Here is a 193810-nt window from a genome sequence, read left to right as displayed (position 1 = left end):
ATTCCTCACCGCAGATATCCCTGATATCGACCCGGAGAAGTTCGAAGAGATCCCCGTCTTCGAGCGCATGCGGCTCCTCGCCCACCACTGGGTCGAGGTCGGCTTCGGCGCGCCGAAGATCATGCACTCGATGTACCTCATCAAGGGCCTGTTCTTCTTCATCGGCGGCTGGCTCGCGATCGGCCTCTCCACGCCGGGGCTCCCCCTGACCGACCTCGGCGCCTGGTGGGGCGAGCTGATCGTCTACCAGAAGGCCATGATCTGGGTGATCCTCTGGTCCGCCACCGGGTTCAACGAATCGTGGGGCCCACTCGCGTTCAAGTTCAAGCCCAACACCGCCGGCTACCGCTACTGGATGCGGACCGGCACCCTGCGGCTGCCGCCGTGGGGCGACAAGGTCCCGCTGACCAAGGGCGACGAGCGTCGCGCGATCGACGTGATGCTGTACGTCTCCATGCTCGGCGTGCTGGTTCTGGGCCTGGTGCTCCCCGGACAGCAGACCGCGGCCGCCTACAGCGAGGCCGGCCTCGTGCCCGCGTGGCCGTTCATCGCCTACGTCGCGATCCAGGCCGTGATGGGCCTGCGCGACCGCATCACCTACCTCGCCTCCCGTCCCGAGCAGTACTCGGTGATCATGCTCGGCTTCGGCGTGCTGACCATGTCGAGCCTGGGCGCCACGGACATGATCATCGTGGCCAAGATCGCGATGTTCGCCGTGTGGTGGGGCGCGTTCCTGTCCAAGATCGGGGTGCACTTCACGCCGACCGTGCAGACCATGCTCACCAATGCGCCGGTGATGAAGTCCAAGGCCCTGCGCCGGTCCCTCTACAAGGACGCACCGAACGACCTCAGGCCCACCAAGGTGGCGTTCTTCGCCGCGCACGTCCTGGGCACGTTCGTCGAATTCGTGGTCCCGCTCATCCTGCTGTTCACCACCAACTGGACCGTCGCGGTTCTGGCCGCCCTGTTCATGATGTGCTTCCACGTGTTCATCTACTCGATGTTCGCCCTGGCCATGCCGCAGGAGTGGAACCTCTTCTACGTGTTCGCGACCCCGATCGTGTTCCTGGGCTTCTTCGCCGGCGACGGCTACGCCCTGTGGGACGCCAGCAGCCCCTGGGTCCCGATCGTCGCCGCGGTTCTCACGCTGACACTGCCGATCCTCGGCAACTTCATGCCCGACAAGATCTCGTTCCTCATGTCCATGCGCCAGTACGCGGGCAACTGGGCCAACTCGACCATGGCCTTCCGGAACAACGGGTGCGAGGCCAAGCTTGACAACCCAGACTTCGTCACCTCCATGACCTCGCCGAAGCATCAGCTTTCGGCACTGTTCGGCGAGGCCGGTGCCGAGATGTTCCTGCAGAAGACCACTGCGTTCCGCATGATGAACACGCAGGGTCGCGGACACATGTCGATCTTCCCGTCGGTCCTGGACAGCATGGAGAACTACCGGTTCCGGGAGGGCGAGGTCATGTGCACCTTCTTCAACGGCTGGCAGTTCGGCGACGGCCACCTCTTCGACGAGCGCACCATCGCCGCCGTGCAGAAGCGCTGCAACTTCGAGCCGGGCGAGTTCATCAGCGTCTGGACCGAGTCCCAGCCGCTCCACAAGAAGACCATCGAGTACCGGGTCATCGACGCCGCGTTGGGCGTGGTCGAGCGCGGGTACTACGACGTCCGCGACGTGGTGGCCGAGCAGCCCTGGCTCCCGAACGGGCCGATCGCGTACACCGTGACGTGGCGTCACCCGGAGTACCTGCCCGCCGCCGAGCGGGCCTCGGGGGACGTCCCGAACACTCCGGGCGCCCACGCCGGGGTCGAGGTCTCCGGCTCCGATCGGTCCGTCGTGTCCGGTCGCGACGAGACGACCGTGGGATAGAACTGATCCCATGCCCACTGCACTCATCGTCGGTAGCGGACCCAACGGTCTGGCCGCCGCGTTGACACTGGCCGCCGGTGGGGTCGATGTGACCGTTCTGGAAGCATCCGACTCCATCGGCGGCGGCACGCGGTCCGGCGAGCTCACTCTGCCGGGACTGCTGCACGACCACTGCTCGGGGTTCCACCCGCTGGCCGTCGACACCGGCTTCAGTCGACAGTTCGACCTGGCGGCCCACGGCCTGCGCTGGCTCCACCCGGAGGTCCAGTACTCCCATCCGCTGGACGGCGGTCGCGGCGCGGCGGTCTGGACGTCGGTGGACGAGACCGCGTCGCAACTGGGCGCCGACGGTGCCTCGTATCGCCGCATGTTCGGCCCGTTGACCGAGCGCTTCCCGGGCATCGTCGAGGAGTTCCTGCAACCCCTGCTCCACCTCCCCCGGCACCCGCTGGCCCTGGCCCGTTTCGGGTCGTACTCCGCGATGCCCGCCGCGCTTCTCGCCCGACGCTGGGAGTCCGAGGAGGCCCGAGCGCTGTTCGCCGGCGTCGCGGCACACGCGTTCCGTCCGCTGGGTTCGGTGATGTCGTCGGCGATCGGCGTCGCACTGGGCACGGCGGCGCACCGCTACGGGTGGCCCGTTGCCGCCGGCGGCTCCGCCTCCATCACCTCGGCCATGGCCGCTCGCCTCGCCGAACAAGGCAGTCGCATCGAGACCGGCGCCCGGGTCACTGATCACCGCGAGCTCGGCCACCCCGACCTGCTCATGCTCAACACCTCCCCTTCGGCCGCCGCCGACATCCTCGGCAGCGCCCTCCCCCCGCGCGTGGCCCGCGCCTACCGCCGGTTCAGGCACGGCCCGGCCGCGTTCCAGGTGGCGTTCGCCGTCGAGGGCGGGATCCCGTGGACCCACGAGCCGTCGCGGCGGGCGGGGACGGTGCACGTCGGCGGCTCGCTGGCGGAGATCGCCGACGCGGAACGGCGGGTCGTCCGCGGCGAGATGCCGGAGCGTCCGTTCATCCTCGTGGGCCAGCAGTCCGCGGCCGAGCCGGGCCGCGCGAAGGACGGGATCCACCCGGTGGACGCGTACGCGCACGTCCCCGCGGGGTGGCCCGGTGACGCCACCGAGACGATCATCAGCCAGATCGAGCGCTTCGCCCCGGGCTTCCGGGATCGGATCCGCATGGCGGTGCCCAAGTCCACGTGGCAGATCGCGGCGTATGACCCCAACTTCGTGGGCGGCGACATCGTCACCGGCGCCAACACCCCGTTCCAGCTGGTCTTCCGTCCGCGGGTCGCGCTCGACCCGTACTCCGCGGGCATCCCCGGCGTGTACCTGTGCTCGGCGGCTACGCCTCCGGGCGCCGGCGCGCACGGGATGGCCGGCTGGAACGCCGCGCGGTCGGCCCTGTTGTATCTCGATGCACTGTGAGCCCGCCGGGCGACAATGACGCCATGCTGATCACCAGCCCTCAGGACCCGGAGCGGCTCCGGGAACTCGCCAGCCGGATCGGGGAGCGCCTGAGTACGCGCACGGACGAGATCAGCGAGAGTATGTCCGCCGCGATCGAGGGGGCGGTGGGGGAACTGGACGACGACTACGCCCGCGCGTCCCTCCACGCGAGCGTGCGCAACAACGTGGAGGTCATCGTCCACCTCCTCGCCCGGTCGCAGGCGCCGCACGACCTTCCGCCCGTGCCCGAGGCGGTCCGGTACGCGGTGGAGTTGGCCCGCTCCGAGGTCCCGAGCGCCTCCCTGCGGCGTGCCTATCACGTGGGGTCCGACAATCTCCTGGCCCACATCTTCGACGGGGTCCGGGAGATCGACTGCGAGTCGCACGAGCAACTCCCGCTCTTCCATCATCTGGCCGGCTGGCTGTACCAGTACGTCGACGAGATCACGCGAACGGTGATGGCGGCGTACGACGACGAGCTGCAGTCCTCCCGCAGTCGCGCCGCCCGGTCCGTCAACACCGTGGTGAGCGGCGCCCTGAGCGGCGAGTTCACCGATCTCGCCACGTTCGCCTCCACCACCGGGTACCGGCTGGACCAGCTCCACCTCGGCGCTCGGGTGTGGATCGACGACTACGGCTCCGCGCGCGACCAGGAACGAGTGCTCACCAGCGTGGTGGGCCACCTGACGGAGGAACTCCGCGTGGGCTCGACGCCCCTGACCGTGTTCACCGACAGGGCAACGGCCGAGGTGTGGTTCGGGTGGGCTCGTCGTCGTCCCCCTTTACACACGTCGAGCATTGCGCCGGTCGTGACCTCGGCCCCTCAGGCCCGCATCGCCTTCGGCGCCCCCGCGGCGGGGATCGACGGGTTCCGGACCACCCGCGCCCAGGCCGCGCGTACCGCCACGATCGCGCGGGTCTCCACGGTGCCCGCCGCCCACGTGGTCTCGTACGCGGATGACGGCATCCCGATCGTCGCCCGGTTGGCCGAGGACCTGCCCGCCACCCGGCGCTGGGTCGGCGAGGTGCTCGGCCCCCTGGCCCGCGACACCGCCGACGCCGCGCGGCAACGCGAGACGATCCGGGTGTTCCTCGAATCGGCGGAGAACTACTCCGACACCGCGGCCCGGCTGCTCCTGCACCGCAACACGGTCAAGTACCGGCTGACCAAGGCCGAGGACGAACTCGGGCGCGCGCCGGGAGAGCGTCGGATGGACACCCAGCTCGCGCTGACCACCTGTCACCTGCTCGGCGGCGCGGTCCTCACCCCGACCACCGCGACGGGCGCGGACGCCTAGCTCCGGGCGCCTAGTTCAGCGACTTCCCGCTCTCCCCGCCGCGGCGGCGCAGGAGCTGGAACCCCGGGATTCCGGCGACGGCATCGAGGCACTTCTGCGCCACGTCGAGGATCTGGTGCAGCTCGGGGGCGACCGTGTCGAGAGAGGCCAGGACCGGGATCACATCGTTCTCGAGGCTCGTGGCCAGCGCGGGGAGCTGATCGATCATGCTCGCGAGCGCCCGGATCTCGCCCGGGTCGATCGAGTCGAGGATGCCGTCCGCGATCGGCTCCACCGCGGTGATGGTCTTGTCCGCCCAGACCAGGACCTCGGCGAGTCGGGTCGCGACGTGGCGGGCGGTTTCCGGGGAGAGCTCGGTGTCGGCGAGGAGCGCCTCGACGACCGGCTTGACCGGGGCGAGGGTGGACTCGGCGAAATCGAGCAGCGGATCCACACGCCCGATGAGCCCGCCGGCGGAGTCGACCAGACCGTCGGCCACCTCGACCGTCAGGCCGACGCGCTCGACGAGTCCCGAGGCGGCGTCGACGGTCCCGTCGACGCGCGTGACCAGGGTCCGCGCCTGGTCGGCGGTGGTGGCGACGCGTCCCACGAGGTCGTCCGCGCGGACGACCGTGTCCCCCACGCGCACGACCAGACCCTGGGCGGTCTCCACCGTCTCGCCCACCCTCAGGACCAGGCCGTCAGCTGTGGTGACCGTGTCCCCCACGCGCAGGACCAGCTCGTCGGCGGTGTCGACCGTGTCCCCGACCCTGGTGACCAGGCCGGCGGCCTCGCCCACGGTGGCGTCCACCCGCTCCACGAGGCCCTCCGCCGACTCGACGGTCTCACCGACGCGCACCACGAGACCGTCCGCGGTGTCGGCGGTCTCGCCGACGCGGAGGACGAGGCCCGAGGCGGTGGTGACGGTCTCGCCGACCCTCAGGACGAGCCCGGCGGCCTCCTCGGCGGTGGCGCCCACCCGCTCGACGAGACTTTCCGCCGAACCGACGGTTGTCCCGACGCGGGTCACCAGTCCCTCGGCGGTGTCGACCGTGGCGCCGACGCGCACCACGAGGCCGTCGGCGGTGGTCACGGTGTCACCGACGCGGGCGACCAGACCTTCAGCGGTTCCCACGGTGGTCCCCACGCGGTCGACCAGCGCTTCGGCCTCGACCACGGTGCTGTCCACTCGTTCGACGAGGCCCTCCGCCGTGCCGACGGTACGGTCGACGCGCCCCACCACGACGTTGACGGTCGCGACGGTGGTGCGGACCCCGTCGACGGTGTCGGCGGCATCCGCGGCGATCGTGTCGATCGCCCTGATGATCCGGTTGACCTCGCCGAGGAGGGCGTTGACCTGCGCGACGATCTGTTCGGCGTCCGCGAGCAGTGCCAGAATCCGGGCGGGCAGGAGCATCAACTCCCTGGCCATCTTCAGCTCCCACTCGACGACGCGGAACGCCGCCCCCACGACAGACGACGGAGTCGGTACCCGGAGCTGGATGTCGGCCATAGGCTGATTCTGCCCCACCGGATGACATCTCACGACCAGCACAGACGCCGTCCCGCACGAGGCCGAGGGCATACCCGCAGGAATCAGAGCCTTTCCTCACCTTGGACTCATTGCTGACAACGCATTAGCATCTGTCTTGTTACCGGCCAGTAGGTTCCGGGTCGCCACCACGACCAGCACCGACTCGTCCGGCACCACCGTCACCACGACACCGCACTCCGAACGGAGAACACCGCAATGGGTCATTACAAGAGCAACCTCCGGGACCTCGAGTTCAACCTCTTCGAGGTCCTGCGGATCAACGAGTCACTCGACGCCGGCGAGTTCGGCGACATGGACACCGAGACGGCCAAGGGCATCCTCGCCGAGATCCGGACGCTGACCGAGGGACCGGTCGCCGAGTCCTTCGCCTCCGCGGACCGCAATCCGCCGGTCTTCGACCCCGAGACCCACACGGTGTCGATCCCCGAGGACTTCAAGAAGTCGTTCGCCGCCTGGTACGAGGCCGGCTACACCCTCATGGGCCTGCCGGAGGACCTCGGCGGCATGCCGACCCCGCGCAGCCTGGTGTGGGGCGCGGGCGAGATGATGCTCGGCGCCAACCCGGCCGCCTACATGTACTCGGCCGGCCCGTCCTTCGCCGCCGTGATGTACGAGAACGGCACCGAAGAGCAGAAGAAGTGGGCCGCCACCTGCGTCGAGCGCGGCTGGGGCGCCACCATGGTCCTCACCGAGCCTGATGCCGGCTCCGACGTGGGCGCGGGCCGTACCAAGGCCGTCAAGCAGGACGACGGCTCGTGGCACATCGAGGGCGTCAAGCGCTTCATCACCTCGGCCGACGCGGACGACATGTTCGAGAACACCTTCCACCTCGTGCTGGCCCGCCCCGAGGGCGCCGGCCCCGGCACCAAGGGCCTGTCGCTGTTCTTCGTCCCGAAGTTCCACTTCGACTTCGAGAAGAACGAGATGGGCGAGCGCAACGGTGTCTTCGTCACCGGTGTCGAGCACAAGATGGGCCTCAAGGTCTCCACCACGTGTGAGGTGACCTTCGGTGGCCACGGCGTTCCGGCCAAGGGCTGGATGGTCGGCGGCGATGTGCTCAACCAGGGCATCCGCCAGATGTTCGACGTGATCGAGCACGCCCGCATGATGGTCGGCACCAAGGCCATCTCCACCCTGTCGACCGGCTACCTCAACGCGCTCGAGTTCGCCAAGGAGCGCATCCAGGGCGGCGACATGGCCGAGATGGCCGACAAGAACGCCCCGCGCGTCACCATCACGCACCACCCGGACGTCCGCCGCGCGCTGATCCGTCAGAAGGCGTTCGCCGAGGGCCTGCGCGCCGTGTACATGTACACCGCCGCCCACCAGGACGAGAGCATCGCCGCGCGTGTCTCCGGCGCGGACGCCGAGATGGCCCACCGCGTCAACGACCTGCTCCTGCCGATCGTCAAGGGCGTCGGTTCGGAGCGGGCCTACGAGCTGCTCACCGAGTCGCTGCAGACCTTCGGTGGGTCGGGCTTCCTGCAGGACTACCCGATCGAGCAGTACATCCGTGACGCCAAGATCGACTCGCTCTACGAGGGCACCACGGCGATCCAGGCCCAGGACTTCTTCTTCCGCAAGATCGCCCGCGACCGCGGCACGGCCGTCGGCCACGTGTCGGCGCAGATCAAGAAGTTCCTGGAGAACGACGCCTCGAACGGCCAGCTGTCGGCCGAGCGCGAGCTCCTCGCGACCGCCATGGCCGATGTCGAGGCCATGATCGCCACCTGCTTCGAGCACCTCATGGGCGCGCAAGACGACCCGAAGCGCCTCTACACCATCGGCCTGGCGTCGGTGCGCGTGCTCATGGGCTTCGGCGACCTGGTCATGGGCTGGCGTCTGCTGGAGGGCGCGGAGGTCGCGCTCGGTGCCCTCGAGGGTGCCGACGACGACAACAAGGCCTTCTACAACGGCAAGATCGCGGCCGCTCGCTGGTTCGCCGCAAACGAGCTCCCGCTGCTCACCGCCACCCGCGGGATCGTCGCCGGCATGGGCAACGACCTCATGGAGCTGGACGAGGCCGCGTTCTGATCAGGCCCCACGCCTGATCAGCCACACGCCGATCAGCGCCACGCCTGACCAGCCCCACGCCTGATCAGCCGCACGGAATCCGCTACTCCCCCTGTGGATCCGCTACCCCTATACGGGTAGCGGATCCGGAGGGAGGGTAGCGGATTTCGGCATTTGGGGCTGTGGTGCATTTGGGGCTGGCCGGTTACCTCGGTTACCTGGGGATGGGCGGCAGGCCCGGGATACCCGGCAGCTGGATCGGCGGGATGCCCGGGATCTCCAGCGGCGGCGGTCCCTCGGGGGAAGCAGGCCGGTCTCCCTCCTCCTCCGGCCGCGCCTCCGGAGCACGGCAGTCGACGGCGTCGACCGGCGCGTACGTCGACGAGAAGGTGTCGGAGGAGACCCTGTCCTCCCCGCGAGTGACGACGCGAGTAACAGAAATCGAGTACCCGTCCTCGCCTGGCGACGGGGTACAGCCCTCCGAGGTCACGACGCGGACGTCCGGACGCCGGATATCGGTCCGCGGGGAGGTCGAGAAGCGGACGTCATACTCGGGCGTGCCCCACAGTTTGACCGTCACCGAGCTGCCGTTGCCGGAGGCGTCGATCACGAGCGCGGTCCCCTGGGCGTTACGGAACGAGACGTCGCGCGAGGCGGTGGCATCCCGACCGGCGGGGAAGGCCTCGTCGTCGACCCCTCTCCCCGACCTGGAGATATCCTGCGCGCCCGCCTCCAGCGCGGCGTTGAACAACGCCGTCGCCACCGCGTCGGCGGAGGTGTCGCCGGAGGCCGTCCCCGTCAGCGAGGACAGGGAGAACGACTCCCCGGCCGGGATGAACTGCCCGGCGAGCGAGGCGATCATCGACTGGGCGGTGCCGTTCGCGCCCACCGCGACGGTGAACTCACCGACGGGCGACCTCACTCCCGCCTTCTCGGCCTCCTCGGTGCTCAGCTCCGGGTCGCGGCCGACGTAGTTGACGGGCATCACGCGCGGGCCGTCGGCGTCGGTGAGCTGGCCCGGCAGTGCGCCGAGCAGCGGCCCCCACTCGATCTTGCGTCCCTTCACCGCCGGTACGACGGTCGCGGTGTCGCCACTGAAGGAGAAGGTCGCGTCCTTCCCGTCCTGCTCGGTCTCGGCCAGCATCGGCTCGAGGATCCCCTTGGCGGCCTCGGCGTCGAACCGTGGCTCGAGGTCTGCACCGTTCCGCACGAACGTCAGGTACTCGCCGATTCGCTCGCGGGGGAACACCACCGGGACGGCGTCCGGGTCGTCGCGGGAGATCATCGAGATCTCGCGCTCTGACGGCACGACGGGCTGCTGACCGGGCGCGGGCGGCGGGACAGGCATCCGAGTGGTGAGCGTGCGGCGCGGCGGCTCGGTGCCGTCCGGCCGCAGCTGCGAGGCCAGCAGGGTCACGTCCTCGGAGGCGGCGGGCTCGGCCACGTCGCGGATGAGGGCGCGGACCTCGCCGGCGTCGGTCTCGGTGGGGGTGAACTGGACGGCCAGGTCCACGCCGTCGTCGTCGAGCCAGTGCTCCAACACGGCGTCGCGCGACTTCTCGATCTCCATGCGCTGACCGTCCAGCGGGATGGCGGACTTGACCTCATCGCGGTCGAACCAGATGGCGCCCTCACGGGGCTCGAAATCCGCCTGGAGGGCGAGCTTCTCGAGGAAGTCGGTGAGGCGCGAATCGGGGATGACGCTGGCGATCCCCACCTCATGCGACCAGAACAGGCTGATCAGACGCGTGAACGGGTTAAGCGGCTGCTCGCCGACGCGGTCGAGGGTGCCCTGCCAGTCGACGGACAGCCCGACCTTCTCGGGATCCAGCGTCGTCGTCACCACCCCGGCGCGCAGGTCCACCTCCTCGTCGACCTTCGGCCCCAGCTCGGCCATGAGGAGTTGCTCGGCGTCGGCGGTCCGCATGCCGCCCACCTCGATACCGGCGACCTCGGCTCCACGCGGCACGCGGCCGATGCTGTGGACCAGGTCAAACCCGTACAGGACGGCGAGTCCCATGAAGATGCCGACGGCCGTGTAGATCCAGCGTGTGCGCACGCGGTACCGTCGTCGGTCCGACTCGACCGGCCGCGGGCCCACACCCTCGATCTCGACGGGCCGTGCCGGACCTGCGTCGTTGGTGGTGGACTCGTCCACGAGCTCTCACGCTCCTCACGGGCGATGACGTTGACCCGGGCGGGTCGCCGACAAGGTGTCCCGTCGGACCCCGCTACTGGTCCACTATGACGGAACGCTACTGAGGAGTGCAGCCCCCGCGCCGGGCGCGGGGGCTGCACCGGTCCACGGGGATCGCCCGTGGACTTTGTGTCTCGAGGATACGGTTCCGGACCCGTCGGTGGTGCCGACTGGCCGGTCAGGGACGTGTCAGGATGCCGTTGGCTCAGGAAGCGTCTGGCTCAGGAAGTGGTCAGCGCTCGACGATCGCGGTGACGCCCTGGCCGCCGGCGGCGCAGATGGAGATGAGCGCGCGGCCCGACCCCTTCTGCTCCAGCAGCTTGGCGGTGGCGGCGAGGATGCGTCCGCCGGTCGCGGCGAACGGGTGGCCGGCCGCGAGCGAGGAACCGTTGACGTTGAGCTTGCTGCGGTCGATCGAGCCCAGAGCCTTGTCGAGCCCGAGACGCTCGGTGCAGTACTCCTCGGACTCCCACGCAGCGAGCGTGGCCAGGACCTGCGAGGCGAACGCCTCGTGGATCTCGTAGTAGTCGAAGTCCTGCAGGGTCAGGCCGTTGCGCTCGAGCAGGCGCGGCACCGCGTAGGTGGGTGCCATGAGCAGGCCGTCCGGGGTGCGGCCGTCGTGACCGTGGATGAAGTCGACGGCGGCGGTCTCGGAGTCCACCAGGTAGGCGCGGACCGGGAGCTTGTTCTCCTTTGCCCACTCCTCGCTGGCGAGCAGGACCGCGGAGGCGCCGTCGGTGAGCGGGGTCGAGTTGGCGGCCGTCATGGTGGCCTCGGTGCCGTGCGCCTCGGCGTCACGCTTGCCGAAGACAGGCTTGAGGGTGGCCAGCTTCTCGGTCGAGGAGTCCGGACGCATGTTGTCGTCGCGCGCGACACCGAGGAACGGGGTCACCAGGTCGTCCTGGAAGCCGGAATCGTACGAGGCGGCCAGGTTCTTGTGGCTGGTCACGGCCAGCTCGTCCTGGTCCTCGCGGGTCACGCCCATCTCGCGGGCGGTGATCGCGGCGTGCTCGCCCATCGACAGGCCCGTGCGGGGCTCGGCGTTCTGCGGCTGCTCGGGCGCCAGCGCCTGCGGGCGGATGTCGCCGAGGAGCTTGATCCGGTCGATGTTGGACTTGGCCGCGGAGACCTTGATGAGGATCTTGCGGAGGTCGTCGTTGACGGCGAGCGGGGCGTCCGAGGTGGTGTCGGTGCCGCCGGCGATGCCGGACTCGATGCGGCCCATGGCGATCTGGTCCGCGACCTGGACGGCGGCGGCGAGGCCGGTGCCGCAGGCCTGCTGCAGGTCATAGGCCGGGGTGGTGGAGTCCAGGACGGAGCCGATCACGACCTCGCGGGTGAGGTTGAAATCACGGGAGTGCTTGAGCACCGCACCGGCGGCCACGGCGCCGAGCCGCGTGCCCTGGAGGTTGTAGCGTGCGGCAAGGCCGTCGACGGCGGCGGTGAGCATGTCCTGGTTGGACGCGTCGGCGTACTTGCCGTTCGAGCGCGCGAAGGGGATTCGGTTGCCGCCGACAATGGCGACCTTGCGAGGACTGGTGGTCACGTGTGTCACTCCCGTGTGCTGATTTCTCCGATGGCCCGGAACGCGGCCTTGGCGAGTATTGTTACTCAGCAGTAAGTTACTTGTCGACCCCGAACTACCGCACCTCTCCAGGAGATGATCGCCATGGCACAGGGCAACCTCGACCTCTACTCCCAGTTCGTGACCTCGGTCCCCGGCTCCTTCATCGCCGGCAAGATCGGCCTCCCGCAGCCGGAGGTGCTCCGCCGCCACGAGGCCGGCGAGCCCGCACTCCACGGCCCCGTACTGGTCGGCGGCGAGGGTCGCCTCGTCGAGCCGGTCCGCGAGATGCTCCAGGGCGACTACGAGCTCGTCGGCGCGGACGCCGAGGGCAAGTTCGCCGGCCTCGTCTTCGACGCCACCGGCATCCGCTCCCCGGAGGACCTCGACGGGCTGTTCGAGTTCTTCAACCCGGTCATCCGCCGCGTCGCCGCGAGCGGCCGCGTGGTCGTGCTGGGCACCAACCCTGACGAGACCGGTTCGGTGGACGAGCGCATCGCCCAGCGCGCGCTCGAGGGCTTCACCCGCTCGCTCGGCAAGGAGATGAAGCGCGGCGCGACCGTGCAGCTGGTGTACGTCTCCGCCGACGCCGACACCGGCGCGTCGGGACTCGAGTCCACGCTGCGCTTCCTCCTCTCGGCCAAGTCGGCCTACGTCGACGCGCAGGTCTTCCGTGTCGGAGCCGGTGCGGCCACCGCCCCGGCGTCGTGGGACCGCCCGCTCGAGGGCAAGGTCGCCGTGGTGACCGGTGCCGCCCGTGGCATCGGCGCGGAGATCGCCGCCGTGCTCTCCCGCGACGGTGCGCACGTGATCTGCTGCGACATCCCGGCCGCCGGCGAGTCGCTCGCCGCCACCGCCAACAAGGTCGGCGGCACGTCGCTGCCGCTGGACGTCACGGCCGCCGACGCCGCCGAGGTGCTGGCCAAGCACGCCACCGACCGCCACGAGGGCACGATCGACATCCTCGTCCACAACGCCGGCATCACCCGCGACAAGACGCTCGCCGGTATGGACGCGGCCCGGTGGGACGCCGTTATGGCCGTCAACCTCATCGCGCCGGAGCGCATCACCGCCGAGCTGGTCGACAAGGGCATCCTCGGCGAGGGCTCGCGCGTCATCGGCATCTCCTCGATCGCTGGGATCGCGGGCAACCGCGGCCAGACCAACTACGGCACCTCGAAGGCCGGCGTCATCGGGTTCGTGGACGGCGCCTCCGCCGAGCTGGCCTCCAAGAAGATCACGGTCAACGCCGTGGCCCCGGGCTTCATCGAGACCCAGATGACCGCCGCGATCCCCTTCGCCACCCGCGAGGCCGGTCGCCGCATGAACTCGATGCAGCAGGGCGGCCTGCCGGTCGACGTGGCCGAGACCATTGCGTACTTCGCCAGCCCGGCGTCGTCGGCGGTCACGGGCAACGTGGTCCGCGTGTGCGGCCAGTCGCTGCTGGGCGCGTGATCTGACGATGGAATACACGAAGCTTCCTGCGATCCCCAACCTGCTCGGCCAGTACGGCAAGGCCGCGGTCGGCGCCCTCCCTGTCGTCGGCGGCTCCCGTGACGGCAAGTCGATGCCGTCGAAGGGCGTCGAGGTCACCGGCGTGCGCGTGGACGTGGCGAACCTCGCCGCCTACGCGCGCGTGTGCGGCCTCCGCCTGACCGACGAGCTGCCGCTGACGTACCCGTTCACGCTGGCGTTCCCCTTGAGCATGCAGCTCATGCTGGACCCGGACTACCCGGTGCCGGCCATGGGTTCGGTGCACCTGACCAACGAGATCGAATCGCGCCGCGCGCTGCGGGTCGGAGACGAGCTGAACATCCGCGCCCACGCGGAGAACCTGCGGGAGCATCCGGCCGGGTTGCTGTTGGACGTGGTCACCGAGATCAGGACCGACGGCGACGACGAGCCCGCCTGGGTGCAACGGTCGGGCCTGCTCTCGAAGCGGCGGACCTCGCTGGGCCCCGCCAAGGACGCCCCGCGCCCGCCGAAGCCCGCACCGCCGACCGCCGCAGAGATCGGCGATCCTACCGTCGTGAAGTCGGTGTCCGAGGCGCAGATCGCCGAGTACGCGGCCGTGTCCGGTGACCGCAACCCCATCCACGTGTCCAAGGTGGGAGCAAAGGCGTTCGGGTTCCCCAATGTCATCGCGCACGGCATGTGGACCGCCGCCACCCTGCTCGGCACGGTCGAGGGCGGCATCCCGGAGCGGGTCCGCTACTCGGTGGAGTTCGGCAAGCCCGTGATCCTGCCGGCCAAGCTGGGCATCTACGCGCGCCGCGGCGGGGCCGGCGACCCGGCCTGGTCGCTGACCGTGCGCAACCCCAAGAAGCTGGGAACCGTGCACGCGACAGCGAGCATCGAGGAGCTCTAGCCCCACCCGGCACGCGGCCCGACCGGGCTCCGTCGTCGAGAAGAGCGTCCCGCACACGTCGCCCGAGAGGGAGGTGTGCGGGACGCTCTTCTCGACGACGGGCCGGACCCGCCAGGCCGGGTCCGGCGGGTCGGACCCGCCAGGCCGAGATCCGGTGTTGCGCGGGCCGCGCGTCGAATAGGTTCGACCGCAAGGGGGAGCCCTACCGGATCCCCTCACCCCGGCCGAGGAGTAGCTGTGCACCGCACCGAATCCCCTCGCACACTCGCCCGGCTGGCCGCCCTCGTGGCAGCGACGATGGTCGTCTCGCTCACCGCCTGCTCGACGACCGGCGACGGGGACGGCGTGGACGCCGGCGACGCGGCGAGCAGCAGCCCGGCCGGACCGCAGGCCTCCGGACGCCCGCCCGCGCCCGGCCCCGCCGTCGAGGTGGAGACGGTCGCAGACGGGCTGACGATCCCGTGGGACGTGGTCCGCGACCCGGACGGCGTCATCGTCACCGGCGAGCGGGGTTCGGGCACCCTGTACGCGATCCGTGAGGGCGGCGAACGGTCCACGGTCGAAGCGGACTTCGGCGAGGTGTACGACCGGGGCGAGAGCGGCCTGATGGGGATGGCGCTGGCTGAGGACTTCGTCACCAGCCGCGAGGTCTACACCTGCCATTCCTCTGCCGAGGAGAGGGACAACCGCGTCACCGCCTGGACCGCCACCGAGGACTGGTCCGCCCTCGAGTCGCCACGGGTTCTCGTGGACGGCATCCTGCTGTCCGACCGAGGCCTGCACTCGGGCTGCCGCATCCTCGTCCACCCGGACGGCACCCTCTATGTCGGAACGGGGGATGCGTTCACGGGCCCGGCGCCCCAGGACCTCGGCGTCCTCTCGGGCAAGATCCTGCACATCACCCGCGACGGCGAGCCGGCCGACGACACCATCGGCGACTCCCCCGTCCTGACGTACGGCCACCGCAACGTGCAGGGGCTGGCCCTGCGCCCGGACTCGGACCAGATCGTCGCCGCCGAGCACGGGCCGGATGTCGACGACGAGGTGAACCTCGTGCTCGCCGGGTCCAACTACGGATGGGACCCGAACGCCGGCGGCCGATACGACCAGGACGTTCCGATGACCGACACCCGCGACTTCCCCGATGCGGTGGAGGCAGCGTGGCGATCCGGGGACCCGACACTCGCCCCGGGCGGGATCGCGTTCCTCGACGACCCCGCGTGGGGCGAGTGGGACGGCGCCCTGGCGGTGGCCATGCTCAAGACCAGCCAGATCGTCCTCATGGCGCTGTCCGAGGACGGCACCTCGGTCACCGCGACCGCGACGATCCTGCGCGACGAGTACGGACGCCTGCGATCGATCACGCCCGAGCCCGGCGGAACCCTGCTCGTCACCACCTCCAACGGTGGTGGCGAGGACATGGTCCTGCGCGTCCGGCCCGCAGCAGGCTGACACCCCGGCCCCGGACCCGGATCGGTGCCGGTCCGGTCCGGTCCGGTCCGGTACCACCGGTGCCACATCTCCCCTAGGTTGTGTGCCGCACCACATTTGACGCCACACTCCAGGGGGACCTCCGTGCCGTACAGCTCCACTCCTCGCGCGCCCCGCGCAGCCGCCCGTTCCCGCGCCCGAACCGCTGTCGGTCTCGCCGCCGCGGCCACCGCCGTGACTCTCGCGCTGCCTGCCGTGGCATCCGCCCAGCTCGGCTCCCTCGGGGCCGGTTCGGTGGACACGGGTTCCATCCCGCCTGGCCTGCTGTTCCCGCCGACCCCCGGCATCGGTGCCGGACCGGACGTCGAGATCGTCGAGGGCCCGGCCGTCGAGACCGCTGTCGTCATGGACGGGCTCAACATCCCCTGGGACGTGGTCCGCGCCCCGGACGGCACCCTCCTCACCGGCGAGCGCGGTGGCCGGATGCTCGTGCAGCGCCCAGGCGAAGAGCAGCGCACCGTGTCGATCGACCTGCCGGGCCTGTTCCGCCAGTCCGAGAGCGGACTGATGGGTATGGCCGTCGACGAGGGCTTTGAGCAGAACCGCGAGATCCACGTGTGCTGGTCGCGATCGGCCGGCGGCGAGCGCGACAACCGGATCACCACGTTCACGGTCGACGAGAACTGGACCACCATGACCAAGGCCCGGGACACCCTCACCGGGATGCCTCTGGGAGCCGAGGGCATCCACAGCGGCTGCCGTCTACTCGCCGCCCCCGACGGGTCGATCTACGTGGGCACCGGAGACACCTACGGCCCGACCGGCCCACAGTCCCTCGACTCGCTGGCCGGCAAGACCCTGCACATCGACCCCGACGGCACCCCGGCCGGGGACTCCGACTCGGTGATCCACACGATCGGACACCGCAACGTCCAGGGGCTGGCGATCGAACCCAGTTCCGGCCGCGTCTACTCCGCCGAGCACGGCCCGGACGTCGACGATGAGGTCAACCTCCTCCAGTCCGGCGGGAACTACGGCTGGAACCCGAACATCGAGGGGCAGTACAACCAGAATGTGCCGATGACCGACACCGAGGAGTTCCCGGACGCGATCGAGGCGGTCTGGTCCTCCGGGGCCCCGACCCTCGCGCCCGCCGACATCGAGTTCCTCGGACCCGAGTGGGGCGAATGGGAGGGTGCGCTGGCGATGGCCAACCTCAAGACACAGAAGTTGGTCCTGCTCCGGCTCGGCGAGGACGGTCGCTCGGTCGTCGATGGGTCGGTGCTGCTCGAGGGCGAGTTCGGTCGCCTGCGGTCCCTGGCGCCCGAGCCCGACGGTTCGCTGCTGGTGACGACCTCCGACGCCGACAACCGGGACCAGGTCTTCCGGGTCAGCCCGGCGGGCTGACCGGCCTAGCGCCGCAGCACCTGCCGGGCGGCGTCGGCCAGCGCGATCGCGTAGCCGGCGCCGTGCCCGGCAGCGTGGGTGGCCAGCGGGTGCAGCTGATGGAGCGGGACACTGTCGCGCCAGCCCTCTCGAAGCGGGTGCGCCTCGTCGTACCCGCGCAGGATCTCGTCCAGGTGCGGGGCGCCGAACAGCGCGAGCATCGCGAGGTCGGTCTCGCGGTGGCCACCGTGTGCGGCGGGGTCGATGAGCACCGCCTCGGTGTTCCCCTCCGGGCCGCCCTCCCCGCCGGCCCGCGCCGGGGTCCACAGGACGTTGCCGGTCCACAGGTCGCCGTGGATGCGGGCGGGGACGTCGTCGGGATCGTCGAGCTCGCCGGACGCGACGCGGTCGCAGGCCCGCTCGACCACGGCGAGGTCGGCGCCGCCGAGGACGCCGAGGTCCACCGCGATCCGGACGAACGGCCGGACCCGCTGCTCGGTGTAGAACTCGCCCCACGACCCGGTGGGCGCACACTCCTGGGGCCGGTTGCCGATGAAGCACCGGCCCGCCCAGCCGTCCGCGGGTGCGCCCCAGGCGGCAGCGCCCGCATCGTGCATCGTCGCCAGCGACCGACCGAACCGCAGAGCCGCCCGCGTCGTCGCGCGACCCGCGGGAACCCTCTCGAGGGTGATCTCGTCGTCGTCGACCCCCATCACCTCGACCACCCGCGGCCCGCCGGGGGCCGCGGCGAGCCAGGCCAGACCCGCGGCCTCGTGGCGGAAGAAGTCGGGGCCGTGGCGGGAGCCCCTTTTGACGAACACCCGGTCATCCACGTCGATCTCCCCTCGTGTGGCGGCCGAGCAGCGGCCCGGCGAGCGCGGCGATGAGCACTCCGCCCAACAGCATCGGCACGACCGTCCAGCGCATCCCGACATGCTCCGCGATGAGACCGACGAGCGGCGGGGAGGCCAGGAAGCCCAGTCGCAGGACCCAGTTGAGCACCGCCAGGCCCGCGCCGGGAGCCAGGCCGGGCACCGAGTCGGCGGCGACCATCGCACCCGGGATCACTGTGGCGATGCCCCACCCGGCCTGCGCGAATCCCGCGAGCAGGACCATCAGCAGGGCGGGGCCGTCGAGCAGCGACGACGCGACCAGCGCAGCACCCGAGCCCAGCACCACGCACGCCCCGCCCATCCGGCCGACGTGCGCCGCGCCGAACCCCTCGACCAGGCGGTCACCGGTGACGCGTCCGACGAGCTGGGTGCCCTGCACCGCGACGAACCCGAGACCCGCCAGGCCGGCGCCCGCTGCCGCGACCTCGCGCAGGTAGAGCGCGGACCAGGTCTGGGCGAAGTCCTCGACGAGGGTGGCGCATCCGGCGAGCACCCCCAAGGCGAGAAGGAGCAGCAGCGCGCGCCCGACCGGGACGCGGCGGGCGACGCCCTGGTCGGCGGGAGACGGCGCCGCAGACGGGAGTTTGGTGTCGAGGTCGCGGCCGGAGTCGTCCTCGGCGACCGGCGGCCCCAGCCGGAGGGGAAGCGCGACCAGCGCGGCGAGCGCACAGACGACTCCCGCCACGATCATCTGCCCCACCACCGGCGTGCCGACGCCCGCGGCCACCGATCCCCCGACCGCGCCGAGCGCCGCACCGAGCGACCACACCGCGTGGAACCGGTTGATCAGCGACCTGCCGTGACGCGACTGCACGCGGATCCCGTGGGCGTTCATCGCCACGTCGGTGATCGCGTCGGTCAGCCCGAACAGCAGAAGCAATCCCGCGAACACGGCCACGACGGGCGAGAAGCCGACGAGCGCCGCGACGACCGACGCCACGACCATCGCCGCGACCGCGACCGCCCCGTCTGAACGCCGCCGCATCGCCGCGGGGGTGAGCAGGCCACCGACGAGCGCGCCGACCGGATAGCAGGCCATGGCCAGGCCGAATCCGGCCGGCCCCAGGTGGAGCGCGTTCTTCAGGTCGGGCAGCCGGGGCACGATGGCGCCGAAGATCGCACCGTTGGCGGCGAAGAGCAGGGCGGTCGCGGTGATCGGTCCGCGGGCGGAACCGGGCCCGGCTGCGGCGAACCCGGTGGTTCCGGGCCGGGCACTGTCGCCACCGTCTCCGGTCCGGGTCGTCGCACTCACGACCGCCACCCTACGTCCGACCGGCGCGCCGGTAGCGTTACGCGGCAAGAGCAGCGGACCGGTGAGGGGAGTACGCCCGTGTACGACGTGACGGCGGGGATCGAGACCGAGTACGGCGGTCGGCGCGTGGCGTGCCGGGTGCCGCTGCCCGTGGCGCCCGCGGTGGTGTGGGACGCGGTCGCCACCGGCGAGGGCATCTCCTCCTGGTTCGTGCCGTGCGCGCTCGAACCGCAGGTCGGGGGCCGGATCGTGCAGTTCGCCGACCCCGGCGCCCCCGATCCCACGACCGGCCCGGAGGCCGCGGCCGAGGCGATGCTCACCGCGACGGTCGGCGAGATCACCGTCTACACGCCGCCCGCAGGGAGCGTCCCCGGACTGTTCTCCTACGCCGAGCGGGACTGGATGGGCGAGGGCGTCCCGGTGCCGCCGTGGGAGACGTCGTGTGAGGTGGTCGACGACGGCGAGGGCGGCAGCGTGCTCACCCTGCGGTCGGGGTTCGGCTCCGGCGGGCAACTGGCGGAGGAGTCGGTGGACGGCAGTGTCGACGGGTGGGTGCAGGCGCTGACGGTGCTGGCCCACCGGCTGACCCATCGCCCGGCCGACGGGGTGGTGACCGTGGACGCGGCCACCGATCCGGTCGAGGCCACGGTGCCGGAGCTGTGGGCCCGGGTGACGGCGGCGCTCATCGCCCCGGCCTCGGGCGTAGGCGGGAACCCGGGTGACGGTGGCGTGGTCGCCAGGTCCGGCGAGGTGGGCGGCATCGTGGCGATCGGGTCCGAGGCCTCGCGGACGCTCATCCTCTCGGCGCCGGCCGACGGCATGCTCGAGCTGTTCGCCTTCCCCGCCGGCGAGTCGCACGAGGACGCGGTCGGCCGGGCCGCGCTGGCGGTGCGGGTGTTCGAGTACGTCGACGCCCCCGGTGGCGACGGCCGCCCGCTCGGGGCCGCCGCGGTGGACGTCACGCCCACCTGGGACGCGCCACGCTGGCGGGAGTGGCTCGAGGGGCTCGCCCGCGGCTGAGCGGGGCGCCCACGGGGGTGGCCGGTGTCGGGGGCGAAACGTCGCGGTCGTATGCGCCGATGTTCTCACCGACCGCAGTACTGTTGCGAGGAAGTATCGTGACGGGCCGCGCCAGCGTGACCCGATCCCGAACCGCACACCAACGAGGAGCTACATCCGTATGGCGGATTCCAACGAGACCGTGACCATCGCGACCGGCAAGGGCGCGCCCGGCTCCACCCTGCTGGGTATCGGCGCGTACCGCCCTGAGCGCGTCGTCAGCAACGAGGAGATCTGCGAGACGATCGACTCGACCAGCGAGTGGATCTACGAGCGGTCCGGGATCCTCAACCGTCGTTTCGCGAGCGGCGACGAGTCGATCGTCATGATGTCGACCGAGGCGGCCAGGAAAGCCGTGGCCTCGGCGGGGATCGACCCCGAGCTCGTCGACGCGGTCATCCTGTGCACGTCGACCAACTGGACGCAGGTGCCCCACGCCGCGCCCCAGGTGGCCACGAACCTCGGACGCAACGGCATCGCCGCGTTCGACCTCACCGCTGGCTGCGCCGGGTTCGGGTACGGCCTTGCGGTCGCGACGAACATGATCCGCGGCGGCGCCTCCCGGTACGTCGTGGTGATCGGCGTGGAGAAGATGAGCGACGGCATCGACTTCACCGACCGCAACACCTCGTTCATCTTCGGCGACGGCGCCGGCGCGGTCGTGGTGGGCCCGGCCGAGACCAACGACGTCAGCCCGGTGGTGTGGGGTTCGGACGGCGAGCAGGGCAGCGCCATCAGCCAGACCAAGGACTTCAAGGCCTACGTCGACGAGGTCGACTCCGGCGCCGAGGACGTCCGTCAGCCCTTCCTCACCATGAACGGGTCCAAGGTGTTCCGCTGGGCCGCCGTGCAGGTGTCGAAGGTGTGCGCCGAGACGCTGGAGACGGCCGGGGTGACCGCGGAAGAGATCCAGGCCTTCGTCCCGCACCAGGCCAACGGCCGCATCAACTCGGCCATGGCCAAGCACCTGGGCCTACCGGACACGGTCGCGATCGCCAACGACATCGAGCAGACCGGCAACACCTCCGCCGCATCGATCCCGCTGGCCATGGAGACCATGCTGCGTGAAGGCCAGGCCCAGCCCGGCGACATCGCGTTGTGCATCGGCTTCGGTGCGGGCCTGTCCTACGCCGGCCAGGTCGTGCGGCTGCCGTCGAAGCCGCCGGTCGACTGACCCGGGCCTCGCGCGGCCCGCACGACGTACCCCACCCCGTGGGCGGGGTGTCCGTGCGAGAGTGTGCACATGTTCACATCGCGTTCCTCTCGTCCGGCGGGCCGCATGACCCCGGTCGTAGTCCTCGCGGCCGCCGCCACCCTCGTCGCCACGCTTCCGCTCGCACCCTCCTCCGCCGCCGCTCCCCCGATCCCGCCGGCCCCTCCAATGGCCGGGTCGATGGCCGAGCAGGTCGGCGGATCAGCGCAGGCGGTGGGCCAGAACGTGGTGGGTCAGGTGAGCGGCGAAGGGATGGGCCCGGGCGTCACCGAGGGCGAGGGGACGGGTCCGTCCCGCTACGTGGCGTTGGGCGATTCCTACGCGGCGGTGGGCCGCATCTCACCGGGCGCGTGGAGTGCCGGGCCGGTGTCATGCGTACGGACCGACGACGCGTACCCGGCGGTCGTCGCGCGTGAACTCGGCGTGGGGACGTTCGTCAACGCCTCCTGTGGCGGGGCGGTCACCGATGACTTCTGGGCGCCCGACAAGGGCGTGCCCGCCCAGTTCGACGCCCTGACCGAGGACACGGACCTGGTCTCTGTGTCGATCGGCGGCAACGACGTGGGCTTCGGCGCCGTGATCGTGGCGTGCGCGGTCCGCACCAACACGCCGGATCCGCTGGTGCCCGTCGTCGACGTGGCCACGCAGGGCCTCGCCGAGGAATTCGACACCACCACCGGCTGCTCCGACGTGATCGACCGCCAGGCCTCCGCCGCTCTCGCCGAACTGGACTCCCACATGGACGAGGTCTACGCGGAGATCGCCCGCCGCTCGCCCGAGGCCCGCGTGATCACCACCGGCTACCTGGCGGCCGTGCCGGAGAGCGACGAGGAGATCGTGTCCTCCCCCGCCTGCTCGCCGTTCCTGGCAGCGACCCGCGAGGAGCGCGACAAGATGCGCGGATTCCAGCACGACCTCAACGACGTGGTCCGGGCGGCAGCCGAACGCAACGGAGTCACCGTGGTGATCCCCGACGAGCCCGGCCACTCGATGTGCTCCCCTGCCACCACCCGGTACGTGGACCTGCTCGGCGTGGAGACCGGCGCCGCACCCGTCCACCCCACGTCGCTGGGCCACGCGCACGTCGCCGACCGGGTGCTGGCAGCGCTGGAGGGATAGCCTGCCGCGTTGGAGGGATAGCCTGATCGTCGGTGGGTCCGGACCGCCGCGCCGACGACCATCGCGCCGACGACCGCCGCGCCGACTACCCCGATCAGGACGACGAGAACTACGACGACGACCACCCCGTCGACCGGCCGGGTAGCGCGACCGTTGAGTTCGACCCGACCCCAGCAGCCCCACCCGGCCCATCCGGCACCAGTCCCCGCCAATCGCCGGAAACGCGACCCCTGAGGGAGCACACTGTGAGGGTGCTCACATCTCGTCGTCGTCGTTCACATCCCACCTCCACCACCTCCCCGACCCGACACCATTCGCCCCGCGTGCCCGCGGTTGTCGCGATGGGTGCCGCGATCGCGCTGGCCGTCACGCCGCTGGCCTCGGCCGCATCGACAGAGGAGACCGACGGCACGATCACCGCGGGGTCACTCGGCTCCAGCGGTATCGCCACGGGCAGCACCTCCGACTCGCTGGGCCCGTTCGGCTCGCTCGCCGCACCCGCCTACGGCGAGTACGTGGCCCTCGGCGACTCGTACGCGGCACTGGGCGACAACACCCGGCCCGCCGGCGGCCCGGCCGGGTGCGCCCGCTCGCTCGCTAACTACCCGCACGTCTTGGCGGCGGGCCCCGGGGTCGGCGAGTTCACCGACTCCACGTGCGGCGGCGCCCAGGTCCCCGACATCCTCACCGTGACCCAGTACGAGGGCGCACCGCCGCAGATCAGCACGCTCACCGAGGACACGGACCTGGTGACCCTGTCGATCGGCGGCAACGATGTGGGCTTCGGCGCGATCGTGCAGTGCATCATGTCCGGAACCGTCGGCACCCCGGTCGACTGTAAGTCCGTGATGGACACCCAGGTCACCGCAGCCATCGACGCGACGTTCGGCGAGAGCGGCGCGGTGGACGACGTCTACGAGGCCATCGCCGACGCCGCCCCGGACGCGACGGTCGTCACCACCCAGTACATGCCCCTCGTGCCAGCCAGCGACGAGGACGGCTGCGCCATCACCGACGGGATCGGCCAGGACAACGTTGAGTGGGCGCGCGCGGTCACCGGCCAGATCAACGACGCCGTGGCCGCGGCCGCCGAGCGCAACGGCCACGTCGCCGTGATGCCGACCGACGATGTGGACCGCAGCGCCTGCGCCCCCGCCGACCAGCGGTGGACCTCCTTCCTCGGCGACCCGAACACCGCGCAGATGCATCCCACCGCGCTCGGGCAGGAGGCGATGGCCGCGGCGATCGCGGACGCGATCTGACGCCGGCTATCCCTCGAAGAGCCCCTGCCCCACGTAGCCGCCCTCGGGCGCGCCGGGCGGGAGCGCGAACACCGCAGACCCGATCGGCACCGTCCACGTGTTGAGGGCGTCTTTTTCGGCGAGCCGCCGCTGCACCGGGATGAAGGTGCGCACCGGGTCCGCCATGTAGGCGGCGAACAGCAACCCGGAGTTGCTGATCTCGCCGGGCGCGGGCGGGTCGTCGTAGTTGTACGGCCGCCGCAGCATGGCCTCGCCCCGGTTTCGTTGCCGTGCCCGTGCCATGTGAGACTCCGGGGGGATGACGGGCAGGCCCACGTCGTCGACGGCCTCGAAGTCGGCCGGGTCATGCTCGGCGACACCGCCCAGCGGCGCCCCGGTGTCGAGGGTGCGGCCGACGGACAGTTCACGGGAGGTGCGGTCGATCTCCTCCCAGGTGTCCATCGTCATGCGGATGCGCCGCAGCACGAGCGCCGACCCGCCCCGCATCCAGGGCTGCACCTGCCCGTCCGACGAGCGGCCGTCGGAGTAGAGGATCTGATCGAAGTCCATGTCCCCCTCCGGCGTCGGGTTGACGGTGCCGTCGATCTGCCCGAACAAGTTGCGCTGCGTCCGCCCGGCGGGGTCGGTGCCCACTGCCTTGCGGAACCCGCGCTGCACCCACCGCTGCCGCGCCACCCCCCGCACCCCGGAGGCCAGGATGCGGGCGGCGTGCGAGGCCACCACGGGATCGTCGGCGCAGATCTGCAGCAGCAGGTCGCCCTCCGACCACCTGTCGTCCAGCTGGTCGATCTCCGGGAACGCCGGCAACTGCTCGAGCCAGGTGGGCTTGCGCTCCGGCATCCGGGTCGCGTCGAAGAAGCCGGGCCCGAGCCCGACCGTTACGGTGAGCCGCGCCGGGTCCGCCGCCAGCTCGGGCTCGAGGTCGGCGAGTCCGCCGCGCCCCTGCGTGAGCCGGGACGCGTCCTGGGACCAGGCACGCAGCACGCCCTGGACCTCGGTGCGGGTCGCGCCTGGCACGATGTCGAACGCCACGAAGGCCGCGTGCGATTGCGGGGCCGTGGTGACGCCGGCCTGGTGGAGTCCGTGGAACGGTTCCGAGCTCGTCCCGACCACCCGGGAGTCGGCGACGGTTCTCCAGTCGACGGTCTCGTCGTCGTCGACGATCCCCCGCCCCGCGTAGCCGGCGAGCGCGCCCGCGGCGCCGCCACCCACCACGGCGGCGACACCGCCGGTGAGCACCGACCGCCGGGACAGCCCGCGGGAGGCCTGGTCAGCCATCGTGGCTCATGCCCTCCCCGTGGCCGCCGGAGTGACCGCCGTGGTCGCCGGCATCACTACCGCCGTGACCGCCGCCGACGTACTCCTCCTCGCCGCCCTTGAAGTCGCGGGCGGTGACGCTGATCTCCAGCTCGTCGCCGCCGTCGAGGGTCAGTTCGAGCGGCACGACCTGGCCGGTGGTGACGGGGTCGGTGAGGTCCATGAACATGATGTGGTCGCCGCCGGGTTCGAGCACCAGGTCGCCGCCGGCGGGGACGACGAAGCCGCCCGCCTTCTCCCGCATCATCATGCCGCTGCCGCCGGGCACGGTCTCGTGCATCTCGACGCGCGTCGACACGGGTGAGGTGATGCCGGTGATGTGCACGTCCTCCGCGCCGGTGTTGCGGAGGGTGCCGAACGCACCGGTCATGCCCTCGGCGGAGGATTTGACCCAGCCGTCGTCGAGCACGAGGGCGCTCGTGTTGCTTGCGGAGTCGGTGCCCGAGACGTCGGTGCCAGCGGCGTCGGTGTCGCTGCTGCAGGCGGCGGTGCCCAGTGCCAGCGCGAGTGCGGCGGCTGTGGCGAGCCCGGCGCGCGCGGTGCGGGAGCTACGGAAGGTACGGGTGGTGGTACGCATGTGTGTCCTTAGTGGCAGGAGTGTTTGCCCGGCCGCGAGGCGGACGGGCGGTGAGGGTTCGGATCACACGAGTGCGGGCGGCGCCCGCGTTCCCCCGCCGGTCAGGAAGTACCGCGCGCGCGGTGGGTGCGCGTCGTAGGTGGCGAGCAGTGGTGCGACGACGACGAGGTGCACAGCCGCCAGCAGCGGCGCCACCCGGGCCGCGACCCAGGCCAGTGTCCGGGACAGGACCGCCACCAGGGCCAGCGTTACGAGCACCGCGGCGACGTGGGCGCCCAGCATCGCCGGCGTGAGCAGTGACGCGAGGTGTCCTGCGGTCGCCGCGGCACCGAGGTCCATCGCCGCACGGACGGCATTCGGGTCCGCGGCGTGGTGCGTCAGAGGACTCTGGCCGACGTGTCCCGCCCCGCCGTACCTGGCCCCGCCATGGTTGTGACCGGCGGACAGGATGAGGTGGACGAGCCCCTGCCCGGAGAGCAGGCCGACGCCCGCGGTGACCAACGGCGGCCGGTGCCGGGCCAGCGCAGCGGTGACGGCGCCGATTCCGACGCTGGCCCCGCCGACCAGGAGCAGGTCTCCCGAACCGGGAGCGACGGCCGAGGAGCCTGCCGCGAGGCCAGCCGCGAGTCCGTGGGCGCTGATGCCGAAAATTCCGCTGACCAGCGCCACGACTATGCCCACGGCTGCGGTCACCACGGGTGGGACCTCGGCTCGCAGGCGGTCGGCGGACATGACCTGATTCTAGAGCGACACGATTCTAGAGCGACTCGGTGGTGGTCACGATGCGCGCCCGTTCCTCGCGGGCGAGGCCGGCCTCGACACGGTCGAGCATGTGCGGCCGCATCTCGGGGAGCGCGTCGACCGGGAACCAGCGGACGTCCGTGTTCTCACCGTCGGCGGGGCGTGGGTCGCCACCGAGATAGGTGCAGGCGAAGGTGTGGTCGATGTACTGCGCCTGGTCGCCGTTGCCGTAGGTGACCATCCGGGAGACGCCGATCGAGGCGACGCGGTCGACCCGGATCTCCACGTCCGCTTCCTCTTTCGACTCCCGGACGGCGGTGCCCGCGGGGTGTTCTCCGGGGTCGACTATCCCGGTGACGGGGGTCCACCAGCCGTTGTCGCTGCGGCGTACGAGCAGAATCCGGGTGCGCTCCGCGTCGCTGATCACGGCGGTGGCGCCGGCGAGCCAGAGCGGCGCGGAGCCGACGTGCTTGCGGAGCTCGAGGACGAAGTCAGGGGTGGCCATGGCGTCGAGGGTATCGGGCGGACGAAATGGCGAATCCCCCGCCGACCGTGTGGTCGTCGGGGGATCGCTGTGCGACTACCGCGTTGCTGACTCAGTCAGCAACTGAGCGGTCAGTAGCTCAGTTCTGCTCCTCGGGGGGCAGGCACTCGTGACGCTCCATGGAGCCGTTGTCCTTCAGGAAGTCGATGGCCTCCTGCGGCAGGTTGCAGACCGCGGCAACGTTGATCGCCGGGAGGCCCGGGAGGTTGATGCCACCGCTGAGCGCCAGACCCAGGCCGATGCTGCCTGCGGCGAGCGCGCCGACCACGAGCAGCTCTTCGCTGGAGCCACCCTCGCCGGAGCCGCTCTCAGAACCCTCGAAGACGGAACCCAGGTTAATGTCGCCGGAGCCGAGGTTCTCGGAGCCGCCGCTGAGCGAGTCGGTCGGCAGCTCGGAGGAGCCACCGTCGAGCGAACCGGTCAGCTGATCGAGGATGCCCTCGAGCGAGCCGGTGGGCAGCGAGTCGGAGCCACCCTCGAGCGAATCGGTGGGCAGCGAATCGGAGCCACCGTCAAGCGAACCGGTGATGTCGTCGAGCGAGCCGGTGGGCAGCGAGTCGGAGCCACCCTCGAGCGAATCGGTGGGCAGCGAGTCGGAGCCACCGTCAAGCGAACCGGTGATGTCGTCGAGCGAGCCGGTGGGCAGCGAGTCGGAGCCACCGTCAAGCGAACCGGTGATGTCGTCAAGCGAACCGGTCAACTCGGTCGAGCCACCCTCGAGCGAATCGGTGGGCAGCGAGTCGGAGCCACCGTCAAGCGAACCGGTCAGCTGATCGAGGATGCCCTCGAGCGAGCCGCCGTCGAGCGAATCGGTGGGCAGCGAGTCGGAGCCACCCTCGAGCGAATCGGTGGGCAGCGAGTCGGAGCCGCCCTCGAGCGAATCGGTGGGCAGCGAGTCGGAGCCACCCTCGAGCGAATCGGTGGGCAGCGAGTCGGAGCCACCCTCGAGCGAATCGGTGGGCAGCGAGTCGGAGCCACCGTCAAGCGAACCGGTGATGTCGTCAAGCGAACCGGTCAACTCGGTCGAGCCACCCTCGAGCGAATCGGTCGGCAGTCCATCGGAACCGGCGGGAAGATCGTTGGCGGACCCGGCCTCGAGGCCGAGACCGAGACCCAGTGCGACGGAGCCAGCGGCTAGGCCGAGGCCCAGGCCCGCCTCGACGCTCTGAGCATTGGCGACACCCGGCAGGGTGCCGAGGGCGAGGCCGGAGGCCGCGATAACGGCAACCATCCGCTTCATGTTCTTCATAGGAAATGCCTTCCTTGTCTGTTCGCTGACGACCCGGCGACCGGAGTCCCCCCCGCCGTCCGGGCCAGCCGGTGAGTTGCTCACTGGCCGTCGGATCGTGTCGTTACGCTATCGGCACTTCCTGTGACGTTGTTACATCTCTTGGCCCAATGCACAGCGAACCCCAGCAGATTTCGGCGCGCTGAAGGCTCATTTCACAGCGCATCTCCGCATGCGAGCCCCTACAAATAGCCGCCTACCTCGACTTATGTATTTCCTGAGAAGTGAGCGAAACTTAATGGAATAATTGTGTCGGCCGGGCCTGTGAGGTTAATCACAGCCAGAACTTTTTCACCCGAACCCCCCGCGATTGCGGCGCAAACCCGGCGCCACATGGGCAAACTTGAGGAAGACCTCGTATTGACGCGACGACAGGAGCCACATGTCCACGCTCACGACCGGTGTCCGGTTTCCCACCGATCCCTCCGGCTCGCGCTCAACGGGCACCCTGGCCAAGCAGGTGGTGGCCGACGCGCTCGCCAGCGTGGACCCGTCGGCCGCCGCACGGATCCACCGCATCAAGGACTGGCGCAAGGGCTACATCGAGCCGTTCACCGAGCTCGTCGCGGCGGGCGTCCACGACGCGGTAGCCTGGGACGGCGTGGCCCGAGCCGGCCTCGACTCGCTCCAGTCCCGCATGGTCGGCGCCCATGACGTCGACGGGGAGACCGTCGAGACCCCGATGAAGGACTACCTCGACGTCGTCGTCGCCCCCTCCACCCCGGGCACCGAGACGATCACCGGCACCGCCGAGCCCGTACAGACCCTCTCGATCCCCTACCGCGGCGAGCACCTGAGCGGCGCCGCACTGCGCGACCACCTCGACCGGTGGGTCGAACGCGGCGTGATCGAACCCAGCTGCGCCGCCGCCCTGCGCCTCGTCCAGGACTACCCCGACTGGCTCTCCCTGCCCGGCCGCGCCATGCTCGTCCTGGGCCTGGGCTCCGAGATGGGCCCGGCCCACCAACTGCTGCGCTGGGGCGCCGACGTAATGGGCGTCGACCTGCCCACCAGCCCTGTCTGGGACCGCCTCCGCACCGAGACAGACCAGTTCGCCGGGCGCCTGCACGTGCCGACCGACGCCAGCGGCGCCCCTGGGATCAACCTTCTGACCCAGCTGCCCGAACTCGCCGCCTGGGCCCGAGCCGCCGCACCCGCCCCGCTGACCATCGGCAGCTACTTCTACGCGGACGGCGGACTGCACGTGCAACTGTCCTCCGCGGCGGACGCCCTGGTCGTCGACCTCCTGTCCGACTCCACCGCCACCGCGCTCGCCTACCTGGCCACCCCGATGGACACCTTCGTCGTCCCCGCCGACGTGCGGGAGGCCTCCGACGCCGCACTGTCCGCACGCAAGGCCACCGACATCAAGAAGATCGTCGGCACCCTCACCGGCGGCAAGGTCTTCCACCGCAACTACGAACCCGGCAACGGCCCCGCCGTCCACGACGCACTCGTCCCCCAGCAGGGCCCCAACTACACGCTCGCCAAGCGGATCCAACGCTGGCGCGCCACCACCGCGTTCGCCGACGGCCACACCGTCTCCGTCAACATCGCCCCCGCCACCGACACCTACTCGGTCACCAAGAACAAGATCCTCGCCAACACCTACAAGGGCGCGGGCGCGTTCGGCATCGAGATCTTCCAGCCCGAGACCTCCTCGGCGATGCTCGCCGCACTGCTCGTCCACGACCTCAACGTGGGCCGACCCGAGGTCGACGTGCAGTGGCAGCACGAGTCGTCGGGCGCCGCGTCGGGCGGCCTGTGGCGGCAGCCGTACCTGCCGCGAACCGCGCTCCCCGTCGCCGCGCTGCTCGGTACCGTGAAGAGGTAGCGCTCGCCGGCCGCCGGCGGTGCCCCACGCCGACAGTTAGGACGTCGCCATGCCGAACCCCTTCGCCAAGGGCTGGAACTACCTCAAGGCCTCGCTGGACAAGACGGTCGACGACAACGCCGACCCCAAGGTCCTCGTCCACCAGGCCATGCAGGGCGCCCGGGACCAGCACAAGGCCGTCGCCGACCAGGCCGCCGCGGTGATCGGCAACGCAAAGCAGCTCGAGATCGCGATGGGCACCAAGGCCCGGCAGCTCGAGGAGACGCAGGGCCAGATCCGGCAGACCCTGCAGCTCGCCGACAACTCCCGGAGCGCCGGCGACGAGGCCAAGGCCGCGCAGCTCGAGTCGCAGGCCGAGCAGCTGGCGGGGCGGCTCGTGGCCCTCGAGTCCGACCTGGAGCACACGCGGCAGCTCCACGGCCAGGCGCAGCAGGCGGCGGAGCAGGCCAAGCAGGCGGTCGGCGAGTCGGAGCGGCGACTCAAGGAGACGCTCGCGCAGGAGGACCAGCTGTTGCTGCAGGCCACGCAGGCCGAGATGCAGCACCGGACTACCGAGTCGCTGACCTCGATGGAGGGGGTCGGCGGAGGCGGCAACTCCCCGACGTTCGACGAGATCCGCAACAAGATCGAGAACCGCTACACCACCGCACTCGGCAAGCAGGAGCTCGCGGAGGCCACGGGTGCCACGTCGTCCGCGCAGCTCGACGCCGCGGCCCTGACCCGCGAGTCGGAGGGTCGCTCCAAGTTGGAGCAGATCCGCGCCTCGATGGGCCTCGCCGCGGGCGGCGCGGCGGGCGCCGGGCGTCAGTTGACCGAGGGGAACGACGACGACAACGCCGGCACCGACCCCGCCGGCGAGGCGCGGCCCGCTGGCACCGGCGGCGCTGGCGGCACTGCCGGGACTGACAGCGCTGGCGGCGCTGCCGGGACTGACAGCGCTTCCGGAACAGACGGGACCGGCAGTGGACAGGCGGGACCGACACTGCCTCGCGACACCCGGCAGTAGTCGCCCGGGCGGGTCCGCTGGGCACGCGCACGGTCTCGGCTGAGCGCTCGCGCGGGTCCGCTGGGCGCTCGCGCAAGTTCGAGCTGAGCGCCATGCCCGGGGGTTTCAAGGCATCCACTGGGAATACTCAGTGGCTTATCATCAACCGGTGGTCTCAGCGCGGTGACGCCCGAGCGTTGATCGGTGGGGCCGCTTCCCTTCCCGAGCAACCAAGGTGCCCCTGTGAAATTGAGATCCCTCCCTGCCTCCGCGGCACGCCGCGCACTCGTCCCCGTGGTGGCGGTGACCCTGGCCTGCGGCGCCGCCGCGCCCGCGGTGGCCCAGTCGGGCTCCGGCGGTCCCGCATCGCTCGACCCGGGCTCGATCGGCAACATCGGATCGGTCAACAACATGGGTGGCAGTGTCGACCCGTCGAGCGCCGCTGCCGGTGCCGCGACCGTCGGCTCCACCGGCTCGACCGGTACCGACTCGCTCGTCGGCCTCGGCACCCTGCCCGCATTGGGCACCGGCTCACAGAACACCGCGGCCACCCCGCCGATAGGCATGGAGGCCGAGCCCGTCGAGGTCACCGAGGTGCGTCGCATCGAAATCGGCGACCCGGCGGTCGCCGGCGGCGATCCGCGCTTCGAGCGCTGGTGGATCGCCTCCAAGTCCATGAACCGCGTCCTGCCGGTCGAGATCTGGCGCTCCGCCTCGAACGCTCCGGCGCCGATGCTCTACCTGCTCGACGGCGTGGACTCTCCCTCGCCGAGCGGTTGGCTCCTTCCCGGACAGATCCAGGAGGTGTTCGCGGGAGAACACGTCACCCTGGTCATGCCGACCAGAGCCGACGGCTCGCTGCACGCGGACTGGCAGCACGACGACCCGGTGCTGAGCCGTAACAAGTGGCAGACGTTCCTCACCCAGGAGTTGCCGCCGCTGCTGGAGTCCGGAGACAACGCGATCCCGTTCAGCGGCAAGCGCGGCATGGCCGGTCTGTCGATGGGCGCCGCCAGCGCGGTCACCACCGCGGAGCGCAGCCCTGAGCTGTACCAGGCGGTCGGCGCGATCGCCGGGTGCTACACCGCCCGCGACGACCTGGGCTTCCTGCTCGCCAAGATCGTGGCCGAGACGCGCGGCGGCAACATCGCCAACATGTGGGGCCAGCGCACGGATCCCGCCTACCTGGAGAACGACGGCCTGCTCCACGCCGAGAAGCTCCGCGGCAAGACGCTCTACTTCGCGACCGCGACCGGCATGCCCGACGCCACCGAGTGGCAGCGAAACGACCACGACCTGCTGCGCTTCACCCAGGGCGCCGGCTTGGAGATGGCCACGCACGCCTGCACCGTCGACATGGACGAGCGCCTGGACGAGCTGGGGATCGAGGCGCGTGTCGACTACCTTCCGACCGGCATGCACAACTGGGACAACTTCGGCCGGTTCCTGGCTCCGATGCGCGACACGTTGATGCCGTCGCTTCGCTGACGACCGCCCCTACCGTGGCGTCCCGCCGGTGAAGTGCCACGACGCCCACTCCGCCCGTCCCCTCCAGAGACCTCTCTGAAGGGGACGGGCGGTTCTGTTGAGCGGACGACGACCGTCGGGGAAGGTGCCGAGAGGCGAGCTACCGGTGGTCCTCGTCGTCGTCACCGGTCCCGGGTGGGATATCCACTCATGCCGACTGCTCTAGGTGTACTGCCCACGCAGGTTGTGTACGCGGTCTGCGGGTGAGGCGCCTCGTAGTGCGGTGTGGCCGCGGTGGTTCGGGTTGCGTCAGGCCACGCTCCGGACACGCGCCGATTCGACCCCGACCACCACCCGGGTCCGACCTCCCAGCACCTGGAACTGTTCGGCGAAAGCGGTTGAGCAGTACGTGCGTGCGGCCGTGATCCCGACATCGGCGGTGGCGCATGCCGCCGGTCTGGGCAGATCCCCTTGCCCAGATCGTACAAACTTTCCCACTCCTGCCCCATTGAGACTCCCTATGAGGCCACAGGCAGAACTAGCTACTTGCGAAGATAATCGGCGCTCATAGGCATTTATGCAATCATGTCGTACCCCCTTGCTACCGTAAAGGTAATCGAACACACGCACGATTAGGTGGCGGACCAAGGGGGTGGACATGGGTCAGCGAACAGCGTCAGCGGCTTCGAACTCGAGCTCGCGGATTTCCGCGGCGGGCCGAGCGGTCCTCGAATCCCTCCACACGGAGAACCGGGCTTCCGCTGCGCGGTTGCGTGCCTGCCACGAGCTGTATGAGATCTGCGAGGACAAGCATGTCGATCAGCTATTCGCCGCCGGCTACGACCCGGAACACGATGATCGTAAGGACTTCGCGATGGTGGATCCCTACGACGTGGCGTGTGCCGAGATCGTGGCCGCCTACGGTGTCCACGTCCATCGTGCGCGTTCGATCCTCACGCTGGCGCGCACACTCGTGGAGAAGTTTCCCCGCATCCTCGAAGCTATGGAGTGCGGCCAGCTCGACGAGCGCACCGCCGACCTTCTCGCCAAGCAGATGCGCACAGTCGACGCGTGGCACCGGCCGGCGATCCAGAAAGACGTGATGGACTGGCTGATGGAGGCCATCGCGTCAGGCCAGCGCCCCGGACGCTCCGCAATCCTCAACAAGACGGACCGCATCATCGAGAAACACGACCCGGAAGGGGTGCTCCACAGGCGCAACGCTGCGCTACGGAATCGAAACGTTCAGGTTCGCCGCGGTCAAGACGGAATGGCGACCCTCCACGCCCACCTCACCTCAGCCGAGGCGTCGACGATTTACACCGCGCTCCAAGAAGCTGTGCGTCAGCAGATCTCCGAAGAACAGGCCGCCCGGGTCGCAGCCGCGTCGCGGAACGACACTGCCGAGACTGACGATCAGGATCAGCGCTCAGCAGCGCAACGCCGCGCAGACGCCTTGGTCGACGCGCTCATCGGTCCCGGGTCCCTCACTGCACGCCCGGTGGACGATCGCGCGGACAACAGCCACCTCGCAGACCAGACTGATACGGACACTACGGCCGACACGCCCCTGCCCTCCCAGATCCGACCACACATTACGGTTCTCGCACCCCTCGGACCGGACGGGGAGCCGGAGGTCTACCTTCCCCGCGGCGGGCCAGCGACCATTGACGCACTCATCGCGCTCCTGTCGCGCAGCGTCGGCGCCACACTCTCCGTCCCGGACACTGAGCCCGGGGCGGCCGACACCCCACACTCGGCGCGGCGCTACCGGATCAGCACCCAGCTCGCCCGGCGAATCCGTCTACGAGACGGAACCTGCAGGCACCCGGGGTGTTCGGTGCCCGCGGACGACTGCGACATTGATCACGTCAGCCCCTTCAATCACATTGACCCCGACAGTGGCGGCCCCACCATCGAATCCAACCTCGCCTGCCTGTGTCGGCGCCACCACCGTTTCAAGACCTTTCACGACTGGCAGTACCAGCTGCACCGAGACGGGACACTGACCGTCACCACCGACACGGGGCATCGCATCACCACCGCACCTGACGGTCCACTGACGAGATGGAGACATAAATCAGCGGATCATGCCCGCTCTGGCAAGGATCCGGGCGCGGACCCTGGTCCGGCACCCCGGCAGTTCCCGTTTGATCTGCTGAAGCCCGAACGCACCCACTGGTACCGGCGGGCACGGCGCCTGGCGGCGGAACGACTGGCCAACTCTGTCGCCAGGAACGCACCACCGCCGACCGCGGACGGACTCGATCACGATCCGCCACCGTTCTGAGTTGGCCCGTTCAGCGCTGCTTGAGGAGAACCCCTCGAATGCCCTCGTGGAAGCCGTCCCGGAGATGCACACGCTGGCTTTCGGTGAGCGTGAACTCGTTGAGGACCTGGCACGCGAACTGGAGCAGGGGCCTGTCGATCGAGGGAGGCAGGACTCCCCCGGAGAGCAGGTGCGCCTCGTCGCGCTGCTCATCACTCGCTGCCTGCTCGTACCACCACATGGCGTACTGCTGACCCACGTCGTACGGGGTCTGCTCTCCGGACGACGTCCATACCTCCTCCGGCAACGGTACGAACTTCGACCGCAGGGGTCGACGATGCGGGGCCATCATCGACGGGTTCGGTCGCGCCTGACCACCCGCGCTCGGCGCCCCACTCGTGGGCGCGGAGTCAGTAGGCGCGGAACCAGTAGGCGCAGCGCCGACGGACACGGGGCCGGGCTTCGCGGTGCCAGGTGTCGCAGCTCCCGTGGTCTGGGGTTGCGGAGTCTGGGCTCCCGGAGTCGCTTCGGCTCCCTGCCGCTGAGCAGGCGCCGGATCTGCGACTCCGGCTACGGTGGCCGGCGTCGGACGCGGCGCCGGACCGGGCTTCGGCGTAGACGGCTCACTCGCTCCCGTCGCAACACCGGTCGCCGGGCCTGTGGTCGGGGGCGAAGATTGGCCCGAGGCCGGAGTCGGGGTCGGCGTCGGGGTCGGGGTCTGAGTCGGGGCCGGGACGTTTGTGACCGCACCGCTGCTGCCCGTGCGGGAACCGGCGGCGTCGTCGTCACCACCGGCCTCGATCCGAGCCGCACATTCCTGCTCGTCGGCCGCCAGTTCCTCGGCGGCTTCGGCCCGCTCCTCGTCGGCGACCGTCAGTCGCGCCTCCTCGGCCACGGACGTCGCCGGAGCCCGATCGGAACGCAACTGCACGTCGACCATGCCCACGGTCTCCTCGGTGACCGGTTCGTCCGCCTCCTCGCCGGGATGCGCCGGCCGGGTAACCATAGTCCGGACCTTGGGCGGAACCGGCCCCTCGAGCACGCGTATCTGCATGGAATCGTGGAAATCCGTGCGCGGGTCGAGCACGGTCGTCGTGTCGCAGGCATGACGGAGCGCGGACGAGATGGAATCCCAGCCGAACCCGACGAGGTGCACCCGGACCCCGCACTCGACCGCCACCCGGACCCCGGGGATCATGTCCGCGTCACCGGTCACCAGGACGATGTCCGAACAGTGACCCTTGTACGCAGCCTGGATCATGTCCGCGACGAGAAGTGTGTCGACCGCCTTCTGCGTCCGCCGATCGCCCCACTCGATCAGCTGTCCGGCCCGCAACTGCACGCCCTCGATCACACGCAGTGTGCGCTGATAGCGGTGCGGACCGGAATCGGGGATCCCGTCGTACCAGTTCTGGCGCTGGACCGGCTGGTCCACGAGCCCGTGGGCGACCTGATCTAAACGGTGCACGACCGTGGCGAGCGATATCTCCAGTTGGCCACGGGCACCCTCCTCCCAGGAATTGTAAAAACTCGCCAGTAGATAAGACGTATCAACTAGAACCACTGTGCGTTGCAGCATGATGTTCACGACCTGTTCTGTTTGTCATTCGTAGACTTCCAGCATGCCGCAGGGCGCACGGACCCGCAGTGGGTCGTCGCCGAACAACGTCAGGAGCCCCCTCGATGCCCCATCCCGTCATCACCCCGGCCGACCTCAGCGGAAGGGTCGTGCTCGTCACCGGCGCCGCCCGCGGCCAGGGACGTGCACACTGCGAGGCGTTCGCCGCCGCCGGATGCGACGTGATCGCCCTCGACCTGTGCCGGGACATCGAGACCGTGCCGTACCCGATGGCCGATTCGGCAGACCTCGAGGCGACCGCCGAGGCCGTGCGCGCACTCGGACGCCGCTGCATCACAGGCGAGGTCGACGTGCGGGACATGCCGGGGATGCGCGAGGCCGTCGACGCGGCGGTCGCCGAACTGGGCGGACTGGACTTCGTGATCGCCAACGCCGGCGTCTCACCGCAGCCCACGGCGACCTGGGAGCGCACCGAAGAGGAGTGGGACGCCACCCTCGACATCAATCTCAAGGGCACCTGGGTCACCACCACCGTGGCCATCCCGCACATCCTCTCCACCGGCCGCGGAGGCGCACTGGTCCTCATCAGCTCGATGGTCGCCCTCCGCGGAGGGGCGTTCACAGCGAGCTACGCGACGTCCAAGTGGGGCGTGCGCGGCCTGGCCAAGGCGCTTGCCGGCGAACTCGGCTTCTCAGGCGTGCGCTGCAACTCGATCCATCCCGGCAACGTGCGCACCCCCATGATCGAGAACCCGTCGATGATCGCGATGATGTCCGGCGGGAAGGGCACCACCCTCGAGGACACCGCCGAGACGTTCTCCGGCATGAACCAGATGCCCCAGCCGTGGGTCGAGCCCGAAGCAATCGCCTCCATGGCGCTCTACCTGTGCAGTGATGCGGGCGCCGGCATCACCGGGGCATCGATCCCCGTGGACCTCGGCGGAAGCGAGAAGTTCGGACTCTGAATCGGGTGCCGGCACCCGGGAAATGCAGCGGCGGCCCGCCTCTCATGTCGAGAGGCGGGCCGCCGCGTCAGACGATCAGTTAGCCGGGTTGACCGGGCGCGGGACGCTCAGCGTGGAACCGGTGGCGCTCCACACGAGGCTCCAGAAGATGTCGACCACGGGCTGGAGAGCCTGAAGAAATACGTCGTTGCCGTTACTCATATCTATCCCCTCGATTGCACTTGCTGAGTGCGTCATTCGTACTGCTGGTGGTCGCGTCTTCCCCGGCGGTTGTCGGCGGAGTACGCCTGCTATGTCGCCGCGAACCCGGTTGACGTTACACATCCGTGACCTACGTTTCACCTCGGTGGACGTTCATGCAGGTCACAGCACCGCGTCGCCAGCATTCGAGCACAAACGAGACCAATTAAGCGGCACAGGAAGTCACCGCTCGACGCTGAAAACCCGAGGCTCGCCCCCGGTGACTCACACTATGGCTCAGTGACCGACGCCACAAAACGTACCTACGGGACCGTAACTTACGGTACCGTAGCTTCATGGCAATCACCGACATCCCTGAGTTCGCTCACCTCTCGGCAGAGGACGTCGAGTCCCTCGGTGCCGAGCTCGAGCAGATCCGCCAGGACATCATCGGCTCGCTCGGCGAGCGGGACGCCGATTACATCCGCAACACGATCCGCTTCCAGCGCGGCCTCGAGGTCGGCGCCCGACTGCTGCTCACGGTCGGCTCGCGCAACAAGACCGCGTGGGCCATCGGCGCCGGCACGCTCGGCGTGGCCAAGATCATCGAGAACATGGAGATCGGCCACAACGTGATGCACGGCCAGTGGGACTGGATGAACGATCCCGAGATCCACTCCACCAACTGGGAGTGGGACAACGTGGGTACGTCCGAGCACTGGAAGCAAACCCACAACTACATGCACCACAAGTACACCAACATCCTGGGCATGGACGACGACGTGGGATACGGCCTCCTCCGCGTGACGCGTGACCAGCGCTGGCATCCCTTCTACTACGGCAACCTCGCGTACAACACGCTGCTGGCGCTGCTGTTCCAGTGGGGTGTGGGAATCCAGTACCTGGAGCTGGGCAAGGTCGCCAAGGGCCGCGACGACCGGGCAAAGACCAAGCGCAACGTCTCGCTGTTCCTGCGTAAGGCCGGTCGTCAGATGGCCAAGGACTACCTGTTCTACCCGGCCCTGTCGGGCAAGGGGTGGAAGTCGACCATCACCGCCAACCTGGTGGCCAACGGCATCCGCAACGTGTGGACCAACGCGGTGATCTTCTGCGGCCACTTCCCGGACGGCGCCGAGAAGTTCACCAAGAAGGACCTGGCGGAGGAGACGCAGGCCGAGTGGTACCTGCGCCAGATGCTCGGCTCAGCGAACCTCACCGGCGGACCGGTCATCGACTTCCTGTCCGGCAACCTGTCGTACCAGATCGAGCACCACCTCTACCCCGACATGTGCTCCAACCGACTGTCGGAGGCGGCCGTTCGGGTGCGCGAGGTGTGCGAGAAGTACGACCTGCCGTACGTCGCCGGCTCGCTCCCGGTCCAGTACGCCAAGGCGTGGCGCACCATCGCCAAGATGTCGCTGCCCAACCACATGCTCCGCGACACGGCGGACGACGCTCCCGAGACCCACTCGGAGCGGATGTTCGACGGCCTCCCCGCGCCGCAGCCGACCGAGGTGAACGGCACGCGCGCCGGCCTCAAGACGGCTCTACAGCAGCAGCGGGCGCGCCGTCGTGCAGGAAAGCAGGCGACCGCCGCCTGATTCGAGACTGTGCGTCGGCCCTGATCAGGCCTGTACAGACGCCCCCGCTCCACGACAGGAGTGGGGGCGTCCGTGATTCAGGCATGCTCGAGGTGTATGCGGCTATAGGCTTAGCCGTGAAACCGGCGGGACCGGACGAAGATCGACACGGCTGATGCTCGACACGGCACCGGGACGCGCCTCGTGCCGGATCACACTGGACGACGGGAGCACCCATGGAGGACCGGCGAATGCTGATCGCCGACTCGGCGATCGAGGTCGTGGCGAGGGACGGCATCCGCGCGCTCACACACCGCGCGGTGGACTCCGAGGCCGGGCTGCCGTCCGGCTCGACGTCCTATTATTGCCGCACCCGCGCGCAACTGGTCTCCCTCACTGTCGACCGGGTCGTCTCGCTGCTGCGGGGATTCGTCGAGGTGTCGGGAATCCAGGAACTCGCGTCGACCAAAGCCGACGACGTGCTCTCTGTTCTGTCCGGGATGATCGAGGCCCTTCTCGCCGACTACCGGGGTGAGCTCGCCGCACGGTCCGCGTTCATCATCGAACTCACCGGCAAACAGGACACCAGCGACCTCGTGTCCGCGCTCCTCGACCCCAGCGACCTGCAGAGCGCACTCGACGCGACCGGGATGCGTCAGCCCGCGGTCGCGGCGATGGACCTCCTCGCCGTGTACGAAGGCCTGGTCTGGGAGCGCACCATGGGTCGGCTGGCAGGCCAGGAGGTCGACCGCGACCACGATTCCGAACTCCTCAGCGCTGCCCTCGCCCGGCACGAGCACCGCGGCCCCCGAAATCTCTTCGGCCTGCGGCGGTAGGGCTGAGCCGGTACACCTGCGGAGCTGACTCCTGCGACACGGCAACGGCCGGGCCTGGTCCCCTGACCACGGCCCGGCCGTTCGCTATCGGGGTCCCGCTACCCCTACTCCGCAATCGCCTCGAGCGGGTCCGTCTTGGCGGCACGGTGCGCAGGCCACAGGGACGCCAGCACTCCGACGACCGCCGAGCAGACCAGGACGATCCCGATCATCCCCCACGGGATGACCGTCACCTGCAAGCCATCGGCTGCCAGCACGGTGACGAACGTCCAGCCCAGGTAGGCGCCCACCACCGCGCCGATCAGCGCGCCGAACACGGCGATCTGGGTCGACTCGAGATTGATGGTCCTGCGGACCTGCGACCGCTGCATACCGACCGCCCGGAGCATCCCGATCTCGGTCCGTCGTTCGATCACCGACAGCGCGAGCGTGTTGACGATGCCCAGCACCGCGATCACCAGGGCCAGCCCGAGCAGGGCGTAGATGATCGTCAGCAACTGGTCCACACTCCCGGCCTGGGTGTCGATGAACTGTTGCTTGGACTGCACCGACGCGATGGGGATGTCCTCCAACTCGGTGGTGACGGCGGCGATGGCGTCGTCGTCACTCACTCCCTCCGCCGGGGACACCAGCACGTTGAAGGTGGAACGGAGGTTCTCCGGGACCAGTCGCTCGTACACGTCGCGTCCGGTGATGAACTGCCCGAGGATCTGGGAGTCCTCGTAGACGCCGGTGACGGTGAGTGTCGACTCGGTCCCGTCGGGCGCGACCAGCGGCACCGTCGCCCCGTACACCCAGCCCCTGTCGCGGGCGACGGACTGCGACACGACGAGCGAGTTCTCACCCGGTTGGAGACTGCCGTCGACCATCGTCGCGTCGATCATCTCCCCGACCGGCCCGCCCGCCGACGCGAGGGGCTGCGGCTCGCCGCCGAGCGAGGCGAACGCGAACGCCAACGACGCCACGTCGTCGACCTCCGGGAGGTCGGCGATCCGCTGCTCGACACCGCCGGGAAGCTGGATCGGCATCCCCTGGGAGGCCACGCCCTGCACCACGACCTCGGCGTTGATCTCGCCCTCGATCATCCCGCTAATGCTCGCCTTGGTGGTGGCGCCGAGCGTGCCGAACGCCGCGACCAGCGTGAGACCGAGGGTGAGGGCGAACGCCGTGGCTGCGGTGCGGCGCGTGTTGCGCCCCGCGTTGGTGGCCGCGAGCCGGCCGACCGCGCCGAACGGGGCGCCGATCACGCGGCCGATACCGCCGGCGATGGGTCGGGCGAGCGCGGGCATCACCAGGAAACTGCCGATGATCAGCGCCGCCGCACCCACGCCGACGGTGATCGCCCCCGCCTTCGTGGTGTCCTGCCAGGTACCTATCAGCGCGAGCGCGATTCCGCTGATCACCGCGAGCACGCCGAGGTACGTGCGCATGCCGCCGCCGGCCTCCCCGACCGTCGAGCCGACGCGCATGCCCTGCACCGGGGCGACCCGGCCGGCACGGCGCGCGGGCGCCCACGCGGAGAAGAGGGTCACGACGAAGCCCAGGACGAGGGGCGTGAACACCGACATCGGGGTGAGCGCCAGGTTGCCCGAGGGGATCCCCAGGTCGAAGGCCTCGAGCAGGACGAAGATCAGCTGGGCGAGGCCGAATCCGGCCAGCACGCCGATCGCCGAACCGATGAGACCGGTGAGGGCCGCCTCGGCGAGCACCGAGCGGGTGAGCTGGCCCCGCGAGGCACCGATCGACCGGAGCAGCGCGAGCTCGCGGAGCCGCTGGGCGACCAGCATGGAGAAGGTGTTATAGATGATGAACGTGCCGACCAGCAGCGCGATGAGGCCGAACGCCACGAAGAAGTAGTTGACGAAGTTCAGGACCATGGACAGTTCCTGGGACAGTTTCTCCTTGACCTCCTCGCCCGTGCTCACGGCGTAGCCGGGGAACTGCTCGACGATCCGGTCGCGCAGTTCGTCCTGGCTCACGCCCTCGTCGGCGCGGATCGCGACGCTGCTCGCGTTCTCACCGTCGGTGAACAGGGCGCGGGCGTCGGCGGCGGAGAACGCGACGCCCACGTACCCGCCGACGTCGGTGCCGCTGGTGTAGGTGCCCACGACGGTGACGTCGATCGTCCCGTCACTGGTGGTGTAGACCTTCGCGGGGTCGCCGATCGCCAGCCCGGCCTTCTCGAGGACGCCTTGTGGGAGGACGACCTCCCGGTTGCCGGTCGGGGCGCGACCGTCGACCAGGGTGTCGCTGCTGCCGACCGCGGTCTCCGGGTCGGTCCAGGCCAACCCCTCGGAGGGGGCGCCGCCGGACTGGTACACGGTGCCGTCGGCGTTGAACAGGACCACGGTCCCGGACACCCCGGGGCTCGCCGCGGCCACGCCGGGCACGTCGAGCACCTGCTCGGCCACCTCGAACGGCACACCGCCGCCCTGCGCGGACTCGGGCTCGATCATCACGGACAGGTCCCGGGAGCCCTGATCGAGCAGCCCGTCGAACGTGGACTTGAGGGTGGAGGTGAACACCAGTGAGCCGGTGACGAACGCGGTGCCCAGCACCACAGCCAGGACCGAGAGCAAGAGCCTGAGTTTGTGCGCCCGGATGTTGCGCAGGGAGACGCGCAGCATCGGCCGGGCGTGGCTGGGCGCGGCCGGAGCCTCGTGCTTTCCGGCGGACATCACTTCTCCTCGAGGGCGCCCATGGCGGCGAGGATGTCGTCGGCGGTCGGGTGCTCGAGCTCGTGGACGAGGCGGCCGTCGGCGAGCAGGAGGACGCGGTCGGCGTAGGTGGCGGCACGCGGGTCGTGGGTGACGATCACGACGGTCTGGCCGAAGTCGTCCGCGGCGCTGCGCAGGATGGACAGCACCTCGGCCGAGGACGTCGAGTCGAGGTTGCCGGTCGGCTCGTCGCCGAACAGGATGTCGGGCCGCCCGACCAGCGCGCGGGCACAGGCCACGCGTTGCTGCTGCCCGCCGGACAGCTGCGCGGGCCGGTGGGAGAGCCGCTCGCGGATGCCGAGCCTGTCGATCACCTCGTCGAACCAGGCGCGGTCGATGCGGTGTCCGGCAATGTCCTGCGGCAGCGTGATGTTCTCCTCGGCCGTGAGGGTGGGCACGAGGTTGAAGGACTGGAACACGAACCCGATCCGGTCACGGCGCAGTGCGGTGAGTGCCTTGTCGGGGATCCCCACGATCTCGGTGTCGCCGATCCGGACGGAGCCGGAGGTGGGCCGGTCGAGGCCGGCCATGCAGTGCATGAGGGTCGATTTGCCGGAACCGGAGGGACCCATGATCGCCGTGAAACGCCCCCGGGCGAAGGTCGCGCTGACGTGATCCAGGGCGCGCACCTCGGTCTCGCCCTCGCCGTAGGTCATGACGAGGTCGGTGGCGACGGCGGCCACCTGGTCTGAGCTGCCGGGCTGCGGGTGGGTCTCGGCCTGGGTGGTCATGAAAGTCCTCACATGGGTGGTGGTCGACCTCGGATGCGTCGGCCTCAAGCATGCAGCACCGGCGCGCCGGAGACGATCGGGGATCTCCCTGGTTTCACCCCTTAGATACGCGGGTCGGGCCACCTGTCCAGTGCGCGACGGGTGGTGAACTGCCGCCGCTGGCCGGAGACGGGGTCGGTGAACGCCAGGGACTCGGCCAACAGCTGTAGAGGCCTGCTGAAATCGTCCGGCGGGACGTCGCGAATGTCGGGGTACAGGTCGTCGTCTGTAATCGGCGTGCCGAGAGAGTTCATGTGGACGCGGAGCTGATGGGTGCGGCCGGTGGTGGGTTCGAGGCGGTAGAGGCCCATCCCGTCGCGAGTCTCCAGCAGGGTGATGCGCGTGTGCGCGTCGGCCTCGCCGTCCACCTCGACGGCCTGGAGGACGCCGCGGGTCTTGACGATCCGGCTGGACCGCTCGCGCACCTCCGGGGTGCCGGGTGGCGCGGGCGCCACGGCGAGGTAGGTCTTGTCGACGCGCCGCGCAGCGAAGAGGTCCTGGTAGGCGCCCCGGTACCGGGGGTCGACGGTAAAGACGAGGACGCCGGCGGTGAGCCGGTCGAGGCGGTGCGCGGGCGCCAGGTCGTCGAGTCCGAGGTCGCGTCGCAGCCGGACCAGCGCGGTCTCGGTGACGTGCGCGGCGCGCGGCGTCGTGGCGAGGAAATGGGGCTTGTCGACGACGACGAGGCGATCATCTCGATGCAGCACCTCGATCCGGAACGGCACCTCGATCTCGGGCTCGGGGGTCCGATACGTCCAGACATCCATTCCCCGGTGCCGCCTGGTCGTGCTGGTGACGGGTTGGCCGTCCGCGGTGACGACCTGCCCGGCTTCGAGGGCCGCGTCGAGCTCGGCTAGCCGGTCGGGGAAGCGTCGGCGCAGTTCCTCGGGGATGCTGCGGGGTCCCTGGCCGGGGTCGGCGAGCCGGATGCGGACGGGATCGACGCCGTCGCGCAGCGGCAGGGGCCGCCGGCTGCGGCTGCGGCGGGACGACGACCCTGACGAGCTCATATCCGGCAGCCTAATCCGTGCGCTACACTCACTCGCGTCCCAAATGCCACTTCAGCACCAGGAGTAACCATGATCGACGCCGTCGTCGACTTCTTCCTGTTCGGCCCCGGCCGCGCGATCCTGCCCGCGTTCCAGGGCAGCTTCAACCTCGCGTACCCGCCCAACGCTCCGTTCCCCGAGGGCGCATAGGCCTGTCGCCGGGCGGCACACAGCCCCGTCTCTTACCCTGCTCTGATCTCGGGGTCGGAGTCGGGCCACCGGCGGTAGGCTTGGACACATGGCCAACCTCGAGAACACCGTCGTCGTCGGTGTCGACGGCTCCGCCGCCTCCAGTGGCGCGGTCGCCTACGCCGCCAACACCGCCGCCAAGCGCGGCATCCCCCTCGTGCTCGTCACCAGCTACACCATGCCGGCGGCGATGTTCGCCGAGGGGATGATCCCGCCGCAGCCCGTCTTCGACGAGCTCGAGCGCGAATGCCAGCCGATCATCGAGGCCGCCGAGGCCACCGCGCGCTCGGTCGCCCCGGAGGTGGAGATCAGTCACGCCGTGGTCGAGAGCAATCCCGCGCAGGTGCTCATCGAGTACTCGCGCATGGCCAAGCTCATCGTCCTCGGCTCGCGCGGCCTCGGCGGCATCAAGGGCATGGTCCTCGGTTCCGTCTCCGCGGCCGTCGCCAGCCACGCGTTCTGCCCGGTCGTCGTCACCCGCGAGGACACGGACGACGCGAACGCCTCCGGCCCGGTCGTCGTGGGGATCGACGGCTCCGAGGTCAGCGCCAAGGCCACCGAGTGGGCGTTCGCCGAGGCCTCGGCCCGGGGCGCCGAACTCGTCGCCGTCCACACCTGGATGGACCCGCAGGTCCAGGCCGCCGCGGCCGGCATCGCCCTCACCGAGGACGACTGGAGCCAGCTCGAGGAGCAGCAGAACCAGACGCTCGCCGAACGACTGGCCGGGTTCGCCTCCCGCTACCCCGACGTGTCGGTGACCCGCCACGTCACGCGGGATCGCGCGGTGCGGGCCCTGGTCGAGCAGTCGCAGGGAGCACAGCTCGTCGTCGTCGGATCCCACGGACGCGGCGGCTTCGCCGGCATGGTCCTCGGTTCCACCTCCCGCGCCCTCCTCCAGGCCGCCCCGTGCCCCGTCATGGTCGTCCGTCCGGAGGCCCACGCATGAGCGCCGGCGGCGGCACCGAGGAGATCCGCGTCCGTCAGGATGAGGTCGCCGGTCGGTTCGAGATCCTCGTCGACGACGTGGTGGCCGGGTTCGCCGACTACCGGGACGCCCCGGGGGTCCGGACGTTCCCGCACACGGTCGTCTCGTCCGAGTTCGGCGGCCGCGGGCTGGCGGGACGCATGATCGGCGAGGCTCTACGGGTGACGAAGGACGCGGGGCTGCGCGTGAATCCGGAGTGCTCGTTCGTGGCCGGGTACATCACGAAGAACCCGGACTCCGCCGACCTCGCCTGAGAGCGCAGAGCCGCACTTTTCCGTCACGATCAGGTAACGGGTGAGCGACGTTTAATCGCGGGCATGGCCGCACCGGAAGCGCGGAGGCACTATTCGTGTTCTCCTGTAGAGGTGCCCAACCCTGGGGACACGTTCGAATCTCGGGAAAGGACAGTCACCATGCTGTGGAGCATTATCTCGTGGATCATCGTCGGCGGAATCGCAGGTTGGATCGCCTCCATGATCATGAAGAAGAACGCCCAGATGGGATTCGTGGCCAATGTCGCGGCCGGAGTCATCGGCGCGTTCGTCGTCGGTTTCATCGTCTCGCTGGTCACCTCAGGCGGAGGCATGCCGACCGCGTTCTCCCTGTGGGGCTTCATCGCCTCGGTCATCGGCGCCTGCCTGGTGATCTGGGTCGTGTCGGCCGTCAAGGGTCGCAGCAGGGTCTGATCGCACGATCTGATCGCACGGTCTGATCGCGACCACGTAGCGCCGCGGCGCTACGCCTCTCTCCCCCAACCCCCTCAACCGAACGAGACCGGCCCCGTTCCCGGGGCCGGATCACCATCCGAACGAAGGGATACACCATGGGTTTCCTCGACAAGGCCAAGGAATTCGCAGGGAAGAACCCCGACAAGGTGCAGTCCGGCATCGACAAGGCCGGCGACATGTTCGACGAGAGGACCGGCGGCAAGCACGCCCAGCACACCGACAAGGTGCAGGAGAAGGCCGGCGACTACCTCGCCGGCGGTGCGGGCGGGGCCCCGGCAGAGGGGCAGCCGGGAGAGGACGGCCAGGCACCCGCCTGAGCCGATCTGCACGCGGTGACCGCCTGACGTCGCCAGACAAATGAACAATCACGGGGTCGGTGTCGCTGTTCGCGGCACCGGCCCCGCGATGTCGGGAGCCCCAGCCGATACTCTGTATCCCGTGACGAGTACACGGTCGACCAAGCCTGCGCCGCGGGAGCGGCTCCTGGCCACGGCGACCCGACTCTTCTCCTCGGACGGCATCCGCGCCGTCGGCATCGACCGGATCCTCCGCGAGGCGGGCGTGGCCAAGGCCAGCCTCTACAACACCTACGGTTCCAAGGACGAGCTCGTGGTGGCCTACCTCCGGTCGGTCGCCGATCGCGACCGGGAGCTCTGGCAGCACCGAGCCAACCGCGCCGCCGACGCCCGCGGACGCGTCCTCGCGCTGTTCGACATCATCCGCGAGCGCGTCGAGCCGTCGACCCCCGGCTCCTGTCACATCGCCGCGGCGATCGAGTTCCCCAGCCCGTCAACCGACGGTGAGCGCGCCATCCGCGAGGCGGTCTCCGACCAGCGCCACTGGATCGCGGACACCCTGCGCGCCGAGCTGATCGCCATGGGCCTGCAGGACCCGGACAACATCGACGACCTCGCCGACCGGTTGGCCCTGCTCCACGACGGCGCGGTCACCGCGGCCATGCTCGGGGAGGCCCACACCTCCACCATGACGGCCCGCGCCATGGCCGAACTCATCCTGGGGATGATCGCCGACCCGGCCTGACCCGGCGAGCCCTGCCTGTCCGACCGGCTCAGCCGGCGACGCGCGGCGCGACCACCTGCGCGATCTCACGCGCGGGGTCCGCTTCCTCGCCGACGGTCTGCACCGCGAGCAGCCGGTCCTCCCGCGACAGGACAACCAGCGAACCACCCGGCCCCTCGGTGCTGCCGCCGGACCACCCGTCCTCGACGGTGAGCGCGTCCGCCGTCTCGGCGGGCGCCGACTCCTGCACCAGCTCGGTGGCCCGGTCGGCGGAATCGACCGTGTACACCGTTGTCGTGAGAGCAACCGCCCGGTCCTCGTCGTAGAAGAAGCAGGCCACCGGGTCCACGGACTCATCGATCCGGACGTCGGAGATCGACCCCGCACCCAGTTCGGCCACCTCCTCCGTGGACAGGTACGGGCAGTCCGCCTGGGTCACCGGCTCGACCGGCGGGAGCTCAGGGGCGGAGGTCGGCGGCGGCGCGGTGCGGATGGTGCCGATCTCGGACTCGGTGGTCTGCTCGCCGCATCCGGAGAGCAGGGCGAGCACGGCCACGGAGGCCGACGCCAGCAGGGCGGGGGTACGGGTGCTCATGCATTGAAGGATAAGGCGCGGAGCACGCGCTCGGACATGCGGCGGAACGCCTGACTCTCCCGCCTGGCTCCACCGGGGAGGATGAAGTACGTTCCGGCCCGCCACGCCGTGCGGGACGTGGCCGTCACCTCGCCGGTGTCGGGGTCGAGATCGACGTGGCACCGGTGCTCGGCCACCGTGCGATTGCCCTCGAGCGTGCCCACGACCAGGCCCTGGCGCAGGGATTCGTCTGTCCGGTCGACGAGCCTGCAGGGACCCCGCATCGGTCCGTCCAGGAAGTCGACATCGCCCGGGTACGCCGGGTCCGTCTCCGACATCCGGATCCCGGCCCGGACGTGCGCCGCCAACTCGAGCAGGTCATCGGAGACCGCACCGAAGAGGTCGACCCCCGTGCCCAGGGTCGATGTCACCGTGACCTCCCGCCACCCTTCCGGAAGGCGTGCGGTTCCGGGCGGAGCGAGCTGCGAGCGCTGGTAGCCGAGGGCCCGGCACGACGGCAGCTTCGCGCGTCGTGCGGGATCGGTCGCGGGCTCAGGGTTCGACTCCACGTCCTGCAGTGTGATCAGGCAAGTTGATCTGTCGGGGCACAAGTGGTGAACGTCGAACGACACCTTCGTAACTCCCCTCACGGCAGGTCATCGCGCGCCCTCCGCCCGGTGGCCGCACGGTGGCCGGCCGACCGCCGCCCGGGGACGACCACGGAGTACGGAGGTGCGCATCGTAAGATCGTGGCCATGCGCTGGCCACGACTCCTCCCGCCATCCGGTCTCCGCGGCGCGACCGGGGTCGCGGCGCTCGCGGTCGTGATGGTCGCCGCGGGATGCTCGGGCGACGACGTGGATACCGGGCCGCCGCGTGTCACTCCGGTGCCGAACCATGACGCGGCCCAGGCCATGATCGAGGGCGGCCAGGTCGACCAGGAGCGGCTCAACGCCTGTGAGCTGCTCGATCTCTCCGTCGACGAGGTCATCGACCTCACCCGCGCAACGATGCCCGAGGTGGAGCCGACCGGTTCCGGTGACCTGGGCCTGATCTGTACCTACGGAGGTCCCGGGTCGACCGAGCGCGCCGAGGACGCCGATGACGCGGGGAACGGAACCGAGGACGACGACACCGTCGATCCCGACTCGGGCGAAGCCGCCACCAGCACCACGTCCACCAGCGCTTCGCCCACCAGCACGACCTCCACCAGCGCCTCGCCCACCAGCGCCAGCACGTCCGCGGCCGAGGGGTCCGACGAGGACGAGAAGGGCAGGAGCTCGGATTCCGGGACTGTTCCGGACACGTTCGCCGCCGGCGTCATGATGCCGATCGGCGATGTCCAGACCGCCCTGGCCGGACAGCAGAAGCTCCTGGGCAACCGCTATGCCTGCAGCGCCATCCGTGGTGCGGACGCCGACTCCGTCACTGGGGCACCGGGCTCCGCCCCGGGCGCGCCGCCGCCCACCCAGCCAGGCCTGGACACCGCGTACATCGACTGCGTCGCGGCACCCACCGGCGGCGGGGTGGAGGCACACACGATCCTCATCTCGGGCGACTACCTGTGGCACATCACGCTGCTCCAGCCCGAGACCGAGCGGTCCGACCGCAGCAACGTCGCGGCGATCGCCGGTCTCCACCGGGTCGCCGAGCACATTCTCGACTGACGGCACTCGACTGACAGCACTCGGCTGACAGCACTTGACTGAGTGCGCCAATCGATCTAGCGGTTCAGTAGAAGACAAAGGCACGAGAAAACAAAGGAACGGCGCCGGAGCCCCTCAGCTTCCGACGCCGTTCCTCATATTCGGCGGATCGCGTTGCCGCGCTCACGCCACCTCGCATGCCTGTCATGGCCGCGGGCCAGCACCCCCCCAGGTGCTCCGGTCCACTGACCGGCCCCTCTGCGTGAAGCCGCGGCCCCTCAACCAGCTCTTCACGTCGCCCCCGCCTCTCGGTCGGTGACTGATACGACTGTATGTTGCGCCCTCTCGGCGATCAAGCCCATGAGCTGGGGTTCTGATACTGACTTTCGGTCAGTAACATTGCCCGGCGCATCTACCTGCACTTCTGGGAACATCAATACCAATGAACGATGGCATGGTTTTCCTACGTATCCGAAATGTCCATTGGCCGGCCAACGGCCCCCGGACTGCCTCCGACCCCGAAAGTGCGGCGGTGTACATGCGCCGCCTCCGCACGGTACTGTTACGGAAGTTATCTGTGTGACTGATGTGATTAGTGTGTCTGCCTCCAGTCCGTCAGCGCGAGATCCCCGGCACGAGAGCACAAGGAGTCCGATGTCCCGCCGAATTCGTTCCACTGCCACGGCACTCGCCGCGGCGGGCCTCGTCGTCGTCGGACTCTCCCCGGCCGCCTCCGCACAGTCACTCGCCGGCACCGTCGGCTCCTCGGGCTCGGCGGGCGCGGTCGGCCTGGAAACCGCACCGCTCGCACTCCCCTCGATCCCGGGGCTCGCCCCGGTGGTCACGATCCCCGTCCCCGCGCCGCACCGACCCGCGATCGACGCGGCAGTCGCGTCGGTGTATCCCACCGGGGGCGAGATCGTCGGAGTGGCACAGCCGGTCATGATCACCTTCGACCGTCCGGTCACGGACCGCGCGGCCGCCGAGGCCACCGTGGGCGTGCGCACCGCACCCGCGGTCAGCGGCAAGTACTACTGGACCTCCGACACGGAACTGCGCTGGCGACCGCACGAGTTCTGGCCGGCCGGCACCGCCGTCACCGTGTGGGCGGGCGGCGCGGAGCACACCTTCCGGACCGGCGACGCCGTGGTCTCCACCTACGACGACGCCACCCACGAGGTCACCGTCACCCGTAACGGCGAGGTGGTGCGCGTAATGAAGGCCTCCGCCGGGCGCGACACCTACCCGACCTACAACGGCACCTACTACAACGGGTGGCGTGCGCGCGAGGTCCACATGGACTCCTCCACCTGGGGCCTGTCCCGTGCGGCCGGCGGCTACGACACCGTCGTACAGGACGGGGTGCGATTGAGCTACGACGGCATCTTCGTCCACTCCGCACCGTGGTCGGTCGCCGACCAGGGCGTGCGCAACGTCTCGCACGGCTGCATCAACCTCAGCCCCGAGGACGCGGCGTGGTACTACGACAACACGCGCAACGGCGACCCGTTCATCGTGGTGAACGGCCCCGGCAAACACTTCGGCGCCTTCGACGGCCAGGGCGACTGGAACTACTGATTCCACCCCAGACTCCCACGACCAGGGACTAGGAGAATTCCTTCACGGTAAGGGTAGCTCACCGCTGGAAAAATAAGTGCAAAGTTATTGCGCTGCTCTGGTTCTGACGCTCAGGCTCTGCCTATCCTGTACTCAGCTTTCACGATTACAGGAGATCCCATGACCCGGTCGGGACGACCCACGGCTGTCGCCGCCGCACTCGCCTCCGTCGCGCTCATCGTCTCGACGACCCCCGCCGCGAACGCCCAGTCGGTGATGCCGATCAGCCCACCGGGCCTGCCCCAGCTCGAGAACGCGCCCCTCCCCGTCCCCGGGGTCCCCAGCCTGCCGGTGCTCACGTACCCGGTGATCGGACCCGAACGCCCCGTGCCCGAGTACGGGAACGTCCACGTCTTCCCGCTCCCGAACGCCGTGGTGGGGATCGCACAGCCGATCATGTTCTTCTTCGACCGCCCCATCACCGACCGCGCCCGGGCCGAGGCCACGATCGGCATCCGGACCGAACCCCACGTGCCCGGCAAGTTCTACTGGGTGTCCGACACGGAGGTCCGGTGGCGCCCGTTCCACTTCTGGCCAGCGCACTCGACCGTCACCATCTGGGCGGGCGGGAAGACGCAGCAGTCCTTCCAGACCAGCGACGCGGTCATCTCCACGTACGACAACGCCACCCACACCCTCACCACGACCCGTAACGGTCAGGTGGTCCGCACCATGCGTGCCTCCGCCGGTCGGCCCGGCTGGGAGACCTACAACGGCATCTACTACACCGGCGAGCGTGGTCGGCAGGTCCGCATGAACTCCGAGACGTTCGGCCTGCGCATCGAAGACGGTGGCTACAACACGATCGTCAACGACGCGGTCCGCCTCAGCTACGATGGCATCTTCGTCCACTCCGCACCGTGGTCGGTCGCCGACCAGGGCGTGCGCAACGTCTCGCACGGCTGCATCAACCTCAGCCCCGAGGACGCGGCGTGGTACTACGACAACACGCGCAACGGCGACCCGTTCATCGTGGTGAACGGCCCCGGCAAACACTTCGGCGCCTTCGACGGCCAGGGCGACTGGAACTACTAGGCCACGCCTGCCCCTTCCGAGCGCGGCGTGCCAGCCTCGCGACCGGCAAGGACCCCCGACTTCTACAGTTGTATCGACTTTGTCGGCTGGGTGACGATTCCGGTCCATCGTCCGGACAATTGCCGTTAACTCATTCAGGTGACACTTCGTTCCGTGCCGACACCTGCGACCCCGGCGGGCGGAAATCAGACCGACGCCGATCCGCCCCCACCCGTGCCCGCCACGCGCCGCCGCCGGCTCCCGGGCACGCTCCGGGAGCAACTGCTGTTCCTGGCACTGGTGTTGCCCAACCTCGCACTGCTCGGAGTGTTCGTCTACCGACCGCTCATCGACAACATCCGGCTGAGCTTCTTCGACTGGAACATCTCCTCCCCCACCGCGACGTTCATCGGCTGGTCCAACTACGTCGAATGGTGGAACCGGCCGGACAGCTGGGTGGTCGTACAGAACACGCTGATCTTCACCCTGTCCGCCGTGATCGGCTCGATGGTGCTCGGACTCGCACTGGCGCTGCTCCTTGACCAGCAACTCGTCGGTCGTGGACTCGTCCGCTCCGCGGTGTTCGCACCCTTCGTGATCGCCGGAGCAGCGATCGGGGTGGCGTTCCAGTTCATCTTCGACCCCCGGTTCGGCATGATCTCCGCACTGCTGACGATGGTCGGCCTGCCGGTGCCGAACTTCTACCAGGACCCCGAGTGGGCCATGGTCATGGTCACGGTGACCTACATCTGGAAGAACCTCGGCTACAGCTTCGTCATCTACCTCGCCGCCCTGCAGGCCAAGCCTGCGGAACTCTACGAGGCCGCGGAGATGGACGGAGCCGGCGCGTGGACGACCTTCCGCAAGGTCACCCTCCCGCTGCTGCGGCCCACCACGTTCTTCCTGTCGATCACCGTGTTGCTCAACTCGCTGCAGGTCTTCGACATCATCTACGTCATGACCCGCGGCGGCCCGCAGGGTAACGGCACCTCGACGATGGTGTTCCAGGTGTACCAGGAGACGTTCCAGAACTTCCGGGCCGGTTACGGTGCCACCGTCGCCACCATCATGTTCCTGGTCCTCCTCCTCGTCACCGCCGTCCAGGTGAAGATCATGGACAGGAAGGTGACATGAATCCGCTCTCGGGCTCGTCCCTGCCGATGAAGATCGCCGGCTACGCCGCGATGATCCTGGTTCTGCTCGTGATCGGCCTCCCGCTGTTCTGGGTGCTGATCACCTCGTTCAAGACCCCGGACATGGTGTACGTCCAGCCGCCCAAGTGGTGGCCCGAGCCGGTGACGACGGAGCCCTACGGCAGGGTGGTCGAGAACGTGCCGTTCCTGCGGTACTTCCGGAACTCACTCGTCATCACCTCGGTGCTGGTCGCGTGCAAGCTCGTCCTGGGCATCCTCAGCGCGTACGCGTTCGTCTACCTGCGCTTCCCCGGCCGCAGCATCGTGTTCATGCTCGTGTTGGCCGCGCTCATGGTGCCCAACCAGATCACGGTGATCTCGAACTACGCGCTCATCTCGCAGCTCGGCTGGATCAACACCTTCCAGGGCATCATCTTCCCGCTCGCGGGCGTAGCGTTCGGCACCTTCCTCATGCGCAACCACTTCCTCACGCTGCCGTTCGAGATCGTCGAGGCCGCGCGCATGGACGGCTGCGGTCACATGAAGCTCCTGTTCCGCGTTCTGCTGCCGATGAGCTGGCCGACCGTCGTGGCGTTCGCGCTCATCACCACCGTCAACGAGTGGAACGAGTACCTGTGGCCGTTCCTCGTCGCCTCCGACGAGACCGTCGCCCCACTGCAGGTCGGGCTCGCGCGACTCATCTCGACCGACGCCTACATCGACTGGCCGATGGTCATGGCCGCCACCATCCTCACCATCACGCCGATCCTCATCGTCTTCCTGTTGCTGCAGCGCCGCATGATCAAGGGCCTCACCTCGGGAGCCGTCAAGGGCTGACCTGCCCGCTGGCCCACTGCCGTCCCCACGTCCACCACGTCCCTACCCGTCAGAGCAGTACACACCAGAGCAGTACCCACCTCGAGAAAGGCACCACCCGCCATGGAACCCGTGAACCGCAGGCTCTTCCTCGGACTCCTCGGAGCCACCGCCGCCACCGCCACCGTCGCCGGCTGTGCCGGCTCCGGCGGTGACTCGTCCGGCGATACCTCCGGCGGGGGCGGGGCCGAGGGCGCCGCCGGCACCATCACCTTCTGGTCCAACCACCCCGGAAACTCCAAGGACACCGAGACCGAGCTCATCTCGACGTTCGAGAAGGAGAACCCGGACCTCACCGTCAACCTCGTCGACGGCGGCAAGAACTACGAGGAGGTCGCCCAGAAGCTCAACGCGGCCCTCACCGGCAACGACATCCCCGACGTCGTGGTGGTCTCCGACGTCACCTGGTTCAACTTCGCCCTCAACGACCAGATCGCTCCCCTGGACGACCTGTTCGACAAGGCCGGGATGGACACCGGCGAGTACGTCGACGCCCTGGTCGGCGACTACGTCCTCGAAGGCCAGACCTACGGCCTCCCCTTCGCCCGCTCGACGCCGCTGTTCTACTACAACAAGCAGGTCTGGGAGCAGGCCGGACTGCCGGACCGCGGTCCCGAGAGCTGGGACGAGTTCATGGAGTGGGCCCCCGCTCTCCAGGAGGCGATCGGCGACGGCAAGCACGCCATCGCGATGTACGACGGCGCCAACTACCTCGACTGGACCATGCAGAACATGATCTGGAACGAGGGCGGCGCCTTCTCCAAGGAGTGGGACGCCACCTTCACCGACCCGGAGACCATCGCCGGCGTCGAGCGCCTGAAGAAGATCCAGGACGACGGCTTCCTCGTGGTCTCCAAGGACTCCATCACCGAGTTCGCCTCGGGCCTGGCCGCCTGCGCCATGGCCTCGACCGGCTCGCTCAAGACCGCCACCGAGAACGCACAGTTCGAGTTCGGCACGGCCTTCCTCCCCGGAGCCCGGGAGAACAAGTCCTGCCCCACCGGCGGCGCCGGCCTCGCGATCCCCGCCAAGCTCCCGGAGGAGCGCAAGATCAACGCGCTCAAGTTCATCAACTCCATCACCTCCACCCAGGGCACGGCCATCTTCGCCCAGGCCACCGGCTACATGCCCGTGCGCAAGGGCGCCAAGGAGGCCCAGGAGATCAAGTCCTACCTCGAGTCCACCCCGCAGGCGGTCACCGCTATCGAGCAGCTCGAGTTCACGCGGCCGCAGGACAACGCCCGCGTGTTCGTCCCCGGCGGCGGCGCCCGCATCGGTGGCGGACTGGACAAGGTCCTCGCCGGTGAGCCGGTCCCCGCGGTCATGGAGCAGCTGCAGTCCGAGACGCAGCAGATCATCGACACGCAGATCTCGCCGAAGCTCGGCTGATCCGGCCCGCGAGCGCGCTCGCGAGTCACCGCCCCGAGACGGTCTGGGGGTCGACGACGACGCCGCAGTGTTCGTCGACCCCTGACCGCCGTCTCCACCACCATCCGCGAGGAGTCCCACCCACCATGGCCACCGTTCGTTTCGCAGGCGCCACCCGGCGCTTCGACGCCACGTCGAAGCCCGCCGTCGACTCGCTCGACATCGACATCGCCGACGGCGAGTTCCTCGTCCTGGTGGGGCCCTCGGGATGCGGGAAATCGACCAGCCTGCGGATGCTCGCCGGGCTCGAACCCACGGACTCCGGCCGCATCCTCATCGACGACAAGGACATGAACCGCGTCGCACCCCGTGACCGGGACGTGGCCATGGTGTTCCAGAACTACGCCCTCTACCCCACGATGACCGTCGCGCAGAACATGGGATTCGCCCTGCGCAACGCCGGCGTCAACAAGGCCGACACCCGCAGGCAGGTCGAGGAGGCGGCACGGATCCTGCAGCTGGAGGACCTGCTCGACCGCAAGCCCTCACAGCTCTCCGGCGGCCAGCGGCAGCGCGTCGCGATGGGTCGCGCGATCGTGCGGCGCCCCAAGGTGTTCTGCATGGACGAGCCGCTGTCCAACCTCGACGCCAAGCTCCGCGTCTCTACACGTGGTGAGATCGCCGGTCTGCAGCGACGGCTCGGCGTGACCACCGTCTACGTCACCCACGACCAGGTCGAGGCCATGACCATGGGCACCCGCGTGGCCGTGCTCAACGGCGGCGTCCTGCAGCAGGTCGCCGCGCCGCGTGAGCTGTACGACCGGCCCGTCAACGCGTTCGTCGCCGGGTTCATCGGCACGCCCGCCATGAACCTCGTGGAGGTCCCGGTCACAGGTGGCCTGGCGCGCATCGGTACCGCCGATGTCGAGGTGGCCGCCGCGATGGAGGGGCGCGAGCGCATCCTGCTCGGCGCACGACCGGAGGCGCTGCGGGTGGTGGGCGACGCCGAGCCCGGCCTCGATCTCACCGTCGACCTGGTCGAGGAGCTCGGCGCGGAGTCGTTCGCCTACGGCGTCGCCGAGACCGGTGATCGCCTGTGCATCCGGCTCGATCGGGCGCACGACACCGCGATCGGCGAGCGGCTGCGCGTCCGGGCCGTGGACGCCGACGTGCACGCGTTCGACCTCGAGAGCGGCCTCCGGCTCGGCTGAGCGCCGAGCCCTACGAGCCGACCGGGCCGTGGACCGGCGCGATCGCCTCACACCGCGGCTCGCGCGGATTCTCTGGGTCGAGCGCGTTCAGGACGAAGTCGGCGGCCCGCGGGTCGGCGGCCACGGCCACGTGCTCGGACAGGTTCTGCTCGCACCCGTCCTGGACCACGACGTTGGTGGCCAGGGGGCCGGGCACCAGACCGGAGGTGTACGGGATGACCGCCTCGTCGTAGCGGGTCACGACGTTGAGGTAGGTGACCCCGTCCGCGTACGGGCTGCCGCCCTCCCACAGCGTGTCCAACAGGACCGAGCCGGGCAGCATCTGCGTCAGGGCCCCGGCGGCCGTCTCGATGCGGGCCCGGTCGCCGCCAGAGGAGGCGGTGAGTACCTGGTCGAGCAGGGCGCCGCCGGTGCCGTGCCACGGCGGGGCGAGGGAGGCGACGGTGTGCACGCGTCCGGGCCGCGCGACCTTGGCGACCATGCCGGAGACGAGAGTGCCCTGGGAGTGGCCGATGAGGTCCACCTGGTCGGCGCCGGTGGCCTCGAGCACGCGGTCGACGAACCGGGCGACCTGGGGGACAGAGACGTTCTGGATGTCCGAGACGCCGCCGAGTTCACTGAGCGGCCACGCCGCGCCGGGTGTCGCGCCGTAGGTCAGGGTGAAGACGCAGTAGCCCTCGTTGTGGAGCAGCGGTCCGTAGGTGGCCCAGTTGGTCGTGCCGCTGCCGAGCGTGCCGTGGACCAGGACGACCGGGCGGGGCTTGTCGGCCGTGGGTGTGCACGAGAAGTCATTGGCACCCGGAAGCGCGGCGCCGGGCTCGCCGAGCGCGAGCGCCGCGCCCGAGAGGAAGTTGTAGGTGACCGGCAGCGGTGCGCGGGTCGACGGGTCGGTGCCCGGCTCGGCCGCGTGGGCGGCCCCCGTTCCGGAGACGACGGCAACAACGCCGACGACGACAACGACGACAACGACGACCACACCGAGTACCGCGGCAGTGGCTCGCTCGGAGGCGGCGCGCAGAGTTCTCATCGGCCGAGTAGACCACGGCCGGTGATCATCGGAAGGTCCTTCGCGTAGACGATTCCCGGCTCGGCCGCGACGACCTCCTCGATCACGTTGACCAGTCGCATCGCGGTGACGAGCATCCCCGCGACGTTGTGGTCCCCGCTGTCGTCGTCGTAGCTCATCTCGACGTGCAGATTCGGCGAGCCCTGGATGTCCACCATGTAGCACCCGCTGCCGCGGTCGGACCGTGGCCAGTCGGGGGCCTGGTCCTCGGCTGTGCGGGTGACGTGTTCCAGGATGATGCGGTCCTCGCCGTCGACCTGTCCCACCACCTCGAACCGGATGGCGGCCTGCGTCCCGGCGGGGATCTCCATCGCCAGCAGCGACAGGTCACGGTCGGCGGCCAGGCGCTCGTGCCGCTCGACGAGAGGCTCGTCGAGTGTCACCTCGAGAGCGGAGGCGAGCTGGCGGACCACCGATCCCCAACCGGCGGCGAGCATCCCCGGCCGCAGCAGCGGCGGGAGCGAGTCCATGGACTGGCCGAAACCGAACAGTCGTCGCATGGTCTCGGCCTGGTGGTAGACGGAGTAGTCGGCGATCTCGCCCACGCGGAGGACGTCGATCCGCCGGGACAGGCTGGTCACGGCCAGGGGCAGGACGTCGTTGGCGAAGCCGGGGTCGATGCCGTTGACGTGCAGCGTCGCCCCGCCCTCGCGGCCGGCGTCGGCCAGGGCCGTGATCATCTCCTCGGGGAGGATCCCGTGCGGGAACTGGAGGAGTACAGGGCCTGAGGCCACGACGTTGATGCCGGCCCGGAGGAATTCGGTGAAGTCGGCGATCGCGTCGGTGAACCGCGTCTCGGTCTCGGCGGTGTAGACCACGACGTCCGGGGCCAGGGCGATCAGCGCGGCGCGGTCGTCGGTCGCGGTGACCCCGAGGTCACGGTCCATCCCGGCGAGCCGCCCGGCATCTTCGCCGACCTTGGCCGAGTCGGAGACGAACACTCCGACCAGCTCCAGCTCGGGTCGCGCGTCGATCCCGTCGACCGCCATCCGCCCGAGGAATCCCGTCGACCAGCCCACCACTCGAATAGTCACGGGTGAACAGTAACCGGATCCGGCTCGCAGTAGAACAGGTTTCACTCAGCCGCTCGACACCCGGCGTGTGTAACCGGTGCCACATTTCCGCCGATAGTCACAGCAGAGGGAATGCGCGCTCGTGCTGTCCACGATCAAGGAGCCACCCATGCCTGCACCCACCCGGCCATCTCGCCGCTCCCAGCCAATCCGGTTCTCCCGACTCACCGCGCCCGCCTCGGTGCTCGCCGCTATCGCGATGGTGGCAGCCGGTTGCTCCGGTGCCGAGGCCCCCGCGCCCGGGACCGACGCGGGCGGCGCGACGACGGAGGTCACGCTCACCGACGCCGCCCCCGCGACCTCCGCCGCGCCTACGACCTCGCCGGCCATGGCCTCGTCTGGCGAGGGGTCATCGGGCCAGGGTTCGTCGGGCGCGGCCTCCGCGGACGGAGCCCAGACCGCGGCGAACGCGCAGTCGCTCGCCGGCCACGGTGGTGGGGGTCATGGTGGTGGGGATCAAGATGGTGCCGGCCCCGTGGACGCGGAGAACTTCCGCGTCGGCGACGGCTACTACTTCCTCAGCCCCGACGGCGGCGCGTTCTGCGCGATCCTCGGCGACGGCTCCGCCGGAAACCACTCGGCCGGGTGTCAGTCCGACTTCGTGCCACCGGAACTGCCGGACTGTGCGGGCAACCCGACCGGCCACGGCGCCGTCTGGCTCGGGGCGGGCGGAGCGAGTGGCCTCGCGTGCTTCAACCAGGGGATCTTCGTCAGCCAGCCGACGTCCGAGGGCCGAAACGTGCTCGAGCCCGGGCGCATGATCTCGGTCCGCGGGTACACGTGCTCGTCGTCCGACTCGACTGTCACCTGCCGGTCGGACGCGGCTGGCACCGGGTTCACCGCCTCAGGATCGATCCTGATGCTGCTGTGAACTTTCGGTGCCGCCGCGTTCGTCGTCGTCGTCGCATCCCGACGGTCACCACCTGACCGTCACCACCTGACCGTCACCAGATGCTGACGCGCTCCTCAGGCGCCATCCACATGCCGTCACCCTCGGTGACGCCGAAGGCGGCGTGGAAGTCCTCGAGATTGCGCACTACCTGGTTAGCCCGGAACTCCGGCGGGGAGTGCGGGTCGACGGCCAGGCGACGCGCGGCCTCCTCGGCGCGCGTCTTGGTGCGCCACACGATCGCCCACGAGGTGATGAGGCGCTGGATCCCGGTGAGCCCGTCGATCTCCGGCCCAACGTCGGTCCCCTCGACCGGCTCGCCATCCGTGCCCTGCGCCAGGCGGTAGGCCAGGAGCGCGATGGTCAGGCCACCCAGGTCACCGATGTTCTCGCCTACCGTGAAGGCCCCGTTGACGTGATCGATCTCCGGATCCAGCCCGTCCGGGGTGAGGCCCTGGTACTGCTCGATGAGCGCGTCGACGCGAGTGCTGAACGCGGAGCGGTCCTCGTCAGTCCACCAGTCGACCAGGTTGCCCTCGCCGTCGTACTTCGACCCCTGGTCGTCGAACCCGTGGCCGATCTCGTGGCCGATCACGGCGCCGATCGCGCCGTAGTTCGCGGCATCGTCGGCCTCCGCGTCGAAGAACGGGGGCTGCAGGATCGCGGCGGGGAACACGATCTCGTTCATCACCGGGTTGTAGTACGCGTTGACCGTCTGCGGCGTCATGTGCCACTCCCCGCGGTCCACCGGCCCGCCGAGCTTGCCCAGCTCGTACTCGTGCTCGAAGGCGGCCGACCGGCGGACATTGCCCAGTAGGTCGTCAGCCCGCACCTCGAGCGAGGAGTAGTCACGCCACTGGTCGGGATATCCGATCTTGGGCACGAACGCCTCGAGCTTGGCGAGTGCACGGGTCTGCGTGGCCGGCGTCATCCACGGCAGGCGGTTGATGGAGTAGCGGTAGGCGGCGGTGAGGTTGGCGACGAGCTCCTCCATGCGCGCCTTGTGGCCGGGCGGGAAGTGGCGGGCCACGTACTCCTTGCCCACCTCCTCGCCGAGCGCCCCCTCCACCGCGGCGACGCCGCGCTTCCACCGCGCCTTGATCTCCTCCGTGCCGGACATGACCGTGCCGAAGAACCGGAAGTCCTCGTCCACCAGGTCCGAGGTCAGGTACGACGCGCGGGAGGAGACGACCCGCCAGCGCAGCCACTCGGCCCAGGCCTCCACCGGCTCGCCCGACCACAGCTCGGCGGCCGCCGTGAGGAAGTCGGGCTGCATGGCGACGACACGGCCGAAGGTCTCCTCCGAACCGCCGAGCTCTCGAGCCCAGTCGTGCCACGGGAAGCCGGGCGCCAGGGTGGGCAGCTCGTCCCAGGTGACGGGGTTGTAGGTCTTGTCGGCGTCGCGGCGCGCGACCACGTCCCAGTGCGCGGCGGCCAGGCGGGTCTCCAGCGCGACGATGCGCTCCGCGCGGGCCCGCGCCGAGTCCTCGCCGGCCGCGCCCTCGGGTGCGAGCCCGGCCAACTCGAGCATCCGGGCCACGTGCGCGGTGTACTCCTCGCGGATCCCGGCGTACTGCTCCTCCCGGTAGTACGACTCGTCCGGGAGCCCGATGCCGTACTGCACGAGATAGAGGATGTACTCGCTGGAGTTCTTGGCGTCGTTGTTGACGTACGCGCCGATCAGGCCGCCGACGCCCGACTTCTCCAGGCGCGCCATCGCCAGCGCCAGCGAGTCGGAGTCGGTCGCCGCGTCGATCTCCGCGAGATCCGGGGCCAGGGCGCCGAGGCCGGCCGCCTCCACCGCGTCGGTGTCCATGAAGGAGGCGTAGAAGGCGCCGATGCGCGAGTCGACGGGCGCGTCGGTGATGATGTCGCGCACCCGCTCCTCGGACAGGTCACGCAGGGCGAGGAACGCGCCGTCGATGGGACGGTCGGCCGGGATCTCGTGGTCGCGGATCCAGGTGCCGTTGACGTGCTTGTAGAGGTCGTCCTGGGACCGGACGGTGGGATCGACGTACCGGAGGTCCAGGCCCGAAGGGCGCGGGGCGTCGGTGGTGGGGTTCACGGTCGCTGTCATGCGACCAGGGTACGGAAGCGGGCGGAACCGGGCCGCCGGGACAGTGCCGACCCGCCACCGGCGCGACGCTCGTCAGGCGCGGTGCCCGTCAGTTCCGTGCGGTCATCCCGGGCCGCGCCCAGATGTCCGCGCAGTCCACGCAGGCGCCCTCGGAAACGACGCCCGCGCGCTGCAGTTGCCCGTAGATCCAGCAGCCGAGGCAGAAGCCCAACGCCGCTTCGGCCAGTGCGGCGACGATGAGGACCACCAGGACGACGACGCCCGCGGTGGCCAGGCCCGCGAGGACGAGCGCGAAGGCGACCGACGACATGACCAGCCCGATCGTCTGCGCGAATCGCTTCGGAGCGCCGGCGACCATCTTGGGCTCGGCGCTGACCCGGGGCGCCAGGACGTGGACCGACAGCCGTCCAAACGGCGAGTACCGCGGACCTCCGGCCACCCGCAACGCGAATCCCAGCACGAGCGCGCCGGCGAGCCAGGTCTGCAGCGGGGACGGCACGAGGACGGTGATCACGGCGAGCCCCACGACCAACGCTGCGGTACACCGCGCGGCGTAGTCGTTGACGATCTCGGGGAAGGCGAATACCTCACGCAGGCTCATCGGGTCGACCTCATCTACTGTCGCGTATAGACCGATCTGTCTATCTCGAGTGTCGAGAGTACTCCCGCCTCAGGCGGATTCCCAGACAGCCCTCCGTCACACCTAGAGTGGTCGCCGTGGCCCCTCCGCTTCGTCGTCGATCAGAATCCCCGCGCTCACCCGCCGCGCCGGGACTTCCGCGACACGAGCAGCTCCACTCGCCCACCTCGGAGCTCGAGAACGACGGACTGTGGGACGGCGTGCTGGCCTCGACAGACGACGCCCCGGACCCCCTGGACGGCCCGGCACAACTCAGCGGAATGGAGATCCGCGAGTCAGTATTGGACGGACTGCGCTTGAGCAGCGCCCGTGCGGACGGCCTGCGGCTGACCGATGTCGAACTCCGGGACTGCGACCTGTCCGGCCTCGTCGCCGACGGCGCCTCACTGACCCGGGTCCGATTCGTCGGCTGCCGCCTGACCGGCCTCATCCTGTCGGACGCCCGGTTGACCGACGTGGCGTTCGAGGACTGCCACGCCGACATGATCAACCTGCGCATGTCCCGACTCCAGCGGATCAGCCTCTCCGGAACGCGCTGCCGCCAGGCCGACCTCCTCGACGCCCAGGTGTCGGACCTGTCGACGGACGGGGCAGACCTGGGCGGCGCGGTCTTCGAGAAGGCCCGCCTCGCCGCGGCGGACCTCAGGGGTGCGGCCCTCGAGGACGTCCGTGGCGCCTCCGCCCTGAGGGGCGCGATCATCTCTTCCGAGCAGGTCCTCGGTGTGGGGCTCGCACTGATCGGCGAGGCGGGAATCCGGGTCGTCTGACCCACGCGCCGTTTCGCTCCACCGGAAACCCGGAGGCGGCGCGAGCGGGGTCAGGGCAGGTGCGATGCGGAGTCCCGCCACTGGTTGACGGCGCGATTGATGACGGCCTGGAGTCGCAGGATCTGATCGCGGTCGTTCAGGACGATCCCGTCGACCCCCGTGCGCAGGCGCAGTTCCGGCGCGCCACGGCCCGCACCGTCCTCGTCGAGGATCACCGTCTCCTCGACGAGCACCTCGAAGAACGGGTCATCCTCCGGCCCGTCGATCTCGGTGACGAGGCTCTGACGGAATCGCGGCGTGGAGAGGTCGACTGCATCGGTCATGAGGGGCACTCCCGACTTGCTGATTGGTACGCATACAAGGGTAGGCGCGAAAAGTCGGCAATCGCACTGGTGAGGCGTCGTGTTACAGGTTGTTGTGAATCCGTGACTTTCTATCTCGCACATCACACCGGCTGGCCGGCCCCGGAAACCTCCGACAGCAACATACTGAAAAGTTGCGCAAGTTGCTTGTGTGACTAGTGATGCTCACGCATACTCCCCTCATGACTCCAGCCGGTCCGCCAGCCCGAGCCACTCCCGCCTGTCGTCCCGCCATACCGTGCCGCCTCCTCGCGTTCGTGTCCGCGGCGATGGTGACCCTCGGCTTCGTCGTCGCCATCGGCGGCGACACCACTGCCCGCACCCATGCCGCGGCGCCCCTCGACCCTGTGTTCCACGGACTCGCTCTCGGTGTCGACGCATCGAGTTGGCAGCACCCACACGGCGCGCACGTGAACTGGCACGACGCCGGTGCCTCGGGGAAGTCTTTCGCCTTCATCAAGGCCACCGAAGGCACCGGACCGGCCAACCGCCACTACGAGGCGGACACCCACGCCGCGCGCTCCGCAGGCATGCTGACCGGCGGATATCACATGGCACGTCCCGCGATGGAGCCGGCGCAGCAGGCACACGCGTTCGCCGACCGTCTGCAGGCCGTGGGCGGGCCCCAGCTGCCGCCCGTACTCGATCTCGAGTACGACGAGGGCCTCGAACCAGCCGAGCTCGCCGAGTGGACCCAGGTCTTCCTCGACACACTGAGGCACCGCACCGGGCGCACGGCGATCATCTACACGTACCGGAGCTTCTGGATCGATCGGATGGCCAACACCACCCGGTTCGCCGACCACCCGCTGTGGCTCGCCGAGTACGGCGTCTCGCAGCCCACGACCCCCATGATCGGCGGCTGGGACGAGTGGTCGTTCTGGCAACGTGCCGACACCGGCCGGGTTCCCGGTTTCACCGACGACGTGGACCTCAACGTCTTCGCCGGTACCCGAGCGGACCTGGACGCTTGGTCAGGGCCGGTCACCCCCGTTCCCGACCCCGCGCCGGCACCCGCACCTGCGCCGGAACCGGCTCCAGAACCGGTGGCGGCAACCCAGCCGGCACCAGACCCGGTCACGGACGCGCCGCCCGTCGAGCCCCCACCGCCAGCACCAGTCGAGCCTCCACCGCCGGCACCGGTCGAGCCCCCTGCCCCGCCGGCACCGCCGGCCTGACCGGCCCCCGACTCGACCGGTCAGCGAGCGATCAGCGGCGCGACCGGCCGCGCACTACCGCGGCGCGGATCGCCCGCCAACCGATGAGGAACAGGGCCGTCACCGTTGCGGCCACCACGATGAAACTCCAGTGCGGCACGCGTCCGCCGTCGATCGCGCGGATCACCATGCCGCCGACGAGCGTCACCACCCACAGCAGCGCGCCCGACGCGACGGTCCCAGGCGCGCGTCGGGTCACCAGCAGGATCAGCCAACCCACCACGAGGCCCACGAGGAACGGCCAGGCGGTCCCCCACACCTGCGCGACGCTGAGCCCCTCGGAGTGCGCGCCGCGTCCGAACAGCGCGAACACCACGACCAGTACCGCGTCCAGCACGAACATTCCCAGTGCGCCCATGTCGTCTATCGCCCGTCTTCCGTGTCGTCGTCGCCCCCATCGGTCCGGGGCGGGGTGTCCGATGCGTGGCCGGCCCGGTCGTCGCGCGGGCGGAGCCGCGGGATCGGGCCGGAGAAGTGCGGCACCGTCGGGCGCCACTGGGTGCCCTTGAGGGGCCACATCCCCGTGGTGACCGGTGCCGGGTCGCCGCCGGTCACCACAGCCGGAGACGGCGTGGTGGCCGTGTGATCGCGGTTGTTCCCCGAAGTCGTCCCCGATGCGGGAAGCGACGACGAGGACGGGGAGGACGACGACGACAACGGCGTCGACTCGCCCGGGTCCGCATCCTTCGACTCCTCGTCCGGGTCGATATCGGCGACATGGCGGTAGAAGAGGAAGAACACCACCCACCCGGCGAGGGCGACCAGGACGAAGCTGACGATGCGGTAGACGAACACCGTCGCGAACGCTTCGTGGGCGCCGAGACCACCCGCGGTCAGGGTCGTGATGAGCGCGAACTCGACCGTCCCGAGACCGCCCGGCGTGATGGGGGCGGTCGCCACGATTTTTCCGGTGACGTACGCGATGCACAGGCCGCCGATGCTGTGCTCGGCGCCGACCGCGTTGGCCGCCGCCCAGAGGCAGCCGATGTCGGCGACCCAGTTGAGGAGCGAGAACGCGAACGCCTTGGTGAGCTGCGACTTGGACAACTCGACGGCCTCGGCCTGCTCGACGACGCGCTGCACCCCGCCCGCGCCGTGGTCGGCGGGCTTTCCGCGCCGGTCGTTGATCCACGCCAGGAAGGAGAGCGCGACGCCCTCGATCTTGTCCGGATTACGGGCCGCCCACTGGACCGCACCGAAGATCGCGACGAGTCCGATCGCCGACAGCACGAGCAGGAAGGGGTTCGAGACGGAACCGACGAGGAAGAACCCGATCAACGCCAGCAGCACGATGCCGACCGTGGAGAGAACGCCGGAGATGACGAGCTGCCAGGACGCGATCACCCGGGTGGCACCCCACTGGCGGGTCTTCCGGTAGGTCAGCGTGGTGCCGAACACCTGCCCGCCGGGAATGCAGGTGGAGAAGGCGTTGGACGAGAAGACCAGTCCGACGCTGGACCAGTAGCCCACCCGGACGCCCGCGGACTGCAGCAGCAGCTTCTGGACCGAGCCGTAGCTCGACATGGAGAGGTAGGAGAAGACGAGGGCGGCCGCGACCCAGCCCCAGTGGGGTCGGACGACGGCCTCGAAGCCTTTCGCGAAGAACGGCATCTGGCCGCGTAGCCAGAAGAGGATGAAGCCCAGGACCGTGAGGGTCGCGATGGCCTTGAACCACGGATTGGCCAGGACCGTCCGGATACGGCGCCGGAGTTCGACACCTCGTGCATCCGTCATGCAGTCACCATAACCACATCCCGGACTCCGCTCCGGAACCAACGCCGGGCACCGAGTCAGGGGTCACTCGTTGCGCCTCTGCTCCCGCTCGCGCATGAGCCGTGCGATCAGCTCGGTCGCCGGGATCCGATCGAGGGGCGCCTCGTCGGCTGTCGCGCCCGTCGACCCGGCGTCCTCGGCGTCCTCGGTGTCCTTGGTGTCCTCGCTGGCCTCGCCGGCCTCGCTGTCCACGTCGACCTCGCTGTCCACGTCGACCTCAGTGTCAGCCCCGGACTCGGCCCCGGTCTCTGTCCTAGTATCAGCCCCTGCCTCAGCTCGGGCGTCCTCCCGGGAATCGGCATCCGGCCAGGCCCTGGCCTCCGGCTCACGATCGGCCTGCACCTCGTAGCCGGACTCCGTTTCGTAGCCGGTCTCGGTGTCCTCGGCCCACGCGTCGGCGTCAGCGCCCGACTCCGACTCCTCGGCCCAGGGAGTGACGGAGGCCGTGGGACCGGCACCCTCAGGCGAACCGCCCCGGGAGGACAGAGCAGCGGCCGTGGCGCCGGTGGCAGCACCGGCACCGGCGCCGGCACCGACGAGGGCGAACTCGTTGTCGTCGTCACGGTTGTCGTCACGGTTGTCGTCACGGTTGTCGTCACCGCGGTCGTGACCACGGTTGTCGTCACCTCCGGCCGTGAGGAGCTCGGGCTCGTCCTCGAGCTCCGCCTCGCCCAGGCCGATCCTCTCCTGGATGCGCCTCATCCACGCCGGCGCCCACCAGCAGTCCGGGCCGAGCAGCTGCATGACCGCCGGCACGAGGAACATGCGGATGACCGTCGCGTCGAGGATCAGCGCCGCGATCATGCCGAACGCGATGTACTTCATCATCACGATCTCGGAGAACGCGAACGCGCCCGTCACCACGATAAGGATCAACGCGGCGGACGTGATGATGCGGCCCGTGTTGGCCACACCGCTGCGGATCGCCTCTGCGGTCTTCGCCCCGCGCGCACGGGCCTCGACCATGCGCGAGATGAGGAACACCTCGTAGTCGGTCGACAGGCCGTAGATGATCGCCATGAGCAGCACCACGACCGGCGAGGTGAGCGGACCCGGGGTGAAGCCGAGCATGCTCGCGCCGTGGCCGTCGACGAAGATCCACGTGAGGATGCCGAGGGTCGCTCCGAGCCCCAACATGTTCATGAGTGCGGCCTTGATAGGGAGCACCAACGACCCGAACGCCAGGAACATGAGGATCGTCGTGGCCAGCAGGACGTAGAGCACGAACCATGGGAGCCCGTCGACCAGCGCGGCGACCGAATCCGTCTCCATGGCGGGATTGCCGCCCACGTACACCTCGGTCCCCGCCGGGATCGGGAACGACTGGAGGTAGTCGACCGTCTCGCCGGGCGAGTTCCGGTCGAGAAGACCGGTCTGGAGCACCACGACCTCACGGCCATGGTCGTCGGTCTGACCGGATCGGGCGAACTGGAAAGGCCCCGTGAGACCCGGGGCCTCGTTCGCGGCGGAGCGGATCTGCGACAGGCTGTTGCCGTCGGAGCCCAGGACGATCAGCTTGACCGGGTCGGTGCGGGTTCCCGGGAAGTTCTGGTCGTACTCCTCCTGCGCCACTCGGGTGGTGTTGTTCGGCGGGAGATAGGTCTCGTTGATGCCGCCGAACTTGACCCCGGAGAACGGGATGATCAAGGCGACCAGGACCACGACGATCGGGACCGTCACGGCGACCGGGTGCTTCATTGAGAAGTCGGCGATGCGGCCGAACAGTCCGTTCTCGACCTGCTCACGCGTCCGGTGGCGCTGGAAGCGCTTGACGCCCAGCGCGTCGACGCGGTGGCCGAGAAGCACCAGGACGGCGGGCAGCAGTGTCACCGACAGGACGGCCGCCAGGATCACCGCGGCGATCGCGCCGTACGCCACGGACTTGAGGAACGCCTGCGGGAAGATCAACAGTCCGGACAGGGTCACGCCCACCATGACGGCGGAGAACACCACCGTGCGACCGGCCGTGGCCACCGACCGCCTGGCCGCCACGTCGGGCGGATAGCCCTCCGCCATCTCCTCGCGGTACCGACTCACGACGAACAGTCCGTAGTCGATCGCCAGGCCCAGTCCGATCAGCGTCACCACGTTCTGGGCGAACGAGTTGACCGGGGTGATGAGCGAGAGCAGGTGCAGCGAACCGAGCGACCCGAGGATCGTCAACACGCCCACGGCGACGGGCAGCGCCGCGGCCACCACGCCGCCGAACACCACGATGAGCAGCAGGAACACCAGCGGGAGCGCGATGAGCTCGGCGCGCACCAGGTCGGCGTCCATCCCGTCCTGCAGCGCACCGGCCACCGGCTGCAGGCCGGCGATGTCGGTCTCGATGCCCGGGACGGGGATCTGGTCCTCGATCACCCGGAAGTTCTCGAGGATCTCCTCGTTCTCACCCGCGATCTGGATCGAGGCCACGATGATCCCGGCGTCGCGGTTCACCAGGGCCGGCGACTGGTTGTAGGCGAAGCTGGTCACGCCGGTGACCTGGTCCGGGTGCTCGTTCTGGATCAGGTCCAGCGAGACCCGGACTACTTCCTGGAACGCCGGGTCATCGACCGTCATGCCCTCGGGCGCGTGGTAGCTGACCACCACGTCGCCCAGTGCGTCACGCCCGTAGGCCTCCTGCTCTAGCTGCTCCGCCGTGGCCCAGCCGCTCTCGGGGTCCTCGAACCCGCCCTGACCGAACGGGTTGCCGAACGCGCTGCCGGCGACGGACAGGAACGCCATGACCAGAACTGAACAGACCAGGACCAGGATGCGGCGGCGAGCGACGAATCGCCCGAGTGAGTTGAACACGAAAGGCAGAGCTCCTAGCGCGAGGTGAGCAAGGCGGTGAGCGGCCGGAGCGGCTGCAGCCAGGCGCCTTCATCGGGCAGGTTGTCGAGGCTGATCCGCGGCAACGGCTCGCGGAATACGCCGGGGATCTCCTCGAGGTCGAGGAACGAGATCGTGTCGTGCTGGACGGCCCACGTGGCGTGCTCGCGGAAGCCGATAACCGTGACCGGGATGTCCTCGGCGAGGTCCTCGAGCGGTTCGCGGAACGCCTGACCGTCGGCGGAGGCCACCACCACTCCGGCGAGGCGCCCGGACTCGGCCCGCAGGTCGATGTGCTCGAGCATGTCCTCGTCGACGTCCGAGTCCTCGCTGGTCTTGGGCTTGGCGAAGACCGCGAAACCGACGTTCCGCAGCGCCTCGACCCACGGCCGGACGTTGTCGGAGGTGCCGGCGGCGATGTTGGTGAAGACCGTCGCCTCGGCCTCGAGCGTGTCCTGAGTGCTCGCGGACAGGTCCGCGGTGAAACCGAGGAGCCAGCGTCCCAGCGCGTCGAAGCGGGGGCGGAAGGCGGCGGTGGGCCGGCCACCGAGGATCGATCCCAGGCCCATGTCGACGTTCGGCGCGTCCCACACCAGGAGCACCACGCCCGGGGCGTCGGGCGCGCCCACGACGTCACCGTCGTGGTTCTGGGTCTCGTTCGGTGGGGTCATGGTTCCGCCTCGTTCGTCGTGTGTTCTCGGGGTCGGATCGTCGCTGCGGGTCGTCGGTACCGTTCGGGTGCCCGATCAGCCCCGGCGCCGCCAGAGGAACTCGTTGATGACGCGCTCCTCTTGCAAACCCTTGCCCTCGAACTTCGTCACGGGTCTGTCGAGACTGAACGGTACGTGGCCGCGGTCCGTTGTGGCGTCAAGCCGCTCGAGTGAGGGCTCGGCGTCGCCGGTAGGGCCGATCCACTCGGCGTAGTCCACGTGGTCGGTGGCAACGTGGAGGACGCCACCCGGCTTGAGTCGCGAGGAGATCAGGGCGAAGGTGCCCGACTGCAGCAGGCGCCGCTTGTGGTGGCGGGCCTTGGGCCACGGGTCCGGGAAGAACACGCGGACGCCGGTCAGACTGTCGGGGGCGATCATGTTGGTGAGCACGTCCACGCCGTCGCCACGGATCATGCGGACGTTGTTCAGTTCCTCGCGCAGGACCATACCCAGGAGCTGGGCCAGGCCCGGCTGGTAGACCTCCACGGCGATCACGTCGAGCTCGGGCTCCGCGGCCGCCATCGCCGCGGTGGACGTGCCTGTGCCGGACCCGATCTCCACCACCAGCGGGGCCTTCCGGCCGAACAGGGCCTCCGGGTCGACCGTCTCGTCCGAGACGTTCTGCCCGTAGGTCGGCCAGTGCTCGTCCCAGTTGCGCTGCTGGCCGGGGCGCATGGTGCCGCGCCGGAACCGGTAGGCGGTGACGCGGGGGAACAGCCGGGAGCTGTCGTCCGGGGTGGCGCCGTCGTCCCGGCCGGCGGTCGTGCCGTCGTCGCCGGTCACGTCGGGTTCACCGGTCACGTCGGGCTCCGACACGGGGTTCTCGCTGGAGTTCACCTGGCCATCATCCCGTAATGCGCGGTCGTGTCACGAATCCCCGGCCGTCGGGGCGCCCACCGACGGTGCCCGGCCCTGGGCCCGGATCGGGGTCCGTGAGCCGCTCCTGCCTGGGGGAAGGTCTTGTCGGACACGTCCCTGACGGGCGACGATGTGCCCGTGCCGCCCGTGATCCACGACACCGAACCCGTCCCCGCCACGGGTCCGTCCACCGATGCCGCCACCCACCCGGCCACCGACCCGTCCACCGGCCCATCCACCAACACGGTCGTGCCGGATCCCGTCGCGCGCGTCCGCCGCCTGCTCGGGTCGTCGCCGGAGGTCGGCGACCGCCGTGACCGGGTCGCCGCCTCCCCCGCGCTCACCGGGGCACTCGCGAGGTTCGACGCCCCGGTCGACATCCGCGTGCGTGGTGGACTCGGTTCCGGTCGCCGCACGCTGGCCACGGCACTGCGGACTCGCCGCGGGTGGCGGGTCACCGTCGACGACGTGGACGAGATCGCCGCGCCGGGGGCCACGCCGCGGCCGGTCCCCGACGTCGAGATCCTCTGCCTGCGCACCGCGCCGTGCCGCCACGAGGAGTCGTGGGTCCGGCGCGCGCGGCGTCACCCCCTGATGGTGGTCGCGGTGGGGGTCGGGGACGACGACGACACCGTGGCGCGACCGGCCTGGGCCCGCGATCTCGCGGCGGTCGATCCTCGCGATCCCGAACACCGGTCCGTCGACCAGGTGATCTCGTTCGTGGAACGCGCACTGGACGCGCTCCCGTCACTGCGGGTCGCACGCCTGGAAACGGAGTTGGAGCGTCTGGCGGTCGATGCGGAGGTCGGCGACCTCGCGGAAGCGGCGTTGTGCGCACTGCACCACGAGCGACACCCTGCTCCCCACCGCGACCTCAGCCCTCACCCTGGCGCCCGGACCGGGATGCGCCGATGACGTCGGAACTGTCCGCCGCAGCGGACCCGGTTCAGCCGGTTCCGCCAGTTCAGCCGGCTCGGCCTGTTCAGCCGGTTCCGCCTCTGACCATCGCGGTCCTGGGCGCCCGCGACTCCGCGGCCCCCGAGGTCGCCGCGGCGCTGGAGGCGGCAGCAGCCACCGGGGTGCCTGCGGGCCCGCCGGGGACCCGCACCCGCGACATCCGCGTGATGGTCGACGCGACCCCCGCCGACCGGCCGGACGCCGCGGTCCTCGTCGTCGACGCCGTCTGCCCGGTACGCCCCGACGACGTCGAGATCGCGCGCGGCGTGGCCTCGCGCCTGCCGCTGGCGGTCGCGCTGGCCGGACGCGCCGACACCTGCACGTCCGCGGCACTCTCGGCGACGGTCGACGTCACCACGCGCCGCCTCGCCGATGCCGGGGTGGACGTCCGGGTGCACGTGGTGGACGACAGCAGGCCGGCGGCCCCGGCCGCTCTCCTGGCGACCCTCGTCGAGTCGGTGCGGTCCCGCGGCACCAGGCCGGGCACCCCGCCGTCTGGCTCCACCACCCCGGGTTCCACCATCCCTGGCGCCACTACCCCTGGCACCATCACCGCGACTGATCCCACCGCCGTCGTGGACTGGCTCCTGGCTCGCCGCACCGAGGCGATCACCACCCGCTCGCAGGCCCTGCGCCAGGACGTCCAGGCCCTCCGGATGGAGGTCCTCCAGGACCTACAACGCTCACTGCGTGACCTCGGCGGGCGGGCACGGGACGAACTGGCGGCGGCACCCCGCACGCGGATCGACGGGATCGTGGACGGGATCGCGGCCGACGCCGACGCGGCGGTCGCGGGAGCCGTCGAGCGGGCCGACCGCCGCGCCGACGCCCTGGTCGTGCGACATCTGGGCGCCACCGCCCCGACAGCACCCCACATCCCCTCCCCCACCGGCGGCATCGCCCCGTCTGTTCCACCGCGTAACCGGGGCGAAGAACTGCTCATGCTGCTCATGGGCGCCGCCGGCGGCACGGGCGTCGGCCGCATGCTGCTCTCGCCGTTGGCCGAGGTACCCGGACTGGCGGTGGCCGTCGTGCCGCTGGCCCTGCTGTGCGGTCTCGCGCTCGGGTGGACCACAGTCCGGGTCCGGCGTACCCAGGCGCTGCGGACCCACTCCGTGGCCGCGGTGGGCGACCGGTTGGCGGCGCTGCGCGGCGAGGCCGAACAGGCGCTGGGGTCGAGGATCCTCGCGGCCGAGGCGATCATCACCGACGGCTTCGCCCACGACCCCGGGCCCCGCGTCGCCGACCTCGAACGACGGGTCCGGCGACTCCGGTCGAGAGGGAACACCCCGGCGGCGCCGGCCGCGGTTACAGTTACCGCACCCGTCAGCGGGGCACAGGCCCCGCCCGTTCCCACAGGGAGCCCCTCCCCATGACCGACCCCCTTTTCGGATCGGACCCCTTCGACCACAGCCCGGCACCGGACGTCTGCGGACTCGACGGGGCGCCGCTCGCCGAGTCCTCGTCGCTGGGGTTGCACGTTCCCGTCGGCGAGGACGTGCTCGATCTCGGCGCGCCGGAGGCCGACCTGGACGGCGACGGGTTCATGGAGGCGGTCACGCTCGGCGACGACCGGGGACTGACCGTCTATACGGACGCGGACGGTGACGGCACCGTGGACCATGTCTCCACCGTCCGGTTCGACGGCACCTACGACTCGTGGCGTCTGGCCAATCCCACCGAGGGCCTGCCGTTCGGCGGCTTCACCAACGAGCCGCGCACCGACGCCCCCGGCGACTCCCCCATGCCCGCGCGGTGGGAGCGGATCGACCATGGCCAGATCTGACTAGTTGAGGGATTCCTCACATTTTGGCGCCTGCACGGCAGTGGGATACTCGCGCCACGACCGAGGAGGATACTGTGTCGAGGAGACTATGCACCACGCGCGAGGAGCAGAGATGACCAGCACCACCATTCCCGGCCTCGATGGGCAGGCACCGACAGATCACGCGGAGATGCTCGCGTGGATCAGCGAGGTGGCCGAACTGACCCAGCCGGACCGGGTCGTCTTTGCCGACGGCTCCGACGAAGAGTGGAATCGTCTCACCTCCCTGCTCGTGGACGGGGGCACCTTCGTCAAGCTGAACGAGTCGAATAAGCCGAACTCGTTCCTCGCACAGTCCGACCCGAAGGACGTCGCCCGCGTCGAGTCGCGGACGTTCATCTGCTCGGAGAAGGAAGAGGATGCCGGCCCGACCAACAACTGGCGCGCCCCGTCCGAGATGCGCGCCCACATGACCGAACTGTTCCGCGGCAGCATGCGCGGGCGCACCATGTATGTCGTGCCCTACTGCATGGGCCCGCTGGACGCCGAGGACCCCAAGCTCGGTATCGAGCTCACCGACTCCGCGTACGTCGTGGTGTCCATGCGGATCATGACGCGCATGGGCCAGGCCGCGATGGACAAGATCGGCTCGAACGGCGCGTACGTCAAGGGCCTGCACACCGTGGGTGCGCCGCTCGCCGAGGGCGAGGAGGACGTCGCCTGGCCGTGCAACGAGGAGAAGTACATCACCCACTTCCCGGAGAGCCGAGAGATCTGGTCGTTCGGCTCCGGCTACGGCGGCAACGCCCTGCTCGGCAAGAAGTGCTTCGCCCTGCGCATCGCCTCCGCCATGGCCCACGACGAGGGCTGGATGGCCGAGCACATGCTCATCCTCAAGCTCACCTCGCCCGAGGACAAGGCGTATTACATCGCCGGAGCGTTCCCCTCGGCGTGCGGCAAGACCAACCTCGCGATGATCCAGCCGACGATCGGGGGCTGGACGGCCGAGGTGGTGGGCGACGACATCGCGTGGATGCGCTTCGGCGCCGACGGCCGCCTGTACGCGGTCAACCCCGAGTTCGGCTTCTTCGGCGTGGCCCCGGGGACCAACTACTCGTCCAACCCCAACGCCATGAAGACGCTGGAACCGGGCAACGCGATCTACACCAACGTCGCCCTGACCGACGACGGCGATGTGTGGTGGGAGGGCCTCGAGGGCACCCCGGACCACCTCATCGACTGGCTCGGCAACGAGTGGACCCCGGAGGGCGACGGCAAGGCCGGCAACGCCGCGCACCCCAACTCGCGCTACTGCGTGCCGATCGAACAGTGCCCCGTCGCCGCGCCCGAGTTCAACTCGCCCGAGGGCGTGCCGATCTCGGCGATCCTCTTCGGCGGCCGCCGCGCCGACACCGTCCCGCTGGTGAGCGAGGCCTACTCGTGGAACCACGGCGTCTACATCGGTGCGACCCTGTCCTCCGGACAGACCGCCGCCGCCGAGGGCCAGGTCGGCGCCGTGCGCCGCGACCCGATGGCCATGCTGCCGTTCCTCGGCTACAACGTCGGTGACTACTTCCAGCACTGGGTCGATATGGGCGCTCGTGGCGGCGACAAGATGCCCAAGATCTTCCTGGTCAACTGGTTCCGCAAGGGCGACGACGGCCGGTTCGTCTGGCCCGGATTCGGCGAGAACAGCCGCGTGCTCAAGTGGATCGTCGACCGCATCGAGGGTCGCGTCGAGGGCGACAAGACCGCGGCGGGCATCACCGCCCGCGCGGCCGACATCGACATGACCGGCCTGGACACCCCGCTCGAGGACGTCGAGGCCGCACTGGCCGTCGACCCCGAGGAATGGCGCCGCGAACTGCCGCTCATCACGGAGTGGCTCGAGTTCTGTGGCCCCAAGGTCCCGGCCGAGGTGCACGCCGAGTTCGCCGCGCTCAAGGAGCGCCTGGGCTGATCCGACAGCCCCGACAGCAGTGGGCGGGCCACACCGCGAGGTGGGGCCCGCCCACTGCTGTCGGGCCCCCTGTGTCCACGGACAGATAAACTGCCCCACCCGGCTACCCTGGTCACTCCCGTACTGCGGTACCAAAAATCACCGTCGACACACCGAAGTCGCAACTATTAGAATGTGTTCAGGATCAACCATCGCGGACCCGGTCGTGCGATAGTAGCTAGTTGACCTGTCTTCAAACCGGAGGAAGGGGGCAGATGCGGTCCGTCACCGTCGCAATAGCAGCGATACCAGTTGTCCTCGGCGGACTCGGGATCGTCGCTCTCTCAGGCGACCTCGAACGCCTGCCCCTGTTCAACAACTCCGCCGGAGAATCTCTGCCCACGACGGCGGGAGATGCCACGGACGCCGGTTTCGAATCCAGCGACGTGGCGATGGAGGGCCAGACCGGCACCGCGATCGACGGTCTGCGCCCGCACCTGACGGTCATGGAGGGCCACGGCAACGTCGTGGTATCCGCACTCATCCCCGCGCTGCTGCCCCTGCTGCCGGCGGCCGCGATGGATCTCTCACCCCTCCCCCGACAGGAGATCGGTGACAACAGCGGTTGGGCACCCCTCACCTCGTTGCTCCCGGGGCCGAACCCGTCACCCGCCAGACTATCCCCCGCGAACGCCCCCCGCCCGCCTCTGGTCAATGTTCCGAACAACGAGCAGGATCGAGTGTCATCGGCAGCGGTTGACGACATGGATGCTCCCGACCCCGGTCGCCCGGACCTCCCCTCCCAGGCCGCGGGCAGCCCTCCGCCTCACGCAGGCGAACAGGGACCGCCGCCGCACGCAGGCGAACAGGTCCCCCCACCGCACGCAGGGGTCCCGGGACCGCCGCCGCACGCCGCGGACAACAACAGTGGCAACAACGGCAACAACGGCAAGGGCAACGGCAGCAACACCGGCAAGGCCAATGCCTCCGGACGGGCAGTCGACGGCGTCCGGGGACTTGTCGACACCGGCAACGGGAAAATCCAGATGGCCGGCCCGCAGATCCATGCCGGAGTCCCGGGCTCACCTCCTCCCGCCGCGACGGTGACCGTGCCGACCGAGAGCCCTGCCACCATCACGAAGACCACCGCTCCTGACGGCACGGCGGGCGCTGCCGGCGACGCCCCGGACATGACGCGGTATGCCGCGCCGCAGACCGACACCGCTGCAGTTGGCCAGGGTACCGGTGACACGAATGCCGACGCACCCACGGACGCGGCCCCGTCCACAGACTCAGACACAGAGGTGCCCGCGCTCGTCGTGACGGCCCCAGAGGTCGAGTCAGCCGTCGACCCGGCCGACTCCGGCATCGGGCTCCCGGCCGAGAGGTGAGTCGCGACAAGACGACGCCCACCCCGATTCGTTGGTGGAACTCGGCGCGCCTGCGGATCACCGTGGGGATCACCTTCATCACCGCTGCGGTCTTCGCGGCGATGATCGTTCTCACCAGCCAGTTGCTGACCCTGAGCGCCGAGCGGAACATCGACACCCGCCTCAACCGCGAAGCCGCCGATTTCACCACCTTCATGACGGCCGGCATCCTGCCCTCGTTCGAGACCGAGGACCCCACCGTCGAGCAACTCCTGCGCGCGTACCTCGCCCAGCAGTATCCGTCGGCTGAGCTCCTCCTCATCGGCACCGCCAGCGAGTCCGGAACCCAGTTCACGCTGTCGCGGTTCGGCCCGTCGGAAGACCGCCTCTTCCCGCCAGCCACCCGGTCGCAGATCCAGAGGATCGGACTGAGCGACTCCGGGGAGTCCGGCACGGTCAACGACGAGGTGGCGTGGCGGAAGACGACCGTGGAGAGTCCCGCGGGGCCGGTGAACCTCGTCGTCGCCGTCAACGTCATCGACACGTCCGCCGAGACCCGTCGCGTTGCCGAGTCGCTCATCCTCGCGAGCGCTGCCGGCATGGTCCTCAGCGCGTTCCTCGCATGGTGGATCGCCGGCCGCATGATCGTGCCGGTCCGCCGGATCCGCGAGGCCGCCGCGACCATCTCCGCTGCGCATCTGTCTCGACGCGTGCCGGCGGACGGACCGGACGAGATCATCTCCCTCGCCAACACCGTCAACGAGATGCTCGAGCGCGTCGACGAGGCCTACCGCACCCAACGGGAGTTCCTGGACGATGCCGGACACGAGCTCCGCACGCCGCTCACCGTCGTGCAGGGAAATCTCGACCTCATGCCCGAGGACGCCGAGGGGCGGGCGGCGACGACACTCGTCATCCAGGACGAGCTGTCGCGGATGACCCGGATCGTCGAGGACCTGCTCACCCTCGCCCGTGCTGACCGGCCCGATTTCCTCGTCACGGAGCCCACGGAGGTCTCCGAACTCATCCTCAACATCGAGGCCAAGGTCGAGGTACTCGCGGATCGCAACTGGAATGTCCTCCCGTATGCCGAGGGAACGGCCGTCCTCGATCCGCACCGGATCACCCAGGCGCTCATGCAGTTCTGCTCCAACGCTGTTCGTTTCACCAAGCCGGGCGATCTCATCGAGATCGGGTGCCGGATACTCCAGCCGGGGGACCCCACGATCAACCCAGACGTCGTCGCGGCCACGGTTCCGGCCGCCGCCGAGGCCGACCGGTCGAATCGGAGACTGCTCTGGTGGGTGCGGGACAGCGGTGCGGGGATCCCGCCCGGCGAGGAGGAGAGCATCTTCGAACGGTTCCACACCGCACGAGGTCAGCTCCGCGACGGACGCGGGGGCACCGGACTGGGGCTGGCCATCGTGTCGACGATCGCCCGCGCCCACGGCGGTCGGGCTTTCGCGTTCAATTCGAGACAGGGCGGCGCCGCCTTCTGCATGGTCATCCCATTCCTCAACGGGGACACCGAGAGCGAGGGACCTGCGCCACTTTCCTCGCCGGGCGTGGTCGACGATGATTAATTGCTTCCGATAACCGGTCTTTTCCTCCCCGATCGGGGAGACACGATCACGGTGGAATGACCTGTCCGGTCCCCACCGTGCGATACTCCGAACTCGGAGAAGGAGAGCTGCATGACGAACATCCTGGTCGTCGAGGACGATGACCTCATTCGCTCCGTCCTGGTCAAGGCACTCGGCGGCGCGGAGTACACGGCGCTGGAGGCCGTCGACGGGGAGAGCGCGCAGGCGATCCTGTCGACGATCTCCGATATCGACCTCATGCTCCTGGACATCGGGCTTCCCGACACGGATGGACTGTCCCTGCTCCGTGAGGCGCGGTCGCACGGATTCACCGCCCCGGTCATCATCCTCACCGCGCGGGACAGCGTCTCCAACACGGTCGAGGGGCTGGATTCCGGCGCGAACGACTACATGGTCAAGCCGTTCCGCGTCCCGGAGCTGCTGGCCCGCATCCGCCTGCGCCTGCGTGAGCACGAGAACGCGGACGGGCCGGGCATCCTCGAGCACGGGGGCATGCGTCTGGACATCCGGACCCGTCGCGTCGAGGTCGACGGACGAATCCAGGAACTCACCAACCGCGAGTACTCGCTCCTCGAGATGCTGCTGCGCCACAAGGGTGAGACCATCAGCCGCGAGCAGCTCCTCGAGAGCGTCTGGGGCATGGATTTTGATCCCGGCTCGAACATCGTCAACGTCTACATCCGTTCGCTGCGCCGCAAGATCGGCGAGAACAAGGTGCAGACCGTCCGGGGGGTCGGCTACCGGGTCGAATGACCCCGTGAGAGGGGCCGGCTGCCACCGGAGCGCGTCACCCGCCACCGGACGTTCGTCATACCTGCAGCCTCACAACCACTCCCGGAGTTCCTCTTTAAAGTTCTTTAATATTCTCGTGCGGATGGGTCGCGTCACGTGCACTACCCCCTCCCCCGAGAAGGTGCTCTCATGCCCTCAGATCCCCGGCCCCGTCACGGCGACTCTCGTCCCTCACGGGCCCGTGTATCCGTCGTTCGCGTTCCGCTTCGACACCGACTACGGCTCGGTCACGTTCTCGGGCGACACCCGCCTCAGCGAGAACCTGGACCGCCTGGCCGCCGGCACTGACACGCTCGTCCACAAGGCGATCAACGTCGAAGGCTCCGGCCTTCCTCCGGCGTTTGTCGCCCACAACCTGGAGTCCCACGTGGAGGTCCAGGAGGTGGGGAAGATCGCGCAGAAGGCAGGCGCCACGCGCCTCGTGCTCTCACACCTGGGTGACCACACCGGCGTGATCGACGAGGCGAAGTGGAAGGCCTGGGCCCAGGACGGGTACGACGGCGAGGTGATCGTGGGCCGCGACCTCCAGCGGCTCGTGTTGGCCACGCGCTGATCAGCCCTCGGTGGGCTCCCAGCCGAACGGCATGAGCACGCTCTGCAGCTCGCAGTACGCGTCCAGCCCCTCGGGTCCGTTCTCGCGACCGATACCGGAGTTCTTGAAGCCGCCGAACGGAGCGGTCGGATCGAAGGCGTACCAGTTGATGCCCATCGTGCCGGTGCGGACCCGCTGGGCCACGGCGAGCGCGGCGTCCGGGTCGGCGGAGTAGACGGCGCCGGCGAGGCCGAACTCGGAGTCGTTGGCGATCTGCACGGCCTCGTCGACCGTGTCGTAGGGGATCACCTGGATGACCGGCCCGAAGATCTCCTCCTGGGCGATGGTCATCGAGTTGTCGACGTCGCGGAAGACCGTCGGCTGGACGAAGGCGCCGTCGGCCACCTCGGCGGGCAGGCCCTCGACCTCACCGCCGCCGTAGGCGAGGGTCGCGCCCTCCTCGAGGCCCTTCGCGATGTAGCCCTTCACGCTGGCCTGCTGCTTGTGGTTGGCGAGCGGGCCGAAGACGGTGCCCTCGTCGGCCGGGTCGCCGACGGGCATGAGCGCGACGTTCTCGACCAGTGCGTCGACCACCTCGTCGTAGCGGGAGCGCGGCGCGAGGATGCGGTTCTGGGAGACGCAGGCCTGGCCCGAGTTCATCAGGGCGGAGAACACCATGGTGCCGGCGGCCGAGGCCAGGTCGGCGTCCTCGAGCACGATCGCGGCGCTCTTTCCGCCGAGTTCGAGCGAGCACCGGGTGAGGTTCTCGGCGGCGATCTTGGCGATGTGCTTGCCGACGCCGGTCGAGCCGGTGAAGGAGATCTTGTCGACCTCCGGGTGGGACACGAGGTGGTCGCCCACGGAGCTGGGGCCGGTCACGACGGAGAGCACCCCCTCGGGCAGGCCGGCCGCGCGGAACAGCTCGGCGAGCCACAGCGCGGACAGCGGGGTGGCGGAGGACGGCTTGAGCACGACCGAGCTGCCGGACAGCAGTGCCGGGCCGAGCTTGGCGGCGTTGAGGTAGAGCGGGACGTTCCAGGCGGTGATGGCGGCCACCACGCCGACCGGCTGCCGGGTCACGACGGACGCACCGAAGTCGCCCTGTCGGACCTCGCTCCACGGGAAGTCCGCGGCCAGACGCGAGTAGTAGCGCAGGACGCCGAGCGTCGGCGTCACCTGGATCATCGCGGCGGTGGAGGCGGGGGTGCCCATCTCGTCGGAGAGGATCTGGCACACCTCGGCCTGGCGCTCCTCGAGCATGTCGGCGACGCGGCCGAGCAGGGCGCCGCGCTCGGCGGGCGGCGTGTTGCTCCAGATGCCGGATTCGACTGAGTCGCGGGCCTGGCTGACCATCTCGTCGAGGTCCTCGGTGGTGGTCTCCGCGACGCGCCCCACCACGGCTCGTGTGGCCGGCGAGGTGACCTCGAGGACACCGGTGGTGATGGGATCTGCCCAGCGTGTGCCGGAGAAGAGCTTGTCATGGACGACGACCACGGTGACCTCCGAGGAAGTAAAATAGGAACGTGTTCCAGGCCACTGTAGACCAGTGTCGGGCGCCCCGGGGGTCCGTGTTCGCCGGCTCGGCGGCTCAGCGCGATCGCAGGACCAGCACCAGGTTGGACACCATCACCTCGCGGATGCCGGGCACGCGCACGAGCCACCACGCCCAGCGCGGGTGGTAGCGCGGGAACGCGGCCAGCAGGTCGGCCGAGCGCGTCGACCGCGCCCACTCCAGGCCCTCGGCGCAGCCCACCTCGAACAGGGACTCGCCGTAGTAGTTCTTCGGTGGGTGTCCGTGTCTGCGCTCGTACATCCGCCGCGCGCGGTCCCCGCCGAGGTAGTGGGTCAGGCCCATCTCGTGGCCGCCGAAGGGTCCGTACCAGAGCGTGTAGGAGACGACGACGACACCGCCCGGCCTCGTGACCCGGCACATCTCCTCGGCCATCGTCCAGGGCTCGGGCACGTGCTCGGCCACATTGCTGGAGATACAGATGTCCACGCTGTCGGTGGCGATCGGCAGTGCCATCCCGCTGCCCCGGACCGAGCCGACCTGGCTGATCCCGGCGGCCGCCATCTCCCCGACGTCCGGCTCCACGGAGACGTACCGGGCACCCTCCGCGGCATAGGCGTCGGAGAAATAGCCCGGACCGCCGCCCACGTCCAGGACGGTGAGCCCCTGCAGCCGACCGACGCCGTCTGCTCCGACCACACCGTCTGTTCCGGCCCCACCGCCAGCGACAACCTCGCCAGCTGCGCCGGCCCCGCCGCCTGCGCCCTCCCACAGGTCCGCCACCAGCTCGACGGTGTCGCGGGCCAGCCCGGAGTAGAACGCGTCCGGGTCGGACTGCTCCTGCGGGAACGAGCGCAGCAGCCTCATCGACCGGCCTAGCGTGGCGCGGCGGGCCACGTGGCGCAGGACGGCCGAGCGATGTACGTCCGAGCAGTTTACGTCCGAGCGATGGACGGGGTCGGTGATCACGGCGGTGACGATACCGCCGACCTCCGAACCGGGCCGCGATCTCGTCGCCCGGGAGCCGGGCGGAATGCTCAGGCGAGGCGCCCGAGTACAGTGTCCGCGTGTCCCGAATCCTGCTGCTGTGCTGGCGAGACAGCACTCATCCGCAGGGCGGCGGAAGCGAGCGCTACCTCGAGCACGTCGCCGACGGTCTGGCCGCTGCCGGACACACCGTCGTCTTCCGCACCTCGCGGTCTCCCGGCGCGGCCCGCTCGGAAACCGCTCCCAGCGGTGTCCGGTACAGCCGGGCGGGCGGCCGCTTCACCGTCTATCCCCTGGCGCTGCTCGCGATGGTCCTGGGACGGTTCGGGCTGGGGCCGCTCGGGGAGCTGCGGCGACCCCACGTCGTCGTCGACACCCAGAACGGCGTCCCCTTCTTCGCCCGGCTCGCCACCACCTCCCCCGTCGTGGTGCTGGTGCACCACATCCACCGCGAGCAGTGGCCCGTCGCTGGGCCGGTCGTGGCGCCGATCGGGTGGTTCATCGAATCGTGGCTGGCGCCGCGGGTGCACGCGCGCAGTCAGTACGTGACGGTGTCGCTGCCGTCGTCGGAGGAGCTGGCCGGTCTCGGCGTGGACCCGCAACGCATCGCGGTGGTGCGCAATGGCCTCGACCCGCTGCCGGAGGACGTCGTGTCCGCAGCCGGCGAGGCGACCGCTCCACGCCTGGTCGTCCTGTCCAGGCTCGTCCCACACAAGCACGTCGAGGACGCGATCGACGTGGTGGCGGCCCTGCGACCGCGGCACCCCGGCCTGCAGCTCGACGTGATCGGCAGCGGGTGGTGGGCCGACAAGCTGCTCGACTACGCGGCCGAACGCGGGCTCCTCGGCACCGGGACCAGTGAGGCCGCGGATACCGGCGCGGTGGTGTTCCACGGTTTCGTCGACGAGGCCACCAAACACCGGGTACTCGACGCCGCGACCGTGCACCTCATGCCGTCGCGCAAGGAGGGTTGGGGGCTGGCGGTGTCCGAGGCCGCGCAGCACGGCGTGCCGACCGTGGGCTACCACCACGCCGCGGGACTGCGCGACTCGATCGACGACGGCGAGACCGGTCTTCTCACCCACGATGTCGCGGCCATGACCGACGCGACGGACAGTCTCCTGGCCGACCCGACGCGTCGTGACCGGATGGGCGAGGCGGCGAGGCGCAAGGCGTCGGGGATGTCGTGGCCCGCCACCGCGTCGGCGATGGCGCAGGTCCTCGATGCCGTGGCCGCCGGGCGTCGCGTCAGTGGGGTGATCAGCGGCCGGACCGTCGACTGACCGCCAGCGCGAGCGCCACCGCCATCGCGATCAGCCACGCCGCGTGGGCCGCGAGAACCGCCGCCCGCTCGGTCGTCGAGGCGCCGGTGCCGGTGCCGGTGCCCGTGCCGGTCGACCAGTCCGACCCCTCAGGTCGCGGCAGCTCGTAGAGGGTGAGCTCGGTGTCGGAGAACTTCGTCGTCGTCGGATCGTCCAGGGTCGTCGCCGACTCGCCGCGCGGCCCCGCCGACGTGCGCTCGTCGAGCACCCACCGCACGCCCATGCCGGCCAGGACGCGCGGATCCTCGCCGCGCAGCAGCGCGTCGGTGGCCCGCCGCGCACGGTCCCCCTCCCCCGACACGGTCTGGCTCGACTGCCCCGCGCCCGCCGGGGTAGTGCCGCCGGTCGCGCCGCTCGTCGTGCCACTCGTTGCTCCGCCCACGACGAGATCACCTGCGACCAGGACGCGGGCGTCGAGCAGCCTCGGCGCCGGGTCGAGGACCGCGCGACCGTCGACCCACAGGGGCGTGGACCGGAACGATCCCGCCGGCAGGACGAGCAGGTCACCGGGCTGCCCGTCGACGATCCCGGCCACCTCCGTCCAGCCGGGCCCATACGTCACCGGCCGCAGCTGGTCCCACAGAGCGCGGGGGGCGTCCGGGACGGCGGCCAGCACGACGGCGGTGACCGCCACGGCCACGCCGACCGCACCCAGCGGGCGGGAGGTCAGGGCGCGCGTCACGGCCGCCGTCGCGAAGGAGTACGCGAGGACGGTCGCGGGCAGCGCCAGCGCCACGAACTTCTGGGTGTCCCGAAGCAGCCCGGCGCCCGGAACGGCCCCGACCAGCGCGTCGAGCAGGGCGATCCCCGGACCGGTCGCCGCGAGCACCACCAGCACCCAGACCGCGATCGCCACGGGGACCGTCGCCCGGACCGCCGGGTGCCGACGGGCCCGCCACAGTCCCGGCGCCGCCAGCGCCCACACCACGAGCAGCAGCACCAGCGCCACGGCCGCCCACCACGTCGCCCGCGACGGCGGCACCGCCTGCGAGTTCCAGATGCCGCCCAACGCCACCACCGACCCGGCCGTCCCGATCCCGGGCTCGGCGCGCGCGGCGAACGCGGCCACACCGGTCGTCCCGCCCGACGCCCCGGCAGCACCTCCCGCTGCAACACCACCGGCGATAACCGTCGCGAGCAGCCACGGCAGCGCCGTGAGCGCCGCGGTCACGGCGAGGGCGACGGCGGCGCCCCGCCGCGGACTGCGTCCACCCACGCAGACCAGGGCCACCGCGGCGGCGACGACGGCCAGCACCCAGCCGGTCGGGGTGAGACCGGCGACCGCCAACGCCGCACACGCGCCGGCGACACGCAACCGTCCCGTGGCCCGGGCGAGCAGCACCGGCATCGTCATGACCGCCGCGACACCGGCGAGCAGCGACCAGTGCCCCTGCAGCAGGCGTTCCACGACGAACGGATTCCACACCGCCAGCACCACCGCGGGCAGCCGGAGCGCAGCGGCCCGAACCGCAGACGGGCTGGGCCCGACCGCCGACGGTCCGGGGAGCTCGTCCGCGACCATCCGCACCAGCGCGCCCGCCGCCACGGCGAGCCACACGCAGAACACCGCCGTGAGCAGCCCCGTCAGCGGCCAGACCGGCAACCCGACCGCGGAAAGCACGCGGCTCGCCCACACCACGGCGACATCCTGCGGCACCGCCCGCGCCGCCGACTCCCCGAGACCGAGCGCCGCGTCCGACAACGGAGGCCGCGGGGTGGCCACCCAGTCCCGCAGGAGCGGGAAGCCCGGCCGCGCCAGGCCCGCCAGCAGGGCCGTCGTCACGACCAGGCCGACGCCGGCGTCGACGAGCGCGGCACGGCGATGACCTGAGGCGGGGGCTGACATGCGCACATTCCATCACGTCTGCAGGGCCGGACACTCCCACGCCCGGACCGGACCCCGCACCACCGCCACCGGAGCCGTCACCGCCCCCGCCTACGATCACCGGTGTGACTCTTCCGAAGCGCGAGGCGACGCCGAACTCGGCCACCTGGCGCTTCCTGACGGGCGCCGGGGCGGTAACGGCGGGCTCGATACTCGCCAATATCGCCGCCTACCTCCTGCACCTGCCGGCATCCCGGTGGCTGGGCCCGGAGGGCTACGGTGCGTTCGCCGCGCTGCTCTCTGCGCAACTGCTGGTGGCCGTGCCGTCGCTGGCACTGCAGGCCGTCGTGGCGCGCGAGCTCGTGCGGGGGATCCCGGGCGACCGACTGCGACCGCTGGGCCGCCGGGTCGCCCTCCTGGTGGCCCTGATCGCCGCGCTCGCGGTGGCGCCGGTATCCCTATTCCTCGACACCCCGCTCGCCGCGACGGCCGCCGCCCTCGCCCCCGGACCGATCCTGTGCCTGCTCGCCACCGAGCAGGGCCTGCTCCAGGGAGCTGAACGGTTCCGGGCTCTGGGGATCGTGCTCGCCACGGCAGGGGCCGGCAAGGTGGTGCCGGCGGTGGCCGTGCTCGCGTTCGGCGGTGGGGTCGGTGCGGCCCTGGCCGCGGGAGCGGTCGGTGTGGCCTTGTCGTGGCTGGTCGCAGCGCGGATCGTCGCCGCCGGCCGCCGCACGTCTCCCGGCGATGCCGGGTCGTCGACGGTGGGCGTCGCGTCGGTCCTCGCGGCCGGGCAGGTGCAACTGGTCATGATGGCCCTGACCTCCGTCGACCTCCTGCTGGCGCGGGCACTCCTGGCCCCCGAGGACGCGGGTCGGTACGCGCTCGGTGCGGTAGCCGCCAAGGCCGCGTTCTGGCTGCCCCAGGCGGTCGGCACGGTGCTCTACCCGCGCATGGCCGATCCCGCCGGGCACCGGGGCGCCGTCCGCTCGGCAGTCGGGGTCCTGCTCGGCATCGGCGCGGTGGTGGTGGCCGCGGCGGCGGTCGCGTCCCCGCTCGTCCCCGTCCTGGTCGGGGCCGACTACCAGCCGGTGGCCGGGTACCTGTGGGCGTTCGCCGCACTCGGCGTGACCCTGAGCGTGCTGCAGGCGTTCCTGCTCGCCACCATCGCCACCGACCGGACCGTCGAGGCCACGATCGCCTGGTGCGGACTGGTGCTCACCGTGGCGGCGGTGTGGTTCGCACCCCGGGACGTGGTCGGGGTGCTGGCTGCCGCGCTCGGTGTCGTCGTCGTCACCACGGTCGTCGCGGGCTGGCGGGCGCTGGGGACCCGCACGGCCTGACCCGCCCAGCCTGACGCGCCCGGTCTGACCGCCGTCCCGCGTCACCGCCGCCGCACACGACAATGCGCCCCGCACATCCGATCCGACCGATCGGTTGTGCGGGGCGCTCTGGGCTGTGTTCCCCGGGCTGCTGCTACAGGTCAGGCCTTGGCGCCCCGACGGCCCTTCTTGCCGGACTTGCCCCGGCCGCCCAGCACGATACCGCCGGCGAGCGACAGGATGCCGAGGATGCCGAGGATGATCGGCACGATGCGACCGAACGTGTTGAGCGTGTCCGCGGAGTCCTGGGCGCCCGCGAGGGTGCGCTCCTGGGTGGCCTCGTCCCAGCCCGAATCGAAACGGACAGCCGTGCGGGTCGGGTTGACCTTCTCCTCCTCGACGGCCGCCTTGTCGGCGAAGAACGCGTCGGCCTCGGCCTGGTTCTCGGCAAAGAACTGGAACTGCTGCTCGGAACCGTTGACGATCTGACCGGTCTCCGGGTTCACCCAGACCGTGCGGGTGTTGGTGTAGAAGCGAGTCATGTCGACCTCGCGCTCCGGGTCCCCCTCGAGGCCCCAGGCGCCGGCCTTCATGCCCTCGCGCTTGTAGCTCGCGAGCACCGACTCGACGGTCGGGTCGTAGCCGTCGGAGATCGACGCGAAGTGGTCGCGGATCGAGGACCACATGTCGATCGGGCCGAGCTCCTGCTTGAACTCGTACGCCTCGACGCCGCCGACAGTCGTCTCGCCGACGAACTCGATCGGGTTGGTGGTGAAGGTGCTCGCGTCGAAGTAGTCGTACGCGCGCTGCTCGGTGTCGAACGGGAACTTGTACTGGACGCCGTTCCGGACGAAGCCGGTCGGGGCGGCACCGTCGCCGGCGGACTGGGTGAGCTGGACGGTGCTCGTGGGCTCGTCGACGGGCTCGGCGGTCACGCGGTCCAGGGTGACGCGGTCGATGGTCGCGTTGATCAGCGCGGCCTCGTCGCCGCTCTCCGCCTTGTCCTCACGCATCAGCGTCTGCGCGGCCTGGAACGTCACCGTGTCGGAATCGGAGGGCTCGACGGCCATGACACGACGCTGCGAGAACATCGGGATGTCGTTGTCGATGAAGCAGTTCACCGGGAGCTGCTCGTCGGAATCCGACGCGCCCTCGGCCTCGGCGCCCTCGGCGACCTCAGCGTCGTCGCCCTCGGCGACCTCAGCGTCGTCGCCCTCGGCGACCTCAGCGTCGTCGCCCTCGGCTCCGCCGTCCGCCGGCCGGCATTCGGGACGATCGGCGTTGAGCTCGGTCGGCGTGTTGCCGGCCAGCGCCTTGCCGACGAGGACCGCGCCGGGGACAACCTCGGTGACCGTCGTGGAGTTGATGTCCAGCGGCGTCTTCTTCTGTGACGGCACCACGAAGAACACCAGGGCGAGTGCGATGGTGAGGAGGAATGCGCCGAGTCCTACAAGAACCATCGCGGGAATCGCTGACCTCGCCCCCGCAGAATTGTTCTGTCGTGCCATCCGTAGTCCTCCTGGAGTTGCGGCCTGGGTCCGACCCGCCCCGGGTACCTCGGGGCGATTGCCCGGTCGGACCATCATCAGGAGAAGATTAACAGTGATGAAGAACGCATTAGGCACCCCCGACCCGGAAGTCGGAACCCTGCCCGCCGCGCGGGGCTTCGTCCCGGCCCTCGAAGGACTGCGCGCGGTGGCCGCGTTCGCCGTTCTCACGACGCACGTGGCGTTCCAGACGGCCTCGTCCACGGGCTCGGCGATCCACCGGATCTGGGGCCGGATGGACCTGTCCGTGGCGGTGTTCTTCGCCCTGTCGGGCTTTCTCCTCTGGCGGGTCCACGCCCTGCACGCCCGCTCCGGTGCCCCGGGGACCGCCCGCCCGGCCCGCACCTATCTCCGCTCGCGGGTCGTGCGGATCATGCCCGCCTACCTCGCGTTGGTGGCGGCGGCCTTCCTGCTCGTGCCCCACAACGCGTCCGCCTCGGCGTCGACCTGGGTCGCCAACCTGACCCTGACGCAGGTGTTCGTCCCCGATTCCCTCGTCGAGGGCCTCACCCACGCGTGGTCACTGTCCGTGGAGATGTCCTTCTATCTCGTCCTGCCGCTGCTGTGGTTCTCGCTCGCCGGACTGCGCGGCCGGGCTGCGCGCTGGCGGATCCCGGTGATCTCGGTGGTTGCCGCACTCAGCCTCGGCTGGGCGCTCGTGCCGTGGCATGACCTGGGTCTGCCCGAGCGACTCAACGACCAGATCCTGCCGCCGGCGTTCGCCTCGTGGTTCGCGGCGGGGATGATCCTCGCCGAGCTGGTCGCCGCCCCGCCCGGCCGTATGGCCGCGCTGGCACGACACCGCCACGCCCGCTGGGGCTGGTGGGCGCTGGCGGGCGTGGCGTTCGTGGCCACGACGGTGCCTCAGTGGTTCACCGAGGGGTTCGTCCATCCGCCCGGACCGGAGTTCGCGGCCCGCACCGCGCTGGGTGCGGTGGTGGCGTTCTGCCTGCTGGCCCCGGTCGCGCTCGCGCCGGCCGGTCTCCGTTTCGCCGGGCTGGGCTCGGGCCCCATGACCATGCTCGGCCGCTGGTCGTACGGGGTGTTCCTGTGGCACGTGCTGGTGTTGTACTTCGCGTTCGAGATCGCGTTCGTGCCCATGTTCTCCGGCCGGATGCTCGAGGTGTGGCTGGTCACCGCGGTGGTGTCGACGGTGATCGCGGCGGTGAGTTACTCGCTGGTCGAGGAGCCGTCGCGTGGCTGGTTGACGCCGCGCCGCGATCCCGGGGCCCTGCCGGAATCCGGACGTCTCACCGACGACACGCCCACCGACGCCTCGCCCACCGACGGCCAGCCGAGCGCGAGCCCCGCGCAGACCAGCCCGAAGGCGGTCGCCAGCGACGGCCCGAGTCCGTCCCCGGCGTAGCCGAGCGGATCGGGCCACGGTGCGCGGGCGAGCAGCGCCGCGCCCAGGACGATCCCGGTCCCGGATCCCACCACGAGCCACCGGCGGGCCCGCGCCGCGCCGAGGTAGCGGCTGGTCGCCAAAGCCGCGGCGACCACCGCCGCGGTGAGGCCGAGTCCGGTCACCCCCGCCACCAGGAACCCGACCGCGGCGGTCGCGGCCACGATCACCGCGCCACCGGCGCGCCTCGGACGGGCGCGGTCTCCGGCCCGGTCATGGCGGCCGCGCACGAGGAACAGCAGCGCGACGAGCAGCGCGGCGATCGGCCCGGTCAGCAGCGCGGCCCGGTACGGCCGGTCCAGCGGCACGTCCAGGACGAGCGTCGCGGCGGGTCCGGCGGGCAGGACCCACCCCTGTTTCCAGCCGTCGATCGCGATGGGCTGCACGTCGATCGCCTCACCCCCGGCTGTGTCACCTCCGATCACGAGCCGTGCCCGCCACGCCGGCGAGATCGAATCCGGCACGACGAGCACGCGGGACCTCGTTGACCCCGGGACCGCGAGTTCGCGCCGCGAGTCGTCCCACCGCACCGTGGTGACGGCGCGGGTGGGCTGCAGCGCTCCGCCGAGCGGCACCGAGTGATCGGTGGAGAGGCCACGGTCGCGCCGGTTCGGTACGCCCCGGTTCCCCTCACCGTCTCCGCTCTCGGGGTCGACGACGACGAGCCCCACCGTGTCGACGCTGAACGCCTGCCCGGGATCGACCGAGACCTCCTGCGCCCCCGACGACAGCGCGACGGGCCCGCTACTGCAGGGTTCGGCCGTCACGGCGGCGCCGGTGAGCAGGTCCCGGCGGGTCGCGGTGAGCCGGAACGCCACCACCCGGTCACCGATGTGGAGGGTGGGTCCGTCCGAGCAGGCCAGCGTCACGGGCTCGTCGTTCGCGGCGGGGAGTGCGCCGATGCGGGCGCCGGTGTCGTCCTGCACCCACACTTCCGCCAGGCCGGGGGGCACGGGTGCCCCGGCGGGCGTGCGGACGTCGCGCGTGGTGTCGACGCGCAGGGTCACCTCGTCGGTGTAGTCGGGTGGGAGGTCGACGACGACGGAGCCGTCCTCCTCCGGCTCGAGCGTCGTCAGATCGACCGTCGTGCGCTGCACACCGGAATCGATCGTCACGACCGTCGGGGCCGCGGGGGCCGCGGAGCGGGGTGCCCACAGGCGCAGCGAGCCGACGAGGTGTCTGCCCGGTAGCGCCAGGTCAAGGGTGGGCGACGGCCCGTCGGGGGCGTGCCAACTCGTGGCCCGGTCACCGTCGACGGCGGCGCTCGGGCCGCCCGCCGGATCGGTGACCGGCGACTCGCCACTGGCGCGGACCTGCCGGAATCGGGTGGCGGGGTCACCGCGGAGAACGTCGTCGAGCGCCTCCCCGGGCCGGGCACGCACCAGCAGCTGTGGCGTCACGGCGGTGTCCGCCGGGACGTCGAGCAGACGGGCGAACCGGCCGGGTTCCTCGGCGTCGATCTGCAGTCCGGGTGCGCAGCGGACGGACCCGGTCTCCTCTTCCGCACCAGCCAGTCCGTCCACCGTCTGGCCGGAGTGGACGCAGTCCGAGCGCCCCGGCAGTTCCTGGCGCAGGAGCCACCCGGACGGTGCCACCGCTGTGTCTCCCGCGGCTGGGTCTCCCGCGTCCGGCCGCTCCGGCAGAGCGATCGTCCGCAGCAGCGGGACGTCCTCGCCCCGGGAGGTCAGGCCGATGTCGGCGATCTCGAAGTACGTGCCCCGGGTGCCGTCCGCGAATCCGGTCGCGGTGACCCGCACCCGCGACGTGGGGCCCGGCGGAAGCGCGACGGTGGTCTCCTCCCCCAGCGTCGGGAACACCGAGGTGGTGCCGGAATCGGTCCGGATCTGCAGGGACGTCACCGCCGGCCCCGCGGACGGATCGGGCACGGTCAGCCGGAGGACTGCCCGGTCGACGGGCTCGGACGTCTCGATCTCCATCCACTCACCGAACCCCGAGCCGAAGCCTCCCGAGCGCCAGGTCGTGTCCGGGTCGCCGTCGACGGCCGCGGCCACCGAGTGCGCGGGCAGCACCTGTCCGGTCTGGGAGGAGTCCGACGCCGACGACGACACGCTCACCCGCGCGTCCCACCACGTCGCGCGGGCCAGCGGGGGCTGGTCGTCGGCGACGCTGGCCGCGGGCCCGTTGATGCTGGCCGCGGGCCCGTTGACGCTGGCCGCGTAGTCCGGCACCGTGCCTCGACTCCGCCGCGGATCGTCCTCGGCCCGCACGGCGGACGAGTGGTGGTCGAGGCGCCCGAAGTCGGTCTCGCGGTCCATCGGCGAATCGGTGAGGACCGGCCCAACGGAGTTGACCGGCTTCGGTCGCGGGAACGGGTCCGTCGCCGGGCCGACACCGGCGGCGAGCGCATCGGCTTCGAGCAGGCGCGTCACACGGGCGGGCGATCCGATCGCGTCGCGGGAAGCCAGCAGGTCGTCCAGCGCGGCCATCGCCTCCGGTCCGCCCGCCACCACCGGCAGGTCGCGCAGCTCCACCGTGTACGGGGCCGTGGCCGAGCGCGGAGGCCCCGGCGGGGTCGCGTCCGAGCCCAGCCGGGAGTCGACGCGGTAGATCTCGATCGCCGGATACGCGGGCCGGAGTCCGGAATCGGCGACGACGACGGGCTCGTCGTCGTCATTCCCGCCGTTTCCGGCGCCCTTTCCGCCCTCTACCCCCTCTCCGCCCTCTACCCCCTCTCCGCCCTCGACCGGCGCGGCACTGACCGGTTCCCCGAAGTCGGCGACGCGCACCAACCCCGGCGATCCGTCGATCGCCTCGTGCACCAGAACCGGGCGGGCTGCCTCGGAGTCGGCGGACAGGTCGTTGCGCACCACCAGGTACCCGATGCCGAGCGAGGCGAGCGTGGCCGCCATCCCCGGCGCGGGGCGACCATCGGCGAGGCGTCGCTGCACGGCGTCGAGGGCACGGATCGCCGGGGCGGGCTGCAGGGGAACCGAATCGCGAACTGCCCAGGGGGTCTCGGCGAGCGGCTGCAACGGCTCGTCACGCGTCACCCCCCACACCTGACGGCCGAAGGAGGAACCGGGAACGACGAGCGCGCGCGTGGTGGCGGCCGGATCTGCCCCGGTGGGATCTGCCGGGACCGGCGCGTTCTCCGACAGCCACGCGGCGGCCTCGGTCCAGTGGTCCGGCACCTTCTCGTGCGCGCCGACCGGGGCGAGTCGGCCGAGCCACGCCGGCGCCACCGAGACCGAGGCCGCGAGTACCACGATCATCGCCAGCGCCACCGACTTGTCCCGCTCGGGATGTGCCAGGGCGCCCACCACCGACCGGCGGTCACGACCGATCCCGGCGAGCAGGTGCGCCAACAGATGGGCGACGCCCAGGACGAGCGGCAGTCGCAGCAGCGGCTCGAACTTGTGGACGTTGCGCAACGGCGCGCCGCCGCCGTCGAGGAACGCCCGCGCCGCCTCGGCGAGCCCACCACCGGCGGGGCCGACCCACGCGGCGGTCATCGCGACGAGCCCGACCGCGGCGATCCCCATCAACCTGCCGCGCGCCGGCATCTCCCGACGCAGGAGACCGAGGACGCCCACGGCCGCGACCACGCCGGTGACCAGGACAAACGCCGGCTCACTCGTGAGGGCTGCCCCGGCGGTGCGGTCGGTCGAGACGAACGGCACCCACGTCGCGGCGCCGCGCAACGCCTCGGTCGCGGACGACCACCGGGTGGTGACCTCGGCGGACTCGATATAGTCCAGGAACGGCGGCGACACCCGACCGAGCAGCACCAACGGTACTGCCCACCACACGCACACCGCGGCCGACAACGGCAGCCACCACGCGGCGAGTCGCGCCCACGTCCGAGAAGGCCGGTGCATGGCCCACCACAGGATCGCCGGCAGGCACGCCGCGGCGGTGGCCACGGCATTGACCGCACCCATCAACGCCAGGGCGAGCGCCGCACCCGCGCCACCACGCCGCGGGGACATGCGTCCCTGCAACACCCGGATGACCGGCAGCAACACCCACGGCGCGAGCGCGACTGGCCAGACCTCCGAGGAGATGGAGCCCAGATCGCCGAGCATGCGCGGCGCGAGCGCGTAGAGGACCCCGGCGACGGCGCGGGTGAACCGGGTGCCGATCCGCAGCGCCGCCGCGACGCGCACCACCCCGAGGTAGGCGACGGTGAGTACGACCGCCCACCACAGGCGCTGGGTCAGCCAGTCGGGCATCCCCACCAGGTCGAACAGGGCGAAGAACGGACCCTGCGGGAACAGGTAGCCATACGCCTGGTTCTGGACCTGACCGGCGAAGGACATGCCGGTCCACAGGTGCGTCGCACCGGAGAGGAACCCGACGGGGTCCGCGACGAGGTCGTACTTGGTGTCCGGGACGATCAGGCCGGGCGACTGCAGGCAGGCCAGCAGGAGAAAGGCGAGAAACGCGACGATGCCGTCGCGCGCGCCGGCGCCGGGACGGACCCTGCGGATCACCTGGACCGGCGGAGGTGAAGGTGCGTGCGGGTCAGCGCGCGCCGTACTCGACCTGGCCGAGCAGGGCCTGGTCGACCGGCGGCTGCGGCACCTCGGGGATCGAGTTCTCGGCCATCGCGGTGTTGACGCCGAACGCGACGATGCCGCCGAGGACGATTCCGCCGACTGCGCTGGCGAGCGCTCCGGTACCGAAGCTCATCGAGTTCTCCCTGCGTTCCGGTGTGACAAATGCGAATCATGGAGCGCCCCGAGGGCACCCCGACGGGCACAGACTAGCACCCGCCCCGCCCACCTCCCTGCGCAGTGAGTCCCGCACCCCGGAATGACGAAGAAACCCATACGTTATTACCGACGGGTAAGTTAGTGTGGCAGAACACACCACGGGGTCAGGTCCGGGCGCGCGGCAGCCCGCCTCATCCCCGGGCCACGACCACCGATCCACGACCCGCCCGGAGGAGCACTGTGTCGGCCAAGACAAAGCGCATCCCACGCGCCATCCGAGAGCAGCAGATGCTCGACTCCGCCATCCGGGTCTTCGCCGATCTCGGGTACCGCTCGGCATCGATGGACACCATCGCGCGTGACGCGAACATCTCCAAGCCGATGCTCTACCTGTACTACGGCTCCAAAGAGGAACTGTTCTCCGCGTGCGTCGCCCGCGAGTCCGGTCGCCTGATCGAAGGACTCACCAGCGCCGCCACGGGCAGTGACGGCCCCCGCGACAGTCTCGAGAGCGTGGTCCAGGCGTTCCTCGAATTCGTCGATGCCAACACGGACTCGTGGACGGTCGTCTACCGTCAGGCCATGGCCGAGCCGGTCTTCCGGGACGAGGTCGAGAAGACCCGATCGGTCCTCGTCGACCTCACCGCCGACCTGCTCGCCCAGAACTCGGTCGAATCCCGCAGCCGCGAGGTGCTCCAGGTGGTGGCCACCGCACTCGTCGGTGCGGGTGAGGCGGTCGCCAACCAGATCGCCGCACACTCCATGCCCACCGAAGTCGCCGCTGGCGTCGTCGTCGACCTCGCGTGGCGTGGTCTGGCCGGCGGCGCGTCCCGCCCCCAGACCACCCCGATCCCCACCGAGGAGTATCCGTGACCGGCACGACAGCACCGACCAGCTCCCGCATCGACGAGGCACGGACCCTGTCCCCCCTCGATCTGGCCAAGGGGCTGCCCTCGCTCATGAGCAACCTGCCGTCGGTCCTGAACGGCCTGCGGATCGTGCGGACCTCACGGCCGGACGACACGCTCTCGATCGGCCGTCGTTTCGAGGAGCTCGCCGCATCCCGGCCCGACTCGCTGTTCCTCAGGTTCCTCGGCACCTCGGTCACCTACGGCGAGGCCAACCGCCGCGCCAACCGCATCGCCGAGGTCCTCAAGGCCCACGGCGTGACCCGCGGTGACGTGGTGGGGGTGTGCATGTCGAACCGCACGGAGGTCATGCTCGCGATCCTCGGAGCCGTCAAGGCCGGCGCCTCGGTCGGCCTGCTCAACCACCACCAGCGCGGCGAGGTGCTCGACCACTCGCAGAACATCCTGCAGTCCCGCGTGGTGCTCGTCGGCGCCGAGTGCGCCGAGGCCGCCGCCTCGGTCCCCCGCGAGAAGTGGATCGGCGAACTGATCGCCGTCAGCTCCCCCGTCGACCTCCCCCACAGCGGCCTGACCGCCGGTGACCGACCGGAGTCCCTGGCCGACATGTCCTGGCTCGAGGACGAGCTCGCCGGACTCGGCGACACCGTCGGCGACGTCAACCCACCGGAGACGGCCGAAACCGTCGGAACCGAGACCGCGTACTACATCTTCACCTCCGGCACGACCGGCCTTCCCAAGGCCTCGACTATGTCCCACTACCGGTGGAACCGGGCGATGGCCGGCTTCGGCCTGTCGGGTGTGCGCCTGAAGAAGGACGACGTCCTCCTCTGCACCCTGCCGATGTACCACAACAACGCCCTCACGGTCGGGCTCGGCTGCGTGCTCGCCGCCGGCGCCGCGATGGCCATCGAGGAGCACTTCTCCGCCTCCCGGTTCTGGGACCAGGCCCGCGCCTCGGGCGCCACGGCCGCGATCTACATCGGCGAGATCTGCCGCTACCTCCTCAACCAGGACCCCGGCCCCGGCGACCGCGACCACTCGATCCGCGTCGTGACCGGCAACGGCCTGCGCCCCGAACTCTGGACCAGGTTCCAGGAGCGATTCGGGATCGACCGGATCTGCGAGTTCTACGCCGCCAGCGAGTGCAACATCGCCTTCGTCAACGCCTTCAACGTCCCCCGCACCACCGGCTACTGCCCGATGAACTTCGCGATCGTCGATTACGACCCGGACACCGGCCAGCCCAGCCGCGGGCCCGACGGCCGCCTGACCAGGGTCGGCACCGGCGGCGTCGGCCTCCTGCTCAGCGGGATCTCCTCCTCGCAGCCCTTCGACGGCTACACCGACCCCGAGGCCACGGAGAAGAAGATCGTCCGCGACGCCTTCACCGACGGTGACGCCTGGTTCATCTCCGGCGACCTCATGCTGGACCAGGGCCTCAAGCACGCCTCGTTCGTCGACCGTCTGGGCGACACCTTCCGCTGGAAGGGCGAGAACGTGGCCACCACCGAGGTCGAGGCGGCCGTCGGTACCTACCCGGACGTGGACCAGGCCGTCGTCTACGGCGTGGCGGTTCCCGGCGCGGACGGCAAGGCCGGCATGGCCGCCGTCCGGATGCACGACGGCGCCGAGTTCGACGGCGAGGGACTGGCCCGGCACCTGCGCGAGACCCTCCCCTCCTACGCCGTCCCGCAGTTCATCCGCCTGTCCGAAGAACTCGAGACCACCTCGACCTTCAAGAGCCGCAAGACGGAACTGCGCGAGCAGGCGTTCGACACCTCCACCTTCGACGATCCGGTCTTCGTGCTGTCCAAGAAGAACGGGTACGTCCCGTTCTACGATGGTGCGGAACGCGACATCGTCGCCGGCACCGCCTAGCCGCAGGCGGCACCGAGATATCAGGAGGACCTGCCGCCGTATGCCCAGACCGAGGACCGACCGAACCCGCCGTTCGGTCCTGATCGGACTCGCGGCCGGAATCGGTGGCGCAGCAGGGTGGGCGGCGACCTCGGCACTCGACGACCGCGAGGACCGACGTGCGGACGAACGCGCACGGGACGCCCCGAATCCCGATGCCGTCGAACCGCGCCCCTACCGGCCGCCGGAGGGCGCGGTTCCGGTCCGTGAACCGCGACGGTATTACTACGACGACCCGGGCGACACCGATGGACAGACCTTCGGTGACCTCTACCTCCCCGACTCCGCCAATCCGGCGTACCCGGTGGTGGTCCTCGTCCACGGCGGCGGCTGGCTCGACTCCCTCGGCCTGACGTACATGGAGAACCAGGCCCGGGACCTGGCGTCCTTCGACGTGGCCGTGTGGAATATCGAGTACCGCAGGGTCGCCTCGGGCGGCGGCTGGCCCACCACCGTCGCCGACGTGTGCAACGCGGTGGATCACCTGGCCGAGATCTCTGCTGGCCTGAACGGCCGACTCGACCTGCGCAGGGTCGTGGTGGCCGGGCATTCCGCCGGCGGGCACCTCGCCCTGTGGGTGGCCGGTCGGCAGGGACTGCCCTCGAAATTGCCGGGCGCGGACCCGGTCGTCCCGGTCGCGGGGTGCGTCTCACTCGCCGGGGTCGCGGACCTGCTCATGGCCGAGCGTGCGGGTGATGTCTACGTCCACCGACTCCTCGGTGGCCGCCCGGACGAGCGCCGCGAACGCTATGTCGACGCCTCCCCCGTGACGCACGTGCCCACCGGTGTCCCCGTGGTGTGCATCCACGGGAGCGAGGACACGGTGGTCCTGCCCGAGCAGTCCGAGGCCTACGTCCGCGCGGCCCGGCAGGCCGGCGACAACGCTCGCCTCACGCTCGTCCCCGGCGGCCATGACCCGTGGGGCGATATCACCGGCGAGGTCTGGAACTCCACCCGCGAGACCCTGCTGACGATGGCCCGCCGCAGTCCGAACCCGGCCGGCTGAGCCCGCTCAGCCCCGGGTCTTCTCGACACGGATCCGCTCGAGCCGCCGGTACGAGATGAGCCACTGACCGTCCACCCGGCGGTAGCGCTCGTGGTAGTGCCCCCAGCCGTGGAGGTGCCGCTCGGCGCCGTCGACGCTCCACCACAGCAGGTCCTCCATCGCCCAGATCCCGGTGGCGGTCGGCTCCCCGGTCTCCGGGTCCGGCCCGGCGTACTCGATCAGCGGCGTGTGCCCGTGGTGCACGCTCGTCACGGGCGCGTCCCCGTCGAGCGTCCGCCGGATCGCGTCGGTGAGCGCCTCGCGACCACGCACCTGCGGCGCCCCGCCCTCCGCGGACCACGACTCGCTCACCACGTCCTCGGTGTGGCACGGTCCGTAGTGCTCCCACTGTTTGGTGTCCATGACGTAGAGCCGCCGGGCGAACACCGCGCGGATCTCCTCGAGGTCGCTCGGTGAGAGGCCGGCCGCTGCGCCGGCCGACTGCCCGGTCTCCGCGCCGACTGACTCCCCGGCCGCCGCGCCGCCACCGCCCGTCACGTCGTGTAGTCCGCGTTGATCGAGATGTACTCACGCGTGAGGTCGCATCCGTAGACGGTGCAGGACCCGTCCGCACTGCCGCCGGCCTCACCGTCGGCGCCGCTGTCGGTGACACCGAGATCCACCGCGATGGTGACCTCCTCGGCCCGCATGATCTCGGTGAGCCGCTCGAGCTCGGCCTCGCCGGGGAACGCGGGGTACGTCTCGAGGTCGCCGAAGACGATGCGTACGCGCTCGGGGTCGATGTCCGTGTCGTCGTGGCATTTTCCGATCGCCATGGCCACGCGCCCCCAGTTCGGGTCGGCGCCGTGCACGGCGGTCTTGACCAGCGGCGAGTTGAGGATCGCCTTGGCGACGCGCTTGGCCTGGTCGCGGTCGCGCGCGCCCGTCACCTCGACGGTGAGCAGCTTCGTGGCCCCCTCGCCGTCGCGTGCGAGCTGCCGGGTCAGGTCCAGGCACACCTCGCGCAGGGCCGCCCGCAGCTCGATCTCGGCCACCTCGCCCGCCTCACCGCTGGCGAGCGCGATCGCGGTGTCCGAGGTGGAGGTGTCCGTGTCGACGGACAGGCAGTTGAACGTGTCGTCCACCGCGGCCCTGAACGCGGCGTCCAGCACGCCGGGCTCCACGGCGGCGTCGGTGAGGATCACCGCGATCATCGTGGCCATGTCGGGTTCGATCATCCCGACGCCCTTGCCGATGCCCACGACCCGGGCAGCGGTCCCCGTCGTCGTCGTCATTCCCCTCACCGACGTCTTGGCGTGCGTGTCCGTGGTCATCATCGCGGTGGCAACGGCCCGCGCGTCGGCGCGGAACTCCTCGCCGGCGAGCCCGTCGAGGTGGGTGCGCAGCAGGTCCATGGGGTACTGGCGGCCGATCACGCCGGTGGACGCGATGAGCAGGTCGTCGGCCGGGACCCCGACGGCCGCCGCGGTGCGGTCGAGGACCTCGCGCGCGTTGGCCATGCCCTGCTCGCCGGTGGCGACGTTCGCGTTCTTGGCCACCACCACGACTCCACGCGCACGGCCGCTCGCCGCGTTGGCGCGGCTGAGGACCACCGAGGGCCCGGCGAAGAGGGACCGGGTGAAGACCGCCGAGGAGGAGGGTGTCGGGCCGTCGTTGACGACGACGACGACATCGTCACCGTCCTCGCGCAGTCCCGCGGCACCCGAGTGGGCTCGGAATCCGGCGGGAAGCGGGATCGACGCGGAGGGGTCGGTCGAGTCAGTCATGTCCCTATTGTCCCCCGCCGCCGCGACGGATGTCATCGACGGGCCCTCGGTGGTCCCCGCAGAGCCCCGGCGACACCGCCAATACATGCGATCGTGACCCGTTTGTGATTCGTTTCATAGATAAGAACAGAAATGCCGTTTATGCAGCGAACCTAAGTATCGGCGGAACGGAAATCGGGGGCCAAACCCGGCCTCAGGGTGATTCCGAGGCCCCGTCTCCGTAACGTTCCGCCGTGAGTTCGAGATGAACTTGGCGAGTCCCTCACGGGGGACCTGACATTGAGTCCCCTTGGGGCTCAACCACAGTCGTCGCGACGCAGAGTGTGTCGCGAGCACGAACGGAAGGATCATCACCATGATCGAGAAGATCTTCAACGGCGTCGTCGGCTTCTTCACCGACCTCATCGGCACCGGCTCCACCGCCGCCAACGGCTTCCTCAACACCGGCTCCACCGCCGCCGAGGACGTTGCGGGCACCGTCGTCGGCTCGGTCGGCAACATCGTCGGCTCGCTCTGAGCTGAACAACCCCCCAGCGGCCTAGCCCGCTGACCGGTTGAGCTGACGCCGGCATCCGCCTCCGGGCGGGTGCCGGCGTCGTGCATTTCCCGCCGCCGGACCCGCACCCGGCCGGCGGGAATCCGTGGGTCACACCACCTTTGTGAGCTGATTCACACGTGAAGATCCGGCAGTGGCGTTAGCAGCGATTATAAGTGCGCCTCACGCGTTTTCGCGGTTGGATTCCCAGACGATGGATGACGATGCGTCGTCCCATCCGTAACGTCCAGTCGTGAGATCCGGATGACCCCAGTGGGTTCACAGCCCAGTGGGTTCACATGGACTCCACCGCACAGGGAGCGGCGCACCCTCGCGCCGCCCACGACGAAAGGACCACGACATGGGTTCCATTCAGAGCTTCCTCCCCGGCCTGGCCAACGGCTCCTCCAACGTGAACACCGGTTCCGATGTCGTTGACGGCGCGACCGGCATCTTCGGCGACATCCTCGACACCATCGGTGACTTCGTCAAGAGCGCCACCGGCTCGCTGGTCGAGTGACCTCGCGGCTGCCGGGCCAGTGCGCCCGGCAGCCCCGGTTCTGACACCGGTCCCGTCTTCCCGACGGGGCCGGTTTCGGCTATTTCGGGGCCTCGTGCAACGCGGCGCCCGCACCTGCGGAGCCCCTGCCCGCCGTGGCACCCGCTCCGCCCGCCCGTCATTACACTGGCGCCCATGCAGCTCGACCTGTCCCGCCACGTCGCCGCCGACCCCCACACCGTCTGGGACGTCCTCACCGACATCCCCAACGCCCACCGCACGCTGAGCGGGGTCACGGCCGTCGAGATCCTCACCGCCGGCGTCTACGAGCCGGGCTTTCGCTGGCGCGAGACGCGAAAGATGTTCGGCATGAAGGCGACCGAGGAGATGATGGTGCAGTCCGCGGACGCACCCCACTCCACGACGATCGTCGCCGAGAACGGCGGCACTGAGTACAAGACCGTCTTCACCCTGTCGGCAGACGCCGGGGGCGGCACCACCCTGTCCATGCAATTCGGCGCCGAGACCACGCACGCCCCGGCGATCTCCCGCGTGGTGACGGCCCTGATGGGCAAGGTGGCCCTCAACGCCACGCGCAAGGCCATGGAGCAGGACCTGGCCGACATCGCGGCCGAGGCCGAGCGCCGCGCCGCCTGACTCAGAGCTGTGCCGCCTGGCCCAGAGCAGTGCCGTCCGGCCCCGCGCACGGCCCGCCCGCGCTACCTGGCGCCGTCCCAGAGCTCGGCGACGATCTCCGCCGCCGGCCGGTCGGCGTACGCCCCGGCCGCGCGCCAGCCCGCGCCCGCCCACAGCGGCGGCACGTCCGCGTCCCCGGCCCGCGCCGCCGCCTTGCGCATCGGCCCGGTGAGGACGTGCAGGTGCGGGTACGCGGCCGGGGCGGCGTCGTGATGCTCGGCCACGAACCCGTTGACCAGCGAGCGGGCGTACCGGCCGGTGTAGCAGCGCGTCGGCCGGGACTCGGTGAACCTCTCGTCGCCCAGCGCCGCCCGGTGCAGCGCCGTCGTCCCGGCTTCCGGCGTCCGCAGCAGCACGGTGCCCAGTTGCACGCCGGTGGCGCCCGCCTCGAGCGCGGCCGCGACGTCGGCCGGGGTGCTGATCCCGCCGGCCGCCACGAACTCGGTCTCCGTCAGCGCCGCGCGGACCGCCCGCACCAGGTCGACGGTGCTCGTCAGGTTCGGCTCCTCACCCACGGTCGTGGTGGAGCGGTGCCCGCCGGCCTCGGCGCCCTGCACCGAGAGCCAGTCCGCTCCCACCTCGACTGACCGCCGGGCGTCCTCGACGCTGGCGACGGTCACCACGACGGCCGATCCCACCTCCTGAAGCCTTCGCACCGTGTCTGCGTCCGGGATGCCGAAGGTGAACGAGACCACCGGTACGGCCTCCTCGACCAACGCGGCGATGGTCCCGTCCTGGTCGAAGTCGGTGAACTGCGGATCCCGGGCCAGGTCGATTCCGAGTCGTCGGGCGACGGGCTCCAGCGCGGCCGCGTACTCCTCGAGTGCGGCCGCCCCTCCCGCCGCGTCGAGGGCCGCGGCGGAGTCGGCCTCGTCCAGCAGGAACACGTTGACGCCGAACGGCGCGTCGGTGAGCTCGCGGACGGCCGCGATCTCGGCGCGAGTGGCTTCCCCGTCCAGGTAGCCGGACCCGATCATGCCGAGTCCGCCGGCCTCGCCCACCGCGGCGATGAGCTCTCCGGTGGTGGGACCCCCGGCCATCGGCGCGCCGATCACGGCGCGGCGCAGGTGAGACGGGAGCAGTCGGACTCGGGTGTCGGAAGCAGTCATGCTCCCGACGTTACGCCTGGTGGGACCGCGCGGCGGGTGGGACCATGCGTCGCCGGGTCACCGCGTAGACGACCCCGCCGAGTGCGAACACGACGAGCCCGCCGAGCACCGACTGCCAGGGCAGACTCCCCGCCACGATCACGCAGCCCACGCCGCCGAGCATCGGGACCCATGCGGGCAGGCGTCGCGTGGCGCGGTCGAGTTTCAACGCGGAGGCGTTGGCCACCAGGTAGTAAATGAGCACAGCGAACGACGAGAAGCCGATCGCCTGGCGGACATCTGCGAGAAGGACCACCCCGGCAACGATCACGCCTACGCAGATCTCCGCGATGTACGGCGTCTGCGAGGTGGGGTGCACCGCGGCCAGCCGCGCGGGCAGGTGCCGGTCCCGGGCCATCGCCATGGTAGTTCGGGACACTCCCAGGATGCCGCCGAGGAGGGCGCCGAGAGCCGCGATCCCGGCGGCGATGCGGACCACCGGGCCGAGCTCGCCGCCGCCGATCCGCTCCGCGGCCTCGAGGACGGGTGCCGCACCAGCGGCCACACCCGAGACCCCCAAAACGTGGATGATCGCGGCCAGGACCAGCGCGTAGACCACGATCACCACGGTGATCGCCACCACCACCGCCCGGCCGATGGTGCGTTCCGGGTCACGGACCTCTTCACCGAGCGTCGCGATACGCGCATAGCCCGCGAACGCGAAGAAACAGAAACCGGCACCGCCCAGCACACCGAGCATCCGGGCGGACCAGTGTTCCCCGTCGATGACGGGCGGGGCGAGCGACATCGATGCGGGGGTATCCGGGCCGGCGGTCGGCACGCCCCACGCCATCACGAGGAACACCGCGAGAACCACCAGCACGATGCCGACCAGCACCTTTGACGCAGTTGCCGTACGTTGCACACCCATCACCGACAGGACGGTCAGCGCGAGCACGGCCGCGGCGGCGACGACGTGTGCCCTCTCCGGCCAGAGGTACAGCCCCACGGTCAGTGCCATGGCCGCGCACGAGGCGGTCTTACCCACCACGAATCCCCAGCCCGCGAGGAAGCCGGGCAACTGTCCGAGCAACACACGTCCGTAGACGTACGTCCCTCCTGCGGCAGGGAACCGCGCGGCCAGTCTGGCCGAGGAGAGGGCGTTGCACACCGCGATCACGGCGGCGATAGCGAGCGAAACCCACACGAGTGACCCCGCGCGCGCCGCAGCGGGAGCGAACGCGACGAACACACCCGCGCCGATCATCGCGCCGAGTCCCACGACGACGGCGTCGGTCAGTCCCAGTCTTCGTTCGAGTGCAGCGGTCACCGGAGCACCATGCCAGTGGAAGGTTGCCGACGGGTGAACGGTGGGCGCGGTCCTGCGGCCGGTGTCCTGCCGTTACATTGTTCTGGTGTCCTCGCCGCGCCGGTCACCCGCGACCCCCGCACCCCCGCGCACGGACGTGCGCCCACGGGGCCGCGGACCCCTGCGCGTAGGACGGTTGACCGCAGCGCTCGTCCTGGTCGCCGCAGTGACCGCGTCCGGTGTCGCGTGCTCCACCTCCGACCGTGCCGATAGCGCCGATGACGCCGATTCGACGGCGGCCTCTGCCGCTGCGACCAGCGCCCCCGCGGAGCCCGCCGGTCCCGTGGCACCGTGTGATTCACCGTTCGCGGACATGACGCAGCGCGAACGGATCGCGCAGCTGTTCACGGTCGGCGTGAGCTCGATAGCCGATGCCCGCCGGGCCGTAGAGGAGTTCAACATCGGCGGCGTGTTCATCGGTTCAGGGGTCGTCGGCGAGGTCGTGTCCGGCGATGCCCTGGCGCAACTCCAGCGCGACGCACCGCTGCCGCTGCTCGTCGCCATCGACGAAGAGGGCGGTCGGGTCTCCCGCGTCGCTCCGTACGCCGGACCGATCCCGTCAGCGCGAGTCATGGCCGCCACCATGTCCCCCGAGGAGGTTCGCGCCATCGCGCGCGGCCGCGGTGAGTTCCTGGCACGCATGGGAGTGACCGTCGATTTCGCCCCGTCCCTGGACGTCTCGGCGCAGCCCGACCAGTCCGTGATCGGTGACCGCTCGTTCTCCGCCGATCCCGCGCAGGTCACCACGTACGCCCGGGCGTTCGCGACAGGCCTCCTCGACGCCGGCATCACACCGGTGTTCAAGCACTTCCCCGGTCACGGCCGGTCCTCCGGCGACAGTCACGTCGACTCCGTCACCGTGCCGCCCCTGGACCAGCTGGTCCCGCACGATCTCAGGCCGTTCGCGGAGTTGGCGTCGATTTCGGGGACCGGGATGATGCTCGGGCACCAACAGGTCCCCGGGTTGACCGGTGCAGACCGTCCCGCCTCCCTCTCCCCCGCCACCTACCGGCTGTTGCGAGAGGGGCACGGCTACGACGCCCCCGCCTTCGAGGGACCGATCTTCACCGACGACCTCTCCGGCATGCGCGCGATATCCGGCGAGTACTCCCTCCCCCGCGCCGTGACCGAGGCACTCATCGCGGGCGCCGATTCCCCGCTGTGGATCACCACCGACGGCATCGGCGAGGCGGTGACCGCGGTCGAGAGTGCCGTCGCCAACGGGGTGCTCTCCACCGAGGACCTCAACCGTTCGCTCGAGCGGATGGCAGACATCCGGCGCCTCCCCGAGTGCGCCACCGGCCCGATCACCGGGCGGCTGGCGGGAGCGGGCTCGCTAGCAGGGCCCACAGTCTCCCCATCGCCCCCTCCCCCGCCCCCGCTCGCGCCGCTGCCTCGCTGAGCGCGAACTCCGCTGAGCCCGAACCCCACTGAGTCTGAACCTCGCCGCGCCCCTGCGCTCCGGACTATCCCGCGGCCTCGCCCCAGACACCCGACGTCCCGCGTCGGTGCGAGTCCACGAGGTGGGTGTCGACGATCCCGACGGCCTCCATGAGGGCGAAGACCGTCACCGGGCCGACGAAGCCGAAGCCCCGGCGTTTGAGTTCCTTGGCCAGCGCCTCGGATTCGGGCGACCGACTGGGGACCTCCTCCATCGTCCGGGGCTCGGGCGTGTGATCGGGCCTGTACGACCAGAGGAGCTGGTCCAGCCCACCGTCGGCACGGAGCTCGACCACCGCCCGAGCGTTGGCGATGGCGGCATCGATCTTGCGGCGGTTGCGCACGATCCGCTCATCGGCCATGAGCCGCTCCACATCATCAGGCCCGAACTGTGCCACCGCGTCCGGTGAGAAGCCTGCGAACGCCTCGCGGAACGCCGGGCGCTTGCGCAGGATGGTGGCCCAGCTCAGTCCGGACTGGAAGCCCTCTAACACGAGCCGCTCGAACAGTTCCGCCTCGCCGTGGACGGGCATCCCCCACTCGGTGTCGTAATACTCCCGCAGCAGCGGGTCCTTCGCCGCCCACAGGGGTCGGCGCAGACCGTCCTCGCACAGGATCGAACCGGCACTGTCCGCGACCGGGTGATCTGTGGCTGCGGTGTCCTGGGTGGCTGCGCTGCGCTGTGTATCAGTGATGTTCTGCATGGGATCTCCGTCTGTTCGTCGTCCACCGGTCCCGGTGGCAGCCGCCAGACTAGGCGCGGGTTACGACACGACCCCGGAGAGCTGCACGATCCGCACCGCCGCCACCACGAGCAGCGCGATACCCACCACCAGGGTGAGGATCCGACCGGCGACACGACCGAAGGACAGGAAACGGTCGATCCGACGCGTCGCCGCGGCGACCGCACCAGACTTCACCCGCGACAGCGTGACGATGAGCGCGACGCTGGGGATGATCGCCACTATCGCGAACAGCACGATGTGGATCACCTTGACCCACCACTGGAAATCGTTGAGGGAGATGAGCACCATCCCGGCGGCGAACGGCGCTGACGTGCCCGACTGGACGATGCCCAGCGTGATACCGGTGAGCATGATCCCGAACTTCGCCAGGATGCTCTGCGCCACCGGCGCCTCGGGAGGGGCCTCGTCCTCCGCGGGCCGGGACCGCAGCCCCAGCACCGTGATGACCAGGCCGATCACGCCCAGCACCACCATCGCCCACAGATTATGGAACAGGCTGCGGACGAACTCCTCGTTGTTCCCGATCACCCAGACCGAGACGAGCGCAAGGATCACGATGCCGCAGAACGCACCACCGGTGAAACGCGCGGCCTTGGGGGTGAACGCCTCGCTGCGACCGGCAGCGGTCAACCACAGTCCCGCGATGACGGCCCATGCGAGGATGTTGAGCGAATCGATCGCCGCGAATCCCAGCACGCTGAGGTAATACTGCACCGGATCACCCTACCGGCGGGGGTCGCCGTGGCCGGAGCCGCTGTCGTCTGAGCCACTGCCGCCTGGGCCTCTGCCGTGGACGTCTGGTCCGAGGTCGCCACGATCGGTGGCTGTGACCTCGTCGTCGTCCCCACCACGATCAGGTCGGCCGAACACGGACCTCTCACGGCGGCGGAGCTCGCCGAGATCACGCACGGTCCAACCGCGCATCTGGGACGGGACGCGCCACTGCTTCCACCAGGCCACCATCCGGAACGCGAACACGAACGCGGCGAGCAGCGCCGCGGTGATCGGCCCCCACGTGCCGGTCTCCACGGCGAGCGCCGTCGACGCCGCACCGGTCGCCGCCGGCACCACGTACAGGTTCGACCCGCTGAACACCGCCGGGATCTCGTTGGCCACCACGTCACGCAAGAGCCCGCCGCCGACAGCGGTGACCACACCCAACCCGATCGCCGAGGCGACCGGCATCCCGAACTCCAACGCGCGGGCGGTACCGAAGGTGCAGAACAGACCGAGCCCCGCGGCGTCGAACGTGACGATCAGCGTCTTGACCCGGTGCACGAGCGGGAGCGCGGAGAAGAACACGCCCATCAGGTCGAACCACAGCAGCAGCGGGGAGGACTCCACGGCCGACTCCTAGCCCACCGGGTCCGCTGGCCCGGCCGCCTCCAACCGCTCGCGGTGCCTGTGCCGCACCGAGCGAAAGGTCCAGAACTTGTTGACGATGAAGTTGATCGGCATGGTGATGACGATCGTCAGGAGCTGACTCCAGTACTCCCGCGAATGCAGTCCTGCGTCCTCGTGCCAGAACGGTTCGGGCAGGTAGATCGGCGAGGTGGGGTTGGTGAACGCGAGCTTGATGAAGATGCCCGCCACCGCGGCCACCGAGCCCACCACGAGGAACGGCCAGAACTCCTGCCACGCCGGCGCCTTGTGGCCCTGACCGAAGGTCCAGTGCCGGTTGAGGAGGAAGTTATAGAAGTTCGCCGCGAGAAACGCGACGATCCAGACCAGCGTGGTGAAACGGAAATTGAAGTCGGTACCCGGGAAGGGGAACAGAACGTTTTGCGCGTTCTGGGTGCCGCCGTTGACCTTGTTCATCAGAACCGTGACGATCATGTTGACGACCATCCCGGAGCCGCCGACGATCCCGAACATGATGAATTGTCGGAAGCTACGTCGGTAGCGGCCGATCTCGCCTGGAGCCGGGGTCACAGCGAGCCAGTCTAGGCCCTCCCCCGTGCCGGAGCGCCTACTGCGCGCCGTGGCCTGCCGGAACGCGCTCGGAGGCAATGTCGATCGGGCCCGGCGCGGTGCCGTCGCCGAACGGGCGTCCGCCCAGTTCCTCGCGGTGGTGCGGGGTGAGGAAGTTGGCCAGCTCGGGTCCCTTGGGGACCACACCGGTGGGGTTCACGTCGCGGTGCACGTTGTAGTAGTGCTCCTTGATCTGCGGGAAGTCGCAGGTGTCGCCGAAGCCGGGGGTCTGGAACAGGTCGCGCAGGTAGCCCCACAGCGCCGGCATCTCGGTGATCTTGCTGCGGTTCGCCTTGAAGTGGCCGTGGTAGACGGGGTCGAAGCGCACCAGGGTGGTGAACAGGCGGATATCGGCGACGGTGATCGTGTCGCCCACCAGGTAGCGGCGGGTGGCCAGCCGCTCCTCGAGCCGGTCGAGCGAGGCCCACAGTTCGTCGTAGGCCTGCTCGTAGGCCCCCTGGTCGGCGGCGAAGCCGCAGCGGTACACGCCGTTGTTGACGGTGGGGTAGATCCAGGAGTCGAGCTCGTCGATCTCGTCGCGGTGCTCGTCCGGGTACAGGTCCGGGGCGCCGTCGCGGTGAAAGTCGGTCCACTCGGAGAGCATGTCGAAGTTGAGCTTCTGATACGCGTTGGTCACCACGGACTTCGTCGGCAGATCGACCAGGGCGGGCACGGTGATACCGCGCGGGTAGTCGGGGATCCGGTTGAAGTACGCCTCCTGCAGGCGGTGCAGGCCGGTGACGGGATCACGTCCGTCCGGGTCGAGGTCGAAGACCCACGAGTTGATGTCGTGCGTCGGGCCGGCCAGGCCCATGGAGATGGCGTCCTCGAGGCCCAAGAGGCGGCGGACGATGATCGTCCGACTGGCCCACGGGCAGGCGCGGGCGGCCATGAGGCGGTAGCGGCCGGCCTCGACGGGCCAGCGCATCTCGCCGATCTTGTCGCCGACGGGGCCGCCGCCCGGCTCGAGGCCGTCGACGGTGCCGGCCTTGACCACCCGGTCGTTGATGTAGGTGGCGTCGCGCACGAACTCGCCGCTGGTGGAGGCGTTTTTCGCTGCGATGAACTCGGTCTCGTCTGCCATGGGAGTCTCCTACGGTCTGCGGGGCCGGGGGCCACCTACTTGGTTGATGCGTCATCCACCATATCCGGCCTGACCATCCCAGGCTAGCCCCGCTGTGGCAGGTGTCAGCGGTTCCGCACTCACTTGTGCTGACGCGTCCCGGACCCCGCCTTCGTGTGTCGTACACCTGTGCCACCCTTGGGCCATGGACTCCGCGCATGTCGACGACGTCTCGACCCGCTACTCCGATTTCGCCCGGTACGAGGTCCGTGGCCGCACTCCGGTCTATCTGGCATGGGCCCGCGGCATTGCGGACGATCCCGCCACCTGCGATCTCATCGCGCGCCTGCCCCGCATCAAGCGGCAGCCCGTCCTGGTGTTCGCCGCGGCCCGCCACGCCGGCGCCACCGAGACCGAGGACTACGACGAGTTCCGAAGCTTCCTCCACTCCCACTGGGCCGAGGTCGATCAGATCGTGCTCACCCACTCCACGCAGACCAACGAAGCCAAGCGGTGCGCGGTCCTGCTCCCGTTCCTGTCGATGCTGCCCGGCCCCCTCTCGCTGGTCGAGGTGGGCGCCGCCGCCGGCCTGTGCCTCTACCCGGACCGGTACGCCTACCATTTCTCCCTCGACGGCGGCGCGACACGCGAGCTGCGGCCGGCCTCGTCCTCCGACGTCGCGGCGCCCCGCACCCCGCCGGTCCTGGACTGCGACCTGCGCGACGGCATCCCCGCCCCGCGCGCGCTACCTGAGGTCGTGCACCGCGGCGGGGTTGATCTGAATCCCATCGACCCGGCTGATCCCGACTCGCACGCCTGGCTGCGTAGCCTCATCTGGCCTGGCCAGCAGGCCGAGCGGGTGCCACGGCTCGACGCAGCGCTCGACATCGCCGCCTCGGACCCGCCGAAGATCATCACCGGCGACCTGGTCGAGCAAGTGGAGGCCGCCGTCGCCGCCTGCCCCGCCGGGTCGACGCCCGTCGTGTTCCACACCGCGGTGCTGGGCTACCTCGAGCCACCGGAGCGGGCCGAGTTCGTCCGCCGAGTCACCGGGCTCTGCGACAGCGCCGGGGCGGTATGGATCTCGGTCGAGGGCATCACGCTGCTTCCCGAGATCGCGGCGCAGGTCCCGGAGTCGATCCGCCGGAACAAGGGCATCTTCGTCGTCGCCGTCAACGGACGCCCCCTGGCCACGGCGCACGGTCACGGCGACTGGGTCCGCGCCCTCGACCCGAGCTAACCACCGGGCCCGCCGCCGGCCGCATCGGTCAGGGCAGAATGTCGGGGTGTCCACCATCGTGTTCCTCCACGCCCATCCCGACGACGAGACCTCGCAGACCGCCGGGATGATGGCGCTCGCCGCGCGCGCCGGTCACCGCGTGGTGACCGTGTTCGGTACCAACGGTGACCACGGCCAACGGCCGGAAGAACTGGGCGACGACGGCGACCTGGTCGAACATCGCCGCGGCGAGGCCCGTGCGGCCGCGCGCGTCCTGGGCGTGGAGCGCGTCGACTGGCTGGGATACCGCGACTCCGGCATGACGGGGTGGGATCAGAACAGCGACACGCTCTGCCTGCACCAGGCGATGATCGACGAGTCTGGCAGCGACGAGGCCGCCGGACGGCTGGCCCGGATCCTCGACCGGGAGGACGCCGACGTTCTGGTCGGCTACGACTACCGCGGCAACTACGGCCATCCCGACCACCTCGCGGTGCACCGCCTCGCGCGTCGCGCCGTCGACCTGGCCGCGCGCCGGCCGCGTCTGCTCGAGGCGGCGGGGAACCGTACCGCTCAGATGGCGATGCTCGAGAGCGAGGAGGCGGCGCGGTTCCTCGCGGTGCTCGCCGAGAGCGGGATCGAGGTGGACGTCGACAACCTCCGCGACATGATCCTCACCGGCGACGACGGCCTCCCGGTCGGCGTCCTCGAGGAGGAGATCGACTGGGCCGTCGACCCGCCCGAGGACGTGATCGAACTCAAGCGCAGCGCAATGGGCTGCCACGCGAGTCAGACGAGCGACATCGGCCTGATGTTGAGCATGCCGGCGGACCTGTACGCGCTGTCGTTCGGCACCGAGTACCTCATCGAGCCGGACCTGTCCGAGCGGGATGAGCACCGGGACATGCGAAGGGCCTGGCCGTTCGACTGATGTCGACGTGGCCAGGCCCTGAGCGCGGGGGCGCAGTCTGCGCGACCCTGACGATCTACGCGATCTGAACGGCTACTTCTCGCGGACGACCGAGCCGTCGTCCTGCAGGCGCAGGAGCGGGTAGATGCCGTTCTCGTCGTGGTTCTCGTCGCCGACGACCGGCGGGTTGAAGACGCAGAGCATCTGCATCTCCTCCTCGACGATCACCTGGTGCTTCTCGTTGCCGTCGAGCAGGTACATCGTGCCCGCCGCGAGCGGGTACTCCTTGTCGTTGGTCAGGTCACGCAGAGTGCCCTTGCCGCGGGTGAGCCACACGGCCTCGATGTGGTTGGCGTAGTGGAAATCGTTGGTCGTACCGGCGGCGATGGTGGTCTCGTGGAACGAGAAACCCACGCGGTCGTCGGCCAGGACGATGCGCTTGGACTCCCAGTTACCGTTGTTGCCCTTGATGTGGCGATCGGTATCGGTGATCTCGGCGGTGGTGCGAACGATCATGGATTGCCTCCTTGAGGGGTGGTCCCGTACTGCTGGTTCAGGCGTACTGCTGCGCGAGGACGTGGTCGACGGCCTCGTAGCAGATCTCGATGCCGCGCTCGCGCTCCTCGTCGGTGATGGTCAGCGGCGCCAGGAACTTGACGACCTCGTCGCTCGGTCCGGCGGTCTCGACCAGCATCTTGTTGTCGAAGCAGCGGGCCATGACCTGCTCCGCCAGCTCGGGGTTCTCGAGGAACGCGATGCCGAAGGCCATGCCGCGTCCACGCAGCTCGAGCTTGCCCTCGTACTTGTAGATGAGCGGCGAGAAGCGCTCCCGCAGGATGCGGCCGTTCTCGAGGGTGCGGTTCTGGAGCGTGTCGTCCGACCAGTACTTGCGCAGTGCGACCTCGGCGGTGGTGAACGCGAGGTTGTTGCCGCGGAAGGTGCCGTTGTGCTCGCCCGGGGTCCACTCGTCGAGATCCCGGCGGAACAGGGTGACCGCCAGGGGCAGGCCGGAGCCGCCGATCGACTTGGACAGGGTGACGATGTCGGGCTTGATCCCGGCGAACTCGAACGAGAAGAACTCACCCGTGCGTCCGCAGCCCATCTGGACGTCGTCGACGATCAGCAGGATGTCGTGGCGGGCACACAGTTCATTAAGCGCCTGAAGCCACTCGGCGCGAGCGGCGTTGATGCCGCCCTCGCCCTGGACGCACTCCACGATCACCGCGGCCGGGCGGTTCATGCCCGAGCCGGAGTCGACGAGGACGCGCTCCATCCACTGGAAGTCCTCGGTGACGCCACCGAAGTAGTTGTCGTACGGCATCGGCGTGGCGTGGACCAGCGGGATGCCGGCACCGGCGCGCTTCATCGAGTTACCGGTCACCGACAGCGATCCGAGGGTCATGCCGTGGAACGAGTTGGTGAAGTTGATGATGGCTTCGCGGCCGGTGACCTTACGGGCCAGCTTGAGCGCGGACTCCACAGCGTTGGTACCGGTCGGGCCGGGGAACATCACCTTGTAGTCCAGGCCGCGCGGCTCGAGGATGTTGCTGGTGAAGGTCTCGAGGAACCGACGCTTGGCGACGGTGAACTTGTCGAGTGAGTGAATGACACCGTCGTTGGAGATGTACTCCAGGAGGGCGTTCTTCATGTCCTCGTCGTTGTGGCCGTAGTTGAGCGCGCCGGCACCGCCGAAGAAGTCGAGGTACTCGACGCCATCGACTGTGGTCAGCGTGGCGCCCTTGGCCGTGTCGAAGACGACCGGCCAGTTGCGCGAGTAGCTACGCACCTCCGACTCGCGGTCGGTGAAAATCTCAGTGTTGGTGCTCGAATCGTGCGGGGTCTCGGTCATAGTCGTGCTCACTCCATTTAAAAAGTCGGGCATCGGCGGTGGGCCGGGCGGCCCGTACGCCCAGTCCTTCAGGAAATCGTGTAGAGGTCTTCTTGCTCGTGGCCCTCGCCGAGGAGGTCGGCGCTCAGGTAGTCCTCGCGGTTCAGGGTCATTCCGCGGTCGCGGGCAACTGCACCGAAGGTGCGCTGAGAGGCCTCGTTGTCCGGGCTGATCGTGGTGCGCAGGCGCACCGTGCCCTTTTCTTCTCCGGTCCGGTCCATGAGTCCGTGGAGCAGACGTGCAGCGAGGCCTTTACCTCGTTGATCAGCGTCAACGCCTACCTGCCACACGAAGATCGTGTCCGGCTCGGAGGAACGGATGAATCCTGTGACGAATCCGACGACTCGGCCTTCGACCTCAACCACGATCGAACTGTCGGCGAACTCGGCGCCCCACAGTACGTAGGCATAGGGAGAGTTCACATCGAGGACTCCGCTGTCGCGGGCGATCTCCCACATGCGGTTTCCATCGGCTGCTGTGGGCGGCCGGAAAAGCGCGTCGGACGAATCAGGGGTACGGGGTACTGCTCGTTCTCCTGGGTTCATAAGCGCCCTCCACCGTAGTGAGGCCACCACGTTGTTGCACCCGCCTGGCCAAATCGTTACCTGAAATGATGATGAGTCCGCAGGTGACCGCCCCAGAGTGAAGCTGGTCACTACCCATTTATCTCACAGTCTCCCCACCGGGGTATAGGAGTGAGAGATTTTCCTTAATGTCGAGAACTCGAACGGTGCTGGCGAGATCGACCGTGCGGAGGAACCTGACCCCAAACCCTGGATTCTCACGTTGAGATTCGTTTTCGTCGAGATACACCTTCGCCGAGGACCCGGAGCATTACTCAGCCTGAACGGCCTGCCGTTCGGACCAGCCGGCACTACCGGGGACAGTAACTCCGGTCAGAATCTCGGGTCAGAAAGGTGGTGGATCTGCGAGTTCCTCACGGAAGCGTTTGACCTTTTCCGCGAGCTGCTTCGATTCCTCATGCGGCCTGCGCGCATCCCACCAACGACTACCGCTCGACTCAGGTGCGGCGTCGTGCATTGTGACCCAACTCGGCTGCTTCATGACCAGGACTCTCGCTGCACGCCGACGCTGGATGACTCGGTCATGCTCACGCAGGCAGTACCGAACGGTGGCACCCGCCGAATAGGCATCAGCCAACTTGCGCCAATATTCGTCTTCTCTGCGTTCCCGTTCGATGCGCTCCCGTTCAGCACGTGACGCTTCCCGGCTCTCTTCGCGCTTGGCCTCCTGACGTCTGGCCCGTCGCATCCAAGCCGACTCCTGTGCATGCACCTGCGCACCGGAGCTGGAATGCCCTGCGGCTCCAGGATGGTTCGGGTCGCGGTTACGGCGCTGTTGCCGCTTCCACGACTCGGCTTCGTCCCGCTCCTGTTCGCGCCGGTAGGCGGCCAACGGCCCGGAGGGTCTCGTGACCATCGTCGTGCCGTCCGGACAGGTGATGACGAGAGTGCCGTCCGGTGACATCTCGTAGCGCCAACCGGCGAAGGTCTTGAAGCGATGGTGTCGACGGCACAATGCGCCCAGGTTCGACTCGACCGTCAATCCACCAGATTTGGGATCGTCATGATTGAACGGCACGCAATGGTCCAGGTCGCAGGACTCAGCGGAGACGGTGCATCCCGGATGTCTACACGTCCCGTCTCTCAATCTGATCCGGCGAGCGAGTTCTGCGCGGGGCCGGTATCTCAGAGCTGCATCCGCGTCGTCTGCCGCGCCGATAGCTGGACTGATCGGCTCGATAGATGCTCCGTCGGCCGCGGCCAACAGATCGAGTAGCGACTGCAGAGCAGCTTCGCCGGTGCGGAGGAATTCGACGCCTGCGGTCGACCCGAGTCCTTGACCATGACCTGACTCAGGGCATGCCCCGGACAACGAAGCGAGGTAGTCCGGCATATTTCCGCCGACCGCGCTCGTGATGACGGTTATGCGCGGGCGCAGGACCAGGGACTTGGACTTAGTGGTGGCGGCAGGGCCAGCGCTTGCATCGGTGCCGGAATCTGTGCCGGAATCGGTGCCAGTGCCAGTGCGAGTGCCAGTGCGAGCACCATTGCCAGAATCGGCACTCCCGGTCTCGGCCACATCACCGCAGGACAAGGAGAGCAGAGCATCCGCCTTCCGCTGCCCCATCGTGTAGTCGGGATCCTCGTCGAGTTCCGGCACCGGCTCTCCCGCGGCTTCGGCATCCGCGACTGCAGCAGCTCGAGCCGCCTCGTCCGCCGCACGATCCTGGGCGACCTTCGCCTCAATCGCCTCGGCAAGGACTGCCGCCTCATCCGACCGCAATGTGGCGCTCAACGCGGACATTCCGTCCTGCCCCTTACGGAACGTCACACTGCGGGCACGGACGGCATCAGCCTTGCGTTCCCGAATTCCGTCCGGGTCATGCTTGCCAATTATCTCGTCCGCCCTTGCATTTCGCTCATTCTCTCCACGGAGCCCACCCGCCTTGAGCGAATCGAGGTAGTCCTTGACCACTTCCTCCTGGATCGGACCCAGAACATCGTCAGCGACACAGGACATCTGCCTGGCCAGGCCGCGGGCGACCCGCTCCTCCATCAGCCCGTCGAGCATCGCCTGCAGGATGGCGGGATAGCGGAAGTGGAGATCCGCGGCGAACGAGATCATGTACTCGGCACGATCGGCCGAGATCGACAGTTCGCGGACGAGGTAGCTGCCTGCCATGACCTGCGGATCAACAACCGAGCGGCCGCGACGAGCCTCGGCGGAATCATCCCCACAATCCGGATGATTGACGCACTCGACCATCAACTCGTGCGCGGCAACGAAGCGCTGCCCAATCGCACGATTTTCAGCTTCCCACCCCGCCCGCAGCGTCGATGCGGCAGAGAGGAGCGAATCAAGGAAATCATTGGACGCGGCCCAAGCGCTGCGCTCGTAGCTCATATGCCGCCCCCTCGCCCGATCTGTCGAAATGCCTCGATGTTATTTTCGAGTTTACAGACGCATAATTCGAACATGCAAGCGTTTTTAGGAAGTTTCTCGGACGAGTATTCCGCGTCCATCCGACCAGAAATCGCCAGGCGAATCGAGGGGCCAGGACGCTGTTTCCGGCATCCGGCACGCTCATGGCCACCGAGGCGAACACACCCGAGGAGCAGCAACACGAAGGCCAACGCCGACCACGCACGACGACCATGCACAACGAGCCAGTCGGGTGAACGCCACGGGGCGGGAAAGGCCGTCGTTGTCGTCGTCATAATCCAGGGACGCCACACGCCGCCTACCGGACCCCGGGTCACACGGCGCCGGGCACAAGGCCACAGCGCGCGGAACCACCGCGTGACACCCCGACCCGACCCGGTCGGGTCGAACCACGCCGGCCCGACCAGAAGCGCTGCCAGCCTTGACGCGCCGCCGCGCCCAGCTGCGCTCCCCGCCTAGAACTCCCCGCCTAGAACGCCCCGCCCAATCGCCCCGAGAGGGTGTCGAGACGCTCCTGGCTCGCGCCGTCGAGGCCGATCACCGACAGGGTCTTGCCCTTCTCGGCGTACTTCTGCTGCACCGCGTCGAGGGTTGCGACGGTCGAGGCGTCCCAGATGTCGGCGTCGGTGAGGTCCAGGACCACGTTCTCCGGATCGCCCGAGTAGTCGAACTGGTAGACCAGATCATTGCTCGAGGCCCAGAAGAGCTCGCCGGTGACGCGGTAGGTGCGGGTGTCGACGGTGCCGTCGTGGTCGGTGTCGAGCTCGGCGACCTTCTCCACCGTGGTCATGTGCGCGACCCGGCGGGCGAACATCACCATCGCGGTGACCACGCCCAACACCACGCCGATCGCCAGGTTCCCGGTCCACACCGTCGCCACCACGGTGACCACCATGACCAGCGTCTCCGACAGCGGCATGAAGCGAAGGGTCCGCGGGTGCACGGAATGCCAGTCAAACGTACCGACCGACACCATGACCATCACCGCCACCAGCGCGGCCATGGGGATCAGCCCCACAATGTCGCCGAGCGCCACCACGAGGATCAGCAGGAACACGCCCGCGAGCAGCGTCGACAGCCGCGTCCGAGCGCCGGATTCCTTGACGTTGATCATCGTCTGTCCGATCATCGCGCAGCCGCCCATGCCACCGAAGAAGCCGGTCACGAGGTTGGCCACGCCCTGGCCCCAGCCCTCGCGGGTCTTGTCGGAGTGGGTCTCGGTGATGTCGTCGACCAGCTTGGCGGTCAGGAGTGACTCCATGAGCCCGACCAGCGCCGTCGCCAGCGCGTAGGGCGCGATGATCTCGAGGGTCTCCAGCGTCAGCGGGACGTCGGGGAAGAGCAACGACGGCAACGTGGTCGGGAGCTCGCCCTGATCCGCCACATCGGGGACGGTCCACCCGAACAGCAGGACCGCGCCGGCGATCACGAGTATCGCCACGAGCGGCGCCGGCACGATCGTGGTCGTGCGCGGGAAACCCACCATGATCACGATTCCCGCCGCCACCAGCGGATACACCAGCCACGGGACGCCGAGCAGGTGCGGGATCTGCGCGAGGAAGATGAGGATCGCCAGCGAGTTGACGAAACCTATCATCACCGACCGCGGGATGAACCGCATCAGCTTGGCCACGCCCAGCAGCGACAGGACGATCTGCAGGACACCCGCCAGCAGGACGGTCGCGATGAGGTATTCGAGCCCGTGGTTCGCGGCGACCGGCGCGACGACCAGGGCCACCGCCCCCGTGGCCGCCGAGATCATGGCGGGCCGACCGCCGGTAAAGGCGATGGTCACGGCCATGGTGACCGACGCGAACAGACCCACCCGCGGGTCGACGCCCGCGAGGATCGAGAACGAGATCGCCTCCGGGATCAGCGCCAGCGCCACCACCAGGCCGGCGAGGACCTCCGTGCGCAGTCGGGCCGGCGAGGAGAACGCCGCGCGGAACGACGCCCCCACTCCGATGGGGAACTCACTGGTCGACGATGCGGCGGAGTCGCGGCTTGACGATCCGGTCGATCCGCTCGCCGTGGGCACGCTGTTCACTGATCACCTACAGTCTGAGGTCGAACTCTCTCGCTCCGAGAGAGTAGAAACCTACCGTAGCGGGAGAGTTGTGGCCGAGGAAAATCCTGGCGAGCAGACCATGAAGATCGGGGAGGTCGCCGAGCGCACCGCCCTGTCGATCCGCAGCCTGCGCCATTACGACGAGCTCGGCCTCGTCAGCCCGTCAGCCCACTCGCCCGGCGGGTTCCGCCTCTACACCGAGGCCGATGTCGAGCGCCTCCTCCTCATCCGCCGCATGAAACCGCTGGGCTTCAGCCTCGACCGGATGAAGGACTTCTGCCGCGCGCTCGACGCCCGGAGCGCCGGGAAGGGCAGCACGGGAGGCGGCGGCGCGGGTGGTGATGTCGCTGGAGGGGACGGTGCGGGCGCGATCGGTGACGACGACGACGCCGTCGCGGCCACCCTCTCCGAGATCGGAGCCGAGGCCACGCAGCGTCTCGAGCGACTTCGCAAGCACCTGGCCTACGCGGAGGAGTTCGTCGAGATCATCGACCGGCTCCGCTGATCACGCCCGCGCCGCCTCACAGCGCCCGGCCGATGACCTCCTTCATGATCTCGTTCGTGCCGCCGTAGATCCGCATGACGCGGGCGCCGGCGAACTTCTGCGCGATGGGGTACTCCATCATGTAGCCGTAGCCGCCGAAGAGCTGGAGGCAGCGGTCCACCACGTCGTCGAGCATGTCGGTGGCCTGCATCTTGACCATGGAGGCGGTCACGGCGTCGAGCTTCCCGGCGAGCTCCTGCTCGATGCAGTAGTCAACGTAGGTGCGGGTGGCCATGACCTGCGTCTTGCAGTGCGCCAGCTCGAACTTAGTGTTCTGGAAGTCGAGGATCGGCTTGCCGAACGCCTGCCGCTCCTTGGTGTACTCGATGGTCTCCACGACGGCGGCCTCGGCCATGGCGAGCGCGTCCACGGCGATGGCCAGGCGCTCACGCGGGAGCTGGTTCATGAGCTGGTAGAAGCCCTGGCCCTCTTCGCCGCCGAGGATGTTGGCGGCGGGCACGCGCATGTCGTTGAAGAACAACTCGGCGGTGTCGGCGCCGTGGCGCCCCATCTTCTCCAGGACGCGACCGCGCTCGAATCCGGGGGTCGACGCCTCGACCGCGAACAGGGCCATGCCCTTGTGGCCGGCGTCGAGGTCGGTCTTGGCCACCACCACGACGAAGTCGGCGGAGCCGCCGTTGGAGATGAAGGTCTTGGAGCCGTTGATGATGTAGTCGTCGCCGTCCCGCTTGGCGGTGGTGCGCACGCCCTGAAGGTCGGATCCGGCGCCGGGCTCGGTCATCGCGATGGCGGAGATCCACTCACCCGAGCAGATCTTCGGCAGCCACTCGCGCTTCTGCTCCTCGGTGGCGTAGTTGGCCACGTAGTGCGGGGTGATGGTGGAGCCGACGCCCATGCCGAACGCGGTGTCGCCGGAGTAGACGAGCTCCTCGGTGACGAGGTACTCCATGCCGGCGTCGCCGCCCTGCCCGCCGTACTCCTCGGGCACGTCGAGGCAGATGAGCCCGGCCTCGCCGGTGCGCAGCCACGTCTCGCGGTCGACGTGCTTCTGCGCGGCCCACTTCTCCTGGTTGGGGGTCATCTCCTTGCCGAAGAACGACCGGGCGTGCTCGCGGAGGAGCCGGTGGTCCTCGGTCTCCCAGGACGGGCGGTAGTCGGGGAAGAGTGCGGACATGAGGGGCCTCCAGGACTGTGTGATGACGACGACGACGAGTTCCGGCCCAGTCTACGACCGCGTCATTCGGCGAGTTCGGACCTGACGGCCACCGGCGAGGCCATACTCGTGGCATGAGCGACTCCACGGACCAGCCGACGCCGACAACCCTCCCCGAGCCCTTCCCCACCGACTGGACCCGCTGCCTCGTCCTGGTGGCGCACCCGGACGATACCGAGTACGGAATGTCGGCTGCCATCGCCCGGTGGACGGCCGAGGGCCGGAGTGTCGTGTACGTGCTGGCATCCAGTGGCGAGGCGGGAATCGAGGGCATGGCGCCGTCGATCGCCGGGCCGATCCGCGAGGAGGAGCAGCGGCGTTCGGCGGCGCATGTCGGCGTGCACACCGTGGAGTTCCTGGGATTCCCGGACAGCCGGATCGTCAACAACGGCGACCTCCGCGATGCGATCGCCGACTCGATCCGCAAGCACCGCCCCGACGTCGTCGTCTCCTTGTACTCGGGCGCGGAGTTCGCCCCGGGCTTCCCCAACCAGTCCGACCACATCGAGTTCGGCGCCGCCGTGGGCGCGGCCTACGACGACGTGGTCGCGGCCGCCGGGGTGGACTCACGCGAGGGTCGCCCGCAGATGTGGTTCGAGTCCGACCCGCAGCCGAGTCACTACGTGGACGTGAAGGGATTCATCGAGCCGGCGGTCGACGCGTTGGCCGAACACCGGGAGTACATGTCGGTGCTGGATCCGCAGACTCCGGTGCGGGACCAGGCGCGGGCTCAGGTGGAGCGGATGGTCGCGCCGGTCGAGGGACTGGCCGACGGTGATCCGGTGGTGGGATTCACCCGCAAGCGGCCCTGAGGATCGCGGCTGGGGCAGGGGCTGGGGCTGCCGCAGAGGCTGCCGCCATAGGTGAGGTGTCCAGGATCACGATCGCCTCTGGAATGCCCGTGCCGGGGACGCGTTTTTGATGGACATGACAACTTCTCTGGATTCCCGCACCGCCCTGCAGCTCGACGAGGCCGCCCAGGACCTGCTCTTCCGCGAGGCGCGCACCGCCAACGCCTTCACCGACGAGCCGGTGACCGACGAACAGCTCGAGGCCATCTACGACCTGGTCAAGTGGGCGCCCACCTCCATGAACAACCAGCCGCTGCGCGTCGTGGTCCTCCGGTCCGAGGAGGCCAAGGCCCGCCTCGTCCCGCTCCTCGCCGAGGGAAATCAGGCCAAGACCGCCGCCGCCCCTGCCGTCGCGCTGCTCGCCGCAGACGTGGACTTCCACGACGAGCTGCCCAAGCTCTTCCCGCACTTCCCCGGCGCCCGTGACCTGTTCGACGGCGACGAGGCCAGCCGCGCCAGCACCGCCGAGCTCAACGCCGGCCTGCAGATCGGCTACGCGATCCTCGGCATCCGCGCCGCGGGTCTGGCCGCCGGCCCGATGACCGGCTTCGACGCCGAGGCGATCTCGAAGGAGTTCTTCCCCGACGGCCGCCACCGCGTGCTCGTCGCGATCAACATCGGCAAGCCCGCCGCCGAGGGCGCCTGGTTCGATCGCCTCCCGCGCCTCGAGTACGACGAGGTCGTCACCACGCTCTGACCTTTTCCGGCTGACCTGAGATCTGAGCCCGGCCCTCCCGCGGGAGGGCCGAGCTCAAGTCGTCTGGGCGTGTCTCGGGTCTGGGCGTGCCTCAGGTCGTGGTGCCGACCTCGGCCGGTACGTCGGCGAGCTCGAAACGCTCGACGATCTCGTCGGCCCACTCCGCGCGCGGGGAATCCATGCTGCCGTCGCCCGGGGTCGCGATGTAGGTGAGCCAGAACCGCGAATCGCCCTCGCCGACGACCGCCGAGTAGACCAGCGCGCCCTCGGGACCGACCATCGGCTGCTGGATCGACGGGATGATCCGGAAGGACAGGGCCGTACCGTCGCCGACCCGGCTCGAGATCTCGTCGACCCGCTCCTCGGTGGGGCTGCCCGGGACCGGCAAAACCGCCTGGCCGATGCCCGTGGCCAGCGAGAACGCGGCCTGCTCGTTGCTGACGTCCTGTCCGGCGAGCATCTCCGGAGTCAGCGCGCCGAGGAACACGATCCCGCTCGCACCACCTGAATCAGACGCCCCCTCAGGCATCAGTGCGGTGGTGCCGAACGGCAGCGGACCGGACTGCGCCTCCCAGCCGGCCGGGACCCGGATGGTCAGGCCTGCCGCCGGGTCCGTGTGGTCGGATCCCGCCGCGACCTGGGTCTTGGCACTCATCGTGCGCTCGCTCGACCCGTAGGTCCGCTGCGACACCACCACCGTTCCGACCGCCGCGATCATGGCGACGAGCGCCACGAGGACGATCACCGCGATGGTCAGGCCACGTCCCTGGGACGACGAAGTGTTCATGGGGTCAGCGTAGGTGTGCCCGTGGGCCTCGCGCATCGTGGCCTCGTGCGCCGTGGGGCTACCGAGTCCTGCGGAGCGTGATGTTGACTCGCCCCGGGGCCGCCCCCAGCACCTCGCGGCACCAGGCAGGGGCAGTGCCGTCGAAAACCTTCGGCACCCCGTGGAACGCCAGCCTCGACGGGCCACCGAACACCACCAGGTCTCCCGATTCCAGCCGCACATCCGTGTACGGGCGCCCCCGGTGCTCGGGCGTACCGAAGCGGAACGTGCACGCGTCCCCCAGACTGAGCGAGACGACCGGGTCGCCGCGCGCCTCGTCGCGGTCCTGGTGAAGGCCCATCGTGGCGCCGGGGCCGTAGAGGTTCACCAGTGCGGCATCGGGCGTGTACTCGGCCGGACCAAGTGGTGCCATGCCCGAACCATGTGGTGCCACACCTCGACCGTCCGTGGTGTCGGCATCGACCGCTGCGGCCGTGGGATCGATCTCCGCCACCGAGATCAGCGCGGAACGGGCCGCCCGCAGGAGCCACTCCGGGATCGGCGGGATGGTCTCGTCGTCGTCATATCTATACGGCGAGTAGTCCCGCCCCAGGCTGAAGGTCCGCACCGACATCCGGCCACCGCCCGGCAGCACCATCGTGCGGGGCACGCGGACCGCCGCCCACTCGACACACGCCCGCAGGAGGTATTCCTGCTGGTCACGACTGAGCCAGTCCGGGACGTGCACCGCGCCGGGCCCCAGTACCGCCGGCTCGCGGTGGACGCCGAACAGCGGCTCGGTCACGACTGCCGACTCATGCGCGACCCAGCACGTCCCACGCCTGCTCGGCCAGCTCGGGCGTCGCCGCCGCGACCACGGTGCCGCCCTCGATCGGCTGCGCGCCGTCCGGACCGGTGATGACGCCGCCCGCGGCCTCGATGATCGGGATGAGCGCCACGATGTCGTACGAATTGAGGTCGGACTCGACCACCAGATCCACGCGCCCGGCGGCGAGCATGCAGTAGGCGTAACAGTCGCCGCCGAACCGCTGGAGGCGGACGCGGCGGGCGAGCTCGTCGTACCCCTCGCGGGCCGGCCCGGTGTCCCCGAACATCGACGGATGCGTGGTGTAGAGGATCGCGTCGGAGAGCTGACGGCACTGGGAAGTGTGCAGGTCGACAGTCACGGGCCGGCCCGTGTCGACGTCCGTGCGCCGCAGCGTCGCGCGGCCGCCCACCGCGGAAAAGGTCTCGCCGAGCACCGGCTGGTCCATCCATCCCGCGACCGCGCGGCCGCCCTCGACCACGCCCACGAGCGTGCCCCAGCCCGCCATGCCGGTGAGAAAGGCCTTGGTCCCGTCGATCGGGTCCAGGTACCAGGTGCGCGCGGCGTCGACTGGGCCGCTCCGCCCGTTCTCCTCACCCACCACCGCGTCCCCCGGCGACATCGACTGAATGCCGGCGCGGAGGAGTTCCTCGATCGCGCGGTCGGCCTCGGTGACCGGGTCGTAGCCGCCGAGGTTGCCGGTTCCGGGTGCCGCGTACTTGTCCGCGGCGTTCTTGTCCGCGGCGTTCTTGTCCGCGGCCGCGAGTGCCGCGAGATCGCCGTGGAAATGGCGGCGGGCGATGCGACCGCTCGAGGCGAGCAGCTCGTCGAGGCGCTCGATCTGATCCGGACCGAGGGGGCGGGTGGGCCGTGGCGTCATGCCCCCATCGTGCCCCAACGATCCGACAGTCACCGATCAGATCCCGAGCGCGCGGCGGAGAGGTGATGCGACAACGACGCTCGTGCCGCACAATCGTGGACACGTCCGCGGGCCGAACACCCGCCCGCGGGACGCACTCGAGGAGGAGCACGTGCGCACCAACCCGATCATCGGACTGCCCCGCTCAGTCCTGCGACTGCCTCGCATGGCACCGAACATGTCGCTGCTGCCCACCCCCCGCATCGTCACGCTCGCCGACGACGTGACGACCCGCCTGTACGACACCGGCGAGGAGCACCTCGAGCCCGTCATCCTGCTGCACGGCATGGTCGCCACAGGGATGCTGAACTGGTACCAGACCTTCGAGCGCCTGCGCGGTGAGTACCGCCTCATCACCTATGACCAGCGCCAGCACGGGATGGGTCACACCGGCCCGTTCAGTTTCCAGGCCCTCGCCGAGGACGCCGTGCGCGTCGCCGATCACCTCGAACTGGAGGCCCCGATCCTCGGCGGCTACTCGATGGGCGGAATAGTCTCCCAGCTCGCGGCCCGCAAGGACCCCTCCCGGCTCGGCGGGCTCGTCCTGGCCGCCACCGGGACCGGCGCCGAGCGCAACGCGATCGAGAAGATCACCCTCGGCGGCCTCGCCCGGTCACAGCCGCTGCTCAACGCGGTGCCCGAGGAGGTCGCCCGCGAGATCACCGACACGCCCCTCGGCCCCCACGAGTGGGCACTGCGGGAGCTGTCGAGGACGCCCCTGACCACGCACCGCCAAGTGATCAGCGAGGTGGGGCGATTCAACTCCACCTCGTGGCTGCACGAGCTCGACCTGCCCGTGGCGATCATCAAGACCACGCACGACATCGCGTTCCCGCAGTGGATCCAGGACGAGATGGCGGACCTGCTCCCGCACAGCGCGGTGTTCCCGATCCACGCCGGCCACGCGGTGTGTGCGACCCAGCCCGGGAACTTCGCCCGGCGGATGCGGACCGCGATCGGGTGGGTGGTGTCCAACGAGCACCGGACCATGTGCGCGGGGTGAGAGTGCCTGGCACCGTGATCAGCGAGGTCAGATCACCGAGTAGCGCACGGCGGTGATCACGAAGACCACCAGCGCGATCGCGCCCAGGATGATGCCCCACAGTGCGCGACGTGTGTCGGGCTCGCCCTGCCCCAACCACCCGGTGGGCCACCTGGCGAGCAGACCGAACGCCACCGCCATCAACGCCGCGAGGAACGCCACGATGTTGATGATCGGCACCCACGACAGCACGAGCGACCCCACGCCCAGGATGAGAGCACGGGTGCCGAGGTCCATGCCGTCGGACTCGCTCTTGCTCGGCACGAATCCGCGACCGCGGGGACGAGGGGACATGCGGCCAGCCTAGCCCGATCAGGCCAGAAGCTGCGCCGAGGCGAAGCCCGCGAGCAGCACCGCGAACCCGCCCATCTCCCCCACGATGAGCGCCCACATCCCCAGGCTCAGGCCGGCGCCACCGTGCTCGAACTGGTTGGTCGTGTCGCGCAGCGCGCCGTGGACGATGTAGCTGCCGATCGCCACGAGGAAGAAGGAGACCTGCACCGCGGCCGCCGTGAGGTTCACCCACGTCGGCCAGCCGCTGAGCTCCACGAACACCGCGATGAGCAGCGTCGCGAACGCATACATGAGCGCGGCGCGGTGCGCGATGTCGACGTAGATGTGCGCCGTGTGCGTCTCGCTCGTCGCGATCTGCCTGTACTTCCACACGCCGAGTCCCAGCGCCAGCAGGAAGATCAGCCCGGCGGCGAGCAGCGTGAGCCGGGTATCGATGCCGAGTTCCATCCGAGTCCCTCCGAGCGACGACGTGCGAACACCCCACCTGACAAACCATGGGGATTTGTAGACTCCGATCCTAGGTCACGTGGCCCGCCAGGCGGCCGCTCAGCCTGACGTCCCGCTGCCCGCCACCAGGACGTTCCATGCCGGATCACGTCGACTCCCCGCCGGACCCTCTCGACTCCCCGCAGGTCCCACTCGACTCCCCGCCCCGCCGCGTGCGCGCCGCCGCGATCCAGTTGGAGGGCGTGCCGGGGCGGGTCGACCTCACGCTCGAGCGCCTGGAGGCGATGATCGTCGAGGCCGGCGAGCGGGGCGCGACGCTCATCGCGGTGCCCGAGTTCTGCACGTCGCCGGTGCCGATGCGCGCCGAGGTCCACGCGGCGGTCCTGCCGCGCGAGAACGCGGCGGTGGGGATGTTCCGACGGTTGGCGGCGCGGTACCGCGCGACGATCGGCGGGTCGATGTTGATCGCCGACGACGACGAGGTCTACAACCGCTACCACCTTGTCGAACCCGGTGGCCGCGTCCACACTCATGACACGGACCTGCCGACGATGTGGGAGAACTGCTTCTACACCGGAGGCCATGACGACGGCGCGTTCGACACCGACCTCGGCGGGGTGGGTGTCGCGAGCTGCTGGGAGCTCATCCGCACCCAGACCGTGCGGAGGCTGCAGGGGCGGATCGACCTCGCGATGACGGGCACTCACTGGTGGACTGTGCCGAGCAACTGGGGCGGGTTGGCCTCGCGCGCGCTGGCTCCGCTCGCCCGGCGCAACAGAGCCCTGTCCGAGGAGGCGCCCGTCGAGTTCGCCCGGCGACTGGGGGTGCCTGTCCTGCAGGCCTCGCACTGCGGGTCGATTCGATCAGACTTCCTGCTAGCTCCGGGAACGGACTTGGCCGTCGGGTACGAGACCGAGTTCGTGGGGGCCACCCAGATCGTCAACGCACACGGCACGGTCCTGGCCTCCCGGCGGACCACCGAGGGACCGGGGATCGTCACTGCAGATGTCGAGCTCGGCGCCTGCTGGAGCGTCACGCCGGCGGAGGAGAGTTTCTGGATTCCGGATCTGCCACTGGTGATGCGCGGATACTGGCACCACCAGAATCTGGCGGGCCGGAGTTACTACAGGCGCTCAGGGCGGAGGGCAGGCCTGTGGGCAGCCGACGGAGCATAGGAACCACCTCGGAACCGGAGCCGGTCGGGCGGTGCTCGCACCCGTCAGCTGGGCTCGTCCAGCCTCGCCACCCGGCGGACGCCCGCTGTCTGGCGGTACGAGGACTCGACCAGCTCGGCCACCTCGTCCCAGTCCACGTCACCTGAGTCCAGCGGCAGGGCCAGCCACCCGGCCGGGCCGTAGTAGGCGGGCACGTGGAATCGCTCGTCCTGCTCCAGCGCCCGCCGCTCACCGGGGTACGGCAGGAACAGCAGGGCGCGGTCGAGCAGCGGATCGGAGTGGTCGCCCTTGATCTTGCCGCCGAACACCCCGAAGACCTTGGTCGTGTACCAGAGCACCCGGCCGTGCGAGACCTTCTCGGCTGCGTCGGGGAGCGCCAGGCAGACCTGTCTCAGCCGGGCGAGCAACGGGTCGTCGTCGTCGAACATGATCGGGTGGGGCACACCGGTAAGCCTACGACCGAGACGCGGGCGACGAGCCCACTCCGACTCAGAGGACTCAGCGGACCCAGAGGGCTCAGAGGTGCACGTCGTTGTACGCCCGCTCGTCCTCGATCGGCTCGAGATGGCTCGTGATGTGCGTGTTCGACAGTGCGGCGTGGATCTCCTGCTCCACCTGCTCCACCAGTTCGTGGCCGCGGTCGACGCTCCACTCGCCCGGGACCAGAGCGTGGAACTCCACGAAGCGCCACTTACCGGATTCGCGGGTGCGCAGCTCGTGGAAGTCCACACTCCCCGCCTCGCGGTGCCGCTCCAGGATCTCCTCGATCGCGCGGTTGTCCTCCTCCGGCAGGGTCGCGTCCATGAGCCCCATCCCGGATTCACGGACGAGCTTGTAGCCGACGAACAGGATGTTGATGCCCACGGCGATCGCCACCAGCGGGTCGAGGATCTCCCACCCCGTGAGCCACGCCAGCGTCAACCCGACCACGACGCCGCCCGAGGTGACCACGTCGGTCATGAGGTGCTTGCCGTCGGCCTTGAGGGTCGGCGAGCGGTGCGCGTCACCCGCGCGCATGAGGACGAGCCCGACGACCCCGTTCATCACCGCGGCGACCACCGAGATCCCCAGGCCGATTCCCATCGACTCCAACGGGACCGGGTTGATGATCCGTTCGACGCCGACGACGAGGATGAACGCCGCTGCCACGAAGATCATCGCGCCCTCGACGCCCGCGGAGAAGTACTCCACCTTGGAGTGGCCGTACTGGTGGTCGTCGTCCGCCGGCCGCTCCGCGACGGTCACGGCCCACACCGCGATGAGCGCCGCCACCAGGTTGACCACGGACTCCGCCGCGTCCGAGAGCAGACCCACCGAACCCGTGACGTACCAGGCGGTCAGCTTGATGAGGATCGTGACGATCGCCGTGGCCACCGAGAGCCAGGCGAACTTCTTCAGCGTTGACACCGCACCGACAGTAGTCCCGCCGTCCGGACGCCCGTTAACTGTAGGGTCGGGGCATGCACGTAGGACTCATGTGGCTCGGCGCTGCGGTACTGCTCGCCGCTGGCGAGGCCGCAGGCGGGGAGCTGCTTTTCATCATGCTCGCCGTCGGTGCCCTCGGTGGTTCCGGGGCGGCGTTCCTCGGTGCACCGCTATGGGGGCAGGCGTTGGCGTTCGCCCTCGTCTCCGTGGTCATGCTCGCCGCCGTCCGCCCGGTCGTACGCCGGCGCATGCTCTCGGCGCTGCCGGAGCACGACACCAACACGGCCGCGCTCACGGGCCGCAACGGCACCGTGGTCGAGGAGATCGACGGTGAGGGTGGACTGGTCGAGATCGCCGGCGACACCTGGACGGCGCGCGCACTCCTCGAGGGGGAGACGTTCGCAGCCGGAGACAAGGTCCTCGTGCACGAGATCGAAGGCGCCACGGCGATCGTCGTGCGCGGCTTCTAGGGCCACCCGTGCCCGCGGCGCACCGCTGACACTCACGACACAATCGGAGGAAACCCATGGGCGGATTGATCTTCTTAGCCGTCATCGTCGTCCTGATCGCCTCGGTGGTGGCGAGCTCGGTGAAGCTCATCCCCCAGGCCGAGGCGGCGGTCATCGAACGACTCGGGCGCTACCAGCGCACCGCGAGCGGACAGCTCACGCTGATCATCCCGTTCATCGACCGGGTACGCGCCAAGGTCGACCTGCGCGAGCGGGTCGTGACCTTCCCGCCGCAGTCGATGATCACCGAGGACAACCTCACCCTGAGCATCGACACGGTCGTGTACTTCCAGGTCACCGATCCCAAGTCGGCGGTCTACGAGATCAACAACTACATCATCGCGGTGGAGCAGCTCGCCACCACGACGCTGCGGAACGTCGTCGGCGGTCTGACCCTCGAGCAGACGCTGACCAGTCGCGACATGATCAACAAGCAGTTGCGCGGTGTGCTCGATTCCGAGACCGGCCGCTGGGGCCTGCGCGTGGCCCGGGTCGAGCTGCGCTCGATCGATCCGCCGCCCTCCATCCAGGACTCGATGGAGAAGCAGATGCGGGCCGACCGTGAGAAGCGTGCCACCATCCTCACCGCCGAGGGGCAGCGCGAGGCCGCGATCACCACGGCACAGGGCGCCAAGCAGGCCGCGATCCTCGACGCCGAGGGCAACAAGCAGGCCGCCATCCTCGCGGCCGAGGCCGACCGGCAGTCCCGCATGCTGCGCGCCCAGGGTGAGCGCGCCGCGCGATACCTCGTCGCCGAGGGCCAGGCCGCCGCGATCGCCCGCGTCAACGCGGCGGTCAAGGCGTCGAAGCCCACCCCGGAGATGCTGGCGTACCAGTACGTGCAGAACCTGCCCGAGATGGCCAAGGGCGACGCGGCCACGATGTGGATGATCCCATCGCAGTTCGGGGATTCCCTGGAGAACTTCGCTAAGGCCGTGGCCAAGAAGGACGACGACGGCGTGTTCCGCTACGAGCCCTCGGAGGTCGACACCGACGCCGATCTGCCGTCCGCGCCGGACGAGTGGTTCGACACCTCCACTGATCCCGAGATCGCGCGGTCCGTCGCCATGGCGGAGGCCGCGGCGAAGGGCACCACCTCGGTGGCCGAGGAGGAGACCCGCGCGAGCAAGCCCAGGCCCGGCGTCTTCGACATGGTTCCCGAATCCGAGGGTGGGGCCGCGCCCGACCCCTCTACATCTGGCCAGGCTGCACCCGGACAGGTCGACACAGCCGCAATCGACGGGCCGCAGGCCCCGCAGCCTGGGACTTCGCCCAGCAGCTACAGTGCCTACCCGGTCGAGGGCGAGCAGTCCCGCTGACCATCTGCGTCGACCAGCTCCACGGTGACGCCTCACGGCCCACTCTCAGGTCGTAACATGAACGAGTGACACGTAACACTCGCCGCGGCGCCGACCGTCCTGCCGACGCAGTGCCTGACAGCACAGCGTCCGGTGATGCATCCTCCGACAGCCCTTCTGCGGAGGATGCGGACGGCGGCGCCGCTGTCGTGCATGACGCGGAGGACATCCGCATCATCGAGGTGGCGTGTTCGGTCCTCGCCGAGCGCGGGATCAAGGCGTCGAGCACGGACGACATCGCACGAGCGGCCGGCGTGACCCGGGTGACCCTCTACAGGCGACTTGGGACGCGCGACCAGATGCTCCGCGCCATCTACGCGCACGAGGCACAGCGGTTGATGATGTCCGTCAACGCCCGGTTCACGTCGTTCGAGTCGCTGGAATGGGACCCGGTGCGGCACGTCGAGGATCTGCTCGTGGGCACGGTGTTCGACATCCGCGAGAGCGAGTTAGTCCGCCGGCTCATCGAGGTGGACAAGATCGAGACCATGGCCGTGCTGGCCGGGCAGTCCGACTCGGTGCTCGCCGCGATCACCGAGATCGTCGCGGAGTTCGTCCGCAACACGTGGGACGCCGACGTCCACACCCGCGCGATGACCGACACGGAGGTCGAGGACCAGTCGCGCGAGGTCGGCAGCGCCGTCGGCCGGTTCCTCCACTCGCTGGTGGTGATGCCCGACGGCCCGCCGCTCGTGCAGTCCGAGGACGAAATCCGTGGCCTCGCGCGGCGCGTGCTCGTCCCGATGATCCTGCAGCGCTGAGCGTCCGACAACAACGCCGGGGAACCCTGCGCGTCACGCCAGGCGCCGCTACAGCGCGGTGGGCAGGCTCTCCGCACCGAGTTCGTGTTCCAGCGCCTCACGCAGTCGCGGGTAGCGGAAGTGATGATCGAGCTCGGTCAGCGTGTGGGGCAGCACCCGCTGATCCGCCAACGCGAGTTCGTCAGCGCCTCGGCTTCCGAGAAGCAGCCCGGGTGCCCACCCCGGCACCGGGACCACCGTCGGGCGATGCAGCACAGCGCCGAGTTCCCGCGTGAAGTCCTCGTTGGTGACCGGCTCCGGCGCGGTTCCGTTGACGACACCGGCGAGCGCCGGGTCGACGATCGCCCGCAGGTAGACGTCTGTGAGGTCGTCGAGCGAGATCCACGACATCCACTGCCGCCCGGAGCCGAGGCGACCGCCCAGGCCGGTCCGGGTGATCGCCGCCAGCGGCGGCAGCATCCCGCCGGCCGCCGAGAGCACGAGCCCGGTCCGCACGTTCACCACGCGAGCACCTGCCCGCCGGGCGGGTTCGCAGGCGCGCTCCCAGTCCGCGACGATCCCAGCGAGCGGCCCGGTGCCGTTGGCCGCCGATTCGGACAGTGGTTCCCCGCCGCGGTCGGCGCCGTAGAAGCCGACGGCCGACGCACACACCATCGCGGTGGCGCCGTCGCGCGCGGCCACGAGTTCCGCCAGCCGGCGGGTGGGGTCGATCCGGCTGTCGCGCACCTTCCGCAGGTGGCTGCCGGTGAAACGACCGGCGATCGACGCGCCGGCCAGGTGGACCAGGACGTCGACACCGTCGAGCAGATCAGGCGCCGGAGCGGCCGGGTCCCAGACTCGCTCGGACCGGTGAGCGCGAGCGGGGTCGACGGCGTTGTCGTCGTGGTTCCCGGCGCCGTCTCTACCGGTGCCGTCTCTACCGGCGTTGAGGCCACTGCCCGGGCGGGTCAGCCGGATGACCCGGTGCCCCGCGACGCCGAGGAGCGCGGTCATCGCCGTACCGATAAGGCCAGACGCGCCCGTCACCGCGACGGTCAGGAGCTTCGTTGCCGGCGCCGCTGCCGAGCCGAACTGCGCGATCGTCTCCAGGTCGGCGGCCATCTGGCGGTACCGGTAGGCGAAAACACGGGTCAGCATCGGCTCGGGGACGCGGGCCTCGACGCGATCGCCGAGCATGGCGGTGCCGGTCGGTCCGGCGGTCACGGTATGCACGTGCACCCACCCGGTCGCCGTGGCGTAGGGCTCGGACACGCAGCGGTCGACGAAGCGCTCGCCGTCGACGAAGCCCTGGGGATCGTGCCGCGCGACCCACCGGGGGCCGAACCGTGCGGCCAGCGGTCCCGGCAGGGCGGTTCGGGGTTCGAGTACGGCCTCGCCGTCGCGCAGCGATCCCGCCTCGTGCACCGGGCGCAAGGACATGAACGGTGGGGACAGCCGCCGCAGCGCGCCCGGCGCGGCGAGGTAGCGCCACGCCTCGGCCGGGGCCACGGGAACCGTGCAACTGACATCGATGCTCATCGGAACTCACCCATCACTCTCGTCAGGGCAGCAGGCACAGCGGCGTCACATCGCCGCGGCCTTCTGCCATCGGAACGGTGAGGAAGGCGCACGACCACCAACCCCGGTTTTCGATCACCTGTCGCACTGTCGACCACTGCTCGGGAGCGAGCACCGGTTCACGACTGAGCACGAATCCCGAAGACCGGGTCGGATCACCCACGATGGCCACCGAGTAGTCGTCGGCCAGATAGGTGATCCGGTAGTTGACGGGCCCGTTCTCGTCCTGGAACGGAACCATCGGGAAGTTCACCCGGAGCGAGGCGTTGGTGTCGGTGTCGCGGACGGTGGCCTCACCCTCGATCATGGACTCGGAGCTGACGGCCGAACCGCAGGTGTTGCGGACCGACACCGTGCCGGGTGCGGTGATCCCGTACTCGGCCTGGGTGTCGTTGGTGCACTGCAGCGTGTACGGCTGCGGGATGGCGGCCACCTGATACCACCGACCCGCATATCTCTCCAGGTCGACGAAGTCGACCTGGCTGAGCTCGGGTCCCCCCACGGAGCCGAGCACGACGCCGTCGGGCAGCAGTTGCGAGGAACCGCCCCCCAGGCGTCCTCCGTCGGTGAGGTCCTGGGCGCCTGCAGTCGGGGCGGCCGCGAGACCGGCGGCGAGCAGTGGCGCGATCACCGAGATGGTGAGCAGTGAGCGGATTCGGGTAGCGCGGAGCGGATTCATGAGTGGATCTCCTGTGCGGTATCAGCGGGGGTGGCGTTGGTCCTGTGAGCGGATTCGGAGATGTCGTGTGCATTCCGGGAGGTACGGGCGCCGGCGCCGCTCCGCGGATCACCGGGCCACCAAACCTTGTCACCGACCAGGGTGAACAGTGCCGGGACGACGAGCGTACGAACGACGAAGGTGTCGAGCAGCACGCCGAGCGCCACGATCACGCCGACCTGGGTGAGCACAATGAGCGGCAGCACGCCGAGCACCACGAACACCGAGGCCAGCACGATGCCGGCTGAGGTGATGACGCCGCCGGTCAGCGCGACGGCACGAACCATGGCCTCGCGGGTGACGTGGGTGGCCGCCTCCTCCCGGGCGCGGATCGTCAGGAAGATCGAATAGTCCACGCCGAGCGCCACCAGGAACAAGAAGCTGTACAGCGGCACCGAGACGTCCAGTCCGGGGAAGCCCAGGATCTGGGTGGTGACGAAGGTGCCGAGGCCGAGCGCGGCGACCGACGACAACACCGTCGCAGACATCACCAGCAACGGGGCGATCAGGGACCGCAGCACGAGGATCAGGACGACGAAGACTACCAGCAGGATGAGCGGCGCGACCAGCGTGAAGTCGCGGACGTTGCCCTCGGAGGTGTCGACCGCCTTGGCGACCGAACCACCCACGAGCGCCCCGGAGCCGGGGACCGTGTCGACAGCGTCGCGTAGGCCGAGCACACTCTCCTCCGAGCGTTCGGTGGCCGGGGCGGCGTCCAAGACGACGTTCACCCGGCTCCACCCTGTGCCGGATTCTCCCGACGGGCTAGCGGAGACCACGCCCGTGACGCCCTGGACGGCCTCGAGGACCTGCCCCTCGGTGCCCGTACGGGTGACGATCGTGACGGGGTCGGTGACGCCGGCTGGGTAGTGCTCGGCCGCCGTCTCCAGTCCCGTAGCCGACTCGGACGCGGTGCGGAACTGCTCGGTCTGACTCAGTCCAACGCGCGTGCCGAGGAGCCCGAATGCCAGCACGACCAGGAGCAACACGCACGACACCAGAACGGTGACGGGCCTCCGGACTACGCGCGAGGCGATCCGACCCCAGATCCCGGGCGGGACCTCGTCGTCGAAGCCGGCGGGGGTCGTCGACGTGTGCAGTTCGTGCTTGCCGTGCTGCTCATGCTCGCCCCGCGTCGCGGAGCCCACCGCGGAGCCCGTGGCGGCGGGAGTGGCGGGGCGCGGGATGAACGGCCAGAAAAGACCGCGGCCGCACACGGCGAGCGCGGCGGGCAGCGCGACGAGCGCGAAGATCACGGCGATGATCAGGCCGACCGCCGCAGAGATACCGAGCGAGCGGTAGTTGGGCAGGGTAGCCAGCAGCAGGGTGAGCAAAGCCAGGACGACGGTGATGTTGCTGGCCAGGATCGCGGGCACGGCACCGCGGTACGCGGCGCGCAGGGCGCCGCGCCTGTCCTCGTTCTTGCGCAGTTCCTCGCGGTAGCGGGAGACGAGGAGCAGCGCGTAGTTGGTGCCGGCGCCGAAGACGAGGACGGAGACGATGCCCGACGTCGAGCCGTCGACGGTGACGCCCACGGCCTCCCCGAGCGCGGCGACGACGAGCGAGGCGACCCGGTCGGCGATTCCGATGATGATCAGCGGGACCAGCCACAACACCGGGGAACGGTAGGTGATGATGAGAAGCACCGCCACGACCAGCGCGGTGGCGGCCAACAGCCGGAAGTCGGCGCCCTCGAACGCTGCGGCGGTGTCGGCGGCGAAGGCCGGACCACCGGTGAGCTGCGCACTCACGCCGTCGTCGAGGCCGTCCGAGACGGCGGCGCGCATGTCGGCGACGAGCTCATTCCCCTCGCTGCCCGACAGGATCTCGGAGTCGACCGGCACGAGCATCAGGGCGGCCGCACCGTCCTCGGACGGGATGGGCCCCTGGGCCGGGACGCCCACGACCTCGGACATCCGCTCGCCCGCGCCGACCGCGGCGGCGATGCCCTGCGGCCCCAGCTCGCCGCCATCGGTCCGGCTCACGACCAGGACCGCCGGAACCGAGCCGGAGTCGGGGAACTCCGACTGGATCTGCGACACGAGGGCGGACTCGGCGTCGTCGGGCAGCGTGTTGGGCGCCTCGGACGCGGACCCGGACGACGCGAACGCGAACACCGCACCGGCGGCCACCAGCATGACCAGCAGCATCACCCAGGCGGTCACCCGGCCGGTGAGGACACCGACCCAGCCGCTGTCGCCGGTGGGTCCGTTCGCGACGGGCCACTTCACCGCCGGGTCTGCCGGTGGTGCGTCCGGTGACGATTGATCCGCTGTCATCAGTTCCCTTGTCCGCACATGAAGTAGGGCGCTCTTATATGCCTATGCGTTGTATTCGGAGAGGAACGCCGAAAGGATGGCATTGACCTCGTCCGGGCGCTCCATACGGGGCGAATGCCCCGCCCCGGGGATCTCGTGGAAGCTCGTGTCGGCGATGAGTTCCTCGAGCCGCCGCGACTTGGACGGCGGCGTCGCGGCATCCTCGGCGCCGACCATGATGAGGGTCGGCGCGATGATCCGGACGGCCTCGTCCTCACACGGGTCCCGGTCCGCCACGGACTCGATCGCCTTGGCCAGACCCGCACGGTCCGTCCGATCGAGCGCCGCCAGCCAGTCTTCCACCCACGGGGCGTCAATATTCCCCGGAGCCAACATGATGGGTGCGACCCGAGCACGCAGCGGCCGGACCCCGGTGAGCCGGTACACCTTCGACAGCGTCTTGTACTTGCTGCGGTTAGCGGGCTCCTCGGCCGTGGCGGCGGTGTCCATGAGGGTCAGGGTGTGGACCGACTCCGGCTGCCGGGCCGCCAGGCGCATCCCCACGAAACCGCCCATCGACAAGCCCACGAAGTTCACCACGGGGATCTGCAGGTGGCGCAGCAACTCGGCCACGTCCACGGCGAGCGTGTCCATGTCGTACCCGCCCCGCGCCCGCGGCGAGTTGCCCTGGCCCCGGAAATCGATGGTCACGCAGCGGTAGTCCGCCCGGAGATGTTCGATCTGGCGGTGGAACATCCAGCCCGAGAACAACAGTCCGTGGGCGAAGAACACCACCGGGGCGTCCTCGCGACCCTCGGGTACGCCGGTGTCGGTGTAGGCGATCGTGGTGTGGCCGCGGTGGAACGTGGGCATCGGGACTCCTCGTCAGAGCTGTCACAGCCGCTGTCGCGGCCGCCTGGGCCCACAATACGGTGACGCGGGCCACCGCATCGGCGACCGCGCGGCTCAGCCGCGCGCAACCCAGCGGCTCGCCGTCCGGCTCACCGCAGGGTGACGAGCCTGCGCGGGTCCTCGGGGCCGGCGGCGCGCTCAAGGTGCTGGTGCTCGTTGACCGAGATGCAGTTCATGCCCTCGCGGCCCACCACGACACGCGCGATACCCGTGTTGACGGTGACGCGCTGCAGCCGGGTCCACAGCCCCACCACGCCTTCGCTGTCCGCCAGCAGACCGGCGGCCGCCAACGAGATCGTGCCCGCCGACGACACCACGACCGTCGTCTTCCCCGTTCCCGAGCGCTCCGCGGCAGCGGCGAGCGAGGCGGTCGTGGTGCTCGTGTACTGCGCGAACGCCTCGAGCCCAGCCCAGTGACCCAGCGCCGCGTCGAGCTGGCGCTGGAAGGCCTGCTTGGCCTCCGCGGACGAGCCGGCGGTGTCGAGGGTGCCGTGCTCGGCCGACAGTCCGGCCACCCGCGCGGCCTCGAGGACCTCGTCGGCGTCGTACTCGGCCCAGCCCTCGTCGACCTCGACCGGGCAGTCCCAGTCCGCGTGCTCGCGCAGCGCCGCCAGGATGCCCTCGGCGGTCTCGCGTTGCCGACGCAGTCCGCCGTGGATGATCACGTCCGGCCGGAGTCCCCGGGCGGCCATGTCTTCGCCGGCCAGGCGCGCCTGCAGACGCCCGGTCTCCGACAGTCGGTCATAGTCGCCGGAACCGAAGGAGGCCTGACCGTGGCGGACGAGATGAATGGCACCCATCAGCGATTCTCCCTTCCGTCGTGGCCGGTGATCGCACCGAGGATCCCGCCCACCCTGGTGCGCACGTCGTGCACGCCGCCCGCGACCAGCGGGATCGCGACCCGCGGCACGGCCAGCAGCTCGGGCAGCACGTCGCGCACCCCGATCCGGCTCGGCGTGAGATCGCCGTGCCCGGTACGGATGATGCGCAGGCAGCGCTGCTCGAGCAGGCCCACGGCCGGACGGAACGCCCGGAACGCGGGGTTGGTGGTCTGCCGGTGGAAGTAGCGGTGGTTGATCTGCTGCGCGATCACCGCGAGCCGGAATAGGCCGAACACCTCGTAGAACCGCCACTGCTCCTTGGTGATCGTGATCCCCGCGAGCCGCGCGTACCGGTCCACCACCTGCTGGCGGGTGAGCATGCCCGCGGCGTTGGTGGGCTGACGGCGGAAGGCCTTGAACACCGGGCCGTCGTCGTCCTGCACCCAGTAGGCCAGGGCGCCGCCCAGGTCCATGAGCGGATCGCCCACGGTGGCCATCTCCCAGTCCAGGACGCCCACGACGGTCGTGACGTCGTCGGGGTCCAGCACCAGGTTGTCGAACCGGAAGTCGTTGTGGATCAGGCAGTGTCCCGAATCCTCGGGCTGGTTGGCCTCGAGCCACTTCATCACCGGCGCGAAATCGGGCACGTCGGCGGTGCGCGCCCGCCGGTAGCGGGCGGACCAGCCCTCGACCTGCCGCCTCACGTAGCCCTCGCCGCGGTCGAGCTCCTCGAGCCCGGCCGCCGCGATGTCCACCGAGTGCAGGTCGACGAGCGCGTCCACCGCCGCCTCGGACAGCCGACGGGTGGTGACGCGGTCCATCCGCAGCTCACGTGGCAGATCCTTGCGCAGGATCGTGCCCGCCATCCGCTCCATCACGTAGAACTCGGAGCCGATGACCGCCATGTCGTCGCAGTATCCGACCATGCGCGGCACCAGCGGGTACACCGGCCGCAACCCCGACTGCACCTGGTGCTCACGGCGCATGTCGTGCGCGCCCCGGGCCTTGGTGCCGATCGGCGGGCGACGCAGGACCAGATCGGCGCCCGGGTATCGAAGCAGGTAGGTCAGGTTCGAGGCGCCCCCGGTGTATTGACGCACCTCCGGCAGGACCGGGTTGTCGTCGTCACCCAGATCCACGCCGGCCAGCACCGACGGGTCATCGGGGGTGATCGACCGTAACCACGCGGCCACGGCCTCGACGTCGAACGAATCCTCCCCGCGCACCTCCCCCGTACCGGGGACGCGCCGGCGTAGCGCCGGGTCGTGGTCGCGTGAGGTCTGGCGGTCGCGTCCGCTCATCGGCTCTCCTCGGTGGTGGTACGCGCCGCGGCCGCGTCACGGTAGGGGGCGAGCAGGGCACGGGCGACGACGCCGAGGTGGACCTCGTCCGGGCCGTCGGCCAGGCGCAGGGCCCGCGCGGTGGCGTACGCGCCGGCCAGCGGGACATCGTCGGTCATGCCGCCGCCACCGTGGAGCTGCATGGACATGTCGATGACCTGCTGCGCCATCCGCGGGACGGCGGCCTTGATGGCACTGACCTCGACCGCGGCATCGCCCTGGGTGTCGAGCTTCCAGGCCGCGTGCAAGACGAGCAGCCGCGCCTGGTCGATCGCGATGCGCGCCTCGGCGAGCCGCTCGCGGTTACCGCCGAGGTTGACGATCGGCTTGCCGAACGCCACCCGCTCCGACGCGCGGCGGCAGGCCAGGTCCAGCGCCATCTCCGCCAACCCGATCAGACGCATGCAGTGGTGAACGCGGCCCGGACCGAGGCGGCCCTGCGCGATCGCCGCCGCCTGGCCCGGACCGCCGATGATGTTCTCGACCGGCAGCCGCACGCCCTCCAGGCGCACCTCGCCGTGGCCGAGCGGCTCGTCATACATACCCTGGGCGGTGAGCATCCGCTCCACCGTGATGCCGGAGGCATCCATCGGGACGAGCACCATGGAATGACGCAGGTAGCGGTGGGCGTCCGGGTCAGTAACACCCATGAAGATGCCGACCCTGCAGTCCGGGTGGCCGACACCGGTGGAGAACCACTTGTGGCCGTCGAGGATCACCTCGTCCCCGTCGATCCGGGCCGTGGCCGCCATGTTCGAGGCGTCCGAGGACGCGACCTCGGGCTCGGTCATGAGGAATGCGCTGCGGATCTCCCCCGCCAGGAGCGGGTCCAGCCAGCGGTCCTTCTGCTCAGCCGAGCCGTACTTGAGCAGGACCTCCATGTTCCCGGTGTCGGGGGCGTTGCAGTTGAAGACCAGCGGAGCCAGGAAGGAGCGGCCCATCTCCTCGGCGACCGGCGCGTAGTCCGTGTTGGTCAGGCCGGTCCCGCCGCGCGTGCCGTAACGCTCGGCGTAGGGACCCTCGTGGCCGGCGGGGAGGAAGAGGTTCCACAGGCCCTGCTCCCGGGCCTGCTCCTGCAGTTCGGTGACCCGCGGGTCGACCGCCCACGCGTCCCCACCGGACAGCCGGCGGCGGGTGATGTCGGCGTGGATCTCCGGCTCCACCGGGACGATCCTCGTGTCGATGAAGTCTCGGACGGCGACGGTGAGATCCTCGGCGCGGGCCGATGGGGAGAAATCCATAACTGCATCGTGGCACACTCCCCGCACGCCTCGTCGCGTGCGTTCTGGCAGGATCGCGAGGGTGACCGAGAACTCGCCGACCGTGTTCGCGGACCGGATCGACGCCGATGCCGCTGACCCCGTCCGTGACTGGTCCACGCGCCGGACCTACCGGGCAGCCGAGTTCAACCCGGTCGAGCTCGTCGCGGCCAAGGCGGGGCGCCGGATCTCGGTGGTCCTGCCCGCACGCGACGAAGAGTCGACCGTCACCGCGATCGTGACCGCGCTGCGGACCGAGTTGATGGACCGTGTTCCGTTGATCGACGAGCTCGTCGTCGTCGACTCCCACTCCACCGACTCCACGGCGACCGTGGCCGCCGACGCCGGGGCCCGCGTGGTGGCCCAGGGCGAGATCCTCACCGCCCTCGGCGACGTGCCGGGAAAGGGCGAGGCGCTGTGGAAAGCGTTGGCCGCCACGGACGGTGACCTGATCGCCTACCTCGACTCCGACCTGCGCGAATTCGACCCCCGCTTCGCCGTGGGACTCCTCGGCCCCTTGCTCACCGAACCCGGCGTCGTGTTCTGCAAGGGCGCCTTCGACCGGCCGCTCAACGACGGCCGCGCGATCCTGCCCGCCGGCGGAGGTCGCGTCACCGAACTCGTCGCCCGGCCGCTACTGGCCACCCACTGGCCCGCGCTGACCGGCTTCATCCAGCCGCTCGGTGGGGAATACGCCGGGACCCGCGAGGCGCTCGAATCGATCCCGTTCGCCGGTGCTTACGGCGTGGACATCGGGATCCTCATCGACCTGTACGAGATGTACGGGCTCGACGCGCTCGCCCAGGTCGACCTCGGGCGACGAGTGCACCGCAACTCCCCCGACTCCGCGCTGGCCGTGATGGCGATGCACCAACACCTGGCCGTGCTCACGCGACTCCACCGACACGGGCGCGTGGCCGGCGCAGCACCCCCCGGCGACACGCTCATGCTGCACCGGCGCGACGCCGTGACCGGCGAGTTCGTGGCCGAGACCGTGGAGGTGGCGCTCGGCGAGAGGCCGCCGATGCGCGAGGTGCGCGCCAGCTGACCCGGCGCGCCCGCGGTGTGAGCCGCACGGCCTGAACAGCACAGTGTCACCAACCCAGCCCGATCCGCCCGCACCGAAAGGATCCCCCGTGGACGCAGCCGACTGGAACGCCCGATACCTCGCGCAGCCCGACGCCTGGGGCACGACCCCGGCCGCCCGGATCGTCTCCGAGGTGACCTCGGCCGAGGACGCGGGACTGTCCGTGGGCACCGCGATCGACCTGGCCTGCGGCGACGGCCGGCACGCCCGCTGGCTCGCCGCGCACGGCTGGCAGGTCGAGGCCGTGGACTTCTCCGAGGTCGCCATCGAGCAGGCGCGCGACAAGGACACCGACGAGGGACGCAGCGGCAGCGTCAACTGGGTCGTGGGCGATGCCACCACGTGGGAACCGGCGGAGAAGGTCGATCTGGTGGTGATCGGGTTCCTCCACCTCGAACTGGAATCGATGGTCGCCGTGCTCCGCGCCGCCGGCACCTGGCTACGGCCCGGCGGTCACCTGATCTACCTCGGCCACGCCGCCGAGAACCTCGGCCGCGGCGTCGGCGGACCCCAGGACCCCACCGTGCTCCCGGGCATCACCGAACTCGCGCGCGGGGTCGCCGGCCTCGAGGTGGTCTCGCTCCGTCACGATCTGCGTCCCGCAGGCAAGGCCACCGCCGTCGACGTGCTGGTCCACGCCCGGAGCTGGCTAGACAGATGACCCGGGAGGCGATCGTCGCGGATCCGGTCCAACGCCGGATCCTCACGGTCCTCCTCCTGGGCCAGCTCCTCGCCGGTGCCGGCCTCGCGGCCGGCGTCACCGTGGGCGCACTGCTCGCCGAGGACCTGCTCGGCGGCCCCGGACTGTCCGGACTCCCCTCGGCGCTGTTCACGGGCGGGTCCGCCCTCGCGGCAATCCTCGTCGGTCGACTCTCCCAGGCCCGCGGTCGACGGCCCGGCCTCGCCGCCGGCTTCGCGTTTGGCGCCCTCGGCGCGGTGGGGATCGTCGTGGCCGCGGCCATGGGATCGCTTACGCTGCTGTTCCTGGCCTTTGTCGTCTACGGGGCCGGCACCGCCACCAACCTGCAGGCCCGCTACGCCGGCGCCGACCTGGCCACCGGCAGAACGCGAGCACGGTCACTGTCCTACGTCCTGCTCGGGACCACGGTCGGAGCCGTGGCCGGGCCGAACCTCGTCGGGCCGATGGGGTCGGTAGCGGACACGCTGGGACTGCCCACCCTGGCGGGGCCGTTCCTGCTGTCGGCGGTCGCGTATGGCGGCGCGGCGGTGGTCCTCGCGCTGTTCCTGCGCCCGGATCCGCTGCTCGAGGCGCGGCGCCGGGAGACCGCCGGCCTCGCGGGTGACAGGTCGGCGGCGGTGTCGTCGTCGCCCCCGACGTCGTCGTCCCGGACGGGTTCCACTACACCTGACGAGGACTCGTCCGCGGCGCGGCCGCGCGTGTGGAACGCCGACGTGATCACCGGCGTGGCGGTGATGGCACTGACGCAGTTCGTGATGGTGGGCCTCATGACCATGACGCCGGTGCACATGCGCGCGCACGACAACGCCGTGACCCTCGTCGGACTGGTCATCTCCCTGCACGTGGCCGCGATGTTCCTGCCCGCGCCGCTCTCGGGATGGTTGGTCGACAAATTCGGCACACACCTGGTCGCAGTGGCGGCGGGCGTGGTCCTGCTGTCTGCGGGCGTGCTCGCAGCCCTCGCGCCGCCGGATTCAACGACACTCGTCGCGGAAGCGCTGATCCTGCTGGGTCTCGGCTGGAGCCTCGGGCTGGTGGCCGGCACCCCCACGCTCACCACGTCCGTGCCGACCGACGTCCGCGCGACCGTTCAAGGGCAGGCCGACGTGGCCGCTGTCGGGCGCGGCGGGCGGACTGGTGTCGGGACTGGTGTTCGCGTGGATCGACTTCCGCGGGCTCGGGATCGCGCTGGCCGCGTTCTCGCTCATCGTGGTGGCGGCGGTGCGGCCGCGACGGGCGCGGGCGCGGGCGCAGGTAGCACGGTAGGCGCGATCTTCACAGGCGCGGATGCGGGTAGCACGGTAGGCGCGATCTTCACGGGCGTCCGGGCTACTGCGGCGGGGCCTGCTCGTCCCGGACCATCCGCAGGCACAGGCGAGTACACAGGTCGGCCAATTCCTGCGGCGAGCCCTCGGGCGCGACGAGCCAGTTGTCTAGCAGGTGGTTGACTCCCCCGGCCACGAACAGTGCGGCGGAGCGGGAATCGATTCCGGCGGCTGGGACAGGACCAGACGCCCCATGCCCACCTCGCGGAGCCTGACCGACCCCGCCGTGCTCGAGGATGAGGTCGGCGACGAGATTCAGGCTCTCCAGCCTGCGTTGTTCCAGACCGGGGACGCCGGCGAGATCCGTGCTCATGATCCGGTGGATCCGCGGGTCGGCGGCGATGATCCCGAAGAACGCCGCCAGCGCCGCCCGCAGTCGCTCGCCCAGTCCACCGTCCCGTCCACCGTCCACCTCGACACTGGACTCGACGAGCGTGGTGAACAGTTCGGTGCGGACCTCGTCGGCGACCGCCCCGACGAGAGCGCCACGGTCTGTGAAGTGCTCGTAGAAGTAACGCGGCTGCAGCCCCGCCGCCGAACACACTCCGCGCACGGTCACCTCACCCAGACCGGAGGTCCCCCAGACCTGCCGACCTGCCGCCAGGAGGCGCCGGCGCCGCTCGGCGCGCCGGTCGTCGGCGCTCACACCGCCGTACTCACGAACTACGTCCGACCTGGCCATTGACAGGACTCTAGCAGCAGACTTATGTTTTGGATCACACGCGTTGCCCAGAACTGAGCCGGACGGAGCTCCGATGTCACCGACGCCCACGCCTTCGACGCCCTCACCCTCGACACCGCCCTCCCGACACCCGGACCGTCCGTGCCGCGTGCCCGCCGGGATCAAGGCCTTCAGCACCCTGCTCGGCCACCGCGCCCCGGACGCAGAATACTTCCGCTACCTGGGCGAGTGCCTGAACGTGGGCGACGCTCCCGCCGACGCGTTGGTCGAGTGGATGTATACCGACGGCATGGCCACCACCCGGCCACTCTTCGAACGCGCGCTGGCCGAGGGGATCGACTCCGTCCCGGAAGCACCGCAGCCGCTGGTGGAGTTCTTTCGGCTGGTCGAATCGGTGCCTTCCTGGGTGAACCGAGAGCAGCTCGACCTCGGCGCCGCCGTGATGCGCAGTGGCGGCGCCGACGGGCTCTACATCGCCCGGGACGTGGCGCTACTCGGCGGCTACATGTTCTCCGGCTTCAACCAGACCCTGCTGCGCACCGGCGCCCTGGAGAAGGGGTCCAACACCCGCTTCGCCGAGACCACCCGCTGGGCGCTCGACGTGGTCTCCGAGGGCGGCCTCGAGGTGGGCGGCGCCGGGTACCGCTCTACGGTCCGGGTGCGGATGATCCACGCCGTGGTCCGTCGGCACGTCTCCGCGATGGACGACTGGGACCCAGGTGCCTGGGGGCTGCCGATCAACCAGACCGACATGGCGGCCACGTTGGTGGGGTCGCTGATCGCGCCGTCGGTCGGCGGGATCGCGATGGGCAGGATCAACACGCCGCGCGAGTACGGCGCGATCGCCCACCTCACCCGATACGTGGGACTGCTCATGGGCGTGCAGGACGACTTCCTGCCACGCAGCTTCCGCGACGGCGTGGGGATCCTCTACCACACCTCCTGCGCGCTCTCGACGCCCGACGAGACCACACGGTTGCTCTCACGCCCGATGATCGACGACCCTCTGACCTGGAACTATCCGCGCTTCGAGGCGCTGCGCCGACGCATCGCCCGACACCAGCATCTGTCCGTCACCAGCGCGTTCCTGGGACCGTCGGCCATGCGCACGCTGGGACTGCCAACATTCGTGCTGCCCTGGTACCCGGTGGCGAGGATGCCGATCAACCTCGTGCGGTCCCTGGCGACGCTCCGCCCCGGAGGACGGGCGCGGGCCGCCGATCGCGGCTGGGACCAACAGGAGCGGTTCATGACGACGATCGTCGCCTCCGGCCAGGCGACGATCGGCCACGCGGCCCGGACGATCACGCACGAGGCGGCGTGACCAACCGGACCAAATGGCCCGGCCGGACGAGACCTCCCCGCAACGCGGCGGGACCTATCCGCTTCGCGCAACCGTGTCAGGGCGTCCGACCTGGCCAGTCCGCGCGACCTGGTCAGTCCGCGCGGTCTCGCCGCTGCCGGTGAGGGTCGCAGCACGTTCGGCGAGGTCGACCCGCCACCACACCACGAAGCCCCAGACCACGAACACCGCGTACACCAGGTACAGCGCGGCGGACGGGTAGTAGCCGGCCTTGAGCAGCAGCGGCACGCCCACAATGTCGACCGCGATCCACAGCAGCCAGAACTCGGTCCAGCCGCGGGCCATACCGTAGGTGGCCAGGATCGAGCCGGTGAAGATCCAGGCGTCCGCCCACGGCCCCCACGAGCCGAGTTGGGCGAAGATCCAGCCGAAGACCAGCGTGCCGGCGACCATCCCGGCGAGCAGGCCCGCCCGCTGCCTACCGGTGGCCCAGTGTGGTCGGACCGCCGGGGCCTCGGCGGCGAGTTCCACGTTCCGGCGCCGCTCGCTCGACCAGCGCCACCAGCCGTACAACCCCACCGCGAGGAACATGACCTGCCGACCGGCCTGACCGTAGAGGTCCACGTCCTGCGGGGTGTGGAAGACGCCGCCGAGGAAGACGGTGAGCAGGGTGAGGTTGCCGACGATCCCGACCGGCCAGGCCCACACGACGCGGCGCATGCCACCGATCGCGGCCGCCAGGCCGAAGACGTTGCCGACGATCTCGCGCCACAGGATCGGGACTCCGCCGATCAGCAGCTGAGCGTTGAGGAATTCCACGAGAAGGCTCATCGTGTGCCCCTTTCACGGGCTCTACACAGACGGCCCAGGGCTTGACTTCCGCGTCCCCCACACTCGCCACGGCCGGCCTGGCCACGGTTCGCGCTGGTGGCGCGATGTTCTCTTCCATCCGGACTATGACCGTCGGCCCCGGGATCACACCGGGTCTGCTGACCCCCACCCGTGGCCGACCGGAAGTGAATCCGGGCCGCCGCGATGTGGGGCGCTCGCGGGCTCGCCTCCGGTCATGGGACCGGTGACATCACCGCCGGTGGGGAATCTCACCCCGCCCTGAGAACGTGGCTTAATCTCTACTCCCGTGCGCGCGTCGCCGCAACCCTGTGCTGTACACCGGCGCCATGACCCGACGGCTCAACCCGGCCTCATGGCCCGGCACCACGAGCCACCGTGAGACGTCTCGAGCGGCCTCGAACAGCCTCGAGCGGCCCGTCGCGCGTCAGCCCAGAGTGAGCGTGTCGCCCTCCACGGTGACCGCGATCGCGTCGAGCGGGCGCGGCGCCGGGGCCAGGGTGTTGCGCCCGTCGGTCGCGTCGTACTCGGCGCCGTGCAGCGGACACCGCAGGTGCAGGCCCTCGATGACCTGCACGTTTCCGCCCTGGTGAGTGCAGACTGCCGAGAAGGCCACGAACTCGCCCTCGGTGGGCTGCGCGACGATCACGTTCTCGCCTCCGGCGTCGAACTGCTTGGCCGTGCCGACGGGGATCTCGGCGGCGGAGATAGTCGTGGCCGGGACGGTCGTGGTCTGTTGGACCGTCGACGCCGGACCGGGGACCTGCGACATGCCACACGCCGAGGAGATGCCCGGCAGCATCACGATCCCCGGCAGGGCCAGCAGGACCGTGCGTCGTTGGGTACACGGCCCGACTGCGGTGGTGGACGTGGCGGCGGAGACTTCGGTCATGCCGCCCATCGTATCGCCGCCCTCCCGCGAGATTCCCGGGCGACCGACCTAGGCTGCCCCCATGACGGTCCGCAGACTCGCCCCGCACTCCACGACCATCTTCGCCGAGGTGTCCCACCTGGCCACCAGGCACGATGCGATCAACCTGGGCCAGGGATTCCCGGACACCGACGGTCCGGCGTCGATGATCGAGGCGGCGGCGCGGGCGATGCGCGAGGGCCACAACCAGTACCCGCCCGGGGCCGGGGTCACCGATCTGCGTCACGCGATCGCCGAGCTGGAGCTGGCCCGGACCGGCCTGGTGCGTGATCGCGACTCGGAGGTGCTGGTCACCGTGGGCGCCACGGAGGCGATCGCCGGTGCGGTGGTGGGACTGGTGGAGAACGACGACGAGGTGGTCGTGATCGAGCCGTTCTACGACTCCTATGCCGCTACCATCGCGATGGCCGGAGCGGTCCGCAAATCGGCCCGGGTGGTCTTGTCGGACGGTCGATTCCGATTGGACGTCGACTCCCTTCGTGCCGCGTTCTCCCCGCGGGCGCGGGCCGTCATCGTCAACACCCCGCACAATCCCACCGGCGCGGTCCTGCCGAGGGAGGATCTGGAGGAGATCGCGGCGCTGTGCCTGCAGTTCGACGCGATCGCGATCTCCGACGAGGTGTACGAGAACCTCACCTTCGACGGTGTCCGCCACGTCTCCATCGCCACGCTGCCCGGCATGGCCGAGCGGACGCTGCGCATCTCCAGCGCGGGCAAGATGCTCAACTGCACGGGCTGGAAGGTCGGTTGGGTGACCGGACCCGCCGAGCTGATCGCGGGAACACGCACGGCCAAGCAGTACATGAGCTTTACCGGCGCGACGCCTCTGCAGATGGGGGTCGCGCACGCCCTGCGGAACGAGCAGGAGTGGATCAGCACACTGCGTCATTCCATGCAGGCGCGGCGGGACCAGCTGGCCGAGATCCTCACGGGTGTCGGGTTCGACCTCGTCGTCGGGCAGGGCACGTACTTCCTCACCGCCGATCCGCGCCCGCTCGGGGTGACCGACGCGGCGTCCTGGTGCCTGGAGCTCCCGGGCGAGATCGGCGTGGCGGCGGTGCCGTTCGCGCCGTTCGTCGAGGAGTTCGCCGACGAGTGGTCCCACCTGGTGCGGTTCGCGTTCTGCAAGCGCCCCGAGGTGCTCGCCGAGGCGGGCCGCCGCCTGCAGTCGCTCGCGCGGTGACAGGGTCCTGACGCCCACCCTGCCCTAGCCCCGACCGCACGCCCGCCCCCACCAGCCGCCACCAACAGCCGTCACTCCGGTCATCGTTTCCCCAGGAGGGATGTCGCGAAAACGTACCGGAGTGACGGCACAGGGGTCAGGGGCGGCGTTCAGGGGCTGGGGCCGCGTGGGCGCGGCGGCGCCCCAGGGTCCAGGGGCGGCGTGGGCGCGGCGGCGGGTCAGCGGTCGTGGGTCAGCACGATCTTGCCCAGAGCGCCGCGGCCGTCCATGAGCTCGAGCGCCTCGGCCGTCTTCTCCAGCGGGAACTCCATGCCGACCAGCGGGTCCAGGTCGCCGGCGGCCAGCATCGGCTGCACCTCGGCCCACTGCTTCTGCAGGTAGCCCGGGTTGGTCATCCAGTACTCGCCCCAGCCCACGCCCACGACGCTCTTGTTGCCCAGGAGCAGGCGGTTCACCTTGACCGTGGGGATCTCGCCGGCGGTGAACCCGATCACGAGGATCCGCCCCTCCTGGCCGAGCGCGCGGATCGAGTCGGTGAACCGGTCACCGCCCACGGGATCCACGACCACGTCGACGCCCTTGCCACCCGTGAGCTCCTTCGCAGCGTCCTTGAATCCCTCGGGGGCGATCGCGTCCGACGCCCCTGCCTTGAGCGCCAGCGCCCGCTTCTCCTCGGTGGAGGCCACGGCGATCACGCGCGCGCCCTTCGCAACCACGAACTGGGTCGCCGCGATCCCGATGCCTCCCCCGGCGCCGTGGACGAGCACGGTCTCCCCCGCCTCGAGCCGACCGCGGTGGGCCAGGGCGAAGTGCACGGTGAGGACGTTCATGGGCAGGGACGCGCCCTGGACGAAGGTCATGGTGTCTGGCAGCGGGAATACCTGCTCGGGCGCGGTGGCCACGACCTCGGCGAACCCGGTGAGCCCGGGGAACGCGCACACGCGGTCGCCCGCGGTGAAGCCGGAGCCCTCCGGCGCCGAGCGGACCACGCCGGCGACCTCGGTGCCGGGGACGAACGGCATCTGCGGGGAGATCTGGTACTTGCCGCGGGTCTGGAGCAGGTCGGGGAAGGTCACACCCGAGGCGTGGACGTCGATCACGACCTGGTCGGGCCCGGCGTCAGGCTCGGGGATGTCGACCACCTCGATGGCCGAGGGTCCGTCATGGCTGGAGATGTGAATGGCGCGCATGCGCTCCATAGTGTCAGTCGCCACAGTCGCCGTCAGGCAGTCCGGCCTCCACGCCCCCGTGCCCCTGTGATCCCATGCCCCCGTGCCCTGTGCCCCCGTGCGGTCAGTCCTCGGGGCTCGTTCTCGCGCGAGTCGCCTCGTCAGCCCGCCGCCACTTGCGTCGCTGCAGGAGGTACAGCAGCAGTCCGATCGCCACAACCACCTGCCCGATCTGGTACGCGAGCGCCATGACGATGAACTCGCGGCCGAACGCGGTCGGGAGGAGGAGGAGCAACGCGCAGGTCAGGAGGAGACCGACGGTGAGAACCTGTCCGCCGGCCATGAGTCGACGGCGGGGAGTGACGAGACGACGACGAGACGCCATGAGGACCGAGTTCAGGGCCGTCAGCAGACTCACCGGGACGCCGACCTGTGCCGGAAACAGGAACAACACCAGAAAGAGCGGATGCGAACTCAGGGTGACCGTTCCCGTGATGAGGAACTGGGGAACACTCCAGAGGCCCGTGAGCAGCGCGCAGATCACCGTGATCCACGAACCGCCGATGAGGATCCTCACCTGAGGAGAATAACCCCGGGAACCGCCGACCGGTGGTGCCCGCACCGGCACGACCCGGCGGCTCCCGCGAGGTCACTCACGGGTCAGGGCTTCGCCGATCGGGGTGCTCCCGTCGGAGAAGTTGATGGTCCGACCGACCGTGTCGGGGCGGCGGAGCACCGCGGCGATCACCGAGGCCACCGCATCGCGACTGGTCGCCCGGTCCTCGCGCTTGTCCTCCCCCACGCCGATCGTCTCGCCACCGGGCTCATCGGTGAGGGCGCCCGGCCCGAGGATCGTCCACTTGAGTTTCGAGGCCCGCAGGTGCTCGTCTGCGGCGGCCTTGGCCTCGGCGTACGGGAAGAACGAGTTGTCCTCCGGGACACCGTGCTCGGGTCCGGCCCCGTCGTAGGAGACCATCACATAGCGCTCGACGCCCGCCTCCGCGCACGCGTCCATGGAGCGGATGGCGGCATCGCGGTCCACCGCGTACGTCCGCTCCGGATTGCCGCCTCCGGCGCCAGCGGACCAGACCACCGAGCCACTGCCACGCAGGATCTCGCGCATCTCGTCGTCGTCGAGCTTCTCCACGTCGGCCACCACCGGCGTGGCACCGACCTCACTCACGGCGTCGGAGTGCTCTGGGTTGCGGATCACGGAATACACGTCGGCCCCGGCCTCGGACAGGATCCGCGCGGCACGCAGCGCGACCTTGCCGTGGCCGCCGATGATGGTTACCGGCATTTCGATACTCATGCATCCCGTTGTACCCCGGCTCGGCCGGGAGCGCGGTCGTCTCCCCCGGAGCGCTCGTGCGGCCGCAGAGAACAGCACTCGTGCAGCCGTCAGGAACGCGCAGGTGAGAGGCGTGTCACATAATCGGGGTGTCCTCGCACGTTGCGGGTCACAAGTCCACAACGACTCACGTCCGGAGGCATTTCGGAATCGACCCCTGTCGTACCCGACAGGCATCATGTGCACATGAGCCGGTATTCACCGGCAACCCCGCTCGTTCCACCCTGTTTTGTTCCACCCTGTTCGTATTCGGAGTCACGCATGTCCCTGTCCAGGTCCGGCCATCCCGCGCGTCCTGAAGGTCTGGCCCTGACGGGGCTGTTCGCCGTCCTGGCCGCTCTCGTCCTCGTTATCTCGGGCTGCACGATTCCGACTCCCACCGGTTCCGCGAACGAGACCACCCCGGCCACCGAGACGTCGGAAGCTGCGGCTCCGGCCGAGCTGACCGTCACTCCGAAGGACGGTGCCACCGGCGTCGCCATCCGGGACGGAGTCACGGCGTCGGTCACCGACGGCACCATCACCAAGGCGGTTCTCACCAACGACGCCGGTCAGGAGATCGACGGCACCATCACCAAGGACGGCAGCGAGTGGGCGCCCGACATCCCGCTCGGGTACGGCCGGACCTACACCCTCGCCATCACCTACGAGGGCGGCACCGGTAAGCCGAAGACCGACAAGCGGTCGTTCTCCATGGCCAACCCGCAGTCCATCGTCAACGCGCGGCTCAACACGACCGGCGGCGTGGCCCTGGAGTCGAACCGCGAATACGGCGTCGGGATCGTGGTGGCGGCGCAGTTCGACCGCGCGGTGTCGGACAAGGAGGAGGCCGAGAAGTACATGAAGGTCACCACCGCGCCGGAAGTCGAGGGCAACTGGTACTGGCTCAGCGACTCCGTGGCGCACTGGCGTCCTCGCGTGTACTACGCCACCGGCACCCGGGTCCAGGTGGATCTGGACCTGGAGGGCCGCGACCTGGGCGACGGCCAGTGGGGCGGCGAGGACTCGTCCGTGAACTTCACCATCGGTGAGCGACGCGTCGCGATCGCCGACGACGCCACCAAGATGGTGACGGTCTACCACGACCAGAAGCCGGTCAAGACCATGCCCACCTCGATGGGCAAGGGCGGCTGGGCCACCTACAACGGCACCGAGATGCACTTCTGGACGCAGCCCGGCACGTACACCGTTCTCGACAAGGCGCCGTCGGTCCTCATGGACTCCTCGACCTACGGGTTGCCCCTGTCCGCCGGGTACAAGGTGACCGTGGCGGACGGCGTGCGTCTCAACAACGAGGGCATCTACTTCCATGCCCTCGAGTCGTCGATGTGGGCGCAGGGCAACACCAACACCTCACACGGCTGCCTCAACCTGTCCCCGGCGGACGCCCAGTGGTACTTCGACCAGGCCGTCACCGGCGATGTGGTGGAGGTCCGCGGCACCGGGGGTCCCGAGCTCACGGCGTGGCAGAACGGCGACTGGTCCGTGCCGTGGGATGAGTGGCAGACCGGCGGGCAGGACTAGCCCCGCGCCGCCACTGGGCCCGCGCCGCCACGCGCCCCGGAAAAGCGAGAGAATCCGCTACTCCGCCTGGAGATTCGCTACCCGCGGAAGGGTAGCGAATCCGGAGGAGGAGTAGCGGATTCCCTGGTTGGTGGGGCTGGTCAGCGCACGCCGACCATGTTCTTGCGAATCCACGGCGAAAGAAGCGCGATCACCACGGCCACGGCGATCGACGCGATCCCCAGAACGAGGAAGTAGGTGCGCTCGGCTCCGGCGTCGCTCGGGTCGTAGTAGCCGGCCAGCACGCCGGACAGGGCGCTGCCGATCGACACGGTGAGGAAGAACAGCGCAAGCATCTGCGTCTTGAACGCCTCCGGCGCGAGCTTGGTCGCGAGCGACTGCCCGACCGGCGAGAGCAACAGTTCGGCCATCGTGAACAGGAACAGGATGCCGACGATCCCCAGGATCGGGGTGGACTCGTGTCCGGCGAACAGCATGAAGATCATCGCGGCGATGCCCATGATGAGGTTGGACAGCGCGAACTTCATGGGTGTCGACGGCTGGCGGTCGCCGAGCTTGACCCACATAGTGGCGAACACGGCGGCGAAGATGATGATGAACAGCGGGTTGATCGACTGCACCCAGCTGGCCGGCACCTCCCAACCTCCGATGTTGCGGTCCAGACGCTGGTCGGAGTAGATGGCGATCACGGTGAACTGCTGCTGGAACAGGGCCCAGAACATCACCGAGGCGACGAACATCGGGATGAACGAGATCACCCGGCGGCGCTCGTCGGCCTGCGTCTTGCGGCTACCGATGAGCAGGGCGAACAGGGCCACGGCGCCGATCACGGCGATCGCGGTGACGATGTTGGCGAGCGACTCGAGCGGGATGAGTCCGGTGGCGATGGCCGCGGCGACCAGGATGCCGACGACGAGCCCGCCGCCCAGGTAGCGGACCCGTTGGGGACGGGGCAGCGGATCGGGGACGTCCACGCCGACGCCCTTCAGGGTGGAGCCCCGCATGATGATGTACTGGACCAGGCCGATCGCCATGCCCACGGCGGCCGCGCCGAAGCCCCAGTGGAATCCGTGCGTGTCCCACAGTGCCCCTGTGATCAGCGGTCCGAGCAGCCCACCGATGTTCACGGCCATGTAATAGATCGAGAACGCGGCATCGCGTCGGTCGTCGGTGCGCTGGTACATGTCACCGACGACGGTCGAGGTGGTGGCCTTGAGAGTGCCGGCACCCACGGCGACCAGCACCAGGCCGATGCCGAGCCCGAGGGCTCCGGGGACCAGGGCCAGGGAGGTGTGACCCAGCATGATCATGATGGCGGCACCGAACAGGGTGCGTTCGGCGCCGAAGAGGCGATCGGAGACCCAGGCGCCGAGGATCGCGGAGGCGTAGACCAGTCCGCCGTACGCGCCGACGATCGAGGTGGCGATCTGCTCGGAGTAGCCGAGGCCACCCTCACCGACCGAGTAGTAGATGTAATAGGCCAGCAGGCCCTGCATGCCGTAGAAGCTGAATCGCTCCCACAGTTCGATACCCGACAGGTTTGCCAGGCCGAGTGGATGGCCGAAGAACCTGCGGTCCTTGTCGGCGAGAGCCACTTCGGGATTCTGAGCGGTCATGTCAGATAGTGATACTCCTGGACCGAACCTGTGACAAACCCGTGACAGTCGCCACGCGCGGGCGGGGGCGGGGGGCGGGGGCGGGTCGACAATCCCCGGTCTTCACGGGAGAATACTGGCAACCAGCTCGGGCACCCGGCCCGGGCGTACCTACATTTGCGCAGGAGCACCTCCAGTGAGCCGAGCCGACACACCGGCCCGATCTAGCCGCCCCCTTCACGGAAGGGGGCACACCGGATGAGCATCGCGCTCTCACTACTTGTCGGCGTCGTCGTGATCTTGGCGATCACCGCGCTCACGGGCTACTTCGTGGCCCAGGAATTCGCGTTCATGGCGGTCGACCGCTCCCGCATGAGCGCCGCCGCCGAGAAGGGCGACCACGCCGCTGAGCGGGTCCTCGGGGTCACCCGACGCACCTCCTTCATGCTGTCGGGCGCGCAGCTCGGGATCACCGTCACCACCCTGGTCGTCGGTTACGTCGCCGAGCCGCTGGTGGGCCGGGCTATCGGCGAGCTCCTCGGCCTGGCCTCGGTCCCGCAGGGGGTCGGCATCGCCGTGGGTACGGTCGTCGCCCTGCTGTTCTCGACCGTCGTGCAGATGATCTTCGGCGAGCTGGTCCCCAAGAACCTGGCCATCGCCAGGCCGGAGCCCGTGGCCCGCTGGTTGGCCCGCTCCACCACCATCTATCTCGCCGTGTTCGGCTGGATCATCGGCCTGTTCGACAAGGCCGCCGCGCTGCTGCTCAAGGCTGTCGGGATCGAGCCGGTCCACGACAAGGAGCACTCGGCCAACGCCAGGGACCTCGAGCACATCGTCGCCGAGTCCGGTGAGGCCGGCGAGCTCTCCCCGGAGCTCAGCCGCCTGCTCGACCGCATGCTCGACTTCCCCGGTCAGCCCGCCGAGCACGCGATGGTCCCGCGCTCGCGGACCGACGTGGTGCGTGGCGACGACACGGTGCGCGACGTCCTGAGCCGGATGGCGACCGGCCACACCCGCTACCCGGTGGTCGGTGCGGATTCCGACGACGTGATCGGTGTGGTGGACCTCCACGACCTGCTGACCGTGAGCGACGGTCCGGACACCGACCTCATCGAGGTCTCCTCACTGATGCGGGCCCCGATCGTGGTGCCCACCTCCCTCCCGCTCCCCGAGGTCGCCCACCGACTGTCCCGGGCCGACTCGGAGATGGCGGTCGTGGTGGACGAGTACGGCGGGTTCGCCGGGGTCGTGACCATGGAGGACATGGCAGAGGAGATCGTCGGCGAGATCGTCGACGAGCACGACCCGCAGGCCGCGGCCGAGATCCCCCAGCGCGAGGGCGACGGCTGGGTCCTGATCGGCGAGACGCATCTCGACGAGGTCGAGCGACTGCTCGACATCACGCTCCCCGACGTGGACGCCGAGACCATCGGTGGTCTCGTGATCGCCACGTCCGGTGACCTGCCCGAGGTCGGCGACCGTATCGACATCGATCTCCCGGACACCGATGTCTTCGAGGAGTTCTCCAAGGCCCGGATCCTGCGCACCGAGGTGCGTGAGATCGAACGTCGGGTCCCCGCCCGCCTGTACGTCGCGGTCGAGGAGGCCACCCGATGACGACGATGACGACGACACCGGCGATCACAACTCAGATCCTCGCCGCGGACGCCCCGTCCGGCCTCATGTCCAACCCGATCTTCGTGGTGGCCGCGACGGTCCTGCTGATCGCTGCCTCCGCCTTCTTCGTGGCGGTGGAGTTCTCGCTCATCTCCGCCCGCCGGCACCGGCTCGAGGACGCGGCGGCCACGAGCGTCGCCGCCCGCGCCGCCCTGCGCAACGCCTCCGACCTCACCCTGCTCCTGGCGGGTGCCCAGCTCGGCATCACCCTGTGTGCGCTCGCGCTCGGTTCTGTGACCAAGCCGGCCCTGCACCACGGGTTGACCCCGCTGCTGGAGGGTGTGGGCCTGCCACTGTGGATCGCCGACGTGATCGCGTTCGTCCTCGCGCTGATCATCGTCACGTTCCTGCACCTCGTGGTGGGCGAGATGGCCCCCAAGTCGTGGTCCATCACCCACCCCGAGTACTCGGCCACGATCCTGGCGTTGCCGATGCGCGGCTTCCTGTGGATCACCCGTCCGCTGCTGCTGCTGCTCAACAACACCGCCAACGCGATCCTCCACAAGCTGGGCGTGGAGAGCCGCGACGAGGTGTCGGCCGGTCAGGATGCAGACTCACTGCGCGAGCTGGTCCGGCACTCCGGCGAGGCCGGCACGCTCGATGACACCCGCCAGCACCAGTTGCTCAGCGCGCTCGAGCTCCAGGAACTCACCGTCGGTGACCTGCTCGGCGAGCGTGAGGAGAACCTGCCCGCCACGGAGCTGGAGATGTCGTCGGTCGACGTGGACGCCAGCCCGGAGCAGATCCGCGAGACCGCCCGTCGCACGGGCCATCTCCGACTGCTCGTCATGGACGGGGATACCGCGGTCGGCGTGGTGCACGCACGCGACTCGATCGGTGCCGACACAGGGGGCACCGACACAGCGGGCGCCACAGCCCGCCAGCTCATGCGCCCGAGCCTGTCCCTGGAACACGATCTGTCCGTCTCCGAGGCGTTCCGCCGGATGCGCGAGGCGAGGGCACACCTCGTCGTCGTCGAACAATCCGGACAGCACCCCGGCACCCACCGCTCCGAGGTGCGCGGCGTCGTGACCCTCGACGACGTGGTCCGGCGGCTCCTCCCCGCCACGGCCGGCCAGCGCGCTGGTCAGGGCGCCGAGCGCGGCGCAGCTGGCGAGGGCAGCGCGGGCTAGAACTTACGCAGGCTAGAACAGCCCGATCAGGGCGAGCAGGCCCCACACGGCCAGGCCCGCCAGACCGAGCAGGGCGAGCAACATCAGCGCCACCGCGCCGGCCGCACGGACGAGGTAGCCGCGCGCGGTGGTGTCGACGGTCCTGCCCTCGGCGATCGCCCGGTTGACCAGCCGCAGGTTCTTGGACGTGGCCTTGTGCGCCGCGTCAGCCACGTCGCCGACGAACGGGATCACGCCCAGGAACGCGTCGACCAGGTAGTTCCAGCCGATGCGGAACAGGATCCGGACCGGCACCCGATTGCGCACGGCCTCCACCAGCACGATCCCCGCCACGACCGTGGCCACCGCGTCGCCGACGCCGGGGATGACACCGATCACCGGGTCCACACCGACGCGGTAGCGCGTGCCGGGGACGCGGACGAGGTCGTCCAGCACGCGCGCCAGGCCGGCGGTCAGGGGCGAACCGCCGGTGCGGTCGACGGGCACGGGGGCCGCGGGTGGCGGGCCGGGCGTCGGGGCGGACTTTGGGGCGGACGTGGGGTCGGGCATCGGATCGGGGCGGGTGCCGGTCATATCGGACGAGAGTACGGGCCGTGACGGGGCGCGCCAGCGGGATACGCCACCGGGGAACCCATCGGGACACGCCACCGGCGCTCCTCCGCGGCCTGCCTCAGTCCGCGGGGAGCCGGGCACCCATCGGGCCACCGCCAGGACCACCGCCGGGCCCGCCTGCTCCTCCGCTCGCCGCGTTCTCCTCCGCCGACGCCACGCCGATCGTGATGTCGAGCGAGTACCCGGCCCGCGGGTCGCCGGTGACGGTGGGCAGCTGCGCGTCCCAGCCGTCGCTGAAGATGCCGTCGGTCTCCAAACTCACCCGCGCGAGGTTGGTGACCGAGGCCGAGTACCCGGAGTCCGCCGCGTAGACCGCCTCGGACGCGTCCTGCGGCAGCGCGATCTGCGAGGTCAGCCGGGCGTTCTCCCCGGCGACCGCGGCGGCGAGCGTGTCGTACACCTCGAAGTGGAGATGCGGCCAGCGCCCCGCGTAGCAGCCCGGGAAGATCGAGGTGAACGTCACGCGCCCCTCGGCGTCCGCCGTCTGGACCCCGCGCAGGTAGTTCTGGTCCGTCACGCCGTCGCTGTAGAGCGAGTACCGACCCTCCCGGTCGCACTGCCACAGGTACACGGCCATGCCGGCGCCCGGCGCACACGCTTGCGTGAGGTCCTGCAGGCTCATGGTCACGGTCATGGGCACTCCCTCGGCGGTGCCGCTCATGGTGCCGAAGCTCGTGGTGATATCGCTGCGGTGGACACCGGATTCGACCAGGACGTTGGGGCCGTTGGAGCCGTCGCCCGGGTAGGGGCCGGCGGTCTCACCGGGAGCGGCGGCGACGCAGTCGGCGGCACCGGTCGCGGCGCCGGTGGACGCCGTCGTACTCCCGGCGGCCGCGGTCGTCGCCGTCGTCGCCGTCGAGCCGGTCTCCGTGGCAGCGCAGCCCGCCAACCCGAGCGTCGCCAGTCCGGCCGCGCCGAACAGTCCCCTCAGGGCGCTGCGTCGCGACAGGACGGCCATGTCGTGGCGCAGGCCGAGGTCGTGTTCATGCTGGTCGGAGTGGTCGTAGTGGCGCGTCATGACAGTCCTTCTCTTTGGCGATGACCTGACGGTAGCGCCGCTTCCCGTACGCCGGCTGGAGGTCTCCTGTGAAGTTACTGGATGCCCTCGGCCGCGATCCCGGCAGCGGCGGCTGACAGATTCTGGTTTCGTGGAGTGATGACGCTCTCGACCGCCCGTCCGCACACACGTCACCGGACCCGCCCCGCCGCCGGCTTCGCGGCTGCCGCCCTCGCCGTCGTCATGGTGGGTTCCGGCTGCGCGGCGCTGACCGGCGACACCGGCGCGGACGAGTTGCAGGAGTTCCTCTCCGTCCTCGAGCGCGGCGACCTCGCCGGGGCGGCGGCTCTGACCACCGACCCGGTGGCCGCGGAGGAAGCGCTCACCGCGAGCGTCGCCGGCATGGGTTACCCCGCGCTGTCGGCCGACACCCCCGACGGCGACCGGCGCCCCGACCGCGACCCCGTGGCCGTGGAGTTCACGTGGGACCTGGGGGACGGTGCCGACGACGGTGCCGAGGGTGACGACGACGAGGCCACCCCCAGCCCCACGGACACCGGCGGCGAGGCCGGATCTCGTTCGGTGACCACCTCGGGACAGGCGGGCACCGTCAAGGTGGACGACCAGTGGAAGGTGCAGTGGGAGCCCACGATCCTGGATTCCCGTCTCGTCGCGGGCGGGTACCTGGAGTACGCCGAACTGATGGACTACGACACCGACGTCCTCGACCGCACGGGCGCGCCGCTCATGCAGTGGACCCCGGTCACGGCCGTGACGCTCGCCCCGGACGCCGCCGCGAGCGCGGACGCGGTGGCGCAGCTCGTGAGCAGCGCGGCGCCGACGATCACCGGGCAGTCGATCCGCGACGGTATGGCCGAGGCAGGCGACCAGCCGTACCAGGTGGTGGGGCTGCGGCCGAGCGATATCGACCCGATCCGAGAGCAGCTGGCCGCCGTGCCGGGGGTGACGCTGGCCGAGCGGGGCGATCTCATCCGCACCGACCGCGAGTTGAGCTCGCCGGCGCTGACCGGTCTGCCCAACGCGTGGCTCGAGGCGCTACAGGCTTCCGGCGGCTGGTCGGTGGACATCATCAACCCGGATGCCGAGCCGATCGAGCTGGGCGGGGCGCCGGCGGGAGAGGTGGACGATCTGACCTCCACGCTGCAGATCTCGATGCAGCAGGCCGCGCAGTCCGCGGTGGACGGCTCTGGTCAGGCCGCCTCGATCGTCGCGATCCAGCCGTCGACCGGTGGCATCCTCGCGGTGGCGCAGAACTCAGCCGCTGATCAGCAGGGGCCGGTCTCGTTGGAGGGTCGCTTCCCGCCCGGATCTACGTTCAAGGTGGTCACCACGGGCGCCGCTCTCGAGTCCGGGGTGGTGGGTCCGGAGGAGATCGTGCCGTGCCCGGCGCAGATCACCGTCTCGGGCCGCACGATCCCCAACGACGACGACTTCGCGCTAGGCGACGTTCCTCTGGAGACTGCGTTCGCGCGTTCGTGCAACACCAGCCAGGCGGTGATCAGCGACCGGCTCGAGCCGGAGGCGATGAAGATCACCGCCGCGCAGCTGGGTCTGGGCGTGGGTTTCACTGTCCCGGGCCTGAACACCTACACCGGCTCCGTGCCCGTGCCCGAGCGTGGCCCGGGCCGGGTGGAGGCGGCGATCGGGCAGGGCGAGGTGCTGGCCAGCCCGTTCGGCATGGCCGTGATGACCGCGTCGCTGGCCAACAACGGCCGGATGATCCTGCCGGAGCTCATCTCCGGGATGCCGGCGGTGGCCAACGATTCGCCGGAGCCCCTGCCGCGAGGCGTCGTCGACACCCTCCGGCGCTACATGGTGCAGACAGTGCAGACCGGCACGGCCACGGCCGCCAACTCGGTGCCGGGTCTCGGTGGCAAGACCGGAACCGCAGAGGTCGGCAACGGGCCGTCCCACGGCTGGTTCGTGGGCTCGACCGGCGACATCGCGGTGGCGGTGCTCATCGAGGGCGCGGATTCCTCCGGTCCGGCGGTGTCGATGGCGGCGAACTTCCTCACCTCCGCCGGCCAGCCGGCCCCGCTGGCCGCCGGCTGAGCGCGGGTCAGATTCTGGGATTCACCAGCGTGCGACGCGCCGAATCAGATCTTGCTGATGAGGCTCACAATTGGTGCGGCGGGCGGCGTCTCTCTCGCTGCGCGGCGTCGCCGGGTCGGGCAGGGGTGAGCCGCGCGCAGTCAGTGGGCCGAGCGACGGGAAGGGGTAGTTTCGGCTCATGCGCCTGAGCGACCTGCCCCTCCCCGATGCCGCGGCCCGCCGCCTGTCCCGACTGCCTTTCGTGTCGACCCCGTCCCCCGCCGACACCAACCGGCGGGTGCTGATCACCGGCGGCGCCTCGGGCTTGGGCCTGGCGCTGGCCACAGCGTTCCTCGAGCGCGGCGACCGAGTGATGATCGCCGACCTGGCGCCCTCCGACTCCCGGCCCGCGTCCATCCCCGAGGACGCCCGCTACCTGCGACTGGACGTGCGCTCGGAGGACGAGTGGCAGGCCGCGCGAGACGAGATCGATGTGATCTGGGGCGGCCTCGACGTGCTGGTGAACAACGCCGGGATCGCGCAGGGCGGCCGGATCGAGATGCTCACCGAGGACGACTGGCGCCTCATCACCGACATCAATCTGCTCGGCGTGGCCCGCGGCTGCCGCACCTTCGTGCCGATGCTCAAGAAGCAGGGCCGCGGCCGCGTGGTCAACACCGCCTCGCTCGCCGGGCTGGTGCATCCGCCCACGATGAGCTCGTACACCGCGGTCAAGGCGGCCGTCGTGGCGATCTCGGAGAGCCTGCGCTGGGAGCTCGAGCCGTTCGGCGTGGACGTCTCGGTGATCTGCCCGTCCTTCTTCCGCACCAACCTGGCCTCGAGCCTCAACTCCTCCGACCCCGCCGCCGCCGGGTTCGCCTCCAAACTCATCACCCGCGCGAAGCTCGACGCCGACCAGATCGCCGCTGAGGTCATGCTCGCGCTCGACGCGGGCGAATTCCTCATCCTCCCCGACCCCGACGCCCGCAAGAACTACCGCGGCAAGCGTCTGCTCCCGGCGGTCTACTCCAAGACGATGCTCGACATGGGCCGCAAGTTCGCGGCCGCAACCGGCAAACACTGACGCGAACGGCGCCTGCGCACGCCCGGGCCCATGCCGTCACGTCCAGCCGGCCAACTGGCGCAACAGCAGAACCGCGGCCACGACCGTGAGCGCCACGCCGGACAGCCGGGTCACGGTCGCCGCCGCGGACGGCCGCCCGCTCAGGTACCGGGCGGCCAGCAGCCCGACGGTGAAGTAGACCACCGCGCAGCCGGCCAGATGCACCGAGCCCAGGACCACCATCTGGGCCGGCATCGGCAGGGCCGCATCCGGCGCGGCGAACGGAGGCAGCAGCGCTCCGAGCAGCAGGATCACCTTGGGATTGAGCAGACTCACGCCCACGCCGCGCGCGAACTGCCCGCCGCTGGAGGTGGAGCCGGCAGCGGGGGCCGCACCGGTGTGAGTGCCTGCGACTCCGACCATTCCCGGCGCGCCGGGGTCGAGCCCGCGATCGAGAACACCGCCGCCCAACTCGCTCCGGCCCGGCTCACGCAGCATCCCGATGCCCAGCCAACCGATGTAGAGCGCGCCGACCACCGTGAGCACACCCAGGATCATCGGGTCCCCGGTGAGCAGGAGGCCCAGGCCGGCGGCCACCACGATTGTCGCCGCCAGGTGCCCGGACAGCATGCCACTGATCGCGGGCACCACGGAGCGGTTCCGCAGGCCGGAGGAGATCGCGTACGCCCAGTCCGCCCCGGGCGTCAGCACGAACAGCATGGACACCGCCCAGAACGCGGCGACAGAGGTGAGTGGCATGACTGAAATGCTATGAGCGTTCTTGCGAAAAGTGCTCCCGAGTTACTCGCCGAATAGTCCGTTCTGCGGGAGAATATTCCGCATGGATCGCATCGATCAAAATATTCTCCTGGCACTCTAGGCGCGGGGCCGGCTCTCGCTCGCCGAGATCGCCGACCGGGTGCGGCTGAGCGTGTCGTCGTCGCACCGGAGGCTCCGCGCGCTGGAGAGCTCCGGCGCGATCACCGGGTACCGAGCGGTGATCGACCCGTCGGCGGTGGGGCTCGACTTCGAGGCCCTCGTCTTTGTGACCATGCGCTCGGGAGAAAAGGCCACGCTCACAGCGTTCGAGGAGGGCGTGGTAGAGCTGCAGGACGTCGTCTCGGCGCAGCGGCTGTTCGGCGAGCCCGACTACCTGCTGCGGATTCTCGTGGCCGACCTCGCCGCGTTTCAGAAGCTCTACGACGAGCACCTGGCCGGCCTGCCCGGGGTCGGGAACCTGCGCTCGACGCTGGTGATGCGCACGGTCGTCGAGGACCGTGGCGTGCCGCTCTGAGCGGGGGTCCGGAGAGCATCATCGGGTGCGCCTGCGACCACGCCCGCCCCACGTATTCTGCAGGGCATGAGCCCCTCGAACCTGATGTCCCGCGCCGACCTCGACTTCCTCCTCCACGACTGGCTGCGGGTATCCGAGCTGACCGGGCGCGAGCGCTACGCGGACCACTCGCGGGAGACGATCGACGCAGTGCTGGACCTGTCGGCCGAGCTCGCCGAGAAGTACTTCGCGCCGCACAATCGGGCCTCCGACCTCACCGAACCCAAGCTCGTCGGCGAGAACGTCGAGCTCATCCCCGAGATCGGCGAGGCGCTGCGCCGGTTCGCCGACGCCGACCTCGTGGGCGCCGCCATGGACGCCGAGGTGGGCGGCATGCAACTGCCGTACACCGCGTACCTCGCGTGCATGGCCTGGTTCTACGCGGCCAACATCGGCACCGCCGGCTACCCACTGCTCACCACCGGCAACGCCAACCTCCTGCTCACCCACGGCAGCCCCGAGCAGATCGACCGGTACGTCCGGCCAATGCTCACCGGCCGCTTCACCGGCACCATGTGCTTGTCCGAGCCGCAGGCCGGTTCCAACCTGGCGGATATCACCACGCGCGCCGAGCCGCAGCCCGACGGCACCTACCGCCTGTTCGGGCAGAAGATGTGGATCTCCGCCGGCGAGCACCAGATTGCCGAGAACATCGTCCATCTCGTGCTGGCCAAGGTCCCCGGCTCACCGGCCGGCACCCGCGGGATCAGCCTGTTCATCGTGCCGAAATACCTGGTGAACGCGGACGGCTCGCTGGGTGAGCGCAACGACGTCGTCGTCACCGGTCTCAACCACAAGATGGGCTTCCGCGGCACGGTCAACACCGCCCCCACCCTGGGCCAGGGCCTCCACACGCCCGGCGGGGAGGCGGGCGCGGTCGGGTACCTCGTGGGCGAGGAGAACACGGGCCTGAAGAAGATGTTCACGATGATGAACGAGGCACGCCTCGGCGTGGGACTGGGTGCCACCGCGCTCGGCTACACCGGCTACCTCAAGTCGCTCGACTATGCGCGCAGCCGCCCCCAGGGTCGGCCTGCGGGCGCGGACCCTGCGTCACCGCAGGTCATGCTCATCGGGCACGCGGACGTGCGGAGGATGTTGCTCGCCCAGAAGTCCTATGTGGAGGGCGCGCTGGCGCTCGGTCTGTACTGCGCGAGGCTTGTCGACGACGAGAAATCCGGCAGCCCGGACGAGGCCGCTGCCGCCAAGGCCGTCTTGGACGTGCTCACCCCGATCGCCAAATCGTGGCCGTCGCAGTGGTGCCTCAAGGCCAACGACCTGGCTATCCAGGTGCTCGGCGGGGCCGGATACACGATCGACTACGACGTGGAACAGCACTACCGCGACAACCGTCTCAACCCGATCCACGAGGGCACCCACGGGATCCAAGGACAGGACCTGCTGGGCCGCAAGATGCTCGCGGGAGGCGGGGCCGGTCTGACCGCGTTGACCGGGCGCATCACCGACACGTGCGACCGCGCTGCGGAGGCCGGCGGGGAAGCAGCGGAGCTGGCGGAGTTGCTGCGGCCGCGAGTCACCCGGCTCATCGAGGTCACCACCGCCCTGGCCGGGATCGGGGCAAGCGACCCGGAGGCGTTCCTCGCCGATGCCACCGAATACCTCGAGGCCACGGGGCACGTCGTGATCGCGTGGATCTGGCTCGAGCAGGTGCTGGCGCTGGGCCCCCGGCTGCGCGGGGCGGTCGACGGGTCCGACGCCTTCGCCGCCGGCAAGCTCGCCGCCGCCCGCTACTTCCTGCGACGCGAGCTGCCGATCGTCGACGCGAAGTTCGACCTGCTGGCCTCCGGCGACCGCACGACGCTCGACATGCGCGACGACTGGTTCTAACGGGCCTGACCGACTGTTCCCGCTCGCATCCCCGCCCGCACCGTTGCCCTCAACCTCGCCCCCCGCCCTCGCCCGGGACCGCATGGCCGCTGTCCGGGCGAATCCGGTCCCTCGACACGCAGAAATCCCATCTGATCCCACGACGCCTATCGGATTCACCAAGACCGTGCGTGCTCCATGGGTTTAGCGCAATCAGATAGGCGTCGTGGGATCCGATAGGTGCTCTCGCCCCAGCCTCCTGAGCCGGCCGACGAGCGGAATCGCCTCCGAGCACTGCGAAGATTCCGCCGGAGAACGCACATAAGCCCCTGACCTGCGGTGCCCTGCAAGGGTAGAGCAGGGCACCCCAGGTCAGAGGGATATCGGGCCGGTCGGGCGCGGGTCCGGCTCAGGCGCTCACTCCTCGGGAACCAGTACCTCGTCGATGAGGTAAACGGTGGCGTTGGCGGTCTCGACACCGCCGCAGATGACGTTCGCGCCGTTGACCTTCAGTTCGTCGCCCGAACCGGTCACGTCGACGTCAGCACCGTTGAGGGTCGTCTGCATGCCCTCCACCTCGTCAGGCGTCAACTGACCCTCCACGACGTGGTAGGTGAGGATGTCGGTGAGCAGAGTCGGATCGGTCTTGAGCTGGTCCATGGTCGCTGCGTCGACCTTCGCGAATGCGTCATCGACAGGAGCGAAGACAGTGAACTCTCCACCGTTGAGCGTGTCGACCAGGTCGACTTCCGGGTTCACGCCGCCGGAAACGGCCTGCGTGAGCGTGGTGAGAAGGGGGTTGTTCGACGCTGCGGTGGCGACCGGCTCCGCCGCCATGCCGTCGACCGAGCCGGGTCCGTCCGGGTTGGCCTCTGCGTAGTCAGCGCAGCCGGGGCCGACGAGCGCCGCGGGCTCCGCGTCGGTGGCGGTGGCCGAGCTCTCCGTCTCACCGGTCATGTCCTCGGACATCTCCGCAGTGGTCATCTCGGACGAGGAGCCCATGGCATCGGACGAGCCGGAGTCGGTCGCGCTGTCGTCGGTGGAGCAGCCGGCCAGGACGAGCCCGCCCACTGCGGCGGCTGCGGCGACGGAGGCGATCCGCCGGGTGATCGTGGTGCGCATGATGGTGTCCTCTCGGTGGAGCCCTGATCGCCGGTCGACGATCTGCGGTGAGCTCTACGTGTGCTGGGTCACCGGTGGTTCGGCACTGCAAACGGCCCGGATGGGTGAAGGGCAGAACTTTTCCCGACACCGGTCCGCCGGCGCCCCCGCTCCGAACTCCTCATATGAACAGCAGGGAACACAGACAGCCGTCCCGGCCAGGCGGGCGAGCAGGTCTCCGACAGCCGTCCCGGCCGGGCGAGCGAGCAGGCGACCGGGCGATCGCGGCGCCCCGAGCACTGTCGGGAGTGCTCGCAGTAGGCATTTCCCTGTCGATCGGGCACGCCGTCGCCGCGGCCGTCGACAGCTCCAGTTCCCCGTTCCTCGCGGTAGCCGACTCGGTCGTGGACCACGCCCCCGCGCCTGTCCGCGAGCTGACCATCGACCTCCTCGGCACCGCTGACAAGCCCGCCCTGCTGATCGGACTATCACTGATCCTCGCCGTGGCCGGAGCCGTTGCGGGACTGCTCGAACGACCACGACGTCCGGTCGGTTCGGTGATCCTCGGGGCGTTCGGCCTCCTGGGAGCGCTCGCGGCAGTCGCCCGCCCGGGCGGTGGCCTGATCTGGGCGCTGCCCACCCTGCTCGGCGCAGCTGTCGGGATCACGACGCTCCGCCTGATGGCCGAGGCGCTGTTACCGCAGGCCCCGGCGCCGACGCAGTCAGGCACTGCAACCACGCACAACAGCCCTGCCTCCGAGCAGACCGGCCACACGCAGACCAGCCCCGACCGCCGCCGCTTCCTCGTCCTGGCCGGGTCGGCCGTCACGGTGATCGCCGCCGCGGGCACCGCCGGCCTCACCCTGAGCCGACGAGCCGCGGACGTGATGGTCGAACGAACCGGCCTGCGCCTGCCTGGGGTCCTCGCCCGCAACAGCGCTCCCGCCGTCCCCGCCGACATCGTTCCCGACGCACCGGGCGTGACGCCGTTCCTCACCGGGAATGCCGAGTTCTACCGCATCGACACAGCACTACGGGTCCCCGCGCTCACCACCGGCGAGTGGCGCCTGCGGATCCACGGGATGGTCGAGCGGGAGATCGAACTCGACTGGGACGCCCTCGTCACCCGCGAGGCCCTCGAGCGGATCGTCACCCTCACCTGCGTGTCCAACGAGGTGGGTGGCGACCTGGCGGGCACCGCCGCGTGGACGGGCTTCCCGATCGCCGACCTGCTCGCCGAGGCCGGGCCACTGCCGGACGCCGACATGCTGCTGTCCACTTCGGTGGACGGCTGGACCGCCGGCACCCCGCTGGCCGAACTCACCGACGGTCGCGACGCACTCCTGGCCGTGGGAATGAACGGCCAACCCCTGCCACTGGAACACGGCTACCCCGTCCGCCAGGTCGTCCCCGGCCTGTACGGGTACGTCTCCGCCACGAAATGGGTCGTGGACTGGGAGGTCACCCGATTCGACCACGCGAGCGCCTATTGGACCGATCGCGGGTGGTCCGAGCGCGGCCCGATCCGCACTGCGAGTCGGATCGACCGACCTGCCCCGCTGGCGGAGGTGCGGGCGGGCCTCGTCGTCGTCGCCGGAACGTCCTGGGCGCAGCACCGCGGCATCACCCGCGTCGAGGTGCGCGTCGACGACGGCGCGTGGCGCGACGCGCGCCTGTCCACCGCCTACTCGGCGGACACCTGGCGCATGTGGTCCTTCGACTGGTCGGCCGAACCCGGCCTGCACACCCTGTACGTCCGAGCCACCGACGGCCGCGGCGAGGTACAGACGCAGGAGCGGCGACCCCCTGTCCCCGACGGCGCCACCGGGTGGCACAGTCGCACGTTCCGGGTGGTGCCGTGACCACAGTGCTCGGCCGCCGGCGCGGCGCACCGGAGGCGATCGACCCGCGCGGCACTACACTGACGCCCGTGCCCGACTCTTCCACCCCGCCGCAGGGCGCCCCGCCGCAGGGCGAATCACCAAAGTCCGACCCGGTGCGCCTGCTGGAACTCTCGGCCGGCGGCGACACGGATGCGTTCGCCCGCTTCTACGACCTGCTCGCGCCGCGCGTGTACGGTCTCGCACTGCGCATCCTCCGCGACGAGGGCTTTGCGGAGGAGACCGTGCAGGAAGTGTTCCTCCAGGTCTGGAAGCAGGCACGGGACTACCGTCCGTCGCTCGGTTCGGTGCAGGCGTGGATCCTCACCATCACCCACCGCCGGGCGGTGGACCGCGTGCGGTCGGAGGTGTCCGCCGCGCGGCGCGACATCGCCGACGCCACCGCGGGTGCCGCCACCGGCGCCGTGGGATCGTCGGACGTAGCGGAGCAGGTCACCGATCGCCTCACGCGTGACCAGGACGCCGAGCGGGTCCGCGGCTGTCTGGACGAGCTCACCGACACTCAGCGAGAGTCGATCGAGATGGCCTACTTCACCGGGCTGACCTACCGTGAGGTCGCCGACCGCCTCGGCGCGGCGCTCCCCACCGTCAAGTCCCGCATCCGTGACGGCTTACGGCGCCTGAAGGGCTGCCTGGGAGGTGTACTCGCGTGAGCGCCCAGCACCACGACCATCCCGAGACGCCGGGCGGCATCAGCCCGGCCGATCTCGACCTGTACGCGCTCGACGCGCTGCCCCCGGAGGAGGTCGACGCCCTCGAGGACCTGATGTTCAGCGCTTCGCCGGAGCAGCAGGCGTCGATGCGGGCACACGTCGTCTCGACGTGGGAGGTGGCCGCTGACCTGGTGGCCGGCGCGGACCTCGACGCCGCTCCCCCGCCGGCGCTGCGCTCCCGTGTCCTCGAGGAGGTGGCCGCCCAGGCGCGGTCGCGCCGCGCCGGAGGACGACAAGAGGACGACGACGACACCACGCTCGACCCGTCACCCGGCGCACCGCCCGGGCACGGGGATTCTGAGAAGTCGGACAGCCCGGTCGTCGACCTCGCCCCGGTACGCGAGCGCCGCCGGCCCCGCGGATGGGCGGCTGCCGGGGCCGTGGCCGCCGCGGTCCTGCTGGTCCTGGCCGGTGTGACGATCGGTCGGCTCACCGGCGGCGACGCCGGGCCAGCAGGTACTCCCACGGCCGGCCCGTCCGCGGGCGCGATGCCCGAGAACGTATCGACCCTGCTCGCCGCCGATGACCTGGAGATCATCCGTGGGGAATTGGGCACGGCCGGGCAGGTCACCGTGTTGGCCTCCAGGTCGGAGGACACGGCCGTGTTCACGATGGCCGGCGTGCCCGAGCCGGATCCGGGTCGCGCCTATCAACTGTGGCTGATGGGCGACCACGAGCCGATCCCCGCCGGGACCATGGAGGCTGGGGAGATGGGCCCGTCGCCGGCGGCGATGATCCGGGACATCAGCGGGTCCACCCAGATCGGCCTCACTGATGAGCCGGCCGGCGGCTCGCCCGCGCCGACCGGGGAGGTCATGCTAGCGCTCGACCTGGACTGACTGCTGACCACCGACCGCGGATCGCGGATCGCGGATCGCGGATCGCGGATTTTCGACCGCGCGCCCACCCCCCGGCGACAGAAGCCGCTAGGGCTCCCACCAGGGACGCAGCGGGACGTCCCAGGTCTGGGCGGCGTCCAGGCGCACGCCGAGGATCTGGTGCAACTGGATCTTGTTGTGCTCGAAACCGTACTGGCAGGCACCCATGTACAGGCCCCACAGCTTGGCCATGGGTTCGCCGACCTCCTCCACGGCCTCGTCCCAGTGCTCGACGAGGTTCGCGCACCAGTCCCGCAGCGTCATGGCGTAGTGCTGGCGCAGATTCTCCTCGTGGAGCACCTCGAAGCCCGCGTTCTCGGCCTCCAGGTGCACGGTCGCGGCGCCGGCGAGTTCGCCGTCCGGGAAGATGTAGCGGTCGATGAACTGACCGGCCTTGATCTTGCCGACGTTGTCCGGCCTGGTGATGCAGTGGTTGAGCAGCCGACCACCGGGGCGGAGATAGGCGTAGAGCTGGCGGAAGTAGGCCGGGTAGTTCTTGCGCCCGATGTGCTCGGTGATGCCGATCGAGCTGATCGCGTCGAAGTCGCGCTCCGGGACGTCGCGGTAGTCCATGAGGCGGACCTCGGCGAACTCACCGAGTCCCTGCGCCTCGATCTCGGCGCGCCCCCACTCGACCTGCTCCTTGGACAGGGTCACGCCGATCGCGTGGACTCCGTGACGCGCGGCGTAGCGCACCATCCCGCCCCAGCCGCAGCCCACGTCGAGCAGGCGGTCGCCCGGCTTGAGGCCGAGCTTGTCAAAGACGAGGCGGTACTTGTTCTCCTGCGCGTCCTCGAGCGAGGCGCCGGAGTCCGGATAGGTGGCGCACGTGTACGTCATGGACGGTCCGAGGATCCACTCGTAGAAGCGGTTCGACACGTCGTAGTGGTAGCTCACCACCGCGGAGTCGCGTTCCTTGGAGTGCCGCCGCAGGCCGTTGGCCACGCGCTTCCACGCGGGCGGCACCTCCTGGTCGGGCACGGGCAGCAGGGTCACGTTCTCGATTCCGATCGAGCGGGCGATCTGCAGCATTGTCCGCGCGTCGGGTCGGCGGGTCATGGTCTTGCGGAACACCTCGAGTGCCCCGAAGACGTCGTGCGGTGCGCCGGGGTGGACACCCTGGAGTTCGAGCTCGCCCATGAGGTACGCGCGGGCCAGGCCCAGATCGCCGGGGGCGGTGATGAAGTACTGCAGCGCCTTCTCGCTCTTCAGGCGTAGAACCAGTTCGCTGTCCTCCGGCCCGATCGCCGGCCCGTCGTACGCTTCGATCCGCAGCGGCGGCTCACCGGTGGCGAACGCGCCGATGATCTCGCCGATCGTCATCCTGCCCGAGGGCGTGCTGCGGGTGGTTGTCATCGTGCTCCTACCGCCTTGTCATACAGGGTCGCGAACCGACCGTCGGGATCGAACTCGGCCTTGAGGCGCGTTGCGTGCTCGCCGCCGTACAGCCGGGCGAACTCCTCGCGCGAATAGAACACCTCCGAGTACAGGGACTTGTGTCCGCCGAGCCGGGAGACCTCCTCCTCGATCCGGCGGTTCCACGCCCCCTCGGCCATCCCGTCCTCTATGGGTGCAGAGGACCAGAAGCCGATGTTGACGTAGGTGGTGTCCGGCGCGAGCGGGTACAGCAGCCACGGCCGCTCCGGGTCCTGGCCGGTGGCAGGGTCGACACCCGGGTCCGTGGCCGGAACCGCCTGGTCCCGTAGCCGGAGCGGGCAGATCCAGATCGGCTCGATCGGCACCTCACGCAGGAACCACTCGAGGAACTCGGCGGCGTGGTCGATGGTCACCTCGACGTCCTGCACCACGCGCTCGCGCGGGCCCTCACCCTTGAGCGCGCCGATCTTGTTGCCCAAGTCGTACTTGTGATCCAGGCCGATGATCTTCCAGTACGCCGACGACCTCAACAACTGCTGAGGCCACAAGCGCCGGACCTTCGGGTTCTGCACGCCGAACGCGCGCGAACACCAGAACCAGTCCGTGTCCCAGCGCCACAGGTAGTCGCGGATCGTCAGCCGGTCACGCCGGACCGAGCCCTCGGGCCCGTCGTGCTGGATCGACCGGTAGAAAATCGCCTGCTTGTCGCGCACGCCGGAATAGTCCGAGGTCGGCCCCGGCTCATCGGTACGCCGCCCGAGGCACAGGTACGACTCGTCCGCCGAGAACACGACCCCGTCGAGGAAATCGACCTCCTCGTCGTCGTACCTCCCCTCCACACTGACCCGCTCGAGCGCCGCGGTGAGCTTGGCGACGGAGGTGAACCGGACGTGGCGCAGTTCGACGAAGCGCATGACCGGTTCGAGGGCGATGCGCAGGCGCACCGCGTAGCCGAGCGAGCCGTAGGAGTTGGGGAAGCCGCGGAAGAGGTCGCGTTCGCGGGCGGTGCCGTCTGGGCGTGCGGTGACGATCTCGCCGGTGCCCGTGAGCACGTCCATCTCCAGCACCGACTCGTGCGGCAGCCCCAGCCGGAACGAGGTGGACTCGATGCCCAGCCCCGTGACCGCCCCGCCGAGGGTGATGGTCTTGAGCTGCGGCACGACGTACGGCATGAGGCCGTGCGCGAGCGTGGCGTCGACCAGGTCCTCGTAGGTGCACATGCCCTGCACGTCGGCGGTGCGGGCGTCCGGATCCACGGAGATGACGCGCGTGAGGCCGGTGGTGTCGAGACCGGGCGACGACGACGAGGCGCGCGGCCGGAAGAGGTTCGACGTCTTCTTCGACAGACGTACAGGGTCGCCCGTCGGAACGGCACGGAAACTGGCGACCAGGCGCTCGACCCCCTCCGCGTGCCGTGCTGCTCCCACTTCGAGCGGTACCGCGAGCGTTCCGGAGGATCCCATGAGGCCGAGGGTAGTTCGATTCTCAGAATCCGGCGATCAAACGGACGGTCGTCCACGCGACTGACCCCCCGCGGCGGGCGTGCTGGCCTCCGCCAATCACGCTCGTGCCCGCCGGGTCACACTCCCGCCCGGTCGAGTGCCTCGGCGGCGAGGCGGCGGCCGAGCGCGATCATCTCGTCCGCACGGTGGAAGTCGAACGCCGTGCACGCGTCGGTGGGCACCTCCACCAGGACGTCGGGGCGGTTCCCCGCCATCCGGTAGGCGGTGATGATGCTCTCCATCACCTCGATCGAGTGCATCACCACGTCGAACAATCGCAGCGTGCCGGGCAGGGAATCGTCGCCGGAGCGCCCGGTGTCGACTGTTTCCTCGCCCCGCGCGACCGCTTCCTCCACTCCACGGGACGGGCTCGCGGGATGTGCGGAAGACTCGGTAAGCTCGGATTGCCCAGCCTGTTCGGTGTGCTCAGCCTGTTCGGTGTGCCCAGCCTGTTCGGTGTGCTCAGCCTGCCCGGCCTCCTCGGGCTTTTCGGCCAGCTCAGCCTGCTCGGCCTCCTCGGGCTTACCGGCCTGCTCACTCTGCTCGGACTGCTCGAGCTCGGCAGCGTCGCCGTGGCCCCAGCGCGCCGTGATGAACCGCACCAGTTCGACGTCGCGGACATCGGCGGCCACCGTCTTGATGCGGCCGGTGAGGGTGCCGCCGGACTTGCCACCTCCGGACCCGCCCTTCCTGGTGCTCCGGGTGTCGAAGTCCGCCGACTCCTCATCGGGGTCGGAGCTCTCGAGGAAAGTCGAGACCCGCATGCCCGAGCGGCGCCCGGTGAGCGAGACGGCCAGCAACAGATCCGCGTCGACCGGGGCGAGCGGCTCGAGCGGGACCGGGTTGGTCACACCGCCGTCGATGATGAGGCGGCCGTTCACGAGCGCCGGCGTGATGACACTGGGGATGGCGAACGAGGCACGGACCGCCACGTCCGCGGGACCGCGCGTGAACCACACCTCGCGCCGGGCGCGCAGGTCGGTGGCGACCGCCGTGAAGGGGATGCGCATGTCCTCGATCCGCGCGCCGTCGAGCATCGACCCGATCACGGCCATGATCTTGTTCGCCCGGATCGCGCCGCCGCCGGCGAAGGACACGTCGAGGAGCCGGAGGACATCACGCTGGGAGAGCCCGCGGACCCATTCCTCGAACCCGTCGAGCTCGCCGGCCGCGTACAGGGCACCCACCACGGCCCCCATTGACGCGCCCGAGACCCCCGCCACCTCGTGGCCCCGCAGCTCGAGCTCACGGATCACCCCGATGTGCACGTAGCCGCGTGCACCGCCCGAGCCCAGCGCCAACGCGATCCTCATCTACGCCCCCTCCTGACGGTGTCCCCGCCTCGACCTGTGTGTCGACGTCAATTGTGCACCGCTCCGCCGCCCGCAGAGGGTCTCCGACCGGGCAGACGTGTCGTACCCGACATCTATCGTCAGCCACGCATCGACCGCCTGTTCGATGCACAGGCCACACGGCCCGCACCGGGAACACTCCCGGTGCGCGAGGAACACCACCAGAGAAGGAGTCACCCATGACCCGCCCCGCAGTCGCCGCCCGTCCCACCGTCACCAGCCCCACCTCTACCAGCCCCGAGCTGCTGGAGACCGCCGCCTTCATCGACCGGTACGGGATGAACATCATCCACGTCGGCCGAGGCTGCCGGTGCTCGGGCTGCGCGGACACTCCACTGACCCGTGCCCAACAGTTCGGGTACACCATCGGCCTGTCCGGGCTCGGGCATCCCGAGCTGCTGCTGCGGGGATTCGGGGCCGCGGAGACCACCGCGATACTCAGCAGGTGGGGCGAGGTAGTCCTGGACGGAGACACACTCGACGCCGGCCATCTTCTCTGCGAGGGGCGCGGAGGCGCCACGTGGGAGCTCGTCCCGGTCCAGCGCCCGTCCCGCACCCTGCACTGGGCGGCCCGGTACTACAGCTCGGGCGAGGTGGACGCGTTGGAACTGATCCCGGCACGTCGACCGTGCTCGTGCGGCGGCTGCGACTGACCCTCACCCGGCGTCGTAGTGTCTAGACATGCCCCGCCAACAGCTGCACCTCGATCCGAGCTCGCCGACGATCATCGTGCCCATCACCGCACGCGATGCCACGGAGCTGGACCAGAGTGCGGTGGCGGCCGCCGCCGCCCTGGACGCGGGCGCGGTCGAATGGCGGGTTGATCTCTACCAGCCGTTCACCGCCGGCGGCGGGACCGATCCCGCCCCGGCGGTGTCCGCACTCGAGCGGGTGGCCGAACTGGTACCCGACATCCCGATCCTGGCGACCTTCCGCACCACCGCGGAGGGCGGGTCCGCCGACATCCCGCCCGAGAGCTATCTCGCGCTGATCGACGCACTGGCGGCCACCGGGCTGGCGGCGGCAGTCGACGTGGAGTACCGCCACCCGGTCGCCGAGCGGGCGATCGCCGCCGCGCACACACACGGCACCTCTGTGGTGGCGTCCAACCACGATTTCGACGGGACACCTGCGGTGGAGGAGATCATGGTGCGGCTCGAGGCCATGGAGTCCGCCGGGGCAGACGTCGCGAAGATCGCCGTCATGCCACGCTCTGCGGCCGACGTCGTGACACTCCTGGACGCAACCGAACGCCGCCACCGTCTCTCGCGTGTCCCGCTGATCACCATGTCGATGGGGGCTCTCGGCGCGGTCACGCGGATCGGCGGCGGCGTGTTCGGCTCAGCCGCGACATTCGCGACCGTGGGCGCCGCCTCCGCACCGGGGCAGCTCCCCGCCTCCGACGTGCGCGGCGTCCTCGACCTCCTCCACCACGGAGCTCACGAGTAGCGGCGGAGGACTTCCTTGCGCAGACCCTTCGTCGCGGTGTCGGCGATGCCCTTCTGCGCCTTCTTCACGAGCATGCCGGGGATCTTGATCTTGAGATCCACCTCGAGGTCGAACACCACGTGCGTGGTGCCGTCGCCGTTGTCAGTGAGCTGGTAGCGCGCGTTCTGGGCCTTCATCGCACCGCTCTCCACCAGGCTCCAGCTCACCTCGCCGTCGTACCACTCGTACTTGACGACCATCTCGTCAGTGATCCCGGCCTGCGAGATCCTCTCCCAGACGAGGATCGGCCACCCGTCCTCGTCCGCCTCGCGGACCTCGACTGCGCGGTGGGCGTCCGACCAGTCGACGAGGGTTTCGACGTCCGCCAAGACGGCCATGATCTCGGGGATCCCGGCCTCGATGGTGATTACTGATTGCACTGAGACTGCCATGGGAAATGAAACTACCGTCATACTCCCGCCGCAGGTGCGAAGATCAGGACATGACTTCCTACAGCTCTCGCGCGGTGGCACTACTGCGGGGGATCAACGTCGGCAAGGGGAACCGGATCGCGATGGCCGACCTGCGCGAGTGCACCGAATCCGTGGGATGCCGGGACGTTGCGACCGTGCTCGCCTCCGGGAACGTCGTTTTGACGCATGACCGCCCGATCCCCGAGCTCCGGCAGGCACTCGAGGCCGCCTACGCCGAGAGGTTCTCCTATGACGCGGTGGTCCAGGTGTTCCCCAGAGCCGCGGTCGCGGACGCTGTCGAGGGATACCCGTTCGAGTCACTGCCGGAGCACCACGATTACGTGGTCTTCTCCGACTCACGCCAGGTCGCCGGTCGCGTAGCGGAGCTCATGAACGACGCAGTCCGGCCCGACTCCACGGAATCCGTGGCTGCCGGGCCGGACTGGGTGTACTGGCGGGTGTCACGCGGCGACACACTGAAATCAGCGGCCGCGAAGGTGCTCGATTCCCGCGAAAACAAGGTTCACCTGACCACGCGGAATCTCAAGACCCTGCTCAAGATCCTCGCCGTGGGATGAGAGTCGATCAGGGACCCTGGACGGACGCACCGACCGTGTCGACGAAGGCGGCAAGGGGGCCGAAGATCGCCGGGAAGATTCCATCCCACATCGCCTGAGCCTGGGTGAGGTCGAACTGGGGCATCGGTCACGCTCCTTCTCTTCGGTGGCGTGCGGACTGTCCATCAACGCCGGTATCTATAGTCACAGGATCCAAGCATCCGTGCTCGTTTGCAACCTCTGGATCGTGGCAGACTGCCACCGATGCTCCGCCTCCAGAGACCGATCTGTGCCGCTACCGCGATCGTGCTGGTCACGATGGCCGCAGCAGGCTGCGCTGACAACAGTACGGAGTCCGAGGACACGGCTGTGGGATCGACCACGACCACCGTGTCGTCGTCGTCACCCTCGCCCTCTACTCCGGTTCCGAGGGCTCCGACTCCGGCTCCGACAACTCCGGCGACCCCTACCGCGGTCCCTCCTGCACCGCGCGTGGATCCACCGGCACCTCCCGCGGCCCTCCCACCGTTCATCGCGTCGACGACCTGGGGCGATTCCGAGTACGGCGTGACGCTCCGCATCACACCGACCCCGTCAGCCAGGCAGGCGACCGGGACCACCGACGCCGCGCAGGCGTGGTCCGAGGTGGTGGCGTCGGCCCCCGACGCGGACACCCCGGGCATGTGGGAGCAGTTCGACTGCCACTGGACCTGGGCGCGGATCCTCGAACCGGACAAGAAGACGTGGAACATCGAGCCCTGGCGACCCGACGTGCCAGCAGACCGGATGCTCCTCGAGGGCTGCAACCCGGGAGGGCCGGAAGTATGACGAGAGGGCAACAGAAATGAGCATATCGGACGTGGCCGGCCTCGCTCGCGACGTCCGCGGCGAGGGACTTCCGGTGGTGCAGCTGCACGGGTTGTCGTCGAGCCGACGCCGCGAGGATCTGACCGGCAGCGACCTCACGGCCGGACAGCCCGGCCTGGAGGTCCTCCGGTACGACGCCCGCGGGCACGGGGCGTCCCCCGGCTCCGTCGATCCCGGCGACTACACGTGGCCCGCGCTGGCCCGGGACCTGCGCGGCCAGCTCGACGAGGTGTTCGGCGACCGTCCCGTCCACGGCGTGGGGCGCTCGATGGGCACGGCCACACTGCTGACGGCCGCCGTCGAGCAGCCGTGGCGGTTCGCCTCGTTGACGCTGGCCATCCCGCCGACGGCGTGGGAGTGGCGCCGCGAACAGGGGCGGATCTACGAACTGGGGGCGCGCCAGGTCGAACGGTGGGGCGTGGCCCGGTGGTCGGAGCTGACACTGCAGCCGCCCACCTCACCGGCGATCGACCCCGACGGACCCGTCACGATCCCCGACGTGACCGACGACTGGCTGCCCGCCGCGTTCCGGGGCGCGGCGGTCACAGACCTGCCCGCACGCGAGGCGGTGTCCCGGCTGTCGATGCCGGTGCTGCTGCTGGCCTGGCCGGAGGACGCCTCGCACCCGCTCGAGGTGGCCCGCGAGCTGGCAGGCCTCCTCCCGGCCGCGCAGATCGAGGTGGCGCACTCGCCGGCCGAGGTCGCGCGGTGGCCGGAAAAGGTGGGTGCCTTCATCCGGGCCGCCGACAACCTGTAGGCGGCCTCAGCTGACGTCGCCCTCTCAGCCCGAGCGGAAGCGGAACGGCTGCATCATCTCGGCGGTGATCGCCGTTGCGCGACTGGCGGTCGTCGGGGGGATTGTGGGAGTTCTCCGGGATTCCGGCGATTCCGCGCCGGACCCTCTCGCGGTCGGTGAGTGCATCGTGACCGACGACTCGGAAATGGAGTTCAGACGGATCGACTGCTCGGATCCGGCTGCCGAACAGGAGGTCCTTGCCATCCTCGAGCCCGGACAATTCGGGGACTGCATCGGAGTCGACGGTGTGCTGTCCGGTGTAGCGCAGTCCTATCCCGAGCCGGCAACCCTGTGCACCTGCCAGGTTGGCGTCGATCCGACGACGGCCGTCAACAACATCACGGCCGGGGAGCGCCTGGTGCGCGAGGAGGGATCGGAGGTCCCCGTGCGGGCCGACTGTGGTGAGCCCGAGGCGATGCGCGTTGAGGGGCGAGTCGACGACGTCCTCCCGCCGGATCACCCGGATGCACCGGCAGACGGATCGACCTGTGTGGAAGCCGGCCTACCGCAGACCGAAATGATGTTGCACTTCGGCATCACCGGGGTGATTGATGGGCAGCCGGAACGGCACTACCGCCTGATGTACATGACCATGCCCTGATCACCCGGTCGGGACGGCCACCGGCCTGCAACGCTGTCCAGAACACGCGGCAAACCGCGAACGCAATCGCTAACTCCCGTCAGGTGCAGTAATGAGCTCGGACGAGCTCCAGGTTCCGGAACGGGTCAGGGCCGACTCTCGGTCCCGTCCGGGTAGCGGGCGAACCGAGTTTCGCCGTGCGCGTGGACGGGTCCGTTGCTCGTCAGGTCCCACTGCCCGAACACCCCGGCCCGGTAGTCGTCCATCGCGGAGATGACGTCCTCGCGGGTGTTGCCGACGAACGGACCCTGTTGGACGACCGGCGCGCCGATGGGCCTGGCCTGGAGGATGAGAAACGCGGCGCCGTTCTCGCCGGCGGTGACCGTCACGGCCTCGGGCGCCAGCACGGCGGCGTCGTAGCCGAGCGTCTGCCCGTCGACGGTGAGGCCGCCGCCGTAGTTATAGAGGACGCGTCCGGCGGCCGGGTCGAAGGCGGGAAGTTCGGTGCTCACACCGGGATCGAGGGTGACGATCCAGATCGCGAGGTGGTTCTCGGGGCGGGCCGCCCACGAATTCGGCGGCGGGTCCAGCGCGCGGACACCGTCGATCTCGCCGGCGATCACGCGGAACCTCGCCTCGGCGCCATTCTCGCCGCGCACGACGACTGGGGTGTCCTCGGCCCAGAACATGTCGAAGTGCGGCTGCGCGGACTTGTCCTCGGGTGCGAGGTTGAGCCAGATCTGGAACAGTTCGAGCGGGTTGGGCGCGTCGTCGGCCAGCAGGGGCATCATCTCTGAGTGCGAGATCCCGGCACCCGCGGTGAGCCACTGCGTGTCGCCGTGGCCGAAACGCGCGGCGGCGCCGAGCGAGTCAGTATGGTCCACCACGCCCTCGAGCACCACGGTGACGGTCTCGAACCCGCGGTGGGGGTGCTGCGGAAAGCCGGGGACGGTGTCGCCGTGGTACATCGACCACCCGTCCTTGCCCGAGAAGTCCTGGCCGATGGATCGGCCCTCGAGCGAGGCGGCGGGACGCATGGTCTGGCCGTCGGCGGGCGGGAACTCGTCGCGATGGTGGACGGCGAACAGGAACGGGTCGATACCCGGCCACTGTGCACCGAGCGGGACAACCTGGCGAACTACGGACACGGGCTCCTCCTCGGCTTTGCTGTTACATCATGCAACTAGCGGAGTGCTCCGGATGTTCCCGCTCGCCCGCCGCGGCGCCGATCAGAGCCCGCCCCCGCTCCGATCAGTGGTCGGACCGGCGCGTCGCCCGCTTCCGCAGAATCCGACGGACGAAGAACACCACGGCCACCGCGATGATGGCGACCACCACGGCGTTCGAGAACCAGCCGGCGACCGACTCGATGCGGTGCCACTGGCCGCCCAGTAGGTAGCCTCCCACCACGAAGATCGTGTTCCAGATCAGACTGCCCCCGGCGGTGAGCGCGAGGAACAACAGGAAGTTCATGCGCGCCACGCCCGCAGGGATCGAGATGAGGCTGCGCACCACAGGCACCATGCGGCCGAAGAACACCGAGGCCACACCGTGCCTGTCGAACCAGCCCTCGGCCGTGTCGAAGTCCCGGACCTCCATCAGCGGGATCCGGCCGAACAATGCGCGGACCCGCTCCGCGCCGAGCCAGAACCCCAGCCCGTAGGCCACGACGGCACCGACGACCGACCCGAGGGTCGTCCACAGCACCGCCGCGACCACGCTGAACGTCCCCTGCGCCGCGGAGAAACCCGCCAGCGGGAGGATGACCTCGCTGGGGATGGGCGGGAAGACGTTCTCCAGCCCGACGATGATTGCGGCGCCGGGCCCGCCGAGCGTGTCCATCACGCCGACGGCCCATCCGGCGATCCCGCCGAGCTGCGGGTCGGAAACCTTGATCAGCCCCGGGCCACGACGCCGGTCACCGGGATGCGGCCGTCAACCGCCTGGCGGAAGTTGAGCACCGCGCGGTTGAGGTGGAAGTCGTTGGTCACCACGACGGCACCGGTGGTGCCGCGCTCACGGAAGATCTGGTCGGTGAACTGCGCGTTCTGCACCGTCGAGTTGGAGTTGCCCTCCTCGGTGATCCGGTGCGGGGCGATCCCGGCGCCGCGCAGCCAGTCGCCCATCGCGCGGGCCTCGGTCCGTCCGTTCTTCGGCACTCCGCCCGTGACGATGATCCGCGAGGTCGGGTACTCGGTGGCGAGCCGATATCCGGCGCGCAGCCGCTCCTCGAGGACGGGCTGAATCTGACCGTCGTCGGTCAAACCGGCTCCGAGGATGACGATGTCGGTCGTGAACGGATTGACGGTCAGGATCGCCGGATCGTCGGTGTTGAGCGCCTCGACGTTCGAGCACATCGGGAGTTGTGCTTGCTCGAGGGTCTGGCACCCGAGCATCACCGCGCCGTTGTACAGAGCGGCGCCGGTCGGCATCTCCGCCGACCCCGCCGACGCGGTTCCCACTCCCATACCCATCGAAACTGCAGCGGCCGCGATGACCGCGGCGAAACGCTTCTGTGTCTTGCCCACTAAAACGGTTCCCTCCCAAGCGATGTCGTGACCCCCCTGTTATCGACGATCACGGCTCCGCCGTTACGCAGGCGACGATCCGGCCACACCGGTCACGGTCGTACGCGCGTAGCGTGCACGACATGCCCGTAGGATACGACAAGGTCACGGCCGTTCGATACCTCCGGCAGGCCGATAACTTCCTGAGAATCCACATCAACTCGGTCGGTCCCTGCACCCTCACCCCACCCCCCGACGTCGGCGAGCACACGCTGTTCGACCGCCTTGCGTCGTCGATCCTGTCGCAGCAGTTGTCGGTCAAGGCCGCCGCGACGATCGCCGGTCGCCTGCGCGAGCGGGCGAGCACCGCCGTGCCGAGCACCTCCGGGCCGGGAACCAGCGAGGCGGAAACCAGCGGGGCACCGCACCGTCAGTTCGATCCGGCGCTGGTCGCGGCCCTGTCCGACGAGGAGCTCCGGGCCTGCGGCATCTCGCGGCCCAAGGTGGCCGCCCTCCGCGATCTCGCCGACGCGGTGCGGGTGGGGAGGATCCCCACCCTGGAGGTGCTGCGCGGGTATGACGACGACGAGGTCATCGACTCCCTGACCTCTGTCCGCGGGATAGGCCGATGGACGGCGGAGATGCAGTTGATCTTCCTGTTGGACAGACCCGATGTGTTCCCGCTGGCAGATGCCGGTGTCCGACGCGGCTTCGAGCTGGTGCTGGGGCTGGATGCCAGGGCCACCCCCGCGCAGATGGCCGAGCACGCCGAGGCGTGGGCCCCGTACCGGTCGGTCGCGTCCTGGTACCTGTGGCGGGCCGTGGACCAGACCGGCGTGTCGGTTCCGCCGATGTGACCGGTCACCGTGGCGACCAATCCCCGTGGCGACCGGTCCCCGTGGCGACCGCGGCCGACCTAGCATCTCCCGCATGACCTCTCCTTCCCTGGAACCGTCACCGGACTCCACCCCGGAACAGCCACCGGAAGCGTCACCGGACCTCCCTCCGGATCCGTCACCGCGCTGGGCCCGCGCACGAGAGGTGGCCGCGCAGGTGGCCGACCGGAGCCGCGAGGTCAACCGCAACCCGTCGTCGGTCGACCTCGTGCGGCGGGTCCGTCGGGCACTGCCGGGTGATGCGGGGTTCGGGGATCCCCTCTCGGCCGCGGGGCGGGACGGAGCCGGGACGATCGCCCGGGTGGCGGGCCGCCTGTTCGACGACCACCCCACGGCCACCCGTGAGATGACGCTCGGCGGGTTGCAAGTCTGGCACGCACTGCGCGAGCGGGCGGGACGGGGCGGTGGCACGCGCGAGGTGACGATCGTGTTCACCGACATCGTCGGCTTCTCGAACTGGGCGATGCGCGCGGGTGACGAGGACGCGCTCGTCCTCCTCCGTCGGGTCGCCGCCGCGACCGAACCGCGGGTACGCGAGCACCGGGGCACCGTAGTAAAGCGGCTCGGCGACGGGATGATGGCCGTGTTCCCGTCCCCCGCCCTCGCACTCGACGCGGTTGTGGACTGCCTCGCCGGGGTCGCCGAGGTCGAGGTCTCGGGGTGGACCCCCTCGCTCCGGGTGGGAGTGCACACCGGGTACCCGCGACGGATCGGGGACGACTATCTCGGCACCGACGTGAACATTGCCGCGAGACTGGCGGAAAAGGCCGGGACCAGCGAGATCCTCATCAGCGAGACCACCCGCGCGGGTCTGGATCCGGAGCGGGTCCCGACCAGGCCCAAGCGGACGTTCCGTCGCGGCGGGGTCAAGGGGGTGCCCGACGACCTCTCGGTGCACGTCGCCCTACCCCGCTGACGCCCGCCGTCCGGTAGAACGGAAGGCATGGCAACCACCGCATTCAAGGGCAATCCCGTCACCACGTCCGGCGAGCTCCCCGCCGTCGGCTCCACCGCTCCGGCGTTCGACCTCGTCGGCTCCGATCTCTCGGCCGTCACCTCCGAGTCGCTGGCCGGCAAGAAGGTCGTCCTCAACATCTTCCCGAGTGTCGACACGGGCGTCTGCGCCACGTCGGTCCGCACCTTCAACGAGAAGGCCGCCGGCCTCGAGGGCACCGCGGTCATCAACGTCTCGGCGGACCTGCCGTTCGCGGCCGCCCGCTTCTGCGGCGCCGAGGGCATCGAGAACGTCTCCACCGGCTCGACCTTCCGCAGCTCCTTCGCCACCGACTACGGCGTCAAGATGAACGACGGTCCGCTGGCCGGCCTCAACGCCCGCTCCGTCGTCGTGCTCGACACCGAGGGCAAGGTCCTCTACACCCAGCTCGTCGACGAGATCACCACCGAGCCGGACTACGACGCCGCGCTCGCCGCCCTGAACTGACCCGCTTCCGGCACCGGCCGGAAAGCTGGGTCGATCCCGGCACCGGCCGATCAGCCGGGTCCTGAGCACATCACCACAGCAGCCCGCCCCCGCGATCGCGGGGGCGGGCTGCTGATGCCTGTGGTGTCCGCGTAGGTCAGGCGGTGGTCGCCATCGCGCGGCGCGTGGCCTTCTCGAGCTGCTCGAACAGCGTCGTGATCTCGTCGTTCCGGCGCTCGACGGGCGTGACGCCCTCGGGGCCGAACTCGGTGAACAGGCTCAGCGAGATCTGCTGACGCACGCCGTACATATGGAAGTTGGCCACTATCTGCCGCCAGTGCTCCACCGCGCGCACGCCGCCCTCGGCCCCGTAGGACACAAACGCAACGGCCTTGTCGGCCCACTCGTTGCCGAGCGAGTCGAAGGCGTTCTTCAGTCCGCCGGGGACACTGTGGTTGTACTCGGGGGTCACAAAGACGAAGCCGTCGTAGGAATCGATGGCCTGGCTCCAGCGGGTGACGCGCTCGTCCTCGTACTGCTTGTTCGCCGCACCGGGCACGGTGGCCGAGGTGAGCAGAGGAACGTCGAAGGACTTCAGATCGACCAGTTCGTACGTCGCGTCCTCACGCGAGGCCGCCCGGTCCGCCACCCACTGCGCCACGGACTCGCCCGAACGCTCCTCGCGGATGCTCCCCAGGATGATGCCGATCTTCACGTCCGTCCCCCTACTCGAATGTCATGCCTCAGCTGCTGTACCGGCCGCCACAGGGCGGCCACGGCAAATCAGACTACGAGATTGTGGGCGCGACAACTACTTCTGGCCGTAGACAGTGACCGACGCCATTGCACACACGCGGCCGCGCTCGTCACAACTGGAGACCCGGGCGATCCCCCAGTTCCGGCCCTCGTGGACGGTCTCCGCACGCACCGTGACCGGCCCGTCCAGCGGGATCGGTCGGATGTAGCGCACGTCGAGGGACGACGACGAGACCTCCCGCTCGTGCGGGAACACCGCCGCGCCCGCCAGTTCGGCCACCGCCGCGAACACGCCGCCGTGCAGATTGCCGAGCGGGTTGGCCAACTCGGGCTCCGGCGCCACCACGGCCTCGACCGCACGCGTGCCCCCGGGACCGTCAGCAGAGTGCGCAAAGGTCACGCACAGCACGTCAGCCAGTCGTCCCGGCGCGAGCCGAGAAGGCCAGGGCGGCTCGTCGTCGAACTCGTCCGGGTCCCAGCTGATCTCGAGTTCCATGGATTTGACCAGTGCTGCGGCGAGCGCGGTGTCGTCGTCGTCCACCACATCACCCCGCGTCGTGAGGCAGCGACCGTCCCCACCCAGGTGCTCCGTGCGCACGTCCAGGCCGGTCGAGCCCGCGCGGGGCGTCGACAACAGGTCCACGCGCAACTCCGTGGACACGGTCCACATCCCCGCCGGCCTGCGACGGTGGTTGACCGAACCCAGGCCCGAATCCACGAGCAGCGCCAGGCTGCCGGTCGCGAAACGCCCCTCCGGGTCGAGCATCTGCTCCCCGACCGGCTGGTTCCACCGGAGTTTCCCGGGTTCGGGCTCGGCCCACGTGATGCCCAACCGTGCTTCCGGCCCCTTGTACTCCGATTCCCTCACCCCAGCGACGCTAGCACGTGTTCTAGTTTTGGCCCGGCCTCTCGCCCGGTCCGGCACGCCGGCACGCACCCCGTCCCGCAGCCCGTCCCGCAGCCCGGCGCTAACCCACCCCGGCACGCGAGGCCGTTCCCGCCGCACAATGTAAGGCGTGCCCCTGACCCGAGACGCGCTCGCCACGCCCCACCGCTGGCCCGTCCGTGTCGCGACGACGGTGATCGCCGCCGCGATCGTCATGCTCGTCCTGGCCGGCGCCGCGGGCGGCGCGTGGCTGATGCTGCGCTCGGCCGTCCACGGCACGATCGACCGGGTCGACCAGCAGCGCGCAGTTGACGTGGCCGGGCAGCTCGCCGCGCGGGGCCCACAGTCGGCGCTCCAGATCGTCAGCGAGCCGATGTCCGGCGTGGACTTCATCCGGATCGTCGCCCCCGGCGACCGGATCGTCGCCGGCCAGGTGATGCGGGGGCTCGAGGACATCGGGGCGCTGCCCGCCCCGGCCGTCGGGGAGACTACCGAGCACCAACTCCGCCTGCCTGACGGCACCGACCTGCGCGTCACCTCCGTCGGGACGAACGTGGGCGGCATCCCCATGACGGTCGAGGTCGGCACCATCACCGACCGCTACGACGCCCTGCTGGGCACGGGCGCGATCCTGTTCCTGTCATTTGTGCCGGTCGCGGGCCTGGTCACGGCTGCGTTCGTCTACTACGCGATGGGCCGCGCGCTGCGGCCGGTGGAGAACATCCGCTCCCGCGTCGCCGAGATCTCCACCTCCGGCCGCGGCGAGCGCGTCCCCGTGCCCGAGACCGAGGACGAGATCGCCCGCCTCGCCCAGACGATGAATGCCATGCTCGCCCGCCTCGATGCCGCGCGCACCGCCCAGGTGGCCTTTGTCGGTGATGCCTCGCACGAGTTGCGCAGTCCCCTGTCCACGCTGTCGACCATGCTCGAGTTGTCCTCCACCTCGGGCACCCCGGTCGACGTGGAGACCGTCGACACCCTGCTCCTGCCCGAGGTCAAGCGGATGCGTCTGATGGTCGAGGACCTGCTCCTGCTCGCCAAGAACGACGAGCGCGGGGCCCCGCTGCGTCGCGACGACGTGGACCTAGACGACATCGTCCTGTCGGAGGCGATCCGTGCGCGGGGGCTGGGCCGCGAGACCGGTCTGAAAGTGGAGGTGTCGGTCGAACCGGCGCGCCTGGTCGGCGATCCCGACGCCCTCCAGCGCGTGGTGCGCAACCTCGTCGACAACGCGCGTCGCCACGCGCGGGAGCGCCTGTCCCTGCAGCTCACCGTCGACCGCACGCAGCCGTCCGCACCGCGCGCCGTGGTGTATGTCGACGACGACGGCGAGGGGGTTCCGCCGGCCCAGCGGGCGACCGTCTTCGACCGATTCGCCCGCCTGGACGCCGATCGCGCGCGGGGCAGTGGCGGGTCGGGACTCGGACTGGCGATCGTCGCCGAGATCACGCGCACACACAGCGGAGAGGTCCGCGTCGAGGACGCCCCCGGCGGCGGGGCGCGATTCGTGGTGGAGCTGCCGGCCGAGCAGTTCGACCACACGGAAGACGACGAGCTCTAACTCGGTGCGCCGTCACTCCGGTCATCGTTTCCCCAGGAGAGACGCCGCAAAAACGTACCGGAGTGACGGCTCAGCGGTCAGGAGCGGCTGCGGTCAGGAGCGGCTGCGGCCGGGGGAACTAGGTGCCGGTGGTGCTGTCCACGAGGCGGTAGCCCTGGCCGCGGACGGTCTCGATCGCGTGGGCCCGGAACGGTGCGTCGATCTTGCGGCGCAGGTAGCCGATGTAGACCTCGACGATGTTGTCGTCGCCGTCGTACGCCGCGTCCCAGACCGCCCGCAGGATCTGCTCCTTCGACACCACCTGGTTACGGTTCCTGATCAGGTACTCCAGCACGGAGTACTCCCGCGCGGTCACGGTGATCCGTTCGTCGCCGCGCCGCACGTCCCGCGCCGCGGGGTCCACGGTGAGATCCCCGGCCTGGAACGTCGAGGGACGTTCGGGGGCGCCGCGACGCACCAGCGAGCGCAGCCGCGCCTCGAGGACCACGAACGAGAACGGTTTGATCAGATAGTCGTCGGCACCGAGGTCGAACGCGTCTGCCTGGTCGTACTCGCCGTCCTTCGCGGTGAGCATGAGCACCGGCGTCCACACCTCGCGGCGACGCATCTCGCGGACGACCTCGTAGCCGTTGCGACGCGGCATCATGATGTCCAGGACCACCACGTCGTAGCCCTCGTCGCAGGCCATCTCCAACCCGATCTCGCCGTCGGGCGCGGTGTCGACGGTCCAGCCGCCCGCGACCAGCCCACGGCGCAGGCTCTCCCGGATCGACGGCTCGTCGTCCACGACAAGAACGCGCATCGTTCACCGCTCCTCGAAGTAGGCCGCCTGATCAGGCGTCGGCGTCGAACTCCCGGTCCAGCTCGAAGCCCGCGTCCATCGTGATGTCCTGGTCCATCGCGTCGGCCGGCACGATCGAGTCGGCGTGACGACGGACGACCTTGGCGGGGACCCCGGCGACGGTCGTGTGCGCCGGCACCTCGTGCAGGACCACGGATCCACCGGCGACCTTCGCACAGTCACCCACGCGGACGTTGCCCAGCACGATCGATCCCGCCGACAGCAGCACGCCCGAGCCGATCTTGGGATGACGGTCGCCGTCCTCGTTCCCGGTGCCACCGAGGGTGACGCCCTGCAGGATCGACACACCGTCGCCGATCACGCAGGTCTCGCCGATGACGATCCCCGTGGCGTGGTCCACCAGGATGCCCGACCCCACGCGGGCCGCGGGGTGGATGTCCATCGCGAACACCTCGGAGTTGCGGCTCTGCAGGAACGAGGCCGCCATGACGCGGCCGGAGTTCCACATCTCGTGGGCGACGCGGTGGATCTGCAGGCCGAGGAACCCCTTGGCGAACAGGTACGGCACCAGGTAGTTCGGGTACGCCGGGTTGCGCTCGTAGCTCACCACGAGGTCCTCGGCCACCGCCTCGAGGACCTGCGGGTGCTCCACCAGGACGGCGCGGATCTCCTTCTCCAGCACGTGCCGGCCGATCTCCGGCGTCGCGATGCGCGAGGCCGCCAGTCGGGCGAGGGATTCACCCAGGTCATCGCACCCGTCGATGAGGTCCAGGACGAGGCCGGCGATCAGCGGTTCGTTGCGGCTGGAGGTCGCGTCGAGCGACAACTGGTTCCAGACCGCACGCACGGAGGAGTCGGCCTCCGCTTGCGGCACGCACGGGTTCTCGATGCTCAGCTCGATGGTCACCCCACCCAGGGTAGGCCTGCGCCGTCGCGGGGGTCGAGTCGCACCGGTCGGAAAACACGGCATGATGGGAGCATGATGCTCATCAACGTCCGTTTCGACGTCAAACCCGAACACGCCGACACCTGGCTCGAGATCACCCGCCAGTTCACCGAGGCCACCCGCGCCGAGCCCGGCAACCTGTGGTTCGACTGGTACCGCTCCACCGAGACGCCCACCGAGTTCCTGCTGTGCGAGGCGTTCCGCGACGGCAACGCCCCCGCCGAGCACGTGGGCTCCGCCCACTTCAAGGAGTTCACCGGCTCCGCGGCCCAGTACCTGCAGCGCACCCCACGGATCCTCAACACCACGCTCGAGGGCGAAACGTGGGGGGCGATGGGCGAGATCACCGTCGAGTGAGCTGCCGGGCCGGGCGGCCCGCTTCAGCCTCCGCCTGAAAATAGGCTCTGAACTGGGGTGCCCTGCACGCAGCGTGCAGGGCACCCCAGGTCAGCGGCGTTCGTGGGTCGATGCCGGGGCGCGGGTCAGCTCTGGCTGCCGAGCGCCGACTGCGCGAGGGCGGCCGGGTCGATCGGCCACCACTGGCCGTAGTCGAGCGCGTAGACGCGGTTCAGGTCCGACACCACACCACCCACGGTCACCTGCTGCTTGACCGGCAACTGGTGGATGGTGGCGTGCGGGTTGAGCCGCCCGTTCGAGCCCCAGTCGTGCTGCCAGAAGTACTCGCCGAGGTTGCGGCCACGACACCAGTCGATGGTGGGAGCGTTGGCGTACACGCCGAGCTTCATACCGGCGCCGCCCAGATGGTGGCGCCACCGCTCGAGGTACGGGGCGATCTGGTTCTCGAACTGCCACCACGTCGGGTTGTCGTCGATCGCGACATACATCGGAACACCGCCCGGACCGCCGGCCTCGCGATGGATCCGGATACCGACGGGCGCGTGGGTATCCGCGCCGCCGGCCCCGCCCTTCCAGTCGGCGGTCTCGGCGCGACCGTACTGGTAGCAGGAGACCATGCTGAGGCCGTGGGCGCGGAAGTCGTCCACCTCGCGGCGCAGCAGCGGCTTCCCGCTCATCCACTCGGCGCCGGGACGACGGCCCCTCCGGTGTCATCCGCACCGGGGAAAGGCGGTCCGCCTCACCCGTCCCCTCAGGCGAGGCTTCCGGCCGCGGCCTGGGCGATCTTGGCAAGATCGACTGGCTCCCACTGGCCGTAGTCGACCGAGTAGACATCGTTGATGTCGCTCATCACGCCTCCCACGGCCCACTGCTTGCCGGCCTTCTGGTGGATGGCGGCGGCGGGGTTGAGGCGTCCGCCGGAGCCCCAGTCGTGCTGCCAGAAGTAGCGTCCGAGACCGCGCCCGCGGCAACGGTCGATGGTGGGCGCGTTGGCGTAGACGCCCAGGGACATGCCCGCGCCACGGAGGTGGGCGTTCCAGCGCTCCAGGTACGGGGCGATCTGGTGGTCGAACTGCCACTGCGTGGGGTTGTCGTCGATCGCGACGTACATCGGCACGCCGGCGGGGCCGCCGGCGGCGCGGTGGATCCGGATTCCGATCGGGGCGTGATGGTCGCCGCCCGCGGCGCCTGCCTTCCAGTCGGCGGTCTCGCCCTTGCCGAACTGGTAGCAGGAGACCACGCTCAGACCGTGCGCGTGGAAATCGTCGACCTCGCGGCGCAGCAGCGGCTTGCCGGTCATCCACTCCGAACCCGGACGACGCTCGGAGCAGTAGCGCACGGCACCCAGGTGTCCGGCGGCACGGACAGCGGCGCCGCTCGGCGGGCCGGAGGCGTAGTCGAGCACGGTGCCGATCGGCACGCCGGCGCCCGCACCGGGGAGGCCACCGAGGGCCTCGGGGACCACGGACTGCGCGCCGGCGACAGGCGCGAGGCCCGCGGCGACGGCGCCGGCGCCTGCGGCGCCGAGGCCCGCACGACGGAGGAAGGAACGGCGATCGAGCGTCATGGAAGGTACTCCGGGTTAGACAGCGGGTGGAGTCACGTGTGACTGATGGGACCACTAAGTCCCCGACGAGTGTGTCACAAGAACATCGCGATTGACATCCCCGCGTTACCACATCTGGCGTCCCCAGGCCGGAGGCGCGACTGGTTAACTGACGTTCATGACTCGCTCCAACCGGTGGAACGCAACCGCCATCCCGGACCAGACCGGCCGCACCGTCATCGTGACCGGAGCCAACGCCGGCATCGGATTCGCCACCACCGCGGCACTCGCCGAGCGGGGGGCGCGAGTGGTCATGGCCTGCCGGGACACCGCGAAGGCGGAGGCTGCACGGGCGTCGCTCCCCACCGCGTCGCGGGAACGGACGCTGGTGCGCGGCCTCGACCTGGCGGACCTCGACTCGGTGGCCGGGTTCGTCCGGGCCGTCACCTCGGATCCCGAACTCGACCGGATAGACGTGCTCGTCAACAACGCGGGGCTGATGAACATCCCCCACTCGCTCACCGCACAGGGGCACGAGATGCAGTTCGGCGTGAACGCGCTCGGCCACCACGCGTTGACACTGGGACTGGAGCCCGTGGTGACCGATCGGGTGGTGTGGTTGGCCTCGCTGGCGCACCTGTGGGGTCGCATCGACACCGACGACCTGAGCATGGAGCGCTCGGGCTACGGCCCCATGCGCGCGTACGGCAATTCCAAGCTGGCGTGCCTCATGCTCGCCTATCAATGGCAACGGCATCTGGAGCGCGCGGGATCGCCGGTGCGGTCGGTCGCCGCGCACCCGGGATACACGGCCACCGAGCTCATCCGGCAGAGTGGCCGGCCACTGTTGGACAAGTTCTTCCAGCTGGGCAACTCGATCCCCGGCGCGGGCCTGACCCCGGACCAGGGGGCACTGCCCGTGCTGTACGCGGCGACGGTCACCGACATCGCGGGCGGGGCGTTCGTGGGGCCCGACAGGGTCGGCGGCCTGCGCGGCCACCCGGAGATCACCTGGTCGACGCGACGCTCACACGACCCCGCGGTCGCCGCGCAGCTGTGGCGGCGGTGCAGTGAGATGGTCGCCTTCGGCTGACTCGCCGCCGGGCGCCGCGCTGCCGGGCACTGCCCGGTCGCGGCAGACGGCGGGTACGTCCCTTCAGGCGGGGCCGGGACTCAGGCGAGCCCCGAGGCCTGCAGTCCCGCGCGCAGCTTCTCCTGGTGCTCGGCCGGCCCCTGGAGCAACGGCATCCGCAGGCGGTCGGAGGCGATGATCCCCTGCATCTTCAGCGCCGCCTTGGCCTGGATGGCCCCCTGCGACGTGTGCATGACGGCGTCGACGGCTGGGATGAGACGGGTATGGATCTCGCGGGCCCGGGGCAGATCGCCGGCGTCGACCGCCTCGATCATCGCGCGGTACTCGTTCCCGGCGACGTGGCCGACCACGGAGACCACGCCGACGGCGCCCTGCGCGAGGTGGGCGAGGTTGAGCACGTCGTCGCCCGAGAACCACATCAGATCGGTCTCGGCCATGAGTCGGCTCGCCTCGAACAGGTCACCCTTGGCGTCCTTGACCGCCTTGAGCAGCGGGATCTCCGCGAGGCGACGAATGGTCTCGGTGGCCAGCGCGGTACCGGTCCGGCCCGGGATGTCGTACGCCATGACCGGCAGGCCCCCGGCCTCGGCGACCATGCGGAAGTGCTCGACGATCCCGTGCTGCGTCGGCTTGTTGTAGTACGGCGTTACTACGAGCAGCGAGTCCGCGCCCCGGGCGGCCATCTCCCGGGCCGCACGCATCGAGTGCTCGGTGTCGTTGGTGCCGCAGCCGGCCATGACCTTGACCCGGTCGCCGACCGCCTCGACGACGGCGGCCACACAGTCGTAGTCCTCGTCATCGGTGGTCGTGGCGGACTCTCCGGTGGTGCCGTTGACCAGGAGACCGTCGTGGCCGTTGTCGGCGAGATGGACCGCGAGGCACTTGAGGCCGTCGAAGTCGATCGAACCGTCATCATGCATGGGGGTCACCATCGCGGTGATGACCCGACCGAAGGGGTTGTCCGACATGCCGAACAGACTAGGCCACGTCAGGGCCGGTAGGCGCCCAGGCTGACCCCGGTGCGTCGCACATCACGCGGGTGCGGGACGCAAAGTGCGTTCACCTGGTTCGACCGAGGACCGGCCGAAGGCCCTATCTGACCTTGTCGGGATTCGTGTCGAGCATCCGACCGAGGGTGTTGTCCACGACGAGATGAGCCACCTCGTTGGTGGTCGCGACACCCACGCGGAGCGTGGTGATGAGAGCGTTCTGCAGCATCGGAACTCCTCCTACCCGGTGTGACGGTCATCACTATAGAACTCCCGATGACGCGGCACCAAAATTTGGCGAAAGTTTCTGGACATGCGTACTGGACGCACGTCCGGACCCACCGCACTCAAGCAGCCCGCCCACGTCGCGTCCACCGAAGCCACACGGAACACTCCCGGGATCGGCCGGGCAGCACCCGGCGACCCCGTGCCGCTCACCTGCGATGGGCCGGAACCCGGGACGCGGAACAGTCCTTGCTGGAGCGATCGGTACAGGTAGGGAAGATCACATTCCGGCACCGTGATATAGTTGACGCATCACCCAGTTTGGAGGCCGATCATGCTGACCCCGTCCGTGAAGATCCACCGTTCCCGCTCCCGGAGCCGGGACAGCGGCGGCTGGCTGGAGTCCCGCCACTCCTTCTCCTTCGGACGCCAGCAGGACCCGATGAACACCCACTTCGGACGTCTGCTCGTCAACAACGACGACCGGATCGCCGCCGGCAGCGGCTTCGACACCCACGGCCACCGCGACATGGAGATCGTCACCTGGGTCCTGTCGGGCTCACTGGTCCACCAGGACTCCGAGGGACACAGCGGGATCATCTACCCCGGGCTCGCCCAGCGGATGAGCGCCGGCTCCGGGATCCTGCACTCCGAGCGCAACGACGCCTGGCGCGACGGCACGATCCAGCAGGACCCCGCTCACGTCGAGCCCGTCCACCTCGTCCAGATGTGGGTCGTGCCCGACGAGGCCGGTGGAGACCCCGGATACGAACAGCTCGAGATCGACCCCGGAGCGCTGGCGAACTCCCTCGTCGTCGTCGCCGGAGGACTTGATACCTACGGCGACGAGGCCGCCATCCGGATCCGCAACCGGACGTCGGCCCTCCTCGCCTCGCGGCTCGCGCCCGGGCACACCATCACCCTCCCCGACGCGCCCTACCTGCACCTCTACGTCCCGGTGGGTTCAGTGGCGCTCGAGGGCGAGGGTGTCCTCGAGACCGGCGACGCCGCCCGCATGACGGCGTCGGGCGGGCGGCGCGTGACGGCGGGCGACGACGGCGCGGAGATCCTCGTCTGGGAGATGCACGCCGGCATGACGATGCTCGACGTGCGGGGACACTAGCGGTCGGAGTTCGGCTCCTGATCCGTCGCGGACGTGGCCGTGGACGACGCCGCGGGCGCCCCGTCGTCCTCCTCGACCCCGTTGTCGGGGTCCGGGATCTGGTGCAGCGGGTGGACCGGCTCGGGAGAGGGCGCCTCCTCCTGCACCTCGAGCTCCTCCGGCGAGTAGGCGCGATCCCACTGCCGGGTGACGGTGGGCAGGCGCTCGCCCATGTCGTCGCGGAGCCCCTTGACGAGGCTGAACATCATCACGAAGGCGATCACGAAGAACGGCAGACCGATCACCGTGATGACCTCCTGCAACGCGGTGAGGCCACCCTCGCCGGTGCCCGCGAGGATC

At 69.9% G+C, this 193810-nt stretch carries 176 protein-coding genes, 4 pseudogenes and 1 riboswitch (1 of these 181 only partly in view); of the genes and pseudogenes, 91 read left to right on the top strand and 89 right to left on the bottom strand.

The window, feature by feature from the left end:
* From OPF83_RS05475 to OPF83_RS05465, 3 genes are all read left to right on the top strand, one after another.
* The coding region (locus OPF83_RS05475; RefSeq protein WP_375546210.1) for a DUF3556 domain-containing protein at positions 1 to 1882 on the top strand (1882 nt) is incomplete at its 5' end.
* A 10-nt stretch (positions 1883 to 1892) separates the two neighbouring features.
* Positions 1893 to 3311, top strand: a complete 1419-nt coding sequence (locus tag OPF83_RS05470) for an NAD(P)/FAD-dependent oxidoreductase (protein WP_264886206.1) — start codon at positions 1893 to 1895, stop codon at positions 3309 to 3311.
* Between the two features lie 23 nt (positions 3312 to 3334).
* Positions 3335 to 4630, top strand: a complete 1296-nt coding sequence (locus OPF83_RS05465) for a CdaR family transcriptional regulator (protein ID WP_264886205.1) — start codon at positions 3335 to 3337, stop codon at positions 4628 to 4630.
* A 10-nt stretch (positions 4631 to 4640) separates the two neighbouring features.
* On the opposite strand, the gene OPF83_RS05460 is transcribed toward OPF83_RS05465, so the two are convergent.
* Complete coding sequence (locus tag OPF83_RS05460) at positions 4641 to 6122, bottom strand: collagen-like triple helix repeat-containing protein (protein WP_264886204.1); 1482 nt, start codon at positions 6120 to 6122, stop codon at positions 4641 to 4643.
* Between the two features lie 237 nt (positions 6123 to 6359).
* On the opposite strand from OPF83_RS05460, the gene OPF83_RS05455 reads away from it, so the two are divergent.
* A complete protein-coding gene (locus OPF83_RS05455; protein WP_264886203.1) occupies positions 6360 to 8198 on the top strand; it encodes an acyl-CoA dehydrogenase in 1839 nt (612 codons plus the stop codon).
* A 193-nt stretch (positions 8199 to 8391) separates the two neighbouring features.
* Here OPF83_RS05455 and OPF83_RS05450 read toward each other — a convergent pair whose 3' ends face one another.
* Both OPF83_RS05450 and OPF83_RS05445 read right to left on the bottom strand, forming a co-directional pair.
* Positions 8392 to 10335 (bottom strand): VanW family protein, encoded by a 1944-nt coding sequence (locus OPF83_RS05450; protein WP_264886202.1) that lies wholly within the window; start codon positions 10333 to 10335, stop codon positions 8392 to 8394.
* Between the two features lie 271 nt (positions 10336 to 10606).
* A complete protein-coding gene (locus OPF83_RS05445; RefSeq protein WP_264886201.1) occupies positions 10607 to 11920 on the bottom strand; it encodes an acetyl-CoA C-acetyltransferase in 1314 nt (437 codons plus the stop codon).
* A gap of 123 nt (positions 11921 to 12043) precedes the next feature.
* Here OPF83_RS05445 and OPF83_RS05440 point away from each other — a divergent pair, with 123 nt between their 5' ends.
* From OPF83_RS05440 to OPF83_RS05425, 4 genes are all read left to right on the top strand, one after another.
* Positions 12044 to 13393, top strand: a complete 1350-nt coding sequence (locus OPF83_RS05440; protein WP_375546209.1) for a 3-oxoacyl-ACP reductase — start codon at positions 12044 to 12046, stop codon at positions 13391 to 13393.
* 7 nt (positions 13394 to 13400) lie between these two features.
* On the top strand, positions 13401 to 14306 hold the full coding sequence (locus tag OPF83_RS05435; RefSeq protein WP_264886200.1) for a MaoC/PaaZ C-terminal domain-containing protein: 906 nt from the start codon (positions 13401 to 13403) through the stop codon (positions 14304 to 14306).
* A 297-nt stretch (positions 14307 to 14603) separates the two neighbouring features.
* Positions 14604 to 15758 (top strand): PQQ-dependent sugar dehydrogenase, encoded by a 1155-nt coding sequence (locus OPF83_RS05430; RefSeq protein ID WP_375546215.1) that lies wholly within the window; start codon positions 14604 to 14606, stop codon positions 15756 to 15758.
* Positions 15759 to 15881: 123 nt separating this feature from the next.
* Positions 15882 to 17144 carry a sorbosone dehydrogenase family protein gene (locus OPF83_RS05425; RefSeq protein WP_309297741.1) on the top strand — a complete coding sequence of 421 codons (1263 nt, stop codon included), beginning with the start codon at positions 15882 to 15884 and terminating at the stop codon, positions 17142 to 17144.
* Between the two features lie 5 nt (positions 17145 to 17149).
* Here OPF83_RS05425 and OPF83_RS05420 read toward each other — a convergent pair whose 3' ends face one another.
* On the bottom strand, positions 17150 to 17956 hold the full coding sequence (locus OPF83_RS05420; protein WP_264886197.1) for a fructosamine kinase family protein: 807 nt from the start codon (positions 17954 to 17956) through the stop codon (positions 17150 to 17152).
* Positions 17949 to 19268: an MFS transporter gene (locus OPF83_RS05415; RefSeq protein ID WP_264886196.1), complete on the bottom strand. Its 1320-nt coding sequence runs from the start codon at positions 19266 to 19268 to the stop codon at positions 17949 to 17951. Before OPF83_RS05415 ends, OPF83_RS05420 begins: the two co-directional genes overlap by 8 nt.
* Positions 19269 to 19346: 78 nt before the next feature.
* Between OPF83_RS05415 and OPF83_RS05410 the strand changes: the two genes are divergently transcribed.
* The 4 genes from OPF83_RS05410 to OPF83_RS05395 all read left to right on the top strand — a co-directional run bounded on the left by OPF83_RS05410 (position 19347) and on the right by OPF83_RS05395 (position 23921).
* A complete protein-coding gene (locus OPF83_RS05410; RefSeq protein WP_264886195.1) occupies positions 19347 to 20288 on the top strand; it encodes an SRPBCC domain-containing protein in 942 nt (313 codons plus the stop codon).
* A 160-nt stretch (positions 20289 to 20448) separates the two neighbouring features.
* Positions 20449 to 21501 carry a beta-ketoacyl-ACP synthase III gene (locus OPF83_RS05405; RefSeq protein WP_264886194.1) on the top strand — a complete coding sequence of 351 codons (1053 nt, stop codon included), beginning with the start codon at positions 20449 to 20451 and terminating at the stop codon, positions 21499 to 21501.
* A 69-nt stretch (positions 21502 to 21570) separates the two neighbouring features.
* Positions 21571 to 22659 carry an SGNH/GDSL hydrolase family protein gene (locus OPF83_RS05400; RefSeq protein ID WP_264886193.1) on the top strand — a complete coding sequence of 363 codons (1089 nt, stop codon included), beginning with the start codon at positions 21571 to 21573 and terminating at the stop codon, positions 22657 to 22659.
* Positions 22660 to 22982: 323 nt separating this feature from the next.
* Positions 22983 to 23921, top strand: a complete 939-nt coding sequence (locus OPF83_RS05395; protein WP_264886192.1) for an SGNH/GDSL hydrolase family protein — start codon at positions 22983 to 22985, stop codon at positions 23919 to 23921.
* A 6-nt stretch (positions 23922 to 23927) separates the two neighbouring features.
* Here the strand turns inward: OPF83_RS05395 and OPF83_RS05390 are convergent, their stop codons facing one another.
* The 5 genes from OPF83_RS05390 to OPF83_RS05370 all read right to left on the bottom strand — a co-directional run bounded on the left by OPF83_RS05390 (position 23928) and on the right by OPF83_RS05370 (position 28349).
* Entirely contained in the window at positions 23928 to 25199 is a 1272-nt protein-coding gene (locus OPF83_RS05390; RefSeq protein ID WP_264886191.1) for a Dyp-type peroxidase, read from the bottom strand.
* A complete protein-coding gene (locus OPF83_RS05385; RefSeq protein WP_264886190.1) occupies positions 25192 to 25815 on the bottom strand; it encodes a copper chaperone PCu(A)C in 624 nt (207 codons plus the stop codon). The genes OPF83_RS05390 and OPF83_RS05385 overlap by 8 nt, the downstream gene beginning before the upstream one ends.
* A 63-nt stretch (positions 25816 to 25878) precedes the next feature.
* Entirely contained in the window at positions 25879 to 26547 is a 669-nt protein-coding gene (locus OPF83_RS05380) for a hypothetical protein (RefSeq protein WP_264886189.1), read from the bottom strand.
* A 25-nt stretch (positions 26548 to 26572) separates the two neighbouring features.
* Positions 26573 to 27061 carry an NUDIX domain-containing protein gene (locus tag OPF83_RS05375; protein WP_264886188.1) on the bottom strand — a complete coding sequence of 163 codons (489 nt, stop codon included), beginning with the start codon at positions 27059 to 27061 and terminating at the stop codon, positions 26573 to 26575.
* 118 nt (positions 27062 to 27179) lie between these two features.
* Positions 27180 to 28349: a hypothetical protein gene (locus OPF83_RS05370; RefSeq protein WP_264886187.1), complete on the bottom strand. Its 1170-nt coding sequence runs from the start codon at positions 28347 to 28349 to the stop codon at positions 27180 to 27182.
* 421 nt (positions 28350 to 28770) lie between these two features.
* Between OPF83_RS05370 and OPF83_RS05365 the strand changes: the two genes are divergently transcribed.
* The 4 genes from OPF83_RS05365 (at position 28771) to OPF83_RS05350 (ending at position 34964) form a co-directional block, all read left to right on the top strand.
* Positions 28771 to 30222, top strand: coding sequence for a hypothetical protein (locus OPF83_RS05365; protein ID WP_264886186.1), 1452 nt, complete (start codon positions 28771 to 28773; stop codon positions 30220 to 30222).
* A 49-nt stretch (positions 30223 to 30271) separates the two neighbouring features.
* Complete coding sequence (locus OPF83_RS05360) at positions 30272 to 31228, top strand: PspA/IM30 family protein (RefSeq protein ID WP_264886185.1); 957 nt, start codon at positions 30272 to 30274, stop codon at positions 31226 to 31228.
* Positions 31229 to 31450: 222 nt separating this feature from the next.
* A complete protein-coding gene (locus OPF83_RS05355; RefSeq protein ID WP_264886183.1) occupies positions 31451 to 32695 on the top strand; it encodes an alpha/beta hydrolase family protein in 1245 nt (414 codons plus the stop codon).
* A gap of 637 nt (positions 32696 to 33332) precedes the next feature.
* On the top strand, positions 33333 to 34964 hold the full coding sequence (locus OPF83_RS05350; RefSeq protein ID WP_264886182.1) for an HNH endonuclease signature motif containing protein: 1632 nt from the start codon (positions 33333 to 33335) through the stop codon (positions 34962 to 34964).
* A gap of 10 nt (positions 34965 to 34974) precedes the next feature.
* Here the strand turns inward: OPF83_RS05350 and OPF83_RS05345 are convergent, their stop codons facing one another.
* Positions 34975 to 36522 (bottom strand): NYN domain-containing protein, encoded by a 1548-nt coding sequence (locus OPF83_RS05345; RefSeq protein WP_264886181.1) that lies wholly within the window; start codon positions 36520 to 36522, stop codon positions 34975 to 34977.
* Positions 36523 to 36626: 104 nt separating this feature from the next.
* Here OPF83_RS05345 and OPF83_RS05340 point away from each other — a divergent pair, with 104 nt between their 5' ends.
* A complete protein-coding gene (locus OPF83_RS05340) occupies positions 36627 to 37487 on the top strand; it encodes a mycofactocin-coupled SDR family oxidoreductase (protein WP_264886180.1) in 861 nt (286 codons plus the stop codon).
* Between the two features lie 75 nt (positions 37488 to 37562).
* Here the strand turns inward: OPF83_RS05340 and OPF83_RS05335 are convergent, their stop codons facing one another.
* Positions 37563 to 37688, bottom strand: a complete 126-nt coding sequence (locus OPF83_RS05335) for a hypothetical protein (RefSeq protein ID WP_264886179.1) — start codon at positions 37686 to 37688, stop codon at positions 37563 to 37565.
* Positions 37689 to 38023: 335 nt separating this feature from the next.
* Here OPF83_RS05335 and OPF83_RS05330 point away from each other — a divergent pair, with 335 nt between their 5' ends.
* Together OPF83_RS05330 and OPF83_RS05325 are read left to right on the top strand one after the other, a co-directional pair.
* On the top strand, positions 38024 to 39268 hold the full coding sequence (locus OPF83_RS05330; RefSeq protein WP_264886178.1) for an acyl-CoA desaturase: 1245 nt from the start codon (positions 38024 to 38026) through the stop codon (positions 39266 to 39268).
* 215 nt (positions 39269 to 39483) lie between these two features.
* Positions 39484 to 40083: a TetR/AcrR family transcriptional regulator gene (locus OPF83_RS05325; protein ID WP_264886177.1), complete on the top strand. Its 600-nt coding sequence runs from the start codon at positions 39484 to 39486 to the stop codon at positions 40081 to 40083.
* Positions 40084 to 40187: 104 nt separating this feature from the next.
* Here OPF83_RS05325 and OPF83_RS05320 read toward each other — a convergent pair whose 3' ends face one another.
* The 3 genes from OPF83_RS05320 to OPF83_RS05310 form a co-directional block, all read right to left on the bottom strand.
* Positions 40188 to 42761, bottom strand: a complete 2574-nt coding sequence (locus tag OPF83_RS05320) for an ABC transporter permease (protein WP_264886176.1) — start codon at positions 42759 to 42761, stop codon at positions 40188 to 40190.
* Positions 42761 to 43531, bottom strand: coding sequence for an ABC transporter ATP-binding protein (locus tag OPF83_RS05315; protein ID WP_264886175.1), 771 nt, complete (start codon positions 43529 to 43531; stop codon positions 42761 to 42763). Before OPF83_RS05315 ends, OPF83_RS05320 begins: the two co-directional genes overlap by 1 nt.
* Positions 43532 to 43632: 101 nt before the next feature.
* On the bottom strand, positions 43633 to 44580 hold the full coding sequence (locus tag OPF83_RS05310; protein ID WP_264886174.1) for a pseudouridine synthase: 948 nt from the start codon (positions 44578 to 44580) through the stop codon (positions 43633 to 43635).
* Positions 44581 to 44857: 277 nt separating this feature from the next.
* Between OPF83_RS05310 and OPF83_RS05305 the strand changes: the two genes are divergently transcribed.
* The 5 genes from OPF83_RS05305 to OPF83_RS05285 all read left to right on the top strand — a co-directional run bounded on the left by OPF83_RS05305 (position 44858) and on the right by OPF83_RS05285 (position 47562).
* The gene (locus OPF83_RS05305; RefSeq protein WP_264886173.1) at positions 44858 to 45754 is read left to right on the top strand and encodes a universal stress protein; all 897 of its coding nucleotides are present in this window, start codon (positions 44858 to 44860) and stop codon (positions 45752 to 45754) included.
* Positions 45751 to 46047, top strand: a complete 297-nt coding sequence (locus tag OPF83_RS05300) for a GNAT family N-acetyltransferase (protein WP_264886172.1) — start codon at positions 45751 to 45753, stop codon at positions 46045 to 46047. Before OPF83_RS05305 ends, OPF83_RS05300 begins: the two co-directional genes overlap by 4 nt.
* Before the next feature lie 159 nt (positions 46048 to 46206).
* Entirely contained in the window at positions 46207 to 46479 is a 273-nt protein-coding gene (locus tag OPF83_RS05295; RefSeq protein ID WP_264886171.1) for a GlsB/YeaQ/YmgE family stress response membrane protein, read from the top strand.
* A gap of 137 nt (positions 46480 to 46616) precedes the next feature.
* The gene (locus OPF83_RS05290; protein WP_264886170.1) at positions 46617 to 46838 is read left to right on the top strand and encodes an antitoxin; all 222 of its coding nucleotides are present in this window, start codon (positions 46617 to 46619) and stop codon (positions 46836 to 46838) included.
* Positions 46839 to 46959: 121 nt separating this feature from the next.
* Complete coding sequence (locus OPF83_RS05285) at positions 46960 to 47562, top strand: TetR/AcrR family transcriptional regulator (RefSeq protein ID WP_264886168.1); 603 nt, start codon at positions 46960 to 46962, stop codon at positions 47560 to 47562.
* Between the two features lie 28 nt (positions 47563 to 47590).
* On the opposite strand, the gene OPF83_RS05280 is transcribed toward OPF83_RS05285, so the two are convergent.
* Together OPF83_RS05280 and OPF83_RS05275 are read right to left on the bottom strand one after the other, a co-directional pair.
* Entirely contained in the window at positions 47591 to 48136 is a 546-nt protein-coding gene (locus tag OPF83_RS05280) for a DUF2020 domain-containing protein (RefSeq protein WP_264886167.1), read from the bottom strand.
* A complete protein-coding gene (locus OPF83_RS05275) occupies positions 48133 to 48684 on the bottom strand; it encodes a DUF1990 family protein (RefSeq protein ID WP_264886166.1) in 552 nt (183 codons plus the stop codon). Before OPF83_RS05275 ends, OPF83_RS05280 begins: the two co-directional genes overlap by 4 nt.
* Before the next feature lie 186 nt (positions 48685 to 48870).
* Here OPF83_RS05275 and OPF83_RS05270 point away from each other — a divergent pair, with 186 nt between their 5' ends.
* From OPF83_RS05270 to OPF83_RS05240, 7 genes are all read left to right on the top strand, one after another.
* Positions 48871 to 49782 (top strand): hypothetical protein, encoded by a 912-nt coding sequence (locus OPF83_RS05270; protein WP_264886165.1) that lies wholly within the window; start codon positions 48871 to 48873, stop codon positions 49780 to 49782.
* Positions 49783 to 50415: 633 nt separating this feature from the next.
* Positions 50416 to 51339 carry an Ig-like domain-containing protein gene (locus OPF83_RS05265; RefSeq protein ID WP_264886164.1) on the top strand — a complete coding sequence of 308 codons (924 nt, stop codon included), beginning with the start codon at positions 50416 to 50418 and terminating at the stop codon, positions 51337 to 51339.
* 159 nt (positions 51340 to 51498) lie between these two features.
* Entirely contained in the window at positions 51499 to 52413 is a 915-nt protein-coding gene (locus OPF83_RS05260; RefSeq protein ID WP_264886162.1) for a L,D-transpeptidase, read from the top strand.
* Between the two features lie 213 nt (positions 52414 to 52626).
* The gene (locus OPF83_RS05255) at positions 52627 to 53526 is read left to right on the top strand and encodes a carbohydrate ABC transporter permease (protein ID WP_264886224.1); all 900 of its coding nucleotides are present in this window, start codon (positions 52627 to 52629) and stop codon (positions 53524 to 53526) included.
* Positions 53523 to 54362 carry a carbohydrate ABC transporter permease gene (locus OPF83_RS05250; protein ID WP_264886161.1) on the top strand — a complete coding sequence of 280 codons (840 nt, stop codon included), beginning with the start codon at positions 53523 to 53525 and terminating at the stop codon, positions 54360 to 54362. The genes OPF83_RS05255 and OPF83_RS05250 overlap by 4 nt, the downstream gene beginning before the upstream one ends.
* Positions 54363 to 54464: 102 nt before the next feature.
* A complete protein-coding gene (locus OPF83_RS05245; protein WP_264886160.1) occupies positions 54465 to 55790 on the top strand; it encodes an ABC transporter substrate-binding protein in 1326 nt (441 codons plus the stop codon).
* 125 nt (positions 55791 to 55915) lie between these two features.
* Positions 55916 to 56980 (top strand): ABC transporter ATP-binding protein, encoded by a 1065-nt coding sequence (locus OPF83_RS05240; protein WP_264886159.1) that lies wholly within the window; start codon positions 55916 to 55918, stop codon positions 56978 to 56980.
* Positions 56981 to 56990: 10 nt separating this feature from the next.
* On the opposite strand, the gene OPF83_RS05235 is transcribed toward OPF83_RS05240, so the two are convergent.
* On the bottom strand, positions 56991 to 58007 hold the full coding sequence (locus OPF83_RS05235) for a triacylglycerol lipase (protein WP_264886158.1): 1017 nt from the start codon (positions 58005 to 58007) through the stop codon (positions 56991 to 56993).
* Entirely contained in the window at positions 58004 to 59080 is a 1077-nt protein-coding gene (locus tag OPF83_RS05230; RefSeq protein WP_264886157.1) for a diacylglycerol kinase, read from the bottom strand. Before OPF83_RS05230 ends, OPF83_RS05235 begins: the two co-directional genes overlap by 4 nt.
* Positions 59081 to 59228: 148 nt before the next feature.
* Between OPF83_RS05230 and OPF83_RS05225 the strand changes: the two genes are divergently transcribed.
* Positions 59229 to 59990, top strand: coding sequence for a hypothetical protein (locus OPF83_RS05225; RefSeq protein ID WP_264886156.1), 762 nt, complete (start codon positions 59229 to 59231; stop codon positions 59988 to 59990).
* 73 nt (positions 59991 to 60063) lie between these two features.
* On the opposite strand, the gene OPF83_RS05220 is transcribed toward OPF83_RS05225, so the two are convergent.
* On the bottom strand, positions 60064 to 62085 hold the full coding sequence (locus OPF83_RS05220) for a M13 family metallopeptidase (RefSeq protein ID WP_264886155.1): 2022 nt from the start codon (positions 62083 to 62085) through the stop codon (positions 60064 to 60066).
* An 88-nt stretch (positions 62086 to 62173) separates the two neighbouring features.
* Positions 62174 to 62686 (bottom strand): DUF4395 domain-containing protein, encoded by a 513-nt coding sequence (locus OPF83_RS05215; RefSeq protein ID WP_264886154.1) that lies wholly within the window; start codon positions 62684 to 62686, stop codon positions 62174 to 62176.
* Positions 62687 to 62802: 116 nt separating this feature from the next.
* Here OPF83_RS05215 and OPF83_RS05210 point away from each other — a divergent pair, with 116 nt between their 5' ends.
* Positions 62803 to 63492, top strand: a complete 690-nt coding sequence (locus tag OPF83_RS05210) for a pentapeptide repeat-containing protein (RefSeq protein ID WP_264886153.1) — start codon at positions 62803 to 62805, stop codon at positions 63490 to 63492.
* A gap of 50 nt (positions 63493 to 63542) precedes the next feature.
* Here OPF83_RS05210 and OPF83_RS05205 read toward each other — a convergent pair whose 3' ends face one another.
* Positions 63543 to 63815, bottom strand: coding sequence for a hypothetical protein (locus OPF83_RS05205; RefSeq protein WP_264886152.1), 273 nt, complete (start codon positions 63813 to 63815; stop codon positions 63543 to 63545).
* A 296-nt stretch (positions 63816 to 64111) separates the two neighbouring features.
* Between OPF83_RS05205 and OPF83_RS05200 the strand changes: the two genes are divergently transcribed.
* Positions 64112 to 65032 (top strand): glycoside hydrolase family 25 protein, encoded by a 921-nt coding sequence (locus tag OPF83_RS05200; protein ID WP_264886151.1) that lies wholly within the window; start codon positions 64112 to 64114, stop codon positions 65030 to 65032.
* Between the two features lie 31 nt (positions 65033 to 65063).
* Here the strand turns inward: OPF83_RS05200 and OPF83_RS05195 are convergent, their stop codons facing one another.
* The 5 genes from OPF83_RS05195 to trmB form a co-directional block, all read right to left on the bottom strand.
* Positions 65064 to 65429 (bottom strand): DUF3054 domain-containing protein, encoded by a 366-nt coding sequence (locus tag OPF83_RS05195; protein ID WP_264886150.1) that lies wholly within the window; start codon positions 65427 to 65429, stop codon positions 65064 to 65066.
* 5 nt (positions 65430 to 65434) lie between these two features.
* Complete coding sequence (locus OPF83_RS05190) at positions 65435 to 66805, bottom strand: YbhN family protein (RefSeq protein WP_264886149.1); 1371 nt, start codon at positions 66803 to 66805, stop codon at positions 65435 to 65437.
* Between the two features lie 63 nt (positions 66806 to 66868).
* Entirely contained in the window at positions 66869 to 69640 is a 2772-nt protein-coding gene (locus OPF83_RS05185; protein WP_264886148.1) for an MMPL family transporter, read from the bottom strand.
* Between the two features lie 14 nt (positions 69641 to 69654).
* Complete coding sequence (locus OPF83_RS05180; RefSeq protein ID WP_264886147.1) at positions 69655 to 70329, bottom strand: NYN domain-containing protein; 675 nt, start codon at positions 70327 to 70329, stop codon at positions 69655 to 69657.
* Positions 70330 to 70404: 75 nt separating this feature from the next.
* Positions 70405 to 71169, bottom strand: a complete 765-nt coding sequence (gene trmB / locus OPF83_RS05175; protein WP_375546214.1) for a tRNA (guanosine(46)-N7)-methyltransferase TrmB — start codon at positions 71167 to 71169, stop codon at positions 70405 to 70407.
* Between the two features lie 159 nt (positions 71170 to 71328).
* Between trmB and OPF83_RS05170 the strand changes: the two genes are divergently transcribed.
* From OPF83_RS05170 to OPF83_RS05135, 8 genes are all read left to right on the top strand, one after another.
* The gene (locus OPF83_RS05170) at positions 71329 to 72141 is read left to right on the top strand and encodes a hypothetical protein (protein ID WP_264886146.1); all 813 of its coding nucleotides are present in this window, start codon (positions 71329 to 71331) and stop codon (positions 72139 to 72141) included.
* Positions 72138 to 73559: a hypothetical protein gene (locus OPF83_RS05165; protein ID WP_264886145.1), complete on the top strand. Its 1422-nt coding sequence runs from the start codon at positions 72138 to 72140 to the stop codon at positions 73557 to 73559. The genes OPF83_RS05170 and OPF83_RS05165 overlap by 4 nt, the downstream gene beginning before the upstream one ends.
* Entirely contained in the window at positions 73556 to 73969 is a 414-nt protein-coding gene (locus OPF83_RS05160; RefSeq protein ID WP_264886144.1) for a DUF6802 family protein, read from the top strand. Before OPF83_RS05165 ends, OPF83_RS05160 begins: the two co-directional genes overlap by 4 nt.
* Before the next feature lie 112 nt (positions 73970 to 74081).
* Positions 74082 to 75908 carry a phosphoenolpyruvate carboxykinase (GTP) gene (locus OPF83_RS05155; protein ID WP_264886143.1) on the top strand — a complete coding sequence of 609 codons (1827 nt, stop codon included), beginning with the start codon at positions 74082 to 74084 and terminating at the stop codon, positions 75906 to 75908.
* 254 nt (positions 75909 to 76162) lie between these two features.
* Positions 76163 to 77278 (top strand): hypothetical protein, encoded by a 1116-nt coding sequence (locus OPF83_RS05150; RefSeq protein ID WP_264886142.1) that lies wholly within the window; start codon positions 76163 to 76165, stop codon positions 77276 to 77278.
* A complete protein-coding gene (locus tag OPF83_RS05145) occupies positions 77275 to 78840 on the top strand; it encodes an ATP-binding protein (RefSeq protein ID WP_264886141.1) in 1566 nt (521 codons plus the stop codon). Before OPF83_RS05150 ends, OPF83_RS05145 begins: the two co-directional genes overlap by 4 nt.
* 111 nt (positions 78841 to 78951) lie before the next feature.
* On the top strand, positions 78952 to 79614 hold the full coding sequence (locus OPF83_RS05140; RefSeq protein WP_264886140.1) for a response regulator transcription factor: 663 nt from the start codon (positions 78952 to 78954) through the stop codon (positions 79612 to 79614).
* Between the two features lie 121 nt (positions 79615 to 79735).
* A complete protein-coding gene (locus OPF83_RS05135) occupies positions 79736 to 80206 on the top strand; it encodes an MBL fold metallo-hydrolase (protein ID WP_264886139.1) in 471 nt (156 codons plus the stop codon).
* On the opposite strand, the gene OPF83_RS05130 is transcribed toward OPF83_RS05135, so the two are convergent.
* Together OPF83_RS05130 and OPF83_RS05125 are read right to left on the bottom strand one after the other, a co-directional pair.
* Positions 80207 to 81679 (bottom strand): aldehyde dehydrogenase, encoded by a 1473-nt coding sequence (locus OPF83_RS05130; protein ID WP_264886138.1) that lies wholly within the window; start codon positions 81677 to 81679, stop codon positions 80207 to 80209.
* A gap of 94 nt (positions 81680 to 81773) precedes the next feature.
* Positions 81774 to 82562 carry a class I SAM-dependent methyltransferase gene (locus OPF83_RS05125; RefSeq protein ID WP_264886222.1) on the bottom strand — a complete coding sequence of 263 codons (789 nt, stop codon included), beginning with the start codon at positions 82560 to 82562 and terminating at the stop codon, positions 81774 to 81776.
* Positions 82563 to 82771: 209 nt separating this feature from the next.
* Between OPF83_RS05125 and OPF83_RS05120 the strand changes: the two genes are divergently transcribed.
* The gene (locus OPF83_RS05120) at positions 82772 to 83965 is read left to right on the top strand and encodes a glycosyltransferase family 4 protein (RefSeq protein WP_264886221.1); all 1194 of its coding nucleotides are present in this window, start codon (positions 82772 to 82774) and stop codon (positions 83963 to 83965) included.
* Here the strand turns inward: OPF83_RS05120 and OPF83_RS05115 are convergent.
* Positions 83943 to 85850, bottom strand: coding sequence for a hypothetical protein (locus OPF83_RS05115; protein WP_264886137.1), 1908 nt, complete (start codon positions 85848 to 85850; stop codon positions 83943 to 83945). The genes OPF83_RS05120 and OPF83_RS05115 overlap by 23 nt on opposite strands.
* Before the next feature lie 104 nt (positions 85851 to 85954).
* Here OPF83_RS05115 and OPF83_RS05110 point away from each other — a divergent pair, with 104 nt between their 5' ends.
* The gene (locus OPF83_RS05110) at positions 85955 to 87169 is read left to right on the top strand and encodes a polysaccharide biosynthesis protein (RefSeq protein ID WP_375546208.1); all 1215 of its coding nucleotides are present in this window, start codon (positions 85955 to 85957) and stop codon (positions 87167 to 87169) included.
* A gap of 140 nt (positions 87170 to 87309) precedes the next feature.
* Here the strand turns inward: OPF83_RS05110 and OPF83_RS05105 are convergent, their stop codons facing one another.
* Complete coding sequence (locus OPF83_RS05105; RefSeq protein WP_264886136.1) at positions 87310 to 88656, bottom strand: DUF3068 domain-containing protein; 1347 nt, start codon at positions 88654 to 88656, stop codon at positions 87310 to 87312.
* A gap of 97 nt (positions 88657 to 88753) precedes the next feature.
* On the opposite strand from OPF83_RS05105, the gene OPF83_RS05100 reads away from it, so the two are divergent.
* Positions 88754 to 90061: an acyltransferase gene (locus OPF83_RS05100; protein WP_264886135.1), complete on the top strand. Its 1308-nt coding sequence runs from the start codon at positions 88754 to 88756 to the stop codon at positions 90059 to 90061.
* A gap of 2294 nt (positions 90062 to 92355) precedes the next feature.
* Here the strand turns inward: OPF83_RS05100 and OPF83_RS05095 are convergent.
* Positions 92356 to 94554, bottom strand: a pseudogene (locus OPF83_RS05095) (DUF3367 domain-containing protein); the annotation flags it as partial.
* 31 nt (positions 94555 to 94585) lie between these two features.
* Entirely contained in the window at positions 94586 to 94753 is a 168-nt protein-coding gene (locus tag OPF83_RS05090; protein WP_264886134.1) for a DUF2613 domain-containing protein, read from the bottom strand.
* Positions 94754 to 95016: 263 nt separating this feature from the next.
* Between OPF83_RS05090 and OPF83_RS05085 the strand changes: the two genes are divergently transcribed.
* The 3 genes from OPF83_RS05085 to OPF83_RS05075 all read left to right on the top strand — a co-directional run bounded on the left by OPF83_RS05085 (position 95017) and on the right by OPF83_RS05075 (position 98568).
* Positions 95017 to 95649, top strand: coding sequence for a TetR/AcrR family transcriptional regulator (locus OPF83_RS05085; RefSeq protein ID WP_264886133.1), 633 nt, complete (start codon positions 95017 to 95019; stop codon positions 95647 to 95649).
* An 86-nt stretch (positions 95650 to 95735) separates the two neighbouring features.
* Positions 95736 to 97523 carry a long-chain-acyl-CoA synthetase gene (locus tag OPF83_RS05080; RefSeq protein WP_375546213.1) on the top strand — a complete coding sequence of 596 codons (1788 nt, stop codon included), beginning with the start codon at positions 95736 to 95738 and terminating at the stop codon, positions 97521 to 97523.
* A 40-nt stretch (positions 97524 to 97563) separates the two neighbouring features.
* On the top strand, positions 97564 to 98568 hold the full coding sequence (locus OPF83_RS05075; protein ID WP_264886131.1) for a S9 family peptidase: 1005 nt from the start codon (positions 97564 to 97566) through the stop codon (positions 98566 to 98568).
* A gap of 6 nt (positions 98569 to 98574) precedes the next feature.
* Here the strand turns inward: OPF83_RS05075 and OPF83_RS05070 are convergent, their stop codons facing one another.
* Positions 98575 to 99003 carry a nuclear transport factor 2 family protein gene (locus tag OPF83_RS05070; protein ID WP_264886218.1) on the bottom strand — a complete coding sequence of 143 codons (429 nt, stop codon included), beginning with the start codon at positions 99001 to 99003 and terminating at the stop codon, positions 98575 to 98577.
* Between the two features lie 98 nt (positions 99004 to 99101).
* Complete coding sequence (argJ, locus tag OPF83_RS05065; protein ID WP_264886130.1) at positions 99102 to 100334, bottom strand: bifunctional glutamate N-acetyltransferase/amino-acid acetyltransferase ArgJ; 1233 nt, start codon at positions 100332 to 100334, stop codon at positions 99102 to 99104.
* Between the two features lie 355 nt (positions 100335 to 100689).
* Here argJ and OPF83_RS05060 point away from each other — a divergent pair, with 355 nt between their 5' ends.
* From OPF83_RS05060 to OPF83_RS05050, 3 genes are all read left to right on the top strand, one after another.
* Positions 100690 to 100851 (top strand): hypothetical protein, encoded by a 162-nt coding sequence (locus OPF83_RS05060; RefSeq protein WP_264886129.1) that lies wholly within the window; start codon positions 100690 to 100692, stop codon positions 100849 to 100851.
* A gap of 379 nt (positions 100852 to 101230) precedes the next feature.
* Positions 101231 to 101389, top strand: a complete 159-nt coding sequence (locus OPF83_RS05055; protein ID WP_264886128.1) for a hypothetical protein — start codon at positions 101231 to 101233, stop codon at positions 101387 to 101389.
* Between the two features lie 174 nt (positions 101390 to 101563).
* Entirely contained in the window at positions 101564 to 102025 is a 462-nt protein-coding gene (locus OPF83_RS05050) for an SRPBCC family protein (RefSeq protein ID WP_264886127.1), read from the top strand.
* Positions 102026 to 102087: 62 nt separating this feature from the next.
* Here OPF83_RS05050 and OPF83_RS05045 read toward each other — a convergent pair whose 3' ends face one another.
* Positions 102088 to 103173, bottom strand: coding sequence for a nitronate monooxygenase family protein (locus OPF83_RS05045; protein ID WP_264886126.1), 1086 nt, complete (start codon positions 103171 to 103173; stop codon positions 102088 to 102090).
* A 10-nt stretch (positions 103174 to 103183) separates the two neighbouring features.
* On the bottom strand, positions 103184 to 104482 hold the full coding sequence (locus tag OPF83_RS05040) for an APC family permease (protein ID WP_264886125.1): 1299 nt from the start codon (positions 104480 to 104482) through the stop codon (positions 103184 to 103186).
* 352 nt (positions 104483 to 104834) lie between these two features.
* Between OPF83_RS05040 and OPF83_RS05035 the strand changes: the two genes are divergently transcribed.
* Positions 104835 to 105923 carry a glycoside hydrolase family 3 N-terminal domain-containing protein gene (locus OPF83_RS05035; RefSeq protein WP_264886124.1) on the top strand — a complete coding sequence of 363 codons (1089 nt, stop codon included), beginning with the start codon at positions 104835 to 104837 and terminating at the stop codon, positions 105921 to 105923.
* A 64-nt stretch (positions 105924 to 105987) separates the two neighbouring features.
* On the opposite strand, the gene OPF83_RS05030 is transcribed toward OPF83_RS05035, so the two are convergent.
* From OPF83_RS05030 to OPF83_RS05010, 5 genes are read right to left on the bottom strand one after another with little or no spacing between them, the layout of a single operon-like run.
* Positions 105988 to 106665, bottom strand: coding sequence for a DNA-3-methyladenine glycosylase I (locus OPF83_RS05030; protein WP_264886123.1), 678 nt, complete (start codon positions 106663 to 106665; stop codon positions 105988 to 105990).
* 60 nt (positions 106666 to 106725) lie between these two features.
* Positions 106726 to 107421, bottom strand: a complete 696-nt coding sequence (locus OPF83_RS05025; RefSeq protein ID WP_264886122.1) for a hypothetical protein — start codon at positions 107419 to 107421, stop codon at positions 106726 to 106728.
* 9 nt (positions 107422 to 107430) lie between these two features.
* Positions 107431 to 108051: a trimeric intracellular cation channel family protein gene (locus OPF83_RS05020; RefSeq protein WP_264886121.1), complete on the bottom strand. Its 621-nt coding sequence runs from the start codon at positions 108049 to 108051 to the stop codon at positions 107431 to 107433.
* Positions 108052 to 108060: 9 nt separating this feature from the next.
* Entirely contained in the window at positions 108061 to 108639 is a 579-nt protein-coding gene (locus OPF83_RS05015) for a GtrA family protein (protein ID WP_264886120.1), read from the bottom strand.
* A gap of 37 nt (positions 108640 to 108676) precedes the next feature.
* Entirely contained in the window at positions 108677 to 109762 is a 1086-nt protein-coding gene (locus OPF83_RS05010) for a glutathione S-transferase family protein (RefSeq protein ID WP_264886119.1), read from the bottom strand.
* Positions 109763 to 109946: 184 nt separating this feature from the next.
* Between OPF83_RS05010 and OPF83_RS05005 the strand changes: the two genes are divergently transcribed.
* Together OPF83_RS05005 and OPF83_RS05000 are read left to right on the top strand one after the other, a co-directional pair.
* Complete coding sequence (locus OPF83_RS05005; RefSeq protein WP_264886118.1) at positions 109947 to 110981, top strand: DUF2332 domain-containing protein; 1035 nt, start codon at positions 109947 to 109949, stop codon at positions 110979 to 110981.
* Between the two features lie 46 nt (positions 110982 to 111027).
* Positions 111028 to 111891, top strand: coding sequence for a PIG-L family deacetylase (locus tag OPF83_RS05000; protein ID WP_264886117.1), 864 nt, complete (start codon positions 111028 to 111030; stop codon positions 111889 to 111891).
* Between the two features lie 72 nt (positions 111892 to 111963).
* Here OPF83_RS05000 and OPF83_RS04995 read toward each other — a convergent pair whose 3' ends face one another.
* The 5 genes from OPF83_RS04995 to OPF83_RS04975 form a co-directional block, all read right to left on the bottom strand.
* Positions 111964 to 112386 (bottom strand): ectoine synthase, encoded by a 423-nt coding sequence (locus OPF83_RS04995; RefSeq protein WP_264886116.1) that lies wholly within the window; start codon positions 112384 to 112386, stop codon positions 111964 to 111966.
* 37 nt (positions 112387 to 112423) lie between these two features.
* On the bottom strand, positions 112424 to 113719 hold the full coding sequence (ectB, locus tag OPF83_RS04990) for a diaminobutyrate--2-oxoglutarate transaminase (protein WP_264886115.1): 1296 nt from the start codon (positions 113717 to 113719) through the stop codon (positions 112424 to 112426).
* A gap of 68 nt (positions 113720 to 113787) precedes the next feature.
* Positions 113788 to 114303 (bottom strand): diaminobutyrate acetyltransferase, encoded by a 516-nt coding sequence (gene ectA / locus OPF83_RS04985; RefSeq protein WP_375546207.1) that lies wholly within the window; start codon positions 114301 to 114303, stop codon positions 113788 to 113790.
* A gap of 364 nt (positions 114304 to 114667) precedes the next feature.
* A complete protein-coding gene (locus tag OPF83_RS04980; RefSeq protein WP_264886113.1) occupies positions 114668 to 116686 on the bottom strand; it encodes an HNH endonuclease signature motif containing protein in 2019 nt (672 codons plus the stop codon).
* A 508-nt stretch (positions 116687 to 117194) separates the two neighbouring features.
* A complete protein-coding gene (locus OPF83_RS04975; protein ID WP_264886217.1) occupies positions 117195 to 118685 on the bottom strand; it encodes a SulP family inorganic anion transporter in 1491 nt (496 codons plus the stop codon).
* A gap of 187 nt (positions 118686 to 118872) precedes the next feature.
* Between OPF83_RS04975 and OPF83_RS04970 the strand changes: the two genes are divergently transcribed.
* Positions 118873 to 119298: a MerR family transcriptional regulator gene (locus OPF83_RS04970; protein WP_264886216.1), complete on the top strand. Its 426-nt coding sequence runs from the start codon at positions 118873 to 118875 to the stop codon at positions 119296 to 119298.
* A 16-nt stretch (positions 119299 to 119314) separates the two neighbouring features.
* On the opposite strand, the gene OPF83_RS04965 is transcribed toward OPF83_RS04970, so the two are convergent.
* Positions 119315 to 120472: an acyl-CoA dehydrogenase family protein gene (locus OPF83_RS04965; protein ID WP_264886112.1), complete on the bottom strand. Its 1158-nt coding sequence runs from the start codon at positions 120470 to 120472 to the stop codon at positions 119315 to 119317.
* 113 nt (positions 120473 to 120585) lie between these two features.
* On the opposite strand from OPF83_RS04965, the gene OPF83_RS04960 reads away from it, so the two are divergent.
* Both OPF83_RS04960 and OPF83_RS04955 read left to right on the top strand, forming a co-directional pair.
* Positions 120586 to 121323: a PIG-L deacetylase family protein gene (locus OPF83_RS04960; protein WP_264886111.1), complete on the top strand. Its 738-nt coding sequence runs from the start codon at positions 120586 to 120588 to the stop codon at positions 121321 to 121323.
* 115 nt (positions 121324 to 121438) lie between these two features.
* Positions 121439 to 122059: a malonic semialdehyde reductase gene (locus OPF83_RS04955; RefSeq protein WP_264886110.1), complete on the top strand. Its 621-nt coding sequence runs from the start codon at positions 121439 to 121441 to the stop codon at positions 122057 to 122059.
* A 91-nt stretch (positions 122060 to 122150) separates the two neighbouring features.
* Here the strand turns inward: OPF83_RS04955 and OPF83_RS04950 are convergent, their stop codons facing one another.
* From OPF83_RS04950 to OPF83_RS04940, 3 genes are read right to left on the bottom strand one after another with little or no spacing between them, the layout of a single operon-like run.
* Positions 122151 to 122846, bottom strand: a complete 696-nt coding sequence (locus tag OPF83_RS04950; RefSeq protein WP_264886109.1) for an alanine and proline-rich secreted protein Apa — start codon at positions 122844 to 122846, stop codon at positions 122151 to 122153.
* A 58-nt stretch (positions 122847 to 122904) separates the two neighbouring features.
* A complete protein-coding gene (locus tag OPF83_RS04945) occupies positions 122905 to 123630 on the bottom strand; it encodes an alpha-ketoglutarate-dependent dioxygenase AlkB (RefSeq protein ID WP_264886108.1) in 726 nt (241 codons plus the stop codon).
* Between the two features lie 10 nt (positions 123631 to 123640).
* On the bottom strand, positions 123641 to 124531 hold the full coding sequence (locus tag OPF83_RS04940; protein WP_264886107.1) for an inositol monophosphatase family protein: 891 nt from the start codon (positions 124529 to 124531) through the stop codon (positions 123641 to 123643).
* A gap of 151 nt (positions 124532 to 124682) precedes the next feature.
* Between OPF83_RS04940 and OPF83_RS04935 the strand changes: the two genes are divergently transcribed.
* Complete coding sequence (locus tag OPF83_RS04935; protein WP_264886106.1) at positions 124683 to 125573, top strand: alpha/beta fold hydrolase; 891 nt, start codon at positions 124683 to 124685, stop codon at positions 125571 to 125573.
* Between the two features lie 27 nt (positions 125574 to 125600).
* Here the strand turns inward: OPF83_RS04935 and OPF83_RS04930 are convergent, their stop codons facing one another.
* Positions 125601 to 125906, bottom strand: coding sequence for a hypothetical protein (locus OPF83_RS04930; RefSeq protein WP_264886105.1), 306 nt, complete (start codon positions 125904 to 125906; stop codon positions 125601 to 125603).
* Between the two features lie 18 nt (positions 125907 to 125924).
* Entirely contained in the window at positions 125925 to 126353 is a 429-nt protein-coding gene (locus OPF83_RS04925; protein WP_264886104.1) for a hypothetical protein, read from the bottom strand.
* Between the two features lie 137 nt (positions 126354 to 126490).
* Here OPF83_RS04925 and OPF83_RS04920 point away from each other — a divergent pair, with 137 nt between their 5' ends.
* Positions 126491 to 127528 (top strand): carbon-nitrogen hydrolase family protein, encoded by a 1038-nt coding sequence (locus tag OPF83_RS04920; protein WP_264886103.1) that lies wholly within the window; start codon positions 126491 to 126493, stop codon positions 127526 to 127528.
* Between the two features lie 44 nt (positions 127529 to 127572).
* Here OPF83_RS04920 and OPF83_RS04915 read toward each other — a convergent pair whose 3' ends face one another.
* Together OPF83_RS04915 and OPF83_RS04910 are read right to left on the bottom strand one after the other, a co-directional pair.
* Positions 127573 to 127971 (bottom strand): MmcQ/YjbR family DNA-binding protein, encoded by a 399-nt coding sequence (locus tag OPF83_RS04915; protein ID WP_264886102.1) that lies wholly within the window; start codon positions 127969 to 127971, stop codon positions 127573 to 127575.
* Positions 127972 to 128044: 73 nt separating this feature from the next.
* Complete coding sequence (locus OPF83_RS04910; RefSeq protein ID WP_264886101.1) at positions 128045 to 128935, bottom strand: cation diffusion facilitator family transporter; 891 nt, start codon at positions 128933 to 128935, stop codon at positions 128045 to 128047.
* A 53-nt stretch (positions 128936 to 128988) separates the two neighbouring features.
* Here OPF83_RS04910 and OPF83_RS04905 point away from each other — a divergent pair, with 53 nt between their 5' ends.
* The 3 genes from OPF83_RS04905 (at position 128989) to OPF83_RS04895 (ending at position 131581) form a co-directional block, all read left to right on the top strand.
* Positions 128989 to 129423, top strand: a complete 435-nt coding sequence (locus OPF83_RS04905) for an NfeD family protein (RefSeq protein ID WP_264886100.1) — start codon at positions 128989 to 128991, stop codon at positions 129421 to 129423.
* A 56-nt stretch (positions 129424 to 129479) separates the two neighbouring features.
* Entirely contained in the window at positions 129480 to 130781 is a 1302-nt protein-coding gene (locus OPF83_RS04900) for an SPFH domain-containing protein (RefSeq protein WP_264886099.1), read from the top strand.
* Positions 130782 to 130846: 65 nt separating this feature from the next.
* Positions 130847 to 131581: a TetR/AcrR family transcriptional regulator gene (locus tag OPF83_RS04895; RefSeq protein WP_264886098.1), complete on the top strand. Its 735-nt coding sequence runs from the start codon at positions 130847 to 130849 to the stop codon at positions 131579 to 131581.
* 48 nt (positions 131582 to 131629) lie between these two features.
* Here the strand turns inward: OPF83_RS04895 and OPF83_RS04890 are convergent, their stop codons facing one another.
* From OPF83_RS04890 to OPF83_RS04860, 7 genes are all read right to left on the bottom strand, one after another.
* Positions 131630 to 133099: a TIGR01777 family oxidoreductase gene (locus OPF83_RS04890; protein WP_264886097.1), complete on the bottom strand. Its 1470-nt coding sequence runs from the start codon at positions 133097 to 133099 to the stop codon at positions 131630 to 131632.
* Positions 133100 to 133121: 22 nt separating this feature from the next.
* Positions 133122 to 133817, bottom strand: coding sequence for a lipocalin family protein (locus OPF83_RS04885; protein ID WP_264886096.1), 696 nt, complete (start codon positions 133815 to 133817; stop codon positions 133122 to 133124).
* On the bottom strand, positions 133814 to 136006 hold the full coding sequence (locus OPF83_RS04880; protein WP_264886214.1) for an MMPL family transporter: 2193 nt from the start codon (positions 136004 to 136006) through the stop codon (positions 133814 to 133816). The genes OPF83_RS04885 and OPF83_RS04880 overlap by 4 nt, the downstream gene beginning before the upstream one ends.
* A 171-nt stretch (positions 136007 to 136177) precedes the next feature.
* Entirely contained in the window at positions 136178 to 136987 is an 810-nt protein-coding gene (locus tag OPF83_RS04875) for an alpha/beta fold hydrolase (protein ID WP_264886095.1), read from the bottom strand.
* Positions 136988 to 137115: 128 nt separating this feature from the next.
* Positions 137116 to 137826, bottom strand: coding sequence for a histidine phosphatase family protein (locus OPF83_RS04870; RefSeq protein WP_264886094.1), 711 nt, complete (start codon positions 137824 to 137826; stop codon positions 137116 to 137118).
* Positions 137826 to 139148, bottom strand: a complete 1323-nt coding sequence (locus tag OPF83_RS04865) for a phosphotransferase family protein (RefSeq protein ID WP_264886093.1) — start codon at positions 139146 to 139148, stop codon at positions 137826 to 137828. Before OPF83_RS04865 ends, OPF83_RS04870 begins: the two co-directional genes overlap by 1 nt.
* Positions 139145 to 140428 carry an acyl-CoA dehydrogenase family protein gene (locus tag OPF83_RS04860; protein ID WP_264886092.1) on the bottom strand — a complete coding sequence of 428 codons (1284 nt, stop codon included), beginning with the start codon at positions 140426 to 140428 and terminating at the stop codon, positions 139145 to 139147. The genes OPF83_RS04865 and OPF83_RS04860 overlap by 4 nt, the downstream gene beginning before the upstream one ends.
* 61 nt (positions 140429 to 140489) lie before the next feature.
* Here OPF83_RS04860 and OPF83_RS04855 point away from each other — a divergent pair, with 61 nt between their 5' ends.
* From OPF83_RS04855 to OPF83_RS04845, 3 genes and pseudogenes are all read left to right on the top strand, one after another.
* On the top strand, positions 140490 to 141494 hold the full coding sequence (locus tag OPF83_RS04855) for a glucosyl-3-phosphoglycerate synthase (RefSeq protein WP_264886091.1): 1005 nt from the start codon (positions 140490 to 140492) through the stop codon (positions 141492 to 141494).
* Between the two features lie 88 nt (positions 141495 to 141582).
* Positions 141583 to 142194 carry a bifunctional 2-polyprenyl-6-hydroxyphenol methylase/3-demethylubiquinol 3-O-methyltransferase UbiG gene (locus tag OPF83_RS04850; protein ID WP_264886090.1) on the top strand — a complete coding sequence of 204 codons (612 nt, stop codon included), beginning with the start codon at positions 141583 to 141585 and terminating at the stop codon, positions 142192 to 142194.
* A pseudogene (locus OPF83_RS04845) lies at positions 142191 to 143499 on the top strand (MFS transporter). The gene OPF83_RS04850 and the pseudogene OPF83_RS04845 overlap by 4 nt, the downstream one beginning before the upstream one ends.
* Before the next feature lie 63 nt (positions 143500 to 143562).
* Here the strand turns inward: OPF83_RS04845 and OPF83_RS04840 are convergent.
* Positions 143563 to 144240 (bottom strand): TetR/AcrR family transcriptional regulator, encoded by a 678-nt coding sequence (locus OPF83_RS04840; protein WP_264886089.1) that lies wholly within the window; start codon positions 144238 to 144240, stop codon positions 143563 to 143565.
* Between the two features lie 73 nt (positions 144241 to 144313).
* On the opposite strand from OPF83_RS04840, the gene OPF83_RS04835 reads away from it, so the two are divergent.
* On the top strand, positions 144314 to 145564 hold the full coding sequence (locus tag OPF83_RS04835) for an oxygenase MpaB family protein (RefSeq protein ID WP_264886088.1): 1251 nt from the start codon (positions 144314 to 144316) through the stop codon (positions 145562 to 145564).
* Positions 145565 to 145618: 54 nt separating this feature from the next.
* On the opposite strand, the gene pnuC is transcribed toward OPF83_RS04835, so the two are convergent.
* Positions 145619 to 146374, bottom strand: coding sequence for a nicotinamide riboside transporter PnuC (gene pnuC, locus OPF83_RS04830; RefSeq protein ID WP_264886087.1), 756 nt, complete (start codon positions 146372 to 146374; stop codon positions 145619 to 145621).
* A 102-nt stretch (positions 146375 to 146476) separates the two neighbouring features.
* A riboswitch (FMN riboswitch) is annotated at positions 146477 to 146665 on the bottom strand.
* Between the two features lie 154 nt (positions 146666 to 146819).
* Positions 146820 to 147284, bottom strand: coding sequence for a Rieske (2Fe-2S) protein (locus OPF83_RS04825; RefSeq protein ID WP_264886086.1), 465 nt, complete (start codon positions 147282 to 147284; stop codon positions 146820 to 146822).
* A 61-nt stretch (positions 147285 to 147345) separates the two neighbouring features.
* On the opposite strand from OPF83_RS04825, the gene OPF83_RS04820 reads away from it, so the two are divergent.
* Positions 147346 to 148506 carry a pyridoxal phosphate-dependent aminotransferase gene (locus OPF83_RS04820; RefSeq protein ID WP_264886085.1) on the top strand — a complete coding sequence of 387 codons (1161 nt, stop codon included), beginning with the start codon at positions 147346 to 147348 and terminating at the stop codon, positions 148504 to 148506.
* 218 nt (positions 148507 to 148724) lie between these two features.
* Here the strand turns inward: OPF83_RS04820 and OPF83_RS04815 are convergent, their stop codons facing one another.
* The 3 genes from OPF83_RS04815 to OPF83_RS04805 form a co-directional block, all read right to left on the bottom strand.
* Positions 148725 to 149696 carry an NADPH:quinone oxidoreductase family protein gene (locus OPF83_RS04815; RefSeq protein ID WP_264886084.1) on the bottom strand — a complete coding sequence of 324 codons (972 nt, stop codon included), beginning with the start codon at positions 149694 to 149696 and terminating at the stop codon, positions 148725 to 148727.
* Between the two features lie 103 nt (positions 149697 to 149799).
* Positions 149800 to 150252 carry a hypothetical protein gene (locus OPF83_RS04810; RefSeq protein ID WP_264886083.1) on the bottom strand — a complete coding sequence of 151 codons (453 nt, stop codon included), beginning with the start codon at positions 150250 to 150252 and terminating at the stop codon, positions 149800 to 149802.
* Between the two features lie 72 nt (positions 150253 to 150324).
* Positions 150325 to 150987, bottom strand: a complete 663-nt coding sequence (locus OPF83_RS04805) for an SDR family oxidoreductase (RefSeq protein WP_264886082.1) — start codon at positions 150985 to 150987, stop codon at positions 150325 to 150327.
* Positions 150988 to 151287: 300 nt separating this feature from the next.
* Between OPF83_RS04805 and OPF83_RS04800 the strand changes: the two genes are divergently transcribed.
* Positions 151288 to 152550: an Ig-like domain-containing protein gene (locus OPF83_RS04800; protein WP_264886081.1), complete on the top strand. Its 1263-nt coding sequence runs from the start codon at positions 151288 to 151290 to the stop codon at positions 152548 to 152550.
* A 140-nt stretch (positions 152551 to 152690) separates the two neighbouring features.
* Here the strand turns inward: OPF83_RS04800 and OPF83_RS04795 are convergent, their stop codons facing one another.
* On the bottom strand, positions 152691 to 154166 hold the full coding sequence (locus OPF83_RS04795; RefSeq protein ID WP_264886080.1) for a peptide MFS transporter: 1476 nt from the start codon (positions 154164 to 154166) through the stop codon (positions 152691 to 152693).
* A gap of 237 nt (positions 154167 to 154403) precedes the next feature.
* On the opposite strand from OPF83_RS04795, the gene OPF83_RS04790 reads away from it, so the two are divergent.
* Positions 154404 to 155762: a hemolysin family protein gene (locus OPF83_RS04790; protein WP_264886079.1), complete on the top strand. Its 1359-nt coding sequence runs from the start codon at positions 154404 to 154406 to the stop codon at positions 155760 to 155762.
* A gap of 65 nt (positions 155763 to 155827) precedes the next feature.
* A complete protein-coding gene (locus tag OPF83_RS04785) occupies positions 155828 to 156955 on the top strand; it encodes a hemolysin family protein (protein ID WP_264886212.1) in 1128 nt (375 codons plus the stop codon).
* A 12-nt stretch (positions 156956 to 156967) separates the two neighbouring features.
* Here OPF83_RS04785 and OPF83_RS04780 read toward each other — a convergent pair whose 3' ends face one another.
* Complete coding sequence (locus OPF83_RS04780) at positions 156968 to 157528, bottom strand: DUF4112 domain-containing protein (protein ID WP_264886078.1); 561 nt, start codon at positions 157526 to 157528, stop codon at positions 156968 to 156970.
* A gap of 97 nt (positions 157529 to 157625) precedes the next feature.
* A complete protein-coding gene (locus tag OPF83_RS04775; RefSeq protein WP_264886077.1) occupies positions 157626 to 158585 on the bottom strand; it encodes a dioxygenase in 960 nt (319 codons plus the stop codon).
* A gap of 138 nt (positions 158586 to 158723) precedes the next feature.
* Here OPF83_RS04775 and OPF83_RS04770 point away from each other — a divergent pair, with 138 nt between their 5' ends.
* Together OPF83_RS04770 and OPF83_RS04765 are read left to right on the top strand one after the other, a co-directional pair.
* A complete protein-coding gene (locus tag OPF83_RS04770; protein ID WP_264886076.1) occupies positions 158724 to 160637 on the top strand; it encodes a penicillin-binding transpeptidase domain-containing protein in 1914 nt (637 codons plus the stop codon).
* Between the two features lie 178 nt (positions 160638 to 160815).
* Positions 160816 to 161700 (top strand): SDR family NAD(P)-dependent oxidoreductase, encoded by an 885-nt coding sequence (locus OPF83_RS04765; RefSeq protein ID WP_264886075.1) that lies wholly within the window; start codon positions 160816 to 160818, stop codon positions 161698 to 161700.
* Between the two features lie 36 nt (positions 161701 to 161736).
* Here the strand turns inward: OPF83_RS04765 and OPF83_RS04760 are convergent, their stop codons facing one another.
* Positions 161737 to 162438, bottom strand: coding sequence for a LysE family translocator (locus OPF83_RS04760; protein WP_264886074.1), 702 nt, complete (start codon positions 162436 to 162438; stop codon positions 161737 to 161739).
* Between the two features lie 139 nt (positions 162439 to 162577).
* On the opposite strand from OPF83_RS04760, the pseudogene OPF83_RS17465 reads away from it, so the two are divergent.
* From OPF83_RS17465 to OPF83_RS04750, 3 genes and pseudogenes are all read left to right on the top strand, one after another.
* A pseudogene (locus tag OPF83_RS17465) lies at positions 162578 to 162652 on the top strand (winged helix-turn-helix transcriptional regulator); the annotation flags it as partial.
* 78 nt (positions 162653 to 162730) lie between these two features.
* Complete coding sequence (locus OPF83_RS04755; protein ID WP_375546212.1) at positions 162731 to 162973, top strand: Lrp/AsnC ligand binding domain-containing protein; 243 nt, start codon at positions 162731 to 162733, stop codon at positions 162971 to 162973.
* A 66-nt stretch (positions 162974 to 163039) separates the two neighbouring features.
* Complete coding sequence (locus OPF83_RS04750; RefSeq protein WP_264886073.1) at positions 163040 to 164860, top strand: acyl-CoA dehydrogenase; 1821 nt, start codon at positions 163040 to 163042, stop codon at positions 164858 to 164860.
* 396 nt (positions 164861 to 165256) lie between these two features.
* Here OPF83_RS04750 and OPF83_RS04745 read toward each other — a convergent pair whose 3' ends face one another.
* Positions 165257 to 165961 carry a fasciclin domain-containing protein gene (locus tag OPF83_RS04745; protein ID WP_264886072.1) on the bottom strand — a complete coding sequence of 235 codons (705 nt, stop codon included), beginning with the start codon at positions 165959 to 165961 and terminating at the stop codon, positions 165257 to 165259.
* 164 nt (positions 165962 to 166125) lie between these two features.
* Between OPF83_RS04745 and OPF83_RS04740 the strand changes: the two genes are divergently transcribed.
* From OPF83_RS04740 to OPF83_RS04730, 3 genes are all read left to right on the top strand, one after another.
* Positions 166126 to 167802 carry a molybdopterin-dependent oxidoreductase gene (locus tag OPF83_RS04740; protein WP_375546206.1) on the top strand — a complete coding sequence of 559 codons (1677 nt, stop codon included), beginning with the start codon at positions 166126 to 166128 and terminating at the stop codon, positions 167800 to 167802.
* Positions 167803 to 167870: 68 nt separating this feature from the next.
* Entirely contained in the window at positions 167871 to 168494 is a 624-nt protein-coding gene (sigK, locus tag OPF83_RS04735) for an ECF RNA polymerase sigma factor SigK (protein ID WP_264886070.1), read from the top strand.
* Positions 168491 to 169393 carry an anti-sigma factor gene (locus OPF83_RS04730; RefSeq protein ID WP_264886069.1) on the top strand — a complete coding sequence of 301 codons (903 nt, stop codon included), beginning with the start codon at positions 168491 to 168493 and terminating at the stop codon, positions 169391 to 169393. The genes sigK and OPF83_RS04730 overlap by 4 nt, the downstream gene beginning before the upstream one ends.
* An 87-nt stretch (positions 169394 to 169480) precedes the next feature.
* Here the strand turns inward: OPF83_RS04730 and OPF83_RS04725 are convergent, their stop codons facing one another.
* The 3 genes from OPF83_RS04725 to OPF83_RS04715 form a co-directional block, all read right to left on the bottom strand.
* Positions 169481 to 170788, bottom strand: a complete 1308-nt coding sequence (locus tag OPF83_RS04725) for a class I SAM-dependent methyltransferase (protein WP_264886068.1) — start codon at positions 170786 to 170788, stop codon at positions 169481 to 169483.
* A complete protein-coding gene (locus OPF83_RS04720; RefSeq protein WP_264886067.1) occupies positions 170785 to 172272 on the bottom strand; it encodes an FAD-binding oxidoreductase in 1488 nt (495 codons plus the stop codon). The genes OPF83_RS04725 and OPF83_RS04720 overlap by 4 nt, the downstream gene beginning before the upstream one ends.
* A gap of 116 nt (positions 172273 to 172388) precedes the next feature.
* Positions 172389 to 173624 carry a patatin-like phospholipase family protein gene (locus tag OPF83_RS04715; protein WP_264886066.1) on the bottom strand — a complete coding sequence of 412 codons (1236 nt, stop codon included), beginning with the start codon at positions 173622 to 173624 and terminating at the stop codon, positions 172389 to 172391.
* A gap of 218 nt (positions 173625 to 173842) precedes the next feature.
* Here OPF83_RS04715 and OPF83_RS04710 point away from each other — a divergent pair, with 218 nt between their 5' ends.
* Positions 173843 to 174316: a DUF4262 domain-containing protein gene (locus tag OPF83_RS04710; RefSeq protein ID WP_264886065.1), complete on the top strand. Its 474-nt coding sequence runs from the start codon at positions 173843 to 173845 to the stop codon at positions 174314 to 174316.
* A gap of 28 nt (positions 174317 to 174344) precedes the next feature.
* Positions 174345 to 175112 carry a type I 3-dehydroquinate dehydratase gene (gene aroD, locus OPF83_RS04705; protein WP_264886064.1) on the top strand — a complete coding sequence of 256 codons (768 nt, stop codon included), beginning with the start codon at positions 174345 to 174347 and terminating at the stop codon, positions 175110 to 175112.
* Here the strand turns inward: aroD and OPF83_RS04700 are convergent.
* Positions 175103 to 175543, bottom strand: a complete 441-nt coding sequence (locus OPF83_RS04700) for an SRPBCC family protein (RefSeq protein ID WP_264886063.1) — start codon at positions 175541 to 175543, stop codon at positions 175103 to 175105. The two genes, aroD and OPF83_RS04700, sit on opposite strands and share 10 nt — an antisense overlap.
* A gap of 50 nt (positions 175544 to 175593) precedes the next feature.
* On the opposite strand from OPF83_RS04700, the gene OPF83_RS04695 reads away from it, so the two are divergent.
* The 4 genes from OPF83_RS04695 (at position 175594) to OPF83_RS04680 (ending at position 178385) form a co-directional block, all read left to right on the top strand.
* A complete protein-coding gene (locus OPF83_RS04695) occupies positions 175594 to 176142 on the top strand; it encodes a DUF1697 domain-containing protein (protein ID WP_264886062.1) in 549 nt (182 codons plus the stop codon).
* Positions 176143 to 176613: 471 nt separating this feature from the next.
* Positions 176614 to 176949, top strand: a complete 336-nt coding sequence (locus OPF83_RS04690) for a DUF2599 domain-containing protein (RefSeq protein WP_264886061.1) — start codon at positions 176614 to 176616, stop codon at positions 176947 to 176949.
* 16 nt (positions 176950 to 176965) lie between these two features.
* Positions 176966 to 177745 carry an alpha/beta fold hydrolase gene (locus tag OPF83_RS04685; protein ID WP_264886060.1) on the top strand — a complete coding sequence of 260 codons (780 nt, stop codon included), beginning with the start codon at positions 176966 to 176968 and terminating at the stop codon, positions 177743 to 177745.
* Positions 177746 to 177911: 166 nt separating this feature from the next.
* A complete protein-coding gene (locus OPF83_RS04680; protein ID WP_264886059.1) occupies positions 177912 to 178385 on the top strand; it encodes a hypothetical protein in 474 nt (157 codons plus the stop codon).
* Between the two features lie 125 nt (positions 178386 to 178510).
* Here OPF83_RS04680 and OPF83_RS04675 read toward each other — a convergent pair whose 3' ends face one another.
* From OPF83_RS04675 to OPF83_RS04665, 3 genes are all read right to left on the bottom strand, one after another.
* On the bottom strand, positions 178511 to 179512 hold the full coding sequence (locus OPF83_RS04675) for a pirin family protein (protein WP_264886058.1): 1002 nt from the start codon (positions 179510 to 179512) through the stop codon (positions 178511 to 178513).
* A gap of 103 nt (positions 179513 to 179615) precedes the next feature.
* Entirely contained in the window at positions 179616 to 180206 is a 591-nt protein-coding gene (locus OPF83_RS04670; protein WP_264886210.1) for a DedA family protein, read from the bottom strand.
* A gap of 53 nt (positions 180207 to 180259) precedes the next feature.
* Positions 180260 to 180892, bottom strand: coding sequence for a YdcF family protein (locus OPF83_RS04665; protein ID WP_264886057.1), 633 nt, complete (start codon positions 180890 to 180892; stop codon positions 180260 to 180262).
* Between the two features lie 122 nt (positions 180893 to 181014).
* Here OPF83_RS04665 and OPF83_RS04660 point away from each other — a divergent pair, with 122 nt between their 5' ends.
* The 3 genes from OPF83_RS04660 to tpx all read left to right on the top strand — a co-directional run bounded on the left by OPF83_RS04660 (position 181015) and on the right by tpx (position 183208).
* Positions 181015 to 181728 (top strand): DNA-3-methyladenine glycosylase, encoded by a 714-nt coding sequence (locus tag OPF83_RS04660; protein WP_264886056.1) that lies wholly within the window; start codon positions 181015 to 181017, stop codon positions 181726 to 181728.
* Positions 181729 to 181801: 73 nt separating this feature from the next.
* Positions 181802 to 182683, top strand: a complete 882-nt coding sequence (locus OPF83_RS04655; protein ID WP_264886055.1) for an adenylate/guanylate cyclase domain-containing protein — start codon at positions 181802 to 181804, stop codon at positions 182681 to 182683.
* 27 nt (positions 182684 to 182710) lie between these two features.
* Entirely contained in the window at positions 182711 to 183208 is a 498-nt protein-coding gene (tpx, locus tag OPF83_RS04650; RefSeq protein WP_264886054.1) for a thiol peroxidase, read from the top strand.
* Between the two features lie 136 nt (positions 183209 to 183344).
* Here tpx and OPF83_RS04645 read toward each other — a convergent pair whose 3' ends face one another.
* Positions 183345 to 183902 (bottom strand): NADPH-dependent FMN reductase, encoded by a 558-nt coding sequence (locus OPF83_RS04645; RefSeq protein WP_264886053.1) that lies wholly within the window; start codon positions 183900 to 183902, stop codon positions 183345 to 183347.
* Positions 183903 to 183998: 96 nt separating this feature from the next.
* Entirely contained in the window at positions 183999 to 184811 is an 813-nt protein-coding gene (locus OPF83_RS04640; protein ID WP_264886052.1) for a hotdog fold thioesterase, read from the bottom strand.
* A 148-nt stretch (positions 184812 to 184959) separates the two neighbouring features.
* Here OPF83_RS04640 and OPF83_RS04635 point away from each other — a divergent pair, with 148 nt between their 5' ends.
* A complete protein-coding gene (locus OPF83_RS04635; RefSeq protein ID WP_264886051.1) occupies positions 184960 to 186390 on the top strand; it encodes a HAMP domain-containing sensor histidine kinase in 1431 nt (476 codons plus the stop codon).
* 118 nt (positions 186391 to 186508) lie between these two features.
* Here OPF83_RS04635 and OPF83_RS04630 read toward each other — a convergent pair whose 3' ends face one another.
* On the bottom strand, positions 186509 to 187192 hold the full coding sequence (locus OPF83_RS04630) for a response regulator transcription factor (RefSeq protein ID WP_264886050.1): 684 nt from the start codon (positions 187190 to 187192) through the stop codon (positions 186509 to 186511).
* 31 nt (positions 187193 to 187223) lie between these two features.
* Positions 187224 to 188099, bottom strand: a complete 876-nt coding sequence (locus OPF83_RS04625) for a serine O-acetyltransferase (protein WP_264886049.1) — start codon at positions 188097 to 188099, stop codon at positions 187224 to 187226.
* A gap of 72 nt (positions 188100 to 188171) precedes the next feature.
* Between OPF83_RS04625 and OPF83_RS04620 the strand changes: the two genes are divergently transcribed.
* Entirely contained in the window at positions 188172 to 188495 is a 324-nt protein-coding gene (locus OPF83_RS04620) for a putative quinol monooxygenase (RefSeq protein WP_264886048.1), read from the top strand.
* 125 nt (positions 188496 to 188620) lie between these two features.
* On the opposite strand, the pseudogene OPF83_RS04615 reads toward OPF83_RS04620, so the two are convergent.
* A pseudogene (locus OPF83_RS04615) lies at positions 188621 to 189181 on the bottom strand (DUF1906 domain-containing protein); the annotation flags it as partial.
* A gap of 65 nt (positions 189182 to 189246) precedes the next feature.
* Positions 189247 to 190062, bottom strand: coding sequence for a DUF1906 domain-containing protein (locus OPF83_RS04610; RefSeq protein ID WP_264886047.1), 816 nt, complete (start codon positions 190060 to 190062; stop codon positions 189247 to 189249).
* Between the two features lie 157 nt (positions 190063 to 190219).
* Here OPF83_RS04610 and OPF83_RS04605 point away from each other — a divergent pair, with 157 nt between their 5' ends.
* Positions 190220 to 191134 (top strand): oxidoreductase, encoded by a 915-nt coding sequence (locus tag OPF83_RS04605; protein ID WP_264886046.1) that lies wholly within the window; start codon positions 190220 to 190222, stop codon positions 191132 to 191134.
* Between the two features lie 80 nt (positions 191135 to 191214).
* Here the strand turns inward: OPF83_RS04605 and dapA are convergent, their stop codons facing one another.
* Complete coding sequence (dapA, locus tag OPF83_RS04600; RefSeq protein WP_264886045.1) at positions 191215 to 192102, bottom strand: 4-hydroxy-tetrahydrodipicolinate synthase; 888 nt, start codon at positions 192100 to 192102, stop codon at positions 191215 to 191217.
* 124 nt (positions 192103 to 192226) lie between these two features.
* Positions 192227 to 192352: a hypothetical protein gene (locus tag OPF83_RS04595; protein ID WP_264886044.1), complete on the bottom strand. Its 126-nt coding sequence runs from the start codon at positions 192350 to 192352 to the stop codon at positions 192227 to 192229.
* A gap of 330 nt (positions 192353 to 192682) precedes the next feature.
* Between OPF83_RS04595 and OPF83_RS04590 the strand changes: the two genes are divergently transcribed.
* Positions 192683 to 193471: a pirin family protein gene (locus OPF83_RS04590; RefSeq protein WP_264886043.1), complete on the top strand. Its 789-nt coding sequence runs from the start codon at positions 192683 to 192685 to the stop codon at positions 193469 to 193471.
* Here OPF83_RS04590 and OPF83_RS04585 read toward each other — a convergent pair.
* Positions 193468 to 193810, bottom strand: partial view of a BCCT family transporter gene (locus OPF83_RS04585; protein WP_264886042.1) — the 3' portion only. The gene runs 1412 nt beyond the window's last position; only the last 343 of its 1755 coding nucleotides appear in the window; the start codon falls outside the window, past its right edge; the stop codon is at positions 193468 to 193470. The genes OPF83_RS04590 and OPF83_RS04585 overlap by 4 nt on opposite strands.

Source organism: Dietzia sp. NCCP-2495 (genome assembly GCF_026011735.1).
Taxonomy (GTDB): domain Bacteria; phylum Actinomycetota; class Actinomycetes; order Mycobacteriales; family Mycobacteriaceae; genus Dietzia.
Note: the sequence above shows the minus strand (reverse complement) of the source record. Positions and strands in the feature narration are given on the sequence as shown.

Bases quoted from the DNA above. Each gene is read 5' to 3' on its own strand.
- OPF83_RS05470 (WP_264886206.1), top strand. From the start codon at position 1,893: ATGCCCACTGCACTCATCGTCGGTAGCGGACCCAACGGTCTGGCCGCC.
- OPF83_RS05465 (WP_264886205.1), top strand. From the start codon at position 3,335: ATGCTGATCACCAGCCCTCAGGACCCGGAGCGGCTCCGGGAACTCGCC.
- OPF83_RS05460 (WP_264886204.1), bottom strand. From the start codon at position 6,122: ATGGCCGACATCCAGCTCCGGGTACCGACTCCGTCGTCTGTCGTGGGG.
- OPF83_RS05455 (WP_264886203.1), top strand. From the start codon at position 6,360: ATGGGTCATTACAAGAGCAACCTCCGGGACCTCGAGTTCAACCTCTTC.
- OPF83_RS05440 (WP_375546209.1), top strand. From the start codon at position 12,044: ATGGCACAGGGCAACCTCGACCTCTACTCCCAGTTCGTGACCTCGGTC.
- OPF83_RS05435 (WP_264886200.1), top strand. From the start codon at position 13,401: ATGGAATACACGAAGCTTCCTGCGATCCCCAACCTGCTCGGCCAGTAC.
- OPF83_RS05430 (WP_375546215.1), top strand. From the start codon at position 14,604: ATGGTCGTCTCGCTCACCGCCTGCTCGACGACCGGCGACGGGGACGGC.
- OPF83_RS05405 (WP_264886194.1), top strand. From the start codon at position 20,449: ATGGCGGATTCCAACGAGACCGTGACCATCGCGACCGGCAAGGGCGCG.
- OPF83_RS05400 (WP_264886193.1), top strand. From the start codon at position 21,571: ATGTTCACATCGCGTTCCTCTCGTCCGGCGGGCCGCATGACCCCGGTC.
- OPF83_RS05390 (WP_264886191.1), bottom strand. From the start codon at position 25,199: ATGGCTGACCAGGCCTCCCGCGGGCTGTCCCGGCGGTCGGTGCTCACC.
- OPF83_RS05385 (WP_264886190.1), bottom strand. From the start codon at position 25,815: ATGCGTACCACCACCCGTACCTTCCGTAGCTCCCGCACCGCGCGCGCC.
- OPF83_RS05380 (WP_264886189.1), bottom strand. From the start codon at position 26,547: ATGTCCGCCGACCGCCTGCGAGCCGAGGTCCCACCCGTGGTGACCGCA.
- OPF83_RS05375 (WP_264886188.1), bottom strand. From the start codon at position 27,061: ATGGCCACCCCTGACTTCGTCCTCGAGCTCCGCAAGCACGTCGGCTCC.
- OPF83_RS05370 (WP_264886187.1), bottom strand. From the start codon at position 28,349: ATGAAGAACATGAAGCGGATGGTTGCCGTTATCGCGGCCTCCGGCCTC.
- OPF83_RS05365 (WP_264886186.1), top strand. From the start codon at position 28,771: ATGTCCACGCTCACGACCGGTGTCCGGTTTCCCACCGATCCCTCCGGC.
- OPF83_RS05360 (WP_264886185.1), top strand. From the start codon at position 30,272: ATGCCGAACCCCTTCGCCAAGGGCTGGAACTACCTCAAGGCCTCGCTG.
- OPF83_RS05350 (WP_264886182.1), top strand. From the start codon at position 33,333: ATGGGTCAGCGAACAGCGTCAGCGGCTTCGAACTCGAGCTCGCGGATT.
- OPF83_RS05345 (WP_264886181.1), bottom strand. From the start codon at position 36,522: ATGCTGCAACGCACAGTGGTTCTAGTTGATACGTCTTATCTACTGGCG.
- OPF83_RS05340 (WP_264886180.1), top strand. From the start codon at position 36,627: ATGCCCCATCCCGTCATCACCCCGGCCGACCTCAGCGGAAGGGTCGTG.
- OPF83_RS05335 (WP_264886179.1), bottom strand. From the start codon at position 37,688: ATGAGTAACGGCAACGACGTATTTCTTCAGGCTCTCCAGCCCGTGGTC.
- OPF83_RS05330 (WP_264886178.1), top strand. From the start codon at position 38,024: ATGGCAATCACCGACATCCCTGAGTTCGCTCACCTCTCGGCAGAGGAC.
- OPF83_RS05325 (WP_264886177.1), top strand. From the start codon at position 39,484: ATGGAGGACCGGCGAATGCTGATCGCCGACTCGGCGATCGAGGTCGTG.
- OPF83_RS05320 (WP_264886176.1), bottom strand. From the start codon at position 42,761: ATGTCCGCCGGAAAGCACGAGGCTCCGGCCGCGCCCAGCCACGCCCGG.
- OPF83_RS05315 (WP_264886175.1), bottom strand. From the start codon at position 43,531: ATGACCACCCAGGCCGAGACCCACCCGCAGCCCGGCAGCTCAGACCAG.
- OPF83_RS05310 (WP_264886174.1), bottom strand. From the start codon at position 44,580: ATGAGCTCGTCAGGGTCGTCGTCCCGCCGCAGCCGCAGCCGGCGGCCC.
- OPF83_RS05305 (WP_264886173.1), top strand. From the start codon at position 44,858: ATGGCCAACCTCGAGAACACCGTCGTCGTCGGTGTCGACGGCTCCGCC.
- OPF83_RS05300 (WP_264886172.1), top strand. From the start codon at position 45,751: ATGAGCGCCGGCGGCGGCACCGAGGAGATCCGCGTCCGTCAGGATGAG.
- OPF83_RS05295 (WP_264886171.1), top strand. From the start codon at position 46,207: ATGCTGTGGAGCATTATCTCGTGGATCATCGTCGGCGGAATCGCAGGT.
- OPF83_RS05290 (WP_264886170.1), top strand. From the start codon at position 46,617: ATGGGTTTCCTCGACAAGGCCAAGGAATTCGCAGGGAAGAACCCCGAC.
- OPF83_RS05280 (WP_264886167.1), bottom strand. From the start codon at position 48,136: ATGAGCACCCGTACCCCCGCCCTGCTGGCGTCGGCCTCCGTGGCCGTG.
- OPF83_RS05270 (WP_264886165.1), top strand. From the start codon at position 48,871: ATGCGCTGGCCACGACTCCTCCCGCCATCCGGTCTCCGCGGCGCGACC.
- OPF83_RS05265 (WP_264886164.1), top strand. From the start codon at position 50,416: ATGTCCCGCCGAATTCGTTCCACTGCCACGGCACTCGCCGCGGCGGGC.
- OPF83_RS05260 (WP_264886162.1), top strand. From the start codon at position 51,499: ATGACCCGGTCGGGACGACCCACGGCTGTCGCCGCCGCACTCGCCTCC.
- OPF83_RS05250 (WP_264886161.1), top strand. From the start codon at position 53,523: ATGAATCCGCTCTCGGGCTCGTCCCTGCCGATGAAGATCGCCGGCTAC.
- OPF83_RS05245 (WP_264886160.1), top strand. From the start codon at position 54,465: ATGGAACCCGTGAACCGCAGGCTCTTCCTCGGACTCCTCGGAGCCACC.
- OPF83_RS05240 (WP_264886159.1), top strand. From the start codon at position 55,916: ATGGCCACCGTTCGTTTCGCAGGCGCCACCCGGCGCTTCGACGCCACG.
- OPF83_RS05235 (WP_264886158.1), bottom strand. From the start codon at position 58,007: ATGAGAACTCTGCGCGCCGCCTCCGAGCGAGCCACTGCCGCGGTACTC.
- OPF83_RS05225 (WP_264886156.1), top strand. From the start codon at position 59,229: ATGCCTGCACCCACCCGGCCATCTCGCCGCTCCCAGCCAATCCGGTTC.
- OPF83_RS05220 (WP_264886155.1), bottom strand. From the start codon at position 62,085: ATGACAGCGACCGTGAACCCCACCACCGACGCCCCGCGCCCTTCGGGC.
- OPF83_RS05215 (WP_264886154.1), bottom strand. From the start codon at position 62,686: ATGAGCCTGCGTGAGGTATTCGCCTTCCCCGAGATCGTCAACGACTAC.
- OPF83_RS05205 (WP_264886152.1), bottom strand. From the start codon at position 63,815: ATGACCGATGCAGTCGACCTCTCCACGCCGCGATTCCGTCAGAGCCTC.
- OPF83_RS05195 (WP_264886150.1), bottom strand. From the start codon at position 65,429: ATGGGCGCACTGGGAATGTTCGTGCTGGACGCGGTACTGGTCGTGGTG.
- OPF83_RS05190 (WP_264886149.1), bottom strand. From the start codon at position 66,805: ATGACGGATGCACGAGGTGTCGAACTCCGGCGCCGTATCCGGACGGTC.
- OPF83_RS05180 (WP_264886147.1), bottom strand. From the start codon at position 70,329: ATGACCCCACCGAACGAGACCCAGAACCACGACGGTGACGTCGTGGGC.
- OPF83_RS05165 (WP_264886145.1), top strand. From the start codon at position 72,138: ATGACGTCGGAACTGTCCGCCGCAGCGGACCCGGTTCAGCCGGTTCCG.
- OPF83_RS05160 (WP_264886144.1), top strand. From the start codon at position 73,556: ATGACCGACCCCCTTTTCGGATCGGACCCCTTCGACCACAGCCCGGCA.
- OPF83_RS05155 (WP_264886143.1), top strand. From the start codon at position 74,082: ATGACCAGCACCACCATTCCCGGCCTCGATGGGCAGGCACCGACAGAT.
- OPF83_RS05150 (WP_264886142.1), top strand. From the start codon at position 76,163: ATGCGGTCCGTCACCGTCGCAATAGCAGCGATACCAGTTGTCCTCGGC.
- OPF83_RS05140 (WP_264886140.1), top strand. From the start codon at position 78,952: ATGACGAACATCCTGGTCGTCGAGGACGATGACCTCATTCGCTCCGTC.
- OPF83_RS05135 (WP_264886139.1), top strand. From the start codon at position 79,736: ATGGGTCGCGTCACGTGCACTACCCCCTCCCCCGAGAAGGTGCTCTCA.
- OPF83_RS05125 (WP_264886222.1), bottom strand. From the start codon at position 82,562: ATGAGGCTGCTGCGCTCGTTCCCGCAGGAGCAGTCCGACCCGGACGCG.
- OPF83_RS05115 (WP_264886137.1), bottom strand. From the start codon at position 85,850: ATGTCAGCCCCCGCCTCAGGTCATCGCCGTGCCGCGCTCGTCGACGCC.
- OPF83_RS05105 (WP_264886136.1), bottom strand. From the start codon at position 88,656: ATGGCACGACAGAACAATTCTGCGGGGGCGAGGTCAGCGATTCCCGCG.
- OPF83_RS05100 (WP_264886135.1), top strand. From the start codon at position 88,754: ATGAAGAACGCATTAGGCACCCCCGACCCGGAAGTCGGAACCCTGCCC.
- OPF83_RS05090 (WP_264886134.1), bottom strand. From the start codon at position 94,753: ATGAGCTTCGGTACCGGAGCGCTCGCCAGCGCAGTCGGCGGAATCGTC.
- OPF83_RS05080 (WP_375546213.1), top strand. From the start codon at position 95,736: ATGAGCAACCTGCCGTCGGTCCTGAACGGCCTGCGGATCGTGCGGACC.
- OPF83_RS05075 (WP_264886131.1), top strand. From the start codon at position 97,564: ATGCCCAGACCGAGGACCGACCGAACCCGCCGTTCGGTCCTGATCGGA.
- argJ (WP_264886130.1), bottom strand. From the start codon at position 100,334: ATGACTGACTCGACCGACCCCTCCGCGTCGATCCCGCTTCCCGCCGGA.
- OPF83_RS05060 (WP_264886129.1), top strand. From the start codon at position 100,690: ATGATCGAGAAGATCTTCAACGGCGTCGTCGGCTTCTTCACCGACCTC.
- OPF83_RS05055 (WP_264886128.1), top strand. From the start codon at position 101,231: ATGGGTTCCATTCAGAGCTTCCTCCCCGGCCTGGCCAACGGCTCCTCC.
- OPF83_RS05050 (WP_264886127.1), top strand. From the start codon at position 101,564: ATGCAGCTCGACCTGTCCCGCCACGTCGCCGCCGACCCCCACACCGTC.
- OPF83_RS05045 (WP_264886126.1), bottom strand. From the start codon at position 103,173: ATGACTGCTTCCGACACCCGAGTCCGACTGCTCCCGTCTCACCTGCGC.
- OPF83_RS05035 (WP_264886124.1), top strand. From the start codon at position 104,835: ATGACGCAGCGCGAACGGATCGCGCAGCTGTTCACGGTCGGCGTGAGC.
- OPF83_RS05030 (WP_264886123.1), bottom strand. From the start codon at position 106,665: ATGCAGAACATCACTGATACACAGCGCAGCGCAGCCACCCAGGACACC.
- OPF83_RS05010 (WP_264886119.1), bottom strand. From the start codon at position 109,762: ATGGCAGACGAGACCGAGTTCATCGCAGCGAAAAACGCCTCCACCAGC.
- OPF83_RS05005 (WP_264886118.1), top strand. From the start codon at position 109,947: ATGGACTCCGCGCATGTCGACGACGTCTCGACCCGCTACTCCGATTTC.
- OPF83_RS04995 (WP_264886116.1), bottom strand. From the start codon at position 112,386: ATGATCGTTCGCACCACCGCCGAGATCACCGATACCGATCGCCACATC.
- ectB (WP_264886115.1), bottom strand. From the start codon at position 113,719: ATGACCGAGACCCCGCACGATTCGAGCACCAACACTGAGATTTTCACC.
- ectA (WP_375546207.1), bottom strand. From the start codon at position 114,303: ATGAACCCAGGAGAACGAGCAGTACCCCGTACCCCTGATTCGTCCGAC.
- OPF83_RS04980 (WP_264886113.1), bottom strand. From the start codon at position 116,686: ATGAGCTACGAGCGCAGCGCTTGGGCCGCGTCCAATGATTTCCTTGAT.
- OPF83_RS04970 (WP_264886216.1), top strand. From the start codon at position 118,873: ATGAAGATCGGGGAGGTCGCCGAGCGCACCGCCCTGTCGATCCGCAGC.
- OPF83_RS04965 (WP_264886112.1), bottom strand. From the start codon at position 120,472: ATGTCCGCACTCTTCCCCGACTACCGCCCGTCCTGGGAGACCGAGGAC.
- OPF83_RS04960 (WP_264886111.1), top strand. From the start codon at position 120,586: ATGAGCGACTCCACGGACCAGCCGACGCCGACAACCCTCCCCGAGCCC.
- OPF83_RS04955 (WP_264886110.1), top strand. From the start codon at position 121,439: ATGACAACTTCTCTGGATTCCCGCACCGCCCTGCAGCTCGACGAGGCC.
- OPF83_RS04950 (WP_264886109.1), bottom strand. From the start codon at position 122,846: ATGAACACTTCGTCGTCCCAGGGACGTGGCCTGACCATCGCGGTGATC.
- OPF83_RS04940 (WP_264886107.1), bottom strand. From the start codon at position 124,531: ATGACGCCACGGCCCACCCGCCCCCTCGGTCCGGATCAGATCGAGCGC.
- OPF83_RS04930 (WP_264886105.1), bottom strand. From the start codon at position 125,906: ATGTCCCCTCGTCCCCGCGGTCGCGGATTCGTGCCGAGCAAGAGCGAG.
- OPF83_RS04925 (WP_264886104.1), bottom strand. From the start codon at position 126,353: ATGGAACTCGGCATCGATACCCGGCTCACGCTGCTCGCCGCCGGGCTG.
- OPF83_RS04920 (WP_264886103.1), top strand. From the start codon at position 126,491: ATGCCGGATCACGTCGACTCCCCGCCGGACCCTCTCGACTCCCCGCAG.
- OPF83_RS04905 (WP_264886100.1), top strand. From the start codon at position 128,989: ATGCACGTAGGACTCATGTGGCTCGGCGCTGCGGTACTGCTCGCCGCT.
- OPF83_RS04900 (WP_264886099.1), top strand. From the start codon at position 129,480: ATGGGCGGATTGATCTTCTTAGCCGTCATCGTCGTCCTGATCGCCTCG.
- OPF83_RS04890 (WP_264886097.1), bottom strand. From the start codon at position 133,099: ATGAGCATCGATGTCAGTTGCACGGTTCCCGTGGCCCCGGCCGAGGCG.
- OPF83_RS04885 (WP_264886096.1), bottom strand. From the start codon at position 133,817: ATGAATCCGCTCCGCGCTACCCGAATCCGCTCACTGCTCACCATCTCG.
- OPF83_RS04880 (WP_264886214.1), bottom strand. From the start codon at position 136,006: ATGCTGCTGGTCATGCTGGTGGCCGCCGGTGCGGTGTTCGCGTTCGCG.
- OPF83_RS04875 (WP_264886095.1), bottom strand. From the start codon at position 136,987: ATGCCCACGTTCCACCGCGGCCACACCACGATCGCCTACACCGACACC.
- OPF83_RS04870 (WP_264886094.1), bottom strand. From the start codon at position 137,826: ATGGGTGCCATTCATCTCGTCCGCCACGGTCAGGCCTCCTTCGGTTCC.
- OPF83_RS04865 (WP_264886093.1), bottom strand. From the start codon at position 139,148: ATGAGCGGACGCGACCGCCAGACCTCACGCGACCACGACCCGGCGCTA.
- OPF83_RS04860 (WP_264886092.1), bottom strand. From the start codon at position 140,428: ATGGATTTCTCCCCATCGGCCCGCGCCGAGGATCTCACCGTCGCCGTC.
- OPF83_RS04840 (WP_264886089.1), bottom strand. From the start codon at position 144,240: ATGGCCAGGTCGGACGTAGTTCGTGAGTACGGCGGTGTGAGCGCCGAC.
- OPF83_RS04835 (WP_264886088.1), top strand. From the start codon at position 144,314: ATGTCACCGACGCCCACGCCTTCGACGCCCTCACCCTCGACACCGCCC.
- pnuC (WP_264886087.1), bottom strand. From the start codon at position 146,374: ATGAGCCTTCTCGTGGAATTCCTCAACGCTCAGCTGCTGATCGGCGGA.
- OPF83_RS04825 (WP_264886086.1), bottom strand. From the start codon at position 147,284: ATGACCGAAGTCTCCGCCGCCACGTCCACCACCGCAGTCGGGCCGTGT.
- OPF83_RS04820 (WP_264886085.1), top strand. From the start codon at position 147,346: ATGACGGTCCGCAGACTCGCCCCGCACTCCACGACCATCTTCGCCGAG.
- OPF83_RS04815 (WP_264886084.1), bottom strand. From the start codon at position 149,696: ATGCGCGCCATTCACATCTCCAGCCATGACGGACCCTCGGCCATCGAG.
- OPF83_RS04805 (WP_264886082.1), bottom strand. From the start codon at position 150,987: ATGAGTATCGAAATGCCGGTAACCATCATCGGCGGCCACGGCAAGGTC.
- OPF83_RS04800 (WP_264886081.1), top strand. From the start codon at position 151,288: ATGTCCCTGTCCAGGTCCGGCCATCCCGCGCGTCCTGAAGGTCTGGCC.
- OPF83_RS04795 (WP_264886080.1), bottom strand. From the start codon at position 154,166: ATGACCGCTCAGAATCCCGAAGTGGCTCTCGCCGACAAGGACCGCAGG.
- OPF83_RS04790 (WP_264886079.1), top strand. From the start codon at position 154,404: ATGAGCATCGCGCTCTCACTACTTGTCGGCGTCGTCGTGATCTTGGCG.
- OPF83_RS04785 (WP_264886212.1), top strand. From the start codon at position 155,828: ATGTCCAACCCGATCTTCGTGGTGGCCGCGACGGTCCTGCTGATCGCT.
- OPF83_RS04780 (WP_264886078.1), bottom strand. From the start codon at position 157,528: ATGACCGGCACCCGCCCCGATCCGATGCCCGACCCCACGTCCGCCCCA.
- OPF83_RS04775 (WP_264886077.1), bottom strand. From the start codon at position 158,585: ATGACGCGCCACTACGACCACTCCGACCAGCATGAACACGACCTCGGC.
- OPF83_RS04770 (WP_264886076.1), top strand. From the start codon at position 158,724: ATGACGCTCTCGACCGCCCGTCCGCACACACGTCACCGGACCCGCCCC.
- OPF83_RS04765 (WP_264886075.1), top strand. From the start codon at position 160,816: ATGCGCCTGAGCGACCTGCCCCTCCCCGATGCCGCGGCCCGCCGCCTG.
- OPF83_RS04760 (WP_264886074.1), bottom strand. From the start codon at position 162,438: ATGCCACTCACCTCTGTCGCCGCGTTCTGGGCGGTGTCCATGCTGTTC.
- OPF83_RS04755 (WP_375546212.1), top strand. From the start codon at position 162,731: ATGCGCTCGGGAGAAAAGGCCACGCTCACAGCGTTCGAGGAGGGCGTG.
- OPF83_RS04750 (WP_264886073.1), top strand. From the start codon at position 163,040: ATGAGCCCCTCGAACCTGATGTCCCGCGCCGACCTCGACTTCCTCCTC.
- OPF83_RS04745 (WP_264886072.1), bottom strand. From the start codon at position 165,961: ATGCGCACCACGATCACCCGGCGGATCGCCTCCGTCGCCGCAGCCGCC.
- OPF83_RS04740 (WP_375546206.1), top strand. From the start codon at position 166,126: ATGAACAGCAGGGAACACAGACAGCCGTCCCGGCCAGGCGGGCGAGCA.
- OPF83_RS04725 (WP_264886068.1), bottom strand. From the start codon at position 170,788: ATGACAACCACCCGCAGCACGCCCTCGGGCAGGATGACGATCGGCGAG.
- OPF83_RS04720 (WP_264886067.1), bottom strand. From the start codon at position 172,272: ATGGGATCCTCCGGAACGCTCGCGGTACCGCTCGAAGTGGGAGCAGCA.
- OPF83_RS04715 (WP_264886066.1), bottom strand. From the start codon at position 173,624: ATGAGGATCGCGTTGGCGCTGGGCTCGGGCGGTGCACGCGGCTACGTG.
- OPF83_RS04710 (WP_264886065.1), top strand. From the start codon at position 173,843: ATGACCCGCCCCGCAGTCGCCGCCCGTCCCACCGTCACCAGCCCCACC.
- aroD (WP_264886064.1), top strand. From the start codon at position 174,345: ATGCCCCGCCAACAGCTGCACCTCGATCCGAGCTCGCCGACGATCATC.
- OPF83_RS04700 (WP_264886063.1), bottom strand. From the start codon at position 175,543: ATGGCAGTCTCAGTGCAATCAGTAATCACCATCGAGGCCGGGATCCCC.
- OPF83_RS04695 (WP_264886062.1), top strand. From the start codon at position 175,594: ATGACTTCCTACAGCTCTCGCGCGGTGGCACTACTGCGGGGGATCAAC.
- OPF83_RS04685 (WP_264886060.1), top strand. From the start codon at position 176,966: ATGAGCATATCGGACGTGGCCGGCCTCGCTCGCGACGTCCGCGGCGAG.
- OPF83_RS04670 (WP_264886210.1), bottom strand. From the start codon at position 180,206: ATGGACACGCTCGGCGGGCCCGGCGCCGCAATCATCGTCGGGCTGGAG.
- OPF83_RS04660 (WP_264886056.1), top strand. From the start codon at position 181,015: ATGCCCGTAGGATACGACAAGGTCACGGCCGTTCGATACCTCCGGCAG.
- OPF83_RS04655 (WP_264886055.1), top strand. From the start codon at position 181,802: ATGACCTCTCCTTCCCTGGAACCGTCACCGGACTCCACCCCGGAACAG.
- tpx (WP_264886054.1), top strand. From the start codon at position 182,711: ATGGCAACCACCGCATTCAAGGGCAATCCCGTCACCACGTCCGGCGAG.
- OPF83_RS04630 (WP_264886050.1), bottom strand. From the start codon at position 187,192: ATGCGCGTTCTTGTCGTGGACGACGAGCCGTCGATCCGGGAGAGCCTG.
- OPF83_RS04620 (WP_264886048.1), top strand. From the start codon at position 188,172: ATGATGCTCATCAACGTCCGTTTCGACGTCAAACCCGAACACGCCGAC.
- OPF83_RS04610 (WP_264886047.1), bottom strand. From the start codon at position 190,062: ATGACGCTCGATCGCCGTTCCTTCCTCCGTCGTGCGGGCCTCGGCGCC.
- OPF83_RS04605 (WP_264886046.1), top strand. From the start codon at position 190,220: ATGACTCGCTCCAACCGGTGGAACGCAACCGCCATCCCGGACCAGACC.
- dapA (WP_264886045.1), bottom strand. From the start codon at position 192,102: ATGTCGGACAACCCCTTCGGTCGGGTCATCACCGCGATGGTGACCCCC.
- OPF83_RS04595 (WP_264886044.1), bottom strand. From the start codon at position 192,352: ATGCTGCAGAACGCTCTCATCACCACGCTCCGCGTGGGTGTCGCGACC.
- OPF83_RS04590 (WP_264886043.1), top strand. From the start codon at position 192,683: ATGCTGACCCCGTCCGTGAAGATCCACCGTTCCCGCTCCCGGAGCCGG.